Raw genomic sequence first — 230,686 nt, forward strand, 5'->3', positions numbered from 1 at the left:
AATCTGGTTGGCCAGCGAAGGAGCGCGAAAGCCATTGCTGACGCTGCCGCGCACCGAGAACAGCGGGTTGAACTCGTAGCGGGTGCTGAGTTTCCCGCTGCGCGTACCGCCGATGCCTTCGTTGTAGTGCTCGTAACGCCCGGCGACGCCGAAGTACCACTGCTCGACCGGGTAGAAGCCGAGGTCGATGTAACTGGCGACGCTGTTGCGGCTGACTTTCTGCGCATCTTCAGGGGTGATGCCGTTGGTGACTTGCGCACCCGGATCAGGACGTTGCCCGGCGCGCGGACTATCGTCCGGGAACACGTAGCCGCCATCAATATAAGAGTCCTCGGACCCGGCGCGGGTCTCGTAGCTTTCCCGCCGATGCTCGAAACCGAAAGCCACATCCATCGGTTTAGCCAGACCGATCTCGTAGCTTTTCTTCAGGTCGAGGTTACTGGTGAGTTGGTCTGCGATGTAGATGCCAGAGGTGAACTTGTTCGGCGTGTTTTCCCCCAGTGACGGGTTCTGGTTGTCGTAAGTCCGTTGTTTGGCGTAGTTGCGCCCGTAGGTGCTGCTCAGGTCCCAGGCCCAGCCGCCGAAGTTGTCACCCTTGGCGCCGAAGGCCGACTGGAAGTCGGTTTCGTTGACCAGCCAGTAAGGGCTGTAACCGTCGGGATAACCATTAGGGCCGGTGGTGATGGTGTTGCGTCCGCTGGGCAGGCGGAAGTTCTGGCCGTCGTTGTTCTCGCGGGTAGCCAGGGTCGAGAACGAATACAGCGTCACGGCGTCGTTCAGCGGCAGATCGAGGTTATAGCCAGCATCGGCCAATTGGCTGCGGGGCAAGCCGTAGCCTTTATAGGTGTGGTGGCTGGCGTCGGCCTCGCGCGGGTCCGGCGAGCCGTCGGCCTGCGGGTAGTAATGGGCGCTGTAGCCGTTGCTGCCGGCCTTGTTGTCACGTTCCTGATAGCGGGTGTCGAGGGAGACGTTGAGCACTCCGGCTTCGCCCACCTGAAAACCATAATTGAGCGCTTCCTGGCCGGTGCCGCGTTTGCCGTCATAGCCCTGGCCGAGGGTTGTGTCGGAGCTGCCGCCGGTGGTCTGCTTGAGGATGATGTTGATCACCCCGGCGATCGCATCCGAACCGTATTGCGCCGCCGCACCGTCGCGCAGCACCTCGATATGGTCGATGGACGCCACCGGGATCAAATCCAGGTCGCTGGGTGCTGCACCGCTGTTGATCCCATTGATATTCAACGTCGCGCTGGTGTGCCGGCGCTTGCCGTTGACCAGCACCAGCACATGGGACGCGGTCAAACCGCGCAGGGTTGCCGAGCGCACCACGCCGCTGGCATCCCAGCCTGCGCGGTCCGGCAGGTTGAATGACGGGATGAATTTGCTCAGCGCTTCCAGCAGGCTGGGTTTGCCGACGGAGCGCAATTGTTCGCCGGTCACCACGTCGATGGGTGTCGGGCTGGTGGTGACGGTACGTTGTTCGGCACCACGGTTGCCGGTGACGACAACGGTGTCGAGGGTCGGCGACCCGGTTTCAGCGGCTTCGAGGCTGAACGAGGTCAGGCTACAGGCAAAGGACAGCGGCAGTAATAAAGGACGGTAAGCAGGTACTGGGCAGTTGCGCATAAGGGTGAAGCTCCTGAGTGTCGGGTGATGTCCGTGTCATTTCTTGCGGGCGGCGACGGCTTCGATTTCCACCAGACCGCCGGGCAGCGGCAGGGCCACGACCTGAATCGCCGTGCGTGCCGGTTTGTTCGGTTGTGCGGTACTGCCGAAAAACGGCGTATAGCCTTCCTGTAACCCGGCGAAATCGAGCTTGTTGCTCTTGGCCGGATCGCCCACCAGGAACACCCGCAGTTGCACCACGTCACCGAGGTCCAGGCCTTGGCTTTGCAACACGCCTTTGAGTTTGTTCAGGATTGAAGTGGTCTGGGTCACGGTATCGCCGTAGGCCGCGAAGGAATCCTTCGGTGCTTTCGGGTCGTGCAGGTCGGCGAGCAATCCGCTGACAAACAGCAGCTCGGTTTGCGCCGGCACCGACACTGCCAGCGAAATCGGGAAGTTCGAGTTGGGCAGGGCGATGCGTTTGATCTCGTCGGCGTGGCTGGTGAGGGCGGTTGCGGTCATGAGCAGTCCTGTGAGCAAAGTAAGGGTTTTCATCGTTCAGTCCTTTAATTGAAAAGAGTCAGGGGAGATGAACCTGTGGGAGCGAGCAAGCCCGCTCCCACATGGTTTGCGCTTAACTGACTGGCATCAGGCAGCAACGCCCGATTGGGTACGTTCGGCATGTCGGCCAATCAGCCCGACGATGCGTCGCGCAGAATCGGCGGCGCTGTTCTGCCAGATGCCGACACCGCCGTGGGCGAGGGCGTCGCTGGCCAGGTAAGTACGGCCCTGGGGCTCGTTGAGGATCTGGTAGGCGCTCTCGCCAACTTCATCGTTGACGATCCACGGGCCTTTGCTGAAAGGCACCTTGGCCCAGTTGATCGCCACCGGTTTTTGCAGCTTGGCGCTGTGTCCGGGGTGCAGCAGTTCGACGGCTTGCCGCGAGGAGGCAAACTGTTCGGCGATGGTTTTTTTGCTGAAGGATTGGGCCGATTCGCTGGTGTTGTAAGCCGCGACCAGAATCCCCTGGGCGCTGTTCAACCGATCGCTCGGATACCACAGACCTTTGACTTCATGATCCAGGTAAGACAATCCGCCGTAGATGTTGAAGTCGGTTTCCCAGAAGCGTGGTGACTGCCAGGCCACTTTGTTCGCTTGGTCGCTTTGGGCGCTGAGAATCGCTTGCTTGAACGGCGGGCTGAAGTTGCTCGGCAGTTTGGCCAGCAACGGCAGGGGCACCGTGACCACGGCGTAATCGGCGTTCAGGGTTTGGGTCTTGCCGGTCTTGCGATCCCGGTAGGTGATGCGGCTGCCGTTTTCGGAAGTCTGGATGTCGCTGACTTCGGCGTTGAAGCGCACCGCATCCTTTAGCTTGTCGTAGAACGCATAGGGAATCCGGTCCATGCCGCCGACCGGCTGGAACATGGTCGAGGAAAACTCCGGGATTTCATCGAACACCAACGCACCCCAGAGCTTGGGGTTGAGCAGGGTTTGCAGCTCCAGCGGCGCCCGGGTCACGCCGGTTTGATCGCCGGCACCCGGTACGCGGGTGTAACCCGAGCGTACCGAGCCCTTGTATTGGAAGTCGGCATTCAGGTCGCCATAGACCTTGAGGAAGTTCAGCAGCGCCTGGCGGTCATCGACGCTCAAGTCCTGATCGAGGGCTTTGCGGCTGACAGTGCGCGCCAGCAATTCGGACAACTGGCCGCGAGTGTCGTTGACTGCCTGGCGCAACTGGAACGCCGGTTTGTTTGGGTCCGGCAAGGCCAGTGCATTGCGACTGCTGTTGACCAGCACTTGCAACTCGACGCCCAACTCGCGGCAGTAGCCGAGGATCGTCTGGTGATGGCTGGGAATCCGCGCCGGGCCGGCGTTGAAGAAGTGGCCTTCATCGAAGTCGACGGTCTGGCTGACGCCATCGTCGAAATCGACTTTGGTGCCGCGGCGCAGGGTCCAGTTGCGCCCGCCAACCCGCTCGCGGGCTTCCAGAATGGTCACTGTAAAACCGGCCTTGCGCAGCTCGTAGGCACTGACCAGGCCGGAAATCCCGGCACCGACCACCACCACGTTTTTACCTTTACCACTGCTGCCCAGTTGCAGCGGGGTGAAGGTGGCGGCCATTGCCTGAGGGGTGAGTCCCAGCGCGCCGAGGGCGCTGACCGCGGCACTATAGCCGCCGACGGCGGCGATGCGGGTAATCATTTCTCTGCGGGTGAAAGCCATGGTTTAGCTCCTTGAAGTCATGCCTCGCAAACTGACGCGGACTACCTGTAGGAGCTGCCGAAGGCTCGGGCCGCGTTCGGCAGCTCCTACGGGGGATTCGCGTCCGTTGAGAGATGCGTCGATGTTTTCGGGGGTCAGAGGTCGTAGCGCAGCGACAACAACAGGGTTCGCGGGTCGTTGATCGAGTAGTAGCGAGCGCCACTGGACGGCACGAAGCCGACCGATTGCGGGTAGGCGCGGTCGAGCAGGTTTTTCACCGCCAGCGTGGTGGTCCAGTGACCGTCGCTGGAGATGTAGCGGGTGTTGGCGTTCCAGAAGGTTTGTGTCGGAATTTCCTGGATGTCGTCGTTCAGCGCGTTGGCGTAGGACTTGGTCTGGAACTGCGCATCGGTGCCCGCCAGCAAGGTGCCGGGCAGCCCGGCCGGGATGGTGTAGTTGAGGCCGACGCTGGCGTTCCAGCGTGGTGAGAACACCAACTGTTTGCCGTTGGCATCGACACCGGCGCCGCTGGCATTTTCGAAGTCGTCGTACTTGCTTTGCAGGTAGCCGACGTTAGCGGTCAGTTGCAGGTCGCGGGTCAGTGCGGTCAGGGTTTCCAGCTCGACGCCGTAGGTGTGGGCCCGACCGACGTTGGTCCGCAGGCTCACGCCCAGCGCCGGGTCGTAGGCGTTGGTTTGCAGGTCCTTGTAGTCGTTGTAGAACAGCGCGACGTTGGCCCGCAGGCGTTGGTCGAAGAAGTCACCCTTGAAGCCGGTTTCCCAGGTGGTCACGTCTTCCGGTGAGAACGCTTGTTCGGCAGCGGCCTGGGTCGGCGCACGGTTGTCGTAGCCGCCAGCCTTGAAGCCTTTGGCGACGTAGGCGTACTGATTCAGATGCGGGGTCCAGGCGTATTCGAAGCCGATTTTCGGGCTGGTGGACTGCCACGACTTGCTCGACTCGGCAGTGAAGTTGGTCCCGGTGATCTGCCGATCGGTGTTGATCGCGTAGTTGGTGTAGTCGAAGTTCTTGTGTTCGCGGGTAAAGCGCAGCCCGGCGATCAGCGACAGCTGTGGCGTGAGTTTGTAACTGCCCTGGCCATACAGCGCGTAGCTCTCGGTGTTGGTCGTGCTGTATTGGCCCTGGCCGATCACTTGGTTGCGCGCAACCGAATAGGTGAGGTTGTCGCGATCGGCTTCGAACTTCTCGCGGTACAGGTACAGGCCGGTGCTGAAGCTGAACTTGTCGTAGTCGCCGTTGAGCTGGAATTCCTGGGTGGCGTAGTCCTGCTTGTAGGTGATCAGGTTTTGCTGAATCAGGGCTGCCTGCCCCGAGTTGTCATAGTCCACCGGCTGGTTGAACGCCGAATAGGCGGTCACCGATTTGAAGTTCAGGTGGTCGTTGATCGAATAGATCGCACGCAGTATTGAGCTGCCCTGATCGAGACGGTTCTTCGGGTCGAGGCTGCTGTAGCTCTTGAATTTGTCGAAGTGGCCGTTGGCATCAAAGGGTGTGTAGCTGGTGGTGTCGCCACGGTCAAAGGTGCCGGCCAGGGTCAGTTGCACATCCCATGGTGAATCGATCGGGTTGAAGCGCAACTTGCCGCGGTAGGACTGGATATCAACGTTGTTCACATCCTTGTCGCGCGTCGGGTCGGAGACAGTGCCGTCGCGGGTCAGGTGAATGGCTGAAAAACTCCCGAACAACGCGTTGTCCACCAGCGGGCCGCTGATCAGGAAGCGCTCGTTCTGGGCGTTGTAGTTGCCGGCACCGAGCTCGAAGAAACCACGGGTTTCCTGGGTCGGGTCGCGGGTGATCACGCGAATCGCGCCGGCGCTGCTGTTGCGTCCGTAGAGCGTGCCTTGGGGGCCGCGCAACACTTCCACGCGCTCGACGTCGTTGAAGTCGAGCATCGAGGAAATCGCCCGCGGGATGTACAAATCATCGGCGTACACCGCGACGGCGGATTCCTGGATCGGATCGGTCTCGCCGATGCCACGAATGCCGTAGGTCTGCGCGCTGTAGGAGATCGACTGACGGCTGAGCGTCAGGTTCGGCACTTGCCCGGAGAGGTCGCGGACGCTTTTGATCTGCTTGTCTTCAAGGGCTTTTTCGTCGAACGCAGAGATTGCCAGCGGGGTCTTTTGCAAGTCCTCTGCGTGGTGTTCGGCGGTGACTGTTACAACGGGGAGGGCACCATCCTTGGTGTTTTCTTCGGCGTGGGCCGACAAGCCGAACAGGGCCAGCGATACGGCCAGCGTCAGACGGTTTGCTGTGAAGGTGTTGTGCATGGTGAACCCCAGGTGTGTAGATGTTGCGTTGGCGTTGTTATGTTTTTTTTGGGCAAAGCGTTGCCGGGGCCATGATTCGAAAGCCATGGCGGCGGGGGGCTTGAGCCGGTTTCGGGTTTGGGTGTGGCAGTTGACCGTGGAGTGGTGTCGGCCGGAAAAACGTGCAGTTCCGTGGGCCTCCACCTGGTCAGGGGTCGGTGATGGTTGTAACAATATTTGTATAATACGGTGCTGTAAAAGTCCGATTAGTTATAAGTTAATTATAAAATATAGGTATTTATTGGCTGTGTAGAGATGCGTAAAGCTGATGTTGTGAGCGAGAGAGTATTTGTGGCGAGGGAGCTTGCTCCCGCTCGGCTGCGCAGCGGTCGCAATGCGGGTAAATGCGGTGTGCCTGAGGGAATGTCATAGCAAATTTTGGGGCCGCTTCGCGCCCCAGCGGGGCAAGCTCCCTCGCCACAGGTGCGGGGGAGCTTTCACAATTGTATTTGTGTCTGGTCTTAATACCCGCGCTGTACGTTCGCCAGATTCTCCGGCGCCAACCCGTTAAGGAACCGCTCAAGATTGGCCAGGAAACTGTCGGCAATTTCGTGTCGACTGTTGCTGGAAATCGCTGAGGTATGCGGCGACAGGCGAACCCTCGGATGAACATAGAGCGGGTGCCCGTCGGGCAGCGGTTCGGGTTCGGTAACGTCCAGCGAGGCCAGTCCGATCGCTCCGCTGTCCAGCGCCTCAAGCAACGCTCCATGGTCCAGCAAACCACCGCGGGCGATGTTGATTAGGTGCAGGCCAGGCTTGGCACTGGCGAGCACCGCGCTGTTGACGATATGCCGTGTCGCACTGGTCAGTGGCGCCGCCAGCACCAAGTGATCGGCGCGGGCAAACAGATCATGGATATCCCGCGCGGCCTCGACACCTTCAACCTCGAATGGCGTCTGACTCTGACGCAACGCCAGCACGTTGATGCCCAGTGCGTGGGCCTTGGCCGCCAGGCTGCGGCCAATCGCGCCGAAGCCAAGAATCCCCAGCGTAGTGCCCTTCAGCGGTGTCAGTGCTGTGAAGTTCCATTGCGCGTCATGTACCCAAATGTCCGGCAGGCGCTTGGCGGCGGCGAAGATCGCCGCCAGGGCGAATTCGGCGATATTCTCAGCGGCGCTACCTCGGGACGTACTCACCGGCGGGCCGTTGAACAGCCATTGGGGGTAGAAGTCGATGCCGGAAGACACCACCTGAATCCACTTCAACCCATAAGGCCAACCCGGTGGAGGCGTGTTTGGCGCCAGATAGCCGCGCACATTGATCGGCCGCGCCAGCAGAATACTGACCTCAGTCGGCAGGTCGCTGGGCACGCCGGCCGGCACGCCAATCACTTGGGCGTCGGGGTGCGATTGCGTGAGGCGTTGGCGGATCACCTCGTTGAAGTCTTCATCCAGTTGGCTGGCAATCACAAGCTGGCTCATGGGCGTTCCTTTTGCTGGCGCTGGGCGAAAACAGCTTTGCCGACGCCTTGCAGCACGGCATCGTTTTGCGGTGTGTGAACGCGACTGCACAGTACATCGCGGTAATGCCGTTGCAGTGGATTGTGGCGTGACAGGCCGGGGTTACCGGACGCTTCAATGGCCAGCTCGACGGCGCGAATGGCGTTGCCGGTCACCAGGTATTTCAGTTGCGCAGCATGACTCGCCGGCGTGCGTCCCTCGGCTGCGGTATCCAGCAGGCTACGGTTGGCGAACAACAGCGTGTCGATGTGCCCGACGGTTTCCTGAAAGCGCGGCAGGGTCGACAGCGCTGCGCCGAGGTTGGACGGTTTGCGTTGTTCCAGCCAGCCTACAAACCATTCTCGCGCGGCTTGTGCAACGCCGTCGTAGACCGATGAAAGCAACACCGACATCCACAGAAAACCATCGCCATCGAGCTCGGGTTGCGGCGCGCTCCAGGGGCTGACACTGACCGCGTGATCCAGCGGCACCAGCACGTTGTCGAACACCACTTCATGGCTGCACGTCGCGCGCATGCCGAGGTGGTCCCAATCTTCGATGATGCTGATGCCGGGCGTGTCCTTGTGCACCAGCCAGGCGCCGACCAGCGGGTCTTCATCGGTACTGCGCGCCCAGACGCTGAACCAGGTCAGGCCATGACTGCCGGTGGAGTAGATTTTTCGGCCGCTGATCCGCCAACCCGCCGCAGTGCGCCGGGCGACAGTCGCCGGCAAACCGCCACGGGCCGGGGTGCCGAGGTCAGGCTCGACCCGCAGGGCGTTGATCAACGCGCCTTGCTCGACGGCGTCTTGCGCCACTTGCAGGCGTAGCGCTTCAGGCCAGTTTTTACTGTCTTGCAGGCGTGTGTGCTGGAGGTACTGCATCACCAGAATCAACGCGGTCGACGGTTCCCCCTTGGCGATGGCGTTGATCGCCTTGCGGGCCTGAACCAGACTCGCGCCGCCACCGCCGAGGGCTTTGGGCACCGTCAGTGCGACCAGACCGTGCTCATGCAGCAGCTTGAAGTTGTCATGGGGGAAGGCACCGCTTTCGTCATACCGGTGCGCCGTGGTGCCGAGTTGCGCGCCGATGGTTTCCAGCAGTGCTTCGAAATTGGCCGCTTCGACTGAACGCAGCAAGGGCGGGTGTTGAGAAGAAAGACTCATGGTGAATTCACTCGATCAGAAGGTAAGAGCCAAGAGGTGTGCCAACGCAATCAACTGTGGCGAGGGAGCTTGCTCCCGCTGGGTCGCGAAGCGGCCCCCTGCATTCTCCCGTCATACCGGGGCGCCTGGATTTACGACTGCTTCGCAGCCGAGCGGGAGCAAGCTCCTCGCCACAGGGATCCAGTTCATAGCGGCAATAGTCGGAAGTTTTTGTCCCACAACGGACTGACATCCAGCCGCTCAGTCAAAACCCCCGCATCGAAGAACAAATCCGCAACCTCCTGCTGCGAGGCAATCGCCTGGTCGTCCACTTCGAGGACTTTCCACGGCTGGCTGCGGCTGTTGTACATGTCGAGAAACACCGCTTTGTCGACACCCAACAATTGCGCCGATTTGGCAGCCCAAGGTTCGGGGTTGTTGTTGATCCACTCCAGCGTGCGCGCCGTGCGCTGCAAGTAGTCCTGAATCGCCTGTTTGCGCAGCGGGTCTTCGAGGGCGGCGGGGCGCGCGGCCATCAAGTAGTTGCCGGACAAATAACCCTCAGCGGTTTTCAAGACCCGGGCGCCGCTGCGGAATTTCGCCAACTGGATAAACACCCCGTAAATCACCCACGCATCGAGCTGGCCGCTCTGGAAGGCACTGAAACCGTCCTGCGGCGTCAGTGCCACCGCAGTGATGTCCTTCATGGTCAGGCCCTGTTCCTTCAAGGCCTTGATCAGAAAATAGTGCGAGGTGGTGGAGCGCACATAACCGACCCGTTTGCCGCGCAACTGCTCGACGGATTCGATGGTTGAGTCCTTTGGAATCAGGAACACCTGATTGTTCACATCGCCCTGAATCACAGCGATCAGTCGTGGCTGGCGATGGCTCTGGATCGAGAAAATCGGCGGGATCTCGCTCATGGAGCCGATGTCCAGGCTGCCCGAAGCCAGCGCTTCGACGATCAGGTTGCCGCCGGCAAATTCCGCATAGTCGACTTTGTAAGGGCGGTTGGATGTGCCGGCGTCGTCGGTGAAATACGATTCCTGGCCGCGGTAGGTGGCGACCCCCAAGGTCAGGTCCGACAGTTGAGTGTTTTGCGCGAACGCGCGCGAGGTCAATCCGAGAGAGGAAAGCCCCAGCGCCCCGACGGCAATCGAACTGGCCGTCAGAAAGCCGCGACGATTGAACTGCCCCTGGGTGATGTTTTTCGTCATGGTCAGGCTCTTTCAGATAGCGAGTTGTAAGGGCGTTTGCCCGAGCAGTTGTTCAACAGCGCGCAACACCGGGTCGGCTTCGGTGCGCACCAGCCAGTCCGGGCTGACCTCGGCGAAAGCCACGGTGCCGTCCCGAGCGATGACTACTAACGTCGGCTGCGGCAATTCCCAGGTGCCAGTGCCGGTGGTTTCGCCGATGCCATTGCCCTTGGCCAGTGAGGCATTGCGCGAGGCTTCATCGAAGCTGTAGAGAATGCCCAGGCGCCGGCCGAGTTGATTGTCCGGGTCGCTGGCAACCTGAAGTTCGAGGTTGTGCCGGGTCTTGATTTCTATCAGACGCTCCGGCACTTGCGGACTGACCGCTACCAACGGAACCCCGAGCGCGTGCAGTTGCGGATAGAGCCGACGCTGATAATAGGGCAGGGCGATGTTGCAGGCCGGGCAGCCGGCGAAGCGGAAGAAAATCAGCACGGCCGGACCGTTGGCGAGCAATTCGTCACGGCTCAGGCTGCCACCTTCGACCTTTAACAATGTGAAGGGCTCGAGCGAATCACCGGCATTGACGAAGTCCTCGACCCGAGCTTCATTTACCAGGCGTTGACGCTGATCGATGTTGACTTGCAGGGCTGCTGGTTCCCAAGTTGCCAGGCGTTGCGCGTGCAAGTCCGCGAGCAAGCTGTTCAGGGATTCGCTCATGCCAGCGCCTCGCTTTTTTCCTGAGTTTGTGTGGTCGCGTGACGGTTGGCGGGAACGTCGAGGCCGAGGTTGTCGCGCAGGGTGTTGCCGCTGTACTCGTCACGAAACAGCCCCCGCTGTTGCAGCACCGGCACCACCAGTTCAGTGAAATATTGCAGGCCATCGGGTAACAGTGAATTGATGATGAAACCATCGGCGGCGCCGGCTTCGAACCAGGTCTGAAGGGCGTCGGCGACCTGTTCGGGTGTGCCGACGAAATCGCGCCGTGGCCGCGAGAAGCGCAGGGCGACCTGACGCAGGGTCAGGCCTTCGTCCTTGGCCAATTGTTTGATCCGGTCCGACCCACCTTTCTGACTGTTGGACCCCAAATCACCCAGCTCGGGGAACGGTGCATCCAATGGGTACTGGCTGAAATCATGGTCGTTGAATGGCCGGCCGAGGGCGACAATCGCATCCTCGATGCTCACCAGTTCCACCGCTTGCTGATAGCGGCTTTCAACTTCCGCTTCATCGCGGCCAACGATCGGGCGGATGCCCGGCAGGATCGACAGCTTCCGGGCGTCCCGGCCAAAGCCGCTGGCGCGTTGTTTCAGGTCTTGATAGTAGGCGCGGGCTTCGTCGAAGGTTTCGGGGCTGACGAAAATCGCATCGGAGTTTTCAGCAGCGAAATTGCGACCGGCCTCCGAGGTGCCGGCCTGGAAAATCACCGGCTGACCTTGCTGCGAGCGGGCGATGTTGAGCGGGCCTTTCACCGAGAAAAATTCACCCTTGTGTTCCAGCGCATGCAATTTGCCGGGGGTGAAAAACTCGCCGCTTTGCTTGTTGTAAGCGAAGGCATCGTCTTCCCAGGAATCCCACAAACCCTTGACCACATTCAGATGCTCCTTGGCGATGCGGTAGCGCACGGCGTGGGGCGGGTGCTCGGCCTTGCCGAAATTATCGGCGGTGCCGCTGAGCCAGGAAGTCACCACGTTCCAGCCGGCGCGCCCACCGCTGATGTGGTCCAGCGAGGCGAACTGACGGGCGACCTGGAACGGTTCGGTGTAGCTGACGGTGACGGTCGCCACCAGGCCGATATGGCGGGTGGTCGCGGCCAGTGCCGAAAGGATGGTCAGTGGCTCGAAGCGGTTGAGGTAATGCGGGCTCGACTTCTCGTGGATGTGCAGGCTGTCAGCGATAAACACGAAGTCGAACTTCGCCCCTTCGGCCAGTTGGGTCTGCTGCTTATAAAAGTCGAAGTTCACGCTGGCGTTGGCCAGGGCCTGCGGGTGGCGCCATTCGCCCCAGCCATGGCCGACGCCATGGACCATCGCACCGAATTTCAGTTGGCGTTGTTTGCTCATGGTTCTACTCCTGAATTAGCGCGATGCCTGGCTGATAGGGGCACGCAGGGCGTTGAAACTCTTGTCGAAGCCTTGGGAGACGTCGATGTGTTGGGTGAGGATGCCTTCCTGCTGATAGATGTCTGCGGTGGTTTGCAGGCCGCTGATCACCGTGTCGTCAATCACCACCGGTTGCATGTGCGTGCCTTTGGCCACGGCGAGATGCACGGCCAGTGGCAGGCCGGTGACCTTGGCCTGGGCGGCGGCATATTCCTCAGGGTGGCTGTTGGTCCAGCGGTAGGCGCGATCAACCCGAGCGACGAAATCGTCGAGTTGCGGGCGTTTGCTTTCGATGGCCTGGCGGGTGGCGGCGAAGTACAAATGGTTGGTCAGCAAGGTGTCGCCGCTGACCAACACCTTGGCCTGACTCTGAGTGGTGGAAATCGTGGTGTAAGGGTCCCAGGTCGACCAGGCGTCGGCGCTGCCGTTATCCAGCAGGATTCGCGACTCGCTCGGCAGCAGGTAAATGAACTGCACGTCGGCAGTGCTCAAACCGACGCTGCGCAAGGCTTTGATCGCCAGGAAGTGGCCGATGGAACCGCGGGTGGTGACGATCCGTTTGCCCTTGAGGTCGCTGGCGGTGTTCAGCGGCGAATCTTTTGGCGCGAGGATGGCTGTGGTGTAACGACCCTCGGCGTGCACGATGCTGACGACTTTGAGCGGCGCACCGGCGCCGAGGGCGAACACGTAAGGCGCATCACCGAGGGCGCCGATGTCCACCGCGCCAGCGTTCAATGCTTCGCCTAATGGTGCTGCGGCGGGAAACTCGGAGAACTGGATCTCGTAGGGCGCATCTTTCAGTTCGCCGGAGACTTCCAGCAGCACCTTGATCGTGGACTTTTGATTGGCCACCAACAGCGGTTGCAGGTCGGCCGCGTAGCTGGCGGCGGTGAAACCCAGGGTGCAGAAGAGGCTCAACAACAGCGGTTTGAGTGACATGACAAGCTCCAGGCGGGTTCGTGTGGCCTCCGCCTGGAGAAGGGGTCGGTCTGAGATTGACGTTATATCTATAAAAATCTGATGGGAAAGTCTTTCTGGTTATATGCTAATTATTAAGTAAGCTGATTATCAAATTAATCAATATAAAATAAATGCATTTAATTGGGGCTTTAGTCAGGCGAGAACCTGTGGCGAGGGAGCTTGCTCCCGCTGGCTGCGCAGCGGCCCCAAAATGCTTGTGAGCGCTGCGCACTCAAGCGGGAGCAAGCTCCCTCGCCACAGGTTTAGTGTGAAGCTGGCATCTATACGGTTGCTTAGATCACAAAAAAGCCGTGCGTGGCGTCGCTGGCCAGTTGCGCCACCAAACCATATTCCCAATCCAGATAGGCTTGCATCGCTTCGCGCGGGCTATCGGTGCCTTCGTACGGGCGGCGATAGCGGTCGATGCGCGGTGAAGCCAGATGGGTTTCGCCATCCTCCAGCGGAAATTGCGCCGCGATCCAACTGGCGGTGCCGCCCTTGAGCAGGAACACCGGTTTGTCGGTCAAGGCCTCGACGTCGGCGACGGCCAGCCGTGCCAACTGGCTGCTGCCGCAGGTCAGTACGTAGCGTTGAGCGGCAGGTATTTTGGCCAGCGCTTCGCTCAATTGCCCGCGCAGCGCCCACCACGCGCCGGGGATATGGCGTTTGACGTAGTTGGCGCTGCTGGTGAAATCCAGCACCACGCTGTCGCCGTGGGTAAGCCATTCGACCAGGGTTTCGACGCTGATTTCTTCGGCCTGCTGCGGTGCAGGAACCGGCGCCTGCCAGGCACCTTTTTCGCTGAAATGCGCAGGCTGTACGTCATCCAGCACATGCACCTCCCAACCCAGTTGTGAGAGCCAGGATGCCGACATGTTGGCGCGCACGCCATCGTCATCCACCAGCACCAAACGCGCACCGCGGACACTGAGCGAAGTGGTCGGTTTCCTGCACCAGTTGGCCGCCGGGTGTCGAGCGGGCGGTAGGCAGGTGGCCAGTTTCAAATTCTTCCGGCGTGCGGACGTCGAACAGATAAGTGCTACGGGTCGACTCCTGCTGCCAGCGCTGAAGATCCGCCAGGGTTGCGCGACCGACCAAGGCTTTGTCGGCAACGCGACGGGCATCCTGGGCGGCGATGTGACGATGTTCCTCGCTGGTCGGGGCGAACCGGCGGGACTGGCCGTGTTGCAGCGTCTGACCGGCCAGGGTCCAGCCGATGGTGCCGTTGCGCAGGGCTGAAACCGGGTTGGCAATCCCTGAGTTGATCAACGACTGCGTGCCGATGATGCTGCGGGTGCGTCCGGCGCAGTTGACGATGATCCGCGTTGCCGGGTCCGGCGCCAGTTCGCGAGCGCGCAACACCAGTTCCGCCCCCGGTACGCTGATGCCGGTGGGAATGCTCATGGTCTGGTATTCGTCGAAACGCCGGGCGTCGAGCACCACCACGTCGGCCTCGCTGTCGAGCAGCGCTTGCACCTCTTCCGCCGCCAGGGATGGCGTATGGCGTTGGCTTTCCACCAGTTCGCCGAAGGCTTTGCTTGGCACGTTGACGTCGATAAACAGCTCGCCACCGGCACGACGCCAACCGTCGAGACCACCTTCCAATAAGCTGACATTGACGTAGCCGAGCCCTCGCAGGCGTTCAGCGGCGACTTGCGCCAGGCCTTCGCCATTGTCGTAGACCGTCACCGAGGTATCGAGCCGTGGAATCCGCGAATACACCTCCAGCTCAAGTTTCGACAACGGAATATTCGCCGCGAACAATGGGTGCGCCTCGGCGAAAGGCGCTTCTTCGCGCACATCCACCAGGGCCAGTTCTTGTTTGTTCAGCAGCGCCTTGCGAATCTCGGCGAAGGAGCGGGTCAGTGGGTGGCTCATAATGCTTGGCTCTCTTTAGACAGATCCCAGATGTTGGGGAGAAAGGCGTTGGAATAACCGGAGATAAAGAGCTTTTCGCTGCCATCAGGCTGATACACCGCGCGGCGCACCGCACCGATATTGGCGCCGTAGACATGGATGCTGATGGAGACCTGATCTTCAAAGGCGTTGCTGACCTGATGAATGTCGCCAATCTTCGGTGACACGGCTTCGACCTGGCCCGGCAGCAATTGAATCCGGTTGCCCTCGGGTAGCAACGTGCCGTCGGTATGGCGGGCGAAACCCTGGGAATATTCCGCGCCACGCAACATGCCGATCAGGCCCCAGACCCGATGATCATGGATCGGCGTGCGTTGCCCCGGCCCCCAGACAAAACTGACGACGCTGAAACGCTGCCGTGAATCGGCATGCAACAGAAATTGCTGATAACGCTCGGGGTCGGGTTGGGCGAAGTCTTCCGGCAGCCAGTCGTCATGGCTGACCAACTGGCCAAGCAGCTTGCCGCCACGATGCAGCAGGTCGCCTTCGCGCGGATTACTGTCGATCAATTCCGCCAGGGCGCCTATGAATGCTCTGAGTCTCTCCGGGTGTCGGGCCTGGGTCATGGCAATTCCATCGTTCGTTTCGAAAGTTGTTGTGATTATCTAAGCATAATGATCGTTATTAATATGCTAGCTTTTAATGATTAGGTTATAGCTGAAAGGAATTTAGAACCCGATTGAATAGCGTTAGACGTTATCGATAGAGACGCTGAAGCGCTTCGGGCTATCCAGATTCCAACAATCGAACTATGCTTTTCAGACATCTTATTGACTGTTCTCTATGTGCGGGCCAAATGAAAATTGATGATATCGATGCCTTCGTCGAGGTGATTCGTTGCCAGTCCATCAGCCATGCGGCGGAGTCGTTGCAGCTGACTCAGCCGGCCATTACGCGGCGCGTGCAAAACTTTGAGCAGGCGTTGGGCGTGGAGTTGTTCGACCGCAACACCAAGCCGCTCAAGCCCACTTTGATCGGAACTCGAGTGTATGAACAGTGCCGTTTGATCCTGCGGGAGATGGACGCGCTGCGCGAACTCGTTGCCACCGACGCGCCGCCCACCGGGCTACTGCGCCTGGGCGTCCCGCAAACCATTGGTGATGTGGTGCTGCTCGATGCGCTCAAGCATTTGCGCGTCGAGTATCCGGAATTGCGCGCCCAAGTGGCGACGGGCTGGGGCAGTCAATTGGTCGGCAAGATCGAACGTGGTGAACTCGACGCGGCGGCTGCGCTGTTCCCGGCGGGCAAGATTTTCCCGGACAACATCGTTGGTGAGTCCATTGGCAAGATGGAACTGGTGGTGGTCTGCGCCAAGGCGCAAGTGCCTAAGCGTGCGTGCAAACTGGCCGACGTTTACCAGAGCGGCTGGATTCTGAATCCCGACGGCTGTGGCTTCCGCGCCGGGTTGCAACGCACCCTGTCAGATCAGGGGCTGGCGTTGCGCGTCAACCTGGAGACCTTTGGTACCGAATTGCAGTTGGGCCTGGTGGCCGACGGCCTCGGTCTCGGGCTGGTACCGCGTCCGTTGCTGGAACGCAGTGCGCATTTCGAGCAGTTGGCGGTGGTGCCGCTCAAGGATTTCAAACCAGTGATGGACCTGTGGCTGATCTACCCGCGCTTCCTCGGCAACCTGCAAGGGCCGGTCGATGCCTTTGGCAAACTGGTTGCCGGCTCGCTGCAGAAGATCAAGAGTGCGGCATGACGGGTGCTTGAAGACATAAAAAAAATAATAATTAGCTTAGATTAAAATGTGCTTTTTATTATTTTTTGGCTTGCCATAGGCTGACTGGAGATCCTTAAGGCCATCCAGGAAGTTTTGCCATGAGCAGCGTCAGCCCGTTATCCAGCGTCTCGAAAAACGTCCGCCAGCGCGTCACCCCCGAAGAATGGGAAGTGCGGGTCAAACTGGCGGCGGCTTATCGGTTGGCTGCCTTGTTCAAGTGGACCGATCACATCTACACGCACTTTTCCGCACGGGTACCGGGGCCGGAGGAACATTTCCTGATCAACGCCTTCGGGCTGTTGTTCGATGAAATCAGCGCCTCCAGACCTGGTCAAGGTCGACATCGATGGCACCATCGTCGACGACCCGACCGGCCTGGGCATCAACTACGCCGGTTATGTGATTCACAGCGCTATTCACGGCGCGCGTCCCGACCTGCAAGCCGTCCTGCATACCCACACCCGCGACGGCATCGCGGTCTCGGCGCAGCGCGACGGGCTGTTGCCGATCTCCCAGCATTCCATCGGTTTTTCCGGGCGCGTGGCTTATCACGGTTACGAAGGCATCGCCCTGGACCTGGACGAGCGTGAGCGACTGGTGGCGGATCTGGGGGACAAAAGTGTGTTGATCCTGCGTAACCACGGGCTGTTGACGGCGGGTGTCAGCGTCGAACACGCGTTCCAGCAACTGCACGGTCTGGAGCGTGCCTGCAACATTCAGATCGCCGCGCAGGCTGGCGGCAATGCCGAGTTGATCTTTCCGCCGGCCGAGGTGGTGGCCAAGGTCGAGAAGCAGGCTGAGGTGTTCAAAAGTGGTGATGGGCCGGGTGTGGCGCGGCATTGGAATGCTTTGATTCGGCAGTTGGAGCGTAGTGATACGGCCTATAAAGAGTGACACGACACACCACAACCCCTGTGGGAGCGGGCTTGCTCGCGAAGGTGGCGGGTCAGTAAACACAATCGCTGAATGACACACCGCCTTCGCGAGCAAGCCCGCTCCCACAGGTTATGCGCCTTAACTGTTAAGGCGCGCGATCCGCCAACTCTTCAAGCAAGTCCGCCGAAGGCACAAAGAACAAACCGCCCGTCACCGCCGTGCTGAAATCCAGCAAACGGTCATAGTTGCCGGCGGGGCGGCCGACAAACATGTTCTCAAGCATCAGCTCAATGGGCTCTGGCGAACGGGCATAGCCGATAAAGTAAGTGCCGAATTCCCCAGCGCCTGGCCGGCCGAACGGCATGTTGTCGCGCAGGATTTTCACTTCCTGGCCGTCCTTGGTGATGGTCGTCAACGCGCTGTGTGAATTGGTCGGTTTGACCGAATCGCCGAGTTCGATATCGGACAGTTTCGTACGTCCGATAATGCGTTCCTGAGCTTCGACGGATAACGCGTTCCACGCGCTCATCTTGTGCAGGTACTTCTGCACCAGCACATAACTGCCACCAGCAAACTCGGAATCTTCATCACTGATGATGGTGAACTCGGCCATGTGCCGATCATCCGGATTCTCCGTGCCGTCGACAAAACCGATGATGCTGCGCATGTCGAAATAGCGGAAACCCTGGACCTCATCGACCACCGACACTGCATCGCCTAGGGCTGAAAGCAGCTGTGTGGCCAGCTCAAAACACAGGTCCATCTGGTCCGCACGTATGTGCAGCAAAATGTCCCCTGGCGTAGCCGGCGCATGACGACCCTCCTCGCCGAATTCGCGAAAGGCGTGCAGTGCAGCCGGGCGCGGGCCGCCAAACAAAGTGTCCCAGGCACTGGAACCAAAACCGCAGACACAGGACAAGTAACCGGTAGGCACGCGTTTGCCGACGGAGCGGGTGAGGGCGGCGATATCGCCGCACCAGCCTCGGACTTTTTCAGCGGCATCGTTGCCGGGGGCCAATGTGGCCACGATGAAAATCGCGCTTCTAGTGATTGGCGCGCAGACGGCTTGAGGATCAGGCGTTTGATTGGTCATGGGTGTGAACGCTTTCTTCGATGCGAAGTGCAAAGACAGTAGCAGATTCCACCCTCAGGGGATCAAGCCCGCCGCTCGATAAGACTCGGCGATTTGTGAGCGACACAAAACCACTGTGGGAGCGGGCTTGCTCGCGAAGGGGTCATCACATTCAACATCATCGTTGAATGTCACACCGCTTTCGCGAGCAAGCCCGCTCCCACCGGGGATCAGTATTGAGCTTTTCTGTTTGCGCGGGATCGCTTCTGATCAGGCGACTTTTTCCGCCGCTTGCCGCTCCCGTTCAGCCACCAGTTGACGAGTCAACGGGATCAGGCGCTTGCCATAATCGATGGCGTCGTTAAGCGGATCAAAGCCACGGATCAGGAACGTGGTAATGCCCAGGTCGTAGTAATCGAGCAACGCTTCGGCCACCTGTTCCGGGGTGCCGACCAGCGAGGTCGAATTACCCTGCGCACCCAGCAGACCCGCAATGCCGGTCCACAGCCGTTTGTCCAGCCGCGAGCCCTGGGCGGCGGCCGCCAGCAAGCGTCGGGAACCTTCATTAGGCGGTTCGCGGCGGACAAATCCATTCTGTTCGGCCAGGGCAGTGGCCTGTTGCAGGATGCGCTCGGCCCGTTCCCAGGCTTGCGCTTCGGTGTCTGCCAGGATCGGGCGCAACGACAGGCTGAAGCGAATGCTGCGCCCATGCTTCGCTGCTTCGGCGCGCACCTGATTCACCACTTCACGCACCTGTTCGTAGGTTTCACCCCACAGCGCATAAACGTCCGCATGCTTGCCGGCCACCGCAATGGCCGCCGCTGACGAGCCGCCGAAATACAGCGGAATGTGCGGCTGTTGCGGTGATTTCACCGAAGAGTACGCGCCATCGACCTGGTAGTACTTGCCGTCATAGTCGAAGGGCTTTTCGCTGGTCCATTCCTGACGCAAAACATCGAGGTATTCATCGGTGCGGGCATAGCGCTCGTCCTTGCCGATGTAGCTGCCGTCGGCGCGCAGTTCGCGGTCATCGCCGCCGGTGATGATGTGCACGGCGGTGCGTCCGCCATTGAATACATCGAGGGTGGTGAACTGGCGTGCCGCCAACGTTGGCGCGGCGAAACCCGGTCGATGGGCAATCAGGAACTTCAGCTTTTTCGTCACGCTGGCAGCATGGGAGGCAATCAGCGTGCTGTCTGGACTGTTGGAGTGGAAGGCCACCAGGGCACGGTCAAAACCGGCTTCCTCATGGGCGCGGGCGACGGTTTCCACATAGTCAGGCTGCAACACCGGACCGCTGCGAGGCTGGATTTCGGAAGATTGGTGGCCGCCGATGTAACCGATAAATTCGATGCTCATGCTGAGTTCCTTGTCGTTGGATAGGCGTGATTCAAGCCTCCACCTGGCAGGGGGTCGGTCCGTGGTGTCGAAAATAGGCGCAGCGGGGCAGGGTTGTGAAATGCCGTTTTGTTCTAAGTTAATTATTAATTAAATGAATCATAATAAATTATAAATATCAGAAATGCGCATTTTGATCCGCGCCAGGGATGCAGGCGGCGAATGGCACGGGCTGAGGGCTTTAATTATGCAAATAATTTATCTGGATTATTTTCTATCTGATTTTTAATCATATTAGGTTATTCCCAAAAAGAATTTCACTGAGGTTTTTTATGCGAATAGCATGAATCCGAAGCCATGTTCTTGATGAGGAAGGAAGCCTGATGACCGAAAAGACATTCGACACGCAGAGCGCCAGCAACTCGCTTTACGTCGATAAGGCTGTTGATAGCCAAGGCGCGTCACGGCTGATACCTGACTGGCTGAGGAACTGGCGAACCCCGGAAGTCTTTCTGCGCTTGCTCAGCCCGATCGCGCTGCTGCTGTTGTGGGAACTGGCTTCGCAGCTCGGCTGGATCCCGCAACGGATCATCGCCGCGCCCTCGCAAATCGGCGGCACGCTCTGGGCGATGATTGTGTCTGGCGAGTTGGGCAAGCATTTGCTGGTGTCACTCCAGCGGGCGCTGCTGGGCTTGAGCATCGGGGTCAGCATCGGCGTGGTGGCGGCGCTGATCACTGGCCTGTCGAAGCGCGGCGAGGTGATCCTCGATTCGCCGATGCAGATGCTGCGTACCATTCCTTCGCTGGCGCTGGTGCCACTGTTCATTCTCTGGTTCGGCATCGGCGAGTTCACCAAAATTGCATTGATTGTCACCGGCACCACCTTCCCGGTGTACCTGAACCTGTTCTCCGGCATTCGCAACATCGACCCCAAACTGATCGAGGCCGCCAACACCCTGGGCCTGAATCGTCGCGAGTTGATCTGGCACGTCATCCTGCCGGGCTCCTTGCCTTCGTTTTTTGTCGGCTTGCGCTATTCCCTGGGGATTTCCTGGCTGGCCCTGGTGTTTGTCGAACAGATCAACACCACCGCCGGCATCGGTTTTCTGGCCAGCGATGCGCGGGACTTCATGCGCACTGACGTGATCGTCATCTGCTTGCTGATTTACAGCGTCCTCGGTTTGGTGATCGACGGCTTGATCCGCACGCTGGAGCGATTTGCCCTGGCCTGGCGCCCATCTTTTGTGAGGAACTGACATGTCGACTATCGCGGCAAAAAACCTGCATTCAGACGCTCCGGTACAACTGCGCAACGTGGTGCGCCAGTTCGGTCAACAACGAGTCATCGATGGCCTGGACCTGGACATCGCACCCGGCGAGTTCGTCGCACTGCTCGGGGCCAGCGGTTCCGGCAAAACCACGTTGCTGCGCAGCCTCGCCGGGCTCGACAGTATCGACAGCGGCCAATTGCGAGTGCCCAAGGCCCGGGCGGCGGTATTTCAAGAGCCACGCCTGATGCCATGGAAACGCGCCTGGAAAAACGTGATCCTTGGCCTGCGCGTCCCGGACGCCAAGGCCCGTGCGGTGCAGGCCCTGACTGAAGTCGGGTTGGCTCATCGACTGGAAGCCTACCCGGCGACACTCTCCGGCGGTGAAGCGCAACGTGTCGCACTGGCCCGAGGCCTGGTGCGCGAGCCGAAGCTGTTGCTGCTCGACGAGCCGTTTGCCGCCCTCGATGCGCTGACCCGGATCAAGATGCATCGGCTGATCATCGAGTTATGGCGCAAACACACGCCGGCGGTGCTGCTGGTGACCCACGACGTCGACGAAGCAATCCTGCTGGCCGACCGGGTCATCGTGCTGGCCAACGGCAAGATTGCCGAGCAACTGACTATCGATTTGCCGCGCGCCCGAGACTCCGGACAGGAGGGTTTTCAAGCGATCCGTGCACGACTGCTGAGCCTGTTGGGTGTTGAAGTGGAAACCGCTGCGGTGGCTGAGCGTCAGGCTACCCACAGCACGGTTCGGCGGTTTGCCCATGGTTAATCGACGTGTTTTGATCTCGGCGATGGCGTTGCTGTCAGGTGCCGCGTTGTTGCTCAGCGGCTGCGGTGACGCCATCGAGCCAAAAGCCCAATCGGACCTGTCCAGCGTCACGCTGATCCTCGGCGATCAAGCCAAGGGCTTGCGCACGGTGGTCGAGGCCGCCAACGCGCTGGAGGGCATTCCCTACAAGGTTCAGTGGGCGAACTTCCAGGGCGCCGCGCCGTTGTTCGAAGCCTTGCGCGCCGGGGCCGTCGATCTGGGGCCCGCCGGCGATACCCCGGTACTTGCTGCGGCCACCGGCGGCACGCCGTTGCGGATTGTCGCGGTACGGCGCAGCCAATCGAGAGGCATCGCCATCCTGGTCCCGGCGGATTCACCGATTCACAGCGTCGCTGATTTGAAAGGTCGCAACGTGGTGGTGTCGTCGGCCCGCGGCAGTATTTCCCAGTACTTACTGATTCGCGCGTTGGCCAATGCCGGGGTTGACGAGAAAGACGTCAACGTCGGATTCGTCCTGCCCACCGACGCGTTGGCGGCATTCAACGCCGGCAAGATCGAAGCCTGGGCCACGTTCGGGATCTATCAGGCATTTGCCGAGCAGCAGGGCGCGCGGGTGCTGATCAGCGGCGAAGGGATCAACACCGGGCTGACGTTCATTACGGCGTCCGATGAAGTGCTCACTGACCCACACAAACGCAAGGCCCTCAGCGACGTGTTGCAGCGTTTCGCCAAGGCTTTTGAATGGGCACGGCAAAACCCCGACGAGTATGCGCGGGTGTTCGCCAAAGCCAATGACGTTTCGCTTGAAGTCTCGCAGCGGCTGCGCAGTTGGGGTGATGAGTCGCTGTTGCCGGTTGAACCACGGGATGTTCAGGCGTTGCAGCAGGTCGATGATTTGTTCGTCGAGAAGAAGATCTTTCCCCATCGCGTCGACGTAGAGAAATTCACCGACGCCCAGGTGTTTTCCAACGAGTCGCTGGCCCTGAGTCGAACCACGTCTACCCAGTAAATTAACGCCGATTCACCTCGCCTGGCGGAACGCTCCTGTCTCTATGACAGGGGCGTTTTTGTGCTTCCAGAATGTGAAAACGCCACTCGAAGCGAACCTAAGCTAATGCGAAAAAGATATTTATTACTGGTTTTTAAGATCGTTTAGCTTGGATCCATTGCCAGATAAATATCGTTTCACCTGGGAGTGAACCATGCCGCAGCCCCTGGACATCACCACCTTACCGACCCTCGACCTGTCACTGCTCGACGGCACCCCGGCACAACGCCAGGGCTTTCTTGACGACCTGCGCCATGCCGCACGGGACGTGGGTTTTTTCTACCTGACCGGCCATGGCATCGACAGCGCTTTGTTGAGTCAAGTACAGGCTCACGCCCGCCAATTCTTTGCCCTGCCCGACAGCGAGAAAGCAGCGGTGGGCATGATCAATTCACCGCACTTTCGTGGCTACAACCGTGCCGCTTCAGAGATCACTCGCGGCAAGCCGGACTTGCGCGAACAGTTCGATCTGGGCGCCGAACGCGAGGTGTTGCCGCAGGCTGAAAACAGCCCGTACTGGGCGCGTCTGCAAGGCCCCAATCAATGGCCGGCCGCGCTACCGGCGCTCAAGCCGTTGCTGCTGGATTGGCAGCAAGCCATGACCCGCATGTCGCTGCGCCTGCTGCGCGCTTTCGCCCAGGCGTTGGCGTTGCCGCAAGACGCTTTCGACCGGTTGTACGGCGACAAGCCCAATGAGCACATCAAGTTGATGCGCTATCCGGGGCAGGCCGCAGACGCCAGCCATCAAGGTGTCGGGGCGCACAAGGATTCGGGTTTCCTGAGCTTCCTGCTGCAAGACCAGCAGGCCGGCCTGCAAGTCGAAATCGAGGAGGGGCGCTGGATCGATGCGCGGCCTCGGGACAACACCTTAGTGGTGAACATCGGCGAATTGCTGGAGTTGGCCACCAACGGTTACTTGCGTGCCACGGTGCATCGGGTGGTGTCGCCGGCCAAGGGCAACGAGCGTTTGTCGATTGCGTTCTTCCTCGGCGCGCAACTCGATGCCGTCGTGCCGCTTTACCCGTTGCCCACGGCGCTGCTGCGTGAAGCACGAGGTCCGGCCAGCGATCCGGACAATCCATTGTTTCGAGACGTCGGCTGGAATTATCTCAAGGGCCGGCTGCGTTCTCATCCCGATGTTGCCCAGCGTTTTTACGCCGACGCACTGATCCCCAAAGCACTGACTGCCTAACCTCATCAAGGACCAAGAACATGTTCAAGAAAACAGGATTGACCCTGGCTGTGCTGGGCGCTCTGGTGACATCTTTCAGTGCCCTGGCCCTTGAGCCGTTGCGCGTGGCAGCGGACCCGGTGCCCCACGCGCAGATTCTGGCGTACGTGCAAAAAATCGACCCGCAACTGAACCTCAAGATCATCGAGATCCCCAACGGCGTGAACTCCAACGAACTGCTGGTACATGGCGACGTCGATGCCAATTACTTCCAGCACTTGCCCTACCTGAAGTCACAGGAGCAGGCCCTCGGCGAAAAACTCGCGGTGGCCGCGACGGTGCATATCGAGCCGCTGGGTATTTACTCCCACAAACACAAAACTTTCGCGCAAGTCCCGCAAAACGGCACGGTGGCGGTTCCCAACAACGTCACCAACCTGAGTCGCGCGCTGTACCTGTTGCAGGACAACGGCTTGATCAAACTCAAGGCCGGCTTCAACGACCCGGCCACCGATCAGGCCACACCGAAGGACATCGCCGAGAACCCGAAACAGCTGAAGATCCTCGAAATCGAATCGCCGCAAATTCCCCGGGCCCTTGATGATGTGGACCTCGCGGTGATCAATGGCAACTACGCATTGGAAGCTGGTTTGGTCCCGGCCAAGGATGCGCTTGGGTTGGAAAAAGCCGAGCACAACCCCTACGCCAATATCCTGGTGACCACGCCAAAATTGCAGGACGACCCACGGATCAAGCAACTGGCCAAAGACCTGACGTCGCCTGAAGTGGCCAAGTTCATCACCGACAACTTCTCCGGTTCAGTGATTCCGGTGAGCCCTGTGACCGTAGCGGCCACTAAGCCATGATCGTCGTCGAGCAGTTGAGCAAAACCTATGCGCCAGGGCAGGCACCTGCCCTGGATCAGGTATCCCTGAGCATTCCCGATGGTGCGATCTACGGGATTCTGGGGCGCAGCGGTGCGGGTAAATCGACGCTGCTGCGGTGCCTCAATCTGCTCGAGCGGCCCAGTGCCGGGCGCATTCTGCTGGACGGCGAGGACCTGACAGCCTTGTCCGACATCGAACTGCGCCGGCAACGCCAGCGCATCGGCATGATCTTTCAGGGCTTCAACCTGCTGCACTCGCGCAACGTCTTCGACAACATCGCCGTGCCGCTGGAAATCGCCCGCGTAAGAAAAACACAGCGTCATGCGCGGGTCAGAGAACTGCTGGATCTGGTGGGCTTGAGTGATAAGGCTCAGGCGTTTCCTTCACAACTGTCCGGTGGGCAAAAACAACGGGTAGGCATCGCCCGGGCGTTGGCGGCACGACCGGCGTATCTGCTGTCGGACGAAGCCACCAGCGCCCTCGACCCGCAAACCACTGCCTCGATTCTTGAACTGCTGCGCGACATCAACCGCCAGTTGGGGCTGACTATCGTGCTGATCACCCATGAGCTGGAGGTGGTCAAGTCGATTTGTGATCACGCCGCTTCACTGGCTCACGGCCGATTGGTCGAGGCCGGGTCGATTGCACAACTGTTGGCTAACCCGGATTCCAGTCTCGGTCGCTCACTGCTGCCGGGATACAGCACACCGTTGGGCAACGATGCCCTGGACTTGAGCTTTTTCGACAACCTTTTGGCCACTCCTGTGCTCAATGAATTAAAGCAACAGGGCGTGGAACTGAACCTGCTCGCCAGTGGCGTCGAGTCTGTCGGCGGGCGCCAGGTCGGGCGTTTGCGCGTGGCATTCCGGCAGCCTGGCGATGAACTGAAACTGAACCAGGTCGTGGCGTTTCTCAAACAACGTGGCGTCAGGGTGGAGCGCTCATGAATCGCGTGATCGACTGGAACGAGATCTTCCAACTGGTGCTCACGGCCACCGGTGAAACCCTGTACATGGTCCTGCTGGCGGGGTTGTTTACCTTGCTGATCGGCTTGCCGCTGGGTGTGTTGCTGTTCATCAGTCGTAGCGATGGTCTGTTCCCAATGCCCCGGCTCAGCAAAGGCCTGGGAGGGCTGGTCAACCTTGGTCGCTCGCTGCCGTTTGTGGTGATGCTGATCGCCTTGATCCCGCTGACGCGATTGGTGGTCGGTACGACCCTGGGCAGCACCGCAGCGGTGGTGCCGATCACCATCGGCGCCTTTCCGTTCTTCGCCCGAATTGTCGAGAACGCCCTGGACGAAGTCGACAAGGGCCGCATCGAAGCGATCCTCGCCATGGGCGGTGATGTCTGGCATGTGATTTTCAAAGTGCTGTTGCCCGAAGCGCTGCCCGCGTTGTTGGCAGGCATCACCTTGACCCTGGTGATGCTGATTGGTTTTTCCTCCATGGCCGGGGTCATCGGTGGCGGTGGTCTGGGAGACTTGGCGATTCGCTACGGCTACCAGCGCTTCAACAATCAGGTGATGGTCGCCACTGTGGTGGTGCTGGTGATTCTGGTACAGAGCGTGCAAAGCCTCGGTGATCGGCTGGTGCGCTCCTTGGCACACCGACGATGAGTGCGCCTGTTTCCGTGGCACCCGAGCCGCTGATTCGTGTGCGTGAGCTGAGCAAAACCTTTGGCGCCAGCCGTGCGCTGGATCGGGTCAGCCTGGAGATTTACCCCGCCGAAGTGGTGGCGCTGCTGGGGGCCAACGGTGCGGGAAAATCGACCTTGGTAAAGATCCTCGCCGGCAGTCAATCCTCCGATGCCGGTGAGCTTTGGGTCGACGGCCAGCCACGGCATTTCACCTCGCCACTGTCGGCGCGCCGGGTCGGGATCGTCGCGGTGCACCAGCAAGTCAACGACGGCATCGCACCCGGATTGAGCGTGGCGGAAAACCTCTTGCTCGATGAACTCTGCCAGCCCGGCGCGGACTTTTGGCTGAATCGCAAGCGCCTGTTCGAGCGGGCCGCGAGCATCGCTGCCGGCCTCGGCCTGGAGCTGCCGCTGGAGCAACCGATCGAACGCCTCGGCCAGGCCGAACGGCAACTGGTGGTGCTGGCACGCGCGTTCGCCCTGCAGCCGCGTCTGCTGATTCTCGACGAGCCCACGGCCGCCTTGTCGGACGTCGAAGCCCAGCGCCTGTTCGGCTTGATCGACACGCTGCGCAGTCGTGGGGTGGCGATTTTGTACATTTCCCATCGTTTGTCCGACCTGAAGCGGGTGGCGGATCGCGCCATTGTCCTGCGCGATGGCCAACTGGTCGGCGAGTTCGGCGCCCGCCAGTTGCCCGAAGCGGTCGAGGCCATGCTCGGTCAGGCGCTTGATACTCACGTTTACGAACCGCGCACGGCTGGGCGGGAAGTCCTGACCCTGCGCGCCGCGAAAATCACACCGCATAAAAAGGCGTTCGATCTGACCCTGCACGAAGGCGAAGTGGTGGTGCTCACCGGATTACTGGGCGCCGGCAAAACCGAGATCGCCGAAGTGCTGTTCGGCCTGCGCGAACCGGCGGCTGGCACCCTGCAACTGGATGGCATCGACTGGCAACCCGAGTCGCCACGCCAGGCGATCCACAGCGGAGTGTTCTTTGCCGCCGAAGATCGCGCCAGCCAATCATTGATCGCAGATTTTTCCCTGCGTCGCACCCTGACCTTGCCGTTCCTCGAACGCTTCACCCGTGGCGGTTTCATCCGCAACCGGGCCGAGGCGGCAGCGGTCGAGGCACAGGTCGCGGCATTGGGGATCAAGACTGCCGGAATCGACGTGCCGATGAGTGCGTTGTCCGGCGGCAACCAGCAGAAGGTCGTACTGGGCCGCTGGTTGCTGGGGGACGGGCGGGTGTTGATTCTCGATGAACCGTTTCAGGGCGTGGACGTACGCGCCCGCCGCGAAATCGGCCAACTGCTGCGCGACAGTGCTGGCGGCCGCGCAACGCTGGTGATCTGTGCCGATGTCGACGAAGCCCTGGAAATTGCCGACCGGATTCTGCTGGTGCGCAATCACGCGGTGGTCGCCGAATACTCCCGCGCCGGGCTGAGCCGCGCCACGCTGGTGGCGGCGCTTGCTGGCGTCGAAGTCACTGTTCCAACTATTCATGCCACGCCAAGGAGTAGAGCGAGTGCCTGATTCAAGTTTGCTGTTATCAACCGCCCCGGCGCCCGCCGAGCATCTGCTGCAAGCGCTTATCCGCTATGGGTTGCTTTGGGTGCTGGCGCTGATCCTGGTGTTTTTCAGCTTCGCGGAGCCGGCATTTCTGCGGGTCGGTAACCTGTTCAGCATCTTGCAGTCGGTATCGATTGTCGCGTTGTTGGCCTTGGGCGTGACCCTGACCATGGCCGTCGGCGGCCTCGATTTGTCGATTGGCGCGGTGGCGGCGATGAGTTTGATGATCGCCAGTTACGTCATGGTGGTGCTCGGTTGGGGCGCTGTGCCGGCGGTGCTGATCAGCCTGGCGGGCGGGGCGGCGGTGGGGCTGCTCAACGGCTGGCTGATTGTGAAAATGCGGGTGCCGGACATCCTCGCTACCCTCGGCAGCATGTTTCTGGTGATCGGTGTGCAACTGATCCCAACCGGCGGGCGCTCGATTGCGGTGGGCATGACCCTGCCCAATGGCGATGAGGCCGAAGGCACGTTCAGTGCGCTGTTTCTGGCCCTCGGCCGCGGTCGGTTGTGGGACACCGTGCCGATCCCGGTGCTGATCACCGCTGTGGTCGCGTTGATGGTCTGGCTGTTCCTGGAGCGCACGCGCATTGGTCGTTTGTTCTACGCCATCGGTGGCAACGAGCAGGCGGCACGCCTGGCCGGTGCGCCGGTGCAGCGTTTCAAACTGCTGGCGTACGTGCTTTCAGCCTTGCTCGCGTCATTGGGCGGGTTGCTGCTGGCGGCACGTTTGGGCCGTGGCGATGTTAGCTCGGGTAATGGCCTGGTGCTCGATGCCCTTGGGGCCGCGTTGATCGGTTTTGCCGTGCTCGGGGCGAAGAAACCCAATGCGTTCGGCACGTTGATTGGTGCGTTGTTGGTGGCCACGCTGCTGAACGGCCTGACCATGCTCAACGCGCCTTATTACGCTCAGGATTTCGTCAAGGGACTGGTGCTGGTGCTGGCCCTGATGTTCACCTTCGGCCTCGCGCATCGGGCGCGTTGAGCTGCTTTTAATGTCTCGCAAGGAAGATGTATGCACGGATCATTCAAGGGTTTTGTTCGTCACTGCCTCGCTGGCGCCGTGCTCACGGCACTGGCGCTGAATGCCCAGGCCAAGGCGCTGCCGGGGGCGCCGGCACCATTCGACAAGGGCAATGTGCAAATCGCGTTGGTGGGCTATCTGTTTTCCGGGGATTTCACCGAAGCCTATTTGCGTGGCGTCGAGAAACAGACCGAAGCCCTCGGTGCAACGTTGCGGGTGTTCGATGCCCGGCAGCAGGCGGCGAGTCAGCGGGAGATGATCGATCAGGCCATCGACCTCGGCGTCGACGGCATCATCGTTCAGCTCGGTCTGGCGGAAACCCTCAAAGGCCCGATTGACCGGGCCATCGCCAAGGGCATCAAGGTCGTCGCATTCGACGTCGATCTGAACACCCCGCAGGTCACTCAGGTCGAGCAGGATCACCATGCGTTGGCTCGTCTGGCGCTTGATCAGGCGCTCAAGGACAACGGCACGCGCTTCGATGCCGGTTACGTCTACATCAGTGGTTTCACCCCGATGGAGCGGCGCGATGAGATCTGGAGTCAGGTCAAAGCGGCGAACCCGGGGATCATCGAGAAGGCGCGTTTCGGCACGTTGAATCCGCCGATTGCCAACTCGGTCGCCGATCAGGCCAGCGCCGTGTTGCGCGCCAATCCAGGCATCAGCGTGATCTTCGCGCCGTTCGACGAATTCGCCAAAGGCGCAAAAATCGCCGTGGACGAAGCCGGTCTTGGCAAGAAAGTGAAAATCTACAGCGCCGATATTTCCACTGCTGATATCCAGATCATGAAAGAGCCGGACAGTGCCTGGGCGGCTACCGCTGCAGTCAACCCGCAAGTGGCCGGGGCGATCAGCGTGCGGAGCCTGGCGATGCTGATTGCCGGGGAGAATCCGGGGCATAAAGTGTTGGTGCCGCCGACGCTGATTACCCGTCAGCAACTGGTGGATCTGGACGTGAAAAACGTCCGTGATTTGGCGCAGAAACTGCCGGCGTTTGGCGACACCGCCAATGTGGCGCGCGCGGCGTGGATTCCTTCCGCGGACTAAAGGCAGGCATATAACTAATGTGGGAGCGGGCTTGCTCGCGAAGAGGGAGTGTCAGTCGATATCAATGTTGCCTGACACACCGCTTTCGCGAGCAAGCCCGCTCCCACATTGACTGTGTTTGGTTTGATATAAGTGTTTGAAAGTTGAAGTGGTTAGTTGATGTTAGTTGTTGCCCACTAAACACCCCTGTTGCCCAGCCAACAGTCCGTTCGTCCGATATAACCTAAGTAGTATTGGTTCTTTTCCAAAGATAACCGCCTCGTCTAGCATCGCCTCTCAAGTATTTGTATCAACTTGGAGACGTTCGCGCTTTAAACCTGTTCTACAGCCTTCGCTGCCTTCCGGATTATTAAAACTACAGCAGACATTGCCGTGCACTTGTTGCCGACTTTTTTATGGTCGGCAGGGCCGGGTATTAGCTGCGATAAAAGGAGCTGTTCCATGTATCACCGTTCTCGTTCATTACTCGCCGCTGCTGTAGTCACAGCAATCACACAACTTCCCGCGCAGGCTGAAGAAACTTCCGCCCGTGTCGACGACGACACACGGTTGGGTACCGTGCTGGTCACCGGCACCCGCGGAACTGCCCGCACGGTGCTGGATTCGCCGGTGCCGGTGGACGTGCTGACCGCCGAGGACCTCAAGTCGGCCGGTGCCAGCGGCGGCGAACTCGGTCAGGCGTTGCAGACGTTGCTGCCGTCATTCAGTTTTCCGCGTCAATCCAACTCCGGCGGCGCTGACCATGTGCGGGCGGCGCAGTTACGTGGCATGAGCCCCGATCAGGTGCTGGTGCTGGTCAACGGCAAGCGCCAGCACACCTCGGCGCTGGTCAATGACTCGTCGAAGATCGGCCGCGGCACGGCGCCGGTGGACTTCAACTCGATTCCCATCAGCGCGATCAAACGCATCGAGGTGCTGCGTGACGGTGCCGGTGCACAATACGGTTCCGATGCGATTGCCGGGGTGATCAATATCATTCTCGACGACGCCCCGGAGGGTGGCGAAATCTCCACCACTTACGGCGCCTACCACACCCATCAGGATGCCATCGGCAGGACCACCACCGACGGCCAGAACAGCATGACCACCGCCAAGGTCGGCACGCGCCTTGGCGAGGAGGGCGGGTTCATTCGCGGCGGCACTGAGTACAAGGATCGCGACCCGACCAACCGTGCCGGTTTCGATGGCTTCGCCGATACGCCGGGCCAGCGCAACTACGTCATGGGCGACGGCATCGCGCGGGACGTCAATGCCTGGTTCAACTCCGAATTGCCCCTGGCCGGTGGCAAGGCGTACTCGTTCGGCACCTACAACCAGCGCCACACCACCGGCGCCGAGTTCTACCGCTACCCATCCGAGCAGCCGCAGTTCTACCCCAACGGGTTTCTGCCGCAGTCCCTCGGCGACAATCAGGACCTGTCCGCCACTGCCGGTTTCAAGGGCCTGATTGGCGATAACTGGGACTTCGACAGCAGCGTCACCCACGGCCGCAACCACTTTGATTCGGCCACTCGACGCACCCTCAACGTGACCTTGGGCGCTGATTCGCCGACGCGTTTTGACACGGGTGAATACGAACTGCGCCAGACCACCGCCAACCTCGATTTCACCCGCGAGCTGCGCCTGGCCGAGCGTTCGTTCGTGCTGGCCGTGGGCAGTGAATATCGCTACGAAAACTACCTGACCTACGCTGGCGACGAAGCCTCGTACATCGGCACCGGGGCCGACGGCGCCAACGGTTTGCGCCCGAGCGAAGAGGTGAATCTGGATCGCAATGTATTCGGCACGTATGCCGAGTTGTCCGGCGATCTGACTGACCGCTTTTTCGTCGACGCCGCCACGCGCTGGGAGCATTACGACGACGCCGGCAGCAAACTTACCGGCAAGCTCAGTGGCCGTTATCGCCTCACCGATCAATGGGCGCTGCGTGGTGCAGTCTCGAACAACTTCCGCGCGCCGTCCCTGGCACAGGTCGGCTTTCAGAGCACTACCAGTAACTTCGGAACGGGCGGCACACTCACGGACATTCGCGTGCTTTCCGTCAACGACCCGATTGCCCGCGCCCTCGGAGCCCAGAAGCTCGACCCGGAAACCTCGAAGAACTTCAGCCTCGGCCTGACTGCGCAACTGAGTGAACGCTTTGATGCGTCCCTCGACGTGTTCCGCATCGACGTCAAGGATCGGGTGACCCTGTCCCAGCGCATCGGCAGTGATGCCCTGGAGCAGTACATCAACGACAACTTTGGTGTGGCCGGTGTGCACGACGTGAACTTCTTCACCAACGCCGCCGACACCCGCACCGACGGCGCCGAACTGGTGCTCAACTACCATCAGCCGTTGTACGAAGGGCTGCTGGGGTTGACCACGGCCTACACCTACAACCACACCAAAGTCACTAACACCAAGGGCACACCTTCGCAGCTCACCGCGCTGGGCATTGGCAGCGACGCGCTGGTGGGGGTGGAGGAGCGCAACACCCTGACCGACGCAGCACCCAAGGATCGCTTCATGATTTCCGCGAATTGGGCCAGTCAGCATTGGGGCCTGCTCGGGCGTCTGACGCGGCAGGGCGAGACCACGCGGGTCTTTGATTTCGGCGACTCCCAGCCGGAGCAAACCTATGGCGCGGTCTGGCAGCTGGATGCCGAGGTGCAATACAAATTCACGCCAAAATTCGACATTGCCGTGGGCGGCAACAACCTGACCGACAACTACCCGGAGCGCTCCAAGTCGGAAATCAACTACGGCGGCAACCTGCCGTATGACGTGCTGTCGCCGATCGGTACCAACGGCGCCTACTACTACGCTCGCGCCACCTACGGCTTCTAAACGAAACCGCCACCCGGTAAGGGTGGCGGTTGATTGGTTGGTTAGAACGACACCTCGGCCGGTTGCGACAGCCGCAGCACCGACAAATCCCCGGTAATCCGCTTCCAGGCCAGGCGAATCGCTTCGATGTCCTTGCCATGTTTCGCGTCGTTCTCGTGAAGAATCACGATGACTTTGGTGCCCAGGCGCTCCGGCTCCTTGGCGCCGTGGTCACGCCACTGGCCGTAGGCGTCGAGTACGCTGAAGCCGTCCGGAAAGCGCGGCGTGACTTCCTGATCGAGAAACTCGCGCCAGCGCGCGGGGCTGATCACTCCTTCCTTGCCCTCCAATGGTCCCACCGAGAAATACAGCTCGGTGCGCAGCCATTGCGCCTGCGCCGGGCGCGAGGCATCGCCTTGCAATGTCGAACTGGCGGGGTCTTTTGTATGAACCGAAACGGCAGGCGGGCTGGCACAACCAGCCACCGCCAGGAACAGTGCAGCCAGTAAAAGGCGTTGATGCATGGAACGTCCTTATTTAGCGAGTTGGAGAGCGTTGCCATTATAGGGGCGGCGCTTAATAGCTAGAAAAGATTAAAAAGTGATCCTGGATTGAACTTAAGTAATAAGCGAGAGCATGAAAAAAGTGGGGGCTGTTTAGAACGATTATTTCTTTCAGTTATTTATATAGCTGTCAGTCGAATATCTATCGCCGATGAAACGGCGTCACTGCTTTTAAAGTGTCTGCAATAACAATCAATAGGATGCTACAGCAGTCATAACTGATCGGTGCGCTGCACTAAGTCGGTTCTGGCGCCCATTTTTGCTGCTGGATCAGCCTCTTGTCGACCCTGCGCCAATCCTTAGAATCCACTCCATCAGCTCCGTCTTACTCTTAAATATTCAGGGAACACCATCATGATGAATGCCATGCAGATGCAAATGCCGATGAACGCCAACATGCCAATGATGCCGATGATGGGCATGCCGATGATGATGGCGACCATGAGCTGCGAAATGATGGACGACGGCATGATGTGCAAAATGATGCCGGCCGCTGGCATGGACATGGCGATGTTCAAGAACAGCACTGAAATGATGCAGATGATGATGAACTGCGGCATGCCGATGATGATGCATTGCGGCAACATGAGCATGATGTGCATGTCCCAGGCGGCCATGACCATGCCGATGATGAACATGATGATGCCAATGCCGATGATGGGCATGCCGATGCCATCGATGAAGTGCGTGATGGAATGCACCATGATGGCGGACGGCATGATGTGCAAAATCATGCCAATGGCCGGCATGAACATGGACATGATGAAAAACTGCTGCGCCCTGACGATGAAGATGATGAACGACTGCAGCATGCCGATGATGATGAGCTGCAACGGCATGCCGCTGATGTGCTGCACCTGCTGATCCCGGGCCGCACAAAAAAGCCCCCGCAGCCATAGGCCTCGGGGGCTTTTTCATTCCAGCAAACACCACAAATCTCCTGCGAAAATGAAATCCCTGTGGGAGCGGGCTTGCTCGCGAAAGCGGTGTGTCAGGCACAACAATGTTGACTGACACTCCCTCTTCGCGAGCAAGCCCGCTCCCACATTGATTGTCGATTAGTCCAGGCGTTCGGGGTAGGTGACCACCAGATAAGCGACGGCTTCACTGTCGGCCGGGTTGCGATAGCGGTGAGGCTGGTCGGCGTAGAACAGAATCGAATCACCGGTCGAAAGTAGGTAACGTTCATCGTTGACGCTGATTTCCAGCACACCCTGGGACACCACCAGGTTCTCCTGAACCCCAGGGCCATGCCCCTCGGAAACGTCTTCACCCAACGGACTCAAGCGCAGTTCGTAAAACTCCGATTGGCGGGCCACGTCGAACGGAAACAGCGCTCGGCTGACAAAGGCACCGCTGGCACTGACCAGGCGTTTGCTCTGGCTCGCCGACAACACGGCGACACCTTCAAAGGCCCGATGCTCAAGAAATGCGGCCACTGACACCTTCAAGCCCTTGGCGATTTTGCACAGCACTTTGATCGACGGCACGCTACGCCCGGACTCGATCTGCGCCAGCATCGCCCGGCTCACACCGCACTGGCGGGCGAGGGCATCGAGGGACAAATGTCGCTTGCCGCGCAGGCGTTGCAGGTTCTGCGCGACGCGATCACAGGTCGGGTCTTCTTCCAGTGATTCCAGGTTATTCAAATCCAGCACGGGTTCGTCGGCGCTCGCCAGAAAGCGCGAGGGTTGCTGCACGTTCACGCGTGACGCGTCTCGGAAGCCTTGGCCGCTTGCACCCACTGAAAGGCCTGCAAACCGGCGTTACATGCGTACATTTCCCACATGGCCCGTGCCCGTTGCTGAGCCTGTTTGCGTTTGCGGTAGCTGGCGAAGTCGATGAGGTTGTCAGTCGGATTCATAGGGCACTTCACTGTGGTGATGAATGACGGGATGAGCTGACAATACGCGGATATTTTTATAACGATAAATACTGATTTTGTATTTATTAATTCTTTTTGGTTCTTATAAGTCTTGCCACGGGGCGCAGGAGCAGAACATCAACATCGCGCCGGATTACGCGCAGTACGCCTTCGTGCTGGAGAACGGCCGGAGGGATGAAGGTTCGGCGGCCGAGTTGGCTGCTTGGGAGGACTTGCGCACTTACTATCAGGGGGCTGTGGGGTAGGGCATCTGCCTGGCGCCTGTCCTTGCGGGCAGGCGCCATGGCTGATCAATAGCGGAACGAGGCGCCGTAAGCCGAGTCCGGCAGATGGCTGGTGCCGTCCGCTCGCAACCTTGATCGCAGGGTGCCGCGCTGCGGTTCGGTGCGATACAAACCGCGCTTTTGCAGCTCGGGGATGATCAGTTCGACAAAGTCTTCCAGGCTGCCGGGACTGAGCAGCGGATTGAGCATGTAGCCGCTGGTGCCGCTGATGCGCGCGTGTTCTTCAATGCGGTCCGCCACCTGTTGCGGATTGCCCACCAGGATCAGATCACTGCCACGGGTGACGTTGGCGAAACGCTGTTTGACGTCGCCCGCGGTCAAGGGCTTGCCGCTGCCATCGGGACGCATCACGTAGGAGGTCATGCCTTCGGTGTGAGTGGACAGCGCGTCACTGTCGGCGTAGCGGCTGATGTCGATTCCGGTATCGCCGGCATAACTGACCAGTTGCGCCTGCAAGTGGTAGTTGCTTTGCAGTTCGTCATATTTGCGTTGGGCTTCGATCTCGGTCTTGGCGGTGACGATCCGCAGCACCGTCAGTGATTTCACATCCTCTGCCTGCCGACCGCGGGCCCTGGCCTGGGTCCAGATGTCTTCCAGGCCCTGGCGGATTTCCTGGGGGTTGGATTTGGCGACGAAAATCAGTTCAGCGTGCTTGGCCGCGAACTCGCGACCACGGCCCGACCACCCGGCCTGGATCAGCAGCGGCGTGCGTTGCGGCGAGGGCGCGGTCAGGTGTGGTCCGGCCACCCGGTAATGTTCGCCGACGTGGTTGATCGGGCGTACCCGGTCGCCTCGTGCGTAGAGCTGGCGTGCCTTGTCTGCTACCACTGCGTCGTCGGCCCAGCTGCCTTCCCAGAGCTTGTAGACCACATCGAGGAATTCTTCGGCGCGTTCATAACGGTCGTCGTGCTTGATCATTTGCTCCAGGCCGAAGTTGCGCGCGGCGCTGGTCAGGTAGGAGGTGACGATGTTCCAGCCGATCCGGCCGTTGGTCAGGTGATCCAGGGTGCTGAAGCGTCGGGCATGGGTAAACGGGTGTTCGTAGCTGGTGGTGACGGTGACGCCGAAGGCCAGGTTTTCCGTGACGGCGGCGAGTGCCGGGATGATCATCAGCGGATCGTTGGCCGGTGCTTCCACGGCCCATTTCATCGCCGCATCGGCGTTGCCGCCAAACACATCGTAGAAGCCCAGCACATCACCGAAAAACAACATGTCGAGGTGAGCCTGATCGGCAATGCGTGCCAGGTTCGACCAGTAACCCAGTGAGTTGATGGCCAGGCGTTCGTCAGCCGGGTGAGTCCAGAGGCTTGGGGCGCCACCGCAACCCACACTGGCTTGCTCGTAGAGGGCGAACAACAGAGGTGTTGGATCAGACATTGTGCTTCCTGAATGAAATTAAGACCGCGCCGACGTATTTGGCGGCGCGCAGTCTTGACCAAGGCGTTGCTGCAACGCCGTGGCACTGGAGAGTTTTTGGGGAGGGTCGCCAGGTGGCGTGGCCTGATCTGGATCGGCATCGCTGACCGGGGGGTGAACCTTGGATGCCAGAGTGCGTATATATTTAAACGCACTATAAAAGTGCGCTGTACGGCTTTTATGGAATAACTGGCTTGCTTTGCGCTATATCAACGCGCTGGCCGAAAGGGCCCTGAGATTCAGAATCTTCGTTGACTGTTACGCCGCCATCGCGAGCAGGCTCATTTCTACATTGGAGTCCTAGGGTGTCCAGATGTCGACGTCTTTGGCATCGACTGCTCTGGGCAATAGTCCCTCGGCGAAAAATGCGTCGGCGATTTTTTGTTGTTCGCCTAGTTGATCAGCCTTTACCGGTTGCACCTGGTAACTGCGATGGGCATTCGCGGCCTCAACGGTTTCCACATCAAGGTTGCCCCACAACGGGCCGAGTACTTGTGCTGCATCACGGGGGTTGTGCTTTACCCAGTCGCCGGCCTTGTGCAGTTGCTCGTAAACCAGCTTCAGAATTTCAGGATGCGCCTTGGCGTAGGAGGTGCTGGTCAGGTAGTAGCGTTTGTAACTGGCCAGGCCAGAGCCGTCCGCCAGGGTGCGGGTCGGCAGTTGACGTTGCACGCCGGTGAGGAAGGGTTCCCAGGTGACCCAGGCGTCGACCTTGTTGTTCTCGAAGGCCGCCCGACCATCGGCCGGTGACAGGTACGCCGGCTCAATATCGGAAAATTTCAAACCAGCCTTGTTCAGGGCTGCGATCAGCAAATAGTGCGAACCTGCCGCTTTGGTCACCGCGACTTTCCTGCCTTTCAAATCCGCCAGTTGCTGCAACGGCGATTCCTTGCGCACGACGATTGCCTGGGCTGAAGGCGAGGGTGCTTCCTGGGCAAAGTAGGTCAGTTTGGCCTGGGCGGCCTGAGCGAAAATCGGCACGGTATCGGCCACGTCAGCGCTGATATCGACATTGCCGACATTCAACGCCTCCAGCAGCGGCAAGCCACTGGAAAACTCATGCCAGGTCACATCGATATTGTTTTCTGCGAGGGTCTTTTCCAGGGTGCCTTGGGTTTTCAGCAGGGTGATCAGAGTCGATGATTTCTGATAGCCGATCCGCACCGTTTCCCGGGCCTGGGCCGGTAGTACGAAGGACAAGGCGAGCGCAACAACCAGACTGGTAAGGACAGCGTTTTTGAGGGGCTTTGACATGGCGAACTCGACAGTTAGCAAAGGAGAAGGTGGCTATCTGTCATGAGCATAGGGTTCTAAGAATTATTCTTTAAATAATTTTTAGGTCTTAGCTTAAGGGTTTCGTATATTCAATTCAGGAATAAACAAATCGTTATTTATTCCTTTTGTCGTCCGCTGAACAGGTGCATTTTGAAGGCCTGCACCTCAGTGCGGTTTTGCCCCACATCAGACAGGAAGCCTCAACATGACTATCAAAGCGATCAACGTTCGTAACCAGTTCAAAGGCGTCATCAAGGAAATCCTGGAAGGCGAAGTGGTCTCGGAAATCGATGTGCAAACCGCCTCCGGAATCGTCACCTCGGTAATCACCACCCGCTCAGTGCGCGATCTGGAATTGAAGATTGGCAGCGAAGTGATTGCCTTCGTTAAATCCACGGAAGTGTCGATTGCCAAGCTCTGATTTGCTGTTGTGGCGAGGGAGCTTGCTCCCGCTTGAGTGCGCAGCACTCACAAAATCTTGGGGCCGCTGCGCAGCCCAGCGGGAGTAAACTCCCTCGCCACAGGCAAGTCCCCCTCACCACAAGGTTTCTTGTTTGACTCGAGATTTTCAGCGAGAAATCAACCCACGCTCAATCGCGTAGTTGAGCAACGCCGCCGGTTTGTCGATGTTCAGTTTGCGGCGGATGCTCAGGCGATGGGTTTCCACCGTGCGCACACTGATATCCAGTTCGCGGGCCATTTCCTTGTTGTTCAGCCCCAAGACCATTTTGCACAGCACCTGACTTTCTCGCGGAGTCAGTTCGTTATCCGTGGGCCGGTCAGCCGCCAGTTTCTGGGCGATTTCGGCGCTATAGAAGGTGCCCCCACTGGCAATCGCCTCGATAGCCGCAATGATTTCCCGTGAAGGGGAATTCTTCAGCACATAGCCGCTGGCACCCGAACGCACCGATTCGCTCACGTACTCATTGTTGTCGTACATGCTCAGTATCAGGATCTTGATCGACGGGTGTTCCTGGCGCAGTAGGCGGGTCAGCTCAAGACCGTTCATGTCCTTGAGGCCAATGTCCACCAACAGCAAGTCGGGCTGGGTCTGGCGGACCATTTCAACCGCGCTCGCACCACTGTCGGCTTCACCGACGATTTCCAGAAAGTCCACCACCGTCAGCAAGGCGCGAATGCCGTCGCGTACCAGTGAATGATCGTCGACCAGGGCGACGCGGATCGGGAAGGGCAGGCTCATCAGGTTATTTCTCTTATTGTTGTGTGACGGTGATCGGCTTCAGGTGGCCGTCACACTCATGGGCAGCAGAACGTTCAGCTCGCTTCGGCCCGGCGTTGAATGAAGGTCGAACCGGCCACCAAAATGCTCGACCCGTTCACGGATATTGCGCAGGCCGATGCCGGCGTTCAGGCGTTCGACTCGATTGACGTTAAAACCGATGCCGTCATCCACGACGATCAAGCGCAATGCCTGCGCCGATCCTTGCAGCGTGATCGACACCGTGCTGGCCTGGGCATGCCGTTCAATATTGGTCAGGCCTTCCTGGGCGATGCGGAACAGGGCCACGGCCGCGCCGTCTACCAGATCACAATCCACCAAGTCGCTTTCATAATTCACCTGCAAACCACTGCGCTGCTGGAACTCAGCGGCCAACTGCCCCATGGCGGCGGGCAGGCCCAGGGTGTCGAGCAGCGATGAGCGCAAGTCATGGGAGATGCTCCGAACCTCGCCAATGGCACTACCGAGGCGCTCGGTGGCTTCACGCAAAATATTCAGGCCATTGTCCCGACCGGCCTCGATCAGGTGGCTGGCCAACTCGAACTGAAACTTGATGGAAACCAGCAACTGACTGATGCCGTCATGCAGTTCGCGGGAGACCCGCGAGCGTTCTTCTTCCTGCAAGCTGACGATGCGCTGGTTGAGTCGCTGGAGCTTTTTGTCGGCCAGGCGATGTTCGCTGACGTTCAATGTCATGCCGCTGATAAACACCAGCAGCACGGCAATCAGCGCGACGGCGGCGATTGCCAGCATGGTGCCGTGGATACCTTGGGCGACTTCATCGCGGGCTTGCTGTGTGGCTTGCTCGATGTCTTCGAGGTAGATACCAGTGCCGAGCATCCAGCCCCAACGGTCCAGCATCACCACGTAGGCGAGCTTGTCGGTGACCGCGCCGGTCGAGGGTTTTTCCAGGCGTAACGTTGGAAACCGGCGCCGGATTCTGCGCTTTTCAGCAAGGCTTGAATCACCGGCAAACCGTGCGGGTCGGTCATGTTCCAAAGGTATTTGCCGACCAGCTCGGACTGCCGCGCGTGCATCAGGCTGCGACCCTGGCGGTCATAAACGAAGAAGTAACCGTCGATGCCGAAGCTGAGTTTGCGCAGTTCTTCGAGCACGCGCTGCTGTGCCGCTTCGTCACCCTTGCCATCGGCGATACAGCGGCTCGATCAGGCTCTTGGCCATTTCTACGTAGTTTTTCAACTCCGCGCGTTTACTGGCGAGGATGCTGTCTTCGATCAACTGCGCCTGCTGTTCGCCGAGCTGTCGATTCTGGACGATGACCAGCGCGCAAATAACCGCAATCGCCAGGATCAGCGGCAGGATACCGAGGGCAACAATTTTGTGTTTGAGCTGCATATCTACTCCTGTCCAGACCGGGCGACGGTGCGGCAGGGCCGTTGGCGGGTGTCGTGGTGGGGGCATGATAGTCCAAAAAGACCTTCACTTCGCCAGCGTAAAGAGCCGTCGGACTAATGGATAAAACCGATCTGCGTAGTACTACGTAGAAGGGCCTTACGTAGTACTGCGGATTTCACTGATGGCGACATGCGCGGATATTAGGCAGGCTCGCATAACGGGCACCATTATAAAAATTATCGCCGCGGCCTATCGGACTGCCGGCAGGAGACACGCAATGACCCGTCTGGTTAAACACCTCGCCTGGTTTGTCGTGGCTGTCATTGGAGCGTTTGCGCTGAGTGTCGTGGCCTTGCGCCGCGGCGAAGCGATCAACGCCCTTTGGATTGTCGTCGCCGCCATCGCCATCTACCTTGTTGCCTACCGCTATTACAGCCTGTTCATCGCCAATAGGGTGATGGAACTCGATCCCAATCGAGCGACCCCCGCCGTACTTAACAACGATGGTCTGGACTACGTCCCGACCAACAAACACATCCTTTTCGGTCACCACTTTGCAGCCATCGCTGGTGCCGGGCCTTTGGTCGGTCCGGTGTTGGCAGCGCAGATGGGCTACCTGCCCGGCACGACTGTGGCTGATTGCCGGTGTGGTGTTCGCCGGCGCGGTTCAGGACTTCATGGTCCTGTTCATGTCCACCCGCCGCAACGGTCGCTCGCTGGGCGACATGGTCCGTGAAGAAATGGGCCGCATCCCTGGCACCATCGCGCTGTTCGGCTGCTTCCTGATCATGATCATCATCCTTGCGGTGCTGGCGCTGATCGTGGTCAAGGCCCTGGCCGATAGCCCGTGGGGCATGTTCACCGTGATGGCGACCATCCCGATCGCGATGTTCATGGGCATTTACATGCGCTACATCCGTCCGGGCCGCATTGGTGAAATCTCGGTGATCGGCGTGGCGTTGCTGCTCGGTTCGATCTTCGTGGGCGGGCAGATTGCTGCTGATCCGGTGTGGGCCAAAGTGTTTAGCTTCACCGGGATTCAGATTACCTGGATGCTGATCGGTTATGGCTTTGTCGCGGCGGTGCTGCCGGTGTGGCTGATCCTGGCGCCACGCGACTACCTGTCGACCTTCCTGAAAATCGGCACCATCCTGGCGTTGGCGGTTGGGATTCTGATCACCATGCCCGAGCTGAAAATGCCGGCGCTGACCCAATTTATCGACGGCACCGGTCCAGTATGGAAGGGCGGGTTGTTCCCGTTCCTCTTCGTCACGATCGCCTGCGGCGCCCTTTCCGGCTTCCACGCCCTGATCGCCTCCGGCACGACCCCGAAGCTGCATCGAGAAGGAACGCCAGACCCGCTTCATCGGTTATGGCGGCATGCTCATGGAGAGCTTCGTCGCGATCATGGCGATGGTTGCCGCTTCGGTGATCGAGCCGGGCGTGTACTTCGCCATGAATAGCCCGGCCGCCGTGGTCGGTAGTGACGTGGTGACTGTGGCGCAAACCGTCAGCAGTTGGGGCTTTGCGATTACCCCGGAAGCCCTGCAATTGGTGGCCAAGGACATTGGTGAAACCACCGTACTGGCTCGCGCCGGCGGTGCACCAACGCTGGCAGTCGGCATTGCGCAGATCCTGCACAGTGTGTTGCCGGGTGAAAACACCATGGCGTTCTGGTACCACTTCGCGATCATGTTCGAGGCGCTGTTCATCCTCACCGCCGTCGACGCGGGCACGCGGGCCGGACGCTTCATGCTTCAGGATTTGCTCGGCTCCTTCGTTCCGGCGCTCAAACGAACGGAATCCTGGACCGCCAACCTGATCGCGACTGCCGGTTGCGTGGCGATGTGGGGTTACTTGCTTTATCAAGGCGTGATCGATCCGCTCGGTGGCATCAACACCTTGTGGCCGTTGTTCGGTATCTCTAACCAGATGCTCGCCGGCATCGCGCTGATGCTCGCTACCGTCGTGCTGATCAAAATGAAACGCCAACGCTACATCTGGGTGACTTTGTTGCCGGCCGCGTGGTTGCTGATTTGCACCACCACCGCCGGTTTCATTAAGTTGTTCGACGCCAACCCGGCGATTGGCTTCCTGGCCCTGGCCAAGAAATACAGCGATGCCCTGGCCAACGGTCAGATCCTCGCGCCGGCCAAGGACATCAATCAGATGCAACACGTGATCTGGAACGCCTACACCAACGCAACGCTGACAGCGCTGTTCCTGTTCGTGGTGTTCAGCATCCTGTTCTATGCGCTCAAGGTCGGGATTTCGGCATGGGGCAGCAAAGAACGTACGGATAAAGAATCACCGTTCCAGGCTGTGCCGGATGCGTGATCAAGGATTGCAACGATGTTCAATGACCTGAGTCGCCTCGGTAAATACCTCGGTCAGGCCGCGCGCCTGATGGTCGGCATGCCCGACTACGACAACTACGTCGAGCATATGCAAACCAAACACCCGGACAAACCGGTGATGAGCTACGAGATGTTCTTTCGGGAACGTCAGGAAGCGCGTTACGGCAGTAAGGCTGGGCCGAAGTGTTGTTGATCTATTGGCACTGAAGTAACGCAGTACCCTGTGGGAGCGGGTTGAACCGGATATTTGTGAGCGACCCCCAAACTACTGTGGGAGCGAGCTTGCTCGCGAAAGCGGTGTGTCATTCAACATTAATGTCGACTGACACGGCCTCTTCGCGAGCAAGCTAGCTCCCACATTTGTTTTGTTTTGTGCTGTTAGTGCCCTTGATTGCTTTTGATCAACTCGTAAGCCCGGCGCACCAACGGGTTCACCGTATTCGGCCGAATCCACAAGTGATATGTCACGTCCGGCAACCGCGGCAACCCATCGTTTTCCCCCAATACCCGCATGTCCGGCCCGAGCATTTCCATGCTTCTCGGGGTCACGCCCAACCCTGCACGGGTCGCAGCCTTGATGCCAATCAGGTTCGACGCCAGGTACGCCTGGCGCCAGGGAATGTTCGCGCGTTCCAGCGCTTCCAATGCATAGCGCCGATAGATGCTCGGTTCATCCACCAGGATCAGCGGCAACGGTTCACTGGGGTTGTGAATGTACTGCGCCGAGCAAATCCACCACACCGGCGAGGTGCGCAGGGCGAAGCCTTCGAGAGTCGGATCCGCGCGAGTGGAAATCACCATGTCGACCTTGCCCCGGTGCAGGTCTTCCATCAGGAAGGGACTGCGCCCGACATCGATCTCCAGGCGCAAGCGCGGTGCCGAGCGGGCGATGTGGCTGAGCATCGGCGGCAGGATGGTGTCGGCGATGTCATGGGGCGAGCCGATACGCAGCACGCCGCTCAAGCTGCTTTCGCGCAAGGAGTTCAGCGCGTCGTCATTGAGCGAAAGCATTTGCCGGGCATGACGTAGCAACTGCTGACCCGCTTCCGTGAGTTGTTTTTGCCGGCCGCGCTTTTCGAACAGGCTCACGCCCACCTGTTGTTCCAGCCGCTGCATGTGCTGGGTGACTGACGATTGCGTGCGGTCCAGCTGCGCGCCGGCTTCGGCAAAACTGTGGTGATCGACCACCGCGATGAAGGTACGCAGTAATTCGAGATCGAGGGTAGGCAGGGTCGACATGGAGGCTGCTTTTATATCAAGGGCACGAACATAAACATTACATATTTTTATGTGTTCGGAGAAATGGATTTTCTTGAGTCGTGTTTAGCGCCAGCAAACACGGCGATATAAGCGTTTTGCTAAAAAGTAAAACCTTCCGAGTTATAACGATATTAGATATTTGCATTTCCGTTGCCTGAGCGCTGTACCTAGGATGCCACTCATCAGGTCGGGGTACGCCGATCATCCATGAGGGGAAATCCATGTTGCTCGAGCGCTCACCCGTTAAACGATTGTTGCCTGTGGTGCTGGGCGCGTTGATTTCCTTGTCGGGCATCAGCGCCGCGCAGGCCGATGCCACGCTGGACAAGATCCAGCAACGCCACGTGTTAGTGGTCGGCGTGCTGCTGTCCGGCGGGCCCTTTGGTGCGATAGATCCCTCCAGCCAAAAGCCTCGCGGCTTGAATGTCGACCTCGCTGAGGAGCTGGGACGGCAGCTTGGCGCCGAAGTGCAACTGGTGCCGGTCCTGCCGGCCAACCGCGTGCAGTTTCTGCAGCAGGGCAAAGTCGATTTGCTGATCGCCAACATGGAATGGACCACTGAACGCGGTGAGATCCTCGGCTTTGTGCCGACCCCGTTCTACCGCGTCGGCGGCACCGCCGCCGTGCTCAAGGACAGCAAAATCACCCGTTGGGAAGACCTGAAGAACCAACCGGTCTGCACCTCCCAAGGCAGTAGCTACGTCAAGCCGCTGACCGATTTGGGCGCCGAGATCAAAGCGTTCAAGAGCTCGTCCGAATCCTTGCTAGCCCTGCGCGGCAACAACTGCGTTGCGGCTGTGCACGACGCCACGCTGATCAACCCGTTGCTTGCCGACACCGCCGAATGGCAGGGCTATCGCGCCCTCGAACCGGAACTCAACCCGGCGCCGTCGGTGATCTGGACCCGCCGTGGCGAAAGCGACACCCAGGCCAGACTCGACCCGATCATCAAGGAGCTGCACCGCAGCGGCTGGTTGATCGAGGCCCAAACCCGTAACCACATCACCCCGGCATCCCCGGCGCTGGTCGAGTTGCAGAAACAGTTCCAGGCCAACGGCGCCTGAGGCCGGTTCATCGTTTTTAACCGACCAACGCTCAAGGTAGCTGTGCATGAAGCCTCTTTTTTCGCTAAAACCCTGACCACCCTATGCCTCGCCGGGTGTGCCGCACTGGCCGCCAGCCTGGCCCAGGCCGACGCCACACTGGACAAAATCGAGCAGCGCCACGCCATCAGCGTCGGGGTGATTCTCAGCGGTCCGCCGTTCGGCACCATAGACCCGAAGACCGGCGAACACCTGGGCTATAACGTTGAACTGGCCAAGGGCATAGGCAAGGCGCTGGGCGTCGAAACCAAGACCGTTTCGGTGCTCGCGCCGAACCGTGTGCAGTTCCTGCAACAGGGCAAGGTCGACATCCTGATCGCCAACATGCAGTTCACCGAAGAGCGTGCCGAGATTCTCGACTACGTGCCCACGCCTTATGAAGAAGTCGGCGGCGCTGCGTTGATTCGCAAGGGCTCGGGCATCACCCAGTGGGCTGATCTGAAGGGTAAGCCCGTGTGCGTGTCCCAAGGCAGCAACTTCATCAAGCCGTTGCAGGAAACCTACGGCGCCGAGATCAAGGCGTTCCGCAGTCAGTCGGAATCGCTGTTGTCGCTGCGGGGCAATGGCTGCGTGGCGGCGGTGCACGTCAGCCCGACCATGCAGGCGTTGTTGAGTGATGCCGAATGGGCCGGTTACGAGATCCCGTTGCCGGGGGATTTGATCCCGTCGAACTCGGTGATCTGGATTCGCAAAGGCGAGCACGATACCCAGGCCAAACTGGATGCCATCGTCCGTGACTGGCACCGCAGCGGCTGGCTGATCGCGTTGGGCGAACGCACCGGCATGGCGCCGTCCCAGGCTCTGCGCGACCTGCATGAACAGTACCGCAACGCCGAACCGCTGGCGGTTCAGCCATGAGCCAAGGGTTGTTCGAGATCTTGCAGCAACTGCTCGGCGCCAGTCATGTGCAAAGCAATGAAGACGCTGCGCCGTACCTGACCGACAAGCAGGGTCGCTACGTGGGGCAAGTAATTGCCGCCGTGCACCCGGCCAACACCGAGGAAGTCGCGGCGGTGGTCCGCGCTTGCGTGGCCAATGACACGCCGGTGGTGGTGCAGGGCGGCAACACCGGTTTGATGGGCGGCGCGACTCCGGACGGCAGCGGCCGCGCCGTGCTGTTGTTGCTCGATCGGCTGAACCGCGTGCGCAACCTGGACACCGACAACGACACCCTGACCGTCGAGGCCGGCTGTATTTTGCAAACCGTGCAGGACGTGGCGCGTGACGCCGGTCGCCTGTTCCCTCTCAGCCTCGGCGCCGAAGGCAGTTGCACCCTCGGCGGCAATCTGGGGACCAATGCTGGTGGCACGGCGGTGCTGCGTTATGGCAATACCCGCGAGCTGACTCTGGGGCTGGAAGTCGTCACCGCCCAAGGCGAAATCTGGAATGGCCTGCGCGGTTTGCGCAAGGACAACACCGGTTACGACCTGCGCGACCTGTTTATCGGCAGCGAAGGCACCCTCGGCATTATCACTGCCGCGACCCTGAAGCTCTTCCCGTTGCCCAAGGCCCAGGCCACGGCGCTGCTGGCCTTCGACTCTTTAGCACAGGCCGTGAAATTTCTGTCCCACGCCCGCGCCGGTTTCGGCGCCAGCCTGACCGCGTTCGAATTGCTCAGCGCCGATTGCCTGGCGTTGTTGCGTGAGCAGTTTCCACAAGGTCCACAGCCGTTTCTCGGCGCCGTCGAGCCGTGGTTTGCGTTGCTGGAACTCTCCGACAACCACAGTGAAAGCCATGCTCGCGAAGCGTTTGAATCGGTGTTGGGCGAAGCCTTTGAGCAAAGTCTGCTGGCCAATGCGCTGATCGCCGAAAGCCTGGCCCAGAGCGAGGGCCTGTGGTTGCTGCGGGAAAACATGAGCGAGGCGCAGAAGCGTGCCGGTCGCAACATGAAGCACGACATCTCGGTGCCGATTTCCCAGGTCGTGGCGTTTGTCGCTCACACCGACGCGCTGTTGCAAAAAAATTCCCCGGCGTCCGGCATTTCACCTTCGGCCATTTGGGCGACGGCAATCTGCATTACAACGTCGCTCATCCACTCGGGTTCGACGGTCGAGGCGCACATGGCTAATTACGCCGCTCTCAGTCTGTTGGTCCACGACAGCGCCCACGCCCACGGCGGTTCCATCAGCGCCGAGCACGGGATTGGGCAGCGCAAAGTCGGACTGCTGGAGCGCTACAAAAGCCAGGTGGAGCTCGATCTGATGCGGCGGATCAAGCACGCACTGGACCCGAAAAACCTGCTCAATCCGGGCAAGGTTGTGGAGGTGCCAAAACCATGACTCTTCGTCTGTCCAAACGCGTGCAGCGCGTGTCGCTGTCGGCCAATGCGGCGGCCAAATCCCAGGCCACGGCGTTGCGAGACGCCGGTCGCGACATCCTCGACCTGACCACCGGCGAGCCGGATTTCGACACCCCGGAGCACATCAAGCAAGCCGCCTATGCCGCCATCGCGGCCGGCGCCACCAAGTACACGCCGACGCCCGGCGTCAAAGCCTTGCGGGTCGCCGTGCAGCGCAAACTCCGGCGCGAGAATCGACTGGATTACCCATTGGAATCCATCGTGATTGCCAACGGCGCCAAACAGATCATCTTCAACGCTTTCGCCGCGACCCTGGATGACGGCGATGAAGTGCTAGTACCAACGCCGTACTGGCCGACATTTCCGGACAGCGTGCGCTTCAATGGCGGCGAACCGGTATTCATCGAATGCGGGTTGGCCCAGGGCTGCAAGCTGACGCCGCAGCAACTGGAACAACACATTGGCGAGCGCACGCGCTGGCTGATCCTCAACGGCCCCGGCAATCCGAGCGGCGCGGTGTACAGCGCCGGCGAGTTGCAGGCGTTGGCCGAGGTGCTGCGTCGGCATCCGCAGGTGCTGATTCTGCTGGATGAGCTTTACGAACATATCCGCTTTGACGGTCAACCGGCCCAGAGCCTGCTTAACGTCGCCCCGGATCTGCAACCGCGCTGCCTGCTGGTGGGCGGTGTGTCCAAGACCTACGCCATGACCGGTTGGCGCATCGGTTTTGGTGCCGGGCCGCAGGCGTTGACCAGTGCCATGGCGGTCGTGCAGTCGCAATCGACGTCGGGCGCTTCCTCGGTCGGGCAAGCCGCTGCGTTGGCAGCCTTCGACGGTGGGCTGGATTTCTTGTCGGCACAGGTCGCTGCGTATCAGCAACGACGAGATCTGCTGGTAAGCACCTTACGCAAAGTGGATGGCCTCGAGGTGCTTGAACCTCAGGGCGGCTTTTTCGTGTTCGTCCGCTGCGAAGGCCTGTTGGGACGTTATCGCCCGGACGGTGTACGCCTCAACAATGACGCCGATGTCGTCGCGTATTTGCTGGATGAGGGCGTCGCTGGCGTCGCGGGCAGCGCTTATGGCTTGTCCCCGTGGTTTCGCCTGTCCATCGCCACCGCGACCGACAACGTTGCCGAGGCCGGACGCCGCATCGCCTACGCCTGCGGGCAATTGCGGGGCGAAGCATGAGTCATCTGCTGGAGCTTTTCGTCCACTGGACCGCCGGGTTTGGCCTGAACTACGGCTTTCTGCTGGACGCCTATCAACGCGGCACGCTGGAGCAGGGCGCGCTGACCACGGCGTTGCTGTGCCTGTTCACCATCGTCGGCAGTCTGTTGGCCGGTGTCGGGTTAGCGGCAATGTTGACCTCGGGCAAACCCTGGCTGGCGACACCGGCGCGGGTCTTCATCGAAGTGACCCGCAACACCCCGACGCTGGTGCAGCTGTATTGCGCGTTCCTGGTGTTGAACATGCTGCTGACTCAAGCCGTCGGCACGGCCAACCCGCTGACACCGTTCGCCTGGGTGGTGATTGTGATCTCGCTGCACAAGGGCGCGTTCCACGCCGAAGCCCTGCGCGCCGGCATTGAAGCGGTGCCGGCGGTGACGCTGGAAGCCGCCAGCTCCCTGGCATTCAGCAGTCGTCAATTGCTCTGGAATGTACAACTGCCGCTGGCCCTGCGCTTTGCTTTGCCGTCGCTGATCAACAACCTGATCGATCTGGTGAAAATGACCGCCGTCGCCTCGGCGATTGCCGTCGGGGACATCACCTACGCGGCGATCATGATCTGGACCCAAAGCGATAACGTGCTGGAACTGATGATCTTGATCCTGACTTTTTTCGGCTTGCTGAGTTTTATCGTCAACTGTGTGGGGCGCCTGCTCGAAGCGCGCCTGAGGATGCCCGGCTATGGCCATTGAATCGTCCGTCAGCGCGCCGCTGGCCTGGCCGCGTCGGCATGTCGGCAAACTGCTGCTGTTGGCGGTTGCTGTGTTCTGGCTGCTGTACTTCGCCCCGCAAAGCCCGGTGTTCAAGGCCTTGCTGCAATGGTCGCCGGCGCTGGTCGTGGGCTTTGGCCAGAACATTTTGATCAGTTTGGTGGCGATCGGCTTGGGCTCGCTGCTGGGATTGCTGGTGGGCGCATTGGCCGTGTCGCCGCTAAGGCTGTTGCGACTGCCGGCACAGATTTGGGTGCAGATTTTCCGCAATGCGCCGTGGCTGGTGCTGATCTATTTCACCACCTATGTGTTCCCGTTCGAGATCAAGATCGGCAGCACCTACGTCTCGTTTCCGGACTGGGTCAAAGTCACCATTGGCCTGGCCTTGCCGGCGAGCGCCAACGTTGCGGAAATCTTCCGTGGTGCCATTGCCTCGATCCCCAGCACCCAATGGGAAGCCGCGCGTTCCCTGGCCTTCACCCGTGGGCAGATTTTCCGTTCGATCATCCTGCCGCAGTGCTTCAAGCGGATGTTGCCGCCGTGGATGAACCTCTACGCGGTCATCACCATGGGCACCGCGCTGGCATCCCTGGTGGGCGTGCATGACGTGATCGACACCGCGCAGATCGCCAGCAACACCGTAAACATGACCGGTTTCACCGTGGTGATTTACCTGAGCCTGCTGGTGTTGTTCTTTGCTTATTGCTACCCGATTTCCCGACTGACCCAACGCCTGGAGCGACGTTATGCCTTCTATTGAAACCGTCGCCGAGCCCCTGGTCAGCCTGCGCGACCTACACTTGTCGTTCGGCGCCAACCCGGTGCTCAAGGGCATCGACCTCGACGTCCATCGCGGCGAGGCCGTGTCGATCATCGGCCCGTCCGGTTCCGGCAAGTCGACCATCCTGCGTTGCATCACCGGCCTGTTGCAGCCCCAGCGCGGCAGCATCCGCGTCGGCGCCACCGAGGTGCACACCCTGGCCAAGGAAGCCCAGCGCATCGAGTTGCGCAAGCGCGTGGGGTTTGTGTTCCAGCAGTACAACCTGTTTCCGCATCTGTCGGTGCTGGAAAACCTGGTGATTGCGCCACGCAAGGTCTTGGGTCGCAGCCGGATCGATGCCGAGAAAGAAGCCCGGGCCTTGCTCGCCAAAGTGCGCATGGAACACAAGGCCGATGCCTATCCAGGGCAGTTGTCCGGCGGCCAGCAGCAGCGAGTGGCGATTGCCCGCGCCTTGGCCATGCGCCCGGAACTGATTCTGTTCGATGAAGTGACTTCGGCCCTCGATCCGGAAACCGTTGGCGAGGTGCTGACGGTGATTCGCGAGCTGACCGAAGAGGGCATGACCTGCGTGCTGGTGACCCACGAAATGCGCTTTGCCGAAGAAATCAGCGACATCGTCTACTTCACTGAAAACGGCGTAATCGTCGAACACGGCAGCGCCGCGCAAATCTTTCAGCACCCGAGCAGCGAACGAACCCAGGAGTTTTTGCGCCATGCGCTGGGTGACCCGGGCCGTCGCCCGGCGACTGCCAATGATCCGTATCTGTTGACCAACCTGAGCCGCTATAGCCTGTCCGTGTAACACCGAGGAGCTAATTCATGAGTACCGATAACCGTGCCGTCGTCATTGAGGATTTCCTCAAGAAAATCCGTGTGATCAATCAACGGGGCGTCGACCGCGCCGCACTGGTTGAAATCGTTGCCTTGCTCGAAGACCTGGCCGAGCGCCGGGATCTGTTCAACTTCGACGCGTTCCCGGCGCCGGTGCCGGGGCAGGGCAGCACCGCGTTCCGCTACCGTCTCAATGACGATGGCGACACGCCGACGCTGTACTTGAACTCGCTGCTGCCGGGCAAAAGTACGCTACCGCACAACCACGAAACCTGGGCGATCATCAGCGCCGTAGAAGGCCAGGAAATCAACTTCGTCTACGGTCGCAGCGACGAAGGTCGCGAACCTGGCTTCACCACGCTGCACCTGGAAAAAGAAGTCATCGTGCAGCCCGGCACGTCGATCTCGTTCCTGGGCGAAGACCTGCATGGCATCCGTGTCGAAGGCGAGCACGCGACTCTGCATTTCCACCTCTATGGCCTGCCGCTGGAATCGCTCAACGGCCGCTACGGTGTGGACACCGACGGGCGGATTCTCAACTACAACGCCTCGCAAATGGCGCCGTCGATCAAGGCCTACGCATGATCGATTTGTATTACTGGCCCACCGGCAACGGGCTGAAGATCGGCATCCTGCTCGAAGAACTCGGGCATGCGTACCGCGTGCTGCCGATCAACATCCGCGAAGGCGAGCAGAAGCAGGCGGCGTTCCAGCGCATCAGCGCGAATGGGCGGATTCCGGCGATTGTCGATCAGGCACCGCAGGGTCTGGACGCGCCGCTGAGCCTGTTCGAGTCCGGTGCGATTCTCAATTACCTGGCCGACAAGGCCGGGCAATTTCTGCCGGTTGCGGGCAGTGCCGAACGGCAAAAGGTTCAGGAATGGCTGTTCTGGCAGGTCGGGCATGTCACGCCCTACCTGAGCCAGTTGCAGCTGTTCAAGGAGAAGGCGCCCGAGCCGATCCCGTTCGCCCTCGACCTGCTGAATGCCGAGGCGACGCGCCTGTATCGGGTACTGGAAACGCGGTTGTCCGAGGTGCCGTATGTGGCGGGTGACTACTCCATTGCCGACATGGCGATCTTCCCGTGGATTCAGCCGTTGCGTCAGGGGCAGGACCTGGCGGACTTTCCGCATATCCACGTCTGGCGCGAACGCCTCAAGGCTCGGCCGGCCATTCAACGCGCCTATGCCAAGGGCCGAGAAATCGCCGCCAATGAGCGCTCCCTCGCGCTTCAATAACTCTATTTTTCTAGCGGGACTCCCATGAGCCAGACCGTAACTCCAGGGCAATTGCAGCAGTGGCTGTTCGACGGGCAGGAAATTGCCCTGTTTGACGTGCGTGAGCATGGTCAATATGGCGAAGCCCATCTGTTTTTCGGGGTGAACCTGCCCTACAGTCGCCTGGAGTTGGAGGTCTGGCGTCTAGCGCCGAATCCACAAGTGCGGCTGGTGATCTACGATCAGGACGGCGGCGACGTTGCGGCGCGTGCGGCCCAGCGTTTGCGGGCGCTGGGCTATGCTCGCGTGCATGTACTCGATGGTGGTGCCGATGGCTGGCAAGCTGCCGGATTTCAGTTGTTTGCCGGTGTGCATGTGCCTTCCAAGGCATTTGGTGAGTTGGTGGAGGAGGCCAGCCATACGCCGCATATCACCGCCACGGAGTTGGCCCAATGGCAGGCCCGGGGCGAACCGTTGGTGGTGCTCGACGGTCGGCCGTTCGATGAGTATCGCAAGATGACAATTCCCGGCTCGGTCTGCTGCCCGAATGGCGAACTGGGCTATCGCGTCCACGATCTGGTGCCGGACGAGAGCACGCCGATTGTGATCAATTGCGCCGGTCGAACCCGCAGCATTATTGGCGCGCAGACGCTGATTAACCTGGGGGTGAAGAACCCGGTTTATGCACTGGAGAACGGGACTCAGGGCTGGTATCTGGAAGACTTTCAGCTGGAGCATGGCAGCACACGGCGCTATGCCGATGAGGCGTCATCTGATGCCTTGCCGGCTCAGCGGTTGGCCGCCGCGCAACTGGCGCAAAAGGCTGGAGTGAAAACCGTGGCGGCGACACAGGTTGAGCAGTGGTCAAGGGATGCCGGTCGCAGCCTGTTTCTGTGTGATGTGCGCACTGCCGAGGAGTTTGCCGCCGGCAGCCTGCCGGGCGCGCAACACACGCCGGGTGGGCAGTTGATTCAGTCCACTGATTTGTATGTCGGCGTGCGCCAGGCACGGTTGGTGCTGATCGACAGCGATGGCGTGCGGGCGCCGATTGTGGCCAGTTGGCTGCGTCAGTTGGGGCATGAGGCGTATGTGCTTGAGGGCGGTGCGAGCAGTTCTTTGGCATTGCCAGTACTCGAAGTCGCCGCACCTGAAGTGTTGCCATTGATCAGCGTCCAGGCATTGGCCGATGCGCTGAGGGACGCCGCCGTTGCACTGATTGATTTGCGCCCGAGCATGAGCTATCGAAAAGGTCATATCGGCGGGGCGCGTTGGTCGATCCGTTCGTTGCTCGCAGCCGAGGTCGCCGGTGAATTGCGGCCATTGGTGGTGCTGGCCGACGATCCGCAACTGGCGGCTTTCGCGGCACTGGAATTGCCCGAATACCAACGCCAGCAAACCCGGCTGCTGGACGGTGGCCTCGACGCCTGGCGCGCGGCGGGTTTCGCGGTGGAGGAAACGGTCAATACACCGCTCAATGAACAGTGCATCGATTTCCTGTTCTTCACCCACGACCGCCACTCCGGCAACAAGGATGCGGCGCGGCAATACCTGGCCTGGGAGATCGGTTTGCTGGCGCAAATGAGCGAAGACGAAATCGCCAGCTTAAAGCCGCTGCAAGAGAAAAAGTCCAGGGTTCGTACCCAGCTCATTCATTTGGCACGCACCGAAAAGGGCAATGGCGGTCGCGCCGTCAACGTCCCCGTCACGCGGTTAAGTACGGTGCTGTTCGACAACCTCGCGCAAATGCGTGACGCCCGTTCCCGGCGCGACCATGAGCGAGTGCTGAGCTATGGCGCTCGCGGCAACCCAACGGCATTCGCCCTGGAAGATCTGGTCACCGAACTTGAGGGCGGTTATCGCACCCGCTTGTTTGGCACCGGCCTGGCAGCGGTCGCCCAGACGTTCCTGGCCTACCTGCGGCCCGGCGACCATGTGCTGATCACCGACGCGGTCTACTCGCCGGTAAGGCGCCTGGCCCGAGAGTTTCTACAGCCGTTCGGCATTCAGGTCAGCTACTTCGCGCCTGACGCCCGCGACCTGCACATGCAGCTGCAAGCCAACACCAAAATGGTCTACACCGAAGTGCCTGGTTCGCTGTTGTACGAACTCTGCGACCTGCCGGCCATCGCCGCCCTGTGCAAGCCGCGCGGCATCTTGCTGGCCGTGGACAATACGTGGGGCTCAGGCTACTTGTATCGACCGCTGACCCTCGGTGCCGACATCTCGATCATGGCGCTGACCAAATACGTGAGCGGTCACAGCGACGTGGTCATGGGCAGTGTCTGCACCCGGCAAGAAGCCTGGCAACCGCTGGCGGCCATGAGCGACGCCTTCGGCAGCGCTGTCAGCCCCGATGACGCCTACCTGGTGCTGCGCGGCGCCCGAACCCTGGCGTCACGCCTGGATGTTCATGAACGCCAGGCCCTGGAAATCGCACACTGGTTGCAGGCTCATCCGCAGGTGAAACGGGTGTTCCACCCGGCATTGCCCGATCACCCCGGCCATGACGTGTGGCAGCGTGACTTCAAGGGCAGCAATGGTTTGCTCTCGTTCGAGCTGCACGACGCCAACGCGAGCTACGTCGAACGTTTCATCGACGGGCTTCAGCTGTTCGGGTTGGGTGCTTCTTGGGGCGGCTATGAAAGCCTGATCACCGTCGCTGAACTCAAGGAACGTGACAGCGCACAGGATCGCGCACTGAATCCGGTGCTGCGCTTGCATATCGGGCTGGAAGATGTCGAAGCGTTGATCGAGGATCTGGAGCGGGGATTCGCTGCTGCGAGGTAAGCGTGTGCGCTTTGCGTCGCGTCGGCAGCGAATCGGTGATGAGCGTCAGTTATCGATGGTTGTCGCTTTTGGCCGGGTCTGCGTTGCGCCGATCCGGGCCAGCGGGGTTGCCAGTGTCCACCAGTCTTCTCTCGACCAGCACATTCTGCAGCGCCTGGCGGGCCACCGGGTCCAACTGATGTTCACGTTCCTTGAGTTCAAGCAGGATGGGACTGGACCAAGTGCGATAGGTTTTTTCGGCGGTTCGAACGGGTGTCATCTATCTCTCCTTGATAAGGCGCTAGCGATGAAGCAGCGGCTGATTGATGAGGTAGAAACGTTAGTTGAGGAACGGGGTTGTTGCCAGTCGACTATCTGCCCCTGGCATAGTGATGGAGTCCTTATTGTTGATCCTTTGCCCGGCGTCATGTCCACGCTCACGGAAGATGCCGCGGCCACTCTGCAGAAAAAACTGACGCTCAGGGTCTCGGCGGCACTCCTTCAAAACTTTCAGTCATCAGGGATCTGTACAACGTAGAGGGAGCGCTTGCCGCACGCCTCATTAATACGAGTAATGAGGCGTGAGAGAAGTGGGTGTCAGATCAGGCGCAGGCCTGGCCGACGTGGTTGTCTTGTGCCCCGGCGATGAGGTGCAGTGGTATGTGCGGTGGCGCATCCAGTGAGGGAACCTCGATATTGCCCACTATTTGCACGTGTCGCTCAGTCAGCGCGGTCGACTCTTCTTCCTTTGCCTTAGCCATTCTCGCGTGGTTCATTGCGATTTCGTTGAGAGTTGACACGTTACATCTCCCGGTGACTGACCAAGCGTATCGCTGGAGTCCTTAAGCGTTGATTTGATTGCAGTCGCGTCAGAATTACGTCGCTCTGGGGCTGCTAGGACCGGGCAATGCAATCCCTAAGCCAGATGGCGTCAGGTATTGGGCACCATGCTTTTATGGGCGACGAATGGTGCCGGGTCAACGTGCACCGACCGTCAGACCGCCTGAATTATCGATACTGGCCCCACTCCATAGGGTGAGGAGCAATTGTTCCTCGATGGCGGTGAACTCCGGCCAGAGGCAAGTTAATGACATCATTCGAAGACTTCCGCATCAAATCGCAAGCGCTTTTGATCGAGTTGGATGCCGCGACTATGGGAATGATGACGCTAGTGACATCTAAATGTGTTTCCGGACCGGAATGGGACGCTGCGACCAAAAGACAACACGATGCCTATGAACGCTGGAACGCTTTCCTCAATATTCCTGGCTAGCCGGCAACGCGGTTTGTTTGCGATTCGGGCGTAAAATGGCAATGCACTTCATCAAGAGGAGCAGCACATGGACGCCGACCAAGTGAATAAGCAAGCGACGGAGCAACGAGTTTGGGATCGATACTTCTGCGCCGCATTGATTGCGGAAAGCAATCTGACGGCACCGGTGGTAGGAGAAGCCACTCACCAAGACCGGCAGAACCTGTTGGTTGAACGGGCCAAAGCGCTCGCCGACAAAATGATGGCAAACCGAAAATAAACAGAGCCCAGCCATCGCGCTGGGCTTTGCACATCTGGCCGGTACCGATGATCGGATGTTGTGAATCATTCACCTTATTCGCGCTCAATGATGCTGAAGTATTTACTTCTCGGTGACGGTAGCGTCAATGGGGTTAAGGCAATGACATCAGTCGACGATTTCAGGATCAAATCGCATGCGCTGCTGGCGGATCTCGATGCTGCAACAACGGAAATGATGGAGCTGATTTCATCCCGCTCTGTGTCAGGGCCGGCATGGGAGGACGCCGTCAAGCGCCAGCACGACGCCTATGAGCACTGGAATGCTTTTATTAATAGTCGTGATGGGCGTGATCCGCCTGATTGACCACTCTGCGGTGCCATTGAGGAGTCCATCGAGAATGCCTCACCGCGCTGCCACGATCAGTTCAGGCCCCTGATTGTGCACATTGCCAACGGCCATATCGACCTTGAACCATTCGAAGCCTTCGCAAGGCTCGGCCTGTAGAAGTGCCATCTGCTCAGCACGCTCCTTGGGCGTGGCCGGGTTCAGCCATTCCCGGGCCAGTTGCGCTGAAAGCGTCACGGGTTGGCGGTCGTGGACGTCCACCATACCGCCAGCGCTGTCGGCGGTGATGATGACGAACCCGTCATGTTCATCCGGTTCATGTTCGTACCTTGGGTACTGACCAATCGCTGCGCAGAGGATCGGCGCGCGATCCTTGCGGCGGATCAGGTAGGGCTGTTTCTTCGGGCCACCCTCATAGACCCACTCAAACCAATTGTCGATCGCGATGATCGCGCGATGCGGCCAGATCGTTTTGAAGAATGGGCCATGGGCGACTTTCTCGACCCGGGCGTTGATCGGCGTGGTGTGGTCCTTCGACCAATGAGGTCGCCATCCCCAGCGCACCCTGTCGGCGTGCAGCACATCGCCTTCCTGGTGGAAGAGGGCGAGTTGAGTGGTCGGCGCGGCGTTGTAGTATTCCAGCGGCAGGTCGCCGACGGTATTGATCAGGGCGTTGGGAATACTCAGGGCAGCTACGAAGTCGTGAATGCCTCGGTACTGGGAAAGTCGTCCGCACATGATCGGATCCTCCGCCTGTACCTTCAGCGTAGACCAGTGCTTGGGTGGTTATTATGAAGTTGGGCCGGCACGATTGTTTCGACTCAGGCATCTATCAGTGGGAGTGCATGCGGCGGGCCCTGGGTCGGTGACTAACTTTTCGCGATAGCGTCTATGACGCAGGCAATGGAAAAGTAATAAGGAAATTACGTGCTACGCAAGCTCATATTGATATTGGCCATTTCACAATTGAGTGGCTGTGCCTGGATTGCTGCCAATTCCTACGGGTCCATTTCCTGTTTTAACGGAACGGAATTCGAGTTCAAAGAGATGATGCCTTTAGTGGGGCCGTTCATCATTCTCGACCTTCCCTTTACGTTGCTGGCAGACACGCTATCGGTTCCTGCTTGCTTGTAACCGCCTGCCAATCGCTGCCTTCATGTGAATACCCAGGCCCGCGCCAGGCGACGGCTTGGGTTTGTTGTATCAACAGAGCATTGTCGCGACGGGACTCCGCTCGCGGATGAAAGTAATAAGGACGTTACGTGTTTCGGAACGTGATTTTGTTGGCCATGTTCGCCTGTTTAACTGGGTGCATGGCGGTAGCGATGAGAATGGACTACGAGCACCCATGCCCCTATACGGGTGTGCGTTTTGACTGGTGGTTAGTCGGCACATCCCACGGAAAACTAATCCCCTTTTTACTCATTGATGCGCCGTTTTCGTTGGTGGTCGATACGGTATTTTTTCCCTTCGAGTATCAGTACAGCTGCAACATTTAATTTGATGCCGGCGTTCGTTCGCATCGCGATGTGATCTACGCGGGGTGCTACCCCTGGCTTTGCCTGTGGGTCGACGCCAGAGCGTTCGTACAGAGGAAAAGTAAATTTGAGGGGGCGGGCGGGTTTTTGTTTTCATATTTCAGTTGAGGACTATTGGTCCTGTTTTCAAGAACGAGCGTATGTTTCGTATTCCTAAGGATAGTGTGGTGGCATTTTTGGAAGGTCTTCCGGAGCAAGCAGTCATCCAACTGCTTTAGTTTATAGGTGGTGCTGGGTTTGGATTGTCCGTACGGGTACTTTAGGTAATTGTTGATGGTGACGTTTCGTGATATCTCAACGAGGGCGCGACACGCAGCATCCACTAAAGAACGGGTATTGAAATCGACCAGCGCTGATACAGCAGAGCTGCTGCTCAGTGCGTTGAGCGACTGCTATAGTCGCTTCCTTTCAGGATGAGGAAGAATTATGCGACCGCTGATGGGGGCGCTGGCTTCAGCATTGTTGGCTGGGTGTTCAAGTGTTGGAGATATCAGGCAAACACCACCGGTGCTCGATTTGGTATCTACTCGCACGCCTAAGGTTGTGGCTGAGTGCATCCGTGATGGATGGCAAAGCACGCAGTTAATTGGCGGGAGTATTGGAGGCCTTTTACAGACGTCAGGTGATCGCTATACGGTCCTGGCACCAAATGCTGAAATGCCCTGGCATTTGGTTGATATCGACCCAACACTCACCGGATCCGTTGTTCGTTATCGATTCTTTCGCACATGGCAATCTCCCTCCGATCGAATATCCGGCGTCGTAAAAATTTGTGTGAGATGAAAATGCTATCTCGAATTTGGCACGCTGAAATACAGCATCAAAAATTTATGGAAGAGGACGAGTCATGCGGATTTTGATAGGGGCGGTGGCGTTGACTCTACTTAGTATCGCGGGGTGTTCCACCTCACCCGTTTCAGCTGAAAATGCAGCGTCAGTACCGGCGTCGAGGCTTTTCGCGTTTTCTGAAAAGAATGAATCTCAGCTTGTGGTAACGAGAGATGAGGGCATTGTCGGGTCTGAAATTCGTTTCATTTTGCATATTGATGGAATGCCGGCAGCTGAGTTTCATCCGGGTGAGGTAGCCCGATTTGGCCTTACTCCGGGCAGGCATGTCCTCGGGTTGAGTACTTGGGTAATGTTTGGGACATCTTCCGTCGCTGAATCCGAGATTGAATTAAAAACTGGCGAGTCTGTTCGGCGGAGGATTTCAATGAGTAGCGGGGATTTTTACTTGACTCCCACAGCCTACTAAAAATTCATAACGCCCGCTTCGGCGGGTTTTTTATTGCCGGAGATCGGACAAGCCAAAGATTCCCACCGAAGCGCCCGTTCGGATACACAGCAATTGGGTGCGATAGTCGGGCGAAGGTTGGGTGACGAGTTGCAGGGTTTGGGGGCGTACGGTCGGCAGGACGCCAGGAAAGAGGCGAGTGTTTCGGAACTACGTTGACGGGGTAGGGGGCTGCGTCCTACTGGATTAGGTCCGCAACCCGAAACGTCAATCTTATTTTTGCCAGTTATCAATGAGCCATTTGAGTATTTCAGCCCGCTTTTGAACGGAGCCAGGCAGCTTGGTTTTAATCAGGCGCTCGGCGTTCAGAGCTTGATCTTTGTCTGCGCAGATACTGTTAAGGAAGCGCAGTACCTCATAGCCTTCGTCCCGGTCTACTTCGTCTCGATCCAGTTTGCCGGTGTAATTCCGGTTGTCCCCCGAATCTGCCGACCAAGTGTACTTGTAGGCGAGTTGGCTCTTCGTGATTGCAGACATGTTCTCTCCCTTGAGGTAATGGCTAGATGCCTCTAGCCCAACAAGGTTGTAATAAATCCAGACAGTTTTGCAATAGTAATTTTTTGGTCATGCGTTTCAGTCCGCGTAAAACCTGCTTCAGAAGCCGCAAGTTATTTGATTTTGGAATGAAGAAAAGGCAGCCAGGAGGTTTGAGCCGCGAGGCCTGTAAAAAGCCCAAGCGCCAATGGCACGGGGATATATCTCATGTTGACCTGCGTCTTTTCCTGGCAGATTCGTGCGCCTCAACCCAGTTCGATAGTTCCAGGATGGCAGCCTCAAGGGTGAGTTGTTTTTTCGTGGATCTCGCAACGGGGAAGCGAGTAGCGCTGATTTCACCAAACGCCAGAAACGAAAAAGCCCTGACTAGTCAGGGCTCTAACGTATTCAAACTTTCTTCCAGACCGAAAACGCACCATTGTCGAAGACGAACGACTGGCAGACATCGGCGGAAATGCCGATGTCATCCTGGCACAGACGTCATCCCTGTCGTCTTCCAGCGCCACAGTTTCGGCGGCGTAGGGCCTAAGCATATCCATCGCGTTTTTTCGACCTGATGTGGCAGGCCGCCAGTAAATAGCCGGAGCACAGATTAGACGTGGCTCACGGACAGTTGGCTGACAATACAAATCGAGCCGTCGCTTGGTGAGGTGGCATCGGTGTAGTCAATTTGATTGTAAATACCTCCATGGAAATCGAAAGATTTGGATATCCAGGAACTGCCTAGTTGCAAAATTGGGGAGGATGCGGACTTGCCGCCCACGCTGGCACTCACAACAACGGCGCCAGCAGACGTGCTATGGATGCTCACCTGATACTTCGCACCTAACGCAACGTTGCCAAGCAGAAGTTTAGGCGTTGGGTCCGCGCCGCTGTAGTTCTTTCGAAACGCGTAAGTGAGCGAGCCTTTCTCCCAAAACACCTTGATCGCCGGATCTACACTGTCTTGAACGTGCATCTGTGAAACCACGACCTTTTGGGCAGAGTTGACCTTCACCAGTGTCATCTCTTGCTGGTTCCAATGGTCGGCAGCGCTAATCAGAGTCCAGTAATTCGACTCTTTCCATTCGCAGCGCGTTCGATGCGTACTCTTGCTTGATGCTCCCTTGGTGGGGGCTGTGAGCTGAATAGATCCATCTGCCAGCCGGATGATTACGGTAGGGCACTCTTCCAGAGCTTTATCGCCGTTTAACTCAAGCGCTACCGGGTTAGTACCTGACGTCGGCAACGGGGTAGCAATGTCGAAGTTACTGATATCTACAGTCATGATTGTCATCCTTGTCATGAGAAGTGTTTTTCAAATTAGGGATAGGCAGTTTGATGCAGGTGAGCGGATATAGGCGGCAGTTACGTTCGCAAAAGCGACGGCCTCTCAAGCTTAAATTTTTAAAGCTGTAAAGGGTAGATGTCGAGCCTTTGGGGGGCGCGGAAAAGTTTATTCAACTGAGGCTATAGGCATTCTTGAATGCTCTAGCATTAGTTGAATTTTTCTGTTGAGTCATTAATTGGAGATAACAGTCCGGTTTCTCCCGCTGGATTTGGCGATGTAGAGCGCTTTATCAGCAATGTCTACCAGGTTTTCAGATGTCCCGGTCTTTGAGGCGGACAATGCGCCGATGCCAACACTGATGGTCACTACTCCAATAGGAGACTCACTATGATTGATTGCACTTTGCTCTAATTCGATTCGGATTTTTTCGGCTATCAGGAAAGCTCCAACATAGTCTGTGCCTGGAAGAACGATGGCGAATTCTTCTCCTCCGTACCTTGCAGCAAGATCGTCTGTCCGGGTTACATGCCTTTTTATTATCGCGCTCACGGTCTTCAGGCATTCATCCCCTTGTACATGGCCGTAATGGTCGTTGTACTTTTTGAAGAAGTCGACATCGATCATGATTAAGGCTGTGTCATCTGATTTTCTTTTTGTCCTGCCGATTTCTGCTTCAATGAAAAAGTCAAATTGCCGGCGATTGAACAGGCCCGTTAATCCGTCTTCTAGAGCAAGTACGCCGAGGGCCTTGTTTGCTTCTATGTAGATTTTCTGAGAGAGTTGTAGTTCTTTTTGTGCCTGGATTTGCTGGCTCATCAGTTTGATGAGTCGATATCCAAGAAGGCTCAGTATCACTAACAATATGGATGATATAAGCAGGCTGGCGAGTGATTCGCTACGCCAGTCAGCAAGTATTTCGCTTTTATCAAATGCAGCGATAATTACAAGGGGGTATCCATCAATGCGTCGAAAACTGATGACCCGCTCTACGCCATCGATAAATGATTTGATTGTTGCGGTGCCCGAATTAATCGCGGGGGTTAGTAGGGCAAATGCTTGTCCGCTTGACATGTCTGTGCCGACGTCAGCGTCACGAAATGGTTTGCGTACTACAATTCGCCCGGTTGAGGATGCAAGGTTGATAATGCCATTGTTTCCTATGTCTATGTCATCGTAAAGGCTGAGGAAGTATTTCAGATAAACTGTGGCTATCGTTACACCAGCAAAGCTACCGTCGGGATGATTGATTCGCCGCGATACCGTCATGATCCATTCGTTTGTTGAGCGGCTAAGTATAGCTGGGCCAATAAAAGTGGTCGGGTCGGTGTGGTCGCGATGGTAAATAAAGTAGTCGCGATCTGAGTTGTTTGCGCCAGCTGGGATTATGCCGTTTGAGTTAAGCAGCCAGCGACCCTGTTCGTCATAAATAAAGAAGCCATGTATTTGAGGCAGGTGTTTTTGTTGTATTTTTAGAATCTCACCTAAGTTTTTTAAATTCTCCGGGCTGGTACCTTCAGCTTCCAGCCGCTCCTTAACCCCTAAAATCACTGTGTCGGCTTGAGTGAGCGTAGCTGCGATACTGGATGACAATGTCTTGGAAAGGTTTGACATCTCGGTTTCTTTGTCGTGCAAGTGGTACTCCAGGGAGTTAAAGACCCCCCAGATGCTTATTGCTATCAATGAGATACACACTGCTGCGATGAAGAGAACGACGTGACCGACTTTTAGCTTGGCATTAGCCCATTCGACGTCAAAGATTGAGGCCATTTTGGTTAACATAAAACCCCTTCCATGTGGCTCTTATCGTGGTGTTAAACGTGTTCGATTTTTCTAAGATGGATTTCTTTTCAAAATGGTGCAAGTGGCATAGTAGCGCGACTTTGGATTTGTAGATCCGAACGATTGCTTTTGGCCGTTTGCCGCCAGTCACGAAGGGCTTTAATCGCCCAATTGCGGACCTTCTGCCGCCCTCAAAAAATATCGCGGCTAAAGCCCCTGCCACAAGGAACTACGATCCTATGTAGGAGGGCTTTCGCCGCGAGCTTTTGATCTTAAGCAATGGAGAAAACAGGCCGCTTCTGGCCGAGGCTGTGTAAAAACGTTTTTGAGCGCGACAGGTACTCAAAACCGGACTGAAAATCGCGCTCCTACGCGAAATCCACATCTGCTGACGTGCCGATAAATTTCAGATTTAACGTAGACGCGCACACTTCAATTTTGGCGAAGCGTTTTTACACACTCTGGGCCGGAAGCAATCCTAAACCGCAACGTATCCAGCGCAGTCATGGCGCTGTTCCTGAAATGGACTCAGTGCGAGTCAGGTCACTCAGACCAGCCGAGCGCCGCCGTCGATGTTTAGCGTGGCGCCGTTCATAAAGGTGTTGGTCATCAGGAAAACGGTAGCGGCGCCTGCTTCAGCGGCGGTACCGATGCGATGCACCGGCAGCACTTGCTCCCATGCGCTCACGTACGCATCGCGCCCCTTGCCCAGGGCTTTGCTAAAAATGGGGGTGTCGATCGGGCCTGGGGACAGGGTGTTCACACGGATGGGCGCCAGCTCCAGGGCCAGGCCACGTGCCAGCGCTTCCATTGCCGCCGATGCAGCGGCGATCACGGCGGTGCCATGGGCGTTGGGCCGGTCGGCCAAACAGCCAGAGATAAAGACGATGGAGCCGTCCTTGGACAACCGATTTCCCAACGCGCGGATGGCGTGCAACGAAGCCCATATACGCTCTTCGAATGCCCGACGCAGGTATGCGATTTCAGCGTCCAGCACCTTGCCCGCCACAAATGTGCCGGCGAGTAGAACCAGATGATCCACGTGAGGAATGTCCGCCAAGGCAGCGTAGACGGCATCGCCGTTGGTGACATCAGCGGCGCGCCAGCCGGCGAGCCTGTGTTCTGTCGCCGCTTGCTCGGCGCGCTCGGCATTGGAACCGATCACGGTCACCGATGCCCCGGCGGCTTTGGCTTGAATCGCGGCGGCTAAACCGATGCCGGATGTGCCGCCGAAAATCACCACCGTGCGGCCTTCCAGATGAGAGGGTAGCTGTTGGGTAAATGCGGTTTGTATGGTGGTGGAATGGCTCATGGTCGATCTCCTTGACTGCCTGAATGGCGTCGTTGGGCAAAGACTAAAGATTCGAGCCAACATTGATAATCAGGCCATAAATCGCTTTACTAGTGCCATGAAGGAACAAATAGGGTTGGACCGCCTTACCGGTCTTATTGCCTTTGCCCGCGCTGCCTCTTTAGGCAGCTACACCGCTGCAGCCCGCGATTTATCCGTGTCGCCGTCCGCTATCAGTAAAAGCGTGCAACGCCTTGAGCAACATTTCGAGCTACGTTTATTCAGCCGCACCACCCGCTCGTTGACCCTGACACCTGAAGGCCGGGATCTTTACGAACGGGCGCTACGAATTCTGCGTGAAGTAGAGGACATCGAGCAGGCCGCAGTGGCCTCGCGCGCTGAGCCCTCCGGCACCTTGAAAGTGACCGCTTCGCCGCCTATCGGGCTGAACATATTGGCGCCGGCGATTCCCAGGTTTCGCGAGCGCTACCCCAAGCTCGCCATCGACCTGCGCTTGGGCGATCAGTTTGTGGACATCGTTGCGCAAGGCATCGATGTGGCTGTGCGCGTGGGCAACCTGGCCGATTCGCGGCTTATCTCCCGCACGCTGGGGCCGCATCGAATCTGCGCTTTCGCCTCTCCAGCCTATTTAGCCAAACGCGGCACGCCCCTGGAACTCAGCGACCTGGTCGACCATGACTGCGTGAATTTTCGCTACCAGAGCTCGGGCCAAGCGCTACGTTGGCCATTCAACGTGGGGGACCAAATGGTGGAGATAGCGCCCGACGCATCCATCGTCATTGACGCCAGCGATGCGGTTGCCGCAGTGCTTGCAGCTGGCGGTGGCATTGGCATTTCACCCACCTATGTCGCCGCGCCCTATGTCGCACGGGGAGAACTGAAGCCGCTATTTCCACAGTTCGCTGTCGACCGTTCCTCCATCACGGCCTTGTGGCCAGAGAGCCGCCGAGGCAGCCCGAATGTGAAGGCGTTTGTGGGTTTCCTGAACGAGCTATTTCCCAGCCCTACCGCGTGGGACGAGATCGTAGCGAAGGCGTAGTGCCAGGTTTCTTTCTGAACCAAAGCTGGACGTCCGCTTTTTGCCGTTTGCAACCAGTCTCGAACGGCTGCAATCGAGTGTGGATTCAACCGGTCATACGTGACAGGTTGAAACGACCGAAAGCCGACCCGGTAGGGTAGGCCTGCTGCCATAAGTCGCACGTTGCCGCACAGGCAACCGCCGGTGAATCGGTCCATGCTGCGTCTCGTCTGGCCGAACTCTGCCTGCTACGGCTGGCCGAAATCCACAACCCGAAGCTGACATTGTCCTCCGTCAGCTCCAAGTCTTCTCTCGATCCAGTGGGTGCGGACAATTCAGCGGCGCCACGATCCGTCGGGCAATTCGACCTGCCGTTGGGCCGCAGCCAAGGCAACCTTCAGCCCCTCTTTATCCAGTGGTATGCAGTAAGCGGGTTTAGCCCGTTCGAATCGCCAGCTATCATCAAGGCTGCCAGCATCAACGGCGTCGAATCCAATCTCGTCCAGCAATCTGATAACCAGGGCTTTGGCGGCCGGATCATCAGCAGCGATCGGAAGTGCGCGTCGGTCGGGCGCCGCTGCGGGGCGTGCGTCCGGCACCAAATCCCGGGCAAGAATGGCATTGAACACCTTGACCACATTGGCCTGGGGCAGATGCTCGGCGAGCAGGCGGCTGGTGGTGGTTTCGAAGCGGTCGAGGGCGGCGATAGGGTCGTCGCGTTGCGGGTAGTAGTTGTTGGCATCCAGCACGGTTTTGCCCTCCAGCCACTGCGCCGGCACACTTCGGTAATGCGCCAGGGGAATGGCCACCAGCACCACGTCGCCAAATTGTGCGGCGTCCTCGATAGTGCCGACCTGACTGCCGGGAATGTCAGTGAGTATGCTACTCATCGTCTGTGGGCCGCGTGAGTTGCTGAGCATCGCCTCGTGTCCCGCTGCGATGACCAATTGCGCCACCGCACGTCCGATGAAGCCAGCTCCAATAATGCCGATTCGCATGTCTTTGCTCCTTGATTGGTAGGAAGAGTCCATGATGATTGCCAACCACTGGCAGATAAATAATCATCGGGTACTTAGTCTCGTTACCAGGAGTGTTGAATGATGGATCGTCTGACGAGCATGAGTGCTTTCGTGATGGCGGCGGAATCAGGCTCCTATGCCCGCGCCGCCGAGCGATTGGGTCTGTCGCCGCAGATGGTGGCCAAACATGTTGCCGCTCTTGAGCACCGGCTAGGGGCGCGGCTACTGAACCGTACTACTCGGCGCCAGAGCCTGACTGAACTGGGGACTGCTTACTACGAACGCTGTAAGCATATTTTGAGCGAAGCCGAGGCTGCCGACACCCTTGCCCAGATCATGAACGACACCCCTCGTGGCAAACTGAAAGTCAGTGCTCCCGTGACCTTCGGTTCCTATAGCCTCATGCCATTCGTGACGGATTTCTTGCGGCACCACCCTGAGGTAGAAATCGATCTGCATTTGACGGACCGCTTCGTCGATCTGGTGGAGGAGGGTTATGAGGTGGCTTTTCGGATCGGCCCCTTGGCCAACTCCAGTTTGACAGCCAGACCGTTGGCGCCTTATCGGTTGGTGGCCTGCGCAGCCCCGAACTATCTGATCGAGCGCGGAACGCCACAAACACCGGGTGATCTCGAAAACCATGAATGCTTAGGATATGCCTATTGGTCCCGCCCGGCTGACCGCGAATGGCAGTTTTGCAAAGGCTCCGTAGTTCATAAGGTACAAGTCGCCAGTCGTTTGCAGGTCAACGAGAGCAAAGCGCTGCTGACAGCAGCGCTTGACGGGTTTGGAGTTGTCCTTGGACCCGAGGACTTTCTTGAGCCGGCGCTGCGCAGCGGCGAGTTGGTGCGATTGTTAGCTGACTTCGAAGCTCCGAGCCGACAAATGCATTTGCTCTACACGGCAAATCGTCAAAGAACAGCCAAACTCCGACGATTTATCGATGCAGCGATCGCCCGCTTTGGTTCGCTTTGAGCAGACTTTTGAATTGCCTAAGCCGCATTAATCTGTGATTTATCTCGGTCGCAGACTTCTGCTTCATTTACTGCACTGACTGGTCGGGCAGAGTCCGCATCATGTCGATGCAGTCGCCGACCAGTATCTGGTGGGAAGGGGGCATGGGTTGCTTCGGGTAGGCCTCTACGGCTGGCGTATTGGCGTTTAATTTGGGAATGGTCTATTTTTTTGATGGCTGGCATTAAGCAAAATGCTTGGGCAAATTCATCAAGAATTCGCGTGTGGACATGGTGCTTGGCCGACCGGCATATGAGGCTAGGCACTGACGGAAACCGATCTATTTAATCTAGGCGTCTCGGCTTTTTAAAATTAAAACACTCGGTCTGTGTGCGGTTGGTGAATTGGAAGATTCTTGCAATTAAAATGGAGTTTCTATGAGATTAATAGGATTTCACGCTACTAGGTCTGGGCATAGGGCATCCTTAAAAGGCGGTCTAAGAGTTGTGCCAGGGGTTTGGGACCATGCCTCGGGAGGGGAATTAGGAAATGGTTTTTATGTAATAAAAACCTTTAAAAAGACACCGGCTGTTTATGCTTACGGATATGGAATTGCTGCTGCTGTTGTTCCTGCTGAGGGCGTTGACATATGGTCAGTATATTGTAGTAAGGAGTTGGCTGAAATGGATAGCTTTGCGGTTCCAGTGGCTCAGCAGTGGCTTAACATACCTGCAAGCTACTGTAATGATTATGATTGGCTGTCGAATTTTAGTGAAAATCCAGCTGTGCAGATTAAATTTAATCCTAAAGCTTATAGCTATCTAACGATTGAGCTTACACAGGTTTTAACTTTGCAGGAGGCTGATAATATAGTGTTTGGTCCCTCTTGATTTAAGTTTTTTATGATCTGGCCTGTTTAGATCATGGGTCATGATTACTTGTATGTGGTTCAAAGATTGCGCTGTTGGTCTCGTTTCTTTCCCGCTACCTCACAATTCTACTAATTCTGCGGCGGGATTCTTCCCTATGCTCCATCTCCTAATGGCAGCCGGCAGTGCGCTCTGACCTTCCTGCTGAGCCGCATCATGCCGCCTTCTCGCTTCGGGAGTTGACGGCGACGAGCACAGCGGAGGCGGTGGTTTTGAAAAAATAACCACTTATGGAAAATCTACATTGCAGGCGCCACCCTCCGTGACCGGATACGACAGTTAGTAAGCGACAAAGGCCTTTTACCTCGATTTACTGTGCCGCAGCTTGTACGGCGATGCTCATAACACCCCCTACAGCGGGTGTTACGACTAGATATTCAATAGTGATATTTGTAGCGTCCACTACAGAACAGCGCATGAAGCCAAGAGTTAATGTTTTTATCGTTAGTCCTGTCAGGGATGATTTAATATCTTGGCGTCTAGGCGTATAAAGCAGGCCATGGGGAATGATCATCGTTTTAATCCCCGCAGCGTCTGGGTCGCCTGCGATGGATGATTGTTCTTTGGAAAAATTAGTTGACTTGGTTCCACCGTTCAAGCCAGTTCCTTCGATATTGAAGCGGTCCGAATTAACTATTGGTGCATTACCTATTGTATATGCACCGGATGATGAGAGATATATCCAAGTTGATCCTATTTCTACCCCCGTGTGAGTCCACTGGAGTGGTGTATTCAAAACCTGCGACCACGGTGTTCGCAATCCAACCGCGGATTCTATTGCGGCTTGAGGTGACTTTTAGGCCGGTCTTGGTCCCACGAATAAATAGATCAGCAATGGCTGTGCCCACGCCACCGATAAAAACGCCATTGGAAAATGCAACAGCGGCAGAGTTATCGTAAATCTGCATGACGCCGATGCTGTTAAAGTCTCCTGTGATCTTGGCGATCCAAGCGTCTGGTGTGGCGGTAGATGATGCGGCGCGAGCGAGTCCTCGCCATACTCCAATCATGTTGCGAGAACCCGAAATCGTAACCATATCGCCACCTTGGCCGCCGAAGTACTGATTCAGATTTGAAATCAAACACGATCCGGCATTAATTTCTAATGAACCACCATCCACGGTGATCTGACCGAACGAACCATTAGTGCCGATATAGATGTTCTTACGTTTGCGACCGCTTGCACTGGTCCAGTTCATGTCACCCTGGAAGCAATGTAAAATTGTGCAGTAAGTGGGGGCCCCATTGTACGTCCCGTCGAGAACCTCACTGAAGTAGTTCCAGCCTTCATTTCGCATGCCAGTGATATTGTCCATGTGGACATTGTGCGGCCCGCGGTTTATCCAGCCATCTCCGTTGTTGTCGCGGACAATTAAATCGCGAACAAAGCCTTCCTCTTGATCGGCAATTGAAGCGTTGCTGGATACGTTCGTTGCATACTCAGTGTAAAGGCCGCCGCTGGCGCCCATCCGATAACAACGTGATCTATTATCGTGTAGGCGCCATAGAAGCAGCATGCTCGGCCGACACTGTTATGTTCTTTGTTGCCATTTACCTGAACATTTCTTAACCCAAACCAGGAGGGCACTCGATTATCTGTTGCGACTGGTAAGCCCGTGCCGGTCAAAACCGGAAAATTTTCTGAGGTTACAAAGTCTACGTTTGATCCCGTCTGTTGCAGTAGTATAGATACCAAGGGATTTTCACCTTGGATAATTACCCCTCTGGGAATTACCATTGTGCTGGCTACGTATGTTCGAGGCCCAAGAAGTACTGTTCCACCAAGTGAGCCGAGAGCAGCAACTGCTTTTGCCAAACCGTCTGTGTTGTCGACAAGTCCTGGCAGGCAGTAGTCGTCAGCGTGGACACTGTGCCGCGATGCTGACTCCACCACAGAAAGTACTGAGCTAGCGCTCCGAGGTACGAAAGGAATTTGGGGGGATCCTTGGTTGGAATCAATCAGGACTTTCTCAAGTGGAGTAGTTTCAGCTAGTTGAGTGGATTCGCCGATAGTCATATTTACCTCAAGTTATGTTGATCCCATATACATGGGTTTTTAAAGGCTTCATTCGCCTGAATGAAACCACGTTGGAGCTGAACCTTTTTAGGAGACTTCTTTTTGCGGTAGTTTTTCAGTGATTAACCGCCGAGAGCTTTACGGCAGTCGCCATTACCTCAAATGCCGCCTGGTGGAATGGTCAGCCAAATGCGGTGCCGCCGCTGTGTTGGGCTGGCGGGCTGCCTTCGGGTTTGCTGGCGATCTTGTGGGTGACGCGATGGAGAACGGGCATTGCGAATACCTCGGGTAGGCACCGCACGCCTCAGCTCTGCCAAACTCTCATTTCGAAACATCCGCGCCACGTTTTCGCATATCTGCACTTTGTGGCGTGGACTTCCATCGCTTGGAACGAGAGGGTCGGTCCGAGCGCATGAGCGCTCAAAGTCAGGTTCTGCACAGCCTCGTTCATTTCCTCGATGCCGTTCCAGGCCATCAGTTCGTCAAGCTTCTGCCGCGTGCCGAGCCGTACCGGTGCCGCAATTCCTTCTCGTCGTACTCGATCCGCTTCTCGGCGGCCTTCGCCGATCGCTATTGTCCAGTCTTGGCCATGGCCTGCCTCTTCGAGACCGCTGGCCGGCAGGTCCAGACAGGACTGTCGGCTTCGTTGGTTTACCCAGGTGTTCATCCGCCTCAAATCTGTCCACCCGGGGTGACGCGGCTTTCTCTGGCGATCAGTTCCATGCACTTGATCCGGATACCCTTGATTAAGTTAATACAGCTGCGGCTTTGAATATTGCTGTAGTACCAGCCAGTCCCGAAGTAGTGCACTTCCATCTGTCCGGCACACCGGCACCCACGGCAATGTTTTCGATGATGTGCCCTTGAGTGTAATAAAACCCGTCAGTAGGCACTGTAGAAGCAGAGTGAACAGATACAGACTGAAGCAAAAACTCAGAACCGGCTACGTAAGGTTGTATGCGCATAAAAGTGGCTATACCACCAGCGGGTATTGTAATGTCCCGACCTGTACCAGTAATTATATTACCACCAGAAGAATTTTTGAGAGTTACAGGGCCGGTAGTTGCTCGCAGCACTAAAATTTGTCCCGGTAACAAATTGCTGGATATGTGAGACAATCGTACAGAGCGATCAGGATTAGGTGCTATTGTCCCAAAACCATGTGATCCCATATCAATCTTGCCGTTAGTGTCCATAGCAGGCGATTTTTGTGGCAATGCAGGCAGTATGGTAAGTCCGGTAGCATCACTACGAAGGTAACCTCGCCAGTTGATACCATTGCATTCGTTGGCTCCAGAAGACGTATCGGAAATTAAGTGATCATAAGACCCCTCTACGACGTTACCCTGACCCCAATCAATCTGGCCTTTAGATCCTAAAGTAACAATATAACCTGTTCCAGGCGTACCGCCAGCCGTGGCACCAATACCTGCATTGGCAAAGCGGTTGTTAGAAAGACTAATATTCCCGTCACCTGTCATAGTCACTGCTTGTGCCAAGGTCTCATACCAGCAACCATCAGATGTAATATTACGTGCAGGACCATCGACCCAAAGACCCTTCTGCGATCCTTGAAATGAGAAACCATCACTAAAATTTATATTGTGGCCGGCTCGAGAGGCATTGCCTACACCAGAAACATCCGAAGTGCTTTCGCCATTGATACCTTCGTAAGCAGTTGTTGAAGGAGCAGGGTCAACAGCGATTTTGACCGAGTACAGTGCACGTGTTACGACGGAGGAACTAATGCTTTTACCTTGCCCGCCTCGCACTGAGATCTGGCCATGTTGCCCAGTAAACAGCCAAGGCTCACCGCCATCCTGAACCTCAACTTGAACATCAGAAAAGTCGATCCACTGGTGTGGTCGCTTCGAGTTGGCTTGGGTATAACCGCCACGAGACCAAATGCCTTTTTGAAGTTCCAAAAACACACATCCACTAGATTTGAGTGCCAGAAACCCCCCTCTACATAGCTAGCGTCGTACTGTGCATGGCAGTAGAAACCCCATTGATTTGGGTTGACCGCAGCTGTCCCATATACATAAGAGGGTGATCCGCAAAATGTAATACCACTGATGTGCGCACCCTGTACTACCCCTGGAGCCAGTTCCAGCATACCGTATGGCTTACCATTGGCAGGATCGAAAGGCAGAGCCGAGATGAAGGTATTACGAGAGCCCATGCCTTGAAGCGGCGTGCCACTGTAGTGAATGATTCGGGTAACCGGATAAACTCCGGCAGTAAAACTTACGCCGTAACCGCCATAGGCTACTTTGGCCATAGACTGAGCTTTAGCCTGTGCGCCCGCAATGGCCGGAGACCAATCCCATGTCGTAGGGTCTGACGGGTTAGGCTTATTGGTAATTAGATTGGTGAATTCCCAAACACTGATCCAGGTAGTACTTAATGAAGCAGCGACAGTGCCTGTGCTAGCAGAAGCCATAGGTGTTCTGCTCCAACTGACTAAAGCAGCGTCTTCGGTAGTAACAGTGGTTGCTTGAGTACCTCCGATTTGGGTTGCAAGGTTATTGTTGATGTTGGATGGTGCGTCTACTGCGTGAGTTAAAGTGTCGTTAGACATAAATACTCCAAATTTTCAAATGCATAAATTAATGAATGGGTGCTGTTTTTACGATCGCCCTACTTAATGATTTCATCTGAGTCAGTATGTCTGCTTCGATAATACTTTTCGGCAGATCCAACTAAGGTTGCCGGTGTCATTTATTTACTATTCGCTTGATCTTCCTCATGCCGCGGCATTCACCAGGGTTACTCCGGCCATGCTGAAAAGCGAGCCTTGCTGAGCAACCAGGGCGTCGAATGCGTCCCAGTTGACGGTCAGCACGCTTAGCGGTGCCAGCCCGCCAGCTACGGCGTGCACCAGGGCTTCCAGATTCGTGACCTCGGCGCGGTAGGTCATCGGTTTTGCTTCATTCGCAATCCGCTGCAACTCTTCCTCTCGGATGCGCTTGCGGGTGGCTTCCGCTTTTTCTTCCTCGGCTTTCTGATGTTTCGAAATTCGAACCTTGATCAGCGCCACCAGGTCATCGTTCACCTTCAGCACCAGTTGCTGAACGTTGTTGAACAGGAAGACGTAATCGGCGGTCAGTTCGACCAAGCTCGCCAGGTTGGCGCGGATGCTGTCGCTGACCTGGCTGGCGACGATCTTTGGGCCTTTCGGCATGTTCTCCCGCTGTGTAACTGTTCTTGGCGTTTTACGCTGCACGCCCGGGTCAGTTGCCAACCCTCTGAACCGTTGAGGCCGGTTCATCGCTGCCTTTGAATCTGGGCCGGTAGTGATCCGGCAAGGTGTATCACTAAAGAGCGGCGCGGCTTTCGCTGCTGGGCCGGTGTTGCGTTGGCTTGAGATGAACAGTAGGCATTGACTAACATTTTGTAAATAGGTATTGGCTAATTATTTTTTGATAGGCATAAAAAACCCGCACTAGGCGGGGTCATATTTTCAGTCGCAGTATTTTTCGCCAGCCGATCCTGACGGTGCCGTCACTCAGGCGTTCGATGCTTACGCCGTTAGTTTCCTCAATATCTCGAATGACCTGGTGCCATGCCTCAGGGTTCTCGTCCTTTCGCCTGGATACCACGACAGCCATTTTGCTTTTTGACGCTAAGCGCCGCGATCAGCTCTTTGATTCGCCGACCGACGAGCTCATAGGAATTCTTTGGCTGCGATCCGGATGTAGGGTGAAACATAGGGCGCTCCTTGCGTTAGCTGTACGCACATACAGTATTTATCCTGACACAATTTAGCAATAGTCCCAAGCGGGCTCGGTTCGTTTAGCGAGGAGAAACCCTCTAAAAGCCCGGAATAGACGGCATGCGGGTGGATGTCTAATTGCTATCATTCGGATACAATCCGCGCCGGTCGATTTACGGCCGAGCCAATGATGGCGATATGGAGTGGTGTGATGGTTTTTCGTAAAGCGTGCGCTGGGATGGCGATAGTTTTGGCGTTTGCAGTATCCGGTTGCGCGAGCATTGTCAGTGACAGCAAGCCAAAGGTGGGGCTGTACAGCATGCCGACCAAGGCGAATTACGTGATTAAGGACAGCAAGGGAGGCGTTGTGATGAAAGGCGTCACACCTGGCGCAGCCATTCTGGAGACCAGTCGCGGTTACTTCAAAAGCGAAAGCTACACAGTCACCTTCCAGAAGGACGGCTACGCAGAGACAACTGTTCCTTTGAAATCCACGGTGAGCGGTTGGTACTGGGGCAACCTGCTGATTGGAGGTTTGATCGGTATGCTTATTGTCGACCCACTTACCGGCGCCATGTACACGCTGCCAGAAGACGCTACCGGCAATCTTTCGCCAGTCGTGCTGCCTCAGGTCTCCTTGCTGCCGGCGCCGGGTGTAACGCAGTAATTGCAGGCACAAAAAAGCCCGCGCTTGGCGGGCTTTGCAATTGGCGTTGCTGCGTTATTCTGCGGGATAGGCCCAGCCAGTTCGCGTCCAGTAGGTGGATTGGCCTATATCGGGTGCTTTCGAATACTCGGTCGCGCGCTTGAGTCCGATTTGCATTAGGTCATCACGCACTTGCATTACCGTCCACGAAATGTCCTGGCTGAGATCCAACTGCGCAAAACAGTACTTGCGTGTGATCATGACAGACCACAACGCATATTCGGCTTGGGTGTAGCTGGTATAGGCTCGATCAAAATCGCTAGGTGAAACGCAGCCGAAAGCCTCTCTGTCGAGATGTACAAGATCTTCCACAGGAGCGTGAGTTGCTTTCAACTGTCGCCGGAGCTGCTGTTGGCTTTCGGGAGAGCAGAATTATCAGCAGGCCTGCCAAGGCAATAGTTCTTGATTTGGTTTGGTGAGGGGCATGAAACCTCCTGCAAATCTACTTCGCGCCGGCTGATTCGTAAGCTTTAATGAAGGGTCGCAACTCTGCGACTCTCTCCAATCCTGACCCGATCAAGCGCACGATTTAATGCATCCAAGGCGTCGAGGAGGGCTTTCGCCTCAGATTCCCGGCCATCACCCCAAAGGCGTTCAGCCATTTTGTTCAGGGCCTGGATAGAGCGCTCAATGTCAGCAGCGGTCGTTGCTATTTTACTTTCCGGCTGTTTCTTCGGCATTCAGTAACCCTTCTGCAGGGCATTGCTTTGTCGTTCAATTTTAGCGCGCAAACATGCCCCACCAGAAAACGTGGCCCAAGATTGCGATCTGCTGATCCTGGATCTCGGCAAAGGTGTAATCCTCGTCCGGGTGCTCATCGCGGTTGAAGCTGCGTAGACGGATGCCGCTCGGCAGTCTGTAGAGTTGCTTCACGCGGAGTTGGCCGTGGTGGGTGATCGCATACATGTCGCCGTCGACGATGTCGCCCAGGGAGCTCTTGCCGACGTTGATACCTACGGTCGCGCCATCGCGCAGTACGGGCAGCATGCTGTTGCCGCTGACGAGCACGCACTTCGCGTTGCTGAACTGAACGTTGTTGTGACGAAGGTCTTTCTTGAAGAAGCGCAGCCTGGCGCTGTCGCTTTCCTCAATCACGAATCGGCCGGAGCCGGCGGCCAGTTCCACTTCGCGCAGGAAAGGGACGTAGACCTCGTCATCGTCGAGAGGGGTGTTGTCGTCCCAAGGCTGGATATCCGAGAGATGGACATCAGCTCGGATAGTTCGATCAAGGCCTTTCTCGGCTTCTGATGCCGAAAGAATATTGCCCATCCGATCGCTTAAGCCCCAGTGAGAAGGCTTCACAACGTCCGAGAAATACTCGATCAGCTCCATGAGCTTCGACTTATCGATTCGGCCCGTCTTCACCCAGCCTTGGACAGACGGACCCGCCACGCCGAAATCTTCGGCGAGCTTCTTCTTTGTAACGCGTTTGGCGACCCGAGCTTGCTCGATGGCTGCGCCTAATTCAGGACCTGTAAGCATTGCCTAATTAAGCCTATTCGTTAGCCAGGGAGTTTCTTGTCGGCGTTTCATGGATGCTGATGCCTCTGGGCCGATTAGCTGATTTTTCCAGTTGTACAAGGTCGGCCTGCACACGCCCAGCTTTTGAGCCCCGGCGTTCGCACTTTCTTGTCGCGTACACAGCGCGATGACCAGCCTGCTTCATCGCTGGCGGGCGTGATAGCCCGTCAGATCGACCAACGACGCGGGTGTGCAGTTCGGGGTGCAATTCATGAATCCAGGCACGCAACGAATCCCGTGCCGGGTAGCCCAAAGCCTTGATGGTGGAGGCGACGCAGCGCCCGTGGTCGAGATAGTACCCGACAGCCTTTTCCCTTTGGGCCAGTGAGTACTTCGGCTTCGAGAGCATGTAACCACGCGACAGGTCGAGGCATCGCTCGTACTCTTCATGCCAGCTCTTCAGAGAGTTCTTCGTCGGGTAGCCCAACTGACGAACAGTTGCCCCGGTGTGCTTCCCCAGTTTGATGTAGAGCTTGACCGCTCGGATGCGGTCTTCGTATGAATACATGAACTACCTCCAGGTAGTCCAAGATTTCTACCGCCCCCCGAAACAATATCCTGACCGATGCGTTAAAGTTTAGAGGCCGCGCAATGGAGTGGAGATACCGGTCACGCTGTTAGTGAAACGATCGTACACAATGAGCAAAATACAAAAATATTCGTATTCGCCGACGAAATACACTTTGTTACATATTGACAGCCAGAATTTACCGCCTAGAATCGGTGCTACAAATGTGCCTTCGGTGGGATCCGGAGGGAATAAGACAAAGGAGTGTACTAATGCGTGGAAACTCTCAGCAGCACCGTATTGCAACATGCAATGCTTCCAGATTACGCCTCCTGATAACAACATCCGTTCATCACACTTCTTTCTCACCGTCTCGCGGTGCGACTTCCACTGCCCCCATCTCCTCTGAATTAATTTCGACTTTCACACCTTAGAAAGCGCTATTACACAATAACTAAATTTTATGCTGTCCGGCCTACCGCGGGCTGTTGTTAGCACGTTCGCGATTTTCGAAATTATAACTTCGATAGTTGTACGGCGGTGTTCGCTCTGAAAAAAGCTTTCCTGATCAAATGGAATTCCGATTCTCACTCAAGGAGTAGTTTGACCATGTTCAAAAGTCGCAAGCGCATCGCACTTGATGATCCCGGTCTGGAACGTGTGAAGTTGACACCGCAGATGCTCGATTACGATCGATTCGCCAGTCGTGGTCGCTCCCAGTACTTGCCCTATGTCATGGGTTTCAATGCCGCCGACTACCGTTCGCCATCGATCAATACCGATCGGCTCGGCTTTCGTCTCGCCCATGATGCGCAAGGCCGACCGATCAGTGCCGGTAACCTGGGGACACACGCACCGCAGGCGGTCAATCTGCTGGTCGGGGCCTCGTCAGCCTTGGGATATGGGGCCTCCAGCGATGCCGCCTCGGTGGCGAGCCGCCTTGCCGCGCAGGATCCCGACGGTACGCCATGGTTGAATTTTGCGGGACACTGCTTCAATTCGACCCAGGAATTGATGCTGTTCATTCTGCATGTCCACCGCTTGCCCAAAGTGCGCAAGATCGTGGTCATGGGCGGCTTCAACACGCTGGTCATGGCCCGTCTTCCCGAGTTCATTCGCGGTGACCTGCCGCCGTACCACTTCTGCGGCGATTACTATGAAAAGTTTGATGAAATTGCGGAGGAAAATGGCGCCGAACTGCCGCCCGTCAAACTTCCAAAGTGGCCGACCGAAACTACCGCAGTGCCACCGATTGCACACACGGTGGCACGCGCCGCCGAAGACACGCTTAATTGTTTGACCACGTGGAAACGACTTGCTGACTCCCTCGGTGCGGAACTTTCATTTCTCATGCAACCCTTGGCGACTTGGGTGAGAAAGCCGTGCACCGAAGAGCAGAAGTTGTTCGATGAACTTGACCGGATTTCCCGATTTGGTACGTGGCAAAACTTGTACGGTGATATATCGGATCCCGCCGTCGCTGACCATTATTCCGATAACCTGGCCAGCGGTTGTCATGCACTGGGTATTCGATTTTGCAATCTGGTCGATGATTTACGTCAACGCCCGACCGATGAATGGTTATTTGTCGACCGCGCACACTATACCGACGTTGGCAGTGATGTCGTGGCACGCGCCATTCATCGAAATCTGCAGTAAGGATTAAGGAGGTCTTATGTTAAAGCGAATTCGCAAGGCACTTGGCGGTTTGTTCAAGAGAAAGAAAAAAGCCAAGAAGAAAAACAATTCCTCTATCTATCCAATGTACTGATGAAGACTAATCGGCAGATTTTTCCAGCTTCCTCGGGGCCCAGGCAGGGGAAGAGGCCAGGCGGGTGTTTACCTCGGCCTCCCTGCGCACCTGCCTCGAGACAGTGCCTGGAGCAGACCTGACAGACGTCGACTTCGCCAGCGAGACGGCCCTGGCCGGGCTGCCAGGCGTTGCATTCGAACGGCTCCGACCCGTGCGCGAAGGATTTCGAAGGTTGACGCAGGCGATCAAGGCTGACGAAAAGGATGCCCGGGCGCTGCGTGCCAAAGCGGCGCTGGAGTCGGCGCCCTTGCTGATCGGCAGCCAGTACCTGATTCATGGGCTGTGTGGCAGCTGGAACAACGAAGCGCGCTACGCGATGGCAGCGCTGAGAATCCATGCGGCGGATGTCGGTGTCGGTCAACCGGCGGCCAGTCGTATCCAACGCTACCAGGAGTTGCTGCGTCAACATGGGCTGGCGGATGCCGGCGAAGACCTGCTGCGGGCGGGGGGCGACCCGAGGATCTCGGATGGGGCCTTCAACTTTGCCTCGACGCTAGCCGTGCTCGGGCATTTCCCCGAGTCGCTGATGGCCCAGGTCCTGGGGGCCAACCTGTACCTGCGTCATTGCGGGCTGCTGCCCTCGTTCGAGTTCATCGCTGACAATGAACCTTCCGCCTGCCAATTCCTCGATCTGCGTCGCGACCCCGCCGGGGGTACAGATGACCTCGCCGCGCTCGCCGAAACGGCAGTGCGCGAATTCCTCCTGCACGCGGGGGAGTCGGGCCACACTGGCGTACGCCAGGGTTACCGGTGGGCACGCTGGCAGGCCGAGGCGATGAGCGAGGCGCTGCTCGATGTGCTTGAGCGCTGGCTCGATCCGAGGGAGGCGGCGCGTCACCTGATCAGCCGTCGTCGGCTGGATGCTTGCCAATACCATGACAAGACGCGACTGAACAAGGCGCCGATGAAGCCCTTGCTGGAGGTCGACGATTCCTTGACCTTCCTCGACCACCTTGCCGCCAGCACCTACGTGAGGGCGGGTAAGCCGGAGTCGAGTCCGCTGCTCACCAGCCTGATTTCGCCGCGGGGCAAGATGTTCCGCATCTTCAGCCGCGACGACATCGTCATTCTTCATCGATGGATCGCCGGCTTGCCCTACGCCGATGCGCCCCTGCAACCCGCGGCCTGCCAGATGTGGAAGGACGACGGCAGGCTCGTTGGGGCCATCCGGGAGGACATCGAGGCGCCGGCCCTGGTCACCAGCCTCAGCCTGCGACAGGCCTACCCGCGCCTGCTGCGCGTGGAGCTCACGCCTGCTGAGGAACACTACAGCGGACACTACGTGACACGCTGGCTTGCCAGGGCCGCGAGTGGGGTCGCCAACGGGCGTTGCCCATTGCCGGAGCAATGGGCTCCCGGTGTTCTGCAGCCATGGTTGCAGGGCCAGCACGTGGCGTCCAACCAGTCACTGGAACAGGATGAAGAGCTGCCATCGCGCGAGGACGTGGTGGCCGATATCCTCTCCCTTGCGCCGTTGACGATGATCGACGGTGCCTGGCTGGCGGGATTCGCCCATCCGGCGGTGGCCTCCACCGCGTACGGCAGCCGACTGTTCGAAACGCTTTTCGATGAGCTGGGCAACGGCATCGAGGCTCAGAACCATCCCGTCATCTACCGCCATCTGCTCAAGGCGATACATGGTGAGTTGCCAGCCACCGCCGACCCCGGCTACGCCAATGCCGCCTGCTTCAACGACGAAGACTTCGAACTGCCGGTGTTCTGGTTGTCGATCAGACGATATTCCCAAACCTACTGCCCGGAGATCCTCGGGTTGAACCTGGCGATGGAGCTGTCCGGGGTCGGTGGCGGCTATCGGCGTACCCACAAGGCCTTGGTTGCCTATGGCTATCCGACGATGTTCGTCGACCTGCACAACTCCATCGACAACATATCCACCGGGCATACGGCATGGGCTGCCGCGAGCCTGGATGCCTACCTCAGCGCATTTCCTCGAAGTGATCGTGACGAAATGTGGGCGCGGGTCCGTACCGGATTCGTCGCGCTCAATCCACCCAGGGAGCAAACCATGCTGGACAAGTTTCGCAAGAAAGTGAGGGCGCTGCTATGACGTACACGCTTGGCATCTCGGCCTTCTATCACGACAGTGCGGCCACCTTGGTAATAGACGGCAAGATCGTTGCCGCCGCCCAGGAAGAACGCTTCAGTCGGGTCCGCCATGACCCGGGGTTTCCACGCCAGGCCATCGAGTACGTCCTGGTGCACGCGGGCATCAAATTGGCCGACGTCGACCATGTCGCCTATTACGAAGATCCGGCGCTCAAATTCCGCCGTGTGCTCTCGACAGCCGTCGTGGCGGGGCTTTCAGCCGTGCGCACCTATGCGCCGGCACTGGGTGACTGGCTGTCGACCAAGCGGCGGATGGACCGTGAGGTTGTACGTCATCTGAAAGCGATGGGCGACCGGGACGGTCGTCAGGTCGAAGTGCATGGTCACCACGAATCCCACGCCTCTTCGGCGTTCTTTCCCAGTCCGTTTGAGAGCGCCGCAATCCTGTGCATCGACAGTGTCGGTGAATGGGCGACGACGACCCTCTGGCACGGCAAGGCAGACGGCATCAAGCTGGTCGCGGAGTTGTCCTTCCCCCATTCGCTGGGCCTGCTCTATTCGGCGTTCACCTACTTCTGCGGTTTCAAGGTGGACTCCGGCGAATACAAGCTCATGGGGCTAGCGCCCTACGGCAAGACGACCTATGTCGACACGATTCTCTCGAATCTGATCGATGTGAAGCCCGACGGCAGTTTCAGGCTCGACTGGACCAAGTTCGAGTTCATCAAAGGCGAAGTGATGACGGGCAAGGCCTTCGAGCAACTGTTCGGTGGACCCCGGCGCTTGTCCGAGGCGCCACTGACCGAGCGCGAGTTCGACCTGGCGGCATCGGTGCAGAAAGTCACGGAAATAGTGGTGTCGCGCCTGGCCAGGACTGCCCGTGAACTGACAGGCGAGACATCGCTGTGCATGGCCGGGGGCGTCGCCCTCAACTGCGTGGCCAATGGCGTGATCTCCCGTGAGCGAACCTTCGACAGGCTGTGGGTGCAACCGGCGGCGGGCGATGCAGGTGGTTCCCTGGGTGCCGCGCTGCTGACCGACCGCAAATGCCGTGGGGTGACCCGCCGCGAACTGCCCGCTGGTGTCCTCGATGGCATGAGCGGAGCCTTGCTCGGCCCGGAATACAGTGAGGAACAGATCAGGGACGAACTGGAAGCCTGCGGCGCCGTTTTCCACAGGCTTTCACAGGAAGAGGTCGACCGCCGGGTGATCACCAGCATCGAGGACGGCGGGGTGATCGGCTGGTTCCAGGGGCGGATGGAGTTCGGCCCACGCTCGCTGGGCGGCCGTTCGATCCTCGGAGATCCGCGCCGCGCGGACACCCAGACGACCATGAACCTGCGCATCAAGTTTCGCGAATCCTTCCGCCCTTTCGCGCCTGTGGTGCTTGAGGAACAAGCGTCGGACTACTTCGACATTGTCGAGGAAAGCCCCTACATGCTGGTGGTCTCGCCGGTGGCTGAGGCCATTCGCAGGGTGATCCCACAGGAACAGGCGCAGCTGACCGGCATCGACCTGCTCAAGGTGGCGCGCAGCAATTTGCCGGCGATTACCCATGTGGACTTCTCGGCCAGGGTGCAGACCGTGGACCGGGAGCGCAACCCGCGGTTCCGCGCGCTGCTTGAGCGCTTCTACCAGCGTTCCGGGTGTCCCGTATTGGTCAACACCTCGTTCAACGTGCGTGGCGAGCCGATCGTGAACACGCCATTCGAAGCCTATCGCTGCTTCATGCGCACCAACATCGATGTGCTGGCGATCGGCGATTTCTACCTGGACAAGTCGGAACAGCCCCAGTTCGAGGAAGCCGTCGACTGGCGCGAGACCGTGCCGTTGGACTGATGGACTGATGGACTGATCATTTCATTCACTAGGGAAGGTGCACCATGGATTACGTTCTGCTCTACCTGATCCTGCCGCTGGGGATGTTTATCCGTCGAACCCGCGCGTTCGCCCACCGGCCGGATCCCAAGGTCAGCTCATACTTGAACCGCAAATCATGAGCCTCATGGCCATAGATGTTCAGCAGGCTTCGATGGTCCAGGTCATGATCATCGATTCGCCCGACCTGAGCGGGCTGGAGGGCTGTCGCGCGAAGTTGGCCGAAATGCCGCACCGCGCCGACAGCGTGGGAGAAATCGGCGGGGACTGGCTGAGCACCGTGTTGGGCAGCGACAACGTCGAGGCGATCCGTGCGTTCCCCGCCAGCCCGTTCAAGGCACTGCTGGTGCGGGGTATCTCGCTCTCCACGGATGTCGCGACGCCGTGCAATGGCTTCCTGCCCAATGCCCAGTGCATCCTGGACTTCGACCTGCTGCAGTTCGGCATGCTGCAGCTGCTGGGTGTCAGGCCGCATGCGGTCGAGTACGAAAACCTCGGCAAGCTGGTCAGGAACGTGGTGCCGGTGCCGGAGGCTGCGGGCACCACGAGTTCCTGGGGCGCGGACGTGGAGTTTTTCTGGCACACCGACAATCCCAACTGGCCCTTCGACGACCAGGGCCGGGATGTCACGACATCCGTGCCGAACTTCCTGGCCTTTGCCGCCGTGCGCAATTTCGAAGGTGCCTCCACCGACATCGTCTGTGTGGATCATATCCTCTCACAGCTGCCCGCCTGGGCAACGGCCCAGTTGCAGAAGCCTGCCTACACCTTCGGGGCTCCTGCTTCCAACGAGGGCTTCGATGGCCAGCAGAAGGTGCTGCCGATCCTGGAGCAGGGCGATAGCGGTTATCGCCTGCGCTTCGACGACGGCATCGTGGCGGCGCTCGACCCGGACAGCAAAGAGGCCCTCGGGCTCCTGTGCCAATGCCTGCGCGATGCCCAGGGTATCGAAGTGGTGATGCAACCGGGTGACTTCTTCATTTTCAAGAACGCCCGCGTGCTGCATCGACGCAAGGCGTTCCAACCTATGCCCAACAGCAAGGCGCGCTGGCTGCGCAGGGTGTACTGCAGTTGAACCTTTTCTTCAAAATCCATCACGATAAATAGGGAACTCACGCATGAACAAACGTATCGCAGTAATCGGTGGCCGCCCCGCGCCCATTCACGGAGCCAAGGAACTGGGCATCGACGTAGTGCTGGTGCACCAGGAGGGTGACTACGAGCAGGAGATCCACGCTCATTGCGAACAGGTGGTGCATGCCAGGATCGACGACGCTGAGGCGATCATCAAGGTGCTCGAACCCCTGCATCGCGAACGTCCGTTCGATCGCATCATCACCACCACCGAAGTGGCGGGCGAGTCGACGGGCAAGGTGGTCGATCATTTCGGCCTCACCGGAGTTTCCTACAAGACCGCGCGCCTGCTCAAGGACAAGGTGGCTATGCGCGAACTGCTGGCCAAGCATGACCTGAGCCCGGTTGCCTATCGCCATGTCACCAGCGCGCAGATCGCCATCGCGTTCGTCAAGGAGCATGGCAAGTCGGTGCTCAAGCCGGCCGAAGGCGTCGCCAGTCTGCATATCCATCCCTGCGATGACGAAGCCTCCGCCACCAAGGCCTGGCAAGCGCTGCAGGACGCCGACGTCAAGCACATCATCATCGAGGAATACCTGGAGGGGCCGGTCGTCAGCGTGGACTCCTTCTCCTTCAAGCGCCGCCACCTGCCGATCGGCTACTCCCAGTACCGCATGAACGACAAGTACGTCGAGTGGGAGGTCAGCACGCCAAGCACCGATGCCAAGAAATGGCTGAAAGAGCTGAAGGAAATGACCTGCCGCCTGCTCGACGCCGTGGAGCTGGAGGAAGGCCCTTCCCACAGCGAGTTCGTGCTGACGCCAAAAGGCCCTCGGGTACTGGAGTCCCACGCCCGCCTGGCCGGTTCGGGTGCCCCGGAATTGGTGAGACGCGCGTTCGGCCTCGACCTGAACCGGATGTTCCTGACCGTGCCCCTGGGTATCGACACCCTGCCGGAAGTGTCGCCAGAGCCGAAGGCCGGTGCGGCGATCCAGTTCTTCGTGCCGACACCTGGCAAAGTGATGAAGGTCGAGCTCGACCTCAAGCCTGACGTCGACGTGCGTCACACCAAGCAGGGCGAGACGCCACTGGTGTTCCTGCCGTTCCTGTTCGAGCTGGGCCAGGCCGAGCGTGCCGTGGTCATCCAGAAGCACGAGGGCGACCAGATTCCACCTCTCGATACCGTTGCCGACTGCGTCTCGGGGTATGTCCTGGCAACAGGCGTCTCGCGTGAGGACGCGGTCCGGATCGGCGACGAACTCGGTGGAGGCCGTTCATTTCATCGTGGAGCCCAAGGCATGAGCTACCTGCTCTGCTTGCATCGTTGGGTCGGCTCCCAAGCCCTCTACGACCGATACGAGTTGCCTGCGGGGATGATGATTCGGGCGATCTGCACGCCCGAATCCATCGCATCGCTGCCGAGTGAGCGCCTGGCGTCGAGTTCGACGCTGGCCTCGCTGGACGATACCGGGGCGGTCATGGCCGAGGTCGAACGCCTGGTCGCGCAGCACGGTGTACCGGCGCTGGTGGTCGCCCTCAATGAGGGCGACCTGCTCAATGCCGCGTCGATTCGCGAGCGATGGAAGGTGCCGGGAGACCGGGTTGCCTGGACCGAGCGGTTTCGCGACAAGCTCACCATGCTGGACATCGCGGGTCGGCAGACGTCGATCAGCGTGCTGCCGGCGGTGAACGCCGATTCCCGTGAAGCCGTGGAGCAACTGGCGACCGAGCATGGCTATCCGCTGGTGCTCAAACCACGCTATGGTACGGCGAGTCGTGGCGTGAAGATCCTTCGCGGTCCTGGGGATCTTGATCCGTTGCAACAGGCCGTGGAGCCCATGATGGTCCAGGTCTACTGCGCCGCCCCGATCCTGCACGTAGACGGTTGGTGGGATGGGCAGCGGATCGTGGTGGTCACCGCGTCGCGCTATGTGAACAGTTGTGCCGATTTCGGTCCGGACAGCCCGCTGGGCAGTATCGAGCTGGAGGAGGGCGAGGACGAGCAGCGGATTGCGCGGCGCGTCGAGCAGTTGCTGGCGGCCTTCGCGCCGGAGCGGGAAATCGTCTTCCACCTCGAACTGTTCGACCGGGGTGACGAGTTGCTGTTCCTTGAGATTGGTGCCCGTGTCGGCGGTGCTGAAATTCCGTTCCTCTGGCGGGAGGTGAGGGATATCGACCTGCTGGGGATTGCCTGGGAACTCCAGACAGGGGCGTCCACCCGCTACAGGGACCTTGCACGCAGCCGCAGCAATGAGGGCAGACCCTTGCGTCGTGAACGTGGGGCCTGGGTGATCGCCCGGCGCGGCAGTTCGCCGCACGATGGGCTGGGAACCCTGTACTGGGCCCAACCACAGGACCTTGAGCACTCCGCCAGTGGTGTCTATGAGGGCTCCAGGACCCGCTTGCGCCTGCGCAGCTTCGATGGTCCCGCGCTGGTACACGATGTGGGGAAGGTCTTCGAACAGTTATCCGAACTATGGAGTGTTCAATCGTGAGAACAGCAGTTGTAACGGATGCCAACGCTGGCATTGACGAGGCGTACGGCCGCACCTTGGCCCGTCGTGGCGGGCGCGAACAGCTGCCGGCCACCCATTTTTCTGTACACGAAGGAGCACGCTGATGGTTTCGCCGGAAAACCTGGCCGGTGTGGCCATCATTGCCCTGGGCATGGTGCTGACACCTGGACCGAACATGATCTACCTGACCTCGCGGGTGATTTCCCAAGGGCGACTGGCGGGGATGATTTCCTTGGCCGGCGTGGCCCTGGGCTTCGTGTGCTACCTGGTGGCTTCGGGACTGGGGCTGGCGGCCTTGTTCAAGGCCGTGCCGGTGGCCTACGACGTCGTCAAGATCGCGGGCGCATTCTATCTGGGCTACCTGGCCTGGAACATGCTCAAGCCCAGGGGCGCCTCCCCTTCGAAGGCGCGCGAACTGCCGCCTCACTCGCCGAAGCGGCTGTTCACCATGGGGCTGGTGACAAACCTGCTGAATCCGAAGATTGCGCTTATGTATTCCGCGCTGATTCCCCAGTTCATCGATCCTTCCGCGGGATCGACCCTACAGCAGTTCATTCAGCTGGGGCTGGTACAGATCGTCATTGCCGTCACCGTGAACGGTATCATCGTCCTGGCCGCCTCCCGGGTCAGCAGCTACCTGACCAAGCGCCCCACTGCCATGCGCACCCAGCGCTGGGTTTCCGGAACTGTACTTGCTGTGTTTGCGGTCGATATCCTACTGCGCAAGCCGATGACCTGATAGAGGAGCGGGCCTTGCGCAGGTCCTGGAGCTGTACAGGGAACGGCTTTAACACAAAAAGTCCCGCGTTGAGGTGGGACCTGCGTCATTAAGAACGCAGCAATTACCAACAAAAGCCTAACGCATCGGAACCGGTTGTGGCTGGTAGTAGCCCGGTGGCGGTGCCTGGTAATAACCGGACCATGAACATTGGGCTGAGCATCCAGGTCGCGGCGCTGCTGATGCTAACGGTTCCTGCGGCCTGGTTGACCATCCCTTGGGTAATGGGCGCTCAGGCGCTGTCAGGGATCGCCAAAGACCTGAACAAGATGAGTGCCAAAAGCTCCATCAAACTCCTGGTGTCCGATGGGCAACAGGGCCGGTTTTATCAATGGATAGTCGGTCATTCCTTGCAGGTGGTGGCAAAAGAAGATGTTGCCGCCCACCGTCAGGCTGGATTCTTCCATGAGCTTTTGCAGATGCTCGATGGCGGTGCCGCTGAACTCCGTAAAGTCTTCGGTGCCAGCAAGGTATTTGCTGAGCCAGCCGCTGAAGCGGGGCGCGCCGGATTCGGCATGGAAGAAGCCCCAGCCTTTTCCAGTCTTGGCGTTATAGCTTTCGTTGAACTGTTGAACCAGCTCGTCGCGGGCTTGGCTCTCGACGAGTTCGCCGGCGCTACGGTGCAGAATATAGGGGCAAGCGATCGTAAGCATTTCAATTTCATGGCATCCCCCCAAAATTAAGTGCGAACTCTACCATTCGTGGCGCACGCCCACCATTGACGAGGAGGGCGGGCAGAACGAAAAAGCCCGTCGCGAGCTGAGTCGTAGATTTTAATGGAGGACTCTTCGGCTCTCCCCAATCCTGACCCGATCAAGCGCACGATTTAATGCATCCAAGGCATCAAGTAGGGCTTTCGCCTCAGATTCCCGGCCATCACCCCAAAGGCGTTCAGCCATTTTGTTAAGGGCCTGGATAGAGCGCTCAATGTCAGCAGCGGTCGTTGCTATTTTGCTTTCCGGCTGTTTCTTCGGCATTCAGTAACCCTTCTGCAGGGCATTGCTTTGTCGTTCAATTTTAGCGCGCAAACATGCCCCACCAGAAAACGTGGCCCAAGATTGCGATCTGCTGATCCTGGATCTCGGCAAAGGTGTAATCCTCGTCCGGGTGCTCATCGCGGTTGAAGCTGCGCAGACGGATGCCGCTCGGCAGTCTGTAGAGTTGCTTCACGCGGAGTTGGCCGTGGTGGGTGATCGCATACATGTCGCCGTCGACGATGTCGCCCAGGGAGCTCTTGCCGACGTTGATACCTACGGTCGCGCCATCGCGCAGTACGGGCAGCATGCTGTTGCCGCTGACGAGCACGCACTTCGCGTTGCTGAACTGAACGTTGTTGTGACGAAGGTCTTTCTTGAAGAAGCGCAGCCTGGCGCTGTCGCTTTCCTCAATCACGAATCGGCCGGAGCCGGCGGCCAGTTCCACTTCGCGCAGGAAAGGGACGTAGACCTCGTCATCGTCGAGAGGGGTGTTGTCGTCCCAAGGCTGGATATCCGAGAGATGGACATCAGCTCGGATAGTTCGATCAAAGCCTTTCTCGGCTTCTGATGCCGAAAGAATATTGCCCATCCGATCGCTTAAGCCCCAGTGAGAAGGCTTCACAACGTCCGAGAAATACTCGATCAGCTCCATGAGCTTCGACTTATCGATTCGGCCCGTCTTCACCCAGCCTTGGACGGACGGACCCGCCACGCCGAAATCTTCGGCGAGCTTCTTCTTTGTAACGCGTTTGGCGACCCGAGCTTGCTCGATGGCTGCGCCTAATTCAGGACCTGTAAGCATTGCCTAATTAAGCCTATTCGTTAGCCAAGTAGGCAATGGCTTGTCGGTAATTAGTTAATGACTTATATTTGGCGCATAACAAGCCGGAGAACCCCATGACACCAGCAGAAGCGGTTCGAAAGGCAACCGGGATTTTGGGCGGCCAAACAGCGCTGGCCAGCCGTCTTGATGTTCGAACTCCAACTGTTAGCCAGTGGTGTTCGGGAGGTCGGCCGGTCCCGGTGGCAAGAGCGATTCAGGTCGAAGCGCTCACAACTGAGCGGGATTTTTGTACTCGAGGAATACCAATGACTTACAACACCGGCAACGCGCTGGGATCGAGCGACGTTCTCGACCTGAATGACAACGCGGTCAATTTGGACTGGTTCGCCAACGGTCCCGCCGCGTTCTACCCCGACCGATTCGGTACATTCCGCTAATCCGTCGCGGGAATGAATGCCGAGTTCGTGGCGGCTCAGGTTTCAAGCGCTAACACCTTCATCTCCACACAAAACGCCAAGCAGGAAGCCTTCGACGCTGCGCAGCTTGCCAGGGCAAACGAATACACCACCGACAAGAGCGATCGAGATACTGGGTTCGCCGCCGATCAGGCAGAGCGAGTCGTCGAGTTCTGCGAGTTTCTGGAGTCCAGTGGCTACGAGGCGCCAGTCGATTATGTAGCAGGTCTTGGCATCACTCGCCCGACGCAGACCGTCCGCTTCGGTGGCGAACTTTACCGAGCGAAGGGTGCAAGCCTGCCGTTCACCACCACCACTTGGCCGGCGGACTCGGCCAAGTTCTTTGCTATTGGTGATGCCGCCCTGCGCCAAGAGCTGGCTTCTACTGATTCGATCAAAGGCGCCACCCTGGTAGCCCATTCGACCGTTCACGTCGCCTCCATTATGGATTTGCAGACAGCCAAACGCGATCCAGCGTGGGCGGTTCAGACCTCGGCGTATCGCCCGGGCGTGTTCGCTCTTGGTGCGCCCCGCAGCACCAACGGAGGTGGGCGTTTTATTTGGATGGAAAGCGTCCCGAAAACTCAACACAACGGCGGAACGGTTATCAGCCCTAGTGTTCCTTGGAGTGGTGAACAGAACACCCTTGCGGCATTCCTCAAGGCAACTGGCGAAACCAGTCCAGGCGGCAATGGCTGCTTTGTTTTGGTCTTGCAGGGCGAACTATATGCCGAGCAGTTCGGCGCAATTGGCGATAACGCCTCAGATAACAGTGCGAGTTTCCAAGCGGCAACCAACTACCTGCAATCGGTATCTACGGGCGGGAAGCTACGCATTGGCCTTGGTCAGTTTCAACTGTCCACCGCCATCAAGAACGATCGGTCGACTAACGCAGCCGTTGGACGGGTTTCCTACGTGGGGGCGGACGAAAACGGTACGCAGCTGCTGTACACCGGGTCGGGCAACTGCTTCGAGATCCTGAATAGCCACGCTGTTGGAGTCGAGAACTCGACTTCTTGTCAGATAGTTTCTGACATGTCGATATTCAAGGTTGGATCTGCAGGTGCGACCGTCGGTATCGTGGTGAATCTTGGAGCGTGGCCAAAGTTTGAGCGACTAAACATTCAAGGGTTTGATTACGGAATGTATCTACAGGACGTAGATCATCCATATTTCAGCACGGTCAATCTTCGCTTCAACAACAAGGGCATATATGCGCAACGAGCAATACCTGCCAGAGCGCTTAGCACCGCACCAAACAACTATACGTTTGTTTCGTGCAGTATCAGCAATAACGGCACGTATGGGATGTATATCGTAGGTGGATCAGCTATTAACTGGTATGGCGGATCTTGCGAGTATAACGGGCATGTTATTGGTTCGGCCGGATTTGGGGTTCAACTGGAAGACTGCGGGTACGAAGGAGGGGTGGGGGCCAACTTTAATAATGTGTATTTCGAGGCTAACAACGGCATAGCCGATGTTATCCTTAAGACACAGAATGTCGACAGCGGTGCCGTGCTTGGCGCACTCCACAAAATCAGCTCGGACTTCCATCGAAATCTGACAGGCTCGAACATAAACAACATTCTGTGCGTTTTCGGGCCGCCCGGGTCAGTGGGCACGCAGGTTCTTAATGTGCATGGATCGGCCTTTAAGTCATTCGGTGGCTATGTGCCGAATGCGGCAACCAAGAACATCTCATTCTCTGACACTGTCGCAAGTGCCGGCAACTTCTTTGATGCTGGCGCGTTCTACGCAGACCCAGTAGAGCGTCCTGTATTTGCCCAAACGCATAACAAATATTATGCGACCGTTTCCAAGAGTGCTAATCAAGCAGTGCCTACTGCGGTCTGGACCAAACTATTACTTGACGCCGTACCCAATTTCTTTCTATTGGCTCCATCATTGTCGACTCATGACATTTCGATTCCAGAAACCGCGCTATTCAACGTGTCTGCTACGATTAGTTTTAGTGGGAACGTTGCTGGTCTGCGCGGTGTTCGGTTTAAAATTGGAAGCCTTGTTGTCGCTTCTGCTAGTACCTCTGCCGTGGCGGACAATGTTGTATCTCTTGATATGACTCGGTGTATGTCCATAGGGAATACTCTTAGCGTGGAAGTGTTGCAGGCGTCCGGCGGAAGTCTCGACGTGCAAGGAGTTAATATTGGGAATACGCTTATAAACATAAATAAAGTAGTTGGGCAATAATGGCGAGCTATTAACGAAAGCCTCTCCGTCGATAGCGCTATTTCCGCATGGAGAAAAGTGTAATCATCGACAAGACACACGGGGCCGCAACCGCAACCCCGGAAACATTTACTACAACCCAGCCAATCAGTGGCAGGGGTAGCTCAAGCCAGACCCCGCTATCGAGAAGCGATTTGCCAGATTCGACGTACCCGAGAACGGTATCCGAGCCCTGGGCATGACGTACCAGCGTAAGCGCGGGCTGAAGACGGTGAAGGCGATTATCAGCCGGTGGGCACCCTCGGCAGAGAACGACACCGACGCTTATGTGCGTGCCGTCGAGGCGAACACTGGCACCAAGCCTGGTGCCCAGATCGATCTGTCTATTCCGGCGGTGATGCAGGGCTTCGTGAAAGCGATCATTCACCACGAGAACGCCGGGTATGCCTACCCCGAAACGGTTCTGACTGAAGGCGTGCGGCGGGCGCTGGCATGAGCCCGGTGCAGAAGCTGGTCGGGCTGTTGGTGCTGAACGTGGCGCTGACGGCCGGCAGTGCGGCGGGCACCTGGAAAGTTCAGGACTGGTGCTAGAGGGCCCACAACAATTGATTTGGATACGGAAGATAAACCATGCACTTTTATACTGCGACGCCCATCTTAGATAAAAATTTAGCTCCTAGGGCTAAACCCCGTGAGCAAGGAGCTGTAAATGTGATGGCAAGTGGCTGTAACTCAACTTTTTCGGCCACCTCTGTCTTTGTATTCGCCGACTACTTGATTATATATTTTGGCCCTTCGATGAGTGTCAGCATAGCCTCCCATCGCAGAGACCGTTCCGCTTTGAAGATGGTCAAGATAACTAAATATTTTTCGCGGAGAAATAAAGTTGATCGTATAGCCTAGCGCAACCATTCTGTCTTGCAGTTCATAACCGGGATTTCGATCATCCATTAGAAAGTGAAGTCCGTGTTTTTTAATTAATCGTACGTTCCTCAAAGCACAAAAGCTCTTTAAATACGTCTCTCTATAGGGTTTAGGATCTTTTGCTTGCATCCCTAACACCCGTAAGCCTCGTCGAGAGTAGTGCTTGATAAATCGCGAAACCAGGCGCCAGGTAGATCTGGTCCAGCCTCGATTCAACTGCTCAACGCATCCAACCGCTGCAACTTTGTGTGCGCCGGCGCAAGAGTCAATCATCATGGGGAAAATAGCGGGGTCATAAATAAATGTATCGGTATGCAGCAAAAATACATATTCGGTTTCAATCTTGTCTAGCGCCATATCCAGTGCTCGACCATGCGCCACGCTCCCAGCTTCGGGCCCCCATGATTTTCGCTCGATCAAGTTGACCCAGTTCAAGGTGCGTAGGTATTCGCTGCTCGTATCGTTTGAGTCATTGTCCACCACGTAAACGGGAACCCCAATTTCCCGCAATCCTTCGTACAATAGGTTTAGGCAGGTCTGGGTGAGTTGAAGGGACCTATAGTTAACGAGGATAATGCTATAGTTCGTCGCGGAAGCAGAAGAAGAGTTCATAATTAAAATCTCAGTAATCGAACGTTTTGATCCTTCGTTCCATCGACGGAGTTTCTTATGTGATCACCAGAAAAAGCCTTTGATCACGCAAGCGCACTTTTGCACCTGACACAATTTTCTTGTGGCGTACAACGTCACACCATCCTGAGTGTTTATTTAAATAAAAATAATTAAACTTGGATTTTGCACTGATTGCACTTTTATACAAGTCTGTTCGGAATGCGAAGATTGAAGACGCAAAGAATGTGAATCGACGCCCAGCCACACCTCCGAAAACTAATACCAGGCATGTAGCCATTCAGTGAAAGGAATGTGAAATATTTAGTGTTTTTCGCTTATTTAATAACTCTTCTGTCTCCCCAGCTTTTAAATACACCGGCGCTTCTTTAAAATTAACATGACTTAATTTCTATTTTTCCGTCTCTGATCTGAGCTATTTGTAGATGGAGATATGAGCAGTCTGGATAAGTTTTTAACTTGCGATGACTTATTTGTTCTGAGGTGCTCTCAGCCACAAACTCTCGGGTTGGGCGCCCATTTTGACTGTGGAGAGTAGATACTATCCGCTATTGACGTTGTGCCAATAGTTTCGGCAGCCGCTGCCACGATTACATCGGTAGCTTTCCGTTTTTCAGATTGCTTTAATCCGGCGCCATCAGCACTGCCAGCGTCAGCTTAATGAACTCCTCGTTCTTGTCGATGGTGTCCAGGGCGCCGCGGACGTTGTCGGCGACATCGGCTGCGCCACGTGCCTCGACCCAGTTGGGAAGCTCCATGATGGCGGCCTCAAGGGCGAGTTGGTTTTCATTGATCTTGTACAGCAGGGAAGGGAGTAAGTCTGAATGGGGCATTGCGAGTCCTCAGTTTTGAGGACAGCGTAGCAGCGGAAATGTCGTGACACATATGGGAAATTGAAGCGGTCGGCAGGACGCCGGAGGAGGAAGAAAAGCGGCTAGTTTTGTAACGGTTACCAAATAGTTTTGTAACGCCTCCAAAAATCAGCGCCGATTCCCAAACCCCAGAAACGAAAAAGCCCTGACTAATCAGGGCTCTAACGTATTCAAGATGGCGGAGGCGATGGGATTCGAACTCATGGACCTGTTACAGTCGACGGTTTTCAAGACCGTTGCCTTAAACCACTCGGCCACACCTCCGTTTGTGTTGCGGGCGCCATAATACCTGAATGAAACACACTGTCAAACTCTCTGCATGGCTTGTTACAGAGCGTCTGTTATGATCTTTGCGACTGAACGTTTCAAACCAACAGGAGTGTCGCTATGCGCGAACAGGATTACGCAGTTAATAACAGCGTGCAGGCTGAGCAGCTAGAGGTTAGCCGCGTCCTGCGCAACACATACGGCTTGCTCGCTCTCACCCTCGCATTCAGCGGTGTGATGGCGTTCGTTGCTCAGCAGATGCGTGTCGGTTACCCGAACGTTTTCGTGGTGCTGATCGGCTTCTATGGCCTTTTCTTCCTTACCAACAAACTCCGTGACTCGGCCTGGGGCCTGGTGTCGGCTTTTGCCTTGACCGGTTTCATGGGTTTCTTGCTCGGCCCGATTCTCAACCGTTACCTGGGTATGCAGGGCGGGGCTGAAGTCGTGAGTTCCGCGTTCGCGATGACTGCACTGGTGTTCGGTGGTCTGTCGGCCTACGTGCTGATCACCCGCAAGGACATGAGCTTCCTGGGTGGTTTCATCACCGCCGGGTTCTTCGTGTTGCTGGGTGCGACGCTGGCGGGCATGTTCTTCAAGATCAGCGGTCTGCAACTGGCGATCAGCGCAGGTTTCGTGCTGTTCTCCTCGGTCTGCATTCTGTTCCAGACCAGCGCCATCATTCAGGGCGGCGAGCGTAACTACATCATGGCGACCATCAGCCTGTATGTATCGATCTACAACCTGTTCATCAGTTTGTTGCAGATCTTCGGCATCATGAGCCGCGATGATTAATCGCAAGTCTTGAGTAAAAAACCCGCTTAGGCGGGTTTTTTATTGTCTGCGATTCGGTGCTGGTCGTTGATTTCAACCTGGCTCGTGGCAACAGACGCAGAGCTTGTTGCCGTCGGGATCGCGCATGTAGGCGCCGTAGTAGTCAGGGTGGTAATGCGGACGAAGGCCCGGCGGCCCCTCGCAGGATCCACCATTGGCCAAGGCCAGCGCATGGCAGCGGCTAACGCTTTCTCGATTAGGAGCAAGCAGGGCGATCATCTGCCCGTTCCCCGGTGTGGCCGGGTGTTCGTCGAACGGAGTGCCGATGACAAACAACGGACGGGGTGCGTCCTTGCTCATCCATCCAGCCCAGGGTTTGGTCGAATCGCAGAATTTGGTCTGCAGATTGAGTGCAGCCATGATCGGTTGGTAGAACGCCATTGCGCGATCAAAGTCGGTGATGCCGATAAAAACGTGGGACAGCATTCGCTTGCTCCTTACTCCGCCACGACAATGCTGCCATCGGCCTGCTGGCGATAGATGGTATAGGGCAACAGCATGGTGTCGAGGGCACCTGAAATGACCACGTCAATCAGCACAAATATCGTGCCGTTGTTGTACTTCTCCGGATCGACGCCCGCCTCCAGTGGCGCATGCAGGGTGCAAAAATCATAGGTCACGCCGCTGTAGATGCGTGGCACCGCGCCGCAGTAGCTACGTTTCTCCTTGAGGCTTTTTACCGCCGCTTCGTCACTGCGCACCACCGTCTGCACAGTACCGCAGCCCGCGAGCATCAGCGCCGCCAACATCATTGCCTGAATCTTCATACCGCCAATCCTTAGCCGCAAACCAATAAATCTACGCTGATCCTGACAGAACGCCATTCACGCCATCGGTGGCAACCGGCGTTTGACCGGGGTTTTCTTGACGATGGCGGTGTTGGTTTCAGCATGGGTGTTAAGGCGGTCGAGCAGAGTGTCCAGTTGTTCCATCGAGCGCACGTGCAGGCGCGCGATGAAGCAGTCTTCCCCAGTGACCTTGTCGCACTCGGTGAACTCCGCAATCGCCTGGATTTGCCGCTCGACTTCCTGTAATTGCCCCGGCAGCGGGCGGATTCGCACGATCGCCTGCAACTGGTAGCCAAAGCATTTTGGATCGATCTCGACCGTATAGCCCTTGAGCACGCCACGTTCTTCGAGACGACGCAGGCGTTCGGCGACGCTGGGTGAGGAGAGGCCACTGATCTGCGCCAGCGCCTTGAGCGAACGTCGTGAATCCTCCATCAATGCGCTGATCAGCACTTGATCAATGTCGTCGGTCATGGCGAAGCCCCTGTTAGGCAATTGAATGAAACGGCCTTGATAAAAAAGGCAGAAGCCGAGTTTAGCCTGATTTATGCGCTGGAGAAGACCACCGTTGGATTGACATAATTCGGGCTCAAACACAGGAGTCTGATGATGGACAAAACACTACGCCGCGGCTCATTTGAAATGACTGCTGCCATGCTCATTTCCGGGACTATCGGCTGGTTTGTGCTGGTGTCCGGGCAACCGGTACTGGATGTGGTGTTCTGGCGCTGTGTGTTCGGTGCCGGCACCTTATTGCTGATCTGCGCGGCGTTTGGCTTCCTGCGGTCGGGCATTCTGACCCGCAGCACATTCCTGCTGACGGTGCTCAGCGGTGTGGCGATTGTCGGTAACTGGCTGTTGCTGTTTGCGTCTTACTCCCGCGCATCGATTGCCATTGGCACGGCGGTTTATAACGTTCAACCGTTCATGCTGGTGGGTTTGGCTGCGCTGTTTCTTGGGGAGAAAATCACCCTGCAGAAGCTGTTCTGGCTGGGCATATCGTTCCTGGGGATGCTGGCGATTGTCAGCGCCCACGGTGAGCAGGGCGCGGGTGGCAGTGATTACTTGGTGGGGATCGGCTTGGCGCTAGGCGCGGCGTTCCTATACGCGATTGCTGCATTGATTATCAAGCGCCTGACGGGCACACCGCCGCACCTGATCGCGTTGATCCAGGTCTGCACCGGCGTACTGTTGCTCGCACCCTTTGCGCACTTTTCGGCGTTGCCTCAAGCGCCAAGTGCATGGGCCAGCCTGGTGACCCTGGGCATCGTGCACACCGGCGTGATGTACGTGCTGCTTTACGGCGCGATTCAAAAACTGCCGACGGCGTTGACCGGTGCGTTGTCGTTTATCTACCCGATTGCGGCGATTTTCGTCGACTGGTTTGCCTTCGGCCATCGTCTGGAACCGCTGCAATGGCTCGGCGTCGCCGCTATCCTGCTGGCCGCCGCCGGTATGCAGCAGGGCTGGGGTTTGAAGCTGCGTCGAGTGGCCACGCAGTAACAGTCAGATGTTCCAGCGCGGGGCAGTCTTGGACAGGCGCTGGCGCATTTCGCCGATGTTGGCGGCCAGTTGCCGGGTCAACAAGCGGTAGCCATCCAGCGGACTGTAAACCGGCGCATCGAGGCTGGCGTCCGGTAGCTCCACCGGCCGATTGAGCCGCTGGGACGCCCCGGACTTCAAGGCCCGGGCCATCCCGATCAGTTGCACCCGGATCTGCCGGTGCTCGGCCTTCAACGCCGTTTGCAGGTGAGCCATGGCGACCGGGTCACTGGCATCCGGTCGGGTGTTACCGAGGATCTCCAGCGTGCTGATGCACATACGCAGATTGCGTTGGATGGCGTCCAACTCCGTCATGGATATCCGCACCTCCTTGGACACCGATGGCATCAGCGAGCGCAGTTGCACCATCACCGCGCTGAGGCGACCCATGATTTTGAGGTGTTCGTCAGCGCTAACCGGTTGGCCGTTGATGATGCGCCCGTAAATGGTTGCGCAGTCGCGCAAGGCATCGGCCAGGTTGTAGCGCCAGGAGAACACCGCGTACAGCGGCAGGGCAAAGGAAAACGCCAGGGCCAGGGCGATGCCGATGAGGATATCGACCCCGCGCCACAACCCGTCAGTGACCGGGTTGTCGCCATGCCCGGCGACGATAAACACGGTGATCGCCGACAGCAGCGCCGTGTAACCACCCTTGCCGATGGCGTGATACGAGAAGAACCCGCACACCACCGACATCGCGAAATAAGTCAGCCATGGCATCCCGAGCCAGGCCTGTTGTGCCACCAGCAGCAAGCCGACCCCTGCACCGATCAAGGTGCCTATTGCCCGCTCGGCGGCTTTTTTGCCAATGTTGCCGTGGTGCTGCAAGCCGCCGATCACCACCAGCATAGTCACCGACGCCCACTCGCCGTGGGGCAGGTGGATGCCGGTGGTCAGCAGGATCGTCGCCAGCAACCCCAGAGAAACCCGTACCGCGTGGATGACTCGGGCGTTTCGATAGCGCCGATAAGGGTCGAGTAACGGACGCAGCAATCGGCGCATCAGGGGTGGCAGGCGATAGGCTTTCAGGTCAGGTTTCCTCAGAAAATGTAATCAGTCGTCAGGAAGCTCGAATCGCGCCCGCGAATGATCTCGCTAATGAGCGCTTTGTTGCTGTCCTGGAACTTGGTCGCCACCAGTGTCCGGATCGAAAACACCCGCAACGCATCATGTACCGACAGTGTGCCTTCGGCGGAGTTCTTGCGGCCGTTGAACGGGAAGGTGTCCGGGCCGCGCTGGCACTGGGCGTTAATGTTGATGCGCCCGACCTGATTGGCGAAGGTGTCGACCAATCGGCCAACCGCCACCGGGTTGGTGCCGAAGATACTCAGCTGCTGGCCGAAATCCGATTCAAGGACGTAATCGATCACCGTATCCAGATGCCGGTACGGCACGATCGGCACCACAGGGCCGAACTGCTCTTCCTGATAGACGCGCATCTGCGGGTTCACCGGGTACAGCACCGCCGGGTAGAAGAACGACGCGCGGGCCTCTCCACCGTTGGGATTGACCACAGTGGCGCCTTTACTGACCGCGTCTGCCACCAGCGAATGCAGGTATTCGACCTTGCTCGCTTCCGGCAGCGGCGTCAGCGCCACGCCGGTGTCCCACGGCATGCCGGGTTTGAGGGTGGCGAGTTTGGCGTTGAATTTCTCGATGAACGACTCGACCACATCTTCATGGACGAAGAGGATTTTCAACGCGGTGCAGCGCTGGCCATTGAACGACAGCGAACCGGTGAGCACTTCGCTGACGGCGTTGTCCAGGTCCACCTCGGGCAGCACGATGCCGGGGTTTTTCGCGTCCAGGCCCAGCGCGGCGCGCAAGCGGTGTGGTTTCGGGTGAAGCTTTTTCAGGTCGCTGGCAGCTTTGTTGGTGCCGATAAACGCGAAGATATCGATCTTGCCGCTGGCCATCAGCGCGCTGACGGTTTCGCGGCCGCTGCCGTAGATCACATTGATCACGCCGGTCGGGAAGCTGTCGCGGAAGGCTTCCAGCAGCGGGCGAATCAACAACACGCCGAGCTTGGCCGGTTTGAACACCACGGTGTTGCCCATGATCAGCGCCGGAATCAGCGTGGTGAAGGTTTCGTTCAGCGGGTAGTTGTAAGGTCCCATGCACAGCGCCACGCCCAGTGGTACGCGGCGGATCTGGCCAAGTGTGTCCTGTTCCAGCTCGAAACGGCTGGAGCGGCGGTCGAGTTCCTTGAGGGCGTTGATGGTGTCGACGATGTAATCGCAGGTGCGGTCGAATTCTTTTTCCGAGTCCTTGAGGTTCTTGCCGATTTCCCACATCAGCAACTTCACCACCGCGTCACGCTGCTGGCGCATACGCCCCAGGAAGGATTCGACGTGTTGAATGCGCTCGGCCACGCGCATGGTCGGCCACAGGCCCTGGCCACGGTCGTAGGCGCGGACGGCGGCGTCGAGAGCGGTCAATGCGGTTTCAGCATCCAGCAGCGGCGTGCTGCCAAGGATCACTTGTTCATCGCCATTCTCGCCGGTCAGATACACCGGGCTGCGGACTTGGGCGAGGGGGCCGCTCCAGGTTCGTAACTCGCCATCGACCAGGTATTCACGTTGCTCGGTCTGGCCGTCGAGGCGGTATTTTTCCGGGATGTCGCTGCTGTCGGGAAACAGATTGCCAAGGATGTGTGCTGTGGTCATGTCGCTACCCCGTGTGGATTCTGATGCACTGATGAATCGTTTTAGCAGACCTCGACCTCGCTTGTCATGACTCATCTCAGGTGAAAGTTGCTTATTCAAGATAGTCGCTGATGTTGCCGCGAGTGGCTTGTTCGACGCCGGCCCATTGTGGGAGCGGGCTTGCTCGCGAAGACGGCGGGCCATTCAGTCTTGTAGTTGCCTGACACACCGTCTTCGCGAGCAAGCCCGCTCTCACAGGAGATTTGCTGGCCTCAGAAGCCCCCTTAATGTCCGGCAATGCCCTCAACCCCGCCACGTGCCTGGCTTAGTGTTGCCTCTCCTTGATCAGAATAAGAAATGTGCACCGGCTGGCTGGCGCACTCAACGAGAGGACTGCTATGCCGACAATCAGGTACGCGGCGTTACTGGTCGCCGCTGTGCTACTTAGCGCTTGCGGTGATGAACCCAAAACTCAGGCCACCCGCAGCGAAGCCGGCAGCGCCGCACCCACCGACACCGCACTGGCGCAGGTCTACGCCAACAGTTGCAAGCTCTGCCACGCCAATCCCGCCGCCGGGGCGCCGATGACCGGCGACAAAAAAGCCTGGGAGCCGCGGGTGCTGCAAGGCGCCGACACGCTGCTCGATCACGCGATCAACGGCTACAACGGCATGCCGCCGATGGGGATGTGCATGCAGTGTTCCGAGGAAGAATTCCTGGCGCTGATTTCATTTATGTCCGGTCAGTCCATCCAACAATAAGAACGGCAGGTGCACTTCATGACAATGGACCTGACACGACGTCAGTTATTGCAACGGGCGAGCATCATCGGTGCCTTCACTGCGCTCGGTTCCAGCCCGGCGCTGGCCGAACTGCTGCGCGCGCCACGATTGATTCCCTGGCGCAACTGGTCCGGCGGCCAGAGTTGCCTGCCGGCGGCGCGGTTGGCGCCGAAAAACCTCGATGAACTGACCCAAGTGATTCGCCAGGCCCCCGGCAAGATCCGCCCGGTCGGCTCGGCGCATTCCTTCAGCGCGCTGGTGCCGACCGACGGCACGCTGTTGTCCATGAGCTACTTTACCGGCCTGCTCGACCACGATCCCAGCACGTTGCAGGCCGAGTTCGCCGGCGGTACGCCGATGTCACGCATGGGCACGCCGCTCAAGGACATCGGTCAGGCGCTGCAGAACATGGCCGACATCGACTACCAGACCCTCGCCGGTGCGATTTCCACCTCGACCCACGGTACCGGCAAGACGTTTCAATCCTACTCGGCCCACGTCTCTGGCCTGCAACTGGTCACCGCCAGCGGCGAAGTGCTCGACTGTGACAGCACCCATCACCCCGAAGTGTTCAGCGCTGCCCGGGTTTCCCTCGGGGCTTTGGGCGTGGCGAGCAAAATACGCCTGCAAAATCGCCCGGCCTATCGTCTGAGAGAACGCCAGTGGATCGCCAAAACCGAAGAACTGCTGGAAGACATCGACAAAAACACTCAGGAAAACCAACACTGGGAAATGCTCGTGGTGACCCATTCCGACTACGCCTTGTCGATCGCCCTGAATGAAACCACCGACCCGGCCACGCCGCCGATCCCGGCAGATGAGGAGGGCGGCAACGAGTTCGTGACCCTGATCGAGAAGATCGACAAGTACGGCAGCGACTTCCCCGACCTGCGCCGCACCATGCTCAATAACCTGCGCCACCTCGCCAGTTTCGATGACCGTGTGGGCGACTCGTTCGACATCTACGCCAACGTGCGCACCGTGCGTTTCAACGAGATGGAATACTCGGTGTCGGCCGAATACGGCCCGGCCTGCCTGCGGGAAATCCTCAAGCTGATTCAGGACAAAGACCTGCGTACCTGGTTTCCCATCGAATACCGCTACGTCAAAGCCGACGACATTCCCCTGAGCATGTTCGAAGGCCGCGACAGCTGCTCGATCTCGGTTCACCAGCATTACCAGATGGACCATCACAACTTCTTCGCCGCCGTCGAACCGATCTTCTGGAAGTACAACGGCAGGCCGCATTGGGGGAAATTGCACACGCTCAACGCGAAGAACCTGCAGCCGCTCTACCCACGCTGGCGAGAATTCATCGAGGTCCGCCAGGCGCTGGACCCCAGCGGCAAGTTTCTCAACGCGCATCTGATGTCGATTCTGGGGGTGAGCTGATGGCCGTGAATCGACGCAATTTTCTGCTCGGCAGTGTAGGCGTGGGCGCCTTGCTGATTGGCGTTGGCGCATGGCTGCGACCGGGGGACAGGGGCGGACCGTACAGCGAATATTTCCGTGCGTTGAATCGAGAACTCAAGGACCACGGCCCGATGCGTCCGGTGATGTTGATCGATCTGGACCGCCTCGATCACAACATCGACGTGGTGATGCAATCGGTCCAGCGCGCCGGCAAACACTTGCGGCTGGTGGAGAAATCCCTGCCGGCGCCAGGGTTGCTGACGTACATCGCCCAGCGTGCCGGCACGAAGCGTTTGATGTCATTTCACCAGCCATTTCTCAACCACGACGCCGTGCAATTTCCCGACGCCGACATCCTGCTCGGCAAACCGCTGCCGGTGCGTTCGGCGCAGTTGTTTTACGAAACCCACAAAGGGCCATTCGACCCGGCGAAGCAGTTGCAGTGGTTGCTCGATACCCCCGAGCGACTCCGGCAATACCTGGCGCTTGCGCAAGGTCTGGGCACGCGACTGCGCGTAAACATCGAGCTGGACGTCGGCTTGCATCGCGGCGGTGTCAGCGACCTGGGCGTGCTCGGGCAGATGCTGGCGCTGATCAGCGCTCACCCGCAACACCTGGAGTTCGGCGGGTTCATGGGCTACGACCCGTTCGTGGGCATGGGCGTGCCGGGGATTCTTGGTTCGCCCGAGGAACTGTTCGCCAAAGTTATGGTGATCTACAACCGCTGTGTCGATTTCACTCGTCAGCAGTATCCGGGCTTGTGGCGTGAAGGTCTGACGCTCAATACCGCCGGCAGTCCGAGTTATCGCATGCACGAACAGGAAAGCCTGAGCAGCGAAGTCTCGGTGGGCACGGCGATGCTCAAACCGACGCACTATGATTTGCCATCGTTGGTGGACCATGTGCCGGCGGCGTACATCGCCACGCCGGTGTTGAAAAGCACCGGCGCGGTGAACATTCCGGCGCTGGACGACAAGTCGAAACTGTTCTCGTGGTGGGACGCCAATCAGCGCGAGACATTCTTCATTTGTGGCGGCAACTGGATGGCCGAGTTCGAATCACCCCAGGGATTGCAGAGCAACGGCGTGTATGGCCGCAGCTCCAACCAGGAAATGGTCAACGGCTCCAGCGCAGTGGGATTGGTGGTGGAAGATCAAGTGTTCCTGCGTCCGACCCAGACTGAGTCGGTGTTGTTGCAGTTTGGTGATTTGCTCGCTGTACGCGGCGGCAAAATCGTCGATACCTGGCCGGTCTACGCCTGAGCACCGTCACACCCATGGAATGCAAACCCTGTGGCGAGGGGGCTTGTCGGAATGCCGCACCACCCCGTTCGGCGGCGCAGCCGTCGCATGACCTGTATGCGAGATATGCCTGAAGGAATGCTGGGGTCGCTTCGCAACCCAACGGGGGCAAGCCCCCTCGCCACAGAGGTCTTTGGCGGTTTAGAGTAAGCGGCCACTCAAGGAAGAATCACTATGCCCGCCACCGACCCCATCATCACCATCCAGCGCTTCAGCGAATCCCACATCGACGGCGTTACCGCGCTCTACAACGACCCGGCCATTACCCGTCAGGTGCTGCAAATGCCGTTTCAGTCCACCGAGGTTTGGCGCAAACGCCTGGCACCGGATAACGAGCGGGTGGTGCAATTGGTGGCGCTGCATCAAGGGACGATCATCGGCAACATTGGTCTGGAGCAGTTCTCGCGGATCCGCCGCAGCCACGCCGGCAACCTCGGTATGGGCGTCGCCGGGGAATGGCAGGGCAAGGGCGTTGGCTCCAAACTGTTGGCGACGGCGCTGGAGATCGCTGACAACTGGATGAACCTGCGCCGGGTCGAGCTTTCGGTGTACGCCGATAACGAAGCGGCCATCGCGCTGTACCGCAAATTCGGTTTTGAAGACGAAGGCCTGTTTCGCGACTACGCCGTGCGTGACGGCGTGCTGGTGGATGCCTTGAGCATGGCGCGTCTGCGTTCCACGCCCAAGGTCGGTTGAGTCAGTCGCCCAAGGCGAACGCCACCGCCGCCTGCGCATGCAGTTCGGTGGTGTCGAACAGGGGCAGGGCGCTGTGCTCGGGTTTGATCAGCAAGGTGATTTCCGTGCAGCCAAGGATGATTGCCTGGGCGCCGCGCGCCGTCAGCGACTCAATGACTTGCTGGTAAACCTTGCGCGACGCCTCGCTGATCACCCCGACGCACAACTCGTCGTAAATGATCCGGTGCACGGCTTGGCGCTCTTCCACCTCAGGTACCAGCACCGTCAGCCCCATGGCTGCCAGACGATCCTTGAGGAAATCCTGCTCCATGGTGAACGCGGTGCCCAGCAAGCCAACCTTGAGCGCTCCGGCCTCGACTGCCGCTTGGCCGGTCGGGTCGGCGATGTGCAGGAACGGAATGCCGATCGCGTCCTGAATCTGCCCGGCCACCTTGTGCATGGTGTTGGTACACAGCACCACGCATTCGGCACCGCCAGCCTCCAATCTGCGCGCGGCATCCACCAGAATCGCCGCCGCATCGTCCCAGCGCCCGGCATGCTGGGCTTGTTCGACAGGCCCGAAGTCGACGCTGTACATTAGCAATTGTGCCGAACGCAACGGTCCGAGTTGGTCACGGACCTGCTGGTTGATAAGGCGATAGTATTCGGCGCTGGACTCCCAGCTCATGCCGCCGATCAGGCCGATGGTGCGCATGTCGTGCTCCTGTTGTTGGCTACCCTTTGTTAGAGAGTCTCCCGTGGATTCGAGCGTCGATCTATCAGGAAATTTCACATGCTGAGCCAAAGCCTGCTGAGCGATAAAGTTTGCCTGCAACTGCTGCCGCGCGCTGCTTACAGCGCGCGGGATCCGGCGCAGTGGCACACGCTTGGCGTGACGCTGGAGCGCCAGCAAGGTGTGCATGCCATCGATTCGGACCATCGGGTGGACTTCGACACACTGCCCGGCGTACTGGCGCACACACCGGTCGGCGTCGAAGTGTTTTCCGAATCGGCCAGCGGCGGTGAATACCTGGTACTGCGGATGGACGAACAGTTCGCCCATCAACACGTGCCTTTGGTAAACCATCGCGTGCAGTCCGCCGGGAATGGCCGGGCGTTAGCGCTGGCGAGAGAGTTGCGGCGTTTGCTGCTGGCCCCGCAACCTGACCGGCTGGCCCTGGAACAAGGTGTGCTGGCGTTCGTCGCTCTGGCGGGTGTGCCAGCCGAAACCGCGCAGCGGACCACGGCCCAGGCGTTCGCCCGGGTGCTGGATCAGATTGCCGAGCAGTTCCACCAACCCCTGAGCCTGGAACAGCTGGCCGTTACTTATGGACACAATGAGCTGCGGTTCCTGCGCGACTTCACCCGTGCCATCGGCCTCACGCCCCATGCGTATCTGATTGAAGTCAGGCTGCAGGCCGCGCGCCGGCTGATCGAACAGACGAATCTGCCCCTGGCCAGCATCGCCCAGGACGCAGGCTTCGCCCATCAGTCGCACATGGGCAGCGCCTTTCGCAAACACTTGGCCATGACCCCCAGCCAGTACCGCTCACGCTTTTAGTCGTACGTCGGTGGCGCGCATCTGCCATGCTCAAAGTCCGCAGCACTGCTTCAACATAGGAACACCGCAATGGACGACGTACAGCAACTGGGCGAGATGCTTCGCCACTACGCAGAAAGCGAAGCGCACAAGAAGCAATTGTTTGAGTCGCAATCGGCCGTGTGGGCGACGCGCATTGGTGAGCTGTTCGATCAGATCCAGCACTGGCTGGAACCGGTCCAGGCACCGAATCTGCTGGAAGTGAGCCGTGAGGTGTACGTCGCCTCGGGGCCGAGCGTGCCGGTCGAGACTTCGACCTTCAAGACCGAGAAGCTGACGGTTGTGATTGCCGGCAAACCGGTGGAGTTTGTGCCAGATGTGATGGGCGTGGGTGGTCAGATTTCACTGGCGGTGATGGGCCTGACGGCCGCGCGTTACGGCAGCATTTCGCTGGTGTGCCTGCCGCCATCCGCGAGCTGGCAGTGGCGCAAGACCAATGGCCTGAAAGACCCGGATACGTTCAGCTTTGATGCGAACTTCCTGGCGTTGCAGTTGCAGAGCCTGATACCCCGCGAACGCGGCTGAATCCTGGCTGGCACATAACCCTGTGGGAGCGGGCTTGCTCGCGAAGAGGTCATCAGCTTCAACATCTTCGTTGACTGCTAGACCGCTATCGCGAGCAAGCCCGCTCCCACATTGATCGGCGTTGCATCAAATTTCGAGGTTGCCCCAACCAGGTTTAGCTTCCTCCGGCGCCACCGCCTTCACAGTCTTGCCCGTCGCCAACTCCACCCTTCGCGCCACCTCCGGGTCATCGGCAAACGGCATCAGACTCGCATCCTCCAGGCTCTCGGGCGTCTGGTGTTTCAGGCAATACTCAATCGCCAGCCAGAACCCGACAACCCCAAACAGATTCAACATCGTCTCGATCATCTCAAGCTCCTTGCCTCAAGCAATCTGCGCTTCACGCTCGGCCATCACCACGTCCGCCACCCGCACCGTGCGCCAGCAGTTGTAAGCCATCAGCAGCATGCCGCTGAGGAAGAACACCCCGCCGGCAAACCGCACCACAAACCCCGGATGGCTGGCCTGCAAGGCCTCGACGAAGGAATAAGTCAGCGTGCCGTCGTCGTTGATCGCGCGCCACATCAGGCCTTGGGTGATGCCGTTGACCCACATCGACGCGATGTACAACACGGTGCCGATGGTCGCCAGCCAGAAGTGCAGGTTGATCAGCGGCGTGCTGAACATCTGCTCGCGGCCGAAGACTTTCGGCACCATGTGGTAAATCGCGCCGAAGGTGATCATCGCGACCCAACCCAAAGCACCCGCGTGAACGTGGCCGATGGTCCAGTCGGTGTAGTGGGAGAGGGCGTTCACGGTCTTGATCGCCATCATCGGGCCCTCGAACGTCGACATGCCGTAGAAGGCCAGTGACAGCACCAGGAAACGCAGGATCGGGTCGGTGCGCAACTTATGCCAGGCGCCCGACAGGGTCATCATCCCGTTGATCATCCCGCCCCAGCTCGGCGCCAGCAGGATCAGCGACATGGCCATACCGAGAGACTGCGCCCAGTCCGGCAGCGCGGTGTAGTGCAAGTGGTGCGGGCCAGCCCAGATATACAGGGTGATCAGCGCCCAGAAATGCACGATCGACAACCGATACGAGTACACCGGCCGTCCGACCTGTTTCGGCACGAAGTAGTACATCATTCCCAGGAACCCGGTGGTCAGGAAGAAACCCACTGCGTTGTGCCCGTACCACCACTGGACCATGGCGTCGGTGGCCCCGGAATACACCGGATACGACTTGAACCAGCCCACCGGAATCGATAGGTGATTGACCACGTGCAGCATGGCAATCACCACGATGAACGCGCCGAAAAACCAGTTGCCGACGTAGATGTGCTTGGTCTTGCGCTGCACCACGGTGGTGAAGAACACGACAGCGTAGGCGACCCAGACCACGGTCATCCACACCGCGCCGGAGAACTCGATCTCGGCATATTCCTTGGTGGTGGTGTAGCCCAGCGGCAAGGTGATCAGCATCACCACAATCACTGATTGCCAGCCCCAGAAGGTGAAGGCAGCGAGCTTGTCCGAGTACAGCCGCACCTGGCAGGTACGCTGTACCGCGTAGTAACTGGCGGCGAATTGTGCGCTGCCGGCAAAGCCGAAAATCACCAGGCTGGTGTGCAGCGGACGCAAGCGGCCGAAGGTGGTCCACGGCAGGTCGAGGTTCATTTCGGGCCACACCAGTTGCGAGGCGATAAACACCCCCATCGCCATCCCCACGACGCCCCAAACAATGGTTGCCACGATGAATTGGCGGACGACCTTGTAGTTATAGGCCTGTCCGATTGTCGCTGTGCTCATGGTCAGTTCATCCATGCAAAGTCTTGCCAGGCCACCCGGTCTGGCATGGGATGCACTGTAGAAACCCTGTCGGAAACAAAACAGACTCAGGAAAACTCGATTTATGCGGATTAGATGCAAGGCATGCCTGCGGCCATCTGCCGTGCTCTGATACGGTTTTTTAGGTTTCAGGTGGGTCTGTAACGCGCTGCGCCGTAGGTCCATAGTCGCCACCTAGAAAACGAGCCGCAGAGCCTGATGCCATTCAGTGTTGACGCAAACCTTGTGGGAGCGAGCTTGCTCGCGATGGCGGCTGTTCATTCAGCACATGTGTTGTCTGTCAGTCAGCTATCGCGAGCAAGCTCGCTCCCACAGAGATTGTGGTGACTGGCATTAGCCACCGAGCCCGATCAACCCTGATGAGGTAGCCACATGTATCAGTACGACGACTATGACCGGGCGCTGGTGTTTGAACGGGTCGCGCAGTTTCGCGATCAGGTCGAGCGCTTCATGGTGGGTGAACTGAGCGAAGAGGAGTTCCTGCCGCTGCGCTTGCAAAACGGCCTCTACATGCAAAAGCACGCCTACATGCTGCGGGTGGCAATACCCTACGGCACCCTCGGCGCCGGACAAATGCGCACGCTGGCGAGCATCGCCCGGGACTACGATCGTGGCTACGGCCATTTCACCACCCGGCAGAACATGCAGTTCAACTGGATCGAACTGGCCCAGGTGCCGGATATCCTCGAACGCCTGGCCCAAGTGGAAATGCACGCGATCCAGACTTCCGGCAACTGCGTGCGCAACATCACCACCGAAGCGTTCGCCGGAGGTCGCGGCGGACGAACTGATCGACCCGCGCCCCCTGGCGGAAATCCTGCGGCAGTGGTCGACCATCAACCCGGAGTTCCTCTTCCTGCCACGCAAATTCAAGATCGCCATCTGCTCGGCCAAGCAGGATCGCGCGGCGATCATGATGCATGACATCGGCCTCTACCTTTACCCCGGCAGCGATGGGCAAATGCTGCTGCGAGTGATCGTTGGCGGCGGCCTGGGGCGCACGCCGATCCTTGGTTTGCAGATTCGCGAAGGCCTGCCGTGGCAGCACTTGCTGTCCTACGTCGAAGCGGTGCTGCGGGTCTACAACCGTCACGGCCGGCGGGACAACAAGTACAAGGCGCGGATCAAGATTCTGGTGAAAGCGCTGGGCATCGAAGCCTTCGCCAAGGAAGTGGAAGAAGAGTGGCAACACCTCAAGGACGGCCCCGCGCAGTTGACCGACGTCGAGTATGAACGCGTTGCCAGTGCCTTCGTCCCGCCGGTTTATCAAGCGCTGGCGGGCACCAACCTGGATTTCGGCACGCGCCTGACGCAGAACCCGGCCTTCGCCCGTTGGGTCGCGCGCAACGTGCAGCCGCACAAAGTGCCGGGTTACGTCAGCGTCGTGCTCTCGACCAAACCGGGCATCGCCTCACCGCCAGGAGACGTGACTGCCGAGCAGATGGACGCTGTGGCCGACTGGTCTGAGCAGTTTGGTTTCGGCGAGATTCGCATCGCCCACGAGCAGAACATCGTGCTGCCGGACGTGACCAAGGCTGACCTGTATGCGTTGTGGTGCCTGGCCTGCGATCAGGGGCTGGGCTGCGCAAATATCGGTTTGCTGACCGACATCATCGCCTGCCCCGGTGGCGATTTTTGCGCGCTGGCCAACGCCAAATCGATCCCGATTGCCCAAGCGATTCAGGGTCGATTCGAAGACCTCGATTATCTTCACGACCTGGGCGACATCAGCCTCAACATCTCCGGCTGCATGAACGCCTGCGGCCACCACCACATCGGCAACATCGGCATTCTGGGCGTCGATAAGAACGGCAGCGAGTGGTACCAGATCACCCTCGGCGGTGCCCAAGGCAGGAACAGCGCGCTGGGCAAAGTCATCGGCCCATCGTTCAGTGCGGCCGAAGTACCCGACGTAATTGAGCGGATCATCGCTACCTTCGTCCGTTACCGCGAAAGCGAGGAACTGTTCGTCGATACGGTACAGCGCATTGGTCTGGAGCCGTTCAAGGAACGGATCTACCCGAAAGTGCTGGAGGCGTCGGTATGAACAATCTGTTGCGGCTGGAGGAGGGACTAGCGCGGATCGTGACGAACGATCCGTGGACGCTGGTGCGTACGCTCGAGGGTGACTTGCCGACAGGCCCGTTAGTGTTGCCTTTGGCCGGATGGTTGACGCGGCGCTTCGAACACAATCCAGCACGCGATGCTGTGTGGCTGGGGCCGGATGATGAGGTCGAAAGCCTGAAACCATGGGCCAGGTTACTGCCAATGATCGCCGTGGATTTCCCGAGTTTTCGTGATGGTCGCGGCTACAGCCAGGCGTACCTGTTGCGTACTCGACTGGGCTGGACCGGTGAATTGCGCGCAATTGGCGACGTGCTGCGCGATCAACTGAGCCACATGCGCCAGTGCGGGTTCGACAGCTTTGCAGTGCGCGGGGACAAGTCCGCTGAAGATGCGCTGAAAGGGTTGGCGGGGATGAGCGTGTCGTATGGGCGTTCGGTGATTGAGCCGCGACCGTTGTTCAGACGCCGCTGAATATCACCACGCAACTTAAGGCCTGTGGGATTTTGTGGCGAGGGAGCTTGCTCCCGCTGGGTCGCGAAGCGGCCCCTGCATTTATCCAGTTGTACCGCGTCCGCTGGATTGACGACTGCTGCGCAGCCGAGCGGGAGCAAGCTCCCTCGCCACATTGATCTTCAGTGAATAGGTATTTTTACTTGGGGCCGGTACTGGCATTTTGGTAGAGTCCGCCGCACTCAGCGGTTTTTTGGCTGCATGGACGAAATCAAGAAGGGAGTCTGACGTTGTGAGCTTCGGCAAGAAGATTTTAGGGCTGACGGCATTTTTACTGATGTTGACCCTCTGGGGCGGTTACTTCTACGTGTTCCAGGAAAACCGTGGCGGGCAGTTGGGCGGCGCCTACGACAGCACCGCCTGGTGCGGCACACCACCGTCTGCCGATGCGTTGTCGCTGGGCAAGGATCAACTGACCCTGCGCATCACCAACAACCTGCGCGGTGAGTTTATGCTCGGCGGCTCGATCATCGTGTCCGAGCGCACTTTCAACCGCTACGACCTGGGCCGCAACGAACTGCGTTTGCGCCTGGAACCGTTGCAATGGTCCTACGGCGCCACGCCGATCTTCCTCGAACAGGTCCGGATTAAACCCCTGAGCCGCAACCTCGCCTCGGACAACAAAAGTGCCTACGTCGAACTCGAATCACGACCGATTGGCGTGCAGGGGCGGGCTACCGAGTTTCCTTTCGACACCTACCGCTACGGTTACAAACCGGTGCTCTATTACCTCAAGGGCAACGAGCGCATCGACCTGCGCTTCCGTCACATCACCACGCTGATGGAGATGTCGAACACCTTCACGCCAATCCAGAAGTACAACCGCGTCGAGTACATCAACGAGAAAAACTCGATGGTGCGTGATGAGGATTACAAGGCTTACGCGCCCAACGAATGCGCGTTCAGCGTTGAGCGTAAGGGTTCGTTCAAGGTGATTGTTTTGCTGATGCTGCTGGTGCTTTGCTTGCCGCTGATGCACGTGTTTTATCGCGACGAGCCGGGTATCGACTTTCTGGCCACGCTGGTGGGGGTTGGTGCGGTAAGGATGCTGCTGGTGGGGCCGTTGCAGGATTTCCAGCTGTACAACATCGACTTTCTGTTTGGCGCGGCGATTCTGCTGGTGGGGACGGTGTCGCTGATCAAGGCGATGCGGGCCAATAGTCGGCGGGTATTGGCGGCTAAGAGTGGTTCAACGTGGTGATGCTCTAACAGGTCAACACATAACCTGTGGCGAGGGGCTTGCCCCGTTGGGCTGCGCAGCAGCCCTAAAACCTGTCGACGCGATTCTACAGACTTACCGCATTCGCCGGTTTTACGACGGCTTCGCCGCCGAACGGGGGCAAGCCCCTCGCCACAGAGGCCTCAAGATCAGCCCCCAATCATTTCAACGCCGGATCGCCCATGTTCATCTTCTTCCAGCCCTGCAGCAGCACTTGGGCCTTCGGTTCCTTGCCGTTCTCCAAGTAATACTGGATCAACGACAACCGCGCATTACGGTTGGCCGGCTGAACTTTCAACAACCGCTCCAGCTCTTCGCACGCTTCATCAACCTTGCCGCTGTCATGCAGCGCCACCGCCAATACATAACCGTACTGCGCGCTCTGGGGCTCCAGCGCGGCGGCTTTGCGTAACAGCGGCATCGCTTGCGCGGTTTTACCGGCACGAATCAGCGACAAGCCCTGGGTGTGCAGCAACAGCGCGGCGTCCGGGTGCTCCTTGACGCTCTGCTCCAGCAGCGCTTGCGCCTCCGGGCCGCGCCCGTTGGCTTCCAGCCACTGCACCAGGGTTACCAGCGCCGGGTAGAAGTCCGGGTCACGTTTCAGGGCCATACGCAGCAGCGGCTCGACGTCCGCCGTACGTCCAATGCCCTGATAGAGCATGGCCAGGTTGAGGTTGGCCTCGGCGCGTTCCGCCAGGCTTTTTGCACGTCTTCGTATTCGGCGATCGCCGCTTCCCAGTTGGCCTGGGCGCTGCCCAAACCGTTGCGGGCCACGCTGAGCAGGTCCCGGGCCGCGACAATCCGCACAGCCTTCACCGGGTCAACAAGCAATGGCGTCAGTAGCGGCGCACGCTCCGGTGGCTGGAGGAACGCACTGATCGCCCGCACCGCGCTTTCACGCACCTGTGGCGCCAGGTTGCTCAAGTCCTGGGTCGCCAGTTTCAGCGCTTGCTCGCTCGGGTACAGCGGCAACTCGGCCAGCAACGTCGCCCGTTGAATCGCCGGCAGGTTGCTGCGCTGCAATTGCTCGTACAAGGCTTGCGCCGCGCCGGGTTGGCCGTTGCGGATCAGCCACAAACTTTCGTCATAACGCGGTGCCTGAACAGCAGACGCCGAAGCGGTGTTCCACAGCTTGAATTGCTCGGTGACCTTGTCCCCGGCCTTGCCCTGGTGACAGGTCAGGCAGGCGTCCGGCGTGCCAAGTTTTTTAGCGCGCTCGGGGTTGGGAATGCTGAAGCTGTGGTCATGCCGGAAGTCGTTGCCCATGTAGAACTTGCCCGGCATATGGCAATCCACACACTGCGAACCCGGCTGGCCCATGGTGTGGCGGGTGTGTTCGATGGAGTCGTAGTTCTTCGCTTGCAGGCCCTTGCCGTCGACGCCTTCCACCGCAGTTTTGCCGGCGGTGTTGTGGCATTGCAGGCATACGCCGTTGCCCGGCGCCTTGAGTTCGGTGCTGTGGGGGTTGTGGCAGTTGCTGCAACGCACACCTTTGTCGAACATTTTGCTTTGGGCGAAGGAGCCGTGCTCGAACACTTCGTCCTTGATCTTTCCGTCCAACGCATACAGCTCGCGGGTCAGGGTGCTCGGCAAGTAGTCGTCCATCAGCCGTTTGCCGACGGTGTAGCCATCGCCCAGCGGTGCGCGACGCGAGTGGCAGCGGGCGCAGGTTTCGATCTCGACAGTGGCGTTTTTGTCCTTGAGGTCGACGGCAAAACCGGCGTGGATCAAGTCGGTTTTTTCGCCGTCCATTCCAGGTGATTGGACGCTGGGCCGTGGCACGCCTGGCAGCCAACGCCAAGGCTGTTCCAGTGACTCTCAAAGGTGTTTTTTACGGCATCGAAATTTCGGTTGTAGCCAGTGGTGTGGCACTCGACACACATGAAGTTGGCGTTCTGGCTCGGCTTGCTCCAGTGCAGCGGGTTCTTGAAGTTCACCCCTTGCCCCGGATAGAGATGAAACCAGCGCTGCTTCTCGGTATCCCAGGCCACGCCGAGGGCTTGCAACCGGCCTTCGCCGACTTCGATCAGGTATTGCTGAAGCGGCGCGATGCCGAAGGTGTAGGCGACTTTGAAATCGGCATTCTTGCCGTCGATCCCAGGTGTGTTGACCCAGAACTCGTCACCTTTGTGCGAGAACACAGTGGTCTCTTTTTCCGCCTTGAAGGTGACGTTTTTAAAGTCCCCCAGCATCGTGTCGGCGGTGGCGGGTTGCATCGCCAATTGGTGATGGGAGCCTTGCCAATCCTTGACCTGCTCGGTGTGGCAGCCCTGGCATTGTTGCTCATCAACCATCGTCGCCGGGGTCGCAGCCACTACCGGTTTGGCCGGTTGCACGACAGGCGCGCTGACCGCTACAGGCTTGAGCGGGGCGGGTGTGCTGCTGTTGAAAAGAAACCAGCCGATTCCCGCGACAGCCAGCAGCAAGACGCCGATGGTGACGGGAAACAGGTAACGGTTAATCAAGGTCGGTGGCGAATCAAGGTTTGTGTTTACTGCTTTATTTTTATGCTTCGACATTGCGACTTCCGTGGTCCGAGTGCGTTGGCCGTTGAAGGCGCGCTTTGACGCTCGATGCAGCTTTGCCGGATGGCGAACTCTTCCTTGGTCAGCGCCGGGCCGATCGGGGTGTTGGTGTTGATGCGGTTGTAATAGCCGAAAACCATGTTCAGGTCAGTCGGCAGGTTCTGCCAGTCGCGGGCGTTGTCGGCCTGGCTCAACAGCGGGGTCATGGCCAGCGTCAGTGCCGTCATTCCTTTTTTGATGTCTTCAAACGCATCTTTTTGCTCCTGCAATGTTCTGAATGACGGTTTACGACTTATTGACCAATCGGCGTCAGCAGCGGGATCTTCCACTGACCGTTCACCACTTCCGGTTTAGGCAGGTACAGGCGCAGCACGGTGTAGAACGGCCCGTGCGGTGCCGGCAGCCAGTTGCTTTTCTTGCCGTCCACCGGCTCGGAATGCTGCACATACAGGGTCAGCCCGCCGTCAGCATCGCGCTTGAGCTTGGGCAACATCCGCGAATTGATCAGGTAGCGCTTCGTGTGGTTGGCCACCAGCAACTTGGTCTTGCCGTCGTACAGGGTCAGCGACCAGAAGGCGTCGGCCGGCGGCAGCTCGTCCTTGTTGAAGTGCAGGGTGTAGCTGTGGCGGGCTCCGTTGAGTGGTTTGCCCTGGTTGTCGACGAAGTAGCCGATGTAATTCGCCTCTTCGGCGGAGTTGCCGAAGATCCCGACATTGGCGCCGACGTAGCGATACAGGTAGTTGCCATTCAGGTGATCGCGGGTGCCGAAGAAGTCGCCGCTGGTGACTTGGTGTGTGTCGATTTTGTCCTTTTTGAACTGGGCGAACTCGGCCTTGCCGTCGGCGATGCCGTCGTCCAGCGCCTTGCGTTGTTCGGCGCTCAAGTCGCTGACTTTGAACGGCTGGCCACCGACGATGCCGATCTTGGCGAAGCGTGCCAGCAGATCTTTTTCCACGTCCTGGGGTGGGGCGAAACTCAGCATGAAGTTGAGGTAGCGGAACAGCTCCGGGCTGTCGCTCATCGTCGCCGTGGGTTTGGGCCAATCGACTTTTGGCGCGGCAGGTGGCGCCGGTTGCTTGAGGTACTGGCTGAGGGTTTGAACCTTGTAGGCGTTCTGGATCAGCTTGACCTTGTTAAGGTCGGCATTGTCGAACAGCTGCGTGCGATACAGCGCGTAGGCAATGTTGCTTTCACTGCGCACCAGGCGATCGATGTTCACCGGTTGCTGGCCTTGCCAGTCCGGGCCGGCAATCATGAACGTGCCGCCCTTGTTGCCGGTGCTGCGAGTGCCCAGGTACGCAAAGTTTTGCGTGTAGAGGTCGATCAACTGCACCGAGTAGTAACGGTTTTCTGCAATCGGCGGCAGGGTCAGCACCACGGGCTCAGTCCGCAGGTCCATCCAGACGAAGGAGTAGGGCGTGTCAGAGTTGGGGGTGACAAATGCAGTGTCTGCGGGCGAGAACACTTTGGTGGTGTTACCGATCTTGTTGAACGGCGCCTTGAAATTCGGCCCGCCCTTGTCCACGGCTTGGGTGTAGAGGGTCTTGTACATCTCCACTACCGGGAAGCCATACAGATAGGCTTCCTTGGCGATGCCGCGGGCTTCTTGCGGCGTGGCGCTGAAATCCGCCCAGGCACTGCAACTGAGCAGTAACGAGAGACTGGCAAGCATCAGGCGTGGGGCTTTTTCAAACTGCATGGTGTGTCCTTTTCAAGTAATGCCGGTCAGTCAGAGATAGAACTAACAATGAGTAACCTGTGGCGAGGGAGCTTGCTCCCGCTGGACTGCGCGGCAGTCCCTTTTATGGGGCCGCTTCGCGACCCAGCGGGAGCAAGCTCCCTCGCCACAGGTAATGCGCTCGCCGGTCCATTCCTTGACTGGCCGATATTGATCTTTGGGCATCACTTCACAACGGTGATGTCATCCAGTTTCCAGCTCTTGTCGACATACGCTTCAGTCGGCGCATACAGCCGGGAGTCGCTGAACGAGTGCTTACCCGGCGGGGTTTGTACCCCGACTTCCTGTGCCTGCGCTTGAGCGCCAACACCACAACTGGCGAACATCGCCATCACACTGAACCCTGCCGCACGAAGTGAAATATGCATATGAGTGTCCTTATTTGCCAACCGTGACATTGATCCCGGCGAACAGCGTGAACTGCGGCAGGCCATCGCCTTTGCGTTCCACGGTCCACTGGGGTTCTACAAAGGCGTTGAGGATGTTGGTGCCGGACTTCCAGACCTTGCCACCACCCAAGCCGATGGGGATGTAATGGGTGTCGTTTTTCAGGTCGAAGGTCCAGGTGCCGGTGGAGCGCAGGTACCAGCCTTTTTCCAGGTTATGCATGATGAAGGGCTGCATCGTCGCGGTTTCGACGTGGGCGCGGTCACGGTCACCGGCGAACGAACTCTGATACTGAACCAGCGCACCCAATAGGCCGCGGGGTGACGAATCGATGGCGACGGCGGCCAGGCCGGCCTGCCACTTGCCGGTGCCCAACTCATCTTGCTCGGCGGTGGGCGCGGTGATCTGCGGGCCGATGCCCAACTGGATGCCGTCGGTCTTGAGCAGGAAAATATCGAACAGGTTCAGGTCGCCGATACCGGTGCTGTAACCGTTCTGCGGGTCGGGTCGGGTGCTGATCGGCAGAGTCGCGCGCAGCAATTGCGGCACGCCGATGAAATCGTTGGGCGCTACCGGCAGGGTGCCACGCAGCAATGCGTCATTGGTATGAACATTGGTGTCGTAGAGCCTGGGCGTGTAGTAATCCTGCAGGTTGGCGCCGGGCGCCAGGCTCAGCGGGTTGTTACTCTTGTTGGCTTCCTCTGCGTTATCCGCCTGAGCACAAGTGGCAGACGCCATGAGTGACACCAGCAAAAGGGCGTGCGCTCCTGGATTTTTCGACATGATTCCCCAGTTCCTTGATGGCTCAGTGGACGAACCCGGCCATATGTTTGGCCGTTACTGTGTAATCTCTTTCCGATCAAGCCTGTAGGACACATCAGTTGAAGCTAGCAGCTAACCACAAGTTAGCCAGCCGAAAGGGTTAATTCCTTCGTTTTGCGTACGCGTTCTCGTTATTTTTGTGTACTGGAAAGTTAAATTGAATCAGTGGGTTGGGGGCGGGAGTTTAGGAGGGAGTTAGGCTTTTCGGGGGGATGGGGGCGTGCGACGGGCACAAATACTGTGCCCGTAGAAGATCAAATGTGGGAGCGAGCTTGCTCGCGAAGGCGCCGTGTCAGGCAACATTTCTATCGACTGGTACGCCGCTTTCGCGAGCAAGCCCGCTCCCACAAGGGGGATCACCTATTTAGGCAATTCGAAGTTATCCAGCATCCGATTCACCGCCAGTTCACCCAACATGACGACCTGTTGAATGCCCATCAGGGTGTTGCGATGCGGTCCCCTCCATCAGTCCGGCGAAGTTACTGAGCATGACACTCGCCGACGCCATCGATTCGCAGGCGTGGGCCAGCAGGGTTTCCTGGTCGGCATCGGGGTAGATGTTGAAGAGGGTGCTGGGTTTTCGCGGTGGGATAGGGTTTTTCAGGGCCCCGGGGTTGAGGTAGAAATTGAGCGCGCGGTCGGCGGCCTCTTTGAGTTTTTTGGCGTCGAGGGCCGGGTCGTGCGGGACCGGATCTGTGTCCGGAGGATTAGGTGTTGCCTTGAACATAATTGCATTCCTTCCTAAGTAGGGCTGCAACCGTTTCGCTACTAAACGAAAGGGTGGCAGCTGTGCGCAAGTTAGTAGACCGGGAAGGAATGAAACCGGCGCGCCCGAGGACGCCATGCGCACAGCCACCATCAAGTACAGGCGAATTGCCTGACTGAATGACACTTGTGCAACGGTTCAAACCTTCCGGGCTACTAAACCCGATCACTGACCATCAGTGATGCGGACAAAGTTACCGAGCAGCCCCCAGACGCACAAGCCGGCGGATTCTGGCGTAGTTGTAGGCAAAGGCGCAAGACGATGTAGCCTCGCGGAAACCTTCTGACACGCCATTTAAACAGAGCGTTAAACACCCTCAATTACAACGGGTATTGAGCGCGCCGCGCCGGCCCTATTCAGTTCTTTTTCCCCTGCGCCCGCACTCGCTCTTCCTGCTCGCGCAACTCAGGTGTGAACTCGGCACCAAAGTCCTCGGCCTCAAATATCTGGCGAATCTCGATCTCGGACTCTCTCCCAGGCATTGGGTTCGGACAGCGTTTGACCCACTCGATCGCTTCCTCTTTTGATTTCACCTGCCATATCCAAAAGCCGCCGATCAGCTCTTTGGTTTCGGCGAACGGCCCATCAATGACCGTACGTTTTTCGCCCGAGAACCGCACGCGAGCGCCTTTGCTACTGGGTTGCAAACCGTCGCAGTCGAGCAGAATCCCGGCCTTGGACAGTTCCTCGTTGTAATTGCCCATCGCGGTCATCAGTTCCTCGGAAGGCATCACACCGGCCTCGGAATCCTGGCTGGCTTTCACAATGATCATGAATCGCATGGTTTTATCTCCGCTGGAAGTGAGTGATTCGCTACCTAGTCGAATGGCCGTCTGCTGAATCGACAACACCGCCCACAAAATTTAGCAGCACACCGATACCCGTGTCGGAGCTGCCGAAGGCTGCGATCTTTTGATTTTGCTTTTAAAGACGAAGATCAAAAGATCGCAGCCTTCGGCAGCTCCTACCGGGGGATGTGTCGGGGTTGAGCGCGGTGGTAGGCTGCGCGTTTCCTGGCCAATGGAATGCCTGTCAATCATGCCCGTTCTGCAACTCACCACCCTGATCCCCGACCGCACGCCTGACCAAGTCCTGGATTTCTGCCTCGAAGGCGTCAACTTCCCGAAAATCTTCCCCGAACGCGTCACGCCGCTGGGCGATATCGACCTGAGCAATCTGCGTATCGAGGCCGGGCGCCAGTTCCGCTTTCGGCACTGGATGTTCAACGTCATCCCGTCGAACTGGACGGTGGTGATTCGTGAGGTCGGCGAAACGCATTTCATCGATGAAATGCTCAAGGGGCCGATGGCTGCCTTTCGTCATGAACATCGAGTGGCGGCGGGCGAGGGCGGTACGCTGTACACCGACCGGGTGACGTATGCGGCCATCGGCGGCGCACCGTTGGAATGGTTGCTGGTCAACGGCTACATGCGGCGGATTTTCGAGGCGCGGCATCGCAATATGCTGCGGTTGCTCGCCTGAATCAGCCTGTACGCAATCCCTGTGGGAGCGAGCTTGCTCGCGATGACGGACTGACAGTCACCCAATGTGCTGAATGCTAGACCGCTATCGCGAGCAAGCTCGCTCCCGCTGGTTTTGTGTCGTTTGTGCGAGTTGTATCCAATTTCACCTACGACACTTCACAATTTGTATCTGGGCATAGGTCGTCGGACAATTTCGTGGTTAACTTCGGCCTCTTCAGATTTTCAACAACACTTCCAGAAGGACTCCGTTCATGGCTCAAGTCACTCTTAAAGGCAACCCGGTTCAAGTCAACGGCCAACTGCCACAAGCCGGTTCCAAGGCACCAGCCTTTTCCCTGGTTGCCGGCAATCTGTCCGACGTGACCCTGGCGAGCTTCGCCGGCAAGCGCAAAGTGCTGAACATCTTCCCAAGCGTCGACACCCCGACCTGCGCGACTTCGGTTCGCAAGTTCAACGCCCAGGCAAATGATGTCGCCAACACCGTCGTGCTGTGCATCTCTGCTGACCTGCCGTTCGCCCAGGCACGCTTCTGCGGCGCTGAAGGCCTGGAAAACGTTCAGAACCTGTCGACCCTGCGTGGCGCCGAGTTCATCGAAAACTACGGCGTGGCCATTGCTGACGGCCCACTCAAAGGCCTGACCGCCCGTGCCGTCGTGGTACTGGACGAAAACGACAACGTGCTGCACAGCGAACTCGTTAAAGAAATTGCAGAAGAGCCTAACTACGAAGCGGCACTCGCTGTTCTGAAGTAACCGGCTTTACAATTGTTAACGGCCTGGCACTCGCCAGGCCGTTTTCATTTGTGTTTCAGTCCCTTGGACAAACATCCTGTTACGTAAGCCAAAGGTAAATAGCCGGTAAAGCCGCTTTGCTTAATGCTCGCCAGTGCTTATCGTTCAGCCTCCCGTAGAAGAAGCCCCCGCGCCCATGGTTGATCATTCAATGCAATCCTCCTCCCGTAGTCCCCGTCGCTGGCTGTTCGGCCTGCTTGTCCTGTTGATCGTCGCGGGTGTGTGCTGGAAATTCTGGCCTGCCGGCACTGATCACAAAGCGGGCGAAAAGCCGAGAGCCGCCGCAGGGCATACAGGCAAGGCTGGAGGGATGCGTCCGGGGTTTGGCGGGGCGAGCGGCCCGATTCCGGTGCGCGTGGCGCCGGCGGTCAAGGGTGATTTCCCGCTGTACTACAAGGCGCTGGGCACGGTCACGGCGCTCAACACCATCAATGTGCGCAGCCGGGTGGCCGGAGAGTTGATGAAGGTTGCGTTCGAGGAAGGGCAGATGGTCAAGGCCGGCGACTTGTTGGCCGAGATCGACCCGCGTCCTTACCAGAATGCTTTGCTCCAGGCTGAAGGCACTTTGCTACAGAATCAGGCGCAACTGAAAAACGCCCAGGTCGATGTCGAGCGTTATCGCGGCCTGTTTAAAGAAGACAGTATCGCCAAGCAGACCCTGGACACCGCCGAAGCGCTGGTCGGCCAATACCTGGGCACGGTCAAGACCAACCAGGCAGCGGTCAACGACGCCAAGCTCAATCTCGAATTCACCAAGATCCGCGCACCGATCACCGGGCGTGTCGGCTTGCGTCAACTGGACGTTGGCAACCTTGTCGCCGCCAATGACACCACCGCACTGGCCATCATCACCCAGACCCAACCGATCAGCGTGGTTTTCACCCTGCCGGAAAACAGCCTCGACACCGTACTGGCCCGCTATCACACCGGTGCCAAACTTCCGGTGGAAGCCTGGGACCGTGGCGATATGAAATTGCAGGCCAGCGGCGTGTTGCAGAGCCTCGACAACCAAATCGACGTCACCACTGGCACCCTGAAATTCAAGGCGCGCTACGAGAACCGCGATCAAGCGTTGTTCCCCAACCAGTTCGTCAACGTCCACCTGTTGGCCGACACCCTCAAAGACGTGACGCTCGCACCGTCGGCGGCGATTCAGTTCGGTACCAACGGCACCTTCGTCTATGCCATGGATGGGGACAAGAAGGTCACGATCCGTCAGTTGAAAGTCGGCCCGAGTGACGGCAACAACACCGTCATCACCGAGGGTCTGGCCGTCGGTGATCGCGTGGTCCTGGAAGGCACCGACCGCCTGAAGGAAGGCAGCGAAGTGGAAGTGGTCAATGACACCCAGGATGTACCGACCACCCCGACCGAACACCTGCAAGGCAAATCGGCGGCCAAGACCCCTGACGCGACCGCCAACGACAAGGCGAAGAAGGGCGCATGAACATCTCGCGGCTGTTCATCCTTCGCCCGGTCGCCACGACCCTGAGCATGCTGGCCATTATTCTGGCCGGCATCATCGCTTATCGTTTGTTGCCAGTGTCGGCATTGCCCCAGGTCGACTACCCGACCATCCGCGTCATGACGCTCTACCCCGGCGCCAGCCCGGATGTGATGACCAGTGCGGTGACCGCGCCGCTTGAGCGTCAGTTCGGGCAAATGCCCGGCCTGACCCAAATGGCGTCCACCAGTTCGGGCGGCGCTTCGGTGCTGACCCTGCGTTTCAGCCTCGACATCAACATGGACGTCGCCGAGCAAGCAGGTGCAGGCCGCGATCAAGGCCGCGACCAACTTGCTGCCCAAGGACCTGCCGGCACCGCCGGTCTACAACAAGGTCAACCCGGCGGACACCCCGGTGCTGACCCTGGCCATCACCTCCAAGACCATGCTGTTGCCCAAACTCAATGATTTGGTCGATACGCGCATGGCGCAGAAAATCGCCCAGATCAGCGGCGTCGCCATGGTCAGCATCGCCGGCGGCCAGCGTCAGGCGGTGCGGATCAAGGTCAACCCCGAGGCCCTGGCGGCCAATGGCTTGAACCTGTCGGACGTGCGCACCTTGGTCGGCGCGTCCAACGTCAACCAGCCCAAAGGCAACTTCGACGGCCCGACCCGGGTGTCGATGCTCGACGCAAACGATCAACTGACGTCGCCCAAGGATTACGCCAACCTGATCCTTGCTTACGCCAATGGCGCGCCGTTGCGGCTCAAGGACGTGGCGGAAATCGTCGACGGCGCTGAAAACGAACGACTGGCGGCATGGGCCAACGAAAACCAGGCCGTGTTGCTGAACATCCAGCGCCAGCCCGGTGCCAACGTTATTGAGGTGGTCGACCGGATCAAGGCCTTGCTGCCGAGCATTACCGACAACCTGCCGGCCGGCTTGCAAGTCACCGTTCTGACCGACCGTACCCAGACCATCCGCGCCTCCGTTACCGACGTACAACACGAACTGCTGATCGCCATCGCATTGGTCGTCATGGTGACGTTCCTGTTCCTGCGCCGGGCCAGCGCGACGATCATTCCTTCGGTCGCCGTGCCACTGTCGTTGATCGGCACCTTCGGCGTGATGTACCTCGCGGGTTTCTCGGTCAACAACCTGACCTTGATGGCCCTGACCATCGCCACCGGTTTCGTGGTGGACGATGCGATCGTCATGCTGGAGAACATTTCCCGATTTATCGAAGAGGGCGACAGCCCACTGAATGCGGCGCTCAAGGGCGCCAAGCAGATCGGCTTCACCCTGGTTTCCCTGACCCTGTCGCTGATTGCGGTACTGATCCCGCTGCTGTTTATGGCCGACGTGGTGGGGCGTCTGTTCCGGGAATTCGCCATCACCCTGGCGGTGGCGATCCTGATTTCCCTGGTCGTGTCGCTGACCCTGACGCCGATGATGTGCGCGCGGCTGCTCAAACGTGAGCCCAAGGAAGAAGAGCAGGGCCGTTTCTACCGGGCCAGCGGCGCGACCATCGACTGGATGATCGCTGCTTACGGGCGCAAGTTGCAGTGGGTGCTCAAGCACCAGCCGCTGACCTTGATGGTGGCCATCGCCACCCTGGGCCTGACCGTATTCCTTTACATGATCGTGCCCAAAGGCTTCTTCCCGGTGCAGGACACCGGGGTGATCCAGGGCATTTCCGAGGCGCCGCAGTCGATTTCCTTTGCCGCGATGAGCGAACGTCAGCAAGAGCTGGCCAAAGTGATCCTAGCCGACCCGGCAGTGGAAAGCCTGTCGTCCTACATTGGTGTGGACGGGGACAACTCGACGCTCAACAGCGGTCGCATGTTGATCAACCTCAAACCCCACAGTGCGCGGGACCTTAGCGCCACGAAAATCATTGCTCGCCTGCAACCGGAAGTGGACAAGCTGATCGGCATTCGCCTGTTCATGCAGCCGGTGCAGGACCTGACCATTGAAGACCGGGTCAGCCGTACGCAGTACCAGTTCAGCATGTCGTCCCCGGACGCCGAATTGCTCAGCCTGTGGAGCGGACGCCTGGTGGAAGCCCTGGCCCATCGGCCGGAGCTGACCGACGTCGCCAGCGATTTGCAGGACAAGGGCTTGCAGGTGTACCTGGTGATCGACCGCGATGCGGCGTCCCGGGTCGGGGTGTCGGTGCAAAACATCACCGATGCGCTGTACGACGCTTTCGGCCAGCGGCAGATTTCGACCATCTACACCCAGGCCAGCCAGTACCGCGTGGTGCTGCAATCGCAGTCTGGCGAGAAAATCGGCCCGGACGCGCTGAACCAGATTCACGTCAAGACCACTTCGGGTGGCCAGGTGCGCCTGTCCAGCCTGGCGCATGTCGAGCAACGTCAGACGCAATTGGCGATCACTCACATCGGCCAGTTCCCGGCGGTGATGATGTCGTTCAACCTGGCCCCCGGCGTGGCGCTGGGGCATGCGGTGGAGATCATCGATCAGGTGCAGAAGGACATCGGCATGCCGATCGGCGTGCAGACCCAGTTCCAGGGCGCGGCCGAAGCATTCCAGGCGTCGCTGTCGAGCACCTTGCTGCTGATCCTGGCGGCGGTGGTGACCATGTACATCGTGCTCGGCGTGCTGTACGAAAGTTACATTCACCCGATTACCATCCTCTCGACCTTGCCCTCGGCGGCGGTCGGCGCCTTGCTGGCGTTGCTGCTGACCGGCAATGACCTGGGGATGATCGCGATCATCGGCATCATCCTGCTGATCGGTATCGTGAAGAAGAACGCGATCATGATGATCGACTTTGCCCTCGACGCTGAGCGCAATCAGGGCATGGCGCCGGAGCAGGCGATTTACCAGGCGGCACTGCTGCGTTTCCGGCCGATTCTGATGACTACCCTGGCCGCATTGTTCGGCGCGGTGCCGTTGATGCTGGCCACCGGTTCCGGTGCAGAGCTGCGTCAGCCGTTGGGTCTGGTGATGGTCGGTGGTTTGCTGGTGAGCCAAGTGCTGACGCTGTTCACCACCCCGGTGATCTACCTGTATTTCGACCGTCTCGGTCGGCGCTGGGGCCATAAGTCTGCAGCCGTGGACGCGGTAGAACAGCCATGAACCTGTCCGGACCTTTCATCAAGCGCCCGGTCGCGACCATGTTGCTGAGCCTGGCGATCATGCTGCTGGGCGGTGTCAGTTTCGGCCTGTTGCCGGTGGCGCCGTTGCCGCAGATGGACTTCCCGGTGATCGTGGTTCAGGCCAGTCTGGCGGGTGCGAGCCCGGAAGTGATGGCGTCGACCGTGGCCACTCCGCTTGAGCGCTCCTTCGGCTCCATCGCCGGGGTCAACACCATGAGCAGCCGTTCCAGCCAGGGCTCGACCCGGGTGATTTTGCAGTTCGACATGGACCGCGACATCAACGGCGCGGCGCGGGAAGTGCAAGCGGCGATCAACGCCTCGCGCAACCTGCTGCCGAGCGGGATGCGCAGCATGCCGACCTACAAGAAGGTCAACCCCTCGCAAGCACCGATCATGGTGTTGTCGCTGACCTCGGACGTGTTGGAGAAAGGTCAGCTCTACGACCTGGCCTCGACCATTCTGTCCCAGAGCTTGTCCCAGGTGCAGGGCGTAGGTGAAGTGCAGATCGGCGGCAGCTCCTTGCCAGCGGTGCGCATCGAGCTCGAACCCCAGGCGCTGAACCAGTACGGCGTGGCGCTGGACGATGTGCGCAATACCATCGCCAACGCCAACGTGCGCCGCCCGAAAGGCTCGGTCGAAGATGACCAGCGTTTGTGGCAGGTCCAGGCCAATGATCAACTGGAAAAGGCCAAGGATTACGAATCGCTGATCATCCACTACAACAACGGCGCGGCCCTGCGCCTGAAGGATGTGGCCAAGGTCAGCGATGGCGTCGAGGACCGCTACAACAGCGGCTTCTTCAACAATGATGCGGCGGTGCTGCTGGTGATCAACCGCCAGGCCGGCGCCAACATCATCGAGACGGTCAACGAGATCAAGGCGCAGTTGCCGGCGTTGCAGGCGGTGTTGCCGGCCAGCGTCAAACTGAACCTGGCGATGGACCGGTCGCCGGTGATCAAGGCAACGTTGCACGAAGCGGAAATGACCCTGCTGATCGCCGTGGCGCTGGTGATTCTGGTGGTGTACCTGTTTCTCGGTAACTTCCGTGCCTCGCTGATTCCGACGCTGGCGGTGCCGGTGTCGCTGGTCGGTACTTTTGCGGTGATGTACCTGTACGGATTTTCCCTGAACAACCTGTCGCTGATGGCGCTGATCCTGGCTACCGGGCTGGTGGTGGACGATGCCATCGTGGTGCTGGAGAACATTTCCCGGCACATCGACGAAGGCGTGCCGCCGATGAAAGCGGCGTACCTCGGCGCCCAGGAAGTCGGCTTCACCTTGTTGTCGATGAACGTCTCGCTGGTGGCGGTGTTCCTGTCGATCCTGTTTATGGGCGGGATCATCGAAAGCCTGTTTCGCGAATTTTCCATTACCCTGGCGGCGTCCATCGTGGTGTCGCTGATCGTGTCGTTGACCCTGACGCCAATGCTCTGCGCGCGTTGGCTCAAGCCGCACACACCGGGTCAGGAAAACCGTCTGCAACGCTGGAGCCAGCGCGTCAATGAATGGCTGGTCGCCAAATACGCCACCAGCCTCGACTGGGTGCTGCGTCACCGGCGCCTGACATTGCTCAGCCTGCTCATCACCGTGGGTGTCAACGTCGCGTTGTACGTAGTGGTGCCGAAAACCTTCATGCCGCAACAGGACACCGGTCAACTGATCGGATTCGTCCGTGGCGACGACGGGCTGTCGTTCAGCGTGATGCAGCCGAAGATGGAGACCTTCCGACGCGCCGTGCTCAAGGACGATGCGGTGCAAAGCGTGGCCGGTTTCATCGGCGGCACCAACGGCACGAATAACGCCTTCATGCTGGTGCGCTTGAAGCCGATCAAGGCGCGCAATATTTCTGCGCAAAAGGTCATCGAACGTCTGCGCAAGGAAATGCCCAAGGTCGCCGGCGCTCAGCTGATGCTGATGGCTGACCAGGACCTGCAATTTGGTGGCGGTCGTGAACAGACCACCTCGCAGTACTCCTACATCATTCAAAGCGCCGACCTGGGCTCGTTGCGCGAGTGGTACCCGAAAGTCGTCACCGCGCTGCGGGCCTTGCCGGAGTTGACGGCGATTGACGCCCGCGAAGGTCGTGGCGCGCAACAGGTGACGCTGATTGTCGACCGCGACCAGGCCAAACGCCTGGGAGTCGACATGGACATGGTCACGGCGGTATTGAACAACGCCTATGCCCAGCGACAGATTTCGACAATCTACGACAGCCTCAACCAGTATCAGGTAGTGATGGAGGTCAATCCGATATACGCCCAGGATCCGATCACCCTCAAGCAAGTCCAAGTGATCACTTCTACCGGCGCGCGCATTCCCCTGTCGACCATCGCTCACTACGAAAATAGCCTGGAAGACGACCGGGTCAGCCACGAAGGCCAGTTCGCTTCCGAAAGCATCTCCTTCGACATGGCCGAAGGCGTGACAGTGGAGCAGGGCACCGCGGCTATCGAGCGGGCGATTGCCAAGCTCGGCATGCCGGAAGACGTGATCGTGAAAATGGCCGGGACCGCCGACGCTTTCGCCGCCACCCAGAAGACCCAGCCATTCATGATTCTCGGCGCGCTGGTGGCGGTGTATCTGGTGTTGGGCGTGCTGTATGAAAGTTACATTCACCCGCTGACGATTCTGTCGACGCTGCCGTCGGCTGGGGTCGGTGCGTTGCTGTCGATCTATGCGTTGGGCGGGGAGTTCAGCCTGATCTCGTTGTTGGGGCTGTTCCTGTTGATCGGGGTGGTGAAGAAAAACGCCATTCTGATGATCGACCTCGCGTTGCAACTGGAGCGGCATCAGGGCATGAGTCCGCTGGATTCGATTCGCAGTGCCTGCCTGCAACGTCTGCGGCCCATTCTGATGACCACCCTGGCGGCGATCCTCGGTGCACTGCCGTTGCTGCTCAGCCGTGCCGAAGGCGCGGAAATGCGTCAGCCGCTGGGCCTGACTATCATCGGCGGGCTGATTTTCAGCCAGGTGCTGACGCTTTACACCACCCCGGTGGTTTACCTCTATCTCGACAAACTGCGCCATGGTTTCAACAAATGGCGTGGGGTACGTACCGATGCAGCTCTGGAAACTCCGCTATGACTGACCGTTCGCTTATCACTCTGGCTGCACCAATCGCCATGGCCCGTGGCTCGCGTTTGTTGAGCCTGGCGCTGTGTGTGGCCATGCTCAGCGCTTGCGCCGTCGGCCCGGACTACCAGCGCCCACCAACCGCGGAACCGGCGCAGTACAAGCAAGCCGAGGGCTGGCGTCAGGCCAATCCCAGCGATTCCCTGGCCCGTGGCGCCTGGTGGGAGTTGTACGGCGATCAGCAGCTCAACGGCCTGATCGAGAAACTCAACAACTCCAACCAGACCGTCGCCCAGGCCGAAGCCCGGTATCGGCAGTCCCAGGCCTTGGTCAGCACTGCCCGTGCCGCGTTTTACCCAACGGTTGACTTGAGCGCGGGCAAAACCCGCTCCAGTCAGGGCGCCGGCAGCAGCAGTTCCAGCCTGAGCAGTTCCGCCAGCGGTATTCGCGACACCTACAACGCTCAGTTGGGCGTCAGTTGGGAAGCGGACGTCTGGGGCAAACTGCGTCGCGGGCTGGAGGCCAACGAGGCCACGGCCGAAGCAAGCTTCGCCGACCTCGCGGCCATGCGCCTGAGCCAGCAGTCGGAGCTGGTGCAGAACTATTTGCAGTTACGGGTGATCGATCAGCAGAAGCGCCTTCTGGAATCAACAGTCACGGCGTACGAGCGTTCGCTGCAAATGACCCAGAACCAGTACCGCGCCGGCGTGTCCGGGCGTGATGCGGTGGCCCAGGCCCAGACTCAGCTCAAAACCACCCAGGCCAACCTGGTGGACCTGATCTGGCAACGTGCCCAGTTCGAAAACGCCATCGCCGTACTGATCGGCCAGGCGCCGGCCGAGTTCAATCTGGCGGAAACCGAGGACATCCCGAAACTGCCGCAGATTCCCCTGAGCCTGCCGTCGCAGCTACTTGAACGCCGCCCGGACATCGCTTCCGCCGAGCGCTCGGTGATTGCCGCCAACGCCAACATCGGTGTGGCGAAAGCCGCTTACTACCCGGATTTGAGCCTGAGCCTCAGTGGCGGTTACAGCAGCAGTACGTCCAGCAACCTGTTCAGCTTGCCGAACCGCTTCTGGTCGGTGGGGCCGAAAGTGACGTTGCCACTGTTTGACGGTGGCGCGCGCTCGGCAGAAGTTGATCGCAACGAAGCGCTCTACGATGAAACCGTGGCCAAGTACCGCCAGACCGTGCTCGACGGCTTCCGCGAGGTGGAGAACTACCTGGTGCAGCTCAAGGTTTATGAAAACGAAGCGACCGTGCGCCAGGAAGCCCTGGACGCGGCGCGCGACTCCTTGCGCCTGACCCAGAACCAGTACAAGGCCGGGTTGATTGCCTACTTGGACGTGGTCGTGGTTCAAGCCACCGCGTTGAGCAATGAACAAAGCGTATTGACCGTGTTGCAGAGCCGATTGATTGCCAGCGTGCAGTTGATTGCGGCGTTGGGTGGCGGTTGGGATGGGCAATTGCAGGTGAGTGACAAGGAATAACGCAACTTTTGTGGATCGGCGCGATTTGTGGCGAGGGAGCTTGCTCCCGTTCGGCTGCGAAGCAGTCGTAGTCCGGCTAACTCGGTATACCTCAGAGACAAAACGGGGCCGTTTCGCGACCCAACGGGAGCAAGCTCCCTCGCCACAATGACGGTGTTGAAATAACCATTTTTTGACGTCAAACAAGCGCCCCATCGGCTTGATGGCCATTTGATTATTTTGTCAGTGCGTTCTTCCGCGCAATCAGTACAATCGCCGACTTTGCCCCCGAGAACGGACGCAGTACGGAGGGGCGGTCACGAGAATTATCATGCTCATCGGCACTTATTCCCCCACGCTGGTCTTCATCTCGCTGTGCGTGGCGATTCTCGCCTCGTATACCGCCCTGGACCTCACCGGTCGGATTGCCACCACCAAAGGCCTGGCCGTCCACCTGTGGACCGCAGGCGGGGCGGTCGCCATGGGCATTGGCGTCTGGTCGATGCATTTCATCGGCATGCTCGCGTTCAAATTGCCGATTGATCTGGGCTACGACCTCGGCATCACCGTGCTCTCGCTGGTCATCGCCATCCTGTCCTGCGGCTTTGCCTTGTGGCTGGTCAGTCAGCCGAAGCTGCCGGCCTGGCAACTGGCCTTTGGCGCGCTGGTCATGGGCAGCGGGATCAGCGCCATGCATTACACCGGCATGGCGGCCATGCTCATGCAGCCAGGCATCGATTACGACCCGACCTTGTTCAGCGCCTCGCTGCTGATTGCCATCGGGGCCTCGGCGGCGGCGTTGTGGATTGCCTTCCGCCTGCGCCAGCACACGCCATACGTGGGCCTGATCCGTGGCGGCGCTGCGGTGATCATGGGTTTTGCCATTGTCGGCATGCACTACACCGGCATGGCGGCAGCGCGGTTCCCGGACGGCAGCTTCTGCGGAGCAGCCCTCAGTGGGTTGAGCGGCAAGGGCCTCGACAACCTGGTGTTGATCACCACTCTCGCGGTGTTGAGCATTGCCTTGCTGACCTCGATTCTCGATGCCCGCCTGGAAACGCGCACCGCTGACCTCGCTCACTCGCTGACCGAAGCCAACCGCGAACTCACCCAACTGGCCTTGCACGACACCCTGACCGGCCTGCCGAACCGCACGTTGTTGGCAGACCGCATTGAGTTAGCCATGTCGAAGGTACAGGAGCAGGGCGGTTGTTTTGCGCTGATGTTCATCGATCTGGACGGCTTCAAACCGGTCAACGATGCCTTCGGCCACCACATGGGCGACCAGTTGTTGCGTGAGGTCGGTTTGCGACTGCGCGAAGACTTGCGCAGCCAGGACACCCTGGCGCGGATTGGCGGTGACGAGTTCGTCTTGCTGGTGCGTCTGAGCGAGCCAAACGATGCACTGAGCCTGGCGGCTCGTCAGGTCGGCTTGATCGCGCGCTCGTTCCGGGTGGCCGAACATGACCTGCAGATTTCCGCCAGCGTCGGCATCGCGCTCTACCCGGGCAACGGCCAGACCGCACAAGAACTGCTGATGAATGCCGACGCCGCGATGTACCACGCCAAGGGCGCGGGCAAAAACGGCTACAGCTTCTTCGACGCCTCGATGAACAGCAACGCCCGCAAACAACTGCAACTGCTGCAAGACCTGCGCGCGGCCCTGGAACAGCAACAGTTCAGCCTTTATTACCAACCCAAATTCGACGCCAGCAATGGTCGCCCGGTGGGCGCCGAAGCCTTGCTGCGCTGGGAGCATCCGACCCAGGGCATGCTGTTGCCGGACAAGTTCATAGAGCTGGCGGAAAAGACCGGGTTGATCATTCCCATCGGCGAGTGGGTGCTGAACGAAGCCTGCCGGCAGATGCGCGAATGGTACGTGCTCGGCTACACCGACTGGCGCATAGCGGTGAATCTGTCGGCGTTGCAGTTCTGCCACGCAGGCTTGGTCCAGAGCGTGGCCAAAGCCTTGGCCATGCACCATTTGCCAGCCAATAGCCTGACTCTGGAAATCACTGAAACCACCGCCATGAGTGACGCCGACGCGAGCATGACCGTGCTTCGGGAGTTGTCGGAAATGGGCGTCGACCTGTCCATCGACGACTTCGGCACCGGCTATTCGAGCTTGATGTACCTCAAGCGCCTGCCGGCCAACGAACTGAAAATCGACCGTGGGTTTGTTCGCGATCTGGAGCACGACAGCGATGACGCTGCCATCGTTTCGGCGATCGTTGCGCTCGGTCAGGCGCTGGGTTTACGGATTGTCGCGGAAGGGGTCGAGACCGGCGTGCAGCAGGACTTCCTGACCAAACTGGGTTGCGATTCGCTGCAGGGTTACTTGCTGGGGCATCCGCTGCCGGCGGAGCGCTTCATGATCGACATTCACCGTGGCGAGCAACAGGCCACAGGCTGATTGATCTTGTGGCGAGGGAGCTTGCTCCCGCTCGGCTGCGAAGCAGTCGTAGTTCCAGGCGGCTCGGTACCATTGGAAGAATGCAGGGCGCCGCTTCGCGACCCAGCGGGAGCAAGCTCCCTCGCCACAAGGAAGCAGTTCGCCACAGGGCAGTGTTGTCGCTGATGGTAGATGCAGGTCATGCAAAACCCGTCAATGGCGGTTATTCTTGCCTCCGACTGCTTAAGTTTGAAACGGGGGAACGTCAGCATGGAAAAAGTCATCGTCATCACCGGCGGCAGCCGAGGTATCGGCGCCGCCACGGCGTTGTTGGCCGCCGAGCAGGGTTATCGGATCTGTATCAACTATCAAGCTGACGAAAAAGCCGCGCAAAGCGTGCTGGAACAAGTCCGTGCCTTGGGCGCACAAGCGATTGCAGTGCGCGCTGATGTCAGCATCGAAGACGAAGTGATCGCCATGTTCCAACGGGTCGACACTGAACTGGGCCGGGTCACCGCATTGGTGAACAACGCCGGCACCGTCGGGCACAAGTCCCGGGTCGACGAAATGTCCGAATTCCGCATTCTCAAAATCCTCAAGACCAACGTCCTGGCGCCGATCCTCTGCGCCAAGCACGCGATCCTGCGCATGTCGCCCAAGCATGGCGGGCAGGGTGGCAGCATCGTCAATGTGTCGTCGGTGGCTGCACGGTTGGGGGCGCCGAGCGAATACGTGGATTACGCCGCGTCGAAAGGTGCGCTGGATACCTTCACCATTGGCCTTTCGAAGGAAGTGGCGGGCGAGGGGATTCGCGTCAACGCAGTGCGGCCCGGTTACATCTACACCGACTTTCACGCGTTGAGCGGCGACCCGGATCGGGTCAGCAAACTGGAATCGGCGATCCCGATGGCCCGTGGCGGCCGGCCTGATGAAGTGGCAGAGGCGATTGTCTGGTTGTTGTCGGATAAGGCTTCTTATGCGACGGGGACTTTTGTTGATCTTGGTGGTGGGCGTTAAGCCTTAAGGTTTGCGTTGCTCGAACGGGCCTCTTCGCGAGCAAGCCCGCTCCCACAATGGATTGATGTGAACACATTATTTGTGAACACCACCGAACCCCTGTGGGAGCGGGCTTGCTCGCGAAGGCAATGGACCAGGCAACATCAAACTGTCAGAACGACCGCACTATCCGCCCCAACGTTTCCATCGCCTTCTCCGCAGCTTCACTCCACGGGCTGCCATAGTTCAACCGAATACAATTCCTGAAGCGCCGGGTCGGTGAAAAGATCGGCCCCGGCGCGATGCTGATGCCTTGGGCCAGCGCCATCTGAAACAACTTCAACGAGTCCATCTGCGGTGGCAGTTCCAGCCACAGGAAGTAGCCGCCGGCCGGTTGGCTGACGCGGGTCTGTGCCGGGAAGTAGCGGGCGATGGCGGCGAGCATGGCGCTTTGCTGTTCTTCCAGGGCGTAGCGCAATTTGCGCAGGTGCCGGTCGTAGCCGCCGTGTTGCAAGTAGTCGGCGATGGCCGCCTGGGCCGGCATCGAGGCGCAGAGCGAGGTCATGAGTTTCAGGCGTTCGATTTTCTGCGCGTAGCGCCCGGCAGCGACCCAACCGATGCGGTAGCCAGGGGCCAGGCTCTTGGCGAACGAACCGCAGTGCATCACCAACCCTTCAGTGTCGAACGCCTTGGCCGGTTTTGGCGCCTGCTGACCGTAATAGAGCTCGGCGTAGACGTCGTCCTCGATCAGCGGCACCTGATGGCTGCGCAGCAGTTCCACCAGTTCCTGCTTCTTCGCCTCGGGCATGGTCGCGCCCATTGGGTTCTGGAAACTGGTCATGCACCAGCAGGCCTTGATCGGGTGGCGCTCCAGGGTTTGCGCGAGCACGCCGAGGTCGATGCCGTCACGCGGGTGCACCGGGATTTCCACCGCTTTGAGCTTCAGGCGCTCCAGCACTTGCAGGCTGGCATAGAACGCCGGGGCTTCGATGGCCACCAGGTCGCCGGGTTCGGTGACGGCTTGCAGGCACAGGTTCAACGCTTCGAGGGCGCCGTTGGTGATCAGCAGTTCTTCCATCGGCAACATCAGGCCGCCGACCATGTAGCGCAGGGCGATCTGCCGGCGCAACTGCGGGTTGCCCGGCGACATGTCGGTGACGACCATGCGCGGGTCCATTTCCCGGGCGGCACTGGCCAGGGAGCGGGACAGGCGTTGCAGCGGAAACAACGTTGGGCTGGGGAACGCTGAGCCGAACGGGACGGTGGTCGGGTCCTTGATCGAGTCGAGCACCGAAAACACCAGTTCACTGACGTCGACTTCGGTGGACTCGTTGACCTGGCTGCTGATCACTGGCTCCGAGAACGGGCTCGGGGCGTGGGTGTTGACGAAGTAGCCGGAGCGCGGACGGGCGCGGATCAGGCCGCGACGTTCTAGCAGGTAATAGGCCTGGAACACCGTGGATGGGCTGACCCCGTAAGTCTGGCTGGCGTAGCGCACCGATGGCACGCGCTGGCCAGGGCCGAGGACGCCGGAGCGGATCAGTTCAGCGATGTCATCGGCGAATTTTTCGTAGCGTTTCATCGAGTGCCCGGGTTGAATTGATTCATGTGGTGCGCTTTTGTGGCGAGGGAGCTTGCCTGTGGTGAGGGGCTTGCCCCGTTGGGCCGCGAAGCGGCCCCTCCAATTCTTCAGACATATCGCGCTGCCCGGTCTACGACTGCTTCGCAGCCGAACGGGGGCAAGCCCCCTCGCCACAGAGACCGCGCCTGACAAAGGTCGGCATCTTAACGGCTCAACGATTCATCGGCGCAACAAACCGACTCTTTGCCACGCTGTAAATGTCCGGCTCGTCACTGTCGACAATCTTGAAGGCAATGGTCTGCGAACTGCTGCTTGGCCGTTCCGTGGTCATTGCCACCGACACCGGCACATCGACAATCTCACCCGGCGCAAGGCTCAACTCGGTCTTGCCTTGCAGCTGGAAGCCATCGCCGTCCACCAGGCTCAGGCGATAATCCTGACGCTGCTGGGTCTTGTTGATGACTTTGAGGCTGTAGATGTTTTCGATCTGGCCTTCGCTGTTTTCACGGTACATGCCACGGTCTTTGGTGACGTCCAGCGACACCATCGGTCGTTCCACCAGCGCCATGGCCAATGCGCCAATCATCACCAGCAGCACCGCCGTGTAGCCGATCAACCGAGGCCGCAGCAGGTGGGTCTTGCCACCTTGCAACTCATGCTCGGAGGTGTAGCTGATCAGGCCGCGAGGGTAGTTCATTTTGTCCATGATCGAATCGCAGGCATCGATGCACGCCGCGCAGCCGATGCATTCCATCTGCAAGCCGTCGCGGATGTCGATGCCGGTCGGGCAGACCTGCACGCAGAGCTGGCAGTCGATGCAATCACCGAGACCCACCTCGGCCGGTTTGACCTCGCGTTTGCGCGGGCCACGGTTTTCGCCACGGGCCACGTCGTAGGAAATGGTCAGGGTGTCCTTGTCGAACATCACGCTCTGGAACCGCGCATAAGGGCACATGTGCATGCACACCGCTTCACGCAGCCAGCCGGCGTTGATGTACGTGGCGCCGGTGAAGAAGATCACCCAGAACAGACTGACGCCGGCCATTTGCAGGGTCAGCAGTTCTTCGGCCAGTGGCCGGATTGGCGTGAAGTAACCGACAAAGGTCAGGCCGGTCAGCAGGCTGATGCCCAGCCACAACGTGTGCTTGGCCGAACGCCGCAGCAGTTTGTTCAGGCCCCAGGGCGCGGCTTGCAGTTTGATTCGCTGGTTGCGCTCGCCTTCGGTGATTTTCTCGCACCACATGAAGATCCAAGTCCAGGAGCTCTGCGGGCAGGTGTAGCCGCACCAGACGCGGCCGGCGAACACGGTGATCGCAAACAGGCCGAACGCGGCAATGATCAACAGCGCCGAGAGCAGGATGAAATCCTGCGGCCAGAAGGTCGCGCCAAAGATGTGGAATTTGCTTTCAGACAGGTCCCAGAGCACCGCTTGGCGGCCACCCCAGTTCAGCCACACCGTGCCGAAAAACGCGAGGAACAGAAAGCCCGCGCCGCTCATGCGCAAGGTGCGGAACAGCCCGGTGAAGCTGCGGGTGTGGATCAGGTTGTCGCTGGATTTGGCCTTCATCTTTGGACGCGAAGGCTCATAGCGCTGTACGACTGGGGCGCTTTCTACGGTTCGGACGGGGATTCTATCGCTCATGGTCTTTCGCTCATCAGCCTCCATCAGGCCGGTGCACTATGAGCGTCGATCTGTTTGCATAACAGGCTCAGCTATTGCAATAAAAAGCGGATCAGATGGCATTCAAGCGAGTGCCTGCGACAAGTTGATGCACCTGCCGCCGCTGGCTGCGGGCGCCTATCTCAGGCGCCCGGGGCGGTTGTTGATCCGGGTCAGTCAAATCACCGAATCACTGTCGGTGGCCCTCAAATGCTTACGACCGTCGACAGCGCCTGCTACGGTCAATGCGTCGGCTTCTGCTTCGGTGATGTAGATGCGTTCGCCGTTCATCTCCACCGCGGACATGGCTTTTTCCGAGTCGGTGATGATGGTGACGTCGGGGCACAGACGAATTTCTTCGCCGTTCTCGGTGGTGAAAAAGCAAGTCTGGGTTTCGGTATCGATGCGCACGGTCATGGGACTGTCCTTTTTCAGCGGAGACTAAAACGTTAGGTCGCCAAGGACGGCCTTCGTTCTGTGCAACCGATTAATGGTCGGCGCGGTCCATCCTCTACAACCGACTTTCTGTTGAAGAAGAAGGAATGGCCCATGGACGCCTGCGTGGGGGCGAAGTGTTATGGACTGCCGATCACCGGCGGCATGGTTGTCGGCGGTTCTTCGCGAGGTGGCGGGGTGGTGCCCGGTGGTTCTTGCTCGGGCACCGGGTCCGGTTCGGTCTCGGGAATGGTCGGGGTGTCGATGTTCGGGTCCGGCGTTTCGGCAGGGATCGGGATACTCATCGGTCAAGCCTCCTTGTGGCACATGGCGTGAGTCGTGCTTAAGTAGATTGACCACCGCGAAAAGGTTTTGATTCCCCCGAACGCTCAGGCAAATCCCCGTGAACTTTTAGCGGCGCCTGTCGCTCGGAACCTAAGTGAGTTCATTCCGGGACGGACTGGCCCATGTGGATGAACATCAAGCACAAGAGCGTCCTTGGGGCGTAAAGGAGAGATGCTCGATGATCGCTGAAAAACCGACAGAACTCAGTTACAACCCGCACATGCCGCTGTCGCAGGCGTTGTTGCTGCCGCGCATCGTCATCGAAGACACCATGCCGATCCTCGACGGCGGGCAGTTTGCCGTCAAAGCTGTGGTCGGTCAGGACGTGTTGGTCACCAGCAAAGTCTTTGCCGACGGTCACGACAAACTGGCCGTGCGCATTCGTTGGCGCAACGAGGGCGAAGAGTCCTGGCACAGCGAAACCATGCAGGAGCTGGGCAACAATGGCTGGCAGGGCCGGTTCCGGGTCGAGCGCCAGGGCCGTCACATTTACTGCATCGAAGCCTGGATCGATCAGTTCGCCAGCTTCTGTTATGAGCTGGAAAAAAACACACCGCCCGCGTGCCGGTGAGCCTGGAGTTGCAGGAAGGCCGCACGTTGGTCCATCAAGCCGTCGAGCGCAGCGACGGTCAGCTGAGCGAGCAATTGGCGGGGCTGCACCATGAACTGTCCGGGCTGCTCGAAACCGAGCAGGTCGCGCTATTTCTGCACCAGCGTAGCGCCGAACTCATGGCCCAGGCGGATCACCGCGCCTTCCTGAGCCTGAGCCCGGAATACCCGCTGGACGTGGAACGGGAAATCGCCCAATTTGCCAGTTGGTACGAGCTGTTTCCACGCTCGATCACCGACGATCCCACCCGTCATGGCACCTTTAACGATGTGCACGCGCGACTGCCGATGATTCAGGACATGGGCTTCGATGTGCTCTACCTCCCACCGATCCACCCGATCGGCCGTTCAGTTACCGTAAGGGCCCGAACAATTCCCTGACCGCCGGCCCCGACGATCCGGGCAGTCCGTATGCCATTGGCAGCGCCGAGGGCGGGCACGAGGCAATTCACTCCGAGCTGGGCAGCCGCGAAGACTTCCGCCGGTTGGTCGTTGCGGCGGCGGATCATGGGCTGGAAATCGCTCTCGACTTCGCGATCCAGTGTTCCCAGGACCACCCGTGGCTGGAACAGCATCCGGGCTGGTTCAACTGGCGCTCCGGACGGCAGCGATCAACTACGCCGAGAACCCGCCGAAGAAGTACCAGGACATCGTCAACGTCGATTTCTACGCCGCCGACGCAATTCCCAGCCTCTGGGTCGAATTGCGCGACATCGTGGTCGGTTGGGTCGAGGAGGGCGTGAAGATCTTTCGCGTCGATAACCCACACACCAAACCGCTGCCGTTCTGGCAATGGCTGATCGCCGATGTGCGGGCGTTGCACCCGGAAGTGATCTTCCTCGCCGAAGCCTTTACCACCCCGGCGATGATGGCGCGGCTGGGCAAGGTCGGTTACTCCCAGAGCTACACCTACTTCACCTGGCGCAACACCAAGTACGAACTGTCGACCTATTTCAGTGAACTGAACGAGTCGCCGTGGCGTGAATGCTTCCGCCCGAATTTCTTCGTCAACACGCCGGACATCAATCCGGGGTTTCTCCACGAATCCGGGCGTCCGGGGTTTCTCATCCGCGCGGCGCTGGCGACCATGGGCTCGGGCCTGTGGGGCATGTATTCAGGCTTCGAACTGTGCGAAGCCGCCGCTGTGCCAGGCAAGGAGGAATACCTCGATTCCGAGAAGTACGAGATCCGTCCACGGGACTTCAATGCGCCGGGCAACATCATTGCCGAGATCGCTCAGCTCAACCGCATTCGCCGGCAGAACCCGGCGCTACAGACGCATCTGGGGCTGAAGCTCTACAACGCCTGGAACGACAACATTCTGTATTTCGGTAAACGTAGCGCCGACGGTAGCAACTTCATTCTGGTGGCCGTCAGCCTTGATCCGCATAACGTCCAGGAGGCTGATTTCGAGTTGCCGCTGTGGGAAATGGGCCTGCCCGACGACGCCAGCACCCAGGGCGAAGACTTGATGAACGGCCATCGCTGGACCTGGTACGGCAAATACCAATTCATGCGGATCGACCCGGTGCATCAGCCGTTCGGCATTTGGCGAATCACCACCTCTTGACTGTGGCGAGAGGGATTGCCTGTGGCGAGGGGGCTTGCCCCCGTTGGGCTGCGAAGCGGCCCCTACTTTTCCTTCAGCCACATCCAGTTATCCGGATTTACGACTGCTTCGCAGCCGAACGGGGGCAAGCCCCCTCGCCACAAAAGCCCTCTCACCATAGATAGGTGCTCGGCTCAGCGGTTAATTTGAATTCAACAGGAGTTTCAAATGGCGAAGAAACCCAAGTCAGCCACTTTTATCAAAGACCCGCTCTGGTACAAGGATGCGGTGATTTATCAGGTTCACGTTAAGTCTTTTTTCGACTCCAACAACGACGGGATCGGCGACTTTCCCGGTCTGATCGCCAAACTCGATTACATTGCCGATCTAGGCGTCAACACCATCTGGCTGTTGCCGTTCTATCCCTCGCCACGTCGGGATGACGGTTATGACATTGCCGAATACCGCGGCGTCCATTCCGACTACGGCACCATGGCCGATGCCAAACGCTTCATCGCCGAGGCCCACAAGCGCGGCCTGCGCGTCATCACCGAGCTGGTCATCAACCACACCTCCGACCAGCACGCCTGGTTCCAGCGCGCACGCAAGGCCAAGAAAGGCTCAGCCGCCCGGGACTTCTACGTCTGGTCCGATGACGATCAAAAGTACGACGGCACCCGCATCATTTTCCTCGACACCGAGAAGTCCAACTGGACGTGGGACCCGGTCGCCGGCCAGTACTTCTGGCACCGTTTCTACTCCCACCAACCGGACCTGAACTTCGACAACCCGCAAGTCATGAAAGCCGTGCTCTCGGTGATGCGCTACTGGCTCGACATGGGCATCGACGGGCTGCGGCTTGATGCGATCCCGTACCTGATCGAACGCGACGGCACCAACAACGAGAACCTCCCCGAGACCCACGACGTCCTCAAGCAGATCCGTGCCGAAATCGACGCCAATTACCCCGACCGCATGCTGCTGGCCGAGGCCAACCAATGGCCGGAAGACACTCAGCTGTACTTCGGTGACACCGACGCCAAGGGCCTGAACGGCGACGAATGCCACATGGCGTTCCACTTCCCGCTGATGCCGCGCATGTACATGGCGCTGGCCCAGGAAGACCGTTTTCCGATCACCGATATCCTGCGTCAGACCCCGGAAATCCCGGCCAACTGCCAGTGGGCGATTTTCCTGCGCAACCACGATGAGCTGACCCTGGAAATGGTCACCGACAAGGAGCGTGATTATCTGTGGAATTACTACGCGGCCGACCGTCGAGCGCGGATCAACCTGGGGATTCGCCGCCGTCTCGCGCCGCTGATGGAGCGCGACCGCCGTCGTGTCGAGCTGCTCAACAGTTTGCTGCTGTCGATGCCCGGCACGCCGACGATGTATTACGGCGATGAAATCGGCATGGGCGACAACATCTACCTCGGCGACCGCGATGGCGTGCGTACGCCGATGCAATGGTCGATTGACCGTAACGGCGGCTTCTCCCGCGCCGACCCGGCCAGCCTGGTGCTGCCGCCGATCATGGACCCCCAATACGGCTACCTGTCGGTCAACGTCGAAACCCAGGCCGGCGACCCGCATTCACTGCTGAACTGGACCCGGCGCATGCTTGCAGTGCGCAAGCAGTCCAAGGCCTTCGGTCGCGGCACGCTGAAAATGCTTTCGCCGAGCAACCGCAGGATTCTGGCCTACACCCGTGAATTCACCGGTGCCGACGGCAAACACGAAATCATTCTGTGTGTGGCCAACGTGTCCCGCAGCGCGCAAGCGGCAGAACTCGACTTGTCAGCCTACGTCGGCATGGTCCCGGTGGAGATGCTCGGCGGTAACGCCTTCCCGCCGATTGGCCAGTTAAGTTTCCTCCTGACCCTGGCGCCATATGGTTTCTACTGGTTTGTACTCGCGGCGGAAAACCAGATGCCGAGCTGGCACGTGGAACCGGCGCAAAGCCTGCCGGACTTCACCACGCTGGTGCTGAAAAAACGCATGGAAGAACTGCTCGAAGCGCCATCTCGCGGCACGCTGGAGCAAGGCATCCTGCCGAACTGGTTGCAGAACCGTCGCTGGTTTGCCGGCAAGGACACGGCCATCGACAGCGTCAACATCGCTTATGGCGTACGTTTCGGTGACCCGCTGCACCCAGTGTTGTTGAGTGAAATCGACGTCACCAGTGGCGGCCAGACCAGTCGCTATCAACTGCCGTTCGGCTTTATCGCCGAAGATCAGGTTGGCGCGGCGTTGCCGCAACAACTGGCGTTGGCGCGGGTTCGGCGAGTGCGCCAGGTCGGTTTGATCACTGATGCGTTCAGCCTCGACACCTACATCCGCGCCGTGCTGGAAGGCATGCAAGCCAGTACCGTGTTGCAGTCCAGCGAAGGCGAGATTCGTTTCGAGCCAACTGCCGAACTGGCCAAACGCGGTCTGACCGCCGAATCGGACGTGCGTTACCTGTCCGCCGAGCAGTCCAACAGTTCGGTGGTGATCGGCAACAGCCTGGTGCTGAAACTGATCCGCAAACTTGCCTCGGGCGTGCACCCGGAACTGGAAATGAGCGCGTACCTGACCGCCGCCGGTTTCGGCAATATTTCGCCGTTGCTCGGTTCGGTGATTCGCCGTGATTCGAAGGGCGAAGACACCCTGTTGATGATTGCCCAAGGCTATTTGAGCAATCAGGGCGACGCGTGGGAATGGACGCAGAACAACCTTGAACGGGCGCTGCGGGACGAACTGGCCGATGCCATGTCCGAGCAGGAGCAGCACTACAACGCCCTCGGCGAACTGAAAGATTTCGCCGGTATGCTGGGCCAGCGCCTGGGGGAAATGCACGTGGTGCTGGCAACGCCCACCGACGACCCGGACTTCGCCCCACAAGTCACGACACAAAAGGATGCCCTGGCTTCGGCCAAGGACGTGGCGGCACAATTGGAACACGCCTTGAAGTTGCTCAAACAGCATCAAAGCGAACTGAACCCGGCAGACAAAGCCTTGGTCAGTCATTTGCTGGACAACAAAAAAGCCATTCTCGGCCATGTCCAGGAACTCGGTAAAAAAGCCGCAGGGGGGCTGCGTATTCGGGTCCACGGCGACTTGCATTTGGGCCAGGTATTGGTGATCAAGGGCGACGCTTACTTGATCGACTTCGAAGGTGAGCCGGCGCGGCCACTCAGCGAGCGGCGCGGTAAGCACAGCCCGTATAAAGATGTGAGCGGGGTGTTGCGTTCGTTCGATTACGCGGCAGCGATGGCGATCAACGTGCATAACGTCGACAACACCGCCGATGCCCGGGCAGCCCGGCAACGGGTGGCCGATCGTTATTTAAGTGAAGCGCGACAGTCATTTATCGACGCTTATCGGCTGGCGGCAGCTAGTCTTGCTCATGCGTGGCAAGATCCTGAGGGCGAAGACGCTGCACTGGCGTTGTTCGGTCTGGAGAAGGCGGCCTATGAAGTGGCTTATGAGGCGGAAAATCGCCCCACCTGGCTGCCGGTGCCGTTGCACGGTTTGTATGGGTTATTGAGTGGGCTCAAACCCTTTTCCGATCTTGGTGGAGAGTAGTCATGAGTTTCTCGAACACGGAACAGGGGCACCACAAAGAAACACTGCTGCCCAGGGCGTCGGACATTGATGCGTTGGTACGCGCTGAACACCACGACCCCTTTGCCATACTCGGCCCCCACGGCGATGACAATGGCGGGCAATTCATCCGGGCCTATCTGCCAGACGCTTTAAGTGTCCAGGTGTTGGCCAAAGACTCCGGCGAAGAGCTCGGCAGTCTTGAAGCCACTCAGACACCGGGGCTGTTCGTCGGCCACTTTGACCGCGCCCAGCCGTACCTGCTGCGCACCCGTTGGGCCGGCGGCGAGCAAGTGGCCGAAGACCCTTACAGCTTCGGGCCGCTGCTCGGTGAGATGGACTTGTACCTGTTTGCCGAAGGCAATCACCGCGATCTCAGCGCCTGCCTCGGCGCGCAGTTGAAGAACGTCGATGGCGTTGATGGCGTGCGGTTCGCTGTGTGGGCGCCGAATGCCAAACGGGTGTCGGTGGTCGGCGATTTCAATGTCTGGGACGGTCGTCGTCACCCGATGCGTCTACGTCATCCGACCGGGGTCTGGGAGTTGTTCATTCCGCGCCTGCAAGCAGGGGAGGCGTACAAGTACGAAATCCTCGGCACTCAAGGCATTTTGCCGCTCAAGGCTGACCCAATGGCTTTGGCCACGCAGATGCCGCCGGACACTGCTTCGAAAGTCGCTTCGCCGCTGAGCATCGACTGGCAGGACCACGAGTGGATGCAGTCCCGTGGCGACCGCCAAAAACCGAGTGCGCCGCTGTCGATCTACGAGCTGCACGCCGGTTCCTGGCAGTGCGAACTGGATGATCTGGGCGAAGTCGCCCGCCAGTACACCTGGCACGAATTGGCCGAGCGGCTGATTCCGTATGTGAAGGAGCTGGGTTTCACCCACATTGAGCTGATGCCGATCATGGAGCACCCGTTCGGCGGTTCCTGGGGTTATCAGTTGCTCTCGCAATTTGCCCCGAGCGCCCGTTACGGCACGCCGGATGACTTCGCCGCGTTCGTCAACGCCTGTCACCAGGCTGACATCGGCGTGATCCTCGACTGGGTGCCGGCGCATTTCCCTACCGATACCCACGGTCTGGCGCAGTTCGACGGCACGGCGTTGTATGAATACGCCAACCCGATGGAAGGCTTCCACCAGGATTGGGACACGCTGATCTACAACCTCGGCCGCACCGAAGTGCACGGCTACATGCTGGCTTCGGCGCTGCACTGGCTCAAGCATTTCCACGTCGATGGCCTGCGGGTCGATGCCGTGGCGTCGATGCTCTATCGCGATTACTCGCGCAAGGCCGGCGAGTGGGTGCCGAACCGCCATGGCGGCCGCGAGAACCTGGAAGCCATCGACTTCCTGCGCCATCTCAATGACGTCGTCGATATCGAAGCGCCCGGCGCGCTGGTGATCGCCGAAGAATCGACAGCCTGGCCGGGTGTCAGCCAGAACACCCAGCAGGGTGGCCTCGGTTTCGGCTTCAAATGGAACATGGGCTGGATGCACGACTCGCTCGCATTACATCCAGCAGGACCCGGTATACCGCGCCCATCATCACAACGAGCTGAGTTTCGGCCTGGTGTATGCGTGGTCCGAGCGTTTTATCCTGCCGATTTCCCACGATGAAGTGGTGCACGGCAAGCATTCGCTGATCGACAAAATGCCCGGCGACCGTTGGCAGAAATTCGCCAACCTGCGGGCGTACCTGAGTTTCATGTGGGCGCATCCGGGCAAGAAACTGCTGTTCATGGGCTGCGAGTTCGGTCAGTGGCGCGAGTGGAATCACGATCAGCAACTGGACTGGTACCTTTTGCAGTACTCGGAACACAAAGGCGTGCAGAAACTGGTGGGTGATCTCAACCGGCTGTACCGCGAAGAACCGGCGCTGCACGACCAGGACGACGCACCGCAGGGCTTCCAGTGGTTGATCGGTGATGATGCGATCAACAGCGTCTATGCCTTCATGCGCTGGAGCAAAGAGGGGCGGCCGGTGCTGGTGGTCGCCAACTTCACCCCGGTGCCGCGTCAGGCCTACCGGATCGGCGTGCCATTTGCCGGGCGCTGGACCGAGATGATCAACAGCGATGCCGACACCTACGCCGGTTCCAACTATGGCAACGGCGGCGGGGCGTTTACCGAGGAAGAACCGAGCCATGGCCAGGCGCTGTCGCTGGTGCTGAACTTGCCGCCGCTGGCAGTGTTGATTCTGCGTCCGGAGGGTTGATTTAAAACCGCGTCGCTCCCTTCGCGGGCAAGCCTCGCTCCTACAGGATTTGTGTTGGTCGCGTCATTTCGGCACGACATAACACCTGTAGGCGCGAGGCTTGCCCGCGAAGGCGCCAGATCAAACAACATACCTCTTGCGGTCAACCCCTCACCACCGCATCCGAATCCCCAAACTCCCTATCACCCCGTTCAAATCATTCGCATCCGCGGCACTGCTGTAATCGGCACTGACGTACAAGCTGACGGTGGGGGATACCCTGGCCACCAACCCCAGCCCCAACTCGACCGTGGATGAATTGCGACTGCTGCTGATCTTGTCCACCTGATCCAGTGTCACGGTATTGCCGGTATACATGGTGTGCCACAGGTTGGTCCGCACATAGGGTTCGACTGGCAGGCCGTTGAAGGTATAACTGCCTTTCAGTTGGGCGCCGACCCGACCGCTCCAGGACGACAGATCGCTGCTGGTGGCGTTGTTGGCACCGGCATAGGGCGTGTCCAGGGTAATTCGCTGATTGACCAACTGCGCCTGGGGTTCGATCACCCAGTTGTCGCCCAGGCCGATGGGGAAACCACCTTCTACCGACACCGTCATCGCGCTGCCTTCAGCGGTTTGCCGCATCCCTTGAGCATCTCGGCTGAAGCCGTTGACCCGGCCGCCGCTGGCGGTCAAGTCGACGTGCCAGCCCTGGGGACCGATCAGGCTCCAGTAGGCACCGAGCGTCTGGCCTTGAAGGTTGAAAGTGTCGTTACCGGGGTCAGCAAAGGCGCGATTGCTCAGCAGTCCGTTGTTGTTGCCCTGGTACTGGCTGGTGCCCCCACCAACCCGAGCCGTTGCACCCGGCCACCGCTGCTTTGCAGGGTCAGGATGGCCGGGCCTTTGAATTCGTCTGCGCCGGGGAGCGAAAAGCCTGCGGATTGAACATTGGTTTCTGCCAGGCGCGATGCCTGTCCGTAGAGTTGATCCCAGGCAGCCGGCGCGGCGTCTTCAGTGGTCAGGCGGGAACTTCGCATGTCCGGGACTGCACTGAAATGCCCCGGGTAGATGGCAGCGACGTTTGGCAAGGTCAACGTCGGTACATCTTCGCGATACCAAGGCGTGGCGTCATCCTCGGCAGGCCCGGCCTGCACCTCCATGGACGAGCACAGCAGGAGTGAGCTCGAGACTGTGCAAAAAGTAATTTTGATCTCTTGTTGGGTGAATGAAGTTTTCATGGAGGTCTACCTTGCAAACGCATGCCATATCTTGCTTTGGCGTCTCTCCTACCCCGAATGAGGGGCGACCGAATGGATTGGGGCAAGCCTCTGGCCGCCCGTTTTTGCGGGATTCTGGAGGCTTGCCCCTGATGGTATTTCCGGGGGTAGTACGGTTTAGCTAAGAAGACCTGTGACCTTGCGTCAAGAAAATGGCCGATAAATGGTATGGCTATTTTGGTGATTGCAAGTGACTGATTATTAGTGTGTCCATAAGTGATTGTTTGCACAAAAAATCAGCGTTTTAGAGCGCTGGCACTAGCATTTGGTAGTCAGCTAACGGTTGTGTCATCGGTAAGCGGGTTTGAATTCATGCGGTAATTTTTAAGACGGTTACTGTCGATAATCACAGTTTTAGCCTATTCGCCTTGGCGCCTTACAGATGCACTTCCACCGCCAACGGCAAATGGTCAGAGAGGTGAGTCCACGGTTTGTTACCGAGTATTCGCGGGTGATGGCTGCTGGCATTGCGCAGGTAGATACGGTCCAGACGCAACAGCGGAAAGCGTGCCGGGTAAGTCTTCGCGGGCTGCCCTTGGTGGCGTTCGAAGGCTTCGTGCAGGTATTCGCGCCGGGCGAGGGCGGCATTGCCTTGCAGTTGCCAGTCATTGAAATCACCGGCGATGATCACCGGTGCGTCGTCGGGAAAGGATTCGAGCAGTTGGCAGAGCAACTGCAGCTGCAACTGGCGATGACTTTCGAGCAGGCTCAGGTGCACGCAAATCGCGTGGACTTCAGCATGGCCCGGCACGTCCAGCACGCAGTGCAACAAGCCACGGCGCTCGGGGCCGGTGATCGAGACGTCGAGGTTGCGAAATTCGCGGATCGGGTATTTCGACAGCAACGCGTTGCCGTGGTGACCGTCGGGGTAGACCGCGTTGCGGCCATAGGCGAAATCACTCCACATGCTGTCGGCGAGGAACTCGTATTGCGAGACCTGCGGCCAGGCGTTGTAACGGGCAGAGTGCCGCTCGTGTTCGCCGACTACTTCCTGGAGAAACACCAGGTCTGCCGAGGTGCTGCGTACCGCTTCGCGCAGTTCCGGAAGTATGAAACGCCGGTTGAACGCGGTGAAGCCTTTATGGGTGTTGACCGTGAGTACCCGCAGTCGGTGTATGGCCGTGGGTGTGTTCAAGGGGGCGGATTTTAGTGAGTCGCTGGTCACGTTGGCTCCTCTGAATCAGGCTGCTCAAGTAATGCGACTGATGCAGGGACGAGCAGTTCACAGAGATCCTGGAATTAGCATCGAGCAAGAGTGGGAGCGGGCTTGCTCGCGAAGGGGCCGTGCCAGTCGACATTGATGCTGCCTGAGCCACCGCTTTCGCGAGCAAGCCCGCTCCCACAGGTTTTGTGTTTGCCCGCGGATCGAGTGCAAGTCGGTATAAGGTCATCACCCAACGGTCTAACCATCGCTCTATAAAATCCCTCCCGCCATCGCACAACCCTGCATAAACCAAACGCAGGGATGGCTGTCCATGATCCATTTTTCACCACTTAAATCCCCTCTGGCCCTGGCCTTGCTGCTTGCCATGAATACGCTGCCGGCCTTTGCCGCGAGCAGTGTCGATTTCAACCTGCCGGCCGGTCCGCTGGACCAGACCTTGCTGGGGATTTCGCGCCAGACCGGCACGCCGATTTCCTTCGATCAATCCCTGGTCAACGGTATCAATGCACCGGCCATTCACGGCCAACTGACCCAAGCCCAGGCGTTGACCCTGGCCTTGCAGGGCAGTGGCTTGAAAGATGACGACGGCGTGATCAGCGCCGCCGCGCCAACAACTGCTGCCCCAGCCAAAACCTTCGCCGAACCCACCACCCAACTGCAACGCGTCGAAGTCACCGGCAGCGCAATCCGCCGGGTCGATGCCGAAACCGCAGTGCCGATCACCATCCTGCGGGTCGAACAACTGCGTGAGCAGGGCGTGACCAGCACCGAAGAACTGATCAACCGCATCTCCGCCAACCAATCGTCGGTAGGCTCGGGACGTTCGGTAGGTTCCAGCAGCGGCGGTGCGTCCTATGCCGACTTGCGCGGCATCGGCCCGAACAAAACCCTGGTGCTGCTCAACGGTCGACGGCTGAGCAACAACGCCACCAGCTCGATCAACGGCTCCGGCGTCGACCTGAACACCATTCCATTCGCCGCCATCGACCGAGTCGAGGTGTTGCGCGATGGCGCGTCGGCGCTGTACGGCACCGACGCTATCGGCGGGGTGATCAACTTCATCACCAAGAAAAGCCTGACCACCGGCCAGCTCACCACCGGCTACGATAGCCCGACCCATGCCGGCGGCGGTGACAGTCACAACTTCAGCGGCAGTTATGGTTTTGGTGATCTGGAGGACGACCGCTTCAACGTGTTCGGCGTGGTCAGCTACGACAAACAGCAACGCCTGGCTGCCGAGGACCGCAGCTACACCTACAACTACCAGCCCGGCCGTGGCCTCGATTACACCTCCGGCACCGCGTCGCCCGCCAACTGGAGCCAGGGCAGCAACGCGACCAACCCGCTGGCCGGTTCCGGTTGCAACGCGCCCGGGCTGTTGTCGCGCAACGGCATCTGCCGTCAGAGCCTGTGGAATTACCTCGATCTGGTGCCGGAAACCGAGAAGACCTCGGCCTTCGCCAAAGCCACCGGCAAGCTCTCGGACGACCACAACGTCAGCCTCGAATATTTCTGGGCGCGCAACGAAAACCGCACGCAAATCGGCCCTGGTACGTTGATGGGCAATCAGGTGAATCCGGGCACCACGTTCTATCCGGGCAACGGCGTTACCCCCGGCCCCAGCACTTTTGCCCTGGACCCAACGCAACCGGTAGACGTGAACTGGCGTGAAACCGCTGTCGGCGCGCGTCAGCATGAAGACGACAACACCAGCCAACGCTTGTTGCTGAGTTTCGACGGCAATCTGGTGGGTTGGGACTACAACGTCGGCGCCTCGTACAACCAGAACAAAGTGGTCAACTCCATCCTCGACGGCTACGTGAACGACCGGCCGATTAGCCAAGGCATTGCCACTGGCGTGATCAACCCGTTCGGCCCGCAGACAGCGGCGGGCGATGCCTTGCTGGCGGCCAACGCGGTGGACGGTGATTACGGCACAGCAGTGGGCCGGGTGAAGGCGATTGACGGGCGCATCAGCCGCGAGATCGGCGACTGGTTCGGCTCCGGTTCTTCAGCCCTGGCCTTGGGCGGCGAGTATCGCAAGGAAGATTTTCATCAGGATTTCGCCCAGTTTGCCGGCGATATCCAGAGCCTCGGCGTTGACCCCAATGGCAGCGTGGCCGGGGATCGCAGCGTCTCGGCCGAGTACGCTGAGGTCAACGTTCCAGTGCTCGACAGCCTGGAGCTGTCTGCCGCCGTGCGTCACGACAAGTACAGCGACTTTGGCAGCACCACCAACCCGAAATATTCGTTCCGCTTCCAGCCGTTCAAGGAACTGGTGCTGCGCGGCGCCTACAGCGAAGGCTTCCGCGCGCCGTCGTTGTATGAGCTCTACAACCCGACCTTCACCTCGTACACCGTCGCCAACTACAACGACCCTCGCCTGTGTGCCGGCGGCAACCCCAGCAACGGCGGGATCGCCAACCGCGACTGCGCACAGCAGTTCAACCGCACCACGGGTGGCAACACCGACCTGAGCCCGGAAACCGCGCGCAACGTGACCGTTGGTTTCGTCTATCAGCCGTTTGATCGCCTGACCACCGGGCTGGATTTCTGGTGGATCAACATCGCCAACCAGATCGCTGAATTCCCCGAATCGGCAGTGTTCGAAAACCCCGAGCTGTACCCCGAGCGTCTGATTCGCAAGCCTGATGGCTCCATCGATCACATCGTTACCGGCCTGGCCAACCTCGGCAAGATCAAGACTAACGGCGTCGACGTGAGCTTCGACTTTCGCTTGCCGAGCACCTCGATTGGCGATTTCGGCATCGGCCTGCAAGGCACTTATGTCAGCCGTTACGAATTCCAGCAGCAGCTCAAGGGCGATTACATCGACAAGCTCGGCGACTTCCGTGGCGGCGACTTTTCCTCGGCCGGTGCCGTGGCCCGGTGGCGTCACAGCCTGACCGGCACCTGGAACCGCGGCCCGTTCGGCGCGAGCCTGACCAACCGCTACACCAGCGGTTACCACGACTCCAACCGCGAGGCGCACGACTACGTCGGTTCCTACAACGTCTGGGACGTGGCCGGCACCTACACCTGGCGCAAAACCCTGGGCGTGACCCTCGGGGTGAAGAACCTGTTCGACCGCGAGCCGCCGTTCAGCAACCAGACCTACACCTTCCAGAGCGGTTACGACCCCAAGTACGGCGACCCTTTCGGGCGGACGCTGTACACGCGGGTCAGTTACAACTTTTGATCTGAAAACTAACCAGTCAGGACAGGTTTTAGTAACCAAGTGTTCTAAACGCCGCCCTATAAAAACCGCTGGCCTGTTGCACATAACAGGTAGGCGGGAAGGGTGGCAGTCCTGATTTGTCTGTCATTGGCCGGGGTGTGTGGTGATTGTTCGGGCCTCATCGCGAGCAAGCTCGCTCCCACAGTGGATTTGTGCACGCCGCGAACCCTGTGGGAGCGAGCTTGCTCGCGATGAGGCCAGTAGCCGTAACCCAACATTCCGACCCTGCATGAAGGCTTGAATACCATGCTCCCCAGATTCTGTTCACTGGGCCTCTGCCTCTTACTGAGCCCGACTATTTTCGCCGCGCCGCAACCCGCCCTGACGGTCTACGGCGAATCCCCCAAATACGCACCTGACTTCCAACACCTCGACTACGTCAACCCAAGCGCGCCCAAGGGTGGCAGCCTGCGCCGCTCCTCGCTGGAAGGCGGCCCGTTCGATCATCTGATCCCCTACGTCGACAAAGGCACCGGCGTCGCCGAGATCGACACCTGGCTCTACGCCCCGCTGGCCTATCGTTCCAAAGACGAGCCCTACAGCGTCTACGGCCTGGTCGCCCAACAAATGGAACTGGCCCCCGACCGAACCTGGCTCCGGTTCTACTTGAACCCGGCAGCCCGTTTCGACGACGGCAGCCCGATCACCGCCGAAGACGTGCGTTACACCTTCGAGCTGTTCACCACCCAGGGCAGCCTCAAATATCGCCAGCAATTCGCCGATGTCGCAGAAGTCATTGTCGAGTCGCCGACCCAAGTGCGTTTCGTCTTCAAAAACAGCGAGAGCCGCACCTTGCCGCTGGATCTGGCGACATTGCCAGTGCTGCCGGAACACTGGTGGCGCACGCGCAACTTCGCTGACGGCGGCGGTTTCGAAGCACCGCTGGGCAGCGGCCCGTATCGGGTCAGCGCGGTGGACGCCGGGCGCAGCGTCAATTTCGAGCGGGTCAAGAACTGGTGGGGCAACGACCTGCCGGTGACGCGCGGCCTCTATAACTTCGATGCCTTGAGGGTCGAGTTCTTCGCCGACACCGACGTCTCGCGCCAAGTGCTCAAGGCCGGTGGCTTCGATTACAACCGCGAGTTCTCGGCGACCAGTTTCACCATCGGCTATGCCGGGAGTGCGCTGGATCAAGGACGTTTGATCCGCGAACACCTGGCCCCCGGCGCGGCTCAGGGCGCCCAAGGGTTTGTGTTCAACCTGCAAAAACCAGTGTTTCAGGACCGTCGGGTGCGTCAGGCGATTGCGCTGCTGTGGGACTTCGAATGGAGCAACCGGCAGATGATGCGCAGCATGTACCTGCGTCAGCGCAGCTATTTCTCCCACAGTGAGCTCTCGGCTACCGAATTGCCGGACGCCGAAGAACTGAAAATCCTCGAACCGTGGCGCGGCAAGATCCCCGATCAAGTCTTCAGCGAAGTATTCCAGGCCCCGCACACCGATGGCAGCGGCATCATTCGCGGCCAGCAGTTGCAGGCGCTGAAGCTGCTGGAAGAGGCAGGCTGGAAGCCTGAGGGCGATCAACTGGTCAACGCCAACGGCGAGCCGCTGCACTTCACTTTTCTCAACGGTCAGAAAGGCTTCGAACGGCTGTTGCTGCCGTTCAAACGCAACCTGGCGCAGATCGGCATTGGCTTCGATATCCGCCAGGTCGACACCGCGCAATACACCAACCGGGTGCGCAGCCGCGACTACGACATGATCGTCGCCGGCTACCCGGTGAGCCAGGCGCCGGGGCGGGAGTTGTTCAACTACTTCGGCGCCGAGGGTGCTGACGATCCCGGCTCGAATAACTATATGGTCCTGCGCGATCCGGCGGTGGACGGCTTGCTCACCGGACTGGTCCAGGCCGACAGCCGCGCCAGTATGTTGCGCCACGCCCGAGCGCTGGATCGAGTGTTGCAGTGGGGTTACTACTGGATTCCCAACTATTACCCGCCGGGGATTTCCACGGTGTGGTGGAACCGTTTCGGCCGTCCGGCGATTGCGCCGTTGTACGACGCAGGGCTGGAAACCTGGTGGGAAATCAGCCCTTCGGCGTTAACCCAAACCCAGATGCAACAACGCACCCGGGAGTATTCCCATGTGGGGTTATAGCCTGCGGCGTTTGCTGCTGATCGTGCCGACCTTGTTGTGCATTCTGCTGGTCAACTTCGTCATCGTGCAGGCCGCGCCGGGTGGGCCGGTGGAGCAAGCCATCGCCCGTTTGCAGGGCATCGGCGTTGGCGGTGGGGTGGGCGGCGGGCATGTCGAGACGGTCGGTGGTGAGTCCCGCGCCACCCGAGGCCTGGACCCGAAACTGGTGGCGGATATCGAGCGTCAGTACGGCTTCGATAAACCCGCCGGTGAACGCCTGTGGCTGATGCTCAAAAGCTACGCGCGGTTGGATTTCGGCTCGAGTTTTTTCCGTGGCGCATCAGTGATTGATCTGATCCTGCAAAAGCTCCCGGTGACCCTGTCGCTCGGCTTGTGGGCGACGCTGATCACCTATCTGGTGTCGATCCCGCTGGGGATTCGCAAAGCGGTGCACCACGGCTCGGCGTTCGATGTCTGGAGCAGCGCAGCGATCATCATCGGTTACGCGATGCCGGGGTTTCTGTTCGCGTTGTTGCTGATCGTGGTGTTCGGCGGCGGCACGGTGCTGGACTGGTTTCCGGTGCGCGGTTTGGTCTCGGAAAACTTCGCCGAGCTCTCGGCCTGGGGCAAGGTCGCGGACTACTTCTGGCACCTGGTGCTGCCAGTCAGCGCATTGGTGATCGGCGGGTTTGCGACGTTGACGATCCTGACCAAAAACAGCTTTCTCAACGAGATCTCCCGGCTGTACGTGGTGACGGCGCGGGCCAAAGGCTTGAGCGAAAACCAGGTGCTGTACGGTCATGTGTTTCGTAACGCGATGCTGTTGGTGGTCGCCGGTTTGCCCCAGGCACTGGTGACAGTGTTCTTCGGCGGCTCGTTGCTGATCGAAGTGATCTTCTCCCTCGATGGTCTTGGCCGCATGAGCTACGAAGCCGCCGTCGCCCGGGACTACCCGGTGGTGTTCGGCTCGCTGTTCATCTTCACCCTGTTTGGGCTGCTGATAAAACTGTTGGGCGACCTCTGCTACACGCTGGTCGACCCGCGCATCGATTTCACCGCGAGGGCTGCCTGATGCTGACGTTGTCTCCCATAGGCCAGCGGCGCTGGGCACGGTTCAAGGCGCATCGGCGCGGTTGGTGGTCGTTGTGGCTGTTTCTGGCGCTGTTCGGTCTGAGCCTGGGCGGTGAATTGGTGGCCAATGACAAGCCGCTGCTGGTCTCGTATCAGGGCGAGTGGTACTTCCCGGCGTTCAAGCGCTACACCGAGCAGGATTTTGGCGGCGAGCTGCCATTTCAGCCGGACTATCGCAGCCTGCAAACAAAGGAATTGATCGAGGGGCAGGGCGGCTGGTTGTTGTTTGCGCCGATTCCGTTCGGGTTCGATACGGTCAATTACGACTTGACCGAACCGGCGCCGAGCCCGCCGTCGTTTGAGAACTGGCTGGGCACCGACGATCAGGCTCGGGACGTATTGGCGCGGGTGATTTTCGGCACGCGGATCTCACTGTTGTTCGCCCTTGCATTGACCGCCGCCAGTGCGCTGATCGGTATCGCTGCCGGCGCGTTGCAGGGTTATTACGGCGGCTGGATCGATTTGCTCGGTCAGCGGTTGTTGGAGGTTTGGTCGGGGCTGCCGGTGTTGTATCTGCTGATTATTTTGTCGGGTTTCGTCGAGCCGAATTTCTGGTGGCTACTGGGGATCATGGCGCTGTTTTCCTGGCTGAGCCTGGTGGACGTGGTGCGCGCCGAATTCCTGCGCAGTCGCGGGCTGGAGTATGTGAAAGCCGCGCGGGCGTTGGGCGTCGGCGATGCTCAAGTGATGTGGCGGCACATTTTACCCAATGCCATGAGCGCGACCCTGACGTACCTGCCGTTCATTCTGACCGGCGCCATTGCGACTTTGTCAGCGCTGGATTTTCTCGGTTTCGGTATGCCGGCCGGCAGTGCATCGCTCGGTGAATTGATCGGCCAGGGCAAAAACAATCTGCAAGCGCCGTGGCTGGGTTTGACGGCGTTTTTCGCCTTGGCACTGATTCTGTCGTTGCTGGTGTTTATCGGCGAGGCCTGCCGTGATGCGTTTGATCCTAGGACTTGAGATGAACGATAACCTGATGGAGTTGCGCAACCTGCGGGTGGCGTTTAACGGCTGTGAAGTTGTGCACGGGATTGATCTGGATATTCGACCCGGTGAATGCCTGGCGTTGGTGGGCGAGTCGGGTTCCGGCAAATCGGTGACCGCTCACAGCATTCTGCAATTGCTTGAGCCTTCGACGACCCGCATCGAAGGCAGCATTCGCTACGGCGGCGAAGAATTGCTGGGCGCTTCTTCCAAGCGTCTGCGGCAACTGCGCGGTAACCGTATCGCGATGATTTTTCAGGAGCCGATGAGTTCGCTGAATCCGCTGCACACCATCGAACGGCAATTGGGTGAAACCTTGGCGTTGCACAAAGGTTTGGCCGGTGCTGTAGCGCGCAAGCGCATTCTGGAATTGCTGGAACTGGTGGGCATTCAGCAGGCTTCGAATCGTCTGAAGGCTTATCCTCACCAACTCTCTGGTGGTCAGCGGCAACGGGTGATGATTGCCATGGCGCTGGCCTGCGAACCCGAGCTGCTGATCGCCGACGAGCCGACCACCGCGCTCGACGTCACCGTGCAGCGGCAAGATTTTGCTGCTGCTCAAAGACCTGCAACAGCGTTTGGGCATGGCGCTACTGATCATCAGCCACGACTTGAATCTGGTGCGCAGCATTGCCCAGCGGGTGGCGGTGATGCGTGGCGGGGAGATTGTCGAGCAGGCGTCTTGCGAGCAATTGTTCAGCGCACCTCAGCATCCATACAGCGTCGAATTGCTGAATGCCGAACCCGGCGGCACAGCGTTGTGTCGCGACGATGCTGAAACGTTGCTTGCGGTCAGTGACCTGAAAGTCTGGTTCCCGCTGAGTGGCGGCTGGTTGCGGCCCAAGGCGTATCTCAAGGCTGTGAACGGTATCGATTTGAACCTGCAACGGGGCAAGACCTTGGGCATTGTCGGTGAGTCGGGTTCCGGCAAGTCGACGTTGGGCCAGGCGATTCTGCGGTTGATCGATGCCCAGGGCAGCATTCGCTTTCAGGCTCAGGCGCTGGAGTCGTTGAACGGCAAAGCGCTGCGCCCCTTGCGCAAGCGCCTGCAGGTGGTGTTTCAGGACCCGTTCGGCAGCCTGAGCCCGCGCCTGAGCGTGGAGCAGATCATTGCTGAAGGCTTGCAGGTTCACAGCGACCTGAACGCCGGGCAGCGCGAGCAAGCGGTGATTGATGTGTTGAGGGAAGTCGGCCTCGATCCGGCGACCCGACACCGCTATCCCCATGAGTTTTCCGGTGGTCAGCGGCAGCGGATTGCGATTGCTCGGGCGTTGGTGCTCAAGCCTGATCTGATCTTGCTGGATGAACCGACTTCAGCGCTGGATCGCACGGTGCAGAAGCAAATCGTCGCGTTGTTGCGCAGGCTTCAGGAGGAGCATGGTTTGACCTATCTGTTCATCAGCCACGATCTGGCGGTAGTACGGTCGCTGGCCCATGACTTGATCGTGATGAAGGAGGGTGAAGTGCTGGAGCGCGGCGCCACGGCCGAGCTGTTCGACTCGGCGAGGCATCCGTATACGCGGGAGTTGTTGGCGGCATCTTTTACAGAACACCACAGACCCAATGTGGGAGCGGGCTTGCTCGCGAAAGCTGAGTAACAGTCAACATCAACGTTGAATGTTAAATCGTCTTCGCGAGCAAGCCCGCTCCCACAAGGGACTGTTGGTGATTGTGAAGTCGGTGATCAGAACGCGAAACAGGAGCAACCAAACGCCCCCCAAAACCCTTGGAAATCACTGACTGGCGCCGATGACAACCGCGCCTGTTGGTGACTGTGGGCATGCACTGCACACGCCCCGACACACTGGTGAACCTGCGCCGTCAGCGGCGCCAACGGTTTCCAGTGCCCCGGCACTTTGGCTACCGGCGACCACTCCGGCACCACCGGAATCGGCGGTGGTGACAGCTTGTCGAACTCGACGCTGCCGTAAACGATCTTGCCATCGACGATGGTCAGCACCGATTCGATCCACTTGATCGCTTCGTCCTCGATGTGGAAATAGTCCGCCGACAGCGCAATCAAGTCCGCGAGTTGCCCGACTTTGATCTGGCCTTTCTGGCCCTGCTCGGACGAGAACCAGGCGCTGCCGTGGGTGAACAGCTCCAGCGCCGTGTCGCGGCTCAAGCCTTGCGGGTACAGCTCCAGGCCGCCGACGGTGCGGCCGCTGACCAGCCAGTACAGCGAAGTCCAGGGGTTATAACTCGACACGCGGGTGGCGTCGGTGCCGGCGCCGACCGGGATGCCTTCGGCCAGCATTCGGGCAATCGGCGGGGTGTGCTCGGCAGCCTTGGCGCCGTAGCGGTCAACAAAGTACTCGCCCTGAAACGCCATGCGATCCTGAATCGCAATGCCGCCGCCCAAGGCTTTGACCCGCTCGATGTTCTGTGGGGTGATGGTTTCGGCATGGTCAAAAAACCACGGCAAGCCATCGAACGGAATGTCGCGGTTGACCTTCTCGAACACGTCGAGCATGCGGCCGATGGATTCGTTGTAAGTGGCGTGCAGGCGGAATGGCCAACGCTGTTCCACCAAGTGGCGCACCACCGGTTCCAGTTCCTGCTCCATGGTTTGCGGCAAGTCTGGGCGCGGCTCAAGGAAGTCTTCGAAGTCCGCGGCCGAGAACACCAGCATTTCCCCGGCACCGTTGTGCCGCAGGAAGTCGTTGCCCTGACCGTACTGGGAGGTGCTGGTCCAGTTCTTGAAGTCGCTCAGCTCTTCCTTGGGTTTTTGGGTGAACAGGTTGTAGGCGATGCGCACCGTGAGTTGCTTGTCGTTGGCCAATTGCTGGATGACTTGGTAGTCGTCCGGGTAATTCTGGTAACCGCCGCCGGCATCGATGGCGCTGGTGAGGCCGAGACGATTGAGTTCACGCATGAATTGGCGGGTCGAGTTGACCTGATATTCCAGCGGCAACTTCGGCCCCTTGGCCAGGGTCGAGTAGAGAATCATCGCGTTCGGCCGGGCGATCAGCATGCCGGTCGGGTCGCCGTTGGAATCACGCACGATCTCGCCACCCGGCGGGTTTGGCGTGTCGCGGGTGTAGCCGACCACTTTCAGCGCCGCGCGGTTGAGCAGGGCGCGATCGTACAGGTGCAGGACGAACACAGGAGTGTCGGGTGCAGCTTTGTTCAGTTCTTCAATCGTCGGCAGGCGCTTTTCGGCGAACTGGAATTCGGTCCAGCCACCGACCACCCGCACCCATTGCGGCGTGGGTGTGCGATCAGCCTGTTCCTTGAGCAGGCGCAAGGCATCGACCAACGAAGGCACGCCTTCCCAGCGCAATTCGAGGTTGTAATTGAGGCCGCCGCGAATCAGGTGCAAGTGCGAGTCGTTTAGGCCCGGGATCACCGTGCGACCGTGCAGGTCGATGATTTGCGTGCCAGGGCCTTGCAGGGCCATGGCCTGGGCATCGCTGCCGACCACCACGAAGCGTCCGTCCTTGATCGCGACGGCACTGGCCTGGGGTTTCTTGCGGTCGACGGTGTGCAGGCGTCCGTTGTACAGAATCAGATCGGCCGGGGCATCGGGCATGGTTTTACTCCCTGCGAAAAGTGGGCTGACCCAGGCGCCGACGGCGCCTGCCGAAAGGCCATGCAGTACACGGCGGTGATTGAATCCGTCGTGGTCGTCAGGTGGACTCATGGCTGTGTTCTCCGCATGACTCTTCATAAAAAAAGTCGGACTGAACAGCCGATGTCTGACGCATGCGGCCAGAAGGAATATAGACCGCAAATCCGCGGGCGGCCTGTTTTAACTGTTGGGCAGATCGGTTAGATTCCGCGCCCGCCCAAACAAGGATGTAGACGATGATTAAACTCAGTAACCCGAAAGGTATCTTGATCGCTGCGCTGATCGCCGTCGGTTTGGTCGGGACTTATCTGTATGCCGGCCAGGGCAACAACCTCCCGGACACGGTGATGATGACGGCTAACTCTACGGATCAGCCTCAGGCTCGAAGGCGATGAGGGTGAACTCCGTTTTGCCGATAATGTGACCGAGGTCAACAGCGTCGACGCGTTGGAAGAAGAACACACCAAAGTGTTCGAAGAAATGGATGACGCCGGTTCGCGTTGAGCCCTGAAACGACGAATCCCGCCATATAGGCGGGATTCGTGTGCAGCAAGAGAGGCTCCCCAGGGCGGGGAGCCATCATCTTACGACGGGAACAGCTCGGACAGTTTCATCGCCAGCATCATGTCGCCTTCAGCGCGCAGTTTGCCGCCCATGAACGCTTGCATGCCGTCGGTCGAACCGTCGACGATGCCTTCCAGGGTTTCACCGTCCATCACCAGAGTGACCTGGGCATCCGGGTTTTCGCCTTCTTTGAGCTCGCAGGTGCTGTCTTTGACGATCAGCGAGAAGTTCTTGGTGTCGTCGATGCGGAAACCGAATACCAGGTCCAGACCGGCAGCAGCGGCTGGGTTGAACTTGGCTTTCATTGCTTGTACGGCATCAGCTACGGAGGTCATGGTTCGATCCTTTCTTGGGTAATTAGAGCTGGGTGATTACAGCCAGGGTCACAATAGTCCGGACTCAGCGAAACGTGATGAGTTCCGGGGCCTTCAGCAGTTGCAGGTGTACATGACTGTTGAAGGAAGCCAGGGCCACCTCGCGACCACGAAACTTCAGTTGGTGGAGCGAGGTGTTGACGATTTGCCAGTTGAGCTCAAAGGCCTGCCGGGCAGGCATTTGCGTAATGAGGTGGAGCAGGGCAGTGATGGTGCCGCCGGAGGTGAATACGGCGATTTTCTGGGTGTTGTCGGCTTGTTCAAGGATGCGGTTCAGTCCGCCTTGCACGCGCTCGACAAACCCCAGCCAGCTTTCCAGGCCCGGTGTGTCGTAAGTGCCGGCCAGCCAGCGCTCGATGATCAGGGAAAAGATGCGCTGGAACTCAGCACGGTTTTGCGCCGCGTTGCGCAGGAAGTTCAGCGCTTCGGGCTCATCCGCCAACATGGCCGGCAAAAGGGCGCGGATCACCGCGTCGGCGTCGAATTCGTTGAAAGCGGAATCGATTTCCAGCGTCGGCACCGGCAGGCCCACGGCGGCGTACTGTTCCAGCGCGCTGTTGGCGGTATGTTGCTGACGGCGCAAGTCCCCCGACAGACAGCGATCGAAGCTGAGACCCAGCTCAGCGAGGTGCTGGCCGATGATTTCTGCCTGGCGAATACCGGTCGGCGACAGGACGTCGTAGTCGTCTGCACCAAAGGAGGCCTGGCCATGTCGAATCAAATAGATGCTGCCCACGTCCGCGTCATCCCGGTACGTTGAAGGTTTGGCGAGGTTATGAGGATGGCAGTGAGCTGTCAATGAAAAAACATACGCTTGTTTGAAATGCCCGTTACAGGCCTGTTGCCAGAGGTTTCACGGCTGGCCCCAAAGGCGGGGCATGGGTATGCTGACGTTATCCCGCGCGCGTATATGCGGCGCATTGCATTAAAGGAGTCCTGTGTGGAGTTTTTTGCCGAGTACGCCAGTTTTCTGGCCAAGACCGTGACACTGGTGGTCGCCATTCTGGTGGTGCTGGCCAGTTTCGCGGCATTGCGCAGCAAAGGTCGGCGCAAGTCGGCCGGTCAGTTGCAGGTCAGCAAACTCAATGATTTCTACAAAGGGCTGCGCGAACGCCTGGAGCAAACCTTGCTCGACAAGGACCAGCTCAAGGCCCTGCGCAAGTCCCAGGCTAAAACCGAGAAAAAACAGAAGAAAAAACCCGAAGCCAAGGGCCGGGTGTTTGTGCTGGATTTCGACGGCGACATCAAGGCTTCCGCCACCGAAAGCCTGCGCCACGAAATCACCGCGCTACTGACCCTCGCGACCCCAAAGGACGAAGTGGTTCTGCGTCTTGAAAGTGGCGGCGGCATGGTCCACAGCTATGGCCTGGCGTCGTCGCAACTGGCGCGCATCCGTGAGGCGGGCGTGCCGCTGACCGTGTGCATCGACAAGGTCGCGGCCAGCGGCGGCTACATGATGGCGTGCATCGGCGAGAAAATTATCAGCGCGCCGTTCGCCATCCTCGGCTCCATCGGCGTGGTGGCGCAGTTGCCCAACATCAACCGCTTGCTGAAAAAGCACGACATCGACTTTGAAGTGCTGACTGCCGGCGAGTACAAGCGCACGCTGACGGTGTTTGGCGAAAACACCGAGAAGGGCCGGGAAAAGTTCCAGGAAGACCTGGACATCACCCACCAACTATTCAAGAACTTCGTCTCCCGCTACCGTCCGCAATTGGACATCAATGAAGTGGCCACCGGCGAAGTCTGGCTCGGTGTCGCGGCGCTGGACAAGCAACTGGTGGACGAACTCAAGACCAGTGACGAATACCTCGCCGAGCGCGCCAAGGGCGCCGAGCTGTTTCACTTGCACTACGCCGAACGCAAGAGCTTGCAGGAGCGTGTCGGCCTGGCTGCCAGCGGTTCGATTGATCGGGTGCTGTTGACCTGGTGGAGCCGACTGACCCAACAACGCTTCTGGTAATTCTCCTTCAAAACCCGGTCACTGTCGGTGATCGGGTTTTTTATTGTCCGCAATTTTATATCGGCAGCCCACTATTTATAGCGGTTGCATAATTAATAAGTGGCGAGGTGGTATTTATATATATCTTGGGTTCGTATTGTTGATTTGTTGGTGGCTATTATGATCGGTTATTGAGTTTTTTAATAAAGAGATCTGCCGATAGACTTGGTCGTCCAATCAGTCGTGCAGGTTAATGAACATGTCTTCAGTTTTAAGTGAGGAGGGTCATGAAGCGCCGGATATGACGCCGGAACAACAAGGCGTTTTTTTCGATTTTTTTAAACAAAAAGAAATTCCCTCCTGGTTGATTCAAGCCAGCAGTACAAAGCGTGAGTCATTGCATCGATGCATTGTCGCCAGTCAGGTTTCAAGGGCGAACGCCATTAACGCAATGGCGTTATTGAAACCCCCGCATAGCTTCTGTGCGCCATTATTGACGAAGGCCATATCCGACAAAGTCGGGGAGCCCCTGAATATCAAGGGCGTTGTCTTTCAACATGTGCGCTCCACCTCCAGCCTGCTCGGTCTTCGAAGCAAACTGATCTTGCCGATTGACAGGGATTTGCTGGAAGCAGCCTGTGAGAACTTTGAAGACAGCGAAACCCTCGCCGATAGCGATCACGAAAAGTCATTGATCTATCAACCGGAGAAAATCAATGGGCGGAGTAACAAGGTGCTGCCGATCGAGCCCCATGAGTTCGCGCAGTTATGTCGGACTCTAGACTTGGGCAAGCAATACCAGACACATCTCAATAGTATTTTTGAACCTTATATAGACACCGGTGAGGTACGCAAACACTGCATCGCTCATTCGCAGCGTTGCTTTGAAGTAGACATGCAAATTGCCTTGATGAAAAAACATGTCAGCGAGAAAGTCTTCCTGATGCTGGGCGACGTATTGGCAAATAAGCAGTCCATAAAATTCGACACACACTCCATCGCCTACAAGCGACTGGAACTGTCTGGATATGCACTTGAAGGTGCGATGTTGATCGTAGCGGTCAGTGATGGGGCGTATGACGACAATCCGTGCGTGTTGTATCTGCCGGGTGATCCGGATCAGCCACTGAAGGAGTACCCGAGCTTCAGGAAAATGGAAGTCGCATTAAGCGCCCGGCTTAGAAGCGCAGCGTTCACGAAAGTCATCCTGAGATTCATTTCACTGAAAAACCGTGGCGGATTTGACGACATGCTCAAACTCCAGCTACTCAAGCCACCAACGGGCTTGTTTCAACCGTCAAGCAGCGGTTTTATTCCGGTGACGACCAAGGATGTGCACACCGGTTTGTTCGCGCAGTTGTATCGTCAGCGCGTTGACCACGTCATGGCGAATGCGCGACTACTGGTGGTGCCGACGGATGATGAAGACGAAAAGTCCCGCGCCGCCCGGTTGGAAAAGTACAAGGAGATCGGTTTCGACATAGTGTTCTTTGCCGCCTCGTTCATACCGGTGGTGGGGGAACTGCTGACCGCTGTGGCGGCGGCTCAAATGTTGCTCGAGGTTTATCACGGCGTCGAGAGCTGGTCTGCCGGCGAGCAGGAACAGGCGGCGGACTACTTTTTCGATACCGTCGAGAACATTATCGTGGCGTTGGCGTTTTCTGTCGGCGCGGTGGCCGTCAAGGCCGCCTACAAAAAGGTCAGAAGTTCGAGCTTTGTCGACACGTTACGACAGGTCCGGTTGTCGGGTGACCAGGAGCGATTGTGGAAGCCCGACCTGTTGCCTTATCGCCAGCACCTGGCGTTACCACACGGTTTGAAGGCCGACGAGAGGGGGCTTCACTGGATCAACAAACAGGCTTATGTCTCGCTGGATAAAGACCTGTACGCCGTTCGCCCCGAACCCGATACCGGTTTGTGGGAGGTCCAGCAGCTTTCAAATGGCGATAGTTACACGCCTCGCCTGGAGACCAATGACCGCGGGGCCTGGCGCCATGACTCAGAGCTGCCTCAGGAGTGGGATCGCCTGACGGTGTTTCGGCGCCTGGGATACTCGGCGCAGGACATTTCTGATGTCCGGGTGCTGCAAATTCTGTCCGTCATCGACATCGACATCAGCCTGTTGCGTCGCACCCTGATTGATCGGACCAATCCACCCGCCTTGTTGATCGATACCGTTCGGCGTTTTGCCGCCGACCAGGCGGTGTTGCAGTTTATCGAGCAACTGGGAGGGGCACAGACCGCCCACCTGGCGGATGCCGAGTTGCAGTTACGGCTACTGATGACGCTCAAGCGATGGCCCGTTGAGACTCGCATCGAAGTGGTAGATGCCGAGGGGCGAACTGTCAGCACACTCATGCCTGCCGATACCACCGATGGGCAAACAAAGGCCCTGACGCTGACCATGGAGTCACTTCGAAAGGGGCAGTTTTATGCGCCGCTGTTGGCGGGTCTGGAGCAAGCCGAGCGCGAAAGTATTGTGCAATCGACTACCAAAATCTCCGAAGAACAGGCTGCTGCGCTGGTGCAGGTACTGGCCAGACAGGCAGGCCGCAAACGACTGGACCTGTTCGACTGGCTTTATCAACGGGGTGTGCCTGTGCGTGAAGCACAAGCGACGCCTTTGCGCAGCCATTTCCCTGACCTTCCGATCAGCGTGATCGATGAGTTGGTGCACTACGCCGATGCCAGCGAAATGGCAGAACTCGATAATGGAAAAGTGCCCCTGCGCCTTGCCGAAGAGGCCCGTCGATTCCAGCAGGTGGTGCGCATTAACCGTGCTTATGAAGGGCTTTATCTTGACGCCGCTGGAGGGATCGACACGGATCGACTGGTGTTCAATACCCTTGAGCATCTGCCGGGATGGAGAGGCGACATTTACATTCGCCTGCTGGAGTGGTCGTTCTACACCGAGGAGTTCGCCAGCATCGGGCCTGACGACGCGACACAGAAATTGTTTATGAGTGCACATCCCGATCGATATGAAGCCTCCAATGAACAGTACGACCTGCGCAGCTATCTCCCTGGGCGCACGCGCGAGCATTATTTCCAGTCCCTGTGGGACGGCCTGTCGCCGGTGCGCCGCTCAGCGTTGGGCGTACAGGCAAATGATCAGGGGTGGCGCTGAGGGAAAAGCTCACCGCCCTGGCGCTGGAGCGTCGAGCGCAGTTCGCGCAGGTGCTTGAGATTCGGACGATGCGTGAGGGTTACACCTCGCCCATGCGTCTGGCCGATCCACAGTCGCAAACCTCTTCAAGCAGTGCATCGGCGCAAGCCGCAATTCCTGTCGGTAAACCAGCTGCCCACGTTCGGCGTGCCCAGGAGCTTTATCCAACACATTCGCTCGAACAGATCGATGCATTTCTGAGCAGTCTGGGTTCAAGCGATGTGTTGGTCCTCAGAAAACTCGAAAGCATGAGAATGGAGTTCCTGACCCTGCGCGAGGTACTGCAAAGCTGGATCAACCGCGACACCAGGTACCAGACGTCCGATGGGCCGAGGCTCAAAGTATCGACGCTGGCCAAGACCCGGGCGTCCCGGGAAATCATCCGCTGCTGGCGCAAGGAAACACCCGCTACGTTGTCCCTCGACGGCATGCTTTATGAACTCTCGCTACCGCCGCTGCACTTGGGCGATTTGCCGAGGGTTGTCGGGGATTTCAGTCATGTCGGCACGCTGATCCTCGACCGTATCGGTGCCAGCGCTGGATTGAACAGCTTCCTGCATAACTTCAGTCGCCTTAGAACCCTGTCGCTGATCGGCAACGAATTGAGCCGCATGCCGCAAGCGGTGGGCAGCATGACGCGGCTTGAGAGTTTGAGCTCGAGTGAGAACCGGATTCAACTGACGACTGCGTCGGTGAACGAGTTGTCAGGGTTGACCCGCCTGAAACATTTGGACCTGAGCGCCAACCAGACCCTGAGCCTGACCCCCAATGTGGCGCACATGCCGCAACTGGAAAGTCTGAAACTGCGCGGCACCGGCATCAGCCAGTGGCCGCAGGGCGCTACTGGCTTGGCCAAGCTGAAGTTGTTGGACCTGCGTGACAACGGCATCAGTCAAATCCCCGAAGATGTGTATGCCGCACCGCTGACATTGAACGCTGGCACCAATGTCAGCGGCAATCCACTGGACCACGAGACCCTTAGGCGCGTCGCGGACTTTCAGCAACTCTCGCAGATCAGCCTTGGCCTCATTGCGTCGGGCCATCTGCGCGAAGCGGCTGAGGTCATATTGGATGTCTCGATGATTTCGACCTGGCTGACCGGTGTGGCAGTTGAAGACGAGATGCAAAAACGCGCGCTGTGGGGTTCGCTGTTTGCCTACCCGGATTCGCGACCGTTTTTCACCTTGCTGATGCGTCTGCGTTACACGGCCGATTTTCGCGTGATTTATTCGTCATTGCGCCAGCGCGTGTGGGAAGTGGTGCAAGCCGCCTCGGCAGATGATGCGTTGAGGCGGGCACTGTTCCTGATGGCTGATACGCAGAAGATCAGCGCTGATGGGGACTCATTGTTGTTCAGTGATTTGTACGTCCGGATGCTGTGTTACCGGGCGATCAATGCCGCCAGGGGCGGAGTCGACATGCTGGAAGGGCAGGTACTTGTACTGTTGCGAAGCCTGTTCCGGCTACAAGAAGTCGAGAAGTACGCCTTGAGAAACATCCTTTCCCGCTCACGCACGGGGCCGTTGACGAGCCAGCAAGCGATGGAGATCAGTCTGGCGTTTCGGGTGGGGTTGGCTGAACACCTGAACCTGCTGGCCCAGCCGAGAGAAATCAACACTCGGCTGAGTGTCGACGTCCTCCAGCAAACCCTCGAGTGGGTGTACGCCGAGATCGCTAAAACGGAACAGACAACGGCATTGCCGGACTGGATGAATGCTCAGGAGTTCTGGGTTGATTATCTGGAAAATACCCACCGTGACGCGTTCGACGAATTGGCCCTGAGCGCGGCGCTGGCTTTCCAGCAGTTGGATGGCCGGCTCAATTACACCCGGGAGCAGTTCACTGAAAGCATGAATGCCATCGTGGACAACTACCGAAATGACCGTACAGCGCTGTTCAAGAGGCTGACCATCGAGGCCCTTCAACGACATCCAGGGCTGATACTGCCGAATGTCCGTGGCTGAGCGGCCCCATGAATGCAAGGAGTGCACATGAAGGAACTGACGCAACAACACCGTGACGCTCGTGGTCGGCAGATGGCCTCCATCCCACACGTTTTTGCCAACCTGGATCTGGATACAATCCTGCCGATGACCCCGGCGCAATTGGCTGCGCGGGTGATCGAAGAGCGATGGGGCGCCGAGCCGTTGACGGCGCGGTTGGTGGATCTCAATTACGATTTCTATGGTTACCCGGCCGAGGGTAACGTTCATCTGGGCAAGGTCCGTACCGCGCAAAGTCTGGTGCAGTCCTTGCTGAGCAACTACCAGACGGTCGGCGCCGGGCGCTTCGGCGAAACCGCGTTCGGTCTGTACACGCCGCCTGCCGTGGGGCCGACCGTGCGTATCGTCGAGATCGACGAATCCATCAACCCTGGCGGCGGTTTTCGCGACTATGAGGGCATCTACCGGCAGACCGTCCCGCAAGTCTACGGCCCGAGTACCCAACTGGCGTTGCAACCGGCCGAGTTCAAACAGTGGGTCTGGACGCTGGAGTTCAAGGAGCAATATGGCGCCTATGTGCACGACACCTGGCCCGAGGATGAGCAGATTCTTGGGGCCGCAGCCTATCCGTTGCGGACTTCCGTCAGGGTGGCGTTTGTCATGGCGGCCCATCTGCAGCGCCAGGAAAACAGCCTGACGGGCGATGGACTCGGCCTGGCGTTGCGAGCCGCCGGGTTATCCGAACAGCAAGTGTGGAAGAGCCTGACGCTGGCGCAGATGCAGAAGCAGGCAGTAATCCCGGCGTCCGTCGAGGCGGCGCGGCTGGTGGTTTATCGTTACACCTCGACCGATATCTGGTGTTTTCGGGATAAAACCACTGGGCGAGTCGTGCTCTACATTCCGGGCAACTCTTCGCCCTTTCAGGAGTTTGTCGATCATCAGGCTTTGGCAGAGTGGGTGGCTGAAACGGGACGTGACGCCGACCGAAAACAGGCCTTGGCTGAGCATTTTTCCGACGAAGATCGGCAGGACGGTACGTTTCACGCCGGTGTGCTGACGGCGCTGGAAGGCATGGCTACGTATCCACGGCAATTTCGGCTGAAAAAGGGTCACGGCTTTTTCAACAATGACGGTTATTGGCCTCCCGCTGAGTACGTTGGTGTCAATGTGCCTGCGTCTGCCACCGATCCCTTCGCCCAGTGGGTATTGGTCATGAAACAAGCCGCTCACGCGAGCATCGATACCATCCGCGACGATGCCGAGGTCAATCGGGCTGACTTGAGCGCCGTGGTCGAGCCTGTCGTGCAGTGGATCAACAAGTTCGGTCCGTTGGCGTTGTTCGTTCCTGGTGGGGAAGGCCTGCTGGCGCTCGCCGGGCTGATCGATGCCGGTTATGGCCTGGCGCAGGCGGTAGACAGCAAGACGCTTGATGAGCGATCCGCCGGGGTCGCCCGGACGGTTTTCGGGTTGCTTAACGCGTTGCCGGTGGCTATTGCCGGTAAAGCGATCAAGGCTGAAGAGCGCGTGACCCAGACGGCAACCCATATGCCGGACCCCGAGCCGACCGTGATCGACGTATCGCTGCCCGTCGAAGGGACGCCCGTCGTGTCCGGCGCGATCGTCGAGCGCGTCCGCTTGCTGCGGGGTATCGGCGCCGAGGCCGAAGGGTTCAGCGATGAAGTATTGGGGCAGATTGGCCGTGTCATCGATGTCGACAATGACCTCCTGGCGTTGATGCAGGCGGGACGACGACCGCCAACGCCCATACTGGCGGATACCCTCAGCCGCTTTCGCATCGACCAGGATCTACGGCATGTCGCAGATTCGGCGGTGGCGCGCGCCGAACAATTCACACAGCGCTATCAGGCGTTGCAGCACTCCGGGCATGAGTGGGTGAAGCTGTTTCAACAGCACTATCCGGGGCTGCCAAAAAACGCCATCGAGCAAATACTCGACCGGTCCGGGGTGGCGATTGACGCACCACACACCTTGGCCGATGCCAAACGGGTATTGAGCCAGTTGAGCGTCAAGGCAGAGCAATATGAGCGCCATGTACGACTGACTCGGGCTTACGAAGGCCTTTACTTGCCGTCGGTGGCGAACCTCGACAGTGATGTCCTGGCCTTGCATTCACTGCAACGGCTGCCGGGGTGGTCGTCTGAAATCCGCATCGAGGTCGTCGATGGTTCCAGGGTGATCGACAGCATCGGCCGGCCAGGTACGCGTGCTTACCGGCAGTTGATCCGGTGCGGCTCCCGTTATCGGGCACCCCCGGCCTCGGCGGCTGAAACCGTGAGTTTTGCCCAGGCACTGCTCAATGCCTTGGCACAGGAGCAACGTTCGGTATTGGGCTTGCGGGCCGGGCATGAGCTTGAAGACTTGCAAGCCAGCATCCGCGAGGCAGCATTGCCACGCACCGAGCTGGAGTTGGGTCTGCGTCGAATGGATTCGGGGATGGCATTCGAGAGCAGCGGTCTGCGCGGCGGAGGCTTTCCGCCCACGGCTCAGGCTGAAGCATTGTCAAACGACATTATGAAGTTGCAGGTCAAAGAGTTTTATCCCGCCATGACGGAGGATGAACTCGAGACACTCATACACGGTTGGGGGAGGGCGCGCAGAGGCAACTGGTCAGCCTCACTCAGCAGTTGACTCAATTGCGCATTGACCTGGTGACGTGGATCGAAAAGGTTGAGGCGGATGTCGATGACATGCAAATCGAGTTTCTGGACCCTGCTGACGAAGAGGCGCAAGGGCTGAGCCCGGCCGAAATCGAAGAGGAAAACGATTCGCGCCTGTTCAATGTCATGGAGTACGAGCGCCAGTCCCGGATTGAACTGGCCAAGGAGCTTGAAGTGTTGTGGCAACTGCGTGGCGATACGGCCAGCCGTGTCTATGTCGATGGGGAATGCGTGGGTTTTCGTCTGGAACTGGACTTTGAACAGTTGCATTGCCTACCCGAGCTGAACGTCAAGCTACCGGATGTCGCGCTGCTGTCCGTGGCGGATTTCACCCTGACGCAAGGTGAAAGTCTGTCAGGCTTTCTGGAGTGCTTGCCCAACCTTCAAACACTGAACCTGGAAGGCACTGATTTGCGCATTCAGGGGCTTGATGGGCAATGGACCGGCAGTTTGCCTGCGGCGATTGGCAAGCTGTCCAGATTAACCACACTCAACCTCAAGAACACGTTGTTGACGCTGACCGAACAAACGGCAGGGCAGTTAGGTGAGCTGACTCGGCTCCAGGTGCTTGATCTGAGCAACAACCCTTTGGGGGTGCCACCTCTGGTGCTGAAACTGACGCAGTTGCAACACTTGAACCTGCGCAGTACCGGTATCACCCGTTGTCCGATCGGTATCCTCGATCATCCTTATTTGCAATCTCTGGATCTACGCAACAACGGCATTGCCCGTGTGCCCGAAGCGGTACGAATACAGTCCGTGGGCGAGAACAATGTGCTGCTCAGTGGCAACCCGCTGACCGATGAGGACAGTTTGCGCTGGGTCAGCCGTCATCGGCAGCAGACCGGGATCAACGTGTGGATCGGGTCGCCGATGGACAATGCCGCTCAGCCCGGCGCCTGGCTGGAGGGCGTGCCCGCGCAGCAGGCTGCCTTGCGGGCCGGGCGCTGGCAACGGGTGCTCAACCTGACGGGAAGCGGACGGTTTTTTGGAGCGCTGGAGATAATCGGGCGCACGGCCGATTTCCGGGTGGACTACACCGCATTGCAACAACGGGTGTGGCACATGGTTGACGAGCTGGAAGCGTCACCAGGGCTGTGCCGCTACCTGTTCGAGGAGGTGCAATGGCCGGCGATTGATGGCGATGATCCGTTTGCCGGTTTCGTGGGGCTGGAAGGTGCAATCGCTGAGCACGGGAGCGCTGCTGCGGGACAACGTCTGCCGTAATGACTTTCGCCAGGCGAAAAAAACCTTGAGCCTCGGCGCACTGGCCAGGACTCAAGGTTTTTTGACCGTCAGCGGCGACGGAACAGCGGCAGCGGTTCGTCAGTAGCGGCCTGGTATGTCACCGAGAAGTCCTTGAGGCTTTCAAGGGCTTCGTACGGGTCTTTATCGGCGCGCAACGCAAAGGCGTCGAAACCGCAGCGGCGCAGGTAGAACAACTGGTCGCGCAGAATATCGCCAATCGCCCGCAGTTCGCCTTTGAAACCATAACGGTCACGCAGCAGGCGGGCGTTGGAGTAGTTACGGCCATCGGTGAAGGCCGGGAAATTCAGGGCAATCACCTTGAACTGATCCACGTCGTCACCGATTTCCTCGGCTTCTTCATCGGCGTCCAGCCACACACCCAGGCCGCCATCGCGGGCCTTGAGCATACGGCTGTGTTCGCGCCACAGCGCCAGCGGCACGATCAGGTCGTCGCAGTTGCTGATCTCGTCGATGTTGAAGTCCTTGGGCAGCAAGTGCCAGGTTTCGTCGACGACTTCGTTGTTCTTAATTATTCGCTGCATAGACGCGCTCCTTGAAGAGGTCGATGCCGATACGCTGATAGGTGTCGATGAAGCGCTCGTCTTCGGTACGTTGTTCGATGTACACGTTGATCAGCTTTTCGATCACATCAGGCATGGCTTCCTGGGCGAAGGACGGGCCGAGGATCTTGCCCAGGCTGGCGTCACGGCTGGCGCTGCCGCCGAGGGACACCTGGTAGAACTCTTCGCCTTTCTTGTCCACCCCGAGGATGCCGATGTGGCCGACGTGGTGGTGACCACAGGCGTTCATGCAACCGGAGATGTTCAGGTCCAGTTCGCCGATGTCGAACAGGTAGTCCAGGTTGTCGAAACGACGCTGGATTGATTCGGCAATCGGGATCGACTTGGCGTTGGCCAGCGAGCAGAAATCACCGCCAGGGCAGCAGATGATGTCGGTCAGCAAGCCGATGTTCGGCGTAGCAAAACCTTGCTCGCGCAACTCGCCCCACAGGGTGAACAACTGAGCCTGCTCGACGTCGGCCAGGATGATGTTCTGCTCGTGGGAAGTGCGCAGTTGACCGAAGCTGTAACGCTCGGCCAGGTCGGCCACCGCGTCGAGCTGCTTGTCGGTGATGTCGCCCGGTGCAACACCGGTCGGCTTCAGGGACAGGGTGACGGCCACATAGCCCGGCTTCTTGTGCGCCAGGGTGTTGCGGGTGCGCCAGCGAGCGAAGCCTGCGTGTTCTTTATCGAGGTCGGCCAGTGCCTGGGACTGGTTGTCCAGGGCCTTGTAGTCCGGGTCGACGAAGTGTTTGGCGACGCGATGCACTTCGGCGTCGGTCAGCGTGGTCTGGCCACCGCGAAGGTGTTCCATTTCCGCGTCGACTTTTTGCGCGAAGACTTCAGGGGTCAAGGCTTTAACGAGGATCTTGATCCGCGCCTTGTACTTGTTGTCGCGGCGGCCGTAGCGGTTATAAACCCGCAGGATGGCGTCGAGGTAGCTCAACAGGTCCTGCCACGGCAGGAACTCATTGATGAACGCGCCCACCACCGGTGTACGGCCCAGGCCGCCACCGACCAACACACGGAAACCCAGTTCGCCCGCAGCGTTGTGCACCGGCTCAAGGCCGATGTCATGGACTTCGATGGCCGCACGGTCGGACGTCGAACCGTTGATGGCAATCTTGAACTTGCGCGGCAGGTAAGCGAATTCCGGGTGGAACGTGGTCCACTGACGGACGATTTCGCACCACGGGCGCGGGTCGATCAACTCGTCGGCAGCGACACCGGCGAACTGGTCGGTGGTGACGTTGCGCAGGCAGTTGCCGCTGGTCTGGATCGCGTGCATCTGCACGGTAGCCAGCTCAGCCAGGATGTCCGGAATGTCTTCCAGCGCCGGCCAGTTGAACTGCACGTTCTGCCGGGTGCTGATGTGGGCATAGCCCTTGTCATAGTCACGGGCAATCTTGGCCATCATTCGCGTCTGGCGCGAAGTCAGTTGGCCGTAAGGCACCGCGACCCGCAACATCGGCGCGAAACGCTGGATGTAAAGGCCATTTTGCAGGCGCAGGGGGCGGAATTCTTCTTCGCTCAGCTCGCCTGCCAGATAGCGTCGGGTCTGATCACGGAACTGCTTGACGCGGTCCTCGATGATCCGCTGATCGTACTCGTCGTATACGTACATATAAGTCCTGTTCTCAGGCTTGGGCCGGTCGGTTCCAGTTGCGTTTTTCGCTTGCTGAAGTTTCCGATGCTGCCTCGGCAATTCTGCGCGCACGGCCGCGCACTCCCTACGGAGCCGGGGCAAGATACCAGTTTGCAGTTATGCGCAAAAGTGATGTTTGAGTATATGTAAAGAACCAAAACGACTAACGAGAACCGTTATCGCTAAACCCTTATTTGTGGTGCGGGCAATCGTCGTCTTTACTCTGCTCGAGTCTTTCTGCAATCACCGATAAAACCGACAAGAGGCGATGCAATGAGCAACCCAACCAAAGCAAGGAAAAGCGATAGCACGGTCGATGCCTGGGCGATTTTGTTCCTGATCATCCTGGTCGTGGGCACGGCAGTATTTTGGGTCGCGCATCAATAAACGACCCCGTCCGGGCCTGGTTCCGACGATTGTCGGACAAAAACGGGAATTAGCGCAGTTTGCCGGCAGTTCGGGGGCTATAATGCGCGGCCATTTTTCCGGGGCTCGGATGATCCAATGTTCAAGTTTTTCTACACCTTCCTGCTGATATTCGGCGCGGTCTACGGACCCGGCGTGCACGCGGAATCGGTGTTGTTCCTGAACCCGGGCTCTACCCATGAAAGATTCTGGGTCAGCTACTCGCAATTCATGCAGGCGGCGGCCAAGGATCTTGGCATGGACTTGAAGATTCTTTATGCCGAGCGCATGCCTGAGGTCACGATTGCCCAGGCCCGAGAGGCATTGCAGGGGCCTGATCGTCCGGATTATCTGGTGTTTGCCAACGAGCAGTACGTCGCGCCGCAAATCTTTCGTCTGGCCCAAGGCAGTGGGGTGAAGCTGTTTATAGTCAACGCGTCCCTGACCGACAATCAACTGAGCCTGCTGGGTGAGCGCCCGGATCGATTGGGTAGCCTGGTGCCCAACGACGAAGAGGGCGGCTACCTGATGCTCAAGGAATTGATCCGCCAGCATCCACCGGCGGCGCCCGGACAATCCATCGAGTTACTGGCGTTTTCCGGCCTGAAGATCACCCCTTCGGCGCAACTGCGCGAAAAAGGCATGCTGCGCGCCTTGGCCGAACACCCTGAAGTGCGTTTGCGCCAACTGGTCTACAGCGGCTGGACCCGTGAGCGCGCCTATGAACAGGCGAAATTGCTGTTGCGGCGCTACCCCAAGGTATCGCTGGTGTGGTCCGCCAATGACGAGATGGCATTCGGTGCCATGCAGGCGTATTCGGAGGCAGGAGGCACGCCGGGCAAGGGTGCCTTGTTCGGTGCTTTCAATACCGCGCCCGCAGCCTTGAACGCCTTGGTCGACGGGCGTTTGAGCGTGTTATTGGGTGGGCACTTCACGCTGGGTGGCTGGGCGCTGGTGGAATTGCATGATTACGATCAAGGCGTAGATGTGAACCAATACGGCGGTCGTGACCGGCAGATTCCGTTATTGCAACTGATCGACAAGGCCCAAGCCAAACGGCTGCTGGCCATGGGCGACTCGCCGGATTTCGGGGTGAACTTCAAGCTCCTGTCGGCCAAGGGGCAACCGACCTCCTATCGCTACCCGTTCAGCCTGCTAACGTTGATGCACTGAAACCGCGTCACACCCCGGCCAGGTGCAGCACCAGTTTCACGATGCCAAACAGCGTCAGCGCGAATATCGCTGTGAACACAATCCCCATAATCACGAAATGACTCGGCTTGCCATGGGTAAAGTCCCGGGCGCGATTCTTCCCGCTTTGCACTCCGAACGCCGCGGCTATCACGCTGTGCAGCATCTGTAGGAACGTCGGTGGCTTGTTGTCGACTGGATCGTCCATAAATCCCTCGTCACGTATGTGTGTGAAGCAAGCATAGACAATCGCCGCGAATCCTGTCGGAGCGAGGCTTGCCCGCGAAGGGTCCATCACATTCAACATCATCGCTGACTGTCACACCGCTTTCGCGAGCAAACCCGCTCCCACAGGGTATTTGTGTTGGCCACTGTGCTGTGGCCAGTCCGTGAGGCTTAGTTGTCGTAACCCAAGTTAGGCGCCAACCAGCGTTCAGTCACGCTCAATTCCTGCCCCTTGCGCGACGTATAGCTCTGCACCTGGTCCTTGTCGATCTTGCCCACGGCAAAGTACTGCGCCTGCGGGTGGGCGAAGTACCAGCCGCTGACTGCTGCCGCCGGGAACATCGCGTAGTGTTCGGTGAGGAACACGCCGCTGCGACCGGCGTGCATTTCGCTGGCCTCGGGGTCGAGCAGGGCGAACAGCGTGCCTTTCTCGGTGTGATCCGGGCAGGCCGGGTAGCCGGGAGCAGGGCGGATGCCGGTGTATTGCTCTTTGATCAACGCCTCGTTGTCCAGCGTCTCGTCCTTGGCATAACCCCAGTGTTCTTTGCGCACCTGTTGGTGCAGCCACTCGGCGCAGGCCTCGGCCAAACGGTCGGCCAGGGCCTTGACCATGATCGAGTTGTAATCGTCGCCTGCGTCCTGATAAGCCTTGGCCACTTCTTCGGCGCCGATCCCGGCGGTAGTAATGAAACCACCCACGTAGTCGGTCACTTCGCTGTCTTTAGGCGCCACAAAGTCGGCCAGGGAAAAGTTCGGCTTGCCGTCAGTCTTGATGATCTGTTGACGCAGGTGATGCAGCTTCGCCAGCGGCTTGCCGTCATCGCCGTAGACTTCGATGTCATCGTCGCGCACCTGGTTGGCCGGCCAGAAGCCGAACACCGCGCGGGCGCTGATCAGTTTCTCGTCGATCAGCTTGGCGAGCATTTCCTTGGCATCGGCGTACAGCGCGGTGGCGGCTTCACCGACCACTTCGTCTTCGAGGATGCGCGGGAACTTGCCGGCCAGGTCCCAGGAGATAAAGAACGGCGTCCAGTCGATGTATTCGGCCAGCACCTTCAGGTCAATATTGTCCAACACACGAGAACCGGTGAAGGTCGGCTTGACCGGCGCGTAAGTGCTCCAGTCGAACTGCGGCTTCTTGGCGATGGCCGCCGGGTAGCTCAAGCGTTCGGTGCGGGCGCTGCGGTTGGCGGTGCGCTCGCGGACTTCGATGTATTCCAGGCGCGTCTTCTCGACAAACGCCGGCTTCAATTCCTTGGACAGCAATTGCGTCGCCACGCCCACGGCGCGGGAGGCGTCGGTGACGTAGATCACCGCGTCGTTGCTGTACTTCGGCTCGATCTTCACCGCGGTGTGCGCTTTCGAAGTGGTCGCGCCACCGATCATCAACGGCAGGTGGAAGTCCTGACGCTGCATCTCGCGGGCCACGTGGACCATTTCATCCAGCGAAGGCGTGATCAGACCGGACAAACCGATGATGTCGCACTTCTGCTCCTTGGCCACCTGCAGGATCTTCTCCGCCGGCACCATCACGCCGAGGTCGACGATGTCGTAGCCGTTGCAACCCAGCACCACGCCAACGAGGTTCTTGCCGATGTCGTGCACGTCGCCCTTGACCGTGGCCATCAGGATCTTGCCCTTGGCTTCCGGCTTGTCGCCTTTCTCCAGTTCAATGAACGGGATCAGGTGCGCGACAGCCTGCTTCATCACGCGGGCGGATTTCACCACTTGCGGCAGGAACATTTTGCCGGCGCCGAACAGGTCGCCGACGATGTTCATGCCAGACATCAGCGGGCCTTCGATCACTTCAATCGGACGGGCGAACGACTGACGGGATTCTTCGGTGTCTTCAACAATGTGCGTGGTAATGCCTTTGACCAGCGCGTGCTCCAGACGCTTGTTGACGGGCCAGCCGCGCCACTCTTCGGTCTCGGCTTCCTTGACGCTGCCGTCGCCCTTGTACTTGTCGGCGATGGCGAGGAGGGCGTCGGTGCCTTCCGGGGTGCGGTTGAGCACCACGTCTTCCACGGCGTCACGCAGTTCGGCCGGGATCTGGTCGTAGATCTCCAGTTGGCCGGCGTTGACAATCCCCATGGTCAGGCCGTTGCGGATCGCATACAGCAGGAACACCGAGTGGATCGCCTCACGCACCGGGTTGTTGCCGCGGAACGAGAACGACACGTTGGACACGCCGCCAGAGGTCAGCGCGTACGGCAGTTCGTCACGGATGTAGGCGCAGGCATTGATGAAGTCCACAGCGTAGTTGTTGTGTTCTTCGATGCCGGTGGCCACGGCGAAGATGTTCGGGTCGAAGATGATGTCTTCCGGCGGGAAGCCGACTTCGTTGACCAGAATGTCGTAGGAGCGTTTGCAGATTTCTTTCTTGCGCGCTTCGGTGTCGGCCTGGCCGGCTTCGTCGAACGCCATCACGACAACTGCGGCGCCGTAGCGTTTGCACAGTTTGGCGTGATGAATGAACTGTTCGACGCCTTCCTTCATGCTGATCGAGTTGACGATGCCCTTGCCCTGGATGCATTTCAGGCCGGCTTCGATCACTTCCCACTTGGAGGAGTCGATCATGATCGGTACGCGGGAGATGTCCGGTTCACCGGCAATCAAATTGAGGAAGGTCACCATGGCCTTCTTCGAATCGAGCATCCCTTCGTCCATGTTGATGTCGATCACCTGGGCGCCGGCTTCGACCTGTTGCAAGGCGACTTCCAGGGCTTCGGTGTAGTTGTCTTCACGGATCAGACGGGCGAACTTGGCGGAACCGGTGATGTTGGTCCGCTCGCCGACGTTGACGAACAACGAGCTGCGATCAATGGTGAACGGTTCCAGGCCCGACAAGCGGCAAGCTTTCGGGATCTCCGGAATTTCACGCGGTGCATAACCGGCCACGGCTTTGGCGATGGCTTCGATGTGGCCCGGCGTGGTGCCGCAGCAACCGCCGACGATATTCAGGAAGCCGCTTTGGGCGAATTCTTCGATGACCTTGGCGGTTTCCGACGGCAATTCGTCGTACTCGCCGAATTCGTTCGGCAGGCCGGCGTTCGGGTGCGCGGAAACGTGGGTACCCGCCTTGTTCGACAGCTCTTCCAGGTACGGACGCAATTCGCTGGCGCCGAGGGCGCAGTTCAGGCCGACCGAGATCGGCTTGGCGTGGGCCACTGAGTTCCAGAACGCTTCAGTGGTCTGGCCGGAGAGGGTGCGGCCGGAGGCGTCGGTGATAGTGCCGGAGATCATGATCGGCAACTCGATGCCCAGCTCTTCGAAAACCCCTTGCACGGCGAAGATCGCGGCTTTGGCATTCAAGGTGTCGAAGATGGTTTCGATCAGGATCAGGTCGGCGCCACCTTCGATCAGGCCTTTGGTGGCCTCGGTGTAGTTTTCCACCAGTTCGTCGAAGGTCACGTTGCGGTAGCCGGGGTTGTTCACGTCCGGGGACAGCGAGCAGGTGCGACTGGTCGGCCCGATCACGCCGGCGACGAAGCGCGGTTTTTCCGGGGTTTCGAGGGTCTTGGCGTCGGCAATCTTGCGCGCCAGGCGTGCGCCTTCTACGTTTAACTCATACGCCAGGCCCTGCATGCCGTAGTCGGCCAGGGAAACCTGGGTGGCGTTGAAGGTGTTGGTTTCCAGAATGTCGGCGCCGGCATCCAGGTACGCCTTTTCGATGGCACCAATCACGTCCGGGCGGGTCAACACCAACAGGTCGTTGTTGCCTTTCACATCGCTCGGCCAATCGGCAAAGCGCTTGCCACGGTAATCTTGCTCTTCGAGCTTGTAGCTCTGGATCATCGTGCCCATGCCGCCATCGAGAATCAGGATGCGCTCTTTAAGGGCGTGCTTGAGAGCTTGAAGGCGAACGCTGCGATCGGACATTTGGACTACTCGGTAAGGCCATGACGAAGGGCCGGGATAATAGCAAACCTGTGCGCTTTTAGAGCATGCCAAGGTTTTGCATGAATATCGTTCATGTTGGTGGCAGGTCTGGACCGGTAGAATCGCGGCGTTTTTACAGGATTGGGACCAGGGATATGTCGTATCGCGTCGTTGTCAGCATTCTATTGCTGCTTTCAAGCTGGGGCGCCGATGCGCAAAGTCCCGCCATTTCCTATACCCGAGATATTCAACCGATCTTCACCGAAAAGTGCGTGGCCTGCCACGCGTGCTACGACGCCGCCTGTCAGCTCAATCTGGGCAGCGGTGAAGGGGCGGCCCGCGGCGCGACCAAGATTGCGGTCTACGACGGCGAGCGCAGCGTCGCATCCTCGCCAACCCGACTCTTCTATGACGCCTTCGGTAAACTGGCCTGGCAGCACAAGGACTTCTATTCGGTCCTCGACGCCCAAGGCAGCCAGGCAGCGCTGATGGCACGGATGCTTGAGCTGGGCCACAAAACCCCGCTAACGCCTAACGCCAAGTTGCCGGAAGACATCGTGCTGGGCCTGAATCGGGAAAACATGTGCGCCATGCCGGCGGAGTTCGATGGTTATGCCGGCGCGCACCCGAAAGAAGGCATGCCGCTGGCGGTGACCGGCCTGACAAATCAGCAGTACCAGACCCTGCAACGCTGGCTCGCCGCCGGTGCGCCGATTGATGAACAAGGCCTGGTGCCCAGCGCCAGGGAAGCGCTGCAAGTGGTGCAGTGGGAAAATCTGCTCAACGCACCGGGCGCTCGTGGCAGCCTGGTCGGGCGCTGGTTGTTTGAACACTTGTTCCTGGCGCATATCTACTTCAAGGATGGCGAGCCGGGGCATTTTTTCCAGTGGGTGCGTTCGCGCACGCCGACCGGCCAGCCGATCGACCTGATCAATACCCGCCGGCCGAACGACGATCCGGGCACGCAGATTTATTACCGGTTGTGGCCGGTGCAAGGCGTGATCGTGCAGAAGACCCACATCACTTATCCGTTGAGCGCGGCGAAGCTGTCCCGGGCCAAAAGCCTGTTTTTCAGCGGCAATTGGCAGGTCAACGCCTTACCGGGTTACGGCCCGGAGCGCCGGGCCAATCCGTTCACCACGTTTGAGGCTATCCCGGCCCAGGCGCGTTATCAGTTCATGCTCGATAACGCCGAGTACTTCGTGCGCACCTTTATTCGCGGTCCGGTATGCCGTGGGCAGATCGCTACAGATGTGATTCGCGACAACTTCTGGGCACTGTTCCAGGCCCCGGAACACGACCTCTACATCACCGATCCGAACTATCGCGGCAAGGCCACGCCGCTGCTGGCAATGCCGGGGCAGAACGACGACGTCGGCAGCGTGTTGAGCCTGTGGCATGACTACCGCAACAAACGCAACGAATACGAAGCCCTGCGCCGGGACAGCTACGCCGAGGCGCCGGCGCCGAGCTGGTCGACGCTGTGGGCCGGTAACGACAACGCGTTGCTGACGATCTTCCGCCACTTCGACAGTGCCTCGGTGAACAAAGGCCTGATCGGTGACGTGCCGCAAACCATGTGGCTGTTCGACTTCCCGTTGCTGGAACGCACGTATTACCAGTTGGCGGTGAATTTCGACGTGTTTGGCAACGTCTCCCACCAGGCCCAGACGCGGCTGTATTTCGACCTGATCCGTAACGGCGCCGAGCAGAACTTCCTGCGTTTGATGCCGGCCGATTCGCGCAACGACTACCTCGACGATTGGTATCAGAGCGGCGGCAAGTTCAAGATGTGGCTGGATTACGAGTCCATCGACAACGACAAGCCCAGCGCGCTGACACTCGACGAAAAAGACCCGAAACGGGATTTCGCCATGCAATTGCTGGCCCGTTACGGCGACCTCAACGCCACGCCGGATCCGATTAACCGTTGCGATGGTGCGTATTGCTCGCGGCCGAACATCGACCCGGCGTTGCAGAACGCCGAACAAGCCTTGAGTCGCCTGACTTCGCGTCCTGCAGCGGGTTTGAAGGTCATTGATCAGTTGCCGGAAGCGACGATGTTGCGTATCGAAACCGCAAGCGGCAAACGCGAGATCTACAGCCTGCTGCGCAACCGTGCCCACAGCAACGTGGCATTCATACTCGGTGAATCCCTGCGTTATCAGCCGGGGCTCGACACGTTGACCATTTACCCAGGTGTGCTCAGCAGTTATCCGAACTTCATGTTCAACATTCCGGCCGAGCAGGTGCCTGAGTTTGTCGATGCGATGGAAAGGTCGAAGGACGCTGACAGCTTCGAGAGGATCGTTGAACGCTGGGGTGTTCGGCGCAGTCATCCGCAGTTCTGGTTCTACTTCCACGACCTGAGCACGTACATCCACGAAACTGACCCGGTGGAAGAGGGCGTGCTGGACATGAACCGCTACGAGAATCTTTGATCGACCTTTAAAGACCAATCACTGTCCCACCGGTAGGAGCGAAGCTTGCTCGCGAAGGCGGCGGTACATTCAACAATGATGTTGACTGACGCGCCGCTTTCGCGAGCAAGCTTTGCTCCTACAGGGGGCTTGCGGTGGTTTGTGAATTTCGATTGGAGGGCCGTCGATGTTGATTTCTGTACAAGCGCTGCGCGCCATCGCAGCCTGGGCGGTGGTCTGCCACCATTTCATGCAGATTTTCTTCGACTTCAAGGCTCGCGGGCCGGTGGGGCAGGCGTTTATCGACAAGGGCGCCGTGGGCGTCGACATCTTCTTCGTCATCAGCGGTCTGGTGATCTTCCTGTCCACCGAGGCCAAGTCGCTGCCGCCGGCGCGGTTTCTGCTGTATCGAATGTGCCGCATCGTCCCGGCGTACTGGCTGTACACGGTGCTGATGGCGCTGGTGGTGGTGTTCGCTCAACCGGTGTTGCCGGATCAGACGGTCGACTGGTCGCATTTCCTGCTGTCGCTGTTGTTCATTCCTACGCAAAACCCCGGCGGCTACGGGATTTATCCGACGCTCAATGTCGGTTGGACGCTGAATTACGAAATGCTGTTTTACCTGCTGTTCGCCTGGGCACTGCTGTTTCGCTTGCAGGTCAGGTTGCTGATCGTCGCGGCGCTGCTGTTCGCGGTGTGCCAGGCCTGGACCGGTTATGGCTGGATCAGCCAGTTCTACCGATCCGACATCGTTTATGAGTTTCTGCTGGGGATTGCCATTGGCATGGTCTACCGCAAGGGTTGGATCAAGCCCGGTTTATGGCTGCCGCTGCTGGGGATCGCTGGTGCCTTACTGACGATTTATCATCTGCCGCCGGCACCGCGACTGCTGGCCTGGGGTTTGCCGAGTGCCGTGTTGGTGATGGCGTGCATCGCGCTGGAACGTTATTTCAAGAACAATCGGGTGTTCGAACTGCTCGGTAATTGTTCCTACTCGGTCTACTTGATGCATGTGCTGGTGCTGTCGGCCGGCGGATTTATCGCACAACAGTACGATGTGAATCCTTACGTCATGTTTGCCGTTTGCGCGGCCACCATTGGCGTGGCTTCCTGGGCAAGTTACGAATGGGTGGAAAAACGCAGCTATCGGTGGCTTAAAGCCTGGATCGACGGCGAAACAGTTGCTCAGCCCGTGCAAGCTCTTTCCCGACAAAAATACTAGGACTTTGTGCGGCGCGATGATTGGCGTAAACTGCGCCCAAGCCTGCGAGGAGTTTCCATGACCGCTATTACCATCACTGACGCCGCCCACGATTATCTGGCTGATCTGCTCTCCAAGCAGGGCATCGGCATCCGCGTCTTTATCACCCAGCCTGGCACCCAGTACGCCGAAACCTGCATTGCCTACTGCAAGCCGGGCGAAGAAAAACCTGAAGACACTGCGTTGGGGCTCAAAAGCTTCACCGCTTACATCGACTCGTTCAGCGAAGCCTTCCTGGACGATGCGGTTGTCGACTACGCCACCGACCGCATGGGCGGCCAACTGACCATCAAGGCGCCAAACGCCAAAGTTCCGATGGTCAACGCTGACAGCCCGGTCAACGAGCGCATCAACTACTACCTGCAAACCGAAATCAACCCGGGGCTCGCGAGCCACGGCGGTCAGGTTAGTCTGATTGATGTGGTCGAGGACGGCATCGCCGTTCTTAAGTTCGGCGGCGGTTGCCAGGGCTGCGGCCAGGCGGACGTCACCTTGCGCGAAGGCATCGAGCGCACCTTGCTCGAGCGCATTCCCGAGCTCAAGGGTGTACGCGACGTGACTGACCACACGCAGAAAGAAAACGCCTACTACTGAGTAAGGTGTTCGCTGCGACATAAAAAACGGCGCCCCGTGAGCGCCGTTTTTTTATGGGTGGTCGATTTTCCTATGGCTGCCATGACCTGTGGCGAGGGGGCTTGCCCCCGTTCGGCGGCGAAGCCGTCGCAAGACCTAAAATGCTGGGGCCGCTTCGCAGCCCAACGGGGCAAGCCCCCTCGCCACAGGGTTGTGTGTGAACTCAGGGCCTGTAGAGATGCGCATGCCCCGCGCGATACAGCGACGATTCACTAAATTGATCGCTGCCCAACACCCGACCCACCAGTATCAACGCCGTACGCCGAAACCCTTTGGCCTCGACCTTTGCGGCAATGTCCGCCAGCGTCCCCACCACCCAATCCTGATCCGGCCAGGTCGCGCGGTGAATCACCGCAATCGGGCAGTCGGCGCCGTAATGCGGCAGCAATTCGGCGAGGATCTTCTCCAGATGATTGACCCCTAAATGAATCGCCATGGTCGCCCCGTGTTGCGCCAGGCTGCCTAGCTCTTCGCCGGCCGGCATCGCGGTTTTGTCGGCGTAACGGGTCAGGATCACGCTTTGCGAGATGTCCGGTAAGGTCAGTTCGGCGCCCAGTAGCGCAGCACAGGCGGCGGTAGCCGTGACGCCCGGGATGATTTCGAACGGTATATCGAGTTCACGAAGGTAACGAATCTGCTCGCCAATCGCGCCATACAGGCTCGGATCGCCCGAATGAACACGGGCCACATCCTGCCCCTTGGCGTGGGCGGTTTTGATCAGTTCGATGATCTGTTCCAGGTGCAGTTCGGCGCTGTTGACCACCGTTTCAGCCTGGTGGCCGTCCAGCACGGCAGCCGGCACCAGGGAGCCGGCATAGATGATCACCGGGCAGCTGCGAATCAGCCGCTGGCCTTTGACGGTGATCAGTTCCGGGTCGCCGGGACCTGCGCCAATGAAGTAGACGGTCATCGTCCGTTCCTTTGAAAAAAGAGTCTGTGAGAAAAAGGGCTGTGCAAGGCTTCAGATGAAGATTGCTCATGATCGAAGGTGGGGATTATCGGGTTTTTACGCGGCACTGGCCAATGCGAGGGTGGCCTGAGCGTATTTTTGCCTGGGAATCAGCAGCTTCGCCGGTGCCTGGGCCAAGTGTTCGGCGAGTGCCAGGGCGGCACTTTCCGCTACGCCGTAGCAGCCGGTGCGTTCGAAGGCGATCTGCGAATGGTGGCTGAGCTGTGGCTGATAACCGGCCAATTGTTCGCTGCTGAAGTACATCACTTCTAGCCCAAGCTGCGCGGCCAATTCGATCAGGCCAGGCTCATCACGTTTCAGGTCGATGCTGGCCAGGGCCTTGATCGCACGAAGTTCGATTTGATGCGCCTGTAATGCCTGATCCAACAGCGCCCGCAACGTGCTGGCGGGGCAGCCGCGCTGGCAGCCCAGGCCGACCACTAAGGTCGGCGCTGCGCTGTTATCCGTCATGCGTGGTATTGGCCATCGCTTTTGCGGCGGAACAACCAGGCGCTGATCAGGCCCAGGGCCAGCCAGAACGCCACGTTGGTCAACTGCGAAGCGATTTTGAACTGAGACTCCAGGGCTTGCGGGGCCAGCATCGAGTGGACTTCCGGTTGTGGCGCGCCGATTACATGCGGTACCGCCAGAATCGCCACCCCGAAGATTTTCATCAGCCAGTGACGGCTGAACACGATCAGCGCGATCCCGACAGCGGTAGAAGCCGCAGTGCCGACCCACCAGATCTGCCGTTGCGCCAGATCGGCGGCGGCAGTGCCCGGCAGTTCCGGCGGCAGACCGAGGGTCGGCGCCAGCACAAACGTCGCGTAACCGGCCAGGCCCCAGAGCAGGCCTTGAGCGGTTTTGGTCGGTGCACGCAAGGTGTACAGGCCGGCGAGCATCAGCGCAAAACCAACCGCGACTACCAGGTTACCGCCGGTGGTCGACAGCACGCGCTGCCAGCCGTCTTCCGGCTCCCAGGCTTCGGCGTCGTGGGTGTGAGCAGCCATGGCGCCTTCGGTGTGCTCGTGAGCTACAGCGGCGGCAGGTTCGGATTTTTCGTAGGTTTCCGCCTGAAGAATCAGCGGGGCGACCCAGAAGCTTTGCAGCAGGGTCAGCAGCAGGGCGGCGAGCAGCCCGGTGAAACCTGCGGTTTGAGCGATACGCTTGATCATGTCAGCAGGTCTCAATGGCACGGGAACGCGGAGCTGTGACGGGTATCGTGCGCAGCGTTGTGCACCGCTTCGATGTGCGAGAAACCGGCGAAATACACCAGGCACGCGCCGAGGATCGACGCGCAAACGGCGGCGGTCAGGCGTTGGCTCAGGGTTGTGGTGGTGCTTGCAGTGCTGTGGTCGGTGCTGCTAATGATCGACATGGCGCTTCCCTCTGGTCTGTCAGCGGGTGAATAGAGCGCATGCAAACCCCTGCGAGCGTGCGCGCAGAGACTTAAACAGCGCCCGCCCACCGCGGGTTTGTTATTCAGTGATCGTACTGGTCACTTTGTGTTGCGGGCCGGTCTCCGGGCTCGCGAGGGGTCAAGGCTTACGCCGGAACCTGCAAGAATCGCCTTCCCATGCCGAACTGCTGGCACAGTGGATCTGATTCTTCACTCGCTTACCGTTGCGGGGGCAGCACCGGACTGACATGGCTTTAGAGTAAAGCACATGATTCACCGGTTTCCCGTTTCACCCTGTGAAGGGCACCCGTAACAAGGCGCACAGGAGACCATGGGCGGGGCGGGGGAGTCAATTGGCAAGGGTTCTCAGTTAGCTTTTGTGGCGAGGGAGCTTGCTCCCGCTGGGTTGCGAAGCGACCCCCTTCATTCCTTCAGACAAATGTTGCAAGCAAGTCTTGCGACGGCTTCGCCGCCGAGCGGGAGCAAGCTCCCTCGCCACAGGGGATCGCTAGCGTCTCATGAACATTGACCCGCCCCCACACCATGCGTAGCCTTGCGCTTTCGAGGTTCTTCGGCGTTTGCCGAAGCTAAGAAGGGAACGCGGTCGATGCCGCGGCTGCCCCCGCAACTGTGAACGGTGATGTTCGCTGCCACGCCACTGCACGCTCCAGCCATGGAGCCCGCGGGAAGGCGCAGCAAACGCCAGTCTAACGACAGGCACACCGTCAGCCAGGAGACCTGCCTCGAAACGAATTCTCACTACAACCGGGCGGGGTGATCCGGTGGCGAAATCTTCCGCGCATCCTTCGCCGCGGTCGTCGTCCCGTATGCCCGCCACCTTGCCAAAGGGCATCCGATGAAAACACTGGCCAAACTCCCCGTCACCATCGTTACCGGCTTCCTCGGCTCGGGCAAAACCACCTTGCTGCGCCATATGCTCGACAACGCGCAAGGTCGCCGCATCGCGGTAATCGTCAACGAGTTTGGCGAGCTGGGCATCGACGGCGAAATCCTCAAGCAGTGCTCCATCGGCTGCACCGAAGAAGAAGCCAACGGCCGCGTCTACGAACTGGCCAACGGCTGCCTGTGCTGCACCGTCCAGGAAGAATTTTTCCCGGTGATGCGCGAGTTGGTGGCCCGTCGCGGCGACCTCGACCACATCCTGATCGAAACCTCGGGCCTGGCCCTGCCAAAACCACTGGTGCAAGCCTTCCAGTGGCCGGAAATCCGCAGCGCCTGCACCGTTGACGCTGTTATCACCGTGGTCGACAGCCCGGCCGTGGCCGCCGGCACCTTTGCCGCGTTCCCGGACCAAGTCGACGCCCAGCGCAAACTCGACCCGAACCTGGACCACGAATCGCCGCTGCACGAACTGTTCGCCGACCAACTGGCCAGCGCCGACCTGGTCATCCTCAACAAGGCTGACCTGATCAGCCCTGAAGACCTGGCCCGCGTGCGCCTTGAAGTCGCCGAAGAACTGCCGCCCGCAGTAAAAATCATCGAAGCCAGCAGCGGCCGCGTGCCGTTGGACGTGCGTGATCGGCCTCGGCGCCGGTTCGAAGAACACATCGACAGCCGTCACAGCCATCACGACCATCACCACGGTGAAGGTGATGACGACCATGATGATCATGACCATCGACGCCTTCGACTCGATCTCCATCGAGCTGCCGCAAGCCGACGAAAGCCTGCTGATGGATGCGTTGACCCAACTGGTGGTCAAGCACGGCATCCTGCGCGTAAAAGGCTTCGCCGCGATCCCGAACAAGCCGATGCGCTTGCTGATCCAGGGCGTGGGCACGCGTTTCGACAGGCATTTCGACCGTCAGTGGGGCGCCGAAGAAGCGCGCACCACCCGTTTGGTGTTGATCGGCCAGGAACTGGATGCCGCTCAACTCGAAGCGCAATTGCGCGCCGCGCTCAGCGTTTAAGCCATGCATTTGCTTAGGACCCAGCCCGGCGGTTTCGTGTCGGATGACAACATTGCCGACCTCGGACAAACCCCCGCCGAACTGGTGATCCTGTGCAGCGGCGATTCCAGCCTGGCGCTGCTCGCCGAAGCGGCGCAGCAGTTGCCCGATGACTACCCGAGCGTGCGCTTCGCTAACCCGATGCAGGTGCAGAATCACGCTTCGGTCGACTTGTACGTCGACGAAGTGCTGCGTCACGCCAAGGTGATTTTGATCTCGCTGCACGGCGGCATCGCCTATTGGCGTTACGGCGTCGAGCGGCTCGTCGAGCTGTCCGAGCGGGGTGTGCAACTGATTCTGGTGCCCGGCGATGACCGCCCGGACCCCGAGCTCAGCGACTTGAGCACCGTCGTTGCGCAAGACCGCGATCGTCTGTGGCAGTTTCTGCGTCAGGGCGGCATGGCCAACGCCCTGGATTTTTTCCGCTGTTTGGCCAATCGCTGGCTGGATCGCGATTACGCCTGGGCCGAGCCGCAAACCCTGCCGCGCACCGCGATCTACCACCCGAATAAAAGCCCCGCTGAACTGAGCGATTGGCAAGCCGACTGGCAGGCTGATCAACCGGTGGCGGCGGTGCTGTTCTATCGCTCGCATTTGCAGGCGGCGAACACCGGTTTCATCGATATTTTCTGCCAGCGTTTGCAGGCGGCGGGGCTGAACCCGTTGCCGATAGCGCTGGCCAGTTTGAAAGAGCCCGGCTGCCTGACAGTGGTCGAGGACTTGCTGGACGAAGTCGAAGCGGCGGTCATTCTCAACACCACCGGTTTCGCCCAATCCAGCCCCGAAGCGCCGCACTTGCGGCCGTTTCGCCGCAACATTCCAGTGATCCAGGCGATCTGCGCCCAGGACAACGAACCCGGCTGGCGCGCCAGCGAACAAGGCCTCGGCCCACGCGATCTGGCGATGCACATCGCGCTGCCGGAACTCGACGGGCGCATCATCAGCAGGCCGATCAGCTTCAAGGATCTGGCCTGGCGCAGCGAGCGCAGTCAGTCCGACGTGGTCTGCTACCGGCCGCAACCTGAGCGCATGGACTTTGTCGCCGAACTGGCGCGGCGCTGGATCGATCTGGCGCGGGTGCCCAACGGCGAAAAACGCATCGCGCTGATCCTCGCCAACTACCCGACGCGCGATGGTCGCATCGGCAACGGCGTCGGTCTCGATACGCCGGCGGCGGCGCTGAACATCCTGCGTGCGCTGTATAAAGAAGGCTACCCGCTGCCGGCCGAACTACCGGACAGCGGCACCGCGTTGATCCAGCAATTGCTCGGTGGTGTCAGCAATGACCTCGACACCCTCGACCAGCGCCCATGCATGCAAAGTCTGGCGCTGGACGACTACTTTTGATGTTCGACGCACTGCCTGAAGCCAATCGCCAAGCGGTGCTGGAACGTTGGGGCCCGCCGGAAAACGATCCGATGTTCCGTGGCGGACGGATGATGATTGCGGGTTTGCGCTTCGGCCTGACCTTCGTCGGCATCCAGCCAGCCCGGGGTTATCAGGTCGATCCGAGCGCGGTCTATCACGATCCAGACCTGGTGCCGCCCCACGGGTATCTGGCGTTCTATTTCTGGTTGCGCAACACCTACGGCGCCCACGGCGTGATCCACGTCGGCAAGCACGGCAACCTCGAATGGCTGCCGGGCAAGGGGGTCGGGCTCTCGGAAAACTGCTGGCCGGACGCGTTGCTTGGGCCGCTACCGAACATCTATCCGTTTATCGTCAACGACCCGGGCGAGGGCGCGCAGGCCAAGCGGCGTACGCAAGCGGTGATCATCGATCACCTGATGCCGCCGCTGACCCGGGCCGAAACCTACGGTCCACTACGTAACCTTGAACTGTTGGCGGACGAGTATTACGAGGCGCAGTTGCTCGATCCGCGCCGCGCCCGGGAGTTGCAGCGCGACATCCTGCAACTGGTGCGCGACACCCACATCGACCGCGAACTGCAACTCGACGAAAAACTGAATAGCGATGCCGACGCGGCGATCTGGTTGCCGCGTCTGGATACCTACCTGTGTGATTTGAAGGAATCGCAGATCCGCGATGGCCTGCACATCTTCGGTGAATCGCCGACCGGGCGTTTACGCATTGATACGTTGCTGGCCTTGCTGCGGATTCCGCGTGGTGACGGGCGTGGTGCGCAATCGAGTTTGCTGCGGGCGTTGGCCAAGGCGTTTGTGCTGGGCTTTGATCCGCTGGATTGCTCTTTGGCCGATCCGTGGACCGGGCCAAGACCGGCCGAACTGCAACAGGTGAGCGATGAAGCCTGGCGCACGGCGGGTGATACCCGTGAGCGTCTGGAATTGTTCGCCGCGCAACTGATTTCGCAGACCTTAAACCAGCCTCAAGCCCAACCCGGCCCCTTAGGATACGAGCCTCTGTGGCGAGGGGCTTGCCCCCGTTGGACTGCGCAGCAGTCCCGTCTTTTGAGGCCGCTTCGCGACCCAACGGGGGCAAGCCCCTCACCACAAAGGCTCGCTCCCACAGGAGGCGGGTTGGGCTGACGTGAATGCGATCATCGACGGCCTCCGCGAAGTCGTCGCTCCAAGACTGGACGCTTGCGGCCCCGCGGAAATGCGCGGCTTGCTCGACGCCCTCAGCGGTCGTTTCGTCCCCGCCGGGCCAAGCGGTGCACCGAGTCGCGGTCGCCTCGATGTACTGCCCACCGGGCGCAATTTCTATTCGGTGGACGTGCGCAACCTGCCGACCACTACGGCGTGGCGCATCGGCTTCCAGTCGGCCAACCTGATTCTCGAACGGCACTTGCAGGACCACGGCGATCACCTGCGTCAGCTCGGCCTGTCGGTCTGGGGCACGGCGACCATGCGCACCGGCGGCGACGACATCGCCCAGGCTATGGCGCTGATGGGCGTGCGACCGGTCTGGGCGACGGGCAGTCAGCGGGTCGACGACTTTGAAATCCTGCCGCTGAGTTTGCTGGACCGCCCGCGGGTGGACGTGACCTTGCGGGTGTCGGGGTTCTTTCGTGATGCCTTCGCCAACCTGATCCGGCTGTTCGATGCTGCCGTGCAAGCAGTCGCCGCGCTGGACGAGCCGGACGATCTCAATCCGTTGGCTGCCAAGGTTCGCGCCGAGCGTGAAGCGTTGCTGGCCTCGGGTCTGGATGAAGACGCGGCCCAGCGTCAGGCCGGTTGGCGGATTTTTGGGGCGAAACCCGGTGCCTATGGCGCGGGAGTGCAGGGCGCCATCGACGGGCGCCTGTGGCAAAGCCGCGAGGACTTGGCCGAGGTGTACCTGAACTGGGGCGGTTACGCCTATGGCGGTTCTGACGAAGGCACCGCCGCCCGTGAACAGTTCGCCCAGCGCCTGAGCCAGGTGCAAGCGGTGCTGCAGAATCAGGATAACCGCGAGCATGACTTGCTCGATTCCAATGACTATTACCAGTTCCAGGGCGGTATGCTCGCCGCCGTGGAAAGCCTCAGCGGCGAAGCGGTGGCCAGTTATCACGGCGATCACAGCCAGCCGGATTTGCCGAAGATCCGCACGTTAAAGGAAGAGTTGAACCGGGTGATACGTTCCCGGGCGGCGAATCCGAAGTGGATCGGCGGGGTCAAACGGCATGGCTACAAGGGCGCTTTTGAACTGGCTGCGACGGTTGATAACCTGTTTGCTTTTGATGCGACTACGCAGTTGATCGACGATCACCAGTACGCGTTGCTGGCGGATGCCTACCTGCTGGACCCGGCGACCCGGGATTTTGTCCGCGAGCACAACCCGCATGCCTTGCGTGATATGACTGAGCGGATGCTCGAGGCGCAGCAGCGGGGGATGTGGAAAGAGCCAGGTGAGTACCGCGAGGCGCTGGAGAATTTGTTGCTCGATATAGAAGAAGACAGCTAGCACGCTTACCCCCTGTGGGAGGTTTGCCTGATGCACCTACCGACCATGACCGAGATTTAATAATGACCGACACCCCCATTTCCCGCTCTCCGCCGTGGTCGGCGCCGACGATTTGAAGCTCGCGCTGTACCTGACCGCTATCGACCCGAAAATCGGTGGCGTACTGATCGAAGGCCCGCGCGGCATGGCCAAGTCGACGCTCGCTCGGGGTCTCGCCGACCTGCTCGCCAGCGGTCAATTCGTCACCTTGCCTTTGGGGGCCACCGAAGAGCGACTGGTCGGCACCCTTGACCTCGACGCCGCCCTGAGCGAGGGTCGTGCACAGTTTTCCCCGGCGTGCTGGCCAAGGCTGACGGCGGCGTGCTTTACGTCGATGAGGTCAATTTGCTGCCCGATCACCTCGTCGACCTGCTGCTCGATGTGGCCGCCAGCGGCACCAACCTGGTCGAGCGTGACGGCATTTCCCATCGGCATTCGGCGAAGTTCGTGCTGATCGGCACCATGAATCCGGAAGAGGGTGAACTGCGTCCGCAACTGCTTGACCGCTTCGGCCTGAACGTCGCGCTTAGCGGCCACACCGCACCGGCCGAGCGCGGTCAGATCATCCGTCGGCGACTGGATTTCGACAGCGATCCTCAAAGCTTCTGCGCTGAGTGGGAAAACCAGCAGCAATCCCTGCGCGGACGCTGCCAGCAGGCGCGCAGCGCATTGGCGAGCATCCCTCTGGATGACGCAGCGCTCGCGCAGATCACCGAGCGCTGTTTTGCTGCGGGTGTCGATGGCCTGCGCGCCGATCTGGTCTGGCTGCGCGCCGCACGGGCCCATGCGGCTTGGCGCGGGGCAAAAGCGATTGCCGAGGAAGATATCGACGCGGTCGCCGAGTTTGCCTTGCGCCATCGCCGCCGCGAACAGACGCCACCGGCACCGCAACAAAGCCAGGCGCCCTCCAGCCAAAACGACAACCCGAGCGAAGGCCAGGGCCAGTGGGGCGAAATGCCCGCCCAGGCACTCCCGGTCGGCGCCCGACGTGACGTGCCGAGCTGGCCAAAAAGCCCTAGGCATTCGCCCTCGATCTGACGCGGGGGCGAATGCCAGACCCCGCGCCGGACGGCTGGACAATGGCCGACAAGGCAAGCGCCGCGCCGCACCCCAAGGTTCGATCAACTGGCCCGGCACCTTGCTCAATGGGCGCCCGCGTCAGCATGAAGATTTGCTGTTTCATTTGCGCACTCGTTCGGCCCACGAACTTTGGCTGGTGATCGTCGACGCTTCGGCCTCGACCCGGCGTCATCAGGCGTTGAGCGATGCCAAGGGCTTGTTGGCGCAACTGTTCGACGACGCCTACCGGCAGCGGGCGCGTCTGGCGTTACTGACTGCCAGCGGCAGCGCGCCGAAGTGGCAGGTGCAAGGATTGAAGGCTTCCAGCGGTTTACGCGACTGGCTGGATCGGCTGGGCGCGGGCGGTGGCACGCCGTTGCTCGCGGCGCTGAGTGAGGCGGGGCAGTGGTTGAGCGCTCGGCAGAAACGCTTTCCGGCGGAGCAACAGCGGTTGTTGCTGGTGACTGATGGGCGGTTAAAGGAATGGCCGGGGTTGCCGGTGCTGGAATGTCCGGGGCTGCTGATTGATATCGAGCGCGGGCCGATTCGGCTTGGGCGGGCTAAGGTGATGGCTAGCGAGTTGCGGGCTGAGTATCGGCATATTGATGAGCTGATTTCAGGCTGAGTACTCGGGTGTTTGTGCCGGCCTCTTCGCGAGCAAGCCCGCTCCCACAGGGGATCTTCGCTGTGACAGAGATCCCCTGTGGGAGCGGGCTTGCTCGCGAAAGCATCCTCTCGCTTTAGGATCAGCCCCCCAAATCGGCATCGCATACCCTATGCTAACCAAGCCAACCCATTCACAGGAGTGACCCATGCGCGTTCTAGTCGCAAACAGTCAGGATGATTTCCGCGTCAAAGCCTACGCCGGCACCAACGGCGTGTTGTTGGCCATGGACCTGGCCGATCCCCGCCGCAAAGGCTTGCTGGGGTTTGCCATCGAAAAACAGCAGGGCGACAAACCCTGGGAGTTCCTGTTCAACAGCCTGACCTTTCCCGGCAAGGTCCATACCTTCCCCCAATACGCCGCCACCCCCAGCGATATCGCGCCGCTGCAGAAGTTTCGCTGGGCCGATTACGCCGTTATTCCGGGGACGACGATGAATTACCGCGTCCACCTGGCCTACGGCACGCCCGATGCGGTGCAACTGGGTGAGCTTCTGGAGCTGTCGATCACCGCCGACAATGGCCTGCCGAAAAACCAGAGCGTGATCTTCAACCGGGCCGTGGCCGCCAGTCAGGCGTTCCAGCGCAAGTTTCCGGACCTCGACGCCCAGATCAGCGCCAACAAAAACCTGCCCATCGAAGACTGGCCCATCGCTGCGCAACAATGGCTGGAAAACGGTTTGCTTGGGCGCCTGTTGGGGTTTATCAAGCGTGCGCTGGACGATCAATGGGCGCTGGACATCGCCATCTACGAGTACCAGTTAGAGTCGATCATCGATGAGGTAAACGCCGCGTTCGCCCGTGGGGTCAAGGTGCGGGTGCTGTATCACGCGAAACCGGGCGATTCTGACACCACGATGAACGAGGCCAGCCTGGAAAAAATCCCGGCGGCAAACAAGCGCGGACGCGTCACCCACAGCATCTTCCACGACAAGTTCATTGTCCTGAGCAAAGTGGATGGTGGCGGCGAGCACCAGCCGCAAGCGGTGCTTTGTGGCAGCACCAATTTCACCGCCAACGGTGTCTACCGTCAGGCCAACGTGGTGCATGTGCTGGATGACGTGCGAATCGGCACCCTTTACCTGCAAACCTTCGAGGAGGTGTGGGCGAACCCGGCGGACGTCGGTGCCACGCGAACCTGGCTGACCAAAAACAACCCGATGGACCCGACGCAGCCACTGTTTGTCGGCTTCTCGCCGCGCTCGGGCCAGGGTGATTTGACGGAATTCGTCGATATCATCAACGCGGCGAAAAAGGATGTGCTGTTCGTTACGGCGTTTGCGTTGCCCGACGAGATCCTCAATGCGTTGCTCGGCCAGCCCCACGACGATATTTTGCGCTACGGCCTGCAAAACACCGCCAGCAGCATCACCGGTTTCCATGCTGACCGCACCGCCGAGTTCGCCGCCACCGCACTGCTCAACACCGGGCTGGAAGGCTGGCTCAAGGAAAACATGAAAGGCCAGAAGGGCGATCTGCTGGTACACACCAAAGCCATCATCACCGACTTCACCACGGACGCGCCGACCATCATCAGCGGCAGCCACAACCTCAGCGTGTCGGCGAGCGACGGCAATGATGAGAACTTCCTGATCATTCGCGGCGATACGGATCTGGCGGACCGTTACGGGTTGGAGTTGTTGCGGTTTTATGAGCATTACCGGTTCAGGTACTTTGCGAAGAAACTGGCGCTCAAGGAAGTCCAGCCTTTGACGGCGGATGACAGCTGGACCAATGATTACTATCTGGAAGGGGATTTGCGGCAGCTGTCCAGGTTGCGATTCTCCGGACGATAGAGAACCCCTTGTGGGAGCGGGCTTGCTCGCGAAAGCGCTGGTTCATTCAACATCGATGTCGGCTGAAACGGCGCCTTCGCGAGCAAGCCCGCTCCCACATTGGTTCTGCGGTGTGAAGGTGATCGCTGCCATCACCCAGATCACCTGTGGGAGCGAGCTTGCTCGCGATGGGGCCGGCCAATTCAACACCACCTCTCAGCGAAACCAGTTAGTCCGCGCCAACTCAATCACCTCATCGCCACGTCCACTCATCACCGCTTTGAGCATGTACAGGCTGAACCCCTTGGCCTGCTCAAGCTTGATTGCCGGCGGCATGGCCAGTTCCTGAGTCGCGGTAATCACGTCCACCAGCACCGGCCCGTCATGGGCCATTGCCCGGCGCAATGCCGGCTCCAGCGCTTGCGACTCCTCGACCCGAATCCCGAGAATGCCCATGGCATTGGCCATCGCCGCAAAGTCCGGGTTGTGCAGGTCTGTACCGGTATCGAGCATCCCGGCGGACTTCATTTCCATGGCGACGAAGCCCAATGAAGCGTTGTCGTAGACGATGATTTTCACCGGCAATTTCAACTGCGCCAGTGAGATGAAATCCCCCATCAACATGCTGAAACCACCGTCGCCGGACAACGAAATCACCTGCCGATCAGGAAACACCGCTTGCGCGCCAATGGCCTGCGGCATGGCGTTCGCCATCGAGCCGTGGTTGAACGAGCCGAGCAATCGGCGCTTGCCGTTCATCTTCAGATATCGGGCCGCCCACACCGTCGGGGTGCCGACGTCGGCAGTGAAGATCGCGTCGTCATCCGCCAGTTCACTGAGCAGTCGGGTCAGGTATTGCGGGTGAATCGGCCGGCCCGGTGCGGAAGGCTGGGCCAGGTCATCAAGGCCCTGGCGTGCCTTCTCGTAATGCTTGAGCGACGATTCCAGAAAACTCCGGTCGCCGCGATATGGCAGGCGCGGCAGCAACGCGGCGAGGGTTTCGCTGACGTCAGCGGCGATGCCCAGGTCCAGCGTGGTACGCCGACCGAGGGCCTGAGGGTCGTGGTCGATCTGAATGATCGTGGCGTCGGTGGGGTAGAACTGCCGGTACGGGAAGTCGGTGCCAAGCATCACCAGCGTGTCGCAGTTGAGCATCGCGTGATACCCGGAGCTAAAGCCGATGAGCCCGGTCATGCCGACGTCGAACGGGTTGTCCCACTCCACGTGCTCCTTGCCGCGCAAGGCATGCACCACCGGCGCGCCGAGGGCATCGGCCAGCGCCACCACTTGATCGTGGGCCCCAGCGCACCCGGCGCCACACATCAGGGTGACGGCTTTGCTTTGGCTGAGCAGTTCGACCAGTCGATCCAGGTCCTGAGGCGCGGGCAGGGTGCGCGGCTTGGATAGAGCCGGCCAGGGTTTGAGGTTGTCTTCGACTTCCTGCAATGCCACGTCACCGGGAATCACCACCACCGCGACGCCACGGTTGAGGATCGCGCTACGCATCGCCCGGTGCAGCACCTGCGGCATCTGCGCCGGGTTGCTGACCAGTTCGACGAAGTGGCTGCATTCCTTGAACAGGTCCTGCGGATGGGTTTCCTGAAAGTAGTTCAGGCCGATTTCGGACGAGGGGATCTGCGCGGCAATGGCCAGCACCGGCACATGGTTTTTGTGGCAGTCGAACAACCCGTTGATCAAGTGCAGGTTGCCCGGCCCGCAACTGCCGGCACACACCGCCAGTTCCCCGGTGACCGCCGCTTCGGCCCCGGCGGCAAACGCCGCGACTTCTTCGTGACGCACGTGCATCCATTCGATGCTGTCCATGGTGCGCAGGGCTTCGGTCAGGCCGTTGAGGCTGTCGCCGGTCAGGCCCCAGATGCGTTTGACGCCGGCCTGTTCAAGGGTGGTTGCCAGTTGCTGGGCAATGGTGATTTTCGCCATGGGGTGCTCCAGTGATCGATGAGTTGTCCTCGGGATTAAAAGAGGACAACTCAATGGCGATCATGACTCACCCCGATTAACGATTACTTGGCCATGGCCTGTTTGTACTGACGGGTGCGCCGGGCGATGTACACCTGATCGCGGATCAATGCCCATAACGCCGAGACTTGCGGCCGAGGCTTGAGTCCACGACTCAGGCGATGCAACTGGAATTTCACCACCGCCATGCTCGCCAATGCGGCCAAGGGTTTGCGCTTCCACTGTATTGGAGGCAGTTGTGGGTGGCTGTTCCGGCCTTCGCGCCAGTGTTTGACCAGGTGCGGTTCAATTGCCATCGCGGTACCGATCCCGGCCATGGCGATGCCACTGTCGAGCACTTGTTCAACGATGGCCAAACGGCGAATCCCGCCAGTCACCATCACCGGCATGCGCGCCACGCTGGCCAGTTCGCCGGCCATCTCCAGGAAGTACGCTTCTCGGGCCAGGGTCCGGCCGTCCCGCGCTTCGCCTTGCATGGCCGGGGCTTCATAGCTGCCGCCAGACAGTTCCAGCAAGTCGATCTGCTGCTCGTTGAGCCACTGGATCACTTGTTTGGCATCGTCGACATCGAAGCCGCCGCGCTGGAAATCTGCAGAGTTGAGCTTCACCGCTACACAGAATTGCGGCGACACAACGTTGCGAACTGCGCTGACCACATTGAGTAGCAGGCGCGCACGATTCTCCAGTGAACCGCCCCATTGGTCGGTGCGGCGGTTGGTCAGCGGCGAAAGAAACTGGCTGAGCAAATATCCGTGGGCCGCATGGATCTGCACGCCGGTGAACCCAGCCTTTTCCGCCAGGGCGGCGCTGGTGGCGAAGCGCTGGATCACCTCGGTGATATCGCTGTCGGTCATCGGCTTCGGCTCGGCGAACATCTTCGAAAACCCACCAAGATCCAGCGCCACTGCCGATGGCGCCAAGGCCTGCTGACCAAGGTTGGCCATGGTCTGGCGGCCAGGATGGTTGAGCTGCACCCAGAACTGCGCGCCACCGGCCCGGCCAATGGTCGCCCATTGACGAAAACGTTGAAGGTGCCGCTCGTCCTCCAGCACGACGCCGCCGGGACCGGTCATGGCGCGACGGTCGATCATCACGTTGCCAGTCAGCAACAACCCGGCTTCGCCCTCGGCCCAGGCTTGATACAAGCGCAACAACGCATCCGAAGGAGGTCTTGTTGGGTGTCGGCGAGATTTTCTTCCATTGCAGCTTTGGCGATGCGATTGCCGATGGTCTGGCCGTTGGGCAAATTCAACGCTTGGAAGGGCGACATTGCTTGACTCCTCATAAGTGATGCGTAGAGGCTAAGCTTAAAGTTAACTTTAATGTCAAGCAGGTAAATGAGGCTGAGATGAAGATTGGTGAATTGGCGCAACTGAGCGGGTTCAACCCGTCGCGCATTCGGTTTTACGAGGCTCAGGGCCTGATCCAGAAAGTGGAACGCCGGGCCAACGGCTACCGGCATTATCCCGAGCAGGTGTTGCAAACGCTGTATCTGATCCATTGCGCCCAGCAGGCCGGGTTCAGCCTGGAAGAGTTGAAGCAACTGATGCCAGACACTGCGACCGGAGAATTCAAGCATGACGAACTGCTGGCGGGCCTTACGCGCAAAGTCGAGCAGATTGAAGAGATGCAAAAGCATCTGGCGCAGAGCAAGGCCAAGCTGCTGGCGGTGATCGACGACATTCAAGCGAAGCCCGAGGGCATGGGCTGCGATGCCAATGCCGAGCGGGTGCTGGCGTCGTTCAAGCAGACGCGCTGATGGCGTTGGGTGCGGGTATCGGATTGCGCATCAGCGTGCCTACCACCAGCGCCCCCAGTAATGCCAATAACCCCGCGACCAGCAGCAACAGACTGAAACCGCCGACGAACGCCTGCCGGGCCAATGGTTCGACCACGCTGCGTGCGGTGTCCGGCAGCAGATCCAACGCCGCCGTCATGTCACCGGCCACCACCCGCGAGGCGATACCTCGCGTCTGATCGAGCCATTGCCCCGACAGGCTGTTACGCAACAACAACTCGGTATGACTGGCCAGCAACGCGCCGAACACGCCGATGGCCAACATGATCGCGCTAAAGCGCATGGTGGTGCTCATGCCCGAGGCCATGCCGGCGCGGTCCCGAGGCACGCAGGCCATGATGTTTTTCTGCGTGTCGCCATTCAGCAGCCCGGCCCCGGCACCGGTTACGGCAATCGCCAGCGCGAAGGGCAGGTAGCCGCCGCTGTTGACTGCCCAGGCGCTGAGCAGGTTGCCGCTGCCGACCAGTGTCAGCCCGGCGGCCATCATGGTCGCGGGTTCAAACCGGTTCGCCAGTCGTGCACCAATGCGCGGGCAGATCAACATCGTCAGGGCAAACGGCAACATCCCCAGCCCCGAGGCGATGGCCGAGAAACCCAAGCCGTTTTGCAGGTAGAACGGCAGCAACGTCATCATCACTTGAGCGCAACCGGCGTAGGCAAACATCCCCAGCAGCGCGCCGATGAAGCGCGGATGCTTGAACAATTGCAGGTCGACCATCGGCCGTTGCTGCACCCGTTCAATTACGACAAACAGCCCCAGCAACAGCGCGCCGCCGATCAGCCGGGCGTAGGTCAGCGGGTTGCTCCAGCCGACGCGGTTGGCTTCGATCAAACCCCAGATCAAACATAACAAACTCGCGCTGAACGCCAGGCTGCCCCAGGGATCGAGACGTGCGGATTGGGTATCACGGGATTCCGGCACATTGCGCCAGACCATCGCCATCAGCAGCACACCCACCGGCAGGTTGAGGTAGAAAATCCAGCGCCAGCCCACGTATTCGGTGATCAGCCCGCCGAGGGTAGGCGCGGCCGTCATCGCCACGCCCATGCACGCGCCCCAGAACGCCCAGGCTTTGGCCCGTTCCACTTCGTCGTGAAAGGTATGGCCGATCGAGGCCAGCGCCGAGGTCAGCAGCAACGCCGCGCCGACACCCTTGATCGCCCGGGCAATGTCGAGCAACAACGCGCTCGGTGCAGCACCGCAACCGATTGAAGCGAGAATAAAAATGCCCAGGCCCCAGAGCAGGGTTTTCTGCCGGCCGAAGCGGTCGGCGATACTGCCTGCCGGCAGTAACAACGCAGCGAAGGCCAGCATGTAGGCACTGACGACCCATTCGATGTCGGCAAAATTAGCGCCCAGGTCCCGGGCGATCGTCGGCAGGGTGACGGCGACAATATTAGTGTCGAGGACGATCAGCGAACACACCCCGGAGGCGGTCAGAAGCGTCTTGCGTGGGCTGACCCGGTTCATGAGGTGATTGCCTTTTGAGTAAGGTGTTTGACGTACATGGTTTTGGCTCTCTACTGTGGCTGCATCGAAAGCTTATCCCGCTCCTAGTCAGCCTTTGTTAGCTGCCGGTCGAGACTTCATTACCTTTGAGCTAACACACCGATGGACATACGCCATTTCCGCTACTTTCTGGCCGTTGCCCGGCAGCGCAACTTCACCCGCGCCGCCGAACAACTCGGCATCGCACCGCCGACCTTGAGCCGGCAGATCCAGGACATGGAAACCGAACTGGGCACCCGGTTGTTCCTGCGTCGCCAGCGCGATGTCAGCCTGACCGAGGCCGGCGCCGCGCTGGTGATCGAAGCCGAAGCGACGGTGCGCCAATTCGAATTCGCCCAACGCAATGCCCAGCGCGCCGGGCGTGGCGATATTGGCCATATCGAACTGGGTTACGTGGCGTCGGCGGTGTACTCGGGGTTGCTGCAAAAGCAGGTGCAAGCGTTTAGCCGCCAGTGTCCGGACGTCAGCCTGAATGTGCGGGAAAGTCCAATGGCCGCGCTGCCGGGCCTGGTGATCGAAGGTCGGTTCGATATCGGTTATGTGCGCTCGCCGATGACCTTGCCCGATGGGCTGGAAGCGATTCGCCTCGATTCGGAGGGCTTTGTACTGGCGCTGTCGAGCGATTCCTGGCTGTGTCGCTTACCGCAGATCAGCCCGGCGCATTTGCAAAATGAAACCTTCATCCTGCCGGAGCAAATCAGCGGCACGTTGCAAGTCGCCGCGCAGGGTGGTTTCGCACCGACCCTGGGGGCGCAACCGGGCGGCTTAGTGGCGGTGATTGCCCTGGTGTCGCTGGGACAGGGCGTGGCGGTGGTGCCGGAATCGGTGGTCGGGCATGTGGGGTTGCCGGGTGTGGTGTACCGGGTGATCGAAGGATGTGAGGCGAGTTCTTGGTTGTCGATGGTTTATCGGCGGTTTGAGAAGTCGGCGGTGGTGGCCAGGTATATCGAGCAGATCAGAAATAGCTAAAAGCAAAAGCTTCGCGAGTAAGCCCGCTCCCACATTGGTTTTGTGGAAGCTCGAGATCCCCTGTGGGAGCGGGCTTGCTCGCGAAGGCGTCCTCAAAAACACCACCACCTTAGAAGGAATACAGATCTTGTAATAATTTCCCGCTGTAGGAAATGTCGCCATCACCTGTACGCTCCAAGTCCTTTTTCCTTTCAGGACCTGCATGAACACCCTCTCGGAGCCTCCCAGTCAGCCCTTCATCTCGCGCCTGCGCCCAACCCTGACGCACGCCAAACACCCGGTTTTCCGATTCCAGTCTATCTTTTTCATCGCAGCCCAACGGCCCTCGCGCCGCACCTTGCCGTGCCCGGCATTCTGAATTCGCTGAAGAGATCGAGATAATTTTATGGAATGGATAGCTGACCCCACCGCGTGGCTGGGCCTGTTGACCTTGATCGTGCTGGAACTGGTGCTGGGCATCGACAACCTGGTGTTTATTGCGATCCTGGCGGACAAGTTGCCGCCGGAGCAGCGTGACCGTGCGCGGATCATCGGTTTGTCCCTCGCGCTGCTGATGCGCCTTGGCTTGCTGGCGAGTATTTCCTGGCTGGTGACCCTGACTCAGCCGCTGTTCGAGGTGTTCGACAAGAGCTTCTCGGGCCGAGACCTGATCATGCTGTTCGGCGGTGTGTTCCTGTTGTTCAAGGCCACCATGGAATTGCATGAACGGCTCGAAGGTCATATCGGCCAGCGCGCCAGCAACAGCGCTTATGCGATGTTCTGGCCGATCGTGGCGCAGATCGTGGTGCTCGATGCGGTGTTCTCCCTCGATGCGGTGATTACCGCCGTGGGCATGGTCGATGAACTGGCGGTGATGATGATCGCGGTGATTATTTCCATCGGCCTGATGATCGTCGCCAGCAAGCCGCTGACCCGATTCGTCAACGAACACCCGACGGTGATCATGCTCTGTCTGGGCTTCTTGATGATGATCGGCTTCGCCCTGACCGCCGAGGGCCTGGGGTTCCACATTCCCAAGGGCTACCTGTATGCGGCCATCGGCTTCTCGATCCTGATCGAAGTGTTCAACCAGATCGCCCGGGCCCGGCGCAAACGCTCCCTGCAGGGCCTGCGACCGGTGCGCGAACGTACCGCCCATGCGGTGATGCGTTTGCTGGGTGGTCGCACCTTGGCGGCGGAAGAGGTTGGCGAGGAAATTGCCGACTTGCTGGATAACGGTGCAGCGCCGAGTGAAGTGCTGTTCGACCGGCGCGAGCGGGTGATGATCAGTGGCGTGCTGCAATTGGCCGAGCGGCCAATTCGCACCTTGATGACCGTGCGGGCCGATGTCGACCACATCGATTTATCTGACGATGCCGAGACCATTCGTACACAGCTGATGCATTCGTCCTACTCGCGCCTGCCGCTGATTCGGCGGCGCGGTGGATGAGCCGCTGGGCTTCGTGCACAAAAAGGAACTGTTGAAGGAATACCTGGGCGGCAACGAGCCCGACCTCGAAGACCTGGCGCGCAAAACCATCAACTTACTGGACAGTTATTCGATCCTTAATGCTTTGGAACAGATGCGCAAAGCCTCGACCCACATTGCCTTTGTGGTCAATGAATTCGGTGACTTCGTCGGCGTGCTGACCATGACCGACATTCTCGAGTCGATCGCCGGCGAACTGCCGGATGCCAGCGAAATCGAAGGCCCGGATGTGCTGGAAGAGCAGGGCGGGTTCATGGTCAGCGGCGCATTGAACCTGGCGCGGGTGCGCCAGCGCACGGGTTTCAGCGCGCAACCTACTGATGATTATCAAACCCTCGCCGGGTTGGTGATGAGCGTGCTGGATCGCCTGCCGATGATCGGTGACAGCCATGAGTGGGACGGCTGGATGATGACGGTGGTGGCGGTTGAAGAGCGGCGGGTGACGCGGGTGATGTTGGCGCGCGTCGGCGGGTGATTTTGCGCCGGGCTTGAGGGCCTCTTCGCGAGCAAGCCCGCTCCCACAGGTGGTCGGTGGTGTTCACAAATAATGTGTTCACCGCAGGTCTAATGTGGGAGCGGGCTTGCTCGCGAAGGCAATCTACCAAACGCTAAACGACTCAAACCCTGCTCAGCTGATGAGCCCGAGCCACCGTACACAACCTACGCAAAGTCCGACGCAACCACGCCAGGTCATGTTTCGGCTTTCGAGCCGTAAACCTGGGTTTCACCTTGCCAATGTGCACTACAAAGTCCGCTGCCAAGGTTTGCGGAGTACCAATCCCTTTAAGCTTTTTCAGCAGTCTCCCATCCTTGTAAAACAACACAGTCGGCGTCCCGGTGACATTCGGGTGCCGCGGCGATTCGCTGGTGTTCAACATGTAGATGTCCGCCCGCTGCCGATACGGCTCGGCGATCCCGCGAAAAATCGGCCCGGCCTCTTCGCACGCAGGGCAGTGCTGATTGCCGAAATACAGGATTACCGGGCGCCAGGTTTTCAGGGCTTTGCGGTAGGTCGGGGCTAGCGCGATGGGAGTGGTTGTCGAGGTCATTGAAAGCTCCTTTTCACAACGAGCATCTAAGGCTTGATGACGTTAAAGGAGGGTGAGGGGCGGGTCTACTGTCAGAAATTACAGGTGATGAGCTTTCCTACGCTCATTGGGATATGCCCCACCGTCTTGCAAGACACGCCTGACGGCAAACGCGGAAATACAGAAGCGTGTGGCGTGATACTTTTTAGGCCTTCGTAGAGGGGTGTGCGGCAGGTATTGAACGCGGCCTTTATGTCAAAAGAATAGGGCCAGATACGCTTCCGGGTGCTATTTTTAGCACTTCTTAAAGCACCCTAAGGAATAACTTCATGACACATATCGTGCTTTCGCAGGTAGTAGCGAGCATCTCTGAACTGAAAAAAACCCGATGGGTACGGTAGCTGCCGGCGGTGGTCTGTCTGTAGCGATCCTAAACCGCAACGAGCCGGCCTTCTATTGTGTGCCCGCCAAAGAGTACGAAGCCTTGATGAGTCGTCTGGATGATTTGGAATTGATCGCTCTGTGTAAAGAGCGGGAAAACGATCCGACCATAAAGGTTTCCATTGATGACCTATGAGCTGGAGTTTTCTGAAAAGGCCTGGAAAGAATGGAAAAAACTCGGGGTTAACCTGAGGGAGCAGTTTAAGAAAAAGCTACAAGAGCGACTTGTAAACCCGCACGTACCTGCAGACAGACTCAGCGGACTTGGAAATGCTTATAAGATCACGCTACGGAGTGCAGGGTATCGAATGGTTTACCGCGTGAAAGATGAGGTACTCGTAGTGACGGTCATCGCTGTGGGGAAAAGAGAGCGCGGTGATGTTTACAAGGATGCAGGCGAGCGATAGTGCACCGAATCGCTTTATATTTCCGTAGGTTTTCCAGTTTTAATCCTTCGAGTGCAGGCCTGCACCGAATCAGCTCGTCGAAGCCCAATTGTGAAGCAAGTACCCGCCCGCTGTAGCCAACGGTAGCGTTCGATAACCTGTGCGTTTGGTAACGCTTTAACCGCGCCATCACCTATCCATTTGATTCAAAACACTTTTCAACCGCTCCAGCATCGCCCTACATTCTATGGCACACTTTCTGCTGTCTATTCCGTTGTTACATACCTACTTCCGGTATAGCGGAATACATATCATCTGGAGTGCTTGCCATGCATCGCCGACCTTCCTTGTTCAAAGCGTGTGTTTTGATTCTCGCGGCTTCGGCCGCTGCCGTGGGTGTTGCCCAGGCAGCGGACAGCAAGCTCGATAGCGTGCTGACCCGTGGGAAATTGATTGTGGGTACGGGGAGTACCAACGCGCCGTGGCACTTCCAGGGGGCGGACGGCAAGTTGCAGGGTTTTGATATCGATATCGGGCACATGATTGCCAAGGGTTTGTTCAACGACCCGAGCAAGGTTGAGTACGTGGTGCAGTCGTCCGATGCGCGGATTCCGAACCTGCTGACGGACAAAGTCGACATCAGTTGCCAGTTCATTACCGTTACCGCCAGCCGTGCGCAGCAGGTTGCATTCACCCTGCCGTACTACCGCGAAGGCGTCGGCCTGCTGTTACCCAACAACAGCAAGTACAAGGAAATCGAAGACCTGCAAGCGGCTGGCGACAGCGTGACCGTGGCGGTGCTGCAAAACGTGTACGCCGAAGAGCTGGTGCATCAGGCGCTGCCCAAAGCCAAGGTCGACCAGTACGACAGCGTCGACTTGATGTATCAAGCCGTGAACTCTGGTCGTGCCGATGCCGCCGCCACCGATCAGTCGTCGGTCAAATACCTGATGGTGCAAAACCCTGGCCGCTATCGCAGCCCGACCTACGCCTGGAGCCCGCAAACCTACGCCTGCGCCGTTAAACGTGGCGATCAGGATTGGCTGAACTTCGTCAACACGGTGCTGCATGAAGCGATGACCGGCGTCGAGTTTCCGACTTACGCGGCGTCGTTCAAACAATGGTTCGGTGTCGATCTGCCTACCCCAGCCATCGGTTTCCCCGTCGAATTCAAATGAAAACTGCTGCGCTCGAAAATACTGCGTTGAAAACAGCCTCGAAATGCTCATTGGCTAAAGCCAACTCCGCTTTCTCGCCTGTTTTCGCCTTGTCTTTCCTTCGCTCGCGACGTTTCCATTTCTAAAATGATGAGCGGGGCGGCTATGAAGGCGCCCCGTTCAAGGTACTGCTGACCATGAACTATCAGTTGAACTTTGCCGCCGTGTGGCGCGATTTCCCCAGTTTGTTAGCGGGGCTCGGTCTGGGCCTTGAGCTGGCGCTGGTGTCGATCGCCATCGGCTGCGTGATCGGCCTGCTGATGGCGTTTGCTTTGTTATCCAAGCATCGCGCGTTGCGGGTGCTGGCGTCGGTGTACGTGACGGTGATCCGTAACACGCCGATTCTGGTGTTGATTCTGTTGATCTACTTCGCGTTGCCGAGCCTGGGCATTCGGCTGGACAAGATCCCTTCGTTCATCATCACCCTGTCGCTGTATGCCGGGGCTTACCTGACCGAAGTGTTCCGTGGCGGGCTGTTGAGCATTCCCAAGGGCCAGCGTGAAGCCGGGTTGGCCATCGGGCTCGGCGAGTGGCAGGTCAAGGCCTACGTCACTGTGCCGGTGATGCTGCGCAACGTGCTGCCGGCGCTGTCGAACAACTTCATTTCGCTGTTCAAGGACACCTCGCTGGCGGCCGCAATTGCGGTGCCTGAGCTGACCTATTACGCGCGCAAGATCAATGTCGAGAGCTACCGGGTGATTGAAACCTGGATGGTGACCACAGCGCTCTATGTTGCGGCCTGTTACCTCATTGCCATGATCCTGCGTTACCTCGAGCAGCGTCTGGCGATCCGCCGATAGGAGCCTCCCATGTACGAATCCCCTAGTTGGTTGCATGAGTTGTGGGTGGCGCGGGAAGTGCTTTGGCAGGGCTTTCTGGTCACGGTGCAGTGCTCGGCCCTGGCGATTTTGCTGGGCACGATGATCGGCATTGTTGCCGGTCTGGTGCTGACGTACGGCAATGTCTGGATGCGCGCGCCGTTCCGTTTCTACGTCGATCTGATTCGCGGCACGCCGGTGTTTGTGCTGGTGCTGGCCTGCTTCTATATGGCGCCGGCGCTCGGCTGGCAGATCAGTGCGTTTCAGGCCGGTGCCTTGGGGCTGACGTTGTTTTGCGGCTCCCACGTCGCCGAGATCGTGCGCGGTGCGCTGCAAGCGTTACCTCGCGGGCAGATGGAAGCGAGCAAGGCGATTGGCCTGACGTTTTATCAATCGCTGGGCTATGTGCTGTTGCCTCAGGCGTTGCGGCAGATCCTGCCGACCTGGGTCAATTCGTCCACCGAGATCGTCAAGGCTTCGACCTTGCTGTCGGTGATCGGCGTGGCCGAGTTGCTGCTCAGCACGCAACAGATCATCGCCCGGACCTTCATGACCCTCGAGTTCTACCTGTTCGCCGGTTTCCTTTTTTCGTCATCAACTACGCCATCGAATTACTCGGCCGGCACATTGAAAAGCGGGTGGCTTTGCCATGACTCAGACTTCTACTGCACAAAACGGCCAGGCCCTGCTGGACATTCGCGGCTTGCACAAACAATACGGCAAGCTTGAAGTGCTCAAGGGCGTCGACCTTAGCATGCAGCGCGGCAACGTGGTCACGCTGATCGGTTCCAGCGGCTCGGGCAAGACCACGCTGCTGCGTTGCGTGAACATGCTCGAAGAATTCCAGGGCGGGCAGATCCTGCTCGATGGCGAATCCATCGGTTATGACGAGGTCAACGGCAAACGTGTACGCCACGCGGAAAAAGTCATTGCCCGCCATCGCGCGATGACCGGCATGGTCGTTCCAGGCAGTTCAACCTGTTCGCGCACCTGACCGCGTTGCAGAACGTCACCCTCGGTTTGCTCAAGGTCAAAAAGCTGCACAAGGACGAAGCCGTGGCGCTGGCCGAGAAATGGCTGGAGCGGGTTGGCTTGTACGAACGCCGTGATCACTATCCCGGCCAGTTGTCCGGCGGTCAGCAACAGCGGGTGGCGATTGCCCGGGCGATTGCGATGAACCCGAGCCTGATGCTGTTCGACGAAGTCACCTCGGCCCTCGACCCGGAGCTGGTCGGCGAAGTGCTGAACGTGATCAAGGGCCTGGCCGATGAAGGCATGACCATGCTGCTGGTGACCCACGAAATGCGTTTTGCCTTCGAAGTCTCGGACAAAATCGTCTTCATGAACCAAGGGCGAATCGAAGAGCAGGGGCCACCCAAGGAACTGTTCGAACACCCGAAATCGCCGCGTTTGGCGGAATTTCTCAAGAACACTCGTTTTTAACCCTATTAATCAGGAGAAACACTCATGAGCATTACTCGTTACGGCACCGGTAGCAGCGCCGGTGGCGGCCAGCCTCGTCCTTTCGCCCGAGCCGTTGAAGCCGATGGCTGGCTGCATGTGTCCGGCCAGGTGCCGTCGCTGGATGGCGAAATTATTGTGGGCGGTATCGTCGAGCAGACTCACCAGACTATGAAAAACCTGATCGCCATCCTCGAAGAAGCCGGTTATGGCCTCGAAGACGTAGTGCGCGCTGGTGTGTGGCTGGAAGATCCACGGGATTTCTGGAGTTTCAACAAGGTGTTCTCCGAGTACTTCAAAAGCGAACACGCCCCGGCCCGGGCCTGCGTGCAGGCGAACATGATGGTTGATTGCAAGGTTGAGATTGACTGCATCGCGTACAAGAAAAAGGCCTGAACCGAGTCGCGCCCATCGCGGGCAAGCCACGCTCCCACAGGAGAACGCATTCCAATGTGGGAGCGTGGTTTACCCGCGAAGACGGCCTAACGGTCGCCGCTGCACTCTAGGTAAACTCCCGGCACTTTGAATGGGAACCTGATGACATGACCGAAGACACCATCAAACGCCGGGCACGCGGTCTGGACCGGGCGTTCGATATCCTCGATTTCCTCAAGGAGATCGGCCAGCCCCTGCGCCCGAACGAAATCGCCAGCGGCATCGGCAGCCCGAAATCCACGGTCTACGAACTGGTGGCCTCGCTGTTGGAACGGCGCATCCTCGAGGCCGTGGGCAAGGACGGTCACGTTTACCTCGGCCGCCAGCTGTACTTCCTCGGGCAGGCGCACCTGCGCCATTTCGACCTGACCCGTGAGGCCGATCACGCCTTGCAGGAAATCGTCAGCCAGACCCGCGAAACCGCGCAGATGTGCCTGCTCAATGGTCGCAAGTACACCGTTGCGCTGATGAAAGAGGGCGAGCGGCATTTCCGCATTTCCTCGGACATCGGCGAAAACGCGCCAATTCCCTGGACCGCGTCCGGACGCCTGCTGCTCTCGCACTTGAGCGACCAGGCAATCATCGACCTGATCGACTACGACGACTTTATCCTGCCCAACGGCGAACGCCTGCCGCTGGAACAGTTTCTCCAGGAAATCCGCCAGGCTGGCCTCGATGGGTTTTTCTCTTTCGATAGCGTCGCCGATACTTTTACCCATTGCTTCGCCGCCCCGGTCAAAGACCCCAGCGGCATCGCCATTGCAACCCTGTGCATCGTTGCCCCTCGGGCCGACGCCAAGAACAATTACAACGACTATCGCCGGGTGCTGATCGACAGCGCCAACAACCTGGCCCGGCGTATCAACGAGTAACAGCGGCTGCTTGCGGCCGCGAATGTAAGGAGTTTGACCATGTCTTCTGCCGAATCGACTGCTGCCGTAGAAAAGGGCTTTGCGCACACCGGCGCGCATCTGGTGCGCGACGTCAGCCTGCCGGCGCTGGTGTTGCACCGTGAAGCGCTGGAACACAACATTCGCTGGATGCAGGCGTTTGTCAGCAACAGCGGCGCGGAACTGGCGCCCCACGGTAAAACCAGCATGACCCCGGCGCTGTTTCGCCGCCAACTGGACGCCGGCGCCTGGGGCATCACCCTGGCCAGCGCGACCCAGACCCGTGCCGCTTACGCCCATGGCGTGCGTCGGGTGTTGATGGCCAACCAACTGGTCGGCACGCCGAACATGGCGTTGATCGCTGACTTGCTGGCGGACCCGACTTTCGAATTCCATTGCATGGTCGATCACCCGGACAACGTTGCTGACCTCGGCGCGTACTTCGCCTCCCGCGGCGTGCGGTTGAACGTGATGATCGAATACGGTGTGGTCGGCGGTCGTTGCGGCTGCCGCAGCGAGCTGGAAGTGATCGAGCTGGCCAAAGCCATCACAGCGCAGCCGGCGCTGGCGTTGACCGGTATCGAGGGCTACGAAGGGGTGATTCATGGCGATCACGCGGTCAGCGGCATCCGTGAGTTTGCTTCTTCCCTGGTGCGTCTGGCGGTGCAGTTGCAGGACAGCGGGGCGTTCGCAATTCCCAAGCCGATCATCACCGCTTCGGGCTCTGCCTGGTACGACCTGATTGCCGAATCCTTCGAAGCCCAGAACGCCGGCGGGCGCTTTCTCAGCGTGCTGCGCCCCGGCAGTTACGTCGCCCACGACCATGGCATCTATAAAGAAGCGCAGTGCTGCGTGCTCGACCGTCGCAGCGATTTGCATGAAGGTTTGCGTCCGGCGCTGGAAATCTGGGCGCATGTTCAGTCGATGCCGGAACCAGGCTTCGCAGTGATCGCCCTCGGTAAGCGCGATGTGGCGTATGACGCCGGCCTGCCGGTGCCGTTGTTGCGTTACAAGGCCGGCGTGCTGCCGGCGGTGGGCGACGATGTGAGCGCCTGCAAGGTGACGGCGGTGATGGACCAGCATGCGTTCATGACCGTGGCGCCGGGGGTTGAATTGCGGGTGGGGGACATCATTTCTTTCGGTACTTCACATCCGTGCCTGACGTTCGACAAGTGGCGCACCGGGTGTCTGGTGGATGAGCGGTTGCAGGTGATTGAAACCATGGAAACCTGTTTCTAAGGCCTGAAACCGAGGTGCGGCCTTCGCGTGCAAGCTTTGCTCCTACGGGATCGTGTTGTTCGCGAGTGATCGCAAACCTGTAGGAGCGAGGCTTGCCCGCGAAGGCATCCTTCCAGACAACATCGCATCACCTGAGACCCCACACCCATGAACACCATCAACACCCTCGGCCCCAACACCCCGCGCATCGCCCTGATCGGCGAGTGCATGATCGAGTTGCAGCAGCGGGCCGATGGCAAGCCTGCAACAAAGCTTCGGCGGCGACACCCTGAACACGGCGGTCTACCTGTCCCGGGAACTGGGCGAAGGTGGCACGGTGGATTACGTCACCGCCCTGGGCGATGACAGCTTCAGCGATGCGATGTGCCAGAGCTGGGCGGCCGAAAACATTGGCCTGGAGATGGTCCAGCGGTTACCCGGTCGCTTGCCAGGCTTGTATTGCATCCAGACCGATGCCGCTGGCGAGCGGCGCTTCCTTTACTGGCGCAACGAAGCCGCCGTGCGCGAGTTGCTTCACCACCCCGGCAGCCGCACCGATACTGGCGGCATTGCCGGATTACGACGTGCTGTATTTCAGTGGCATCACTCTGGCGGTGCTGGGCGAGCAAGGTCGGGAGAAGTTACTGGAAACCCTGACCGAGGCCCGGCAGCGGGATGCGCGAATTGTCTTCGACAACAACTACCGGCCGCGGCTGTGGGCATCGCTGGAGGAGGCGCGGGCTGCGTATCGCAGTGTCTTGCCGTACGTGGACCTGGCGCTGCTGACCGTCGATGACGAACAGGCACTGTTTCATTTTTCCGATAGCGAGGCAGTGTTTGACGCCTACGAGCAGATCGGCACACCGGAAGTGGTGCTCAAGCGTGGCGCCGAGGCGTGCTTGATTCGCTGTGGCGGTGAGTCGTTCGAAGTGCCGGCGCAGAAGGTCGAGCGCGTGGTGGACACCACGGCGGCGGGGGATTCGTTCAGTGCGGCGTATCTGGCGAGTCGGCTCAAGGGCGGGAGCCCGGTTGAGGCGGCCGAGGCGGGGCATCGGTTGGCGAGCCAAGTGATTCAAGTCCCGGGTGCACTCATTCCCAAAACCTGAAACACAATCTCTGCGGTGAAGAGATTTTGTGGTGAGGGGGCTTGCCCCCGTTGGGTGGCGAAGCCGCCCCGGCATTCTTTCAGATAAACCGAATCCACAGGCTTACGACTGCTGCGCAGCCGAACGGGGCAAGCCCCATCGCCACAGAGGCCCTCAAGCCAACCGCTCAATCCCGATAAAACACCTGCACCAAGTGATACCCGAACTTGCTCTTGAGCGGCCCATGCACCACCCGCAGCGGTTTCTTGAAGATCACCGCGTCAATCACTCCAACCATCTGCCCCGGCCGCACTTCACCCAAATCGCCGCCGCGCTTGCCGGACGGGCAGGTGGAGTATTTTTGGCCAGCACATCGAAGGCTTCGCCCTTGGCGATGCGTTGTTTGAGCTGCTCGGCTTCTTCCGAGGTTTTCACCAGAATATGGCGGGCTTGAGCTTTCATGGGGCAGGTACCTTGCAACGGTGGTGACAACGGGGCGCGGGATTATGCCTCAACTCACTCTGGTTGGCCGATCATCGTGCGAATCTTGTTGGCCAGCAGGTCGATGGAAAACGGTTTGGCCACCATGTCCATGCCTTCCTCCAGGAAACCCTGGCGTTCGGCGGCTTTCTCCGCGTAACCCGTCATAAACAACACTTTGAGGTCCGGGCGATGCTGACGGGCGATTTCCGCCAGTTGCCGGCCATTCATCCCCGGCAGCCCGACGTCGGTCACCAACAGGTCCACGCGCAAGTCGGACTCGAGCAAAGGCAGGGCCGCCCTGGCGTCTTCGGCTTCATGGGCGTGATAGCCCAGCTCATTGAGCAAATCGAGCACCAGCATGCGCACCGCCGGATCGTCTTCCACCAGCACCACCGTTTCGCCGGCAATCGCCGAGGGCGCGTCGCCAGTCACCGGCAGCAACGTGTCTTGCGGCGCACCGAGGTGCAACCGTGGCAAATACAGGCGTACGCAGGTGCCTTGGCCCGGCAGGCTGTCGAGGCTGACATGTCCGCCTGACTGCTGGGCAAAGCCGTAGATCATCGACAACCCCAGGCCCGTGCCCTGGCCGATGGGTTTGGTGGTGAAGAACGGCTCGAACGCCTTGGCCAACACCGACGGTGTCATGCCAGTGCCGTTGTCGCTGACGGCAATCATCAGATAGTCCCCGGCCTTGACTGCTTCGAGCGACGTGCTGTCGCTGCCGTCGAGGTAGACGTTGGCCGTTTCGATCAGCAACCGGCCGCCATCGGGCATCGCGTCCCGGGCGTTGATCACCAGGTTGAGCAGGGCGTTTTCCAGTTGGCTGACGTCAGTACTGACCGACCACACATCGTCGGCCAGTTGCAGCATGAGCTCGATATGGTCGCCCTTGGTGCGGCTGAGCAGGTCTTCGAGCGAATGAATCAACTCATTGGCGTTCAGCGGTTTGCGGTCCAGCGACTGACGGCGGGAGAACGCCAGCAGGCGGTGAGTCAGGGCCGCTGCCCGGTTGGCGGAGGACACCGCCGCTTCGGTGAAACGGCCGATCTCGGCGGTGCGCCCATCGGCGATGTAGCGCTGCATCAGGTCGAGACTGCCGATAATCCCGGTGAGCATGTTGTTGAAGTCATGGGCGATACCGCCGGTGAGTTGACCCACCGCTTCCATCTTCTGCGCATGCCGTAACGCGTCTTCGGCACGCTCGCGCTCGAACATCTCGTTTTGCAGGCGTTGATTGGCCTCGGCTAATTGTTGCGTACGAGCGATCACGCGCTCTTCGAGGGTTTCATTGAGGTTGCGCAGGGCTTCTTCGGTTTCTTTACGCTCGGTTTCGTCGATCACGAAGATGTAGAAACCGTTGACCGAGCCGTCTGAGCCGTGTCGTGGCAAGTAATTCATCAGGGCACTGCGGATACTGCCGTCCCGATGCGGGGTGTCGATACTGAACGAGCAGGGCCGGCCGGCCAGCGCCTCGGCAACGTAGTGGGCGCGGGTGGAATAGTTCTCGTCACCGAGCACTTCATGGATGGTTTTGCCAAACAGCTCCTGAGGCGTCAGGCCGTACCAGTCGAGGTACGCGGCGTTGTTCAGGCGGAAGCGTTCCTCGCGGTCGACGTAGCTGATCAGGATCGGCATGGCGTTGATGATCAACTGCAGCTCAGTCTGGCTCTGGCGCAAGGCTTGTTCAGTGTGTTTGCGTTCAGTCAGGTCGAGGGCTGCGCCGAGAAAGCGCATCGGCCGGCCATGGTGGTCCTTGTAGCAACGACCCCGGGCAAACACCCAGCGCAACTGGCCGTCGGGTTGCAGCAAGCGATATTCCTCGGCGTACTCGGTGCCGTGGGTGATGCAATGCTTGATGCTGCGGGCAATCATCGCCCGGTCTTCCGGGTGGACGCCATGCAGGTAATCACTGATCGGCAACTGGCTGGCCATGGCCGGGTCGACACCGTGCAGTTGCGCGAAGTGGGCGTCGGCGATGAAACGGTCTTCGCCTATGTCCCAGTCCCAGGTGCCGACCGCATCGGTGGCGGCCAGGGCCAGTTGCAGGCGCTGTTCGGTTTCGTGCTGGGCCTTGAGGCTGGCGGCGGAGCGCTGTTCGAGTTCGAGGGCAATACGGCGCCGCTCGTTGGTTTCGATGGCGGTGACCAGAATCCCGGCCACCTGAGCGCTTTCATCGCGGATCGGACTGTAGGTCAAGTCCAGCCAGAAGTCGGAATCTTGCCCGTCGCGCTGCAAGGTAAAGCGTTGTTCGCTGTAGGTACGCACCTGTCCTTGTAGGACGGCGCTGTAGATCGGGTCAGTAAAGTCTTTTAATTCTGGCCAGATCTGGTGCGCGGGCTGTCCGAAAGCATGAGGATGCTTGTTGCCCGCCAGCAGGGCGAAGCCGTCGTTGTAGATCTGCGTGAGCTGCGGGCCCCACAGCAAGAGCATGGGCATGGGCGAGTGAATCACGATGTCCACCGCAGTTCGCAAGCTCTGCGGCCAGGTGCTGGCGGCGCCCAAAGGGCTGCGGCGCCAGTCCAGTCGGGCAATCAGGGCCTGGGCATCGCTGCCAGTCGGTGATGCGTTCATCAAGATGTCCTGCACGTAAGTCGGTGTGGCTGCGTCTACTATCCTTGCTAGGCGGTAGACGCTGGATGGCCCGATGCGTCACTGTTTCGGGTCATATCTGTTCATTGAATGCTTCGCGGGTGTTTTTTGCCATGGAAATCGATGTGCTGTTGCGGCAACTGGCGAGCCAGGAGGGCTCCGATCTTTACCTTTCCACTGGCGCGCCACCCAGTGCACGGTTCGACGGTGTGCTCAAATCCTTGTCTGATCAACGGTTCAAACCAGGGGAAGTCGCTGCCATTGCCGCGTCCATCATGGATGCCGAACAGCGATTGGAGTTCGAGCGAGAACTGGAAATGAACCTGGCTATCTCCCTGGCCGGGGTCGGACGCTTCCGGGTCAACATCTTCAAACAGCGCAATGACGTATCGATCGTGGCGCGCAACATCAAACTCGACATTCCGCGCTTCGAAGACCTCAACCTGCCGTCCGTACTGCTCGATACCGTGATGCTCAAACAAGGGCTGATGCTCTTCGTCGGCGCGACAGACTCGGGTAAGTCCACGTCCCTGGCGGCTTTGATCGATTACCGCAACCGCCACAGCAGCGGCCATATCATCACCATCGAAGACCCGGTGGAATATATCCATCGCCACAAGAAATCGATCATTAACCAGCGGGAAGTCGGCGTCGATACCCGCAGTTTTCATACGGCATTGAAAAATACCCTGCGCCAGGCACCTGATGTGGTGCTGATCGGTGAAATTCGCGACCGCGAAACCATGGAGCATGCCTTGACGTTTGCCGACACCGGCCATCTGGTGATCTCCACGTTGCATGCCCACAACGCCAACCAGGCGCTGGACCGCATTATCAATTTCTTCCCGCAGGAGCGCCGGGAGCAACTGCTGCATGACCTGGCCAACAACCTCAAGGCCTTCGTTTCTCAACGGCTAGTGCGCACACTCGACGGTCAACGCCGGGCGGCGGTGGAAGTGATGCTGGGGACGCCGACCATTGCCGACCTGATCCGGCGCAATGAATTTGATGAGCTCAAGGGGATCATGGAGAAGTCGGTGGAGCTGGGGATGCAGACGTTTGACGGGGCGCTGTATGCGTTGGTTGTGGAGGGGGCGATCAGTGAGGACGAGGCGTTGAAACATGCGGATTCGCTGAACAACTTGCGGCTGCGGTTGAAGTTGCATGCCGATGCAGTACCGGGCCCACAGCCACCGCCCGGTGAATGGGGACTCCTGGACTGACACCGGTCAAATGTGGGAGCGAGCTTGCTCGCGATAGCGTCATGTCGTTCAGCATAAATGTCGACTGACAGTCCGCTATCGCGAGCAAGCTCGCTCCCACAATAGATTTGCGTTCTAGTCCGTGAGCTCTGGGCGATTGCGAAATTGTTCCAGCGCCTCGGGATTGGCCAGGGCATCGGTGTTTTTCACCGGTTGCCCATGCACCACATTCCTTACCGCCAACTCCACCACCTTGCCGCTGATGGTGCGAGGAATGTCCGTCACCGCCAGGATCTTGGCCGGCACATGCCGAGGCGTGGTGTTGGCGCGGATCACTTGGCGAATCTGCTGCTGCAGTGATTCATCAAGAACGATGCCGTCTTTCAACCGCACGAACAGCACCACCCGCACGTCATCCTGCCACTGCTGACCGATGGCCACGCTGTCCAGCACCTGCGGTACTTTCTCCACCTGCCGGTAAATTTCCGCCGTGCCAATGCGCACGCCACCGGGGTTGAGTACGGCGTCGGAACGCCCGTGAATCATCATTGCGCCGTGGGGCAGTTGTTCTGCGTAGTCGCCCTGAGCCCAGACGCCGGGGAACTGGCTGAAATACGAGGCGCGAAGTTTTTCCCCAGTCGGGTCGTTCCATAAGCCAATCGGCATCGCCGGAAAGTGCTGGGTGCACACCAGCTCACCTTTTTCGCCGATCACCGCTTGACCGGCGTCGTTCCAGACCTCGACCGCCATGCCCAGGCTCTTGCCCATCATCTCGCTACGCCGCACCGCGGACATCGGGTTGCCGTTGACGAAGCACGAAACGATATCGGTGCCGCCGGACATCGAGGCCAGGCACACGTCAGATTTGAAGTCGCGATAGACGAAATCGTAACTCTGCGGTGACAACGCCGAACCGGTGCAGAGCAGGGTTTTCAGGCTGCTCAGGTCGTGGCTCAGTCGAGGTTTCAGGCCGCTGCTTTCCAGGGTCGCAAGGAACTTGGGGCTGGTGCCGAAGACGTTGATGCGCTCGTCGTCGATCAGGTCGATCAAACGTTCAGGGCCTGGATGAAACGGTGAGCCGTCGTACAACACGATGGCGCTGCCGACCGCCAAGGCCGAGACCAGCCAGTTCCACATCATCCAGCCGCAGGTGGTGTAGTAGAACAAACGGCTGCCGGGGCCGAGATCGCAATGCAAGCCGTGTTCCTTGACGTGTTGCAGCAGCACGCCGCCGGTGCTGTGGATGATGCACTTCGGCACGCCGGTGGTGCCGCTGGAATAGAGGATGTACAGCGGATGGGCGAACGGCACTGGAACGAAATCCGGGTCGCCGCCAATGTCGTAAAAGTCCTCCCAAAGCGACACGTTGGCCTGAGTGTGGAAATGTTCGATGTGCGCCTGTGGCAGTGCGTAAGGCACGACGATCAACTGATGCAAGGTTGGCAGCCGTTCGAGGATTTCGTTGACCTTGGCGTGTTGGTCGATCTCTTTGCCGGCATAGCGATAACCGGCGCAGGTGAGCAGTACCTTTGGCTCGATCTGGCCGAAACGGTCGATCACCCCTTGGGTGCCGAAGTCCGGCGAAGAACAGGACCAGATCGCCCCGAGGCTGGTGGTGGCGAGCATCGCGACCAGGGTTTGCCAGGTGTTGGGCATGCACGCTGCGACCCGGTCGCCTTGGCCGACACCAGCGGCTTTCAAACTGTTCTGGAAACCGGCGACATGGCTGGCCAGTTCGGCCCAGGTCAATTGTTCGCGCTGACCGTTCTCAGCCACGGCGACTACCGCCACGGCGTCGTCACGACGCCGCAGCAAATGTTCGGCGAAGTTCAGGGTCGCGCCGGGGAACCACTCGGCGCTAGGCATGAGCGGGCCTTCACGCAGCACCACGTCGGGTTGTTCGTGAAAACGGATCTCGAAGAAATCGACGATTGCCTGCCAGAACGTCTCCCGCTGATCGATGGACCATTGGTGCAGGGCAGGGTAGTCGTCGATCTTGAGGTGATGCCGCTGATTGATAAAGTGCCGAAAGGCCTCAATGCGGGTCTTGCCGATGCGCTCGGCGCTGGGTTGCCATAAAACGTCTGACATCAGTGTCCCCTTATTTTTCTTATTGCACGCGCATTTGGTTTTTGTGGCGAGGGAGCTTGCTCCCGTCGGGTTGCGAAGCGACCCCCTGCATTCCCTCATTCAACCGATTCGCCTGGATTTACGACTGCTTCGCAGCCGATCTGGGGCAGCCCCTCGCCACAGGGGGCTAGCGGCTAATCACTGCGCCAACCACCCACCATCAATATTCCACGCCGCACCGCGCACCTGACTGCCGGCCTCGCTGCACAAAAACAGCACCAGTTCGCCCAGTTGCGGCGGCGTCACGAACTCAAGCGAAGGCTGCTTCTCGGCCAGCAAATCGTGCTGCGCTTGCTGCGGGTCGATCCCGGTGGCGGCGCGATCGTCGATCTGTTTCTGCACCAGCGGCGTCAGCACCCAGCCTGGGCAGATAGCGTTGCAGGTCACTTGGGTCGTCGCGGTTTCAAGGCCAACGACCTTGGTCAACCCGATCACCCCATGCTTGGCTGCGACATACGCCGCTTTGCCCACCGACCCGACCTGACCGTGAACCGAGGCAATGTTGATGATTCGCCCCCAATTTTTGGCGCGCATACGCGGCAGGCAAAGGCGCGTGCTGTGGAACACCGCCGACAGGTTGATCGCGATGATCGAATCCCAGCGCTCTACGGGGAAGTCTTCCACCGCCGCCACATGCTGGATACCGGCGTTGTTCACCAGAATGTCGATGCCACCGAACGTACGTTCTGCGTAGGCAATCATCTCGGCGATTTGCTCCGGGTTGCTGACGTCGGCCGGGTGATGCCCGACCTTGCCGCCAAACTGTTGCACTTCGGCAATCACCTTGGATGCGTCGCCGAAACCGTTGAGGACCACGTTGGCGCCAGCCTTGGCGAGGCTGAGGGCGATGCCCAGGCCGATGCCGCTAGTGGAGCCGGTGACCAGTGCGGTCTTGCCAGTAAGATTCGTCATGAATGCCTCACACAATGCCAGTGGCGTAGAAAGTACCGATGACCACGAAAACCGCCAGGGTCTTGATGATCGTAATACAGAAAATGTCTTTGTAGGCTTCGCGGTGCGTCAGGCCGGTCACCGCCAGCAAGGTAATCACCGCGCCGTTGTGCGGCAGGGTGTCCATGCCGCCACTCGCCATCGCGGCGACCCGGTGCAGCACTTCCAGCGGAATATTGGCCGCGTGGGCGGCGCTGATGAATTGCTCCGACATCGCCGCCAAGGCGATGCTCATGCCGCCCGATGCGGACCCGGTGATGCCGGCCAGCAAGGTCACGGTAATGGCTTCGTTGACCAGCGGATTGGGGATGCTTTTCAGCCAGTCGGCCAGTACCAGGAAACCCGGCAGCGAGGCGATCACTGCGCCAAAGCCGTATTCCGAAGCGGTGTTCATCGCCGCCAGCAATGCACCGCTGACCGCACTTTTACTGCCTTCGGCCAACTTGCTGCGAATCGCCTGGAAGCCGAACGCCAGCACCATGATGATGCCGATCAATAACGCTGCTTGAACGGCCCAGATCGCTGTGAGCTTGGCAATTTCGGTGGTCACCGGCGTAGCCATGCCCGGCAGCGCGAGTGTATGGGTTTTGCCATACCACAGCGGAATCCAGTGGGTGAACAGCAAGTTCATGACCCCGACCATCAACAGCGGCGACAGGGCGATCCAAGGGTTCGGCAGCTTGATATCTGTAGCAGTTTCCGGCTCGTTGCGCAGTTCGGTGCCGTAGCCTTCGCCGGCCCGTTGGGCTTTGTTGCGTTGGCGCTGGAGGAACAGCATGCCGGTGCAGAACACGAAAATCGTCCCGATCAGCCCCAGCCACGGCGCGGCCCAGGCGGTGGTGTTGAAGAAGGTGCTGGGGATGATGTTCTGAATTTGCGGGGTGCCGGGCAGGGCGTCCATGGTGAAGGAGAACGCGCCGAGGGCGATGGTTGCCGGGATCAGCCGCTTGGGGATGTCGCTCTGGCGGAACATCTCGGCCGCAAACGGATAAACCGCGAACACCACCACGAACAGCGACACGCCACCGTAAGTCAGCAGGGCGCAGACCAACACGATCACCAGCATGGCCTGGCGGGTGCCGAGCAAGCGAATGGCCGCTGCGACGATTGAGCGCGAGAAACCCGACAGCTCAATCAGCTTGCCGAACACCGCACCGAGCAGGAACACCGGGAAATACAGTTTGATGAAGCCGACCATTTTCTCCATGAACACCCCGGTGAACGCAGGGGCGACGGCGGAAGGATCGGTGAGCAGGACAGCGCCGAGGGCGGCAATCGGGGCAAAGAGGATAACGCTGTAGCCACGGTAAGCAGCCAGCATCAGCAGCGCGAGGGCTGCCAAGGCAATGATCACACTCATGGGTGTGTCTCCTGGAATTGTTATTTTTGTAGGGTGGATCTTTTGTGGGAGAGGGCTTTAGCGGGAATCGTGCCATATCATTAACTTGTTGAAATATAAGGATATTGTTGTTTTTTGAAACGACTTTGCTGATTTTTGTCTCTGTTTTGAGATTTTTAGTGATCTGGCGGACGCCTTCGCGGGCAAGCCTCGCTCCTACAGGGGGAGGCGCTATTCACGGATGGTGCGTACACCTTGCACCTGTAGGAGCGAGGCTCGCCCGCGAAGAGGCCTCATCTACCAATAGAGATGTCTGTCTCTTTATTGAGACTCGGCAATCCCCAACGCCACCATCTTCTTGTACAACGTCGACCGCCCAAGCCGCAGCCGCACCGCCGCTTCAATCACCTTCCCCCGCATTGCGCCAGGGTGGCTTCAATCAATTGCCGATCAAATCGTTCCCGAGCCTCACTGAACGTCTCATGGCCCGCGGTCTCGACTGACAACGGTATTACACGCTCAACCGGCGTAAACGTACCAATCGCCGCCCGGATATCCGCCGCATTCAGCATCAAGTCATCACTAAGCAGCGCTGCGCGTTCCAGCACGTTGCGCAACTCGCGAATGTTCCCCGGCCAGGCATGTTGACCCAGCAACTCCTGCGCTTCGCGGTTCAGCTCATGCTGACTGCGCAGTTCTTCAAGGATCGCTTCGCTCAAGGCCGGAATATCGTCGAGCCGGTCGCGTAGCGGCGGAACGTGGATCGGCAGCACGTTGAGGCGGTAGTACAAATCGGCGCGAAATTCGCCGCGTTTGATCGCCGCTTCCAGGTCCGTTGAGGTCGCGGCAATCACCCGCACATCACTCTGGATCACTTCGTTGGAGCCCACCGGCTCGAATTCTTTTCCTGCAACACCCGCAGCAACTTGCTTTGCAGGGGCAGCGGCATGTCGCCGATCTCATCAAGAAACAACGTGCCGCCCTGGGCGATCTGCAATTTGCCGATCCGGCCTTTGCGGTCCGCGCCGGTAAACGCGCCGGGGGCGGTGCCGAAGAACTCCGCCTCCAGCAATGATTCGGGAATCGCCGCGCTGTTGATGCTGACAAACGCCTTGTGCGCCCGTGGCGAAGCGCCATGGATCGCCTGGGCCAGCAGCTCTTTGCCGGTGCCGGTTTCACCGAGCAGCAACACCGGCGACTCGGCGCTGGCACTGCGCCGGGCCCGGCGTTTAACTTCCAGGCTGGCGGCGCTGGTGCCGATGAAATGAGCAAAGTTGTACTTGGCTTGCCGCGCGCGCAGCAGCGAACGGGTGGAGGCCAGTTCTTCCTGCATGCTCAGGTAGCGCTTAAGCATCGGCGACAGGCTGCGCAATTCGTCGAACAAGGCGAAGCCGATGGCACCGATCACCGCGCCGGCATCGTCATGAATCGGTAGGCGCATCACCACCAGAGGTTCTTTGGGGGTGTCCTGCATGTCCAGCAGGATCGGCCGGCCAGTGCGCACCACCTCGCGCAGCAGACTGCCGGGGATCACGCTTTCGCAGGCTTTGCCGATCGCGACTTCTGCCGATGCCAGGCCGAAGCGCCGGGCGTAGCGTTCGTTCATCCAGACGATATTGGCGTCGCGGTCGACAATCACCGTGCCTTCGCTCGATTGCTCGATGATCTCGAACAACGAACGGATCGCCAGCATGCGAACGCGCTGGTAGTCCTTGAGGCTTTCGGTGGTGTTCATTTGGAGAACCCTGGTTGTGTATTGCTTGTGCGGACGCCATCGCGAGCAAGCTCGGCTCCCACAGGTTTTGCAGTGCTCACATAAATGGTGGTTACACCGCGCACCTGTGGGAACCGAGCTTGCTCTCGATGGGGGCGGCTCGGTTGATCGGCATGCAAAGGATTATGCCTAACCCTGATGCGCCGCCGCCAACAGCTCTTTGGTATACGGATGCTGCGGCGAATCGAACACGTCGTGGCTGGCCCCGCTTTCCACCACTTTGCCATCCTTGATCACGATCATGTCGTGGGCCAGCGCTCGCACCACCGCCAGATCATGGCTGATAAACAGGTACGTCAGGCCATGCTTTTCCTGGAGGTCGCGGAGCAGGGCGACCACTTGCTTTTGCACGGTACGGTCCAGGGCCGAGGTCGGTTCATCCAGCAGGATCAGCGCCGGCTTGAGCACCAGCGCCCGGGCGATGGCGATGCGTTGCCGTTGGCCACCGGAGAACTCGTGGGGATAGCGGTGACGGCTTTGCGGGTCGAGGCCGACTTCTTCCAGCGCTCGAATCACTTCGGCTTTGCATTCTTCAGCGGTCAGTTGGCTATGCACCTCCAGCCCTTCGCTGATGATCTGCGCCACGGACATCCGAGGGCTCAAGCTGCCGAAGGGGTCCTGAAACACCACCTGCATCTTCTTGCGCCACGGCCGCAGTTGCTTTTGCGTGAGACCGTCCAGTGCCTGGCCTTGAAAACGAATACTGCCTTCGGAGTCGAGCAAGCGCAGGATCGCCTGGCCGAGGGTGGACTTGCCCGAGCCGGACTCGCCAACGATGCCCAAGGTCTTGCCGCGTTGGACATTCAGGCTGATGCCATCCACCGCGTGTAAATAGGTCTTGCGTTGGAACAGACCGCCGCCAATGGCGAATCGTACTTGCAGGTTTACAACCTCAAGCACTTTCTCGCGCTCGTCCCGGGGCAAGGCTTCGCCTTCCGGTTCAGCATTGAGCAGCACGCAGCTGTAAGGGTGCTTCGGTTCGGTGAACAGCGTTTCGCAAGAGGCCTGTTCGACGATTTCCCCGGCCTTCATCACGCACACGCGCTGGGCGATGCTGCGTACCAGATTGAGGTCATGACTGATCAGTAGCAGCGACATGCCGAGCCGCTGTTGCAGGGATTTGAGCAGCAGCAGAATCTTGCCGCTGCACGGTGACGTCGAGCGCCGTGGTCGGCTCGTCGGCGATCAGCAGCTTCGGACGGGCCGAGAGGCCGATCCCGATCAGCACGCGCTGGCGCATGCCGCCGGACAGTTGATGGGGGTAGGCCTTGAGCCGCTCCTTGGGTTTCTGGATGCCGACCAGTTCCAGCAGTTCAAGAATTCGCGCTTGCGCCACTTTGCCGGCCAAGCCTTTGTGCACCAGCAAGGTTTCGCCGATCTGCTTTTCGATGCTGTGCAGCGGGTTCAGGGAGGTCATCGGTTCCTGAAAGATCATCGCGATCCGGTTGCCGCGTAACTGACGCAAGACCTTGGCATCGGCACCGACCAGTTCCTGGCCGCGATAACGAATGCTGCCCGTGGTTTCGGTGCCCAGTTCCGGCAGCAGTTGCAGGATCGAATGGGCCGTCACCGATTTGCCCGAACCCGGACTCGCCGACGAGCGCCAGACGGTCTCGCCGGGGCGGATGTCCAGGCACAGGTTGCGCACCACGGTCTGGCCACTGAAGGCCACGCTGAGATCACGGATTTCGATCAGGTTGTCACTCATATCAATCGCCCGGCTCATAGTCGTGGATCAGGATCTTGGGTCGAAGGCATCACGCAATGCCTCGCCGATGAACACCAGCAAAGAAAGAATCAGCGCCAGGGTGAAAAACGCCGTCAGGCCCAGCCACGGCGCTTGCAGGTTCTGCTTGCCCTGGCCGATCAGTTCGCCCAATGAAGCGCTGCCTGCGGGCATGCCGAAGCCGAGAAAATCCAGGGCCGTCAGGGTCGAAATCGCACCGGTGAGGATGAACGGCAAGTAGCTCAGCGTTGCGTTCATGGCGTTCGGCAATATGTGCCGGACGATCACTTTGCGATCGCTCAGGCCCAGGGCCCGGGCAGCTTTGACGTATTCCAGGTTGCGTCCGCGCAGAAATTCGGCGCGTACCACGTCCACCAGGGCCAGCCAGGAAAATAGCGCCATGATCCCCAGCAGCCACCAGAAATTCGGTTCGACGAACCCCGACAGAATGATCAGAAGATAAAGCACCGGCAGCCCGGACCAGACTTCCAGTAAGCGCTGGCCCAGCAGATCGAGCCAGCCGCCGTAATAGCCTTGCAGCGCACCGGCGGCAATGCCGATCAACGCACTGACAAATGTCAGCATCAAGGCAAACAGAATGGACACCCGCGCGCCGAAAATCACTCGGGCCAGCACATCCCGCGCCTGGTCGTCGGTGCCCAGCCAGTTGACCTTCGTCGGCGGGCTCGGCGCGGGTTTATTCAGGTCGTAGTTAGGTGTGTCGTCACTGAACGGGATCGGCGGGAACAGCAGCCAGCCGCCGTCCTTCTGGATCAGCTTCTGTACGTAATCACTGCGGTAGTCGGCCTGGAACGGCAGTTGCCCGCCGAACTCCTGCTCGGTGTAGCGCTTGAATGCGGGGAAGTACAACGAGCCCTGGTAACTGACGATCAGCGGCTTGTCGTTGGCGATCATCTCGCCGCCGAGGGTCAGCAGAAACAACCCGATAAACAGCCACAGCGACCACCAGCCACGGCGGTTTTTCTTGAACCGTTCAAAACGGCGCCGGCCCAGCGGCGAGAGCTTGAACATCAGGCATTCCTCGCGGCGAAGTCGATGCGCGGATCGACCAGGGTGTAGCAGAGGTCGCCGACCAGTTTTATCAGCAGGCCGAACAACGTGAAGATGAACAACGAACCAAACACCACCGGGTAGTCCCGTGACACAGCTGCTTCATAGCTCATGCGGCCGAGTCCATCGAGGGAGAAAATCACCTCGATCAGCAACGAGCCGGCAAAGAACACGCTGATAAACGCCTGGGGAATCCCCGACACCACCAGCAACATCGCGTTGCGAAACACATGGCCGTACAGCACCCGGCGTTCGCTCAAGCCTTTGGCTCGGGCGGTGACCACGTACTGGCGGGTAATTTCATTGAGAAAGGAGTTTTTGGTCAGGATGGTCAGGGTGGCGAACCCGCCAATCACCAGCGCCGTAACCGGCAATACCAGGTGCCAGAAGTAATCGGCGATTTTGCCCACGGTCGACAGCGACTCGAAGTTGTCCGAGACCAGCCCTCGCACCGGGAACCAGTTCAGCGATGTGCCGCCAGCAAACACCACGATCAGGAACATGGCAAACAGGAACGCCGGCATGGCGTAGCCGATGATGATCGCGGTGCTGCTCCAGATATCGAAATGGCTGCCGTGATGCACAGCTTTGCGAATCCCCAGTGGAATCGATACCAGGTAGGTAATCAGCGTGGCCCAGAGCCCGAGGGAAATGGTCACCGGCATTTTTTCCAGAATCAGGTCGGTAACCGTGGCGCCGCGGAAGAAGCTCTTGCCAAAGTCCAGCCGCGCGTAGCTTTTAAGCATCAACCACAAGCGTTCCGGTGCCGGTTTGTCGAAACCGTACTGTTTTTCGATCTCTTTGATCAGTTGCGGATCGAGGCCTCGGCTGGCTCGGGAACTGCCGTGCAAGGTCTCGCCGGAACCTGCGCCGATACCGGCGCCGCCGATGCCTTGCAAGTGCGCGATCGCCTGTTCCACCGGGCCACCGGGGGCGGCCTGGACGATGACGAAGTTGACCAGAAGAATGATGACCAGCGTCGGAATAATCAGCAGCAGGCGCCGCAGTATGTAAGCCCACATCAGCGCGGCCCTCCGGATTTGCCGCGCTTGATCAGTTCGGCGGTCATCTGTTCGTTGGTCAGCGGGGTGGAACTCACTTCCCACCAGCTCTCGATGGCTTCGTCATTGCTCGCTTGCACGCTGGGAATGCCGAAGCGATTCCACCACACGGTCGAACTGCCGGGTGGGTAATAGTTGGGAATCCAGTAGTAGTTCCATTGCAGTACCCGGTCCAGGGCATGGGCGTAGCGCAGCATGTCGGCCTGGGTGGTGGCGCGGACCAGGCCGCTGACCAGCGTATCGACCGCCGGGTTCTTCAGCACCATGTAGTTGTTGGCGCCGGGATCGTTGGCCGCGGACGAACCGAAGTAGTTGACCAGTTCGCTACCGGGGAGGTGGTCACCGGGTAACCGGTGATGACCATGTCGTAGTCTCTGGACATCAGGCGGTTGACGTACTGGGACGAGTCGATGCGCCGAATGTTGAGGTCGATGCCGATCTGTTTCAGCGTGCGCTTGTACGGCAACAGCAATCGGTCGATGCCGTTCTGGCTGGTGAGGAAGGTAAAGCTCAGCGGCTCGCCCTGGGCATTCACTAGTTGATCGCCGTCGGGTTTCCAGCCGGCCTGTTCAAGCAAGTCCAGGGCCTGCAATTGTTTGTCGCGGATATTGCCGCTGCCGTCAGTCTTCGGTGCTTCGAAGACCTGGGTGAAGACTTCGTCGGGAATCTGCCCGCGCAACGGTTCGAGGATTGCCAGTTCAGCTGCATCCGGAAGCTTGCGCGCGGCGAGGTCGGTATTGGAAAAGAAGCTCTGCTGGCGGATGTACAGGTCGCGCATCATCTGCCGGTTGCTCCATTCGAAATCCCAGAGCATGGCCAGGGCCTGGCGGACACGGCGATCCTGGAACATCGGGTTTTGCAGGTTGAAGACGAAGCCTTGGGCAGTTTGCGGGGCTTCGGTGGCCAAGTGAGCCTTTTGCAGGCGACCGTCGCTCAGGGCCGGGCTTTCGTAACCGATGGAGTAACCGGTGGCGGAGAACTCGCGGTTGTAGTCGTAGGCACCACCGCGCAACACCTGGCGGGCGACGTCGGTATCGCCAAAGTACTCGAGGCTAAAATGATCGAAGTTATATAAGCCCCGGCTGACCGGCAGGTCCTTGCCCCACCAGTCGGCGTTGCGCTCAAACGTGATGCTGCGTCCGGCATCGACTTTGCTCACTCGATACGGGCCGCTGCCAAGTGGTGGCTCGTAACCACCGCCGCTGGCGAAGTCGCGGGTTTTCCACCAGTGCTCGGGAAAAACCGGCAGCGTCGCGATGTCCAGGGGCAGGGTACGGTTCTCGTTGCTCTTGAAGTCGAACCGAACGGTTGATGGCGACTCGACTTCGACGCCTTTGACGTCGGCGAACTGGGTGCGATAGCGCAGGCTGCCTTGGGTCATCAGCAAGTCGAAGGTGTAGCGCACGTCCTCTGCGGTGATTGGCGTGCCATCGGCGAAACGGGCCTTGGGGTTCAGGTAGAAACGCAGGGACAACCCGTCCTCGGCGCGCTCCATTTTCTGTGCTACCAGGCCATACACGGTATAGGGTTCATCGAGCGAGCGCTGAGCCAGGGGAGAATAGAGCAGGCCATCGATCTGGGTCACGCCGATGCCCTTGATCGATGTAGGGCAGGACATGGTCGAAATGACCGATTTCAATGGCCGAGCGCCGCATCGTGCCACCCTTGGGGGCTTGCGGGTTGGTGTAGGCGAAATGACTGAAACCAGTGGGATATTTCGCCGGTTCGCCGTACACGGTCAACGCGTGTTGCGGTGCAGCATTCACACCAGCGGCATTCAACAGCAGTGCCACGGCAGTGAATATCAAAGTGGGGAAAACCAGTCGCATTGTCAGCCTTAGAGCCGGGTAATCGATAACCACAATTTGTACGCTAGCGGCGCGTCACTCGCCAGCCGAATCACGTAACCAAAACACAACGGCCCACCAAATGGCGGGCCGTTATGCAGAAAACTCAGGTTTCAGATCAGTCCTGACGGCTGGTCACTTCCAGCAGGTGATAACCAAACTGGGTTTTAACCGGGCCTTGCACCACGTTGATCGGTGCGCTGAAGACCACGGTGTCGAATTCCTTGACCATCTGGCCTGGACCGAACGAACCCAGGTCTCCGCCCTGACGGCTGGACGGGCAAGTAGAGTTAGCCTTGGCAACTTCGGCGAAATCAGCGCCGCCTTCGATTTGGGCCTTGAGTTCGCTGCACTTGGCTTCGCTGGCAACAAGGATGTGACGGGCAGTGGCTTTAGCCATGGGAAAATTCTCCATTCAATGTTCAGTAAAGTGCTGAGCCTACCGGATTCAGTAGCCTATTTCTTCTCAAAGTTCCATCGCAGGCGGGCGAGCGGTAGTGCATCTATATACAGAAAGGGATTAGAGGCCGGCATTTCTCAAGCGCTCGGCGTGCAGCACGTACAACTCGATCGGGTCGACGCCTTTGCAGATTCGACCGGCGGTCTGGCGCAGGCTATCCATGTGATCCATTGGATAGTCGGAGCGGATCACCTTGCCCAGGTGGGAACTGAAGCGACCAACCAACCCGTCGTTTTGCCCGGCCTCGGTGATGAAATACTCGGAAAAAGCCCGGCAAAAGGCGTGTGCCGGATCGAGAGCGCCAAGTCCTTCATCAAGGATGTTCCCTTGCAGGATGCCGCTCCAGGAGTAGTACCGCACGCCATTGACCAGTTCGCGGCCCTTGCCCCCCAGGTTTTTGGCAAGCCTTGAGGGTATTTGTCGTTGAATGCGCCGACGCCTTCGGTGGTCAGCGCGTTAAGCGCGGCAATCGCGTTTTGCGGCAACTGGTGGTTACCGCTTAGCAACGACAGGAAGTCAGCAAACAAGGTCGCGACCTTTCTTGCCACATGCTCGGGCAAACGCGCGGGGGTGAGGGCTTTGCGCAAGAAATCCGCCAACTCCGAGCCATGGTTAGGGCCGCTGACAGACGTCACCGACGCCACCAACTCTGGCGCAACTGCGGCCGCGTAACGCGCAGCCAATGCGCCCTGGCTGTGCCCGATCAGGTTGACCTGGCTCGCATCGGTTCCCTCCAGGACCCGTTCGATCTGTGCCAAAAGCTGTTCGCCGCGTACTTCGTTGCTGTGGGTGGCTGAGAGGTGGGGAACGAAGACTCTGGCGCCATGGCTTCGAAGGGCGCGTTTGACGTCATGGAACAGTTCAAACTTGCCAATGCGGTCGAAGCCGAAGAGTCCATGTACCAGCAGGATTGGGTGTTGAGTTGTCGCATTCCGTTGCATGTTAGTGCCTTTTTCGCAGAAGTTTGTGGATGTGCAATAGCGCCCACTCTAAAACACTCCCGTGGCCTGGCGATGTATGAAAAAGCCGCTGTAGTCGGAGGAAAGCGGCATAGGAAAAGTACGAAATTTCGGAACTGTACGAAGCCTGGATCGGAACATTTCGACATCTTTTTGTGCAGTCAGGACTGATTCTCACCAATGGCCTACTTAGAGATCAGCATTTTTCCCGACCATGTGACGCGATCACCTGACATCGCCTCGCTCGGCGATGGGCTTAAATAGGCTTCGCTCGACGTCGACCTGCGGGACGGCGTTTATTTCCACGGACTGGAGTGTATGAATGACCTCACATGAAGTAGCTGCAGACACCTGTACAAAGTCTTTGATGCTGGCACCGCTGTTGGCGCAGGCGGATAACGGAGTTCTCGACCCAGCCTGTAAAAAAGCGGTCGTGAAGGTCATGCCTTATGCAGGCATGGCCAACGGAGACAGGCTGGTATTGCATTGGTCTGGTCTCGACGCCGAGGGGCAGGCCTATCGGCATGAAGCTACGCGTTATGTCAGTCAAACGCAGGTCGGCAAAGATGTCGTCTTCATCGTCGGCGGCGAACACATCGGCGCACTGGATGGCGGTTCACTGGAAGTCTTTTACACGCTCAGTAGCCGTTCCTTGCCCACGCCGGTGCAGTCACCGCAGTTGCAGTTGAATGTCGGTGATGTCCGATACGAGTTATTGCCGGTAGTCGCTAATGACGCTGTGGGCGGGACGCTCGACCCGAATAGAGCGGATGAAGGGACACGCGTAACGATTCGACCTTATGCGCGGATGGCGGCGGGCGATCGGGTCGTGCTGTCCTGGGAAGGCACTACACCACAAACGAGCTTCAGCGACCGGCTGAATATCGAATCCTTTGCGGTGGGGCACGAACTTTCGTTCTGGGTGAATCCCGAGTTCATTGCGCCGGCTCTCGGATCGTCGGTGAAGATCATTTATTGCATTGAACAGCATGGGCAGGCGCCGCTTTATTCGCAATTGATGCAGTTGTCCATCGGCCCGCTGGAACGAGCGCCTCTGTCGGCTCCCATCGTATTGGAAGCCGAAGAGGGCTGGCTGGATCTGCAGGATTCGATCGACGGTGTCACCATCGTGATTGACGACGCCCGGACAGAGGAGGGTGAGCTGGTCTATCTGAAGTGCGATGGCGTCAACTTCAGTCACCGGGACGAACGTGAGATTTCCCGGGAAATGGCCGGTGAACCACTGGTGTTCATTGTTCCTTACCGGTTCTGGAGAGAACATCAGGGCTCGACGATCCGCGTTGGTTATGCGGTCGAACGGCTCGACGATGTGAGCCAGCTATCAGACGTGGCCCTGGTGCAGGTGCAGGGCTAAGTCGTTTCGGGAGACTGCGCGGCTCTCCAGTCTTCGCTTGAAGACTGGAAGAAGCCGTTGGTCATACTGGTTGTCGTGTGCGGTGCTGTGTCCGAAGCCGGTCGGCGGCTTGGCGCAGCAACTGTTCCGTCCCGGTCCAGCCGAGGCAGCCATCC

At 59.1% G+C, this 230,686-nt stretch carries 166 protein-coding genes, 1 tRNA gene, 33 pseudogenes and 2 riboswitches (2 of these 202 cut by a window edge); of the genes and pseudogenes, 103 read left to right on the top strand and 97 right to left on the bottom strand.

Annotated elements, in window-relative coordinates; genetic code table 11:
• The 12 genes and pseudogenes from RHM58_RS22730 to RHM58_RS22785 form a co-directional block, all read right to left on the bottom strand.
• Window positions 1–1,623: the 5' portion of a TonB-dependent receptor plug domain-containing protein gene (locus RHM58_RS22730; RefSeq protein WP_322268261.1), read on the bottom strand. Its footprint begins 855 nt before the window's first position; 1,623 of the gene's 2,478 nt are visible here — the first part of the coding sequence; the start codon lies at window positions 1,621–1,623; the stop codon falls past the left edge of the window.
• Window positions 1,624–1,659: 36 nt separating this feature from the next.
• Window positions 1,660–2,157, bottom strand: coding sequence for a RidA family protein (locus tag RHM58_RS22735; protein ID WP_322268262.1), 498 nt, complete (start codon window positions 2,155–2,157; stop codon window positions 1,660–1,662).
• Between the two features lie 93 nt (window positions 2,158–2,250).
• A complete protein-coding gene (locus tag RHM58_RS22740; RefSeq protein WP_201256456.1) occupies window positions 2,251–3,825 on the bottom strand; it encodes a flavin monoamine oxidase family protein in 1,575 nt (524 codons plus the stop codon).
• A gap of 134 nt (window positions 3,826–3,959) precedes the next feature.
• On the bottom strand, window positions 3,960–6,092 hold the full coding sequence (locus tag RHM58_RS22745) for a TonB-dependent receptor (RefSeq protein ID WP_201256457.1): 2,133 nt from the start codon (window positions 6,090–6,092) through the stop codon (window positions 3,960–3,962).
• Between the two features lie 500 nt (window positions 6,093–6,592).
• Complete coding sequence (locus RHM58_RS22750; protein ID WP_322268263.1) at window positions 6,593–7,552, bottom strand: D-isomer specific 2-hydroxyacid dehydrogenase family protein; 960 nt, start codon at window positions 7,550–7,552, stop codon at window positions 6,593–6,595.
• Complete coding sequence (locus tag RHM58_RS22755; protein ID WP_322268264.1) at window positions 7,549–8,736, bottom strand: acyl-CoA dehydrogenase family protein; 1,188 nt, start codon at window positions 8,734–8,736, stop codon at window positions 7,549–7,551. Before RHM58_RS22755 ends, RHM58_RS22750 begins: the two co-directional genes overlap by 4 nt.
• A 185-nt stretch (window positions 8,737–8,921) precedes the next feature.
• Window positions 8,922–9,932: an ABC transporter substrate-binding protein gene (locus RHM58_RS22760; RefSeq protein WP_201256460.1), complete on the bottom strand. Its 1,011-nt coding sequence runs from the start codon at window positions 9,930–9,932 to the stop codon at window positions 8,922–8,924.
• A gap of 12 nt (window positions 9,933–9,944) precedes the next feature.
• Window positions 9,945–10,628, bottom strand: a complete 684-nt coding sequence (locus RHM58_RS22765) for a peroxiredoxin-like family protein (RefSeq protein ID WP_201256461.1) — start codon at window positions 10,626–10,628, stop codon at window positions 9,945–9,947.
• Window positions 10,625–11,971 carry an LLM class flavin-dependent oxidoreductase gene (locus RHM58_RS22770; protein ID WP_201256462.1) on the bottom strand — a complete coding sequence of 449 codons (1,347 nt, stop codon included), beginning with the start codon at window positions 11,969–11,971 and terminating at the stop codon, window positions 10,625–10,627. The genes RHM58_RS22765 and RHM58_RS22770 overlap by 4 nt, the downstream gene beginning before the upstream one ends.
• 15 nt (window positions 11,972–11,986) lie before the next feature.
• Window positions 11,987–12,949: an ABC transporter substrate-binding protein gene (locus RHM58_RS22775; RefSeq protein WP_322268265.1), complete on the bottom strand. Its 963-nt coding sequence runs from the start codon at window positions 12,947–12,949 to the stop codon at window positions 11,987–11,989.
• 314 nt (window positions 12,950–13,263) lie between these two features.
• Window positions 13,264–14,848: pseudogene (locus tag RHM58_RS22780) on the bottom strand (rhodanese homology domain-containing protein).
• Window positions 14,845–15,453: a cysteine dioxygenase gene (locus tag RHM58_RS22785; protein WP_322268266.1), complete on the bottom strand. Its 609-nt coding sequence runs from the start codon at window positions 15,451–15,453 to the stop codon at window positions 14,845–14,847. Before RHM58_RS22785 ends, RHM58_RS22780 begins: the two are co-directional and overlap by 4 nt.
• Window positions 15,454–15,683: 230 nt before the next feature.
• On the opposite strand from RHM58_RS22785, the gene RHM58_RS22790 reads away from it, so the two are divergent.
• Complete coding sequence (locus RHM58_RS22790) at window positions 15,684–16,589, top strand: LysR family transcriptional regulator (RefSeq protein ID WP_201256466.1); 906 nt, start codon at window positions 15,684–15,686, stop codon at window positions 16,587–16,589.
• A gap of 119 nt (window positions 16,590–16,708) precedes the next feature.
• Window positions 16,709–17,504 (top strand): annotated as a pseudogene (locus RHM58_RS22795) (class II aldolase/adducin family protein).
• 127 nt (window positions 17,505–17,631) lie between these two features.
• Here RHM58_RS22795 and RHM58_RS22800 read toward each other — a convergent pair.
• Together RHM58_RS22800 and RHM58_RS22805 are read right to left on the bottom strand one after the other, a co-directional pair.
• Window positions 17,632–18,579, bottom strand: coding sequence for a Dyp-type peroxidase (locus tag RHM58_RS22800; protein ID WP_322268267.1), 948 nt, complete (start codon window positions 18,577–18,579; stop codon window positions 17,632–17,634).
• Window positions 18,580–18,828: 249 nt separating this feature from the next.
• On the bottom strand, window positions 18,829–19,917 hold the full coding sequence (locus RHM58_RS22805; protein ID WP_201256469.1) for an LLM class flavin-dependent oxidoreductase: 1,089 nt from the start codon (window positions 19,915–19,917) through the stop codon (window positions 18,829–18,831).
• A gap of 362 nt (window positions 19,918–20,279) precedes the next feature.
• Between RHM58_RS22805 and RHM58_RS22810 the strand changes: the two genes are divergently transcribed.
• From RHM58_RS22810 to RHM58_RS22860, 11 genes are all read left to right on the top strand, one after another.
• Window positions 20,280–21,152, top strand: a complete 873-nt coding sequence (locus RHM58_RS22810; RefSeq protein WP_201256470.1) for an ABC transporter permease — start codon at window positions 20,280–20,282, stop codon at window positions 21,150–21,152.
• A gap of 1 nt (window position 21,153) precedes the next feature.
• Complete coding sequence (locus RHM58_RS22815; protein WP_201256471.1) at window positions 21,154–21,942, top strand: ABC transporter ATP-binding protein; 789 nt, start codon at window positions 21,154–21,156, stop codon at window positions 21,940–21,942.
• On the top strand, window positions 21,935–22,951 hold the full coding sequence (locus RHM58_RS22820) for an ABC transporter substrate-binding protein (RefSeq protein WP_201256472.1): 1,017 nt from the start codon (window positions 21,935–21,937) through the stop codon (window positions 22,949–22,951). The genes RHM58_RS22815 and RHM58_RS22820 overlap by 8 nt, the downstream gene beginning before the upstream one ends.
• 193 nt (window positions 22,952–23,144) lie before the next feature.
• Complete coding sequence (locus RHM58_RS22825; RefSeq protein WP_322268268.1) at window positions 23,145–24,182, top strand: isopenicillin N synthase family dioxygenase; 1,038 nt, start codon at window positions 23,145–23,147, stop codon at window positions 24,180–24,182.
• Window positions 24,183–24,202: 20 nt separating this feature from the next.
• Window positions 24,203–25,027, top strand: coding sequence for a MetQ/NlpA family ABC transporter substrate-binding protein (locus RHM58_RS22830; protein ID WP_201202806.1), 825 nt, complete (start codon window positions 24,203–24,205; stop codon window positions 25,025–25,027).
• Window positions 25,024–25,995: a methionine ABC transporter ATP-binding protein gene (locus RHM58_RS22835; protein ID WP_322268269.1), complete on the top strand. Its 972-nt coding sequence runs from the start codon at window positions 25,024–25,026 to the stop codon at window positions 25,993–25,995. The genes RHM58_RS22830 and RHM58_RS22835 overlap by 4 nt, the downstream gene beginning before the upstream one ends.
• Window positions 25,992–26,663 carry a methionine ABC transporter permease gene (locus RHM58_RS22840; RefSeq protein ID WP_369125120.1) on the top strand — a complete coding sequence of 224 codons (672 nt, stop codon included), beginning with the start codon at window positions 25,992–25,994 and terminating at the stop codon, window positions 26,661–26,663. The genes RHM58_RS22835 and RHM58_RS22840 overlap by 4 nt, the downstream gene beginning before the upstream one ends.
• Window positions 26,660–28,216, top strand: a complete 1,557-nt coding sequence (locus RHM58_RS22845) for a sugar ABC transporter ATP-binding protein (protein WP_201256094.1) — start codon at window positions 26,660–26,662, stop codon at window positions 28,214–28,216. Before RHM58_RS22840 ends, RHM58_RS22845 begins: the two co-directional genes overlap by 4 nt.
• Window positions 28,209–29,234, top strand: coding sequence for an ABC transporter permease (locus RHM58_RS22850; protein WP_201202824.1), 1,026 nt, complete (start codon window positions 28,209–28,211; stop codon window positions 29,232–29,234). Before RHM58_RS22845 ends, RHM58_RS22850 begins: the two co-directional genes overlap by 8 nt.
• Before the next feature lie 30 nt (window positions 29,235–29,264).
• Window positions 29,265–30,320 carry a substrate-binding domain-containing protein gene (locus tag RHM58_RS22855; RefSeq protein WP_322268270.1) on the top strand — a complete coding sequence of 352 codons (1,056 nt, stop codon included), beginning with the start codon at window positions 29,265–29,267 and terminating at the stop codon, window positions 30,318–30,320.
• Window positions 30,321–30,761: 441 nt separating this feature from the next.
• A complete protein-coding gene (locus tag RHM58_RS22860; protein WP_322268271.1) occupies window positions 30,762–33,149 on the top strand; it encodes a TonB-dependent receptor plug domain-containing protein in 2,388 nt (795 codons plus the stop codon).
• Between the two features lie 41 nt (window positions 33,150–33,190).
• Here RHM58_RS22860 and RHM58_RS22865 read toward each other — a convergent pair whose 3' ends face one another.
• Entirely contained in the window at window positions 33,191–33,652 is a 462-nt protein-coding gene (locus RHM58_RS22865) for a DUF3574 domain-containing protein (RefSeq protein WP_201256092.1), read from the bottom strand.
• A 393-nt stretch (window positions 33,653–34,045) separates the two neighbouring features.
• Here RHM58_RS22865 and RHM58_RS22870 point away from each other — a divergent pair, with 393 nt between their 5' ends.
• Window positions 34,046–34,555, top strand: a complete 510-nt coding sequence (locus RHM58_RS22870; RefSeq protein ID WP_322268272.1) for a hypothetical protein — start codon at window positions 34,046–34,048, stop codon at window positions 34,553–34,555.
• Window positions 34,556–34,749: 194 nt separating this feature from the next.
• On the opposite strand, the gene RHM58_RS22875 is transcribed toward RHM58_RS22870, so the two are convergent.
• The 4 genes from RHM58_RS22875 to RHM58_RS22895 all read right to left on the bottom strand — a co-directional run bounded on the left by RHM58_RS22875 (window position 34,750) and on the right by RHM58_RS22895 (window position 38,530).
• On the bottom strand, window positions 34,750–35,340 hold the full coding sequence (locus tag RHM58_RS22875) for a helix-turn-helix domain-containing protein (protein ID WP_201256096.1): 591 nt from the start codon (window positions 35,338–35,340) through the stop codon (window positions 34,750–34,752).
• Window positions 35,341–35,393: 53 nt separating this feature from the next.
• Window positions 35,394–35,555, bottom strand: coding sequence for a hypothetical protein (locus tag RHM58_RS22880; protein ID WP_201256090.1), 162 nt, complete (start codon window positions 35,553–35,555; stop codon window positions 35,394–35,396).
• A 311-nt stretch (window positions 35,556–35,866) separates the two neighbouring features.
• Window positions 35,867–37,237, bottom strand: coding sequence for an LLM class flavin-dependent oxidoreductase (locus RHM58_RS22890; RefSeq protein ID WP_201256089.1), 1,371 nt, complete (start codon window positions 37,235–37,237; stop codon window positions 35,867–35,869).
• Between the two features lie 339 nt (window positions 37,238–37,576).
• Window positions 37,577–38,530, bottom strand: coding sequence for an aliphatic sulfonate ABC transporter substrate-binding protein (locus RHM58_RS22895; protein WP_201256088.1), 954 nt, complete (start codon window positions 38,528–38,530; stop codon window positions 37,577–37,579).
• A 226-nt stretch (window positions 38,531–38,756) separates the two neighbouring features.
• Here RHM58_RS22895 and RHM58_RS22900 point away from each other — a divergent pair, with 226 nt between their 5' ends.
• Complete coding sequence (locus RHM58_RS22900) at window positions 38,757–38,972, top strand: TOBE domain-containing protein (RefSeq protein ID WP_034150404.1); 216 nt, start codon at window positions 38,757–38,759, stop codon at window positions 38,970–38,972.
• Between the two features lie 147 nt (window positions 38,973–39,119).
• Here the strand turns inward: RHM58_RS22900 and RHM58_RS22905 are convergent, their stop codons facing one another.
• Together RHM58_RS22905 and RHM58_RS22910 are read right to left on the bottom strand one after the other, a co-directional pair.
• Entirely contained in the window at window positions 39,120–39,752 is a 633-nt protein-coding gene (locus tag RHM58_RS22905) for a response regulator (protein WP_201256087.1), read from the bottom strand.
• Window positions 39,753–39,791: 39 nt separating this feature from the next.
• A pseudogene (locus RHM58_RS22910) lies at window positions 39,792–41,147 on the bottom strand (cache domain-containing protein).
• Between the two features lie 277 nt (window positions 41,148–41,424).
• Here RHM58_RS22910 and RHM58_RS22915 point away from each other — a divergent pair.
• Window positions 41,425–43,484 (top strand): annotated as a pseudogene (locus RHM58_RS22915) (carbon starvation CstA family protein).
• A 15-nt stretch (window positions 43,485–43,499) separates the two neighbouring features.
• Window positions 43,500–43,697, top strand: a complete 198-nt coding sequence (locus tag RHM58_RS22920; protein ID WP_201119648.1) for a YbdD/YjiX family protein — start codon at window positions 43,500–43,502, stop codon at window positions 43,695–43,697.
• Between the two features lie 185 nt (window positions 43,698–43,882).
• Here the strand turns inward: RHM58_RS22920 and RHM58_RS22925 are convergent, their stop codons facing one another.
• Window positions 43,883–44,743 carry a LysR substrate-binding domain-containing protein gene (locus RHM58_RS22925; protein WP_201257017.1) on the bottom strand — a complete coding sequence of 287 codons (861 nt, stop codon included), beginning with the start codon at window positions 44,741–44,743 and terminating at the stop codon, window positions 43,883–43,885.
• Window positions 44,744–44,985: 242 nt separating this feature from the next.
• Between RHM58_RS22925 and RHM58_RS22930 the strand changes: the two genes are divergently transcribed.
• Genes RHM58_RS22930 through metC form a run of 10 tightly spaced genes read left to right on the top strand, consistent with a single transcriptional unit; the run spans window position 44,986 to window position 55,719 of the window.
• The gene (locus RHM58_RS22930; RefSeq protein ID WP_322268273.1) at window positions 44,986–45,828 is read left to right on the top strand and encodes a transporter substrate-binding domain-containing protein; all 843 of its coding nucleotides are present in this window, start codon (window positions 44,986–44,988) and stop codon (window positions 45,826–45,828) included.
• Between the two features lie 42 nt (window positions 45,829–45,870).
• Entirely contained in the window at window positions 45,871–46,725 is an 855-nt protein-coding gene (locus RHM58_RS22935) for a transporter substrate-binding domain-containing protein (protein ID WP_322268274.1), read from the top strand.
• A complete protein-coding gene (locus tag RHM58_RS22940) occupies window positions 46,722–48,146 on the top strand; it encodes an FAD-binding oxidoreductase (RefSeq protein ID WP_322268275.1) in 1,425 nt (474 codons plus the stop codon). Before RHM58_RS22935 ends, RHM58_RS22940 begins: the two co-directional genes overlap by 4 nt.
• Window positions 48,143–49,354 (top strand): aminotransferase class I/II-fold pyridoxal phosphate-dependent enzyme, encoded by a 1,212-nt coding sequence (locus RHM58_RS22945; protein WP_201257013.1) that lies wholly within the window; start codon window positions 48,143–48,145, stop codon window positions 49,352–49,354. Before RHM58_RS22940 ends, RHM58_RS22945 begins: the two co-directional genes overlap by 4 nt.
• The gene (locus RHM58_RS22950) at window positions 49,351–50,085 is read left to right on the top strand and encodes an amino acid ABC transporter permease (protein ID WP_201257012.1); all 735 of its coding nucleotides are present in this window, start codon (window positions 49,351–49,353) and stop codon (window positions 50,083–50,085) included. Before RHM58_RS22945 ends, RHM58_RS22950 begins: the two co-directional genes overlap by 4 nt.
• The gene (locus RHM58_RS22955; RefSeq protein ID WP_201257011.1) at window positions 50,075–50,863 is read left to right on the top strand and encodes an amino acid ABC transporter permease; all 789 of its coding nucleotides are present in this window, start codon (window positions 50,075–50,077) and stop codon (window positions 50,861–50,863) included. The genes RHM58_RS22950 and RHM58_RS22955 overlap by 11 nt, the downstream gene beginning before the upstream one ends.
• On the top strand, window positions 50,850–51,686 hold the full coding sequence (locus RHM58_RS22960) for an amino acid ABC transporter ATP-binding protein (protein ID WP_322268276.1): 837 nt from the start codon (window positions 50,850–50,852) through the stop codon (window positions 51,684–51,686). Before RHM58_RS22955 ends, RHM58_RS22960 begins: the two co-directional genes overlap by 14 nt.
• A gap of 17 nt (window positions 51,687–51,703) precedes the next feature.
• The gene (locus tag RHM58_RS22965) at window positions 51,704–52,300 is read left to right on the top strand and encodes a cysteine dioxygenase (protein WP_201257009.1); all 597 of its coding nucleotides are present in this window, start codon (window positions 51,704–51,706) and stop codon (window positions 52,298–52,300) included.
• The gene (locus RHM58_RS22970; protein ID WP_322268277.1) at window positions 52,297–52,953 is read left to right on the top strand and encodes a glutathione S-transferase N-terminal domain-containing protein; all 657 of its coding nucleotides are present in this window, start codon (window positions 52,297–52,299) and stop codon (window positions 52,951–52,953) included. The genes RHM58_RS22965 and RHM58_RS22970 overlap by 4 nt, the downstream gene beginning before the upstream one ends.
• Window positions 52,954–52,977: 24 nt before the next feature.
• The gene (metC, locus tag RHM58_RS22975; protein ID WP_322268278.1) at window positions 52,978–55,719 is read left to right on the top strand and encodes a cystathionine beta-lyase; all 2,742 of its coding nucleotides are present in this window, start codon (window positions 52,978–52,980) and stop codon (window positions 55,717–55,719) included.
• 49 nt (window positions 55,720–55,768) lie between these two features.
• On the opposite strand, the gene RHM58_RS22980 is transcribed toward metC, so the two are convergent.
• A complete protein-coding gene (locus tag RHM58_RS22980; RefSeq protein WP_322268279.1) occupies window positions 55,769–55,978 on the bottom strand; it encodes a hypothetical protein in 210 nt (69 codons plus the stop codon).
• A gap of 322 nt (window positions 55,979–56,300) precedes the next feature.
• Window positions 56,301–56,498, bottom strand: a complete 198-nt coding sequence (locus tag RHM58_RS22985; protein ID WP_322268280.1) for a hypothetical protein — start codon at window positions 56,496–56,498, stop codon at window positions 56,301–56,303.
• Window positions 56,499–56,785: 287 nt separating this feature from the next.
• Between RHM58_RS22985 and RHM58_RS22990 the strand changes: the two genes are divergently transcribed.
• From RHM58_RS22990 to RHM58_RS23000, 3 genes are all read left to right on the top strand, one after another.
• Entirely contained in the window at window positions 56,786–56,971 is a 186-nt protein-coding gene (locus tag RHM58_RS22990; protein ID WP_322268281.1) for a hypothetical protein, read from the top strand.
• A gap of 67 nt (window positions 56,972–57,038) precedes the next feature.
• On the top strand, window positions 57,039–57,230 hold the full coding sequence (locus tag RHM58_RS22995; protein ID WP_201196426.1) for a hypothetical protein: 192 nt from the start codon (window positions 57,039–57,041) through the stop codon (window positions 57,228–57,230).
• Window positions 57,231–57,290: 60 nt separating this feature from the next.
• Entirely contained in the window at window positions 57,291–57,575 is a 285-nt protein-coding gene (locus RHM58_RS23000) for a hypothetical protein (protein ID WP_322268282.1), read from the top strand.
• 39 nt (window positions 57,576–57,614) lie between these two features.
• On the opposite strand, the gene RHM58_RS23005 is transcribed toward RHM58_RS23000, so the two are convergent.
• A complete protein-coding gene (locus RHM58_RS23005; protein ID WP_201257236.1) occupies window positions 57,615–58,295 on the bottom strand; it encodes an SOS response-associated peptidase family protein in 681 nt (226 codons plus the stop codon).
• Between the two features lie 312 nt (window positions 58,296–58,607).
• Between RHM58_RS23005 and RHM58_RS34085 the strand changes: the two genes are divergently transcribed.
• The gene (locus tag RHM58_RS34085; RefSeq protein ID WP_323571126.1) at window positions 58,608–58,691 is read left to right on the top strand and encodes a YceK/YidQ family lipoprotein; all 84 of its coding nucleotides are present in this window, start codon (window positions 58,608–58,610) and stop codon (window positions 58,689–58,691) included.
• 128 nt (window positions 58,692–58,819) lie between these two features.
• Entirely contained in the window at window positions 58,820–59,056 is a 237-nt protein-coding gene (locus RHM58_RS23010; protein WP_322268283.1) for a YceK/YidQ family lipoprotein, read from the top strand.
• A 1,546-nt stretch (window positions 59,057–60,602) separates the two neighbouring features.
• On the opposite strand, the gene RHM58_RS23015 is transcribed toward RHM58_RS23010, so the two are convergent.
• The 4 genes from RHM58_RS23015 to RHM58_RS23030 all read right to left on the bottom strand — a co-directional run bounded on the left by RHM58_RS23015 (window position 60,603) and on the right by RHM58_RS23030 (window position 65,245).
• A complete protein-coding gene (locus RHM58_RS23015; RefSeq protein ID WP_322268284.1) occupies window positions 60,603–60,866 on the bottom strand; it encodes a hypothetical protein in 264 nt (87 codons plus the stop codon).
• Window positions 60,867–61,476: 610 nt separating this feature from the next.
• Window positions 61,477–62,151, bottom strand: coding sequence for a polysaccharide lyase family 7 protein (locus RHM58_RS23020; protein WP_322268285.1), 675 nt, complete (start codon window positions 62,149–62,151; stop codon window positions 61,477–61,479).
• 234 nt (window positions 62,152–62,385) lie between these two features.
• Window positions 62,386–63,933 carry a sensor domain-containing diguanylate cyclase gene (locus RHM58_RS23025; RefSeq protein WP_322268286.1) on the bottom strand — a complete coding sequence of 516 codons (1,548 nt, stop codon included), beginning with the start codon at window positions 63,931–63,933 and terminating at the stop codon, window positions 62,386–62,388.
• 547 nt (window positions 63,934–64,480) lie between these two features.
• Window positions 64,481–65,245, bottom strand: coding sequence for an SDR family oxidoreductase (locus RHM58_RS23030; protein WP_322268287.1), 765 nt, complete (start codon window positions 65,243–65,245; stop codon window positions 64,481–64,483).
• Window positions 65,246–65,342: 97 nt separating this feature from the next.
• On the opposite strand from RHM58_RS23030, the gene RHM58_RS23035 reads away from it, so the two are divergent.
• Window positions 65,343–66,284 (top strand): LysR family transcriptional regulator, encoded by a 942-nt coding sequence (locus RHM58_RS23035; protein ID WP_322270885.1) that lies wholly within the window; start codon window positions 65,343–65,345, stop codon window positions 66,282–66,284.
• A gap of 122 nt (window positions 66,285–66,406) precedes the next feature.
• On the opposite strand, the pseudogene RHM58_RS23040 reads toward RHM58_RS23035, so the two are convergent.
• Window positions 66,407–66,481: pseudogene (locus tag RHM58_RS23040) on the bottom strand (GFA family protein); the annotation flags it as partial.
• A gap of 117 nt (window positions 66,482–66,598) precedes the next feature.
• Complete coding sequence (locus RHM58_RS23045) at window positions 66,599–67,261, bottom strand: NADPH-dependent F420 reductase (RefSeq protein ID WP_322268289.1); 663 nt, start codon at window positions 67,259–67,261, stop codon at window positions 66,599–66,601.
• A 102-nt stretch (window positions 67,262–67,363) separates the two neighbouring features.
• On the opposite strand from RHM58_RS23045, the gene RHM58_RS23050 reads away from it, so the two are divergent.
• Both RHM58_RS23050 and RHM58_RS23055 read left to right on the top strand, forming a co-directional pair.
• Entirely contained in the window at window positions 67,364–68,257 is an 894-nt protein-coding gene (locus RHM58_RS23050) for a LysR family transcriptional regulator (RefSeq protein WP_322270886.1), read from the top strand.
• Between the two features lie 416 nt (window positions 68,258–68,673).
• Entirely contained in the window at window positions 68,674–69,126 is a 453-nt protein-coding gene (locus RHM58_RS23055) for a hypothetical protein (protein ID WP_322268290.1), read from the top strand.
• Window positions 69,127–69,475: 349 nt separating this feature from the next.
• Here the strand turns inward: RHM58_RS23055 and RHM58_RS23060 are convergent, their stop codons facing one another.
• The 6 genes and pseudogenes from RHM58_RS23060 to RHM58_RS23085 form a co-directional block, all read right to left on the bottom strand.
• On the bottom strand, window positions 69,476–69,763 hold the full coding sequence (locus tag RHM58_RS23060) for a hypothetical protein (protein ID WP_322268291.1): 288 nt from the start codon (window positions 69,761–69,763) through the stop codon (window positions 69,476–69,478).
• Between the two features lie 46 nt (window positions 69,764–69,809).
• The gene (locus tag RHM58_RS23065; protein WP_322268292.1) at window positions 69,810–70,634 is read right to left on the bottom strand and encodes a hypothetical protein; all 825 of its coding nucleotides are present in this window, start codon (window positions 70,632–70,634) and stop codon (window positions 69,810–69,812) included.
• A gap of 852 nt (window positions 70,635–71,486) precedes the next feature.
• On the bottom strand, window positions 71,487–71,849 hold the full coding sequence (locus RHM58_RS23070) for a hypothetical protein (protein WP_322268293.1): 363 nt from the start codon (window positions 71,847–71,849) through the stop codon (window positions 71,487–71,489).
• Window positions 71,850–71,928: 79 nt separating this feature from the next.
• Window positions 71,929–73,107, bottom strand: a complete 1,179-nt coding sequence (locus tag RHM58_RS23075) for a hypothetical protein (RefSeq protein WP_322268294.1) — start codon at window positions 73,105–73,107, stop codon at window positions 71,929–71,931.
• 821 nt (window positions 73,108–73,928) lie between these two features.
• Window positions 73,929–74,351: pseudogene (locus RHM58_RS23080) on the bottom strand (Heme peroxidase); the annotation flags it as partial.
• Between the two features lie 286 nt (window positions 74,352–74,637).
• Window positions 74,638–74,793, bottom strand: a complete 156-nt coding sequence (locus RHM58_RS23085) for a DUF1654 domain-containing protein (RefSeq protein WP_322268295.1) — start codon at window positions 74,791–74,793, stop codon at window positions 74,638–74,640.
• A gap of 315 nt (window positions 74,794–75,108) precedes the next feature.
• Here RHM58_RS23085 and RHM58_RS23090 point away from each other — a divergent pair, with 315 nt between their 5' ends.
• Window positions 75,109–75,564 carry a hypothetical protein gene (locus RHM58_RS23090; protein WP_322268296.1) on the top strand — a complete coding sequence of 152 codons (456 nt, stop codon included), beginning with the start codon at window positions 75,109–75,111 and terminating at the stop codon, window positions 75,562–75,564.
• Between the two features lie 509 nt (window positions 75,565–76,073).
• On the opposite strand, the gene RHM58_RS23095 is transcribed toward RHM58_RS23090, so the two are convergent.
• The 3 genes and pseudogenes from RHM58_RS23095 to RHM58_RS23105 all read right to left on the bottom strand — a co-directional run.
• Window positions 76,074–76,283: a hypothetical protein gene (locus RHM58_RS23095; protein WP_322268297.1), complete on the bottom strand. Its 210-nt coding sequence runs from the start codon at window positions 76,281–76,283 to the stop codon at window positions 76,074–76,076.
• A gap of 40 nt (window positions 76,284–76,323) precedes the next feature.
• Window positions 76,324–77,085, bottom strand: coding sequence for a S24 family peptidase (locus RHM58_RS23100; protein WP_322268298.1), 762 nt, complete (start codon window positions 77,083–77,085; stop codon window positions 76,324–76,326).
• Between the two features lie 27 nt (window positions 77,086–77,112).
• Window positions 77,113–77,632: pseudogene (locus RHM58_RS23105) on the bottom strand (IS3 family transposase); the annotation flags it as partial.
• Window positions 77,633–78,241: 609 nt separating this feature from the next.
• On the opposite strand from RHM58_RS23105, the gene RHM58_RS23110 reads away from it, so the two are divergent.
• The 7 genes and pseudogenes from RHM58_RS23110 to RHM58_RS23140 all read left to right on the top strand — a co-directional run.
• Window positions 78,242–79,291, top strand: a complete 1,050-nt coding sequence (locus RHM58_RS23110; RefSeq protein ID WP_201257246.1) for a hypothetical protein — start codon at window positions 78,242–78,244, stop codon at window positions 79,289–79,291.
• Between the two features lie 326 nt (window positions 79,292–79,617).
• Complete coding sequence (locus tag RHM58_RS23115; protein WP_322268299.1) at window positions 79,618–81,513, top strand: iron-containing redox enzyme family protein; 1,896 nt, start codon at window positions 79,618–79,620, stop codon at window positions 81,511–81,513.
• A complete protein-coding gene (locus RHM58_RS23120; protein ID WP_322268300.1) occupies window positions 81,510–83,351 on the top strand; it encodes a carbamoyltransferase in 1,842 nt (613 codons plus the stop codon). The genes RHM58_RS23115 and RHM58_RS23120 overlap by 4 nt, the downstream gene beginning before the upstream one ends.
• Before the next feature lie 157 nt (window positions 83,352–83,508).
• Complete coding sequence (locus tag RHM58_RS23125; RefSeq protein ID WP_201257248.1) at window positions 83,509–84,465, top strand: TauD/TfdA family dioxygenase; 957 nt, start codon at window positions 83,509–83,511, stop codon at window positions 84,463–84,465.
• Between the two features lie 43 nt (window positions 84,466–84,508).
• Window positions 84,509–86,959: an ATP-grasp domain-containing protein gene (locus tag RHM58_RS23130; protein WP_322268302.1), complete on the top strand. Its 2,451-nt coding sequence runs from the start codon at window positions 84,509–84,511 to the stop codon at window positions 86,957–86,959.
• A gap of 124 nt (window positions 86,960–87,083) precedes the next feature.
• Window positions 87,084–87,719 carry a LysE family translocator gene (locus tag RHM58_RS23135; protein ID WP_322268303.1) on the top strand — a complete coding sequence of 212 codons (636 nt, stop codon included), beginning with the start codon at window positions 87,084–87,086 and terminating at the stop codon, window positions 87,717–87,719.
• A gap of 167 nt (window positions 87,720–87,886) precedes the next feature.
• Window positions 87,887–88,096 (top strand): annotated as a pseudogene (locus RHM58_RS23140) (MFS transporter); the annotation flags it as partial.
• On the opposite strand, the gene RHM58_RS23145 reads toward RHM58_RS23140, so the two are convergent.
• From RHM58_RS23145 to RHM58_RS23155, 3 genes are all read right to left on the bottom strand, one after another.
• The gene (locus RHM58_RS23145; protein ID WP_416195267.1) at window positions 88,001–88,411 is read right to left on the bottom strand and encodes a nucleoid-associated protein; all 411 of its coding nucleotides are present in this window, start codon (window positions 88,409–88,411) and stop codon (window positions 88,001–88,003) included. The pseudogene RHM58_RS23140 and the gene RHM58_RS23145 sit on opposite strands and share 96 nt — an antisense overlap.
• A 120-nt stretch (window positions 88,412–88,531) precedes the next feature.
• Complete coding sequence (locus tag RHM58_RS23150; RefSeq protein ID WP_322268304.1) at window positions 88,532–88,735, bottom strand: hypothetical protein; 204 nt, start codon at window positions 88,733–88,735, stop codon at window positions 88,532–88,534.
• A 40-nt stretch (window positions 88,736–88,775) separates the two neighbouring features.
• The gene (locus RHM58_RS23155) at window positions 88,776–89,537 is read right to left on the bottom strand and encodes a S24 family peptidase (RefSeq protein ID WP_201257253.1); all 762 of its coding nucleotides are present in this window, start codon (window positions 89,535–89,537) and stop codon (window positions 88,776–88,778) included.
• A gap of 95 nt (window positions 89,538–89,632) precedes the next feature.
• Between RHM58_RS23155 and RHM58_RS23160 the strand changes: the two genes are divergently transcribed.
• The 3 genes and pseudogenes from RHM58_RS23160 to RHM58_RS23170 all read left to right on the top strand — a co-directional run bounded on the left by RHM58_RS23160 (window position 89,633) and on the right by RHM58_RS23170 (window position 92,660).
• Complete coding sequence (locus RHM58_RS23160) at window positions 89,633–89,956, top strand: transcriptional regulator (protein ID WP_322268305.1); 324 nt, start codon at window positions 89,633–89,635, stop codon at window positions 89,954–89,956.
• A gap of 12 nt (window positions 89,957–89,968) precedes the next feature.
• A complete protein-coding gene (locus RHM58_RS23165; protein ID WP_322268306.1) occupies window positions 89,969–92,185 on the top strand; it encodes a hypothetical protein in 2,217 nt (738 codons plus the stop codon).
• Window positions 92,186–92,216: 31 nt separating this feature from the next.
• Window positions 92,217–92,660: pseudogene (locus RHM58_RS23170) on the top strand (structural protein).
• A 236-nt stretch (window positions 92,661–92,896) separates the two neighbouring features.
• On the opposite strand, the gene RHM58_RS23175 reads toward RHM58_RS23170, so the two are convergent.
• The 3 genes from RHM58_RS23175 to RHM58_RS23185 all read right to left on the bottom strand — a co-directional run bounded on the left by RHM58_RS23175 (window position 92,897) and on the right by RHM58_RS23185 (window position 94,854).
• Window positions 92,897–93,700, bottom strand: a complete 804-nt coding sequence (locus tag RHM58_RS23175; RefSeq protein ID WP_322268307.1) for a glycosyltransferase family 2 protein — start codon at window positions 93,698–93,700, stop codon at window positions 92,897–92,899.
• A 641-nt stretch (window positions 93,701–94,341) separates the two neighbouring features.
• Window positions 94,342–94,551, bottom strand: coding sequence for a hypothetical protein (locus RHM58_RS23180; protein WP_201257257.1), 210 nt, complete (start codon window positions 94,549–94,551; stop codon window positions 94,342–94,344).
• Between the two features lie 215 nt (window positions 94,552–94,766).
• A tRNA-Ser gene (locus tag RHM58_RS23185) sits at window positions 94,767–94,854 on the bottom strand.
• Between the two features lie 123 nt (window positions 94,855–94,977).
• On the opposite strand from RHM58_RS23185, the gene RHM58_RS23190 reads away from it, so the two are divergent.
• Window positions 94,978–95,649 (top strand): Bax inhibitor-1/YccA family protein, encoded by a 672-nt coding sequence (locus tag RHM58_RS23190; RefSeq protein ID WP_201204159.1) that lies wholly within the window; start codon window positions 94,978–94,980, stop codon window positions 95,647–95,649.
• 72 nt (window positions 95,650–95,721) lie between these two features.
• On the opposite strand, the gene RHM58_RS23195 is transcribed toward RHM58_RS23190, so the two are convergent.
• Genes RHM58_RS23195 through RHM58_RS23205 form a run of 3 tightly spaced genes read right to left on the bottom strand, consistent with a single transcriptional unit; the run spans window position 95,722 to window position 96,950 of the window.
• Entirely contained in the window at window positions 95,722–96,114 is a 393-nt protein-coding gene (locus tag RHM58_RS23195) for a VOC family protein (protein WP_201257258.1), read from the bottom strand.
• A gap of 11 nt (window positions 96,115–96,125) precedes the next feature.
• On the bottom strand, window positions 96,126–96,455 hold the full coding sequence (locus tag RHM58_RS23200; RefSeq protein ID WP_201257259.1) for a YceK/YidQ family lipoprotein: 330 nt from the start codon (window positions 96,453–96,455) through the stop codon (window positions 96,126–96,128).
• A 57-nt stretch (window positions 96,456–96,512) separates the two neighbouring features.
• The gene (locus tag RHM58_RS23205) at window positions 96,513–96,950 is read right to left on the bottom strand and encodes an Lrp/AsnC family transcriptional regulator (RefSeq protein ID WP_201257260.1); all 438 of its coding nucleotides are present in this window, start codon (window positions 96,948–96,950) and stop codon (window positions 96,513–96,515) included.
• Window positions 96,951–97,085: 135 nt separating this feature from the next.
• Between RHM58_RS23205 and RHM58_RS23210 the strand changes: the two genes are divergently transcribed.
• The gene (locus RHM58_RS23210) at window positions 97,086–97,979 is read left to right on the top strand and encodes a DMT family transporter (protein ID WP_322268308.1); all 894 of its coding nucleotides are present in this window, start codon (window positions 97,086–97,088) and stop codon (window positions 97,977–97,979) included.
• A gap of 3 nt (window positions 97,980–97,982) precedes the next feature.
• On the opposite strand, the gene RHM58_RS23215 is transcribed toward RHM58_RS23210, so the two are convergent.
• Together RHM58_RS23215 and RHM58_RS23220 are read right to left on the bottom strand one after the other, a co-directional pair.
• Window positions 97,983–99,020: an FUSC family protein gene (locus RHM58_RS23215; protein WP_201204148.1), complete on the bottom strand. Its 1,038-nt coding sequence runs from the start codon at window positions 99,018–99,020 to the stop codon at window positions 97,983–97,985.
• A 38-nt stretch (window positions 99,021–99,058) separates the two neighbouring features.
• Window positions 99,059–100,684, bottom strand: coding sequence for an NADP-dependent glyceraldehyde-3-phosphate dehydrogenase (locus tag RHM58_RS23220; protein WP_322268309.1), 1,626 nt, complete (start codon window positions 100,682–100,684; stop codon window positions 99,059–99,061).
• Window positions 100,685–101,061: 377 nt separating this feature from the next.
• Between RHM58_RS23220 and RHM58_RS23225 the strand changes: the two genes are divergently transcribed.
• From RHM58_RS23225 to RHM58_RS23240, 4 genes are all read left to right on the top strand, one after another.
• Window positions 101,062–101,424: a c-type cytochrome gene (locus RHM58_RS23225; protein ID WP_201257262.1), complete on the top strand. Its 363-nt coding sequence runs from the start codon at window positions 101,062–101,064 to the stop codon at window positions 101,422–101,424.
• A gap of 18 nt (window positions 101,425–101,442) precedes the next feature.
• Entirely contained in the window at window positions 101,443–102,837 is a 1,395-nt protein-coding gene (locus RHM58_RS23230) for a D-arabinono-1,4-lactone oxidase (protein WP_416195268.1), read from the top strand.
• 74 nt (window positions 102,838–102,911) lie between these two features.
• On the top strand, window positions 102,912–104,120 hold the full coding sequence (locus RHM58_RS23235; RefSeq protein WP_322270888.1) for a DSD1 family PLP-dependent enzyme: 1,209 nt from the start codon (window positions 102,912–102,914) through the stop codon (window positions 104,118–104,120).
• A gap of 213 nt (window positions 104,121–104,333) precedes the next feature.
• On the top strand, window positions 104,334–104,855 hold the full coding sequence (locus RHM58_RS23240; RefSeq protein ID WP_201257263.1) for a GNAT family N-acetyltransferase: 522 nt from the start codon (window positions 104,334–104,336) through the stop codon (window positions 104,853–104,855).
• Between the two features lies 1 nt (window position 104,856).
• Here the strand turns inward: RHM58_RS23240 and RHM58_RS23245 are convergent, their stop codons facing one another.
• Window positions 104,857–105,549 carry an aspartate/glutamate racemase family protein gene (locus RHM58_RS23245; RefSeq protein WP_201257264.1) on the bottom strand — a complete coding sequence of 231 codons (693 nt, stop codon included), beginning with the start codon at window positions 105,547–105,549 and terminating at the stop codon, window positions 104,857–104,859.
• A gap of 78 nt (window positions 105,550–105,627) precedes the next feature.
• Between RHM58_RS23245 and RHM58_RS23250 the strand changes: the two genes are divergently transcribed.
• Both RHM58_RS23250 and RHM58_RS23255 read left to right on the top strand, forming a co-directional pair.
• Complete coding sequence (locus RHM58_RS23250) at window positions 105,628–106,395, top strand: AraC family transcriptional regulator (protein WP_201257265.1); 768 nt, start codon at window positions 105,628–105,630, stop codon at window positions 106,393–106,395.
• Between the two features lie 69 nt (window positions 106,396–106,464).
• A complete protein-coding gene (locus tag RHM58_RS23255; protein WP_322268310.1) occupies window positions 106,465–106,959 on the top strand; it encodes a hypothetical protein in 495 nt (164 codons plus the stop codon).
• Window positions 106,960–107,085: 126 nt separating this feature from the next.
• Here the strand turns inward: RHM58_RS23255 and RHM58_RS23260 are convergent, their stop codons facing one another.
• The gene (locus tag RHM58_RS23260; protein ID WP_201204127.1) at window positions 107,086–107,307 is read right to left on the bottom strand and encodes a cbb3-type cytochrome c oxidase subunit 3; all 222 of its coding nucleotides are present in this window, start codon (window positions 107,305–107,307) and stop codon (window positions 107,086–107,088) included.
• A gap of 15 nt (window positions 107,308–107,322) precedes the next feature.
• On the bottom strand, window positions 107,323–108,750 hold the full coding sequence (ccoN, locus tag RHM58_RS23265) for a cytochrome-c oxidase, cbb3-type subunit I (RefSeq protein ID WP_201204125.1): 1,428 nt from the start codon (window positions 108,748–108,750) through the stop codon (window positions 107,323–107,325).
• A 411-nt stretch (window positions 108,751–109,161) separates the two neighbouring features.
• Here ccoN and RHM58_RS23270 point away from each other — a divergent pair.
• From RHM58_RS23270 to RHM58_RS23280, 3 genes and pseudogenes are all read left to right on the top strand, one after another.
• Window positions 109,162–110,836 (top strand): annotated as a pseudogene (locus tag RHM58_RS23270) (nitrite/sulfite reductase).
• Complete coding sequence (locus RHM58_RS23275; protein WP_322268311.1) at window positions 110,833–111,327, top strand: DUF934 domain-containing protein; 495 nt, start codon at window positions 110,833–110,835, stop codon at window positions 111,325–111,327. The pseudogene RHM58_RS23270 and the gene RHM58_RS23275 overlap by 4 nt, the downstream one beginning before the upstream one ends.
• Window positions 111,328–111,598: 271 nt before the next feature.
• Window positions 111,599–112,567 (top strand): hypothetical protein, encoded by a 969-nt coding sequence (locus RHM58_RS23280; protein WP_201257267.1) that lies wholly within the window; start codon window positions 111,599–111,601, stop codon window positions 112,565–112,567.
• Window positions 112,568–112,745: 178 nt separating this feature from the next.
• Here the strand turns inward: RHM58_RS23280 and RHM58_RS23285 are convergent.
• The 7 genes and pseudogenes from RHM58_RS23285 to RHM58_RS23315 all read right to left on the bottom strand — a co-directional run bounded on the left by RHM58_RS23285 (window position 112,746) and on the right by RHM58_RS23315 (window position 119,605).
• Window positions 112,746–115,104 (bottom strand): annotated as a pseudogene (locus tag RHM58_RS23285) (tetratricopeptide repeat protein).
• Window positions 115,105–115,193: 89 nt separating this feature from the next.
• Window positions 115,194–115,337 (bottom strand): annotated as a pseudogene (locus tag RHM58_RS23290) (transporter); the annotation flags it as partial.
• A 65-nt stretch (window positions 115,338–115,402) separates the two neighbouring features.
• Window positions 115,403–116,809 carry a DUF1254 domain-containing protein gene (locus tag RHM58_RS23295; RefSeq protein WP_201257269.1) on the bottom strand — a complete coding sequence of 469 codons (1,407 nt, stop codon included), beginning with the start codon at window positions 116,807–116,809 and terminating at the stop codon, window positions 115,403–115,405.
• Window positions 116,810–117,012: 203 nt separating this feature from the next.
• Window positions 117,013–117,216 carry a hypothetical protein gene (locus RHM58_RS23300; RefSeq protein ID WP_201257283.1) on the bottom strand — a complete coding sequence of 68 codons (204 nt, stop codon included), beginning with the start codon at window positions 117,214–117,216 and terminating at the stop codon, window positions 117,013–117,015.
• Window positions 117,217–117,226: 10 nt separating this feature from the next.
• The gene (locus RHM58_RS23305; protein ID WP_322268312.1) at window positions 117,227–118,018 is read right to left on the bottom strand and encodes a hypothetical protein; all 792 of its coding nucleotides are present in this window, start codon (window positions 118,016–118,018) and stop codon (window positions 117,227–117,229) included.
• Window positions 118,019–118,417: 399 nt separating this feature from the next.
• Window positions 118,418–118,784: pseudogene (locus RHM58_RS23310) on the bottom strand (DUF6124 family protein).
• 395 nt (window positions 118,785–119,179) lie between these two features.
• On the bottom strand, window positions 119,180–119,605 hold the full coding sequence (locus RHM58_RS23315; RefSeq protein ID WP_201257272.1) for a YciI family protein: 426 nt from the start codon (window positions 119,603–119,605) through the stop codon (window positions 119,180–119,182).
• A gap of 256 nt (window positions 119,606–119,861) precedes the next feature.
• On the opposite strand from RHM58_RS23315, the gene RHM58_RS23320 reads away from it, so the two are divergent.
• The 8 genes and pseudogenes from RHM58_RS23320 (at window position 119,862) to RHM58_RS23355 (ending at window position 133,617) form a co-directional block, all read left to right on the top strand.
• Window positions 119,862–120,305, top strand: coding sequence for an SRPBCC family protein (locus RHM58_RS23320; RefSeq protein ID WP_322268313.1), 444 nt, complete (start codon window positions 119,862–119,864; stop codon window positions 120,303–120,305).
• A 253-nt stretch (window positions 120,306–120,558) separates the two neighbouring features.
• Window positions 120,559–121,059, top strand: a complete 501-nt coding sequence (tpx, locus tag RHM58_RS23325; RefSeq protein ID WP_008030203.1) for a thiol peroxidase — start codon at window positions 120,559–120,561, stop codon at window positions 121,057–121,059.
• A gap of 175 nt (window positions 121,060–121,234) precedes the next feature.
• Window positions 121,235–122,545, top strand: a complete 1,311-nt coding sequence (locus RHM58_RS23330; RefSeq protein WP_201204106.1) for an MdtA/MuxA family multidrug efflux RND transporter periplasmic adaptor subunit — start codon at window positions 121,235–121,237, stop codon at window positions 122,543–122,545.
• Window positions 122,542–125,647: pseudogene (locus tag RHM58_RS23335) on the top strand (MdtB/MuxB family multidrug efflux RND transporter permease subunit). Before RHM58_RS23330 ends, RHM58_RS23335 begins: the two are co-directional and overlap by 4 nt.
• A complete protein-coding gene (locus RHM58_RS23340; protein ID WP_322268314.1) occupies window positions 125,644–128,751 on the top strand; it encodes an efflux RND transporter permease subunit in 3,108 nt (1,035 codons plus the stop codon). Before RHM58_RS23335 ends, RHM58_RS23340 begins: the two are co-directional and overlap by 4 nt.
• A complete protein-coding gene (locus RHM58_RS23345; protein ID WP_201257275.1) occupies window positions 128,748–130,229 on the top strand; it encodes an efflux transporter outer membrane subunit in 1,482 nt (493 codons plus the stop codon). The genes RHM58_RS23340 and RHM58_RS23345 overlap by 4 nt, the downstream gene beginning before the upstream one ends.
• Before the next feature lie 310 nt (window positions 130,230–130,539).
• The gene (locus RHM58_RS23350) at window positions 130,540–132,621 is read left to right on the top strand and encodes a putative bifunctional diguanylate cyclase/phosphodiesterase (RefSeq protein ID WP_201257276.1); all 2,082 of its coding nucleotides are present in this window, start codon (window positions 130,540–130,542) and stop codon (window positions 132,619–132,621) included.
• Between the two features lie 249 nt (window positions 132,622–132,870).
• Complete coding sequence (locus RHM58_RS23355) at window positions 132,871–133,617, top strand: SDR family oxidoreductase (protein ID WP_201204098.1); 747 nt, start codon at window positions 132,871–132,873, stop codon at window positions 133,615–133,617.
• Between the two features lie 151 nt (window positions 133,618–133,768).
• On the opposite strand, the gene mapR is transcribed toward RHM58_RS23355, so the two are convergent.
• The 4 genes from mapR to RHM58_RS23375 all read right to left on the bottom strand — a co-directional run bounded on the left by mapR (window position 133,769) and on the right by RHM58_RS23375 (window position 137,578).
• Entirely contained in the window at window positions 133,769–135,178 is a 1,410-nt protein-coding gene (mapR, locus tag RHM58_RS23360; protein ID WP_322268315.1) for a GntR family transcriptional regulator MpaR, read from the bottom strand.
• A gap of 211 nt (window positions 135,179–135,389) precedes the next feature.
• Window positions 135,390–136,820, bottom strand: a complete 1,431-nt coding sequence (ccoG, locus tag RHM58_RS23365; protein ID WP_201257277.1) for a cytochrome c oxidase accessory protein CcoG — start codon at window positions 136,818–136,820, stop codon at window positions 135,390–135,392.
• A gap of 195 nt (window positions 136,821–137,015) precedes the next feature.
• On the bottom strand, window positions 137,016–137,255 hold the full coding sequence (locus RHM58_RS23370) for a DUF3203 family protein (protein WP_201257278.1): 240 nt from the start codon (window positions 137,253–137,255) through the stop codon (window positions 137,016–137,018).
• 158 nt (window positions 137,256–137,413) lie between these two features.
• On the bottom strand, window positions 137,414–137,578 hold the full coding sequence (locus RHM58_RS23375) for a hypothetical protein (RefSeq protein WP_201257279.1): 165 nt from the start codon (window positions 137,576–137,578) through the stop codon (window positions 137,414–137,416).
• 218 nt (window positions 137,579–137,796) lie between these two features.
• Between RHM58_RS23375 and RHM58_RS23380 the strand changes: the two are divergent.
• The 3 genes and pseudogenes from RHM58_RS23380 to glgB all read left to right on the top strand — a co-directional run bounded on the left by RHM58_RS23380 (window position 137,797) and on the right by glgB (window position 145,581).
• Window positions 137,797–139,797 (top strand): annotated as a pseudogene (locus RHM58_RS23380) (alpha-1,4-glucan--maltose-1-phosphate maltosyltransferase).
• Between the two features lie 207 nt (window positions 139,798–140,004).
• Window positions 140,005–143,346, top strand: a complete 3,342-nt coding sequence (gene treS, locus RHM58_RS23385) for a maltose alpha-D-glucosyltransferase (protein WP_322268316.1) — start codon at window positions 140,005–140,007, stop codon at window positions 143,344–143,346.
• A 2-nt stretch (window positions 143,347–143,348) separates the two neighbouring features.
• A pseudogene (glgB, locus tag RHM58_RS23390) lies at window positions 143,349–145,581 on the top strand (1,4-alpha-glucan branching protein GlgB).
• Between the two features lie 150 nt (window positions 145,582–145,731).
• Here the strand turns inward: glgB and RHM58_RS23395 are convergent.
• Both RHM58_RS23395 and RHM58_RS23400 read right to left on the bottom strand, forming a co-directional pair.
• Window positions 145,732–146,798, bottom strand: a pseudogene (locus RHM58_RS23395) (autotransporter domain-containing protein).
• A gap of 415 nt (window positions 146,799–147,213) precedes the next feature.
• On the bottom strand, window positions 147,214–148,002 hold the full coding sequence (locus tag RHM58_RS23400) for an endonuclease/exonuclease/phosphatase family protein (protein ID WP_201256916.1): 789 nt from the start codon (window positions 148,000–148,002) through the stop codon (window positions 147,214–147,216).
• A 310-nt stretch (window positions 148,003–148,312) separates the two neighbouring features.
• Between RHM58_RS23400 and RHM58_RS23405 the strand changes: the two genes are divergently transcribed.
• From RHM58_RS23405 to RHM58_RS23425, 5 genes and pseudogenes are all read left to right on the top strand, one after another.
• Window positions 148,313–151,201, top strand: a complete 2,889-nt coding sequence (locus RHM58_RS23405; RefSeq protein ID WP_322268317.1) for a TonB-dependent receptor — start codon at window positions 148,313–148,315, stop codon at window positions 151,199–151,201.
• 285 nt (window positions 151,202–151,486) lie between these two features.
• Window positions 151,487–153,337, top strand: coding sequence for an extracellular solute-binding protein (locus RHM58_RS23410; RefSeq protein ID WP_201256914.1), 1,851 nt, complete (start codon window positions 151,487–151,489; stop codon window positions 153,335–153,337).
• Window positions 153,324–154,388 carry a microcin C ABC transporter permease YejB gene (locus RHM58_RS23415; RefSeq protein WP_201256913.1) on the top strand — a complete coding sequence of 355 codons (1,065 nt, stop codon included), beginning with the start codon at window positions 153,324–153,326 and terminating at the stop codon, window positions 154,386–154,388. Before RHM58_RS23410 ends, RHM58_RS23415 begins: the two co-directional genes overlap by 14 nt.
• A complete protein-coding gene (locus RHM58_RS23420) occupies window positions 154,388–155,410 on the top strand; it encodes an ABC transporter permease (protein ID WP_322268318.1) in 1,023 nt (340 codons plus the stop codon). Before RHM58_RS23415 ends, RHM58_RS23420 begins: the two co-directional genes overlap by 1 nt.
• Window position 155,411: 1 nt before the next feature.
• Window positions 155,412–157,032: pseudogene (locus tag RHM58_RS23425) on the top strand (ABC transporter ATP-binding protein).
• Window positions 157,033–157,118: 86 nt separating this feature from the next.
• Here RHM58_RS23425 and RHM58_RS23430 read toward each other — a convergent pair.
• Window positions 157,119–158,966 (bottom strand): amidohydrolase, encoded by a 1,848-nt coding sequence (locus RHM58_RS23430; protein WP_201256911.1) that lies wholly within the window; start codon window positions 158,964–158,966, stop codon window positions 157,119–157,121.
• A gap of 275 nt (window positions 158,967–159,241) precedes the next feature.
• On the opposite strand from RHM58_RS23430, the gene RHM58_RS23435 reads away from it, so the two are divergent.
• Window positions 159,242–159,400, top strand: a complete 159-nt coding sequence (locus tag RHM58_RS23435; RefSeq protein WP_322268319.1) for a hypothetical protein — start codon at window positions 159,242–159,244, stop codon at window positions 159,398–159,400.
• A gap of 189 nt (window positions 159,401–159,589) precedes the next feature.
• Here RHM58_RS23435 and RHM58_RS23440 read toward each other — a convergent pair whose 3' ends face one another.
• Together RHM58_RS23440 and RHM58_RS23445 are read right to left on the bottom strand one after the other, a co-directional pair.
• On the bottom strand, window positions 159,590–159,904 hold the full coding sequence (locus RHM58_RS23440) for an SCP2 sterol-binding domain-containing protein (protein WP_019690779.1): 315 nt from the start codon (window positions 159,902–159,904) through the stop codon (window positions 159,590–159,592).
• Between the two features lie 64 nt (window positions 159,905–159,968).
• Complete coding sequence (locus RHM58_RS23445; RefSeq protein ID WP_201203236.1) at window positions 159,969–160,679, bottom strand: histidine phosphatase family protein; 711 nt, start codon at window positions 160,677–160,679, stop codon at window positions 159,969–159,971.
• A gap of 204 nt (window positions 160,680–160,883) precedes the next feature.
• On the opposite strand from RHM58_RS23445, the gene sohB reads away from it, so the two are divergent.
• The 5 genes from sohB to RHM58_RS23470 all read left to right on the top strand — a co-directional run bounded on the left by sohB (window position 160,884) and on the right by RHM58_RS23470 (window position 170,899).
• Window positions 160,884–161,906 (top strand): protease SohB, encoded by a 1,023-nt coding sequence (gene sohB, locus RHM58_RS23450; protein WP_201203238.1) that lies wholly within the window; start codon window positions 160,884–160,886, stop codon window positions 161,904–161,906.
• A 238-nt stretch (window positions 161,907–162,144) separates the two neighbouring features.
• Entirely contained in the window at window positions 162,145–165,012 is a 2,868-nt protein-coding gene (locus tag RHM58_RS23455) for a dermonecrotic toxin domain-containing protein (RefSeq protein WP_322268320.1), read from the top strand.
• The gene (locus RHM58_RS23460; protein ID WP_322268321.1) at window positions 165,003–167,015 is read left to right on the top strand and encodes an NEL-type E3 ubiquitin ligase domain-containing protein; all 2,013 of its coding nucleotides are present in this window, start codon (window positions 165,003–165,005) and stop codon (window positions 167,013–167,015) included. The genes RHM58_RS23455 and RHM58_RS23460 overlap by 10 nt, the downstream gene beginning before the upstream one ends.
• Window positions 167,016–167,042: 27 nt before the next feature.
• Window positions 167,043–169,643 (top strand): dermonecrotic toxin domain-containing protein, encoded by a 2,601-nt coding sequence (locus tag RHM58_RS23465; RefSeq protein ID WP_322268322.1) that lies wholly within the window; start codon window positions 167,043–167,045, stop codon window positions 169,641–169,643.
• A gap of 5 nt (window positions 169,644–169,648) precedes the next feature.
• Window positions 169,649–170,899 (top strand): NEL-type E3 ubiquitin ligase domain-containing protein, encoded by a 1,251-nt coding sequence (locus RHM58_RS23470; RefSeq protein WP_322268323.1) that lies wholly within the window; start codon window positions 169,649–169,651, stop codon window positions 170,897–170,899.
• A 68-nt stretch (window positions 170,900–170,967) separates the two neighbouring features.
• Here RHM58_RS23470 and RHM58_RS23475 read toward each other — a convergent pair whose 3' ends face one another.
• Together RHM58_RS23475 and RHM58_RS23480 are read right to left on the bottom strand one after the other, a co-directional pair.
• A complete protein-coding gene (locus tag RHM58_RS23475; protein ID WP_201256907.1) occupies window positions 170,968–171,462 on the bottom strand; it encodes a DUF934 domain-containing protein in 495 nt (164 codons plus the stop codon).
• The gene (locus RHM58_RS23480; RefSeq protein WP_201203242.1) at window positions 171,446–173,104 is read right to left on the bottom strand and encodes a nitrite/sulfite reductase; all 1,659 of its coding nucleotides are present in this window, start codon (window positions 173,102–173,104) and stop codon (window positions 171,446–171,448) included. Before RHM58_RS23480 ends, RHM58_RS23475 begins: the two co-directional genes overlap by 17 nt.
• A 525-nt stretch (window positions 173,105–173,629) precedes the next feature.
• Between RHM58_RS23480 and RHM58_RS23485 the strand changes: the two genes are divergently transcribed.
• Window positions 173,630–174,703, top strand: coding sequence for an ABC transporter substrate-binding protein (locus RHM58_RS23485; RefSeq protein WP_322268324.1), 1,074 nt, complete (start codon window positions 173,630–173,632; stop codon window positions 174,701–174,703).
• 7 nt (window positions 174,704–174,710) lie between these two features.
• Here the strand turns inward: RHM58_RS23485 and RHM58_RS23490 are convergent, their stop codons facing one another.
• A complete protein-coding gene (locus RHM58_RS23490) occupies window positions 174,711–174,929 on the bottom strand; it encodes a DUF2970 domain-containing protein (protein WP_201203244.1) in 219 nt (72 codons plus the stop codon).
• Between the two features lie 188 nt (window positions 174,930–175,117).
• A complete protein-coding gene (gene metH / locus RHM58_RS23495) occupies window positions 175,118–178,828 on the bottom strand; it encodes a methionine synthase (protein WP_322268325.1) in 3,711 nt (1,236 codons plus the stop codon).
• A gap of 155 nt (window positions 178,829–178,983) precedes the next feature.
• Here metH and RHM58_RS23500 point away from each other — a divergent pair, with 155 nt between their 5' ends.
• The 3 genes from RHM58_RS23500 (at window position 178,984) to nfuA (ending at window position 183,103) form a co-directional block, all read left to right on the top strand.
• Entirely contained in the window at window positions 178,984–181,269 is a 2,286-nt protein-coding gene (locus RHM58_RS23500; RefSeq protein WP_201256905.1) for a fatty acid cis/trans isomerase, read from the top strand.
• A gap of 166 nt (window positions 181,270–181,435) precedes the next feature.
• Window positions 181,436–182,470 carry an acyltransferase family protein gene (locus RHM58_RS23505; RefSeq protein ID WP_201203261.1) on the top strand — a complete coding sequence of 345 codons (1,035 nt, stop codon included), beginning with the start codon at window positions 181,436–181,438 and terminating at the stop codon, window positions 182,468–182,470.
• 57 nt (window positions 182,471–182,527) lie between these two features.
• A complete protein-coding gene (gene nfuA / locus RHM58_RS23510) occupies window positions 182,528–183,103 on the top strand; it encodes a Fe-S biogenesis protein NfuA (protein ID WP_322268326.1) in 576 nt (191 codons plus the stop codon).
• 202 nt (window positions 183,104–183,305) lie between these two features.
• On the opposite strand, the gene cobM is transcribed toward nfuA, so the two are convergent.
• The 4 genes from cobM to RHM58_RS23530 form a co-directional block, all read right to left on the bottom strand.
• Entirely contained in the window at window positions 183,306–184,052 is a 747-nt protein-coding gene (cobM, locus tag RHM58_RS23515) for a precorrin-4 C(11)-methyltransferase (protein WP_201203263.1), read from the bottom strand.
• 96 nt (window positions 184,053–184,148) lie between these two features.
• On the bottom strand, window positions 184,149–184,562 hold the full coding sequence (locus RHM58_RS23520; protein ID WP_201203265.1) for a cobalamin biosynthesis protein: 414 nt from the start codon (window positions 184,560–184,562) through the stop codon (window positions 184,149–184,151).
• On the bottom strand, window positions 184,559–185,266 hold the full coding sequence (locus RHM58_RS23525) for a CbtA family protein (RefSeq protein ID WP_201203267.1): 708 nt from the start codon (window positions 185,264–185,266) through the stop codon (window positions 184,559–184,561). Before RHM58_RS23525 ends, RHM58_RS23520 begins: the two co-directional genes overlap by 4 nt.
• 11 nt (window positions 185,267–185,277) lie before the next feature.
• A complete protein-coding gene (locus RHM58_RS23530; RefSeq protein WP_010460909.1) occupies window positions 185,278–185,469 on the bottom strand; it encodes a CbtB domain-containing protein in 192 nt (63 codons plus the stop codon).
• A gap of 117 nt (window positions 185,470–185,586) precedes the next feature.
• Window positions 185,587–185,816, bottom strand: a riboswitch (cobalamin riboswitch).
• Between the two features lie 221 nt (window positions 185,817–186,037).
• A riboswitch (cobalamin riboswitch) is annotated at window positions 186,038–186,251 on the top strand.
• A 95-nt stretch (window positions 186,252–186,346) separates the two neighbouring features.
• Between RHM58_RS23530 and cobW the strand changes: the two are divergent.
• From cobW to RHM58_RS23555, 5 genes and pseudogenes are all read left to right on the top strand, one after another.
• Window positions 186,347–187,421, top strand: a pseudogene (cobW, locus tag RHM58_RS23535) (cobalamin biosynthesis protein CobW).
• 3 nt (window positions 187,422–187,424) lie between these two features.
• Window positions 187,425–191,324 (top strand): annotated as a pseudogene (cobN, locus tag RHM58_RS23540) (cobaltochelatase subunit CobN).
• Window positions 191,325–191,418: 94 nt separating this feature from the next.
• A pseudogene (locus tag RHM58_RS23545) lies at window positions 191,419–192,401 on the top strand (ATP-binding protein).
• Window positions 192,402–192,501: 100 nt separating this feature from the next.
• Window positions 192,502–193,047: a vWA domain-containing protein gene (locus RHM58_RS23550; RefSeq protein ID WP_201256902.1), complete on the top strand. Its 546-nt coding sequence runs from the start codon at window positions 192,502–192,504 to the stop codon at window positions 193,045–193,047.
• Window positions 193,048–193,234: 187 nt separating this feature from the next.
• Window positions 193,235–194,881: a phospholipase D-like domain-containing protein gene (locus RHM58_RS23555; RefSeq protein WP_322268327.1), complete on the top strand. Its 1,647-nt coding sequence runs from the start codon at window positions 193,235–193,237 to the stop codon at window positions 194,879–194,881.
• A gap of 195 nt (window positions 194,882–195,076) precedes the next feature.
• Here RHM58_RS23555 and poxB read toward each other — a convergent pair whose 3' ends face one another.
• Together poxB and RHM58_RS23565 are read right to left on the bottom strand one after the other, a co-directional pair.
• Entirely contained in the window at window positions 195,077–196,801 is a 1,725-nt protein-coding gene (gene poxB, locus RHM58_RS23560; protein WP_201256900.1) for a ubiquinone-dependent pyruvate dehydrogenase, read from the bottom strand.
• Window positions 196,802–196,884: 83 nt separating this feature from the next.
• Window positions 196,885–198,110 (bottom strand): annotated as a pseudogene (locus RHM58_RS23565) (NADH:flavin oxidoreductase/NADH oxidase family protein).
• 78 nt (window positions 198,111–198,188) lie between these two features.
• Between RHM58_RS23565 and RHM58_RS23570 the strand changes: the two are divergent.
• Window positions 198,189–198,599, top strand: coding sequence for a MerR family transcriptional regulator (locus RHM58_RS23570; protein WP_201256898.1), 411 nt, complete (start codon window positions 198,189–198,191; stop codon window positions 198,597–198,599).
• Here RHM58_RS23570 and RHM58_RS23575 read toward each other — a convergent pair.
• Window positions 198,583–200,109 carry an MFS transporter gene (locus RHM58_RS23575; protein ID WP_322268328.1) on the bottom strand — a complete coding sequence of 509 codons (1,527 nt, stop codon included), beginning with the start codon at window positions 200,107–200,109 and terminating at the stop codon, window positions 198,583–198,585. The two genes, RHM58_RS23570 and RHM58_RS23575, sit on opposite strands and share 17 nt — an antisense overlap.
• Window positions 200,110–200,250: 141 nt before the next feature.
• Here RHM58_RS23575 and RHM58_RS23580 point away from each other — a divergent pair, with 141 nt between their 5' ends.
• Window positions 200,251–201,117, top strand: a complete 867-nt coding sequence (locus RHM58_RS23580; RefSeq protein WP_201256896.1) for a LysR family transcriptional regulator — start codon at window positions 200,251–200,253, stop codon at window positions 201,115–201,117.
• Between the two features lie 385 nt (window positions 201,118–201,502).
• Window positions 201,503–203,060 (top strand): annotated as a pseudogene (locus RHM58_RS23585) (TerC family protein).
• Between the two features lie 142 nt (window positions 203,061–203,202).
• Here RHM58_RS23585 and RHM58_RS23590 read toward each other — a convergent pair.
• Complete coding sequence (locus RHM58_RS23590) at window positions 203,203–203,634, bottom strand: thioredoxin family protein (RefSeq protein ID WP_201256894.1); 432 nt, start codon at window positions 203,632–203,634, stop codon at window positions 203,203–203,205.
• A gap of 308 nt (window positions 203,635–203,942) precedes the next feature.
• On the opposite strand from RHM58_RS23590, the pseudogene RHM58_RS23595 reads away from it, so the two are divergent.
• The 10 genes and pseudogenes from RHM58_RS23595 (at window position 203,943) to RHM58_RS23640 (ending at window position 211,585) form a co-directional block, all read left to right on the top strand.
• Window positions 203,943–204,190, top strand: a pseudogene (locus RHM58_RS23595) (type II toxin-antitoxin system Phd/YefM family antitoxin).
• Window positions 204,180–204,461: a type II toxin-antitoxin system RelE family toxin gene (locus RHM58_RS23600; RefSeq protein WP_201256892.1), complete on the top strand. Its 282-nt coding sequence runs from the start codon at window positions 204,180–204,182 to the stop codon at window positions 204,459–204,461. The pseudogene RHM58_RS23595 and the gene RHM58_RS23600 overlap by 11 nt, the downstream one beginning before the upstream one ends.
• A 308-nt stretch (window positions 204,462–204,769) precedes the next feature.
• Complete coding sequence (locus RHM58_RS23605; RefSeq protein ID WP_201204047.1) at window positions 204,770–205,618, top strand: transporter substrate-binding domain-containing protein; 849 nt, start codon at window positions 204,770–204,772, stop codon at window positions 205,616–205,618.
• Between the two features lie 176 nt (window positions 205,619–205,794).
• Window positions 205,795–206,457, top strand: coding sequence for an amino acid ABC transporter permease (locus tag RHM58_RS23610; RefSeq protein WP_201204038.1), 663 nt, complete (start codon window positions 205,795–205,797; stop codon window positions 206,455–206,457).
• Between the two features lie 9 nt (window positions 206,458–206,466).
• Window positions 206,467–207,128, top strand: a pseudogene (locus RHM58_RS23615) (amino acid ABC transporter permease).
• Window positions 207,125–207,918: pseudogene (locus RHM58_RS23620) on the top strand (amino acid ABC transporter ATP-binding protein). The pseudogenes RHM58_RS23615 and RHM58_RS23620 overlap by 4 nt, the downstream one beginning before the upstream one ends.
• Window positions 207,919–207,942: 24 nt before the next feature.
• The gene (locus RHM58_RS23625) at window positions 207,943–208,332 is read left to right on the top strand and encodes a RidA family protein (RefSeq protein ID WP_322268329.1); all 390 of its coding nucleotides are present in this window, start codon (window positions 207,943–207,945) and stop codon (window positions 208,330–208,332) included.
• Window positions 208,333–208,478: 146 nt separating this feature from the next.
• Complete coding sequence (locus tag RHM58_RS23630) at window positions 208,479–209,243, top strand: IclR family transcriptional regulator (protein ID WP_322268330.1); 765 nt, start codon at window positions 208,479–208,481, stop codon at window positions 209,241–209,243.
• Between the two features lie 39 nt (window positions 209,244–209,282).
• Entirely contained in the window at window positions 209,283–210,500 is a 1,218-nt protein-coding gene (locus tag RHM58_RS23635; protein WP_322268331.1) for an amino acid deaminase, read from the top strand.
• A 147-nt stretch (window positions 210,501–210,647) separates the two neighbouring features.
• Window positions 210,648–211,585, top strand: a pseudogene (locus RHM58_RS23640) (sugar kinase).
• A 166-nt stretch (window positions 211,586–211,751) separates the two neighbouring features.
• On the opposite strand, the pseudogene RHM58_RS23645 reads toward RHM58_RS23640, so the two are convergent.
• Together RHM58_RS23645 and RHM58_RS23650 are read right to left on the bottom strand one after the other, a co-directional pair.
• A pseudogene (locus RHM58_RS23645) lies at window positions 211,752–212,026 on the bottom strand (peptidylprolyl isomerase).
• Window positions 212,027–212,080: 54 nt separating this feature from the next.
• Window positions 212,081–214,618 (bottom strand): PAS domain-containing protein, encoded by a 2,538-nt coding sequence (locus RHM58_RS23650; protein ID WP_201256889.1) that lies wholly within the window; start codon window positions 214,616–214,618, stop codon window positions 212,081–212,083.
• A 131-nt stretch (window positions 214,619–214,749) separates the two neighbouring features.
• On the opposite strand from RHM58_RS23650, the gene RHM58_RS23655 reads away from it, so the two are divergent.
• Window positions 214,750–215,859, top strand: coding sequence for a PilT/PilU family type 4a pilus ATPase (locus tag RHM58_RS23655; protein ID WP_322268332.1), 1,110 nt, complete (start codon window positions 214,750–214,752; stop codon window positions 215,857–215,859).
• Window positions 215,860–215,973: 114 nt separating this feature from the next.
• Here the strand turns inward: RHM58_RS23655 and RHM58_RS23660 are convergent, their stop codons facing one another.
• The 12 genes and pseudogenes from RHM58_RS23660 to RHM58_RS23705 all read right to left on the bottom strand — a co-directional run bounded on the left by RHM58_RS23660 (window position 215,974) and on the right by RHM58_RS23705 (window position 229,138).
• Window positions 215,974–217,929 (bottom strand): acetoacetate--CoA ligase, encoded by a 1,956-nt coding sequence (locus RHM58_RS23660; protein ID WP_322268333.1) that lies wholly within the window; start codon window positions 217,927–217,929, stop codon window positions 215,974–215,976.
• A 177-nt stretch (window positions 217,930–218,106) separates the two neighbouring features.
• Window positions 218,107–218,880 carry a 3-hydroxybutyrate dehydrogenase gene (locus tag RHM58_RS23665; protein WP_201204019.1) on the bottom strand — a complete coding sequence of 258 codons (774 nt, stop codon included), beginning with the start codon at window positions 218,878–218,880 and terminating at the stop codon, window positions 218,107–218,109.
• Window positions 218,881–218,887: 7 nt separating this feature from the next.
• Window positions 218,888–220,279: a GntP family permease gene (locus RHM58_RS23670; protein WP_201204017.1), complete on the bottom strand. Its 1,392-nt coding sequence runs from the start codon at window positions 220,277–220,279 to the stop codon at window positions 218,888–218,890.
• Between the two features lie 300 nt (window positions 220,280–220,579).
• Window positions 220,580–220,678 carry a helix-turn-helix domain-containing protein gene (locus tag RHM58_RS34090; RefSeq protein WP_416195269.1) on the bottom strand — a complete coding sequence of 33 codons (99 nt, stop codon included), beginning with the start codon at window positions 220,676–220,678 and terminating at the stop codon, window positions 220,580–220,582.
• Window positions 220,663–221,088: a hypothetical protein gene (locus tag RHM58_RS34095; RefSeq protein WP_416195335.1), complete on the bottom strand. Its 426-nt coding sequence runs from the start codon at window positions 221,086–221,088 to the stop codon at window positions 220,663–220,665. Before RHM58_RS34095 ends, RHM58_RS34090 begins: the two co-directional genes overlap by 16 nt.
• Window positions 221,077–221,993, bottom strand: a pseudogene (locus RHM58_RS34100) (sigma 54-interacting transcriptional regulator); the annotation flags it as partial. The pseudogene RHM58_RS34100 and the gene RHM58_RS34095, both read right to left, overlap by 12 nt.
• 168 nt (window positions 221,994–222,161) lie before the next feature.
• Window positions 222,162–223,740 (bottom strand): annotated as a pseudogene (locus RHM58_RS23680) (ABC transporter ATP-binding protein).
• Between the two features lie 27 nt (window positions 223,741–223,767).
• Entirely contained in the window at window positions 223,768–224,790 is a 1,023-nt protein-coding gene (locus RHM58_RS23685) for an ABC transporter permease (RefSeq protein ID WP_322268334.1), read from the bottom strand.
• A complete protein-coding gene (locus tag RHM58_RS23690) occupies window positions 224,790–225,851 on the bottom strand; it encodes a microcin C ABC transporter permease YejB (RefSeq protein ID WP_201204011.1) in 1,062 nt (353 codons plus the stop codon). The genes RHM58_RS23685 and RHM58_RS23690 overlap by 1 nt, the downstream gene beginning before the upstream one ends.
• Window positions 225,851–227,719: pseudogene (locus RHM58_RS23695) on the bottom strand (extracellular solute-binding protein). Before RHM58_RS23695 ends, RHM58_RS23690 begins: the two are co-directional and overlap by 1 nt.
• Before the next feature lie 136 nt (window positions 227,720–227,855).
• The gene (locus RHM58_RS23700) at window positions 227,856–228,137 is read right to left on the bottom strand and encodes a peptidylprolyl isomerase (protein WP_201204009.1); all 282 of its coding nucleotides are present in this window, start codon (window positions 228,135–228,137) and stop codon (window positions 227,856–227,858) included.
• A gap of 120 nt (window positions 228,138–228,257) precedes the next feature.
• Window positions 228,258–229,138 (bottom strand): annotated as a pseudogene (locus RHM58_RS23705) (esterase/lipase family protein).
• A 340-nt stretch (window positions 229,139–229,478) separates the two neighbouring features.
• Between RHM58_RS23705 and RHM58_RS23710 the strand changes: the two are divergent.
• Window positions 229,479–230,531, top strand: coding sequence for a hypothetical protein (locus RHM58_RS23710; protein WP_322268335.1), 1,053 nt, complete (start codon window positions 229,479–229,481; stop codon window positions 230,529–230,531).
• 61 nt (window positions 230,532–230,592) lie between these two features.
• On the opposite strand, the pseudogene RHM58_RS23715 reads toward RHM58_RS23710, so the two are convergent.
• Window positions 230,593–230,686, bottom strand: a pseudogene (locus tag RHM58_RS23715) (3-deoxy-7-phosphoheptulonate synthase) (it continues 996 nt past the right edge of the window).

The organism is Pseudomonas sp. 10S4 (genome assembly GCF_034344865.1).
Classification (GTDB): Bacteria; Pseudomonadota; Gammaproteobacteria; order Pseudomonadales; family Pseudomonadaceae; genus Aquipseudomonas.

Bases quoted from the DNA above. Each gene is read 5' to 3' on its own strand.
- RHM58_RS22735 (WP_322268262.1), bottom strand. From the start codon at position 2,157: ATGAAAACCCTTACTTTGCTCACAGGACTGCTCATGACCGCAACCGCC.
- RHM58_RS22740 (WP_201256456.1), bottom strand. From the start codon at position 3,825: ATGGCTTTCACCCGCAGAGAAATGATTACCCGCATCGCCGCCGTCGGC.
- RHM58_RS22745 (WP_201256457.1), bottom strand. From the start codon at position 6,092: ATGCACAACACCTTCACAGCAAACCGTCTGACGCTGGCCGTATCGCTG.
- RHM58_RS22750 (WP_322268263.1), bottom strand. From the start codon at position 7,552: ATGAGCCAGCTTGTGATTGCCAGCCAACTGGATGAAGACTTCAACGAG.
- RHM58_RS22755 (WP_322268264.1), bottom strand. From the start codon at position 8,736: ATGAGTCTTTCTTCTCAACACCCGCCCTTGCTGCGTTCAGTCGAAGCG.
- RHM58_RS22760 (WP_201256460.1), bottom strand. From the start codon at position 9,932: ATGACGAAAAACATCACCCAGGGGCAGTTCAATCGTCGCGGCTTTCTG.
- RHM58_RS22765 (WP_201256461.1), bottom strand. From the start codon at position 10,628: ATGAGCGAATCCCTGAACAGCTTGCTCGCGGACTTGCACGCGCAACGC.
- RHM58_RS22770 (WP_201256462.1), bottom strand. From the start codon at position 11,971: ATGAGCAAACAACGCCAACTGAAATTCGGTGCGATGGTCCATGGCGTC.
- RHM58_RS22775 (WP_322268265.1), bottom strand. From the start codon at position 12,949: ATGTCACTCAAACCGCTGTTGTTGAGCCTCTTCTGCACCCTGGGTTTC.
- RHM58_RS22785 (WP_322268266.1), bottom strand. From the start codon at position 15,453: ATGACCCAGGCCCGACACCCGGAGAGACTCAGAGCATTCATAGGCGCC.
- RHM58_RS22790 (WP_201256466.1), top strand. From the start codon at position 15,684: ATGAAAATTGATGATATCGATGCCTTCGTCGAGGTGATTCGTTGCCAG.
- RHM58_RS22800 (WP_322268267.1), bottom strand. From the start codon at position 18,579: ATGACCAATCAAACGCCTGATCCTCAAGCCGTCTGCGCGCCAATCACT.
- RHM58_RS22805 (WP_201256469.1), bottom strand. From the start codon at position 19,917: ATGAGCATCGAATTTATCGGTTACATCGGCGGCCACCAATCTTCCGAA.
- RHM58_RS22810 (WP_201256470.1), top strand. From the start codon at position 20,280: ATGACCGAAAAGACATTCGACACGCAGAGCGCCAGCAACTCGCTTTAC.
- RHM58_RS22815 (WP_201256471.1), top strand. From the start codon at position 21,154: ATGTCGACTATCGCGGCAAAAAACCTGCATTCAGACGCTCCGGTACAA.
- RHM58_RS22820 (WP_201256472.1), top strand. From the start codon at position 21,935: ATGGTTAATCGACGTGTTTTGATCTCGGCGATGGCGTTGCTGTCAGGT.
- RHM58_RS22825 (WP_322268268.1), top strand. From the start codon at position 23,145: ATGCCGCAGCCCCTGGACATCACCACCTTACCGACCCTCGACCTGTCA.
- RHM58_RS22830 (WP_201202806.1), top strand. From the start codon at position 24,203: ATGTTCAAGAAAACAGGATTGACCCTGGCTGTGCTGGGCGCTCTGGTG.
- RHM58_RS22835 (WP_322268269.1), top strand. From the start codon at position 25,024: ATGATCGTCGTCGAGCAGTTGAGCAAAACCTATGCGCCAGGGCAGGCA.
- RHM58_RS22840 (WP_369125120.1), top strand. From the start codon at position 25,992: ATGAATCGCGTGATCGACTGGAACGAGATCTTCCAACTGGTGCTCACG.
- RHM58_RS22845 (WP_201256094.1), top strand. From the start codon at position 26,660: ATGAGTGCGCCTGTTTCCGTGGCACCCGAGCCGCTGATTCGTGTGCGT.
- RHM58_RS22855 (WP_322268270.1), top strand. From the start codon at position 29,265: ATGCACGGATCATTCAAGGGTTTTGTTCGTCACTGCCTCGCTGGCGCC.
- RHM58_RS22860 (WP_322268271.1), top strand. From the start codon at position 30,762: ATGTATCACCGTTCTCGTTCATTACTCGCCGCTGCTGTAGTCACAGCA.
- RHM58_RS22865 (WP_201256092.1), bottom strand. From the start codon at position 33,652: ATGCATCAACGCCTTTTACTGGCTGCACTGTTCCTGGCGGTGGCTGGT.
- RHM58_RS22870 (WP_322268272.1), top strand. From the start codon at position 34,046: ATGATGAATGCCATGCAGATGCAAATGCCGATGAACGCCAACATGCCA.
- RHM58_RS22880 (WP_201256090.1), bottom strand. From the start codon at position 35,555: ATGAATCCGACTGACAACCTCATCGACTTCGCCAGCTACCGCAAACGC.
- RHM58_RS22890 (WP_201256089.1), bottom strand. From the start codon at position 37,237: ATGTCTGATCCAACACCTCTGTTGTTCGCCCTCTACGAGCAAGCCAGT.
- RHM58_RS22895 (WP_201256088.1), bottom strand. From the start codon at position 38,530: ATGTCAAAGCCCCTCAAAAACGCTGTCCTTACCAGTCTGGTTGTTGCG.
- RHM58_RS22900 (WP_034150404.1), top strand. From the start codon at position 38,757: ATGACTATCAAAGCGATCAACGTTCGTAACCAGTTCAAAGGCGTCATC.
- RHM58_RS22905 (WP_201256087.1), bottom strand. From the start codon at position 39,752: ATGAGCCTGCCCTTCCCGATCCGCGTCGCCCTGGTCGACGATCATTCA.
- RHM58_RS22920 (WP_201119648.1), top strand. From the start codon at position 43,500: ATGTTCAATGACCTGAGTCGCCTCGGTAAATACCTCGGTCAGGCCGCG.
- RHM58_RS22925 (WP_201257017.1), bottom strand. From the start codon at position 44,743: ATGTCGACCCTGCCTACCCTCGATCTCGAATTACTGCGTACCTTCATC.
- RHM58_RS22930 (WP_322268273.1), top strand. From the start codon at position 44,986: ATGTTGCTCGAGCGCTCACCCGTTAAACGATTGTTGCCTGTGGTGCTG.
- RHM58_RS22940 (WP_322268275.1), top strand. From the start codon at position 46,722: ATGAGCCAAGGGTTGTTCGAGATCTTGCAGCAACTGCTCGGCGCCAGT.
- RHM58_RS22945 (WP_201257013.1), top strand. From the start codon at position 48,143: ATGACTCTTCGTCTGTCCAAACGCGTGCAGCGCGTGTCGCTGTCGGCC.
- RHM58_RS22950 (WP_201257012.1), top strand. From the start codon at position 49,351: ATGAGTCATCTGCTGGAGCTTTTCGTCCACTGGACCGCCGGGTTTGGC.
- RHM58_RS22955 (WP_201257011.1), top strand. From the start codon at position 50,075: ATGGCCATTGAATCGTCCGTCAGCGCGCCGCTGGCCTGGCCGCGTCGG.
- RHM58_RS22960 (WP_322268276.1), top strand. From the start codon at position 50,850: ATGCCTTCTATTGAAACCGTCGCCGAGCCCCTGGTCAGCCTGCGCGAC.
- RHM58_RS22965 (WP_201257009.1), top strand. From the start codon at position 51,704: ATGAGTACCGATAACCGTGCCGTCGTCATTGAGGATTTCCTCAAGAAA.
- RHM58_RS22970 (WP_322268277.1), top strand. From the start codon at position 52,297: ATGATCGATTTGTATTACTGGCCCACCGGCAACGGGCTGAAGATCGGC.
- metC (WP_322268278.1), top strand. From the start codon at position 52,978: ATGAGCCAGACCGTAACTCCAGGGCAATTGCAGCAGTGGCTGTTCGAC.
- RHM58_RS22980 (WP_322268279.1), bottom strand. From the start codon at position 55,978: ATGACACCCGTTCGAACCGCCGAAAAAACCTATCGCACTTGGTCCAGT.
- RHM58_RS22990 (WP_322268281.1), top strand. From the start codon at position 56,786: ATGACATCATTCGAAGACTTCCGCATCAAATCGCAAGCGCTTTTGATC.
- RHM58_RS22995 (WP_201196426.1), top strand. From the start codon at position 57,039: ATGGACGCCGACCAAGTGAATAAGCAAGCGACGGAGCAACGAGTTTGG.
- RHM58_RS23005 (WP_201257236.1), bottom strand. From the start codon at position 58,295: ATGTGCGGACGACTTTCCCAGTACCGAGGCATTCACGACTTCGTAGCT.
- RHM58_RS34085 (WP_323571126.1), top strand. From the start codon at position 58,608: ATGCCTTTAGTGGGGCCGTTCATCATTCTCGACCTTCCCTTTACGTTG.
- RHM58_RS23015 (WP_322268284.1), bottom strand. From the start codon at position 60,866: ATGTCTGCAATCACGAAGAGCCAACTCGCCTACAAGTACACTTGGTCG.
- RHM58_RS23020 (WP_322268285.1), bottom strand. From the start codon at position 62,151: ATGACTGTAGATATCAGTAACTTCGACATTGCTACCCCGTTGCCGACG.
- RHM58_RS23025 (WP_322268286.1), bottom strand. From the start codon at position 63,933: ATGTTAACCAAAATGGCCTCAATCTTTGACGTCGAATGGGCTAATGCC.
- RHM58_RS23030 (WP_322268287.1), bottom strand. From the start codon at position 65,245: ATGAGCCATTCCACCACCATACAAACCGCATTTACCCAACAGCTACCC.
- RHM58_RS23035 (WP_322270885.1), top strand. From the start codon at position 65,343: ATGAAGGAACAAATAGGGTTGGACCGCCTTACCGGTCTTATTGCCTTT.
- RHM58_RS23045 (WP_322268289.1), bottom strand. From the start codon at position 67,261: ATGCGAATCGGCATTATTGGAGCTGGCTTCATCGGACGTGCGGTGGCG.
- RHM58_RS23050 (WP_322270886.1), top strand. From the start codon at position 67,364: ATGGATCGTCTGACGAGCATGAGTGCTTTCGTGATGGCGGCGGAATCA.
- RHM58_RS23055 (WP_322268290.1), top strand. From the start codon at position 68,674: ATGAGATTAATAGGATTTCACGCTACTAGGTCTGGGCATAGGGCATCC.
- RHM58_RS23065 (WP_322268292.1), bottom strand. From the start codon at position 70,634: ATGGGCGCCAGCGGCGGCCTTTACACTGAGTATGCAACGAACGTATCC.
- RHM58_RS23070 (WP_322268293.1), bottom strand. From the start codon at position 71,849: ATGAACACCTGGGTAAACCAACGAAGCCGACAGTCCTGTCTGGACCTG.
- RHM58_RS23085 (WP_322268295.1), bottom strand. From the start codon at position 74,793: ATGGCTGTCGTGGTATCCAGGCGAAAGGACGAGAACCCTGAGGCATGG.
- RHM58_RS23090 (WP_322268296.1), top strand. From the start codon at position 75,109: ATGGTTTTTCGTAAAGCGTGCGCTGGGATGGCGATAGTTTTGGCGTTT.
- RHM58_RS23095 (WP_322268297.1), bottom strand. From the start codon at position 76,283: ATGCCGAAGAAACAGCCGGAAAGTAAAATAGCAACGACCGCTGCTGAC.
- RHM58_RS23100 (WP_322268298.1), bottom strand. From the start codon at position 77,085: ATGCTTACAGGTCCTGAATTAGGCGCAGCCATCGAGCAAGCTCGGGTC.
- RHM58_RS23110 (WP_201257246.1), top strand. From the start codon at position 78,242: ATGTTCAAAAGTCGCAAGCGCATCGCACTTGATGATCCCGGTCTGGAA.
- RHM58_RS23120 (WP_322268300.1), top strand. From the start codon at position 81,510: ATGACGTACACGCTTGGCATCTCGGCCTTCTATCACGACAGTGCGGCC.
- RHM58_RS23125 (WP_201257248.1), top strand. From the start codon at position 83,509: ATGAGCCTCATGGCCATAGATGTTCAGCAGGCTTCGATGGTCCAGGTC.
- RHM58_RS23130 (WP_322268302.1), top strand. From the start codon at position 84,509: ATGAACAAACGTATCGCAGTAATCGGTGGCCGCCCCGCGCCCATTCAC.
- RHM58_RS23135 (WP_322268303.1), top strand. From the start codon at position 87,084: ATGGTTTCGCCGGAAAACCTGGCCGGTGTGGCCATCATTGCCCTGGGC.
- RHM58_RS23145 (WP_416195267.1), bottom strand. From the start codon at position 88,411: ATGCTTACGATCGCTTGCCCCTATATTCTGCACCGTAGCGCCGGCGAA.
- RHM58_RS23150 (WP_322268304.1), bottom strand. From the start codon at position 88,735: ATGCCGAAGAAACAGCCGGAAAGCAAAATAGCAACGACCGCTGCTGAC.
- RHM58_RS23155 (WP_201257253.1), bottom strand. From the start codon at position 89,537: ATGCTTACAGGTCCTGAATTAGGCGCAGCCATCGAGCAAGCTCGGGTC.
- RHM58_RS23160 (WP_322268305.1), top strand. From the start codon at position 89,633: ATGACACCAGCAGAAGCGGTTCGAAAGGCAACCGGGATTTTGGGCGGC.
- RHM58_RS23165 (WP_322268306.1), top strand. From the start codon at position 89,969: ATGAATGCCGAGTTCGTGGCGGCTCAGGTTTCAAGCGCTAACACCTTC.
- RHM58_RS23175 (WP_322268307.1), bottom strand. From the start codon at position 93,700: ATGAACTCTTCTTCTGCTTCCGCGACGAACTATAGCATTATCCTCGTT.
- RHM58_RS23180 (WP_201257257.1), bottom strand. From the start codon at position 94,551: ATGCCCCATTCAGACTTACTCCCTTCCCTGCTGTACAAGATCAATGAA.
- RHM58_RS23190 (WP_201204159.1), top strand. From the start codon at position 94,978: ATGCGCGAACAGGATTACGCAGTTAATAACAGCGTGCAGGCTGAGCAG.
- RHM58_RS23195 (WP_201257258.1), bottom strand. From the start codon at position 96,114: ATGCTGTCCCACGTTTTTATCGGCATCACCGACTTTGATCGCGCAATG.
- RHM58_RS23200 (WP_201257259.1), bottom strand. From the start codon at position 96,455: ATGAAGATTCAGGCAATGATGTTGGCGGCGCTGATGCTCGCGGGCTGC.
- RHM58_RS23205 (WP_201257260.1), bottom strand. From the start codon at position 96,950: ATGACCGACGACATTGATCAAGTGCTGATCAGCGCATTGATGGAGGAT.
- RHM58_RS23210 (WP_322268308.1), top strand. From the start codon at position 97,086: ATGGACAAAACACTACGCCGCGGCTCATTTGAAATGACTGCTGCCATG.
- RHM58_RS23215 (WP_201204148.1), bottom strand. From the start codon at position 99,020: ATGCGCCGATTGCTGCGTCCGTTACTCGACCCTTATCGGCGCTATCGA.
- RHM58_RS23220 (WP_322268309.1), bottom strand. From the start codon at position 100,684: ATGACCACAGCACACATCCTTGGCAATCTGTTTCCCGACAGCAGCGAC.
- RHM58_RS23225 (WP_201257262.1), top strand. From the start codon at position 101,062: ATGCCGACAATCAGGTACGCGGCGTTACTGGTCGCCGCTGTGCTACTT.
- RHM58_RS23230 (WP_416195268.1), top strand. From the start codon at position 101,443: ATGACAATGGACCTGACACGACGTCAGTTATTGCAACGGGCGAGCATC.
- RHM58_RS23240 (WP_201257263.1), top strand. From the start codon at position 104,334: ATGCCCGCCACCGACCCCATCATCACCATCCAGCGCTTCAGCGAATCC.
- RHM58_RS23245 (WP_201257264.1), bottom strand. From the start codon at position 105,549: ATGCGCACCATCGGCCTGATCGGCGGCATGAGCTGGGAGTCCAGCGCC.
- RHM58_RS23250 (WP_201257265.1), top strand. From the start codon at position 105,628: ATGCTGAGCCAAAGCCTGCTGAGCGATAAAGTTTGCCTGCAACTGCTG.
- RHM58_RS23255 (WP_322268310.1), top strand. From the start codon at position 106,465: ATGGACGACGTACAGCAACTGGGCGAGATGCTTCGCCACTACGCAGAA.
- RHM58_RS23260 (WP_201204127.1), bottom strand. From the start codon at position 107,307: ATGATCGAGACGATGTTGAATCTGTTTGGGGTTGTCGGGTTCTGGCTG.
- ccoN (WP_201204125.1), bottom strand. From the start codon at position 108,750: ATGAGCACAGCGACAATCGGACAGGCCTATAACTACAAGGTCGTCCGC.
- RHM58_RS23275 (WP_322268311.1), top strand. From the start codon at position 110,833: ATGAACAATCTGTTGCGGCTGGAGGAGGGACTAGCGCGGATCGTGACG.
- RHM58_RS23295 (WP_201257269.1), bottom strand. From the start codon at position 116,809: ATGCAGTTTGAAAAAGCCCCACGCCTGATGCTTGCCAGTCTCTCGTTA.
- RHM58_RS23300 (WP_201257283.1), bottom strand. From the start codon at position 117,216: ATGCATATTTCACTTCGTGCGGCAGGGTTCAGTGTGATGGCGATGTTC.
- RHM58_RS23305 (WP_322268312.1), bottom strand. From the start codon at position 118,018: ATGTCGAAAAATCCAGGAGCGCACGCCCTTTTGCTGGTGTCACTCATG.
- RHM58_RS23315 (WP_201257272.1), bottom strand. From the start codon at position 119,605: ATGCGATTCATGATCATTGTGAAAGCCAGCCAGGATTCCGAGGCCGGT.
- RHM58_RS23320 (WP_322268313.1), top strand. From the start codon at position 119,862: ATGCCCGTTCTGCAACTCACCACCCTGATCCCCGACCGCACGCCTGAC.
- tpx (WP_008030203.1), top strand. From the start codon at position 120,559: ATGGCTCAAGTCACTCTTAAAGGCAACCCGGTTCAAGTCAACGGCCAA.
- RHM58_RS23330 (WP_201204106.1), top strand. From the start codon at position 121,235: ATGGTTGATCATTCAATGCAATCCTCCTCCCGTAGTCCCCGTCGCTGG.
- RHM58_RS23340 (WP_322268314.1), top strand. From the start codon at position 125,644: ATGAACCTGTCCGGACCTTTCATCAAGCGCCCGGTCGCGACCATGTTG.
- RHM58_RS23345 (WP_201257275.1), top strand. From the start codon at position 128,748: ATGACTGACCGTTCGCTTATCACTCTGGCTGCACCAATCGCCATGGCC.
- RHM58_RS23350 (WP_201257276.1), top strand. From the start codon at position 130,540: ATGCTCATCGGCACTTATTCCCCCACGCTGGTCTTCATCTCGCTGTGC.
- RHM58_RS23355 (WP_201204098.1), top strand. From the start codon at position 132,871: ATGGAAAAAGTCATCGTCATCACCGGCGGCAGCCGAGGTATCGGCGCC.
- mapR (WP_322268315.1), bottom strand. From the start codon at position 135,178: ATGAAACGCTACGAAAAATTCGCCGATGACATCGCTGAACTGATCCGC.
- ccoG (WP_201257277.1), bottom strand. From the start codon at position 136,820: ATGAGCGATAGAATCCCCGTCCGAACCGTAGAAAGCGCCCCAGTCGTA.
- RHM58_RS23370 (WP_201257278.1), bottom strand. From the start codon at position 137,255: ATGACCGTGCGCATCGATACCGAAACCCAGACTTGCTTTTTCACCACC.
- RHM58_RS23375 (WP_201257279.1), bottom strand. From the start codon at position 137,578: ATGAGTATCCCGATCCCTGCCGAAACGCCGGACCCGAACATCGACACC.
- treS (WP_322268316.1), top strand. From the start codon at position 140,005: ATGGCGAAGAAACCCAAGTCAGCCACTTTTATCAAAGACCCGCTCTGG.
- RHM58_RS23405 (WP_322268317.1), top strand. From the start codon at position 148,313: ATGATCCATTTTTCACCACTTAAATCCCCTCTGGCCCTGGCCTTGCTG.
- RHM58_RS23410 (WP_201256914.1), top strand. From the start codon at position 151,487: ATGCTCCCCAGATTCTGTTCACTGGGCCTCTGCCTCTTACTGAGCCCG.
- RHM58_RS23415 (WP_201256913.1), top strand. From the start codon at position 153,324: ATGTGGGGTTATAGCCTGCGGCGTTTGCTGCTGATCGTGCCGACCTTG.
- RHM58_RS23420 (WP_322268318.1), top strand. From the start codon at position 154,388: ATGCTGACGTTGTCTCCCATAGGCCAGCGGCGCTGGGCACGGTTCAAG.
- RHM58_RS23430 (WP_201256911.1), bottom strand. From the start codon at position 158,966: ATGCCCGATGCCCCGGCCGATCTGATTCTGTACAACGGACGCCTGCAC.
- RHM58_RS23435 (WP_322268319.1), top strand. From the start codon at position 159,242: ATGATTAAACTCAGTAACCCGAAAGGTATCTTGATCGCTGCGCTGATC.
- RHM58_RS23440 (WP_019690779.1), bottom strand. From the start codon at position 159,904: ATGACCTCCGTAGCTGATGCCGTACAAGCAATGAAAGCCAAGTTCAAC.
- RHM58_RS23455 (WP_322268320.1), top strand. From the start codon at position 162,145: ATGTCTTCAGTTTTAAGTGAGGAGGGTCATGAAGCGCCGGATATGACG.
- RHM58_RS23465 (WP_322268322.1), top strand. From the start codon at position 167,043: ATGAAGGAACTGACGCAACAACACCGTGACGCTCGTGGTCGGCAGATG.
- RHM58_RS23475 (WP_201256907.1), bottom strand. From the start codon at position 171,462: ATGCAGCGAATAATTAAGAACAACGAAGTCGTCGACGAAACCTGGCAC.
- RHM58_RS23480 (WP_201203242.1), bottom strand. From the start codon at position 173,104: ATGTACGTATACGACGAGTACGATCAGCGGATCATCGAGGACCGCGTC.
- RHM58_RS23485 (WP_322268324.1), top strand. From the start codon at position 173,630: ATGTTCAAGTTTTTCTACACCTTCCTGCTGATATTCGGCGCGGTCTAC.
- RHM58_RS23490 (WP_201203244.1), bottom strand. From the start codon at position 174,929: ATGGACGATCCAGTCGACAACAAGCCACCGACGTTCCTACAGATGCTG.
- metH (WP_322268325.1), bottom strand. From the start codon at position 178,828: ATGTCCGATCGCAGCGTTCGCCTTCAAGCTCTCAAGCACGCCCTTAAA.
- RHM58_RS23500 (WP_201256905.1), top strand. From the start codon at position 178,984: ATGTCGTATCGCGTCGTTGTCAGCATTCTATTGCTGCTTTCAAGCTGG.
- RHM58_RS23505 (WP_201203261.1), top strand. From the start codon at position 181,436: ATGTTGATTTCTGTACAAGCGCTGCGCGCCATCGCAGCCTGGGCGGTG.
- nfuA (WP_322268326.1), top strand. From the start codon at position 182,528: ATGACCGCTATTACCATCACTGACGCCGCCCACGATTATCTGGCTGAT.
- cobM (WP_201203263.1), bottom strand. From the start codon at position 184,052: ATGACCGTCTACTTCATTGGCGCAGGTCCCGGCGACCCGGAACTGATC.
- RHM58_RS23520 (WP_201203265.1), bottom strand. From the start codon at position 184,562: ATGACGGATAACAGCGCAGCGCCGACCTTAGTGGTCGGCCTGGGCTGC.
- RHM58_RS23525 (WP_201203267.1), bottom strand. From the start codon at position 185,266: ATGATCAAGCGTATCGCTCAAACCGCAGGTTTCACCGGGCTGCTCGCC.
- RHM58_RS23530 (WP_010460909.1), bottom strand. From the start codon at position 185,469: ATGTCGATCATTAGCAGCACCGACCACAGCACTGCAAGCACCACCACA.
- RHM58_RS23555 (WP_322268327.1), top strand. From the start codon at position 193,235: ATGCGCGTTCTAGTCGCAAACAGTCAGGATGATTTCCGCGTCAAAGCC.
- poxB (WP_201256900.1), bottom strand. From the start codon at position 196,801: ATGGCGAAAATCACCATTGCCCAGCAACTGGCAACCACCCTTGAACAG.
- RHM58_RS23570 (WP_201256898.1), top strand. From the start codon at position 198,189: ATGAAGATTGGTGAATTGGCGCAACTGAGCGGGTTCAACCCGTCGCGC.
- RHM58_RS23575 (WP_322268328.1), bottom strand. From the start codon at position 200,109: ATGAACCGGGTCAGCCCACGCAAGACGCTTCTGACCGCCTCCGGGGTG.
- RHM58_RS23580 (WP_201256896.1), top strand. From the start codon at position 200,251: ATGGACATACGCCATTTCCGCTACTTTCTGGCCGTTGCCCGGCAGCGC.
- RHM58_RS23590 (WP_201256894.1), bottom strand. From the start codon at position 203,634: ATGACCTCGACAACCACTCCCATCGCGCTAGCCCCGACCTACCGCAAA.
- RHM58_RS23600 (WP_201256892.1), top strand. From the start codon at position 204,180: ATGACCTATGAGCTGGAGTTTTCTGAAAAGGCCTGGAAAGAATGGAAA.
- RHM58_RS23605 (WP_201204047.1), top strand. From the start codon at position 204,770: ATGCATCGCCGACCTTCCTTGTTCAAAGCGTGTGTTTTGATTCTCGCG.
- RHM58_RS23610 (WP_201204038.1), top strand. From the start codon at position 205,795: ATGAACTATCAGTTGAACTTTGCCGCCGTGTGGCGCGATTTCCCCAGT.
- RHM58_RS23625 (WP_322268329.1), top strand. From the start codon at position 207,943: ATGAGCATTACTCGTTACGGCACCGGTAGCAGCGCCGGTGGCGGCCAG.
- RHM58_RS23630 (WP_322268330.1), top strand. From the start codon at position 208,479: ATGACCGAAGACACCATCAAACGCCGGGCACGCGGTCTGGACCGGGCG.
- RHM58_RS23635 (WP_322268331.1), top strand. From the start codon at position 209,283: ATGTCTTCTGCCGAATCGACTGCTGCCGTAGAAAAGGGCTTTGCGCAC.
- RHM58_RS23650 (WP_201256889.1), bottom strand. From the start codon at position 214,618: ATGAACGCATCACCGACTGGCAGCGATGCCCAGGCCCTGATTGCCCGA.
- RHM58_RS23655 (WP_322268332.1), top strand. From the start codon at position 214,750: ATGGAAATCGATGTGCTGTTGCGGCAACTGGCGAGCCAGGAGGGCTCC.
- RHM58_RS23660 (WP_322268333.1), bottom strand. From the start codon at position 217,929: ATGTCAGACGTTTTATGGCAACCCAGCGCCGAGCGCATCGGCAAGACC.
- RHM58_RS23665 (WP_201204019.1), bottom strand. From the start codon at position 218,880: ATGACGAATCTTACTGGCAAGACCGCACTGGTCACCGGCTCCACTAGC.
- RHM58_RS23670 (WP_201204017.1), bottom strand. From the start codon at position 220,279: ATGAGTGTGATCATTGCCTTGGCAGCCCTCGCGCTGCTGATGCTGGCT.
- RHM58_RS34090 (WP_416195269.1), bottom strand. From the start codon at position 220,678: ATGCGGGGGAAGGTGATTGAAGCGGCGGTGCGGCTGCGGCTTGGGCGG.
- RHM58_RS23685 (WP_322268334.1), bottom strand. From the start codon at position 224,790: ATGTTCAAGCTCTCGCCGCTGGGCCGGCGCCGTTTTGAACGGTTCAAG.
- RHM58_RS23690 (WP_201204011.1), bottom strand. From the start codon at position 225,851: ATGTGGGCTTACATACTGCGGCGCCTGCTGCTGATTATTCCGACGCTG.
- RHM58_RS23700 (WP_201204009.1), bottom strand. From the start codon at position 228,137: ATGGCTAAAGCCACTGCCCGTCACATCCTTGTTGCCAGCGAAGCCAAG.
- RHM58_RS23710 (WP_322268335.1), top strand. From the start codon at position 229,479: ATGACCTCACATGAAGTAGCTGCAGACACCTGTACAAAGTCTTTGATG.